Genomic DNA, 230,686 nt, shown 5'->3' on the forward strand with positions numbered 1-230,686 from the left:
TTCGCTGGCGCCGTCATTAACGGCAACATACCCTCAGTAGATGGCAGCGATTTGTACAGCGCAGAAATACCCGGCGCCTGTGGTAAATGGTTTAAGACAATAACATCTGTGGTTACCTTTTTACCTTTTACATAACCTATTGCATATAAAACGTTGTATTTAATATCAACACCATCCCATTGAAAATGGGTGCCAATGCCGTTGCGTTTGCGTTTACCCAGCGAAGCGTTATTTACATCATTTAACAATTCCACTTCATCGCAATTGCTATAAACGACAATACCGTCTTTTTTACCGGGTGCCGTCCACCGGTTGGGCCAGGTGTGCGATACAATGTACACCATGGGTGAGGTTTCCTTTGGCGCATAGTTGGCGCGGAACATATAAAATACATCCAGCGGTTCTTCCCAGGGCGTTAACAGGCCTTTATAATTAACAGGGCCAATGCGATCGAGCTCGCGATACCCTTCCCCACTCTGCACACGGCCGGGATTGTCGTGCGAAGTATAGAGCCAGAAGAAATGTCCACAGGTGCTATCTTTCACTGATTCGGCCAAACGCACTTTCATTTCCATGAGTTGCGTCATGCGGTCTTCACTCACTATTCCGTTCTGTACAAAACCGCCTTTGGTATGCAGATCGAGCGTACGCCAGGCGCCGTACTCACCTATCAGTTGCTGACGAATAACATCACTGGCATACAAGGCGGGATTGCCGCCATAGGTGCCCGTCCAGTTTTGCGGAACGTCCCAATCGGTACCTTCACCGCCATTACAGGTGGTTACTTTTCGCTGAGTGGAAGTAGTTGGGTCAAGCTCACGGATGAGCTCAGTACATTCGCGGGCAAAATCCTCAGGGATCTTGCTTTCGTTTTGCAAACCCCATAATACCAGGCTCGGACTATTCCGCCGTTCTATAACCCATTCTTTTAATAAGGTTTTAAAATTGCTTTTAAACTCAGGTGTATTGTACCATACGTGGGCGCTGAGTTGCGTCCACCAAAGCAGGCCCAGGCTATCGAGCAGGTATTGATAACGCAGGTTATGCGGCTGGTGTGCATCGCGAAACGCATTAAAGCCAACCGCTTTTATTTGTTGTACACGGGCGCGAACGGCCTCGTCGCTAAAGGCATGACTGGCGCCCATTAAATGTTCATACTCTGCAATACCATTGATGAAAACCGGTTTACCATTCAGGTAGAAACGACCGCCTACCTTACCAACCGGCCAGCTGATCCACCGAATGCCGTAAGGCGTTTCGGTAACATCTATTACCTTACCATTTTGTACTACTTCTGTTACCAGCGTATAACAATACGGATCGGTTAACGACCATAAATGCGGGGTATTTATTTGCGGCAGCTGCTGTTTTGTTTCTGCAACCTGGCCTGGTTGTAAGGTATTATTGGTAATCGTTTTTACCACCAATTGACGCGCCTTGTTCAACAGGCGTTGCGAAATGGCAATGGTAACGGGTCTATCGCCATAGTTCTTTACTGTTGTTGCCAGGTGTAATAGTGCCGACTTTGCCGATACGGCCGTATCGTTCCAGATGTGCACGCCAAACGGTTCTACCCGAACTGCATTGGTTGTTATTAAATGTACCGGGCGAAAAATACCCATGGGTTGCGAACCTTCGCTAAAGCCCCGTTCATCGGAACAACCGCCACATACCCAGGGCAGGGTTTGAATATTGGCCGGATGATCGGCACGCACCGCCAACAGATTTGGTTTATTACCATCAACTATTAAGTCGGTAACATCTATAGTAAAGGTTGTTCTGCCACCGGCATGCGCACCTGCTTTTTTACCATTTACCCAAACCGTGGCAAATGAGCCTACCCCTTCGAACCAAAGAAAATAACGTTTGCCTTGTTCCTTACGGGCAACTGTAAATGTTTTCCGGTACCAGGCATAGCCATGGCGATTGCCATGATGCAGGCGGCGATAGCCTTCATATGCATCCCAGTTGTGGGGCACGTTTACCGGCTGCCAGGCGGCGGTATTGTAAGATGGTTCTTCGAACCCATCATAGGCGTGTTGATTGGTATCGTTGGCGATGGAAAGCCAGGAGCTATTGAGAGAAACATCAACGCGACCCGACGTTTGTGCCGCGGCACTATCAAAACACAAAACTGAACTAACAACAGCAATATTTTTTATTATAGATCTCATCATTATGATCACAATTTCTTTAAGCTACCATTGAATGAATAGCTGCCATTTTTCTTTGTTACAAACGTAATTACGTTTGTTCCGTATTTGAGGTTACAGGGCTTGCCCGACTTTGAAACTACTTTAACAGTATTTAATTTACCCTGCTGCCATTTTAGATCGAGTACAAAACCACCGCGTGCGCAAATACCTCTTACTTCGCCATCGGGTAATTCAGCAGGTAAAGCGGGCAACAATTCAATAACACCGGTATGGCTTTGCACCAGCCATTCGGCTATACCCGAAGCACCGCCGAAATTACCATCGATCTGGAATGGCGGATGTGCATCGAACAAATTATTATAAACACCACCGCGCTCAACACCACGCTCATCGATGGCCGGTGTGAACAGGTTCTTTATCATCAGTAATGAATGATCGCCGTCTTTAAAACGGGCCCATACATTCACTTTCCAGGCAAGGCTCCAACCGGTACCACCATCACCACGATAGATCAACGACTGACGGGCGGCTTTCATCATGGCAGAATCCTTCCAGGTAATATCGGTACCGGGAAATACACCATACAAATGAGAAATGTGGCGGTGCTGGTCCCTTGGTTCATCTACGTCTTCCATCCACTCCTGTAACTGGTTGTGTTTACCTATTTTATTGGGCGCTATTTGCGGAATCAGCGTTTTTAGTTTTTGCATAAAGGCCGCATCCTTTTTCAATACAGCGGCTGCAGCAATGGTATTTTTGAAAAGGTCGCGAATGATCTGGTGGTCCATAGTGGGACCAGCCACTAACCCGCCATGTTCGGGCGAGTTGGAGGGCGTACTAATGCGATAACCTGTTTTAGGATCTTTTACCAGGAACTTTTCAAAAAACTGCGCTGCGGCCAGCATGTTAGGATATTGCTGTCGCAGAAAAGCCGTGTCTTGCGTAAACAGGTAATGTTCCCATATGTGCAAGCACAACCATGCGCCGCCGGTAACCCATATGCCATGATTACTTGCATTGATGGGTGCCGTGCCACGCCACAGATCGGTATTATGATGCAATACCCAGCCAGGTGCGCCATAATGTTTTTGTGCGGTTTGTTTACCGGCCTCGGCCAGTTCATTTATCATTTGAAACAATGGCTGCGTACAGGAAGAAAGGTTCAACACTTCGGCAGGCCAGTAATTCATTTGCAGATTGATATTGGTGGTATACTTACTGCCCCATGGCGGTGTTAACAGATCGTTCCAAATACCCTGCAGGTTAGCAGGTTGCCCACCGGGACGAGAAGAAGAGAGGAGCAGGTAGCGGCTGTACATTACAAACAAGGAGATCAACGAAGGATCGTCTTGCATATTGAACTTACGAATACGCTCATCGGTTGGTAATGTGGCGTTTTTGCCGGCGGGGATATTAAAACCAAACGTATTATAAAACCGGCTGTAATCTTTTACGTGTGCCGCTTTCACTGTATTAAAGGAAACTCCTTTCACTCTATTCAGCGAAGTTTTACACAATGCCAGTGGATCACCCGATACATCTTTAAAACTTTTGAAACTGGATGCAGCAACAAAAACAAAACTTGCAGCCGTGGCCTTTTGCAATTCAATTGCGGTATCACTTACCATTAGCTCACCATCCGTTGCCATTACATAAAGAAACCCCACACCTTTTAACACGCCATTGCTCACCTGCAAAGAAATTGAAAGCGTTCTGCCGTCAATTTTCTTTACAACATATTTCTTATGAGGAGAATTTAAAACGACCTGTAATGACAATGCGCCCACTTTTCCCGACGTAAAATGCGCTACCAAACACTGACTGGGAGCATTTATAAAATACTCACGGTTATAATTAACTCCATTTGCAGTATATGAAACTTTTGCAATGGCACTATCGAGATCCAATGACCGCTGATAATTGGTAACATCAGCGCCATGATTGAAACGAAAATACAGATCACCAAAAGGCAGATAGTCGGCCTCGTAACGCGGCATCGCCGGTGGGTTATCGTTCTGAATATTATACTTCCAGGGATTGGCAAGAGCTACCGTATCGGCATCGCCGCCTTCAGGATAAACACACAGTGTTCTACCTGTTTTCACGCCAATAAAACCACCTTTATCAAAAAAGTTGATCACCTGCACCGCCACTGTATTCTTTCCTTCTTTTAATAACGAGGCAGGAATGGTATATTTCCTTTTTTTACTGATGCCTTCATCGTTACCAACGGGTTTACCATTTACATAAGTAAAATCCATATCCCTGATCCTACCCAGATCGAGCACCAGGTTCTTACCCAGCCATTTTGCAGGCACATTAAATGAAGTACGGAACCACAATGCACCATCGAGACCCATAAGCCCCGTGCGCTCCCACCCTTCGAGTATAGGCAGCTGCATGGTGGCCCAATTGTTATCATTGAAATCCGCTGCAGCAGGCGCTTCGTTTGTTCTTACCGATTTAAACCAGTTGTCTTTTTGAATATTGTAAGAACTATCTTCAGGATCTTTCAATCCCATAAAATATTTCTCGCCCATTTCTTCGGCCTCCTTTTGTTTACCCTCATTCAGCAGCTGACGAATAGGCTGCAGGTATTGCACGGCGCCGGCACGGGCATATTCTCTTGGGCGGCCGCTCCACAAGGTGGCCTCATTCAACTGTAAATGCTCCTCCTGTACCCCACCAAAAACCATGGCGCCAAGGCGGCCATTACCCAGGGGTAAGGCATCCGTCCAGGCGGCTGCGGGTTGTTTATACCACAATGTATTGGGATTTTGCGCGTTGAGCCGGGAAAAAGGGCCTATGGCCGTCAGTAAAAGAGAGTAACGAAGCAATGTTTTCAGGTGCATACTTACTTGATATTGGGTAATTAGACGGAAATGGGATCGTATGGGTTGGCAATTTAAGTTGAAAAGTTGACAGGTTAACAAGTTGACAAGGGTTTGTTAGCAAACCTGGTGAAAATGGGCGACTGAATTGGAAAATGTCAGATAGACGTTTACTATGTTATTAAAGATGAGGCAGGGGTAACTCACTATGCCGTATTTGGTTTTAATATGCGATATCAGTAACCAACTATAGGGCGCCGGTAACTTAATATGCCGCATTTTGACCTAACTATGGTCTACCGGTAGTTTACAATGCGTCATTCATAGCAAATTATCAGTTATCGATAATTAATTATGCCGTACAAGTAGCCATTTTTATATAGCATTTACAAACATGCGAGTCAAAGTTTCTCCTGCACGCGTCATAATTGACTACTTATGTATATAATCAGCTACCGATGGGTCATAGTTACCTACTGACGAGTCATAATTAATTTTCGATAACACGTATGTAATAACAGATGTGTTATAATTGAAGTTGCATAAAACATAATGAGTAATGGTAAATGAATAAATACCTACCGAAAAAGAATAGTGAACAACAGCTGATAATTTTCAGATTTCCTGTTCCAGCTCATGTTTAATAAAGTTTACTTAATTTGCCGCCACTATGAGCGAGCAAGGATTTACCATGGAAGAAGCTTTTGAGCGGGAATTTCAGGCAACAATACCGCGGTATTTGTCGAAACCCGGCGTTAATGTTGACCTGCAACTTCGACATAAAGAAACTGATGAGGTAATGCGGTTTGCAGCTGCATTTCCCGAACAGTTTGAAAACTGGAAAACAATACAATCGCTGCCGGACAGGCGCGGACTTATATATTCCATTCTCGACAGTTTTATGGGCAACGACCTGAAGCTGTGGCAGATAGTACAGCGGTTCACCGATGACCGCTATCCGCAACGGGCGCTGGAAATTGCCAATGCCCATGCCGACGAGAATGATAAATACAGTGCCGATTACTGGGCAGCTGTAGCCAAAGCCCATTTTATTTTAACCGATTATACCGAAGCGGACAAATGCGCCAATAACGCCCTGGTACTCGATGCCGGAAATGTTGGTGCAAAGATCGTACGTGCCGATGTGTTGCATATGACAGGAAAGGCCGAAGCGGCGCATGAATTGTACAATGAAGTACTGAAAGAAAGATTGCCACGTACAGGGGAAGAAATATCGTTAACCTTTATGCAACTGGTAGGGTTCGACGGCAACATTTTACCTTCACCGCTGTACGCACTCGACTGGCTGCAAAGCCACCCCGATACAGATGAAGATACCTGGGATAATGCCAGTGATGAATTTTATTACAGTCCGCATTTCAGGGCGCAACATGCCTATTATTTATTGCAGCAAAAAGAACCCATGAAAGGTTTTGTAAAGCTGTTTACCTTATCGAAAGAAATGCCGTGGTATAAGGAAGCTATTATCAACAGCTGGCATTTGATACATCAATTAGGCCTGGCCGAAAACATGCCCGAGGGCAAAGCCTGGCTCGAAAGCATTATGGAAAGCAATAAGTGGGATGCGCATGACCATGGGATGCATAAGATGGAAATATAGTTAACGAGTTCATATAGCGAAAAGGCCCTCGATATCGGGGGCTTTTTTTATATTGGCAAGATGATTATTTAGGAATTACCTCAGCATAGAATTCCCGCTTAACCACTGAATCATTTTGTAAAACATGCCCCGGGTAATCGAACCCTTTTTTGAAAATTATTTCATTAAAATTTACATGTACAATGGGTTCAGTGCTTAACATCTCACTAGTTAAAGCACAACTGGTTGAATCGCCAGTTTTTCTAATAACGAATTTTAAGATTACGCTACTCACTTTAACCGGCAATTCAACCATTTAAACAGCAATCCTGTTTGTCTTTTTTGTAAGACATCCGGCAAGCGCAAATAATATCAGATATATTATTATTCTCATTTATTATTATTAGGCTTACACACCTATCGCCCAATCTTCACGAATTTGGGCTAATTTGTCACGGTTATTAAAAACCCGTTCTAATTTAAGCAGGCAACCCCAATCTTCGGTAATTTAGGGCATAAAATGCCTTAATCCTTAACGCCTGCTCATGAGACCAATTCGGATACCATTATTTTCGATCATACTGTTTTTACTGACTTGCCAATTATCTCTGGCGCAGGCAAAAGAACCTGTAGCAGATAAGATCATCAATTTTCCTACCTCGTTCTTAAATAAAGTTCAGAACAAATATGCAAACATCGAAGACCGCCTGACCAAACAAACGGAGAAATACCTAATGCGTTTGGCCAAAAGAGAAAAGCGGTTAAAAAAGAAAATGGCTAAGGTTGATTCTGCAGCTGCGGAGCAAACTTTCGGCGATGTGGATGCACAATACGGTAAAATGCTGGCGGCAGTAAGGACCGACAGTTTACCCCTTAAAAAAGGAAGCGGCGCCTACATTCCCATGATCGACTCGGTGAAAACGAGCCTGGCATTCCTCGATAAGAACAATGCCATGCTGGGCCAGGGAAAAGAAGTGACCGATAAATTAAAAGGATCTGTTTCGCAGGTAAACCAATTACAATCGAGGTTGCAGCAAAGTGAGCAGGTAAAAGCATTTATACAGCAACGTAAGCAACAAATAAAATCGTCGTTAAGTAAATTCAGCAGTGTGCCCAAAGGCATCATGAACGACTTCACCGATTTCAACAAAGAGGCATATTACTATAGTGCGCAATTGAAAGAGTATAAAGAAATGCTGAACGATCCTGATAAGATGGTTCAAAAAGGATTGTCGTTATTAAACAAGTTGCCCGCGTTTACCCAATTCATAAAGCAAAACAGTGAGCTGGCCAGCCTGTTCAGATTACCAGATAATTACGGTACACCCCAAAGCCTGGCCGGATTGCAAACCCGCTCACAGGTGCAACAACAGATACAGTCGCAGCTATCGGGCGCCGGACCTAACGCACAACAGTATTTGCAACAAAACTTACAGGCCGCCCAATCGCAATTGAACCAGTTAAAAGACAAAGTAAACAAACTGGGCGGCAGTGGCAGCGGCGATATGGACCTGCCCGATTTCAAACCCAATAACCAACGAACAAAGAGCTTCTGGCAACGCCTGGAATATGGCTCCAATATACAAACAGCCAAAAACAATTTCTTTCCTACCACTACCGACCTGGGTATGAGTGTAGGTTATAAACTCACCGACAAAAGCGTGGTTGGCGTTGGCGCCAGTTATAAAATGGGTTGGGGAAAAGACATTAAGAACATTGTTATTTCAACACAGGGTTTGGGCCTTCGCTCGTACATGGATGTAAAATTGAAAGGCAGCTTTTACGCCAGTGGCGGCTTTGAATATAATTACCAACCTATTAGTGGCGACAGTTTATCTTCAACATCAGCAATGAACTGGAAGGATGTTTCCTCCTGGCAACAAAGCGGATTGGTTGGTATAAGCAAGATCATTTCTATAAAAAGCAAATTCTTTAAAAAGACCAAACTGCAATTGATGTGGGATGTGCTGAGCTATCAGCAGGTGCCAAGAACGCAGCCCGTGAAGTTTAGGGTGGGGTATAATTTTTAGGTGCTTTATAAAAAAGCAACCACACAGTCAATTGGCTGCGTGGTTGTGGTTATCAATATAACAGTGAAAGCATTTGTAACGCAGTTGTAAATTGCCTCGGAAAACCAGTTTTTGGCATTGGCCATGATAGCAAGTATCCTAACGGCTTCCTCCCGGGCAAGTCTTAATGAAGCCGCTTATCGGTTATATACTGACCAGCAGACACAACGCGTATTATAATACATAGCTTTAGTAAACTGTTGAACTCTATTGCTTTTATGTTGAGATAAGAAGGGAATTATCTGCCTTTGGCGGGGCAGATCTTTTGAAAACCACAGACTTTTCTTAGAATGTGTTAGCATTGTTCGCAAACCAGCGAAGATTTTGCGAAGAAGGGTAAACTATGCCTTTGCTCAGTCCCGCAGAAAGGCAATAGCATTCTAAAATGTCTCAACATGTCAAAGAAGCTTTAGCGTTATGGGAACGCTTTAAATACTCGTTTCAAGGTTTCCGGGTAACAAATTGGTTTTCCGGTTTTCCTGGGGGACCTATATGTTATAGAATCTAAACCCGATGCATACATCCATTCAATGCAGCCCCTATATACACCAAAAACCTTGCCCTTTGTGTCAAAATCAACTTGATGATGATCAAGTTCGCTTGCCTTAATCTTCATATACCTGGCTTCGTTCCTGGTTCGTTCTACGTTAACCTTTTGGCTACCCTTTTACTACCCAAACACTACCTCTTTCATAGGGAAAAACTAGTTTTTTACTACCCTTTTACTACCCCCTGTCATAGGGAAAATGGTAGTAAAACGGTAGTAAATGGGTAGTGTTTTACTGGAAAAAAGGTATAGAATGGGTTAACAAAAAGCGAAGCAAGAACGAAGAACGATCGAAGAACTTAACTCTACAGCAGCCACATCACGTAAATCAAACACATTGTTTTTTTCCCCAAACTCATCCCGCAGTTAATAGCAGTTGACTTAAGGTTAAAGTAAGGTTGTAATAAGGTTTCGTTGCCCCTGCGGGGCAACAGGGGAGCAACAGGGGATAACCGCAATCTTATTACAACCTCAGTAAAATAGCAACAAGGGAGCAAGCAGGGGAGCAAGCAGGGAGCAACAAACAGCCTGTAAAGAGCACCGGAGGAGCAACAGGGGAGCAAGAAAAGCAGTGTGTCACCTGCGTTTTTTCGGTTTTCAAAATAAAGAGGGTCTACAATACGCATACCTATGTATAGTTGCTTCAGGATTTATTCTTCACGTGTATAGCTATTTCCGGACGAGACACTGGGTCCAAACTCATCTTTGTTCGCAAATTCTTCGTACCTGCTTCGAGGCTGCTATGGGTCTTCTTCGCAAATTTGCGAACAACTTGCGAAGAAGGGTAAACTATGTCCCGGCTAAGGGTAAAAGAAACCCGAAGAAGGTACAACGTTTTAAGTTGACGAGTTAACAAGTTGACGAGTTGACAAGGATTCTATAATGCTTTTTATATCAATATAGCTTCTTCAACCTGATTTGAAATTCAGTTTTGTAGAGGAATCACCATCCATAACCAAAATTATTCTACAACGCTATAGCCAACAAGCACCTGATCCTGTAAAGCAACATCAGGATTATCACTTGCTTATGTATAGTTGCTTTAGGATTTACTCTTCATGTGTATAGTTATATCAGGACGACGAGACAAGTTGTGAGGGAGTTGTGTAGGAGTTGCCTAAGAGTTGTCTGGGAGTTGTCTGAGAGTTGCCTGGGAATTGCCTTGCAGCAGTACAGTTCCTGTAGGATCCCTGTAGCGTCCGCGTACAGTATGTAGACCATCAGGCTACAAGTATACTACAATGCCGGTACCGACGATAATGTTAATGCGAACCTGTAAATCCAGACGGCATTTCTCCCGGGCTCTTCCGCACCTTGTTCTGACCTGGAGGCACCCACCTCCCGCCTTTCTCCCGGAATTCTCCCAGGTTCTCCTATGAAACGTTGGAAAAACCGGGAGAAGTGTGGGACAAGTGTGGGATGAGGTCGGGAGAAGGCCAGGAAATGGGTGGGAGAAATAGTTGGCGAGTTGACAGGTTAACAAGTTGACGAGTTGACGAGGCTTCAGCGCGGCCTTCGCTTTTGAATTACATGGGTTTTGCCGCATAAACTTTAGGCTCCAAGGGAAGAATTAAGTTGATAAAAGTTGAAAGGTTGATAAGGCGGCTGGGCGCTGAGCTGTAGGGGCTTATTATAATAACTTAGGCTTGAAGGTATACCCTACTTATGCCATATTTTCGCCCTGCTGTTACTGCGTCTTGGCACACCTGCCTCCACGCTCACTTCGCATCTGGACCACACATTCGCTGATTGATCGTTACCCAGACATTAACCCTAATACAATTCAGTTCTCGCTCACTAAAAGCATTTAGAAAACTTATTGAAAGCCAATTTGTGCAAACACGTAACAAGGAGAGTTAGGAGCAGGATGAGCCGTTTCAAATCTTCATCAACAGTAAAGATGTAGCGTAGATATACCCATTGTGTGCCGGGCCTCAACCGGAGATGAGCCATGGTTGAACGCGGGATGTGCCATGGATGCGCCCAGTATCACCCCTATTTAAAGCGCATTTCCTAAAAAGGTAATTGTGATTGCGTCAACACCAAAAGTACATACTACACATTGAATAAAATGTCACGTATATTGAGCGTTAGTAGCAAACCCAAACTGATATCCCAAACATCATGCCTGACAAATCTGAAAAGAATAGACGTAATCAAATCCTGAGCGATCTGCGTAAAAAAGCGGAAGAAGAGTTCGAAAATAGCTTGCCCATGAGTAGAGATAGTTTCAAAAAGCTATTTAACTATTTGGACAACGAATTAAGTGAAAATGACTGTGACGACACAAATCGTTTAACCAGGTCGTTTCTCGACCAAACTGGCATTGCTAACAGCCAGGAAGTGCTGGGTTGACTTGCAGAAAAGGGCGGCCATTGTGATTGCGAAATATTAGCTAACGTTGAAGAACAATTTGAATAATATGCCATCGATAAAAATAAGTATAGACAAATCTATCAGCGATCATCAACCCGGTTTTGTTGAATGCTCGTTTACCGATGCATGGGGTAAACAACACATAGTGCAAGAAAAAATACCAGTTGTTGCAGACAAATATTTAGACGCTAACAGTCACTATCCGCAAGAAGGCGGCATTGACTGTGAAGTTTTAAAGAAGTGGGAAGACCAGGAAGGAAGAATAATCGTTACAGTTGACACAGTAAAACCCTGGGACATTGATAGGATTGAGGGGGTGCAGCAATTTGATTTGTTGGAGTTACAGATAGAAGATTAAAAATTAAAAAATGACTGCAACCAATAACAGATTTTTTTCTGGGGTATGTGCGATCGGTAGTAGGGGTTGAACGTGGGCTTCATGGATGTTCCTAGGTTTCAAGCAGCTTTGATAGGGCTTGAAAAATAAAGATGGCGGAGAAATTTATCATCCCCACCGTCTTTAAAGTATAGATCATTAATAAAAAAAAGCGGCCTAAAAAAAATCAACCAGGTAGACTTTCCCAGGTTGGGGAGAATCAAATTAAAACTTCCCTGTTTGCCATACTATTTTTTTATCTCTTTTGAATTGATCATAAACTGAATTTACCTCTCGTAGCTGAGGCAACTTAATATTCCTTTCTGACAAAAAAGACAAGAAATCCTTTTCCTTTAAAAATCCCTTTTCCTTACTTACACCAGGCAGCAAGACAAACCAAGCTTCCTTGCAATTATGGCCTCCTAATGATACTTCCCCTTTCGCATGCACTAAAATTACACTATCGATTACACTTATTTCTTTAACATGGTGAATAGAAAGCTCAAGAAGTTGTGGAGTTTGGAGTTCTATCCGCCACTCACCTGGTAAAACATTCTTGGCTTCATAAGGCTTTATTAATGGAATTCTTTTGAGATCTAAACCTCCATCGTCCAAATAAAAATAATCTTCTTTTTTTACACTTCTTTTCCTGTAATTACAGGAAGTAAAGACATTAAATAGCAATATTATTATTAAGCATACTCTCATAAATTCTATTTTACAGTTTCCTGCCAATGAGCTGTTACTTTCATTTGATCGTTCCCTCCAAAAAAATCATGATAAACCGGGCCAACTATACCAGTCACCATATTATAATCGTCTGTATGACCTTGACCCGGCCTTAAATCAAAGGTATCACTTATATTAAAGTCAATAATTATGGACCCATCAGTCTTTGCAATAGCCGAATATGTCACAGCAGCATGTCTTAAAGCCCAAGTTGTTTCATTGGTAGCAACTTGCCAGGTAGCTGCATAATCAGGATTAAATGGATCTTTGAACTGTTCACTCATGGGTGCCGGTGCCCTGTTACCACCGAACTCGATATATTCACTGCCCCTATTAATAAATCCGATTGCTCTAAACCTTTTATCTGCTTTAACGATTTGAATGATTTTATTTTTAAATGCTTGCATTGAAGGTTCCGCCTTAATCTTATTCAATAGCCCACCTACAAACCGAACCTCCCTACTCTGAAATTGTGAATGCAGGCCCAATTCAAATAAATTACTTGCAGTATTTCCAAGTCCCGTTGCCCCAGCCAGGAATCTTCTTGGGCCATGGCCCCAACCTGAACCAGTGTAACCAACATCAGCCCCCGAGAACCAATTTCTTGCGTTCTCCAATCCTTTTTTTGATGTTACAATGACCGTTTGTAACAATGTAGGTTTTGAGCTATCTGAAGATAATCCAGTTGGGTCATTTAGTAATATTGGATTATTATTTCCGTAAACATAAGGAGAGTACTCCAAAGACATATCAGCCAAGGGATCAACATGCAAAAATCTTCCTATCTGAGGATCTAGCCCTCTGAATTTAGTTTCATAAAGATTGATACCGAAGCTTGTATTTAATTCAGTCCCCCTATTAAAGCGATACCTATTATCCACACCACCAGCCGCCTTCGAACTTATCCCACTCATCGTCAACCCAAACGGATAATAATGCGTCTCTTCCAGAATCGGCCCTCTGTTATGAAACACCTGCAAATTATCGAAGTAAACATTATGCTGGCTTTCATTGCTACAATATACAAAAACGTAGCCGTTCTTGGGTGCTTTCAGGGAAGGGACATTCACCAGTGAATGATCTTTAACAACTCCATTACCTCCTACCCTTTCAAATCCACCACCGGCATACTTAAACTGCTCATCAAAGAAGATCCAGTTTATATACGCCCAGGGTGCATCTACGTTATCGGTACGGGTTCTGAAGTTCTCCAGATCACCTAATAAGGTGGGGGTTGAGATGCCGGCATTGGTGATCCCCTTTCCTATCATAGTCGGATTACCTAGAAATGCATCCAGTATGCTGCTTACAGGAACCGGAAACTTTTCACTGTAATTACCGCCATTATTAAACCAGTAGGATTTACCGTAAATATTAATCTGGTCGCCGGCCATTACCTTTAGCGTTATACCCAGCCCCGTTTTATTACTTTCTGCATTCAATTTGTACAGTTTTGCACTATTGGCAGCAGTATCACTATACTGATTATTGTTGTATGGGGGATTACCGTTGTTATTATGATAATCAGTTAAACCGGTTACTGACGACTTGTTTACTATATAATCGCTTTTGATATCATAAAAATCTTTTTCAGTAAACACAGCACTCGCACTATTTGCCAGGTCGCCTTCCAGCGTAGCCGCCGGGTATTTATCCTGCTTTTGCTCCTCCGTTAACACCATACGCACATTGCCTAAATGGTCCTTTATAAAATAGTCGTACGTAAAAGAAGTAATAGCATCTTCTCCATTCCGTACGGATGACTATTATTTTTGAATTCGGTACGGTGCCAGGACGCATCATTGTAATGTGCCGGATCAGAATCGCAGCCCATGTTAATCCATCAAACCCTAAACTCATTACACGTACTCCATTGTTATCTGTGACGACACAAATCGTTTAACCAGTCGTTTCTCGACCAAACTGGCATTGCTAACAGCCAGGAAGTGTTGGATTGGCTTGCGGAAAAGGGCGGTCATTGTGATTGCGAAATATTAGCTAACGTTGAAGAACAATTTGGATAATATGCCATCGATAAAAATAAGTATTAACAAATTTATCAGCGATCATCAACCCGGTTTTGTTGAATGCTCCTTTACCGATGCGTGGGGCAAACTACACATTGTGGAAGAGAAGGTACCAATTGTGACAGACAAAGACTTAAACGCTAACAGCCATTATCCGCAAGAAGGCTTTATTGATTGCGAGGTTTTAAAGAAGTAGGAAGACAAGGAAGGAAGGATAGTCTTTTCGGTTGATACAGTAAAACCCTGGGATGTTAGTACGATTGAAGGGGTGCAGCAATTTGATTTGTTGGGGTTACAGATAGAACATTAATACACTCCTGCTGCCTTACGGATATCATCCTTTAAATCTTCTTATATGTATTAAAAAATATTGCACCAACCTTTGGTTGGTGCAATATGTATGCTTAATAGCTTCTCATAAAAACTTACTGCTATATAAAAATTTCATACAAAATAGCTATTATCGCCATTACAACAAACAGCGAAATGTACAGCAATAGAGGAAGAGCAAACAAAACATTTATATCAAAAAAGCGCTTCCCTTCGCTCCTCTTTCTTAAATAGGCTGATCGCATTACAATTATAGTTAAAACCACTCCTATCAAGGATATTGGAAGAATAAAAAACCAGGTTATTTCCCTGTTCAGTCTACTTCTGGCCGGGATAAGGTGATACCAACCCACCAAAATATCCTTTAAGAAAACGAGAATGAAAATTATAAAAGATGTTATTGCCTTTGCTTTTAACCTATTGAACATTAAGACTAAATTATTAAAACATAAAGTAAACGCCCCAAATCTAAGGGGCACTATCTCGTCAATTTCTTTTCTATGGATACTCAAAACCAAAAATAAACTTTACCAAAACGCCGTTTTTAAACGTATATTCAGCAATATATAATGGCATATTATAAGCAGCCAAAAATTTGGGGTTATCCTCATAATCGATGCTATACTTTATAACTATCATTTTCCCTTTCGAAGCCTTTTTAAATTGATTTCCCTTTTTGCCAACAACATCCGATATTGTCATTCCGAGTTTTATACCACTCTCTGTCAAGAAATAGGGAAAGACGCTTTGATAGCTTTTGAGTGGTGCACTACTTAAATCAGCTTTTGACACTTCAAAAAGGCTAACTGTATTATTAACATCCCCCGGAAAAAATACCAACCTTAAATATTCAGTACCTGATTTATTTCTAAAGTATACATCCGGTAAGTCTTTATCACTATTTAGCTTCGGCATTACATCTCCCAAATTCTTCTCAATAGAGATGCTATTTCTTAATATGATCTTACTATTGATAGTAGTATCATGAATTATAGAGTCTACATTCTGGTTTGCAAAACAAACAATTGAAATTATTTTTAAAAATATAAATAAAATATTTCCCTTAACCATATTTAAACATTTTGTTATTCTCTAATACCGCTTGTATTGGCTCTTGAGCCACGACCATTATTATTTGGATTTCCATTAATATTTACAGTAACATTGATACTGCCATTTACTCGCAAGTAACCTCGCATCGTATTTCTGAATTGTCTTAACTCCGTTGCTGTTCCTTGTAAGCCTATACAACCTAATGTACCATATAAGTTTCCATCAGGATGTACTCGCAAGTCAGTCCTTCCAGTTGCGAATCTGGGGATTAAGTCCATACTAAATCCAACACCATTTCTAATCATTCCAGCATTATCACTTCGATTACGCAGATTGTTGGCTGTATAGGAACCGTTCTCGGGAGTACCATTTCCCCAAGGTCCACCAACAGCTGCATATTTCCCGATATTAATCGTTGTTCCATTATCAAAATGAGTTCTGACATTTAGCGACCCTATTGCATCTTAGGGTTTTTAGAATTAACATCACCTTCAAAGGCTAATGACAACTCACCGGTTTCTCTTGATATAAGCTCTCTTCCACCCCCCCTGCTTCCATAAATATTTTCGGCAATATCGAGTGCCCCATTAAAACGATCAACCGTATAATTAGCACATACAACATTTTCATTTATCTCCGAGATGCTCGTCCCTTCTTCACCCAATACTTCATTAAATATATCCCAAGCTTGTTCACTTACCTGAATACGTTGTATACCGCCGCTATTATTAATTTGTCCAATTGTCCTGCTTGTACCCATAGCATAATAGATAGTTGTATCTCCTAAAAAATCAATATTTTTCACCGGATTATTAGCCATTCCTGCATATAAACTTATCGATCTCAATGGTTTTGGATCTAGCCATGCCAGTATCCGATTTGTGGACCATAGGTTCTGTAGAAAAATTCATATTGATTTAAATCTAGATCAGTATTAAATTCAGCACTATTAAATTTTTCAAACTTATTTTCCTGTACGTTGAACCCCTTCGAGCTTATCCCCGCCATCGTTAATCCAAACGGGTAATAATGCGTCTCTTCCAGAATTGTTCCCCTATTATGAAACACCTGCAAATTATCGAAGTAAACATTATGCTGGCTCTCATTGCTACAATATACAAAAACGTAGCCGTTCTTGGGTGCTTTCAGAGAAGGTACATTCACCAAAGCATGATCTTTAACAACTCCATTAGGGACTGGCTTAAAATATTACCATTTAAGTCATAGGTAAGATTTGACACCCCTAACATTTAAAAAGGAATTACATCCATCGCCTTGAACATATGCTTCAGTTTATTGGGCAAGCCACCTACAATAACCGATTCAACAGAACCTGCGATAATCAGTTTGCGCCTGTACTACCTGCTGCATAAACAGCACAGAAAAGACCCACATCGAGCGCAAAACGCCATTTCTTTTTAACCTTCGGCTTAGTGGCCGACCTGGATATTGCCATTGCTATACTCCCCGGCAAATGGGTGTTGGGCAAATGGTAATTGCCTGCGTATACTGCCCTAACGGACCTTTCTAAGAAAAGATGCTGTCTAAAAATAATTCCAAGACAGCATCTTTTAATTTTTGACAACATGTATGAAACTCAACCGAGCTCCACCATTGTCGGAGTTAAGGGGCTCCGATTTTTCAATTGATGTCTATTATTTGATTCTTGGTTTGAACCAAATCGTATCGCTCAAAGGATTTATGCTTTCGATTGAATCCAACCCGCCTTTATAAACATAATACTGTTTCGAAACCTTCGATATCTGTACTACGCTGACATGTTTATTGTAAAAAGCCTTTTCGTCATCAGAGATCTGTCCGCTTTTACGAATAAATTTTAAATTCAACTCACAGTCATTCTTCCACTTAAGTTGCCAAAAAAATGTATCCTTTGTTTTAGAATCTATTTCTGTTTGAAGATCTTTGCCACGAATAATAACAAATTCATCGTTTGCTTTTGGCGGGTAATAATAGAAAGTTCCATATTTCACTTTTTGACAGTCATTAACTATTGCCGGTTGCCCGCACGCAATTAAGGGACAGACAAGTACAAGGGAAAAATATACATTCTTTTTATTCATAGTATTATTTATTTTTCAGTTACCATGCCCCCCAACAGTTTTACGTGTGGTTCACCCTTCCTTTACCTGGCCTCCGAAACCTACTGAAACGCTTTTTTGAAATCCATTTGAGGAATATTGCACTTGGCCAACCGCGAATGATCTTTAACAATTCCATTACCTCCTACCTTTTCAAAACCGCCGCCTGCATACTTGAACTGCTCATCGAAGAAGATCCAGTTTATATACGCCCATGGTACGTCAACGTTATCTGTTCGCGTTCTGAAGTTCTCCAGGTCACCTAACAAGGTGGGGATTGAGATACCCGCATTTGTGATCCCCTTTCCTATCATTGACGGATTGCCTGAAAATGCATCCAGTATACTGCTTACAGGAACCGGGAATTTTTCACTATAACTACCGCCATTATTAAACCAGTACGAGACGTTATTATTGATTTTAATATTCGACACATCAATTCTATCTCTTTGCTATCTTTTCATCATACCATTTATGCCATTGACTCAATTCCGACTTTGTAAAAAATAAGTATCCATGAAATGTTCCATCCGCAAGAACTTTTACATTTGAGTGCTCCACTAAAAAGGCTATTGAAGAACTACAGCAGGGTACCGTATTGCTAGTATATCTTTTAGCTGCAGAGTCCAAAATATTTAAATGATACTTAAACAATCTAGCACTTCTTCTATTTATTTTATTGTTCTTTTGCGAAAAGGCTGCAAAAGAATGAAACAATAGAAATAGCATAATCATATTAGAATATAAAAAACTCATAAATTATATTATTTTTTTAGAGGTGTTACTTTGACGCCGCCTGGCGGCACATAAAGCACTATATAAAACAGATATAGTAATATTTATTAACACCCAGTTTCACTAAAACAAATTGGACTACTCCTATACTTAAAAAAGAGAAAGGCTTCCCTTGTTGTTTTCAAATACCCAAATTCATTTCGTCACGGTACCCGTAAAACGAAAAATCCCCCCGAAATATCGGGAGGACCTTTTTCTTCCATGACTTAAAGGTTACTAGATCGAAAACTCTTTTATGTGTTGAACGGGTTGTTTCGTTTTTTCATCCTGGCCCGGAAGCGGTTAAGCTCCCGGGTTACGGATTACACATTTTCAAGGGATAAGTAACTATTTAAAAAGCGATCTTCTACTAATTATATCCTTCAGTTTGTTTGAACTCAGCTGAGTTCAGCAATGCGTCCATTTCTGCCTGCGGAACAGGGCGCAAACGGTGGTATTTTGTAACAACTGTAATATCCGGATTGTACGTCTTAATATAGTTAGCAAAATCCTCGCCACGGAAAACACGCTTCAGATCATAAAAGCGCAGCTGCTCGCCACAAAATTCACGGGCTCTTTCATCGAGGATGAAATCCATGTTAACCTTGCTGGCATCGATCAGGAAGTCTGTAGCTCCCGGCTTCTTAGCCCTATCTCTTATTACATTGATATAAGTCGCTGCGCTGGCATTATCACCCAGTTTGTGGAAAGCTTCCGCTGCGATAAAATACATTTCCGCAAAACGGATCGCAAATACATCGTTCCATCCGCCAGATGTAGTTGCTAACGGACGTGTGTTGTCCAGGAACTTTTTCATGAAAACAAAAAATTTCCTTTTGAGCGGATCGGAATTGAGCTTGGCCGGCGTACCTGGAACAGGGTTATCATAGGTATCATTACGATCAAATGTTACATATGGGATTTTTCTCTTATCCTCACTACTGCCTATCACTCCCTTGGTGATGTGCATAGCTAAACTAAGCGTATCGACCGTTTTACCATTAACATCTGCCCAGTTCTTGAGAAAGGCTGATGTATCAGTCGCCTTCCACGGATAACTCTTTACGTTCGCGAACCATTTTTCCTGGAACGTAGCGTCATACCTTGCATCTTTGGTTTCATCGAACAGATCGAGCAGGTGCCAGGTAGGCATTGCCTTCTGATCGCCATCATGACCATATTTTATATCCATAGTGAGGCCAGGATAGCCATTGTATTTTGTAGCAAACCATTTATACATACGGTTACCATTGGTGGAGTTATAGCTCCAGGTCACATTGGTCACCGAATAAGTAACAGAGAACAAGCTCTCTTTATTGAGCTTATTATTGTTGGGATTCCAAAGATCAGCAGGCGTTTTATATAGTTCGCAACCATAGGCTATATAATTATTGATCACATCCAATGCTGCATCCTTTGCTTTTGTGTACCAGGCTGCGGCATCACCGCCGGTTGAATAGGAAGCCCGGGTTAAATATACCCTGGCCAGCAAACCAGCAGCCGACTTTTTAGAAGCGCGCCCGTATTCCGACTTGGCGGCATCAGCACCCCAGTCTTTCGGTAAATTTTCCTTTGCAAACAACAGGTCACTGATCATAAGGTCATAAAACGCCTCCGGGTTGCTACGCTCAGCCGTATACTTAGGTTCAGTAGTAGGCTCGGTACGCAACATAACGCCGCCCCATTGTTCAACCAAATGATAATAATAAAGCGCCCGCATAAAATGCAACTCAGCCAGGCGTATTGCCTTCTCTTTTTGATCTATGAACCCCGCTTTATCAACATTTGCAATACCTGTGTTACACATATTTATACCATTCCATAAATTTCTCCATGTTTCTGAAAGGGTACCGTGTGAGGGCACTAATCCCGCATACGTGTAATACGGATTAGGTACATTTCCCCCGTTGCCTATCCACAGATCAGTTCCAACCTCTCCTAACGATAAACCAGGTTCAGTGCCATATAATGTATGAATATCCCTGTAAGCGCCGTTCACCAGGGTTGTAAAACCTTCGGGGGTAGCCCATATAGCGTCACCAGTTGTATTGGAGGGGTTAAATTCATCGAGTTTATTACAGGAGGTGCCAAGGATTGCAGCCACCGCCACTGCATATGATAATTTGGTTATTTTTTTCATTGTACTAATCATTGATCATTTTAGAATAAAGAATTAATTAGAAATCCACATTTGCGCCAAATACAAACTGGCGGGTTAAAGGCGTTGTTTCACCACCGCCTCTTTCAGGATCATAATCCTTTAAGAAATGACTCTTTGCTTTTGTCCAGATATTATTACCGGTTGCATACAGGCGGATCTTTTCAGAAAACACTTTTCTGGTGATCGATGCAGGCAGTGTATACGCCAGAGTTACTGTTTTTAATTTTATAAACGATCCATCAATAAAACTCAAAGAGTTGTAACCGGTATAACCAGGATAAGCAGAAACGTTTGCTACACCCGCACGTGGACGGGGGAAATCATTGGTTGGGTTTTCAGGTGTCCAGTAATTGAATGATGCGATACCGTTACCTGTTCCATTTACATTATAACGTGACCCCAAGAATTCGGCATTGATGGTTTGACCAAAACGGGCTATCACATAAATACCCAACTCAAATCCTTTATAGGTGAAGGTGTTTTGCAAACCGGCAAACCATTTTGGAACCTGTGCACCCAGGTATTGACGGTCGTTCGTTTGATCGATAGATGAATCACCATTCAAATCAGCCACCCTGATGTCACCGGGCACATATGTATAGCCACCTACCTTGTAACGACTGGCTAATGCTTTGTCATCATTTTGCCAGATACCCAGTTTTTCATAGCTGTAAATGGCACTGATGGGCTTACCGATTATCAATGCATTGGTTTCGTCTTTAATAATGTTCTTACCATCTGTGAGCTTGGTGAGTTTTTCTCTTGCAACTGTATACGTTAATGTGCTGGTCCATTTGAAGTCACGTTGGCTAACATTCACTGATGATAAAGAAAGTTCAATACCCTTATTTTCAGATTCACCTATGTTCTCCCATGTATATGAAAAACCGGTAGACTGAGGCTGCGGGCGTAAATACAGAATATCGGTGGTTGTTGATTTATACGCATCTATGCTACCAAAAATGCGGCTTTTAAACAAAGCAAAATCAAGACCTAAGTTAACCGTTCCGGTTTTTTCCCAACCCAGCGCTTTATTTGGTAAAAGACCATATTGAGCGCTAGTTGGCAAATAAAATGATGAGGGCGTTACCACATTACCTATTGTAGTACCTTGAAAAAGCACAAGGCTTTGCGTACCATATGGCTGTACCGAGGCATTACCTGCCACACCATAGGTAGCTCTCAGCTTCAGGTTATTTACAAACCAGAAATCACGCATAAAATCTTCCTGGTGAATGTTCCAGCCTAAACCGGCAGATGGGAAGTAATCCCATTTATTACCGTCTGCCAACCGCGACACACCATCTGCACGGAGTGAAGCCGTTAACAGGTATTTGCCTTTAAATGTATAGTTAAGGCGACCAGCCCAAGAAGTAGTGGTAGTTCTGGTAAGATTTGACCCTGTAATACGGCTACTTGTTTCCGATACACCAAGATTATAAAACTCATACGAAGACAATGGTGATCTTCTACCAGTCAAAGATGAAGTTTCATCATCAGAACGGGTGATACTGGAAATAGCCTGAACAGTTATATTATGTTCGGCAATTTTTTTATTGTACGTAATAACATTATCCCAGTTATAAAAACGGTTCAAACCATTGTCTATCTGGGCAATGTTTCCATTTGGTTTGGTAAATTGATCAAGCGTGAGCGAATCTTTAAACTGACCTCTTCTGCTCCACCCGAGCGTGGCGCCAAAACTTGACTTGAATGTTAAACCAGTGATAGGTGCATATTCAATATAAGCGTTGGTAGTAACGTTGCCTGCTATCCTATTATCTTTAAAAGCACCCGGACGCTCATCTGTTAACGGGTTTATTTTAGTATTAGCTTTTGCTAAAGGAAACAGGTTAATTAAACCAGCATCGGTATACACATCTCCCAACGGCGTCATACCGTTTACCTGTGACATAGGGTCTTTACGGTTATTTGTATTGGTCCAGGTTAACTGCGTATATAAACCGGCTTTAAAAGAATTACTGATGCGCTGGTCAAAGTTCAAACGGGTATTGTAACGGGTGAAATCGTTTCCACGTAAAATACCTTCTTCTTTATAATAGCCACCAGATAAAAATACTTTGGTTTTATCGCCGCCAGACTGAATAGAAATTGAATGGCTTTGCTGTTTACCAGTCCTGTTGATCTGGTCATACCAGTCAATCCATTTATCTGCCTTGTATGCATCAATTTCAGCAGCATCGTACAGCACGTCATCACTGGCAGGTAATAGTTCCTTATTTGCTGCGCGATAGGCTTCACGTCTGAAGTTTGTATAGTCTTCGCCCATACGTAATTTGGGATATTGAGGAATACCATTCACGCCATAAAAACCGGTATACGAAACTTTAGGACGGTCTTTACCCCTTTTAGTGGTAACGAGGATTACGCCATTGGCACCCATCCATCCATAAATGGCGGTTGCAGAAGCGTCTTTCAATACTTCTACCGACTCAATATCGTTGGGGTTCAGGTCAGAAAGGTTTCCACCCTGAAAACCATCGATAACTACCAATGGAGCACTGTTAGCACCTGTCATACCGTTGGTAGTACCACTTAAGGTTCTGTTACCACGGAGCTGGATAGTTATACCGGCGCCGGCGTTACCGCCAGTACGGTTGATATCCAAACCAGGAATTCTACCCTGTAATGCTTCACCAGCATTAAAGGTAGGCGTTGCAGTTACCTGACCGGGTTTTATAGAATAAACCGAACCGGTAAGGTCTCTTCTTTTAGTAGTACCATAACCTACTACTACCACCTGGTCGAGGTCGGCATTGTCGTAAGTCATAGCAACATTAATTTCAGTTTCGCTTCCAACTTTTACTTCTTTTTGTAAGAAGCCAACGAAAGTGAATACAAGAACTGAATTTTCTGAGGCAACAGGAATACGGAAAGTTCCTGCTACATCGGCGGTAACACTTACTCGAGTGCCCCACACATTTACGTTAACCCCGGGTAACGGATTTCCCGACGGGTCTTTGATCTTCCCTGTAACAACTCTTTCCTGCGCAATCAGGCTGGTGCAGAAAAGTAGCAAAAAAAACGCCATCAGGCATTTCAAGGACGACGGTTTTCCAATCATACAACAGTTGTTTAAGATTTATGTTTTAACAATTGAGAGGAGCTAATTATAACCAAGGACCTACGTACAAGCCTACGCGTAAAGAGTTGGGGAGGACTTTGGTTTTCCGGATATTGCATAATAGATCACAAGAAACGGCCATAGGCCTGGTGAAACAATGTCTTTTCTTCCTAAAAAGATGGAACATATTACTATTTTATACGGAGTTACCCATATAACTATAATAATAAGTACATCCCATTGATATATACTTGCGATATGCGCATAGCCATATCATTATGGCAAGCCATATCGGTTTTTTACAATATGTAGAAACGATTATTTAATACAATAATGCATCTCTTTGTACGTTGGCAGCAATCGTTGTAGTTGTTATGGTTACTTTTCAAATAACCAATCCAACGCACCGGCGTTTTCTGTAACGCCAAGCCCCGCATCTACGGTGGGGAGTGGATCATTATCACTTATAAAGCCTAATAATAAGCAGGAACCCTTTCCTAAAGTAAGTGTATGTGTCCCGGCTTGAAACGAAAATGAATGTATGTTTATTGCAGGGAATCCTTCTATTGCTATCGCATTTGCCACTTTTGTTTCGGCCTGCTTAAAGTCATCGGCGCTTGCGTCGATCTCTAAAGTAGGCTCTGGTAAATACGCACTGTTCTTTTCTGCAAAATAACCCACCAGGAATTTTACCGGTTTTGTTGTTGTAAACGTCAATGAAGTTCCTTCTACCATTTGACGGCTCTGACTGTATTGCACACCCTGCAAGCCTGTCAATAATGCCGGCAGGTCATTGATCACCACAGTAACATCGGGCCACACCTGTGCATTCTTTTGTACCACATATGTTTTGATGTTCTCTGTTAATATTTGAACCGGCGCCGGCTTCAATGGCTTTAAACTAGCAATGCCATGGCCTGCACCCTGCTTCTTCAATACTTCAATATGCTTTTTAAAATTGTCTAACTCACGTTGATAGAACGGTAGTAATTCAACCCAGGTCTTGTTCGTTGCATTTTTTCCATTTACCGGTATCTTTCTTTGCTGCGTTTGCATACTGTTAGCATACAGGTACGTAGTATCGGTACGCGCCGCAAGGTCGGAAAAATACCTGACACTTTTTTCTAATAATGGAACTGCCTGTTCCAAATCGGCCACATTATTTGAATATTTGAATTTCAACACCTGTATAGCCGCTCTTGCCTTCCAGGCATAGAACTGCGCCATCGACTGATAACAATACATATCATTCTTCAGGCGGTTGAATTCTTCGCGATTGGCGGTTACATAAGGCGCCGCCTTTTCAATAGACGCTACCGCATTTGACCCATGCACTATTATTTCATCGGCTACCTGTGTTGGCGTTTCGCCCACGTGCGGAATTTTGTTCGCTTCTTTATCGGCATACTCGATGATCATTTCACCGAGCGGACTTTCACTATTATATAATAAGGTAAACAAACCAAAACGCTTGGGGTCAATTAACTGGGTCATCAACATACCCAAAGTCATAGTTTGGCGGTTACCATCGGTAATACCGTAACGTCTTAATATCTTGGGCGAAATTTCACCGGAGTGCTCATACGCATCTACAATGTTCTTTGCCTGCGCTGGTGTACAACCAAACTTGGAGGCCAGGCTGCCCGACCAGAAATCAATTTCCTGGTTACGATCGCGATTGCTTTTCCAGGCGTAACGCGCCCATGTTCTATACCAGATCCAGTCGCGCTCAATTTCCAGTAAACGGGGTGTACTTTTATCGGCTGTATATGGCCAATCCCAGTAAGAAGCCTGGGGATACAGGTGCAGTCCATTCGCTTCCATGATAGAGTGCATAGACTGCACGCATTTTTGTATAAAGTCGGGTGAACCGTAACGGAAAGGTTCGAGGTTAGCCAGGATGTGAATATTCTCTATTTGTACAGTTCCAATACGGCTTAAGCTGCGATGCAGTTCGGCCCAGGGCCCGCGTGGTTCATAAGTAGTAAGCGCTTCCCCATTGAACTTTGCTTCGGTATATAAATTCTTATAAATAGGCAACGCTTCCTTCATTACACGGGGAGCATCGGTATCGTGTGCACGCAATACGATCGGCGGCTCATCTTTCTTACCCAGGATCTTCAACCCATCCTGCACACCGGGGATAATGGTCTTAACAAACCAATCCACATCATCCTGCCCTACCCCTTCCATGGCTTCACCCAATGCCACCATCAATCCTACGTTTGGATATTTGGCCACAAAAGCGGCTATTGATTTACGCGTGTAATCGGCAATCAATGGAATGATTGGCCGGTTACGGTCCTGCGTTTTCATATTATGCTTTTCGGCAAATGGCTTCGATACAATGATATTATAGAACATTTGTATTACCCAAATACCGCGGCGGTCAGCTTCGGCAGTGAGGAAGGCAAATAACTCTTCATTCTTTTTAAAGGTAGCATCATCAACTTCTACTGCATATGGATACTCTGTTGTACGCACCAGCGATGCAAAGGGGTGGCCGTTCCACAAATACAATGAGTTCAGACGGTTGGCTACCAGTGAATCGAGGTACTGTACCCAAAGATTCTTATCATATAACCAGGGAAATGTTTCAGGTGTATAAGGATATTCATAAACCGTTCTGCCAGGTAAGTAGTAAGGCTTTTGTACACCTATACAGGTTCCGCGCAAAACCATTTCGGGTTTGTCGGTCAATGATAAACTGGCGGGAAGTATTTTGTTATTCGCTACCTGTTCGGCCAGTTCCATACAACCATACAAGGTACCTGAGGCATCGGTACCGGCTATAATTATTGCCTTGGCATTTCCCTTTATTGAAAAGCCTTCCTTACCCGTTGTATCGGGTGTGAGGCGTAAGCTGGCTACTGCTTTTTTCAGAAGCGCATCGTTAAAGTTACCGGCCACAATGGTAGTGCCGGTAGCAGATGGCTTCAGATCGGCTGAAACCACCACCTTATAACCTGCAGTGCGCAAAGCATTGGTAAGCTTTTCGGTGCCGTACTTTATCCTGGGTGAATTATTTGCGGTAACAATCGTAACATTTTTTTCCACGGGTTTGTCAGATGCCCAACTTGTGTTCAGGGTTAAAACACTTATAACCAGTACTAGGAAGCCTTTCATCAGATATTTGTGATTTATGAAATTTTTCGGTTTAGTATTCTTATATGTGCTTATTGGTCTGTATTTCCATCAGCATATTAGCACATTAGCATATTATCTCATTAAGCTTTACACCCCCCTTCTCACTCGATCTATACGCCGCTTCTACGCAAGCCATTGTATAAATGCAATCTTCCACTGAGTTATCGGGTTTGGATATATTACCGGCAACAGTTTGCATCACCTGCTCCATACTACCTATAAAGGCATGTGGGAACCAGCTTCCTTCTATTGCCAGTGTTTTCCATTCGCCGGGTTCATTACCGGTAAAGGTTATATATTCAAACTGGTCTGCTACCCCATGCGGGTAATTCATTAGCAGTCCCAGATTTATTTTTATAGCGCCCTGTGTTCCCTCGAATTTTATATACGAGTGTTGGTGCTGCATACCAAATTTGTGGCAGTGATTGGTTATTATATTCGCCCGCACCATTTCGCCATAATCCATAATGATATTACTGCGAACAGATGCCAGCTGGCTCATTTCGGGGTGTTTTACCGTTTTGGCGTATATGCCAACGGGGTTACCCAGGAACGACCTTACCAAATCGATATAATGTATACTGTGATATAATATTTCTACACGTGGTGACTCATAAAGGAACGTCCATAAATGCCAGGGAGTGAAAACGTTCACGTTTATTTCAATATCGCATAACTGGCCCAGTGCGCCTTGTTGTATTAATTTTCTGGCTGCTTGTATAAACGGCGCATAGCGCAGTTGAAAGTTGATGGCTGCTACCAGTTGTTTATCGCGGGCAAATTGGAGAATGGCCTTTGCTTCCTGGTAATCATTGCCCATTGGTTTTTGTATAAGTACGGCCGAACCGGCGGGCAATTGTTCGAGCACTTTCATGACGGCTGAACCGGGCACTGCCACATCATATATCAACGGCGACAGGTTCAATCGCACAATATCTTCCATAGTGTCGAACACCAGGGGTATATCAAATTTTTCAGCAATGGCGTTGGCTTTTTCTTTATCAACATCGTATATGCCAGCAATATCGAAACCGGCCAATTGATAGGCCGGCAAATGGGCATCGTTTACAATACCACCTGCGCCAATGATCACTATGGGTGCCTTATATGACAATGGTTCTTTCACTTGTAATATGAAATGGTGACAAAACTACAATAAACAAAAACTACAAACTGCCTAAGTAATTTCCATATGTTAAGGCAAGCACCGCTATTACCAGTATAACCAGGGCCAGCACAAGCGTAGCAATCGTTTTTTGGCGGCATTTCACCCATTCTTTCAGCAACAAACCAGCCACCGAGCTGAACAGTACAAGCATGATCATGTGTATAGCCCAACTGCTATATTGGTATTTTCCCATACGCACATGCCCCAGGCCATAAAAGAAGAATTGTGAATACCACAATATTCCGGTAAGACTGGCCATAACAAAATTAACCAGCAAGCGACTGCCAGGTTGTTTTTGCCGGTACTCGCCAAACGTTTTTTCTTTCCGGTGCAGGTATATACAATATATAAGGGTTGATACAAATGCTCCTGTATTTGAAAAAATGTAAATAATGTTGATCCTGAAATTACCGGCGCCATATTTCTCAGCCACTGCCGCTATGGGTTCTCCCTGATCGATAGAAAAGCCATACACAGCCGATAGTACACCTGCCAAAAAGCAAAGGGGTAATCCTTTTGCCAGGGAAAACGTGTTTCCCATGGTTTGGCTTATTTTAAGATCATGTTCTTTAAACCTTCCGGCCACTCCACAACAACCGATGCCCATGGCGCCTATTATAATTCCGGCCATGATCCAGCTGGCGCCATTCTGACTAAACAATGCTGCCAGTTCACCATGTACCAACGGCGGCAATAAAGTTCCCAACACACAGGAAATACCTACTGCAATGGCATACGTGAGTGAAACACCTATATACCTGATGGCCATTCCAAATGCCGTTCCGCCTATTCCATAAGCTGCTCCGTAAACAAATGACTTTACCATGGCATCGGTTGGCGCTTCGTGCAGCACCTTTCCAATTTCGGGGATGGTTAGCCATGCAATTACCAGGGGGAGTAACAACCAACAAACTGCTGCCTGGGCAAGCCAATACGTTTGCCATGACCAATGCGCTACTTTTTTCTGCGGGGTATAACACATGGCTGCACAAGAGGCTCCTACTGAATGATATATGACTCCGGTTATTACTTCCATTGGTTAAAGCAACTCGTTATTATTGTTATTTGGACAATAAAACGGCAAAAAGCCGTTACTATTTCACCGCACAACGATCAATTATTATATATTAATGCTTCTTTAATCGAAAATTAACTTACAGATTATAAAAACTTACCGCATTGTTGTATACTACTTTTTGCACTGCTGCATCGGGTAATAAATTCGATAATACTTTTAAATACTGCTGCCAGGTTTGCTGGTAGCCGCCGGCCAGTAAAGCTACCGGCCAATCGCCGCCGCAAACACAGCGGTTCTCACCAAAATGCTCCAGCACAAATTCAATATATGGTTGAATATCTTCGGCGGTCCAGGCCTCCCCCTTTTTTGCACAGGTGCCCAAACCTGATATTTTAACATACACGTTCTTATGCGCTGCTGCTGCTTTCATAAGCTCACCCCATTCGCCAAAACGCTCGCCGCTTGCAATGGGTGGCTGGTTCATGTGATCGAGCATAAGCCGTAACTCAGGCACTTTATGCGCTACTTCCAACGCCGTTATCAAATGCTGCGGCGTTACGCCTACCACATCGTATGGCACATCATATGCTGCCAATACAGAAAGGCTTTGCGTTACGGTGGGCTGTAACAGCCATTGCGGATCCGGTTCATCGTGGATCTGATGGCGAACTCCTTTGAAATAAGGATTGCCCAGGTATTCTTTAAGAGCGGTTGCAGTGAAGGAAGGATCTTTTAACGGCATCCAGCCAACAACTCCTTTTATCCAGTCGGTTGCATTGGCAACCTGCAACATCCAATTGGTATCTTCAAAATTACCGGCGGCCTGCACCAGCACCCCACCGGTTATAGCGGTGTTCTTTTGCTCAGCCTCCAGCTCTTCTATTTTATAACTACGGTTAAGAATCGATGTATCATTCTGTAACCAATCGTACTCAGCTTTTTCTAAATTCCATACGTGAACATGTGTATCAATGACTTCCATAGCAATCGGTTTAGTATCGGCTAATGAATTAAGTTGCAAAGCTACATTTCATAGTTCGATATCGGATGTTTGGTTAATCCAAACTGTTCATCTATTTGTACATTATGTTCACCCAGCAGCGGCGCCCCAATGTTTGACGTAAATATTTCGCCATCGATTCTTATTGGGCACCTTGTGGTTGTTATTAACAAACCATTGCTGGTCCTTACTTTCAATTCCATATTCAGCGTCTGGTAACCATTTTCCTGTATAAGGGTTTCATAATCGAGCACCTTTGCACACCAGATGTCTGCCGGCTCCAACACCGATAACCAGGCATCGGTATTGCGGCCGGTTAAATGGTTGGCCAGAATTGTTTTTATTTCATCGCGCTTCACAAACCATTCGGCCGTATTGGTAAACTGTTGCAACGGATCGCACTCAAGCAGGGTTGCCAACTGGGTAATGTTACCCATAGCCAGCGCCAGATAACCATCTGCAGTTTTATAAATACCATATGGGGCTGAAAGATACGCATGGCCATTGTTTATTTCACTACGCACCGGCAATTCGCGGCCATCGTTATAAAAACAGGTGAGCACTTCAAATTGAAAATCGAGGATCGATTCAAGCATGCTTACCTGAACCAAACTGCCTTCATTAGTGATGGTCCTTTGAAACAACGCAGCCAAAATACCCTGCGCAATATGTGTACCGGCCAGAATATCTACCACGGCCACACCCATTGGGGTTGGGTTATCGCTGCGGTTGCTGCTTAACCAGGTTAATCCTGATACTGCCTGCAACAACAGGTCCTGACCAGGCAGGTCTTTCCATGGGCCTTCGTTGCTATAACCACTTACCTCGGCATAAACGATCTGTGGGTTTATAGCTTTTACAGTTTCGTAATCGAGACCCAGCCTTTCCATTACACCGGGGCGAAAGTTGTGCATCAACACATCGGCCCTGGCTATGATCTGTTTTACTTTTTCCAGATCTTCTTCTTTTTTCAGGTCGGCCGCATAGCTTTGCTTATTGCGGTTGATGGCATGAAAAATGGTTGACTCTCCTTCTATCATCACATTTGAAACATACAGCTGACGGCAGATATCGCCTACACCTGTGCGTTCGATCTTGATCACCTGCGCGCCCATATCGGCCAGGCGTAAACCCGCCGAGGGGCCAGATAAAAACTGGCTGAAATCAACAACGATAATATCTTGTAATGGCTTCATTCGTTTGTTAAAAATGTTTGTCCCCAATCAGTTCTTTATTTATCTTCTCATTATGCTCACCCAACTGCGGAGCAGGTTTGGGCGAAAAGATCCGCTCGCCATTGATGCGTATCGGGCACCGGGTAGTAGTAATTTCTTTCCCATGGGTGGTTGTAATGGTTTGCTCCATTTGCAAACAGGAATACGCTTCGTGTTTTGTTAACCGTTCCCAATCGAGCACTTCCATGGCCCACAGATCTTTTGCATGCAGCTTCTCGAGCCAGTATGCCGACTTCTGTGTTAACAGGTGTTTGGCCAGCACCGACTTTATTTCATCGCGCAAACTGAAGGCAACTTTTTGATCGTACCCCATCATTTCATTACAATGAATGGCTTTTGCCAGTTGCTTCAGATCAACCATGGCAATGGCTATATGACCATCGGCAGTGGAATAAATACCATACGGCGCACTCAATAACGGGTTACCGTTATTTACTTTGCTTCGTTTGGGCAATTTGCCACTGCTATGATAGGTAGTCAATAATTCAAACTGAAAATCGAGCAACGACTCCAGCAGGCTCACTTCTATTAAAGCGCCGGCGCCGGTCTTTTGTCTTCTTATAAGGGCGCTCAAAATACCCTGTACCAGTTGAGAACCGCAAAGGTTATCGGCAATGGCCAAACCAAATGGCATTGGGTTGTCCTTTGCATTACCGGTAGTGTAAGCCAAACCGCTCATCGATTGCAGCAACAGGTCCTGACCCGGTCTGTGTTTCCAGGGGCCTTCGGTACCGTAGCCGCTGATGGCGCCGTATATAATGCGTGGATTAAGCTTTACCGCTTCGGCGTAGCTTAACCCTACTTTTTCCATTATACCGGGGCGGAAGTTGTGCGTAAGCACATCTGCCTTTTCAATAAGCTTTTTTACCAGTGCCAGATCATCGGGATTTTTAAGATCGGCAGTATAACTTTCTTTGTTGCGGTTGATGGTATGAAACAACATGGAGCTGTCGTCGGTCCACAGGTTTTTGATAGACAGGCGGCGGCCGGCATCACCAGTACCGGGGCGTTCTACCTTTATAACACGCGCGCCCAGATCGGCCAGGCGTAAGCCGGCAGACGGGCCAGATAAATACTGACTAAATTCAAGCACAAGCAATCCCTGTAGGGGCAATCGACTCATATAGACAAGCTCATTTTTTCGCCTTTAAGGCTATGTTGATAAATGCGATCTATTTCTTTTAAAACATTCTCAGGATTTCCGTCCTTCATCAAATATTCCTGAACCGGATCGCCGGCATGGTCCTGAAAATGAAGATACCCATTATAACGCGGACGCATGTACCCGTTTTTCATTACAGGTAAAACGTCGTGAAAAAAGCTATTGGTTAATACATTGGCCAGGTTGTTCGTCCAGGCTGCCAGGTGGCCCGGTTGCCCACCGTGTTGCACATAAAAAGTACTTTGGCATTCTTCACTGCAGATCCAGGCTGCATAATCGATGGCTTCTTTCTTATGTTTCGTAAACGACGAAACCGCCAAACCCGTTCCACCAATGGTACTGCGTAACCGCTTTTTACCAAAATGTACCAGATTGGCATAGGTAAGCGGATATTTCGCATAACCCAGGCGAGGATAGTTTGAATAGCAATAAGCGAATGGACAGTACCAGTAATCGTTGGTGCTGCTCATAAGCTCGGCCACGGCTATCGGGTTACAGGAAAATAATTTTTTATCAATTAAAGAATACAGATCGCGCATTGTTTGCAGGGCCTGTACGCCTGTTTCTTTACTTACTACCTGTTCTTTGCTACGGAAAGGTTCTTCACCCAAAGCAATACAGAACATGTACAGGTTCATAAGGCTGTCGATGGGAATAGATGGAATGGCTACTTTTCCTGCTTTTGCCAAATCGATCAACTCTTCCCAGGTATCGGGCACTGCAGCACCGTTCTGTTTGAACAGGTCGGCACGATAACTTGCTGCAGGTGTAGCCGCATCGATGGCCAATGCCCACTGATGATTATCGTAATAATAACTTATATGCGACTCCCCTACCGAATTACTTGATTGATTTTGCAGATAAGCGGCGGGTAAATGTTCGTCTAACGGTAATACACTGTTTGTTGCGGCAGCACAGCCTACCCAGGGGTGATCGATGATCAGCAGATCATAATCGTTCACCAGTTTTTCCAGTGGAAAATCGGCAAACTCCTGCAGGGTCCTTTTCTTCCAGTTTATAGTCACATTGGGGTGCAGCTCAGCATAACGTTGTGCACTTGCCAGCAATGGCGTGAGGCCTCTGCTGTGCCCCCAGGTAATTCCATTTAAAACAATTTCAGACATATCTTCCTAACTTTCTTTTTTATGTACCAACAGTACATGTTCACAAATCATTACAACATCACCATGCTGGTTAAACACTTCTACCAGTTCGGTTACCAGGCCAAAACCCGGCTTTTTATGTTCTTTAATATTTGAGATGGTAACAGTTGCTTTTATAGTGTCACCAATAAAAACGGGTTTAATAAAACGTAAGCGATCATAACCGTAGGTCATGGCCACTTCATTTATAACGTGTGCAGTTAAACCAACTGCAATGGTAAAGATGAGGGTACCATGGGCAATGCGCTTTTTAAAAGGCTGCGTTTTGCACCATTCTTCATCCATATGGTGGGGGAAGAAATCGCCGCTCTGGCCTGCATGTATAACAATATCGGTTTCGGTTACTGTACGTCCGCCGGTTGATCTTTTCTCGTTCAGTTCAAATTCTTCAAAATATTTGGTAATACCCATACAGGATGTAATAGTTAGCTGAATATCTATTGGTTAACGTTAATATCAGAATGATAACGGACTTAGTGCCATTATAATTATGTCAGGCAGAATGAATCGGCTGATGTGGCTCCCGCGGGTATGCAGGACAGATGAAGAAAATGGAACCATTTTTTTCATAAGTGCAACTATTTTCAATCGTAAATAGGTGTCAGGCTACGGTTTTTCAACCAGTTTATTAATGATGCCTGTTAAGAACTGATTTATCACATTCGGGGTTGATGGAAAGACGTGCCACGTCAGTTTGAGACAGTCGCTTTTGAGAGCTTCAGGTAATTGTTAACTGGCCTTTATCGTTGTTTGTAGACACAAATACAATGCAGGCTTAACGTGGCACGCCTCGTCCTTGCTGCTTTTGCTAAATAACCAACACTGAACGCTTTAAAGTGGAAAGCTACACATTTTAGCCAGGGGCATCAATGTCAGGTTTAACTGAATTGATGGAATATTTTACTAAATAATAACATGCTGTATGTAACAGGGTAAAGGGATTTAGCGGAAAGGCCCTTCATATATTACTATTATTGAGTTGAAAAGTTGACAAGTTAACAAGTTAACAAGGTTGTCCTATGTGCGGCAGTTTAAGTAATGGTTGAGAGGTTGATAGAGGTAAATGCAGTGTTGACGAGTTAACAAGTTTGGGAAACCCGATTATATGCCGGCCTCCCTATGAGCAGGAAGTAGTGGGGTTGATATGCAAAAAACAGTGGCATTTTCCTATTACCACGTTTTTCGTTAAATTAGGTCATAAACAGGATATTTTGAAAACAATCGTGATAGAAAGAAAAAAAAATGTTCTAATTCCGGAAAAAGATTTTCAGGCTTTACAAAAAAGGGCAGCGCTGAAAACAAAGCCCGAAAAATTATTGACCATTGGGGAAGCAAAAACGCACAGTAAAAAACTGATCAGGAAATGGGCTACAGACCATTTGTAGTGAATTGGCAATTGAGCTGTATTTACTTCTTCATTTTACATTCCACATTTCTCATTCTTCATTCCTCCATTCAAGGGGTTGGGGGGTAAAAATGGCACAACCGATTGCGTGTTCCTTTTCCATATGAACGATGTAAGTTTGAGACCGACTCAATAGATGATGCATGTTCGACAATATTTTAACCCATTTTGGCCTTAACCCTGCAAACTTTACCGTACAAGCTTTTGGTAGTGGTCTTATTAACCACACCTGGAAGATCAGTAACCAGCATGGCCTCCCCTGCTATATTCTGCAACAAATAAATACTGCTGTTTTCAAACATCCCGAAGATATTGCCATGAACATTGGCAACCTGGGCGCGTGGTTGAAAAAAGAAAGTCCCGATTACCTGTTTGCCGGCGCCCTGCCCGCCGCCACCGGCAGCTATTTATTCGTTGATGATAAAAAACAGTACTTCCGGCTGTTCCCGTTTATTGCACAATCGCACTCGGTTGATATGGTGCATACACCTGAGCAGGCTTTTGAAGCTGCCCGCCAGTTTGCCCGCTTCACTAAATTGCTGAGCGGTTTTGATACCAGCCGGTTGAAAATAACCATTCCGCAGTTTCACGATCTTTCGTTGCGGTACCAGCAGTTTACCGATGCATTGGCCAATGGCAACTCAATCCGTATTCAGGATGCTTCGGGTCTTATAAGCTATTTGCAACAACAGCATCACATGGTGCAAACGTATGAGCATATTAAAAACGACCCTGCATTCGCACTGCGCGTTATTCACCACGATACCAAGATCAGTAATGTGCTGTTTGATGCACACCAAAAAGGTTTATGTGTTATTGACCTCGATACAGTAATGCCTGGCTATTTTATCAGCGATGTAGGCGATATGATGCGCACTTATTTATCGCCTGTAAGCGAAGAAGAAAGGGATTTTCAGAAAATACAGGTGCGCAATGATTTCTTTACCGCCATTGCCCAGGGCTACCTTGGCGAACTGAATAATGAATTATCGGCCGTTGAAAAAAGGCATTTTGTATATGCAGGTCAGTTCATGATTTATATGCAGGCCTTGCGTTTTTTAACGGATCATCTAAATGATGACGTATATTACGGCGCCAAATACGACGGCCACAATTTGATAAGGGCCCAGAACCAGGCAATACTGCTGCAACAGTATAATGAAAAAGAAGAATTGTTCAACCAAATCATTTCAACAATTTAAACATGAGTACTGCTGAAACGCTGACTGCACCTGTACCTACACAAAAAACCAACACAACAGCCATTTTTATTATCGGCTTTTTGTTCTTCATTTTCGGGTTTGTAACCTGGCTGAACGGAAGCCTTATTCAATTTCTGAAACTGGTTTGCCAGCTTGAAAGCGATGTGCAGGCCTTTTTTGTGACCTTCGCCTTTTATATGGCCTATTTCTTTTTGGCCATCCCCTCTTCAATGATCTTAAAACGCACTGGTTTCAAAAAAGGAATGTCATTAGGACTGCTGGTGATGGCCATTGGTTCAATTATTTTCATTCCGGCCGCACAGCAAAGAAGCTTTCCGTTGTTCCTTACCGGTTTATTTATACAGGGAACCGGGCTTTCTTTACTGCAAACAGCCAGTAACCCTTACATCAGCATCATTGGGCCCATTGAAAGCGCTGCGCAACGCATAAGCATTATGGGTATTTGTAATAAAATAGCTGGTATTATCAGCCCATTGATCTTAAGCGCCGTTTTATTAAGCAATGCCAAAGAGCTGGAAGACAAAATAGAGACCACTAAAGATCAGGCAGCAATTGAGCAATTGTTGAATGAGCTGAGTGGCAAAGTGATTGGCCCCTATGTTATTCTGGCTATAGTACTGGCTATACTGGCATTTGCGTTATTCAAATCGCCGCTGCCCGAGCCAAAAATTGAAGAAGAAAAAACATCGGCTGCATCCACAACTGACAATAAAACCAGCATCTGGCAATTTCCTTACCTGTTACTGGGGGCCCTGTGCATCTTTTTGTATGTAGGTGTTGAAGTACTGTCTGGTGATGGAATTGGAATATATGGAAGCGCAATGGGTATGCCCCTTGCAGAAACAAAGAACTTCACGTCATTTACCCTTGCCGCTATGCTGGTGGGTTATGTAGTAGGAATTTTCACCATCCCTAAAATTATTTCACAACAGACCGCTCTGCGGGTTTCTGCCATACTGGGAATTATATTTTCCGTTGGCGTTTTCGTTACAAGCGGTTATGTTGCCATTACTTTTATTGCACTTTTAGGATTGGCCAATTCGCTGATGTGGCCTGCCATTTGGCCGCTGGCTATTGACAAACTGGGCAAGTTCACTCAAACAGGCTCCGCTTTACTGGTAATGGGTATTGCCGGTGGCGCCATTGTACCATTACTGTATGGTGCATTAAAAAATGTGATCCCCAACCACATGGCGTTCTTTGTTTGTTTGATCCCCTGCTATTTGTACATTTTGTATTATGCTTTAAAGGGACATAAGATGGGAAAGAAATAAGTTGACGAGTTAACAAGGATTTCCTCTGTGCGGCGGGCACATTAATAGTTGAAAAGTTGATGGAGGTGATATAGTTGATAAAGGGTTTATGTGCCGCGGGCTGATTAATAGCTGACGGATTGATAACAGCTAAATCAATAAGTTATCATGCATAATATTGATAAAAATCCCCTTGACCTGGTCAAGGGGATTTTGTTTTATTTCATACTCATTCATATGAGTCAAAATTATCGGTATCATCAAACAGCAAATAACTCCCAACAAAACTCATGACACCGAAAATGTCAAAGAGATCAATCATAATGTAACATAAAAGATTTAAAAACATGTCTTTTGCGTTTGGCGTTTTGCGTTAAGCGTTCGGCGTTTGGCCTTTTACCATTGGATCTTATACATTATATCGGGAAAGAACCCTATCTGATTAACGGTCCCTACTTCTTTTCGCACCTGGTTGTAGCGGCGAACAAATACATTATCACGATTGGTTACGTTTTGCAGATCGAGATAAATAGTTTGCGACAACCTGCGTTTGCTGCTGTTAAGGCGAAAACCAAAGCGGGTATCGAGGCGTAAGTAATCGGGAAACCGTTCCGCATTGTAACGCGTTTCATCTAACTTCTCGGTACCGGCACGTGCAGATGCCACAAGATCAACCGGTGTATAATAACGGCCACCGGAATATGCCATCTTTATATCAACCGTAAATACATTGCGCCCGCTGCTGCCCATCTTCCACTCTTTACCAGCCAGCACATTCAGCACACTGCGGTTATTAAATGTAGAATTGCGTTCTAAGCCATCGCTTCCCTTATATTTTGAATCGAACACAGAAGCTGTAGTAAGCAGATAATACCCTTTACTGAAGAACTTTTCAATAGTGAGCTCCACTCCCCTGTTTGAACCGGTACCGTTGTTTACCAGGTTTATCTTTTCGGGGAAGGTAAAATCGGCGCCGCTGTTTAAGATAGAAAAGCCGCTGGCCATCCCCTCAACCGGTGCATCGAAAATATGCTGATAATATGCTTCGGCTTTTAACCGCCAGTCTTTTGCAAAGGACCAATCGTAGCCGAGAATATAATGATGCGCTTTTGTAAAACCCAGATCGCGGTTGCCTTGATCATAAGTACCATTGGGCAGTTTTTCCTGGTACAAATAAACCGGTGCAGGTTGTAACTGGCTGTGCAGTCCATAACTTACCGTAACCGTTTTTGTATTATCAATTGCATAGCTCAACGAGGCACGTGGTTCTATTGAAGACGCATCGTTAAAAGTATAGAACATGCCATGCACACCGGCATTCAGCGATAACTTTTCGGTAAAGCGGTATTTACCCTGAACATATGGCTGCAATAACCAGCTTGCTCCATCGTAATCGCGCAGTACTTCCCAACCGGGGCGATTTTCACGGGTTTCGAGAAACGTATTTAGTCCGTTTTGCTCTGCCAGGAATCCGCCTCGCATGGTAAACCGCGTACTTAGTTTTGAATTGATGTAAGTAGAAAAACGCAACCCGGTGTTCTTTGTTTCCTGATTCATTACATACTGTCGCTCGGCCAATGAATCGTAGTATTTATATATTTGGCCTTCGTTGCCGGTATATGAATATGACAATACCGAACGGATATAAGAATTGCGCCCTACATCGATGGTATGTTTTAAACCAACTACCCCTATGCGCGATTTAAAGTAAGTATCTTCATCTTTATTGGCAAACAGATCTGCAGAATCGAGATCGGCGCCAATGAAATCAATATTACTGGTGCCACCCATACCAAAGATGCCAAACTTACCAAGCTTTGAGTTGGCGAAATTGATATTGAAAATAAGGTCCTGGTACTTGGGCACGGCTTCGGTACCAAACTTTAATCCTACCTGCTGGCCTAACTGGGCAAAGGAATAGCGATAGCCCACCAGGAATGAAGAACCGTTCTTCTTTTTACTTAAAGGCCCTTCTATCATTGCTTCCAATCCGCTGAACATATTCAACTGCAGCGTTTTTTCCACTTTATCTTTATTACCCGAACGCAAGGAAAGATCGAACACGGCGCCGCTGGCGTTGCCATATTCCGCAGGGAAAGCGCCGGTATAAAAATCGGAGTTCTTCAACGCATTGGTGTTAAGTGCGCTTACTGGTCCGCCGGTAGTACCCAATGTTGTAAAGTGATTAGGGTTAGGAATGGGCACTCCTTCCATTCGCCATAATACTGCAGTGGGAGAATTACCCCGTACAACGATATCGTTGCGTGAATCGTTGGTAGAAGACACGCCGGCAAAATTGCTGGCCAGCCTGGCCGGGTCGTTTCGTCCGCCCGCATAGCGGGTTACTTCGTCCATACTGAACGACCGCGAACTACTACCTGCAAATTCATTCAGCGCCATGCCCTTTCTTGCTTTGGGTGCCGTAACACTTACTTCGTTCAATGTGCGAATAGATTCTTCGAGTGAGACATCGAGGATCACCTGTTTGCCAATGGTCACCAACACTTCGGGAATGGATACCGGTTTATAACCTATTGAAGTGAACGAGATGCGCTGACGGCCAACCGGCACATTCACCAGGGTGTAATTGCCGGTTGAATCGGTGGTAACACCCATCGACAACCCGGTTACCATTACACTAACGCCGGACAGCGGTTTTTCTGAAGCCTTGTCGAGAACAGTACCTTTTACTGTTTGTGTGGTTTGTTGCGCCTGCAGGCAGATAGTGGTTAACATACCTATCGCCAGCGTGGCCATGTAAGAAACTTTTAATAGCATAAGTTGGTGGTTACTTTATGCTTCAAAAATCCTTAAGAAGTGTTTGTTGAAAAAACGAAGTAGGCTAGTTCTTAGATTGATTCGACATCACGGGCTTTTTTGTAGATGACAGAGTTTATGGTTCATTGTTCACTGCGCGGTTGTTGAGTTATCAACAGGCGGCTTTCGTTTACCGGTTACAGGCCCCTCCCCTGCCCCTCCCCCGGTAGGGGGAGGGGAATCCCATCAACTTTTCAACTCCTTGTCAACTTGTCAACATGTCAACTTGTTAACTTACTATAACTTATGACTAATAGCCTTCGTCAGCTCCTCCTTATAAAAATCACTTACAGGAATGATATGCTCACCAATATACACGCGGTTCTTACGAATGAAAGTTATTTTATCTATGGCCACCATAAATGATTTGTGCACGCGAACGAAGCGGGTTGCGGGCAGTTTATCGGCCAGCGATTTCATGGCCAGTTTGGTGATAACGGGTTTGTCGTTTTGGTGCAGATAGATCTTCATATAATCTCTTATACTTTCAATATGTGTGATCTCCTGCACAGCGATCTTTACCAGGCTGTACTCTACATTTACAAAGAAATAATCACTGGTTGTTTGCGCTACCGGCGCCAGAGCGCCTTGTTTTTTCAGCTGACAAAAATCCGCAGCTTTGTTTACTGCCCGTAAAAAACGCTCAAAGGTCACCGGCTTTACCAGGTAATCCAACACATCGAGTTCAAAGCCTTCCAATGCATACTTTTTAAACGCAGTAATAAAGATCACCACTGGTTTATAGGTAAGGGATTGCAGGAACTGGGTGCCGGTAACACCCGGCATTTGAATATCGAGGAAGATGAGGTCAATGGGCTCGCGCCGCAATACATCCATAGCCTCGTACGCGTTCTTACAACGCTGTACCAGGTGCAGGAAGGGAATACGTTTAATATTATCTTCCAGCAGATCGAGCGATAATACTTCATCATCAACAGCCAGGCATTTAATCATGGGTTACAATTTTAAGGGAGGCATGAAACCAGTTGCCTTCTTTTTGCGCAGCTAACTGGTGTTTACCGGGATACAGGATCTTCAACCTGCGTTCGAGATTGGTTAACCCTATGCCTTTTGTTTTATCGGCCACCTGGGCCGTATAAGCAATGGTTTTATTTGAAACCGATAACGATACTTCTTTTTCTGCCACCGCCAGTTCAATATTGATCTCCGGCTCCTCAGCCACATTTACCCCATGCTTAAACGCATTTTCAATTAAGGGTATCAGTAACATTGGTTCTATTATATGCGAATAATTTCCCGGCTGCACCATAAACAGGATCTTCACCGAATCGCCAAAACGCATTGTTTGCAGATCGATATAACTGCGTATATATTCCACCTCTTTATGCAGGCTCACCTTTTCTTCATCAGAATCGTACAACATATAATGCATCAGGTTCGACATTTTTAACAACGCCGGCTCCAACAGATCAGACTTCTTGCGCGCCAACGACACCATACTATTGAGCGCATTGAACATAAAGTGCGGACTAACCTGCGAGCGTAAAAAAGAAAGCTCCATAGTGAGGGTTTCTTTTTGTAACCGTTCGGTTTGCATTACGTCGACCATAAACCGGTAACTGGTGGCGGTGCCAAATACAAACAAACCGATAAATATTTTCACCACTATACCAGCAAAGATCGCGTACCAGGGCAGTTCTCCTGCTATCACCATAATACAACCAGGAACCAATGCGAAAAAAAAGCTGATACCAAGAATGGCAAGCACATATGCAGCCACCCGTTTTTTTAATAAAAACCGCGGATACAATACGTAAGCACTAAAATAGAAACCCACTGTTTGCAATGCAGTAAAAATGATGGTATGCCATTGCAGGTAATTGGGCTTATCGGTATCCTTGAGGGGCATAATAAAAATGGGCACCATTACAATTAATGCGGTGCACAAAATATGCAGTAAGATATAAACCAGTTTTCTTCGCGACATGATAATACGAAAATAGATTTTTTAGCTTTATATGGTTTGTGTGAATGATAACCGGGCCTTTTCTGGCGACGAAATTTCCTATTTTGAAGATGAGTTCATAGTTCTTAGTTCTCAGTTTTTAGTTCTTTTGTTTCAAACGGCGGACAAATAGCAAAACACCTCCATATTGTTACCGGTCCCGCGGCCAGGACCAACTTGTAAACTGACCAACTGACCAACTTACAAACTGAATAACTGGTATTCCCGGCAACAGGTAACTGGTAACCGGAAACCATTCACCATTCACCAACTTCATTTTTAATGATTTAGCTCAGTTTTTAGCTTTTCCCGGCCCTTCTACCCTATTTTTGCCACCCTTTCAAAGCCCCAAGCAAGCAAAACAGCCCCCAATTGTTAAAAAAGTAGCTTTTCCTAGCCCTTTCTACAGGTTTACCCTGATATTTCCCCACCGGTAGCATAAGTAATTTTTGTGGATACATTCTTTAATTGTTATTTTGACACGAAATGGGACACGAGGGCGATCCAGGCAATACCTTTACCGCTCTTCATCCCAATCGGGTCTTCAATAAAAACACAACTGTTTTAGTTGCCGATATGAAAAAAGAAAATTATGTAATAGGGGTTGACTATGGCACCGATTCAGTGCGGTCAATCATCGCCAACGCTGCCAATGGGCAGGAAGTAGCATCTGCAGTATTTTATTATCCCCGCTGGAAAGACGGATTGTATTGTAACCCGGGTGTTAACCAGTTCAGACAGCATCCGCTCGACTACCTGGAAGGCCTGGAACAAACCATTACCCGTTGCTTACTGCAGGCGGGCCCTTCAGTAACGGCCAACATCAGGGCCATTTCAGTGGACACAACTGGTAGTACACCCGTAGCGGTAGACGAAACCGGCACGCCCCTCGCCCTGTTGCCGCGTTTTGAAAAGAACCCCAACGCCATGTTCGTGCTGTGGAAAGACCATACATCGGTTCCCGAAGCAGCCGAGATCAATGCGCATGCTGAAAAATACGATATCAACTACCTGCAATATGTAGGTGGTATTTATTCTTCAGAATGGTTCTGGGCCAAGCTGTTGCACGTTTTGCGTGAAGACAGCGAGGTACGTGAAGCATGTCATTCATGGGTTGAACATTGCGATTGGATCCCCTTCGTGTTAACAGGCGGCAAAAAAGTTGCTGACATGAAACGCGGCGTATGTTCAGCCGGGCACAAAGCCCTGTGGGCTGCTGAATTCGGCGGCTTACCTCCTGAACAATTCTTTACCGATCTTGATCCGTTGTTAACCGGATTTACCGAAAGACTTTTCTCAAAAACATATACATCTGACCAGGCTGCCGGCACATTAAGTAAAGAATGGGCCGAAAAACTGGGACTTTCTACCGACGTGGTGATCGGTGTTGGCGCTTTTGACGCCCATATGGGCGCCGTAGGCGGACAAATTGAACCCTACCACCTGAGCAAGGTAATGGGTACCTCTACCTGCGATATGCTGGTAGCACCACTGAAAGAAGTAGAAGGCAAACTGGTGAAAGGTATTTGCGGACAGGTGCCTGGTTCTGTGATCCCCGGCATGATGGGGCTGGAAGCCGGACAAAGCGCCTTTGGCGATGCATACGCCTGGTTCAAACAAGTGCTTACCTGGCCTTTACAACATGTATTAGGTCAGTCGACTATCGTAAATACAGAAACTGCCAAAGCTATTATTGAGGAAACTGCCGACAAGCTGATCCCCGAATTAAGTAAACAGGCAGCGCAAATAGAGATCGATGAGAACAGCGAACTGGCAGTTGACTGGTTCAATGGCCGTCGTACCCCCGATGCCAGCCAGGAGCTGAAAGGCGCCATTACCGGCCTCAATCTTGGCAGCGATGCACCACGTATCTTCAGAGCTATTGTAGAAGCTACCTGCTTTGGCGCTAAAGCCATTGTTGACCGCTTCAACAACGAAGGTGTTCCGGTAAAAGGGTTGATAGGACTGGGTGGTGTGGCCAAAAAATCGCCGTTCATTATGCAAATGATGGCCGACGTTATGAACATGCCTATCCGCATTCATAAATCAGAACAAACCTGCGCCCTTGGCGCCGCTATGTTTGCCGCTACTGCTGCAGGTATATATAATAAGGTAGAAGACGCCATGAATGCCATGGGCCAGGGCTTCGATACCACTTACTACCCCGACAAATCGAAAGTAGCCCTGTACGCAGCCCGCTACAAAAAGTATCACAATCTGGGTGGGTTTGTTGAGAGTACCGTGAAAGCTAAATCAAAAGAAAAAGCATTGTCAAATTAAATACAGGTTACAGGTTTCAAGTTGCAGGTTACAGGGAATACAAATACAAGTCCTTGCAACCTGCAACTTGTAACCTGAAACACTTTCCCTATCATGAGCAAGTATCAACACATACAAGACGCCTGTTACAAAGCCAATATGCAGCTACCAGAACTTAACCTGGTATTATTCACTTTTGGTAATGTAAGTGTAGCCGACAGAGCGCTCGGCGTTTTTGCTATTAAGCCAAGCGGTGTTCCCTATAAGGACCTCACCCCTGAAAAGATGGTGATCGTTGATTTCGATGGCAACATCATCTCTGGCGATCTGCGCCCTTCAAGCGACACAAAAACACACGCCGTATTATATAAAGTATGGGATAAAATCGGCGCAATTGTTCATACGCACAGCACTTATGCTACAGCGTGGGCACAGGCGCAACGCGATATTCCCATCTTTGGCACTACCCATGCCGATCATAACACGGTAGATATTCCCTGCGCACCGCCCATGAGCGATGACATGATAAAAGGGAACTATGAGTATGAGACCGGCTACCAGATCATCAATTGTTTCAGGGAAAGAAAACTGTCGTACGAGGAAGTGGAAATGATCCTGGTGGGCAACCACGCGCCATTTGCCTGGGGTAAAAATGGCGACAAAGCCGTATACAACGCCGCTGTTTTGGAAGAAGTAGCCCGTATGGCTTATCTCACCGAACAAATTAACCCAAAAGCGCCCCGGTTAAAAGATGCGCTTATTGAAAAACACTGGCAGCGTAAGCATGGTAAAGATGCTTATTATGGTCAGTAGAACCTTTGTATTTCAATATCACATTAGCATATTAGCAAATTATCACATTAACAATAGCATTACGTCGAAAACTGACGATTGCACAATAAATACGCATTATGGAAGATCTGAAAAAACTGGAAGTTTGGTTTGTAACAGGCAGCCAGCACCTGTACGGCGAAGAAACCCTGAAACAGGTTGCCGAACACTCAATGCAAATTGCCAAATCAATTGATAAAGACCCAGCCATTCCGGTACGGGTTGTTTTTAAACCTGTAGTTAAATCGCCCGAAGAAATTTACCAGGTTTGCCAGGAAGCAAATACAACTACTACCTGTATTGGTATCATTGCCTGGATGCACACCTTCTCCCCCGCTAAAATGTGGATCGGCGGTTTGAAAGTGTTGCAAAAACCCCTGTTACACCTGCACACCCAGTTTAACCGTGATATTCCCTGGAGCAGCATCGATATGGACTTCATGAACCTGAACCAAAGCGCCCATGGCGACCGTGAGTTCGGCTTTATGGTTAGCCGCATGCGTTTGAATAGAAAAGTGGTTGTTGGCCACTGGCAGGAAGCCCAGGTTATAAACAGCGTAAGTGTTTGGATGCGCGCTGCCGCCGGCTGGAACGACTGGCAAAACGCCCGCTTCTGCCGCTTTGGCGACAACATGCGCCAGGTAGCAGTTACCGAAGGCGATAAGGTTGAAGCTGAACTGAAATTTGGCTATTCTGTAAACGGTTATGGTATTGGCGACCTGGTAAAAGTGATCAATGATGTGAGCGACACCGCTATTACCGAAACAGCCGCTTTATATGAAGATATATATACCGTACAGGCTCCCCTTCGCAAGGGTGGTGAACGTCATAAAGAACTGCGCGAAGCCGCTAAGATCGAGATCGGGATGCGCAACTTCCTGAAAGCGGGTAATTTCAAAGGTTATACCGATACTTTTGAAGACCTGCATGGCATGGTGCAATTACCTGGTATCGCTTCTCAACGCCTGATGGCCGAAGGTTACGGTTTTGGTGGCGAAGGCGACTGGAAAACTTCTGCCCTGGTGCGCGCCATGAAAGTAATGGCAACCGGACTTAAAGGCGGTAACTCATTTATGGAAGATTATACCTACCATTTTGACCCCAATAACGCACTGGTACTGGGTTCTCACATGCTGGAGATCTGTCCTTCCATCGCCAACGACAAACCAACTGTTGAAATTCACCCACTGGGTATTGGTGGCAAAAGCGACCCTGTTCGCCTGGTATTTAACGCAGGCAGCGGTCCGGCCCTGAACGCCTCTATTGTTGATATGGGTAACCGTTTCAGACTGATCGTGAATGAAGTGGTAGCTGTTGACCCAATTGAAAGCCTGCCTAAATTACCGGTTGCGCGTGTATTGTGGAAACCCTACCCTGATATGAAAACAGGTTGTGCAGCATGGATTTTGGCGGGCGGTGCTCACCACACCGGCTACAGCCAGAACCTGACCGTAGAACATATGGAAGATTTTGCTGAAATGGCGGGAGTTGAGTTCTTATTGATCGGCAAAAACAGCAATTTGTACGATATTAAGAATCAATTAAGATGGAATGATCTGTATTATCGTCACTCGATTTAAAAATAATTCCACATATTGCAGCCTCAATTGCGAAAACTTCACCAAAATGGTGAAGTTTTCGCAAATAAAAGCGGAAAAAGCGCCTAAATAACAACAAACATTCATTCTTTAAAAACTTTTGCAGCCCACTATGAACACGCTTTCGTCAATTGACTACATTATTTTCGTCCTTTACTTCATATTGGTGGCCAGCTATGGCTACTATGTTTACAGGAAAAGAAAGACCGCAGAACACGACTCAAAGGCTTTCTTCCTGGCGGAAGGTTCATTAACCTGGTGGGCCATTGGTGCTTCGCTGATCGCTTCCAATATCTCTGCTGAGCAGTTCATTGGAATGAGTGGTGAAGGTTTTTTTGTTGGTACTGCGGTTGCAGCTTATGAATGGATCGCTGCAATAGCCCTTATCATCATTGCCGTATGGTTTATGCCGGTGTACCTCAAGAACAAGATCTACACCATGCCCCAGTTCCTGAAAACCCGTTACAACGATACGGTGGCATTGATCATGGCCATTTTCTGGTTATTCCTGTACATCCTCGTTAACCTCACCTCTATTCTTTACCTGGGCGCTACCGCTATCACCGGCCTGGTGGGCGATGCTACAGCCGGTACGCCTGAGTTCCAAAATATTTTACACCTTATTATGATCGGCCTGGCGGTATTTGCGCTGGTGATCACATTGGGTGGTATGAAGGTTATTGGTTATACCGACGTAATTCAGGTGGCCGTATTAATCATTGGTGGTTTAGCTACCACTTACCTGGCATTGACTGTTGTTGGTGTAAAACTGACTGGCAGCGATAGCGCCATCGCCGGTTTTAAAGCCCTGATGAACGATTCGCCGGAACATTTTAAAATGATATTGCCCAAGCCGGCAGCCACTACAGCTACAATCAATGATGCCCATAACCTGGATATTCAAAAATATGTGGTGTTACCTGGTATCGCTATGTACTTCGCCGGTCAGTGGATCGTGAACCTCAACTACTGGGGTTGTAACCAGTACATTACTCAACGCGCATTGGGCGCCGATCTGAAAACGGCCCGTACCGGTCTTATCTTCGCCGGTATGTTGAAACTGATGATGCCGGTGATCGTAATGTTGCCTGGTATCGCGGCTTATGTTTTACATAAACACAATGCGCTGCCTAATTTCAATGGTATTAAAGACGGTGCTTATTCAGCCGTTCTGGGCTTTTTGCCTTCAGGTTTGAAAGGTCTGTCTATCGCTGCGCTTACAGCTGCCATCGTGGCTTCTTTGGCCGGAAAACTGAATAGTATCTCTACCATCTTCACACTCGATATATATCATAAGTATTTCGGCAAGAATGATGACGAAAAGAAACTGGTGATCATGGGCCGGTATACGGTATTAGCCGCTATCATACTGGCTATTTTGTTTACCTGGAACGATCTGTTGGGTATAGGTGGCGAAGGTGGTTTTACCTTCATTCAGAAATACACCGGTTTTATTAGCCCGGGTGTATTCGCCATGTTCCTGTTAGGTATGTTCTGGAAACGCACTACAGGTACTGCTGCTATTGTGGGTGTGGTACTGGGTTTTGTGCTCGCCATCTTCTTCAATAACTATGCAGTTGGCATCTTTGGTAAAGAAACCTTGCTGTATACGGCTTATACTTATGAGAAACTGGAAAAAGGACAGGTTATTACAATAACTGAGATTCCCTTCCTTATCAACATGGGTTGGTCGTTTGTTATTACAGTAGCTGCCATGGTTGGTATCAGCCTTGCAGGTCCTAAAATAAATCCGAAAGCATTTGTGACCGATAAAAGCTTACTGAAACTTGATAACCGCACTATTGCATTAATTGTAATTACATTAATGTTACTGGCTGCGTTGTATGTTAAGTTCTGGTAGTTGATTCTACGGTAATGAAATAAACAAAAAACCTCACGATGTACATCGTGAGGTTTTTTGTTTATCGTAAAACGGCAAACGTGAAACGTGAAAGGGTTGCTGAACATTAAGACTCGCTTCTTCGGCAATCGTGAATCGGCAATCGGCAATGCGCCCTCGCGAGACTTGTATTACTCGTCAACTTTACTTCAACTTAACCATCTCACTTCCAGCCAACAAGAAACAACCTAAACCATAATCTTCAAAATCGGGGATCTTATCATAGGTTACCGGCTGGCCGTCCTTTGGTTCTTTACCAGTTCCCTGTACATAACCCAGCATACCATCGGGGTGAATACAATCTTTCATCATGGCGTTCCATGCTTTTAACATCGCAGGCCAGTAGGTTGCTTTATCAATGATATTATTGTTAATGCCCCAGGCCATACCATAAACAAACAACGCAGTACCGGTAAGTTCTTTACCGCCATAATTGGTTGAATCGGCCAGGCTCGCGTTCCAAAAACCATCGGTACGCTGCAGGGGAAGAACCGCTTTCAGCATGTCTTTATAATCCTGCAAATACTCATTATAGTGAGAATCGGTCTTTGGTAACATTTGCAGGGTGCGAACCAAGGCAGCTACCACCCAGCCATTGCCCCGGCTCCAGTAGCAATCATCGCCATTAGGCTCTTTATATGGGGGAACGAAATCCTTATCGCGCCACCAAAGCTTATCAGTCTGGTTGTACAATCCATTGCCGCCGTGTTTGTATTTACTGAAAGCATACATTTCATACATACGGCTGAAGTAGCTGGTGTCGTTGTATATAACACCTAAACGCACAAATACCGGCATAGCCATTTGCAGGGCATCTATCCAGTTCCAGTCGTCTACCTTTTCGGTACCCTTCATTATATCAATGGACTCTTTTATGTCTTTTATGCGTTCTTCTTTTTTATCCATCAGGTACAGGTCAATATAGGTTTGACCACAGCACTGGTTATCGGCATTACGGGTTTTTACCCCATCGCGCAGGCCCCAATTGTGTTTGGTACCCCAGTCGATGGCATAATTAAGATAATCTTTCTTTTTATCTACAGCATATAAAGCCATGAGCCCTTCGTAATACACGGCGCGCGTCCAAATATTGCTGGGGCGCTCCCGGTTGGTTACAATGCTTTTACCTGGGTCGGGCCACTTGTTCATGAAATACTGGTTGGTTAAACGCATTACCTTCAATACGTCTTTTTTTGCGGGCGCTTTCTGCGCCTGCACGGAAGCAGTCACCAGTAAGCCACCTGCCAATAAAAGTTTCATTCTGTTCAACATAATTACCTGATTAGCGAATTACTAAAATATTTGAAATCAAGACCTGTAAGGTGCGCCATTTGAGTTTGCCTTTGCAGTTGTTTCACGCGCTCCTGACAGGTCGGAACAAAGACTGACCAGACCTGTCAGGTCCAAGTCTACTCAAAAATTATTCAAGCTCAAGTGATGGACCTTACAGGTCTTATATGCTTAATTCAATTTCGGTTTTAGTTCATCCGGACTGTCCTTCGTATGCCCATCCCAGGTTTCGCGCGAAGGTTCAGTAAACAAAGCCTGCACGGCAGACAGCTCAACTGTTGATGACGGATTAAACTTCTCAGAGTGTACATAATTCATCAAACTTAATAATAACTGCTTTGTGGCCGGCCTGTCGTTTACGTTCTTAAGATCAATACTACTCATCAACAATTTGCCCTTCCCTACTTTGGCTTCCAGCACCAATGCCAGTTTGCGGTTCAGGAACCAGGTATCTATTGGCTGAAGTAATGGTTTAAAGCCTTTCGGAAAATCTTCCAGGTGCATAACCTGCGCTTTGTTCACCACATCCCACCACTGCATATCGCTGTGGTAAGTGGCCGGAAAATCGTTGAATACCGGATGCTTTGGATCACATACAATACCCAGGGTATGGGGTGGACGCATTTTAAACCAGCTGGTATTCCAGAATACGGGAGTAAAGTAATTTACAACTTCTTTTCCTTTTACAATCTTTCCACCGGCCTGTAAAAACACCCGGCCGCCACTCTCAAGGGTAGCAATCGCTTTTGCATCCAATGTATCGCACATGTACACATTATTGACAAAGGCATAATCTTCATCCTCTCCGTAAAACACCCATACATTCCAATCGTTACCATAAGTAGTACCCGCCACACTCACATCGAGGTTCAACCGCATAGGGTCTTTTACATTCTTCAGATCAAACTCAATGGTACCAACAGGCAGGCAATTTCCAATTACATAATCTTTTTTATCAAAAGCGCCTTTTGCAAGCACTTTACCGGCGCCGTCTTTTATCACCCAGTTTATCACAGCATTCTTTAATTCTTTAACGCCATAATTGAACAGCTCAACCTGCGCAGTTAACTTTTCATTACTGGTGTAAACAAATTTAGGCATGCGCACAAGCGGTACCACCGCATTACAAAAACGGCTTATTTCCTTTGGCGTTACGTAAGGTTTGTTTTGCCAAAGTGCATTCAACATACCTACCAGGGCAGTACCCTGACCGGGAAAATCCTGCAAACCCAGTAATTGAAAACCAGCAAGCCCTTTGGTACGCATGGTCTTTTCAATTTCATTTTTATAACACAACACCTGCAGTTTTCCACTGGCCATTAAAAACTGTTGGGCCTGATTGGCCATACCATGATCGGCCAACAACTCGCGGAACAATTCGAAATTCTTTTCTTTATATACGCCGTTAAAACGACTGATCTCATTAAAATCGGGAAATACGCACCACTGCCCCATTTCATGGGTTATGTATGGCACGTTAAACTTTTGAACCGTTTCGCTATAATCTGAATTGCTTTCAGGCGCTGCGTTCACCCAGCTTAAACCACGTGCGCCGGCCTTTACCATATATTCATTTTCGGGCACCAGCGGCCAGCTATTACCTACTGACGCACCTGTATACACGCGGCGTTTGTCTTTCGCCTGCCAGTAGTGAATAATGTCGGTAAGGAATTTTACCTGGTTTTTACCGGCTGGTTCATTACCACCGGGCGCTTCCATACAGAAGGATGCATAATTACCATACCAATCGGCCATGCGATCGGTTTCTTCATACAAATACTTATCAATAGGTTTACCATCGCCCATAGAGGTACCATGATTCACCCAACCCGGCGCTTCGGGTTGTAAATAAAAACCTGTTTTATCGGCCGCTTTAAATGCCGCTTCGGGCGGGCACCAGCTATGAAAACGCATATGGTTCAAGCCATGTGCTTTGGCTGTTTTGAACTGCGCTATCCAGCCGGCTTCATCCATTGGCGGAAAACCGGTCAATGGAAACTCGCAGTTATTTACGGTACCGCGTAAGAAAACCGGCCGGTCGTTGATCGTAAAGCCAGTACCAACGATCTTGAATGACCGCATACCAAAGGTCACTTCCCTTTGCTCTTTTTGTCCGTTGGGCGCCTGTAAGGTAACCTGTAGTTTATACAAGGCGGGGGTGAACTCATCCCACAATTGTACCTTATTACCCATGGGTAACGTAAACTCCTCAGTAGTGACGGAATCCACAATTGCCGTTACCCGGTTTACTGCAGGTACCTGGTGCGCTACATTGGTATTAAAAGCAGCGGCGGCAAGCGACAGTTTTATAGTGCCACTCTGCGTTCCTTTTAATTTCACCAATACAATTGCCTGTTTTTTGGCCACATCAGGATATACCTGCACGTTTGCTATATGTACCAGCGGTTTTGCCTCCAATGCAATTTTACCTATAACGCCATTCCAGTTTCCCTGGGTATGGTCGGTTAAACTATGCGAATCGGGACCAACATTAACAGCCTTTATACGATTATCGATACGAATGGTGACAATGTGTTTGCCCGGCGTTAGTGAAGCCGAAAGATCATACACGTGCGGCGCCACCAGGCTGTTTTGCATGCCTGCTTCTTTTCCATCAACCCAAACCATGGTTTCGGTATGACATCTTTCAAGGAACAGTTCAACATGTTTACCTGCAAAGCCGGCGGGCACCGTCACTTCTTTCTGATACCAGGCTGCGCCCACATAATACTTATCGGGCGTAAGCCAGAAAGGAAATTTAAGATTATCGGGTTGCCGGTACTTTTCCATTCGGGGGTTGAAGTACCAACTGCTATCGTAAATACTACCGGTCCACTTTGTATTCAGGGTCACTTTATCGCCCTTACCGTTGGTAAGCATTGAACCAGGTAGCCGGGTACTGTCTGACAATTTTTTATTGAACCATTGCTCCTGTATACCTACATCATTTCGATCAATTTGAAAACTCCATTTACCGGCAAGTGAAATAGATTGGGCATGGGTTGAGTTAAATGCAAAGAATAAAACCAGGGTAAGCACCCTTTTAAAAGGGTACCCACCCTTACAATATAGAGACATTATCATCACTTCAGGTAATTTTTAAGATCGCATTTTTTGAGCTCTTTAATGCCTTTCACAACCATATCGGCATTGAGGGTAGAACCTTCTCTGTTAGGATGGGTATGATCGCCGGGAAAGAAATTTTTAACGGAGTCGGCGCCCAGTGCATCGTACCGGTCGGCAATATAATCATTCAACGGAATAAAGAACGCTTTACCGGCAGTAGCCACTTCCTGGGCCCATGTACCATAACTACCATTGGCGCGTTCTGTTTTTCCATTTTTATAAATATTGCGCGGCACAGGCGAACATACAATAGGAATGGCGCCTTTTGCCTTGGCGTCGTTGATGTATTTACGCATATACCAGCCGTATGTATGCACTACTTCATTCACTTTACGTATAGGGTTATAGATAGCAGAACTGTCTTCGCCAATTCCTTTTATAGTTCCGCGGGCGCGGGCAGTATCGTCGAGCGGACCGCTATCATTATGCCCGAACTGCATGATCACAAAATCGCCGCGCTTTAAGGTTTCAAGTATTTTATCCCAGCGGCCTTCGGTAATAAAGGTACGGCTGCTTCTGCCACCAATAGCATGATTTTGAACAGCTATACGGGTTGTATCGAAGCGGTCGGCCATAAAGCTGCCCCAGCCCCATAATTTACTATCGCCTTTACCACTGCCATTCTTTACGGTTGAATCACCAATGATGTACAGGGTTGGCCGGTTTGCCTGTATCAATACAAATGACGATACAAGTATGAATGCTGCAATGGCCATTACTGCCGGCAGCAACCTGCGCTTATTGTTATTGTGCATGCTATTTATTTTTTGCATTGTCGTTTTTACGCGGTTCAATGATGCTAATGTGTGGTTGCGGCGGCTGGCTCATGCCTTCGCCCATATAAAAACCAGGATGTGGTGGTTGGTTATACGCCACATTTTGCCAAACAATACTCAGGCGGTATTGCGGGTCCTGCATCAGTGTATAAAACTTGTGTGTGGTAGGAATAGTAGTGGTGAAAATGCGCAGCTCCTGGTTATCGCGGGTGCGGTAGATCACTTCTTCGCGCCAGTCGCCGAGAATATCGGCACTTAAACAGGGGTTCGATTTTGTGCCATTGTTATGCGCGCAATTAAAATCCCGCGCATCTAATAGTTTAACGGTAGAACTGTTGGCATAATCCCACTTGCCAATAAGGGAGCCATTCAGGACCTCACTCAGCACATCGCCATCCCAATAAATACCCATATTACAGGCGGGCGTTTTATCGGCAATCTTATTGCCTTTACAATCGAAGAGACCGGTTATACCCGCGCCGGCTACCCAGCACTCATAGCCTTTATAACGAGGATCAATATCCAGCGCACAGGCACGGCCGGGGCCTTCACCATCTTCGCCGGCAGCAATAGATGGTTTCTTCCATATTACTTCACCGGTCTTTGCATCGCGAAAATTTGCACCGGCATCGCCAAAGCGTTCCTGGGTGCCAAACACTTCTATACCGGGCCGCTCAGGATCGAGATCAGACACATGTAAGGCATCGGCATGGCCAATACCGGTTGTGTACATACCCTTACCATTATCATCAACCGTCATTTGTCCGTATATGATCTCATCCCTGCCATCATTATCAACATCGCTTACGGTTAAGTTATGGTTACCCTGCCCCGCATAGGCAGCATAGCCTTTTTCCGTATCAAACACCCAACGCCGGGTAAGCTTTTTATTGTTGAAATCCCATGCAGCTAATACACTACGGCCATAGTAGCCACGGCACATGACCAGGCTGGGATGTACGCCATCGAGATAAGCCACACAAGCCAGAAAACGATCAACGCGGTTGCCATAATTATCACTGCGGCCATTTCCGCCAGAGCCGCCCCAACCGTCTATCCGTCCGCGTAAGGGCACATAATCAGTTGTATATAATGCAGCGCCGGTTTTGCCATCAAATACGGTCAGGTATTCGGGGCCATCGAGAATACGACCACTGGCATTTACATAGTTCTTTGATGAATCGCCAATAACTTTACCTTGTCCATCAATAGTACCATCGGCTGTTTTCATGGCAATCTCTGCACGCCCATCGCCATCGAGATCGTACACCATAAACTGGGTATAGTGTGCACCTTCGCGAATGTTCCGGCCTAAATTGATCTGCCATAAGAACTCGCCATTAAGCGTATAGGCCTGAAAGATGGGCGGATCGGTTATGCCATTGTGTGAATTATCGTGTCCTTTACCGGTTTGATGCAGAATGATCTCATAGGTACCATCGCCATCGAGGTCGCCAACACTGGCATCATTGGGCGCATAACCGGCAGGTGTTTTTAAAGGAATGGAAATATAACCTTGTGCAGCCGGTTTTACGGTATACACACGGGCATCTTTTACTTCTTTACCATTTACTATAGCTGCTATCTGATAAGTGTATGTTTGGGTTGAATCGGCTTTATCGTCGAGAAAGGAAGTTGCGGTGGTAACCGGACTGGTATTTAATTTAATGGCCTTGCCATGGTTAACCGAGCGGTAGATATTAAAACCAATATTACTGGCATCGGTTGCCAGCAATCGCCAGCTTACAAAATTGGCGCCTTTGCCATTGGGCATGGCCACTACGCCCCGGTTCAGGTATTCCATTTGGCGTTGCGAAAAAGCCATTATGGGCAATGAAAAAGCAAGAAGCAGGAAAAGCTTTTTATACGGCTTAAGCATGTAATCGTTATTTATTGGTTGGTTTATTTAGAACATGTAGCAACATTCTAAGCGCCTTTTTTCTGAATGGTTTTGGGCCTCCCCCCATTCCCCCTCCGGTGGAGGGGGGCTACATTTTAAGTAGCCAATTACCACATCATCTTAATAAAGACGATTCCCTGCCGTGGGAGTTGCATGTTCAACTGCAATAAACCATTTTTTGTTTTTACTTTAGAAGTACCTGTCTGTTTCAGCTGTCCGGCCTTTTGCAATTGCGCTATTTGTTGTGCCGTTGGCTGTTGGGGCGAGCCCATTTTTTTCCATACCTCATATGAATTACTATTATCACTATCTATTTTATATTGTTTTACCGTAATTTCTTTACCAGGTAAACCAGTGCAATGTAATTGTACATTGGCGGGCACACCGGTGGTGTCATCGTCATGATAATTCCAGATCATAGCCGATGCGCCACGTATATCCTTTGCAGCAATAGCGCCAATATCGGTAGTAGCATTACGCACACCCGAATCGCGAACGCTGAATAAAGGATACATACGATCACTTGTCACTTCTACTCTTCTTCCGCTCATCATGCCAAACATTCTGAACACGTTTAACACGGGTTTATCAACCCCATTGGTAGCGAGGTCGCGAAAGCCATAAAACCAGGGCTGGTCCTCAAACTCAAACGACCAGGAAACAGCGCCCAGCAGGTTCACATTAAAATGATCGGCCAGTAAATATTTGCGTGCAAAGGAGGCAGCAGTATATGAAGAATACATAGTGCCGTTGCGATAGGCATTCTCCGGATTGGTGGCCATGCCACAGGCGGCACAACCTTCGGGGTCACTCTCACCTATAACAATGGGTAAATGTTTCAGCTCAGCAAATGAGGCTACTATCTGAAACCCGCTGGCGATATCGCGCATTTGATTGCTGATGCCCATGCGTACATGACCATTTACAATTTTAGGCGCGCCCTTGGCATGAAAGGCAATAAAATCAATAGGTGCGCCAATAGCACCGGTGGCGGTATTGGTATCACTGATGCAATGTTTTAAAAATGTTTTCAAAAATTCAGCAGCGCCTTTACCCGATGGCCCCGTTACATGTGGCCCGCCGATACGGGCTTTGGGCAATGCGCGCCTTACCGCATCAGAAGAATAATCGTACAGTTTACAATACTCTTTTACATCGCCATGAAAATAGCTGCTATTGGGTTCGTTCCATAATTCCCAATACCAGCTTTCTACTTCCTGCTGTCCATATCGGCTTACACAATGTTTTACCCATTCATATATAAGCGCTGCCCATTTTTTATAATCAGCCGGCGGGTACGACCAGCCGGTAAATATTTTGCTGTAGGGTTGTCCCGGTTGCCAGTCGTGTTTGTATGGTTGAGGATGGGTTGAAAGCGCTTCGGGCATAAAACCAATTTGCGCCAATGGCTTCATACCGCGTTTGATGTATGTATCAAAAATACTATCGGTAATGGTCCAGTTATAAATGGGATTTCCATTGGCATCTTCGGTATAGGCGTTGGTACTACCCCATTTCAAAGCGGCCTTGCCATCGCCGGTGGTCAATAAGTTATGGGCGCGAACATAAACCGGTACAGGACTTAACGCAGCCAGTTCCGACAACAACTTTTTGCCGTCTTTCATATAAGTATAATTCGGTTCATCATAACCGAACCAGGCCCATATGGGTTTCATATCACCCGTTTCTTTTGCGTAGTTTATTTGTACAAGCGCATTATCCTGCGCATTGGCATTACATGCAATGAAGACAGATATGGCAATTACAATTCGTTTTATAAAGCAAGGCATACGTTGTTATTTATAGAGACTTCATATTTTGCGAGTTGCTCACCTGCAATGCAGCACCATCTGCCCCTGAGAACGATACATTATTAAACACCCAACCTGTAGCATAACTCACCGTGCCGGCGCTGTTGCCCTGTACCTGTACATTGTTATAATGAAAATCTTCGAGCAGCGATTCTTTTAAACCGGCTGCATTCACCACCTTCTTCACCCCTACTGCTTTTATATCGGATACATAAACCTGTTTAAAATGTGGTATACCTTTTTCAACAGGTTCCACTTTTGTAAGCATTACTTTCCAGTGCTGTGGCAGCGAATCGTAATTGTAACCAGCGGGCAAAGTGGAATAACTGTAAGCGGGGTTCCAGTTCATGGTGAACTGAAAGGCCGTACCTACGCTATCCATTTGAATATTACGGAAATGAATATCTTCTATAGTTCCGCCACGGGTGGTGGCCGATTTTATATGCAAGCCATTGCCTGTGCCTTTACCAATTAGATCGGTAGCCCATACATGCCTTATACCGCCTGACGTTTCGCTGCCAAGGGTAAGCAGCCCACCGCCTTTACGGGCTATGCATTTGCGTATCACAACAAATTCGGTGGGTTTGTTTACGCGCAGCCCATCGTAATCGCGACCGGCCTTTAAACAAAAATCATCATCATTACAATCGATATCGCATTTTTCGATGAGCACCCAGGTTGATGAATCAACATCTACCCCATCGGTACTGGGGCCTTTGCCATCTTCATTATTGCGAACGACAATACCATTAACGGTTATATAAGAGGAATACAGCAATTGAACCGTCCAAAAACCGGCGTTCTTTACGGTAACACCCACCAGTGAAACATCAGTAGAATTTTGAACAAGGATGGTACGTACGCGTTTGGCGTCGTAGTCAACGATCCAGCGCAGGCCTTTGGCCTCATACTCCTTGCGCATGGTCCAGTATTTATCCCAGCAAAATTTGCCGCGGGCATTGATAGTGCCGGCACCAGTGATGGCTGCTTTGTTTTGCCCAATGACATTGATGAGGGCTGCGGGCCATTTCATTTCAATGCCGGCAATACGGGTGTCAATTTCGGGATAGTCGGCAAAATTTTGGCTGCCCAAAATTTCTACTCCTTTATCTATTTGAAGTTGTACGTTGCTTTTTACAAAAAGAGAACCGGTTACATAGCTACCGGGGGTAAATACCACAACGCCGCCTCCAGCAGCGGCGCAGGCATCGATGGCGGATTGAATTGCTATTGTATTTAGCGTTTGTCCGTCACCTTTGGCTCCATATTTATTTACTGAAAAGGTTGTTTTGGAGGAAGGGAATTTGCGGGCGCCTGTTTTCTTTACCCAGGCTGGCTCTTTATCAAACGGCTGGCCTTTCACACTATTTATAGTACTACAGGCAAAACACGTTAAAATGGCAATTTTAAAGAAAGTCAACCGTTTGATCATCTACGCACCTATTAAGGCTTGTAAAATTAGGGGAAACGGGAACGCCACTATCCTGTTGCATCCTGTCATTCTATGAGGCATGTTACAGGGTTGCAGGTGATTCTATATTAGGAAAATGTTGCAGGTTACAAGTTTCAGGTTACAGAGGTGTAAGTTGTGACTATTGGGAACATAGGTATGTGTTACCGGTTTCCTGTTTACCAGGGCATGAAAATCGAACACTCCGCCAATTATCGTTCACTCCGAAATTTTTGCCTTGAAACTGGTACCTGCATTTTGTATTCCCCCGGCAACTGGTACCCGGCAACCGGCACCTGTATTTGTATTCCCTGTAACCTGTATCCTGTAACCTGCAACTTCTTGTATTACTGCTTTAATAATTCCTGAAGCTCTTTATTCGTGATTGTAACAACCGTTCCATGCCTAATCCCCTTAGGCATTTCCAGCTTATCAGATACTTCTGTCCAGTTTACCAGGTCGGAAGAAGTTATGGCGCCATACTTATGTTCGGTGTATTTATCGAAATAAACGATCCACTGTTTGCCTTCTTTTAGTACAGTTGGCCCTTCTGCCCAATATTTACCAGTGATAGGCGCCGAGGGCGCGGTATAGCCGCCGGTAAGGCTATTGCTGGTTGAAATGCGTAAATTCTTTTGCGGTGGATAGCGGGTCTCATCTTTCAGGAACATCACATACTGCTTTCCATTTTTTTGTATGGTGGCGTCTATTACATTAAAGCCATGGTCGTATAAAATAGCGGCCTTACTGTATGTTTTGAAGTCTTTTGTTGTAACATAATACATCCGGTGGTTGTACTTTTCATCGCCGGCGGAGTCACCTTTGGGAAAGCGGCCGGGAATCGTGGTGGCCCAATAGATCATATACTGCTTTGTACCGGCATCGTAAAAGATCTCCGGCGCCCAGCAATTGAGCGTGGTGGGTTCATGCTCCATTACAGGTATAGCCTGTTGTTCGCTCCAGTGAATAAGGTCTTTGGAAGAAGCGTAGCCAATGGTACGTTCGTTCCAGCTAACCGTCCACACCATATGGAACAGGCCATCGGCGCCGCGAATAATGCATGGGTCGCGCATCAGCTTATCTTTACCAGCTGTAGGCGTTAAAAAGGAGCTGTCCTTTTTCAATGCCTGCCATTTAAAGCCATCGGTGCTGTAAGCCAGGTGCAGGCCATCTTCACCATTGCCTTTAAAATAAGAGAACAGGTAAACCGATTTGTTTTTTTGCGCGGTTGCAATTGTGATCTGGGTCAGGAGAAGGAGGAACCAAATTGCTACTTTCATTATGGGACATCGTTTAGCCGGCTAATATAAGACAAATGAACAATATCAAGTGTCAATTGAACGCTAAACCGATTTGTAAAGACAGTTTTTAGTTCCACAATGCGGGGCCAGGCTATTATTGCCTATTGTCCATTACCAATTGATTATTAGCCAGGCTTTCGTTAAACAGATGCAGCTTAGCAATAATACCGGTAACCAGGTTTTTAATTGTAACAATAACAACAATTAACAAAAAGCTCAATACAAACATGCCGCCGGCGAATTGAAAGGGATCTACATTATACCAGGCAGGTACTCCAGATGCAGTGGGCCAGTCGACCACGGCAAGACCGCGCAACTTAAATTCAATAAATGTGGCGGTAACAAGTAATGTGTTAAGAAAGGACGCTACGATGAAATAAGGCCAGTTTTTTTTCATTGGAAGGTGATGTGACAGGTTTATAAAAATGGTTAATTTAGGTCTACATGTTGATGTCGTCGTAATACACCAGGAACCACTTTCCATCTTTCAGCTTGAACCTGCGCTCTACTTTAAAACCGCTCTGATCGATCCAGAATTTTTCGGTGACGAGTGAATCGGTCATTGTAAGGCTGTGTTTACATTCTGAAGTATCGGGATCGAGCGCTACCGGAGTTTTAAGGAATTCCCAGTTCTTTTTTGACCAGTGGGCGTTTTCGAGGTCATTTACACATTGTCCATCAATTGGGAAGGGTATTCTTGAAAGCTGAAAAACGGAGTCGGAATGAAACTGGGTATTGAAACTATCGAATGATTCTGCACCGGGAATATTGTTAATGGTTGCGATGGTTGGTGGGGCCTGAATAGGTAACGGCGATTTTTTCTTATCGCTTCTGTTACAGGCAAACAAAACGCTTACAAACAACGGTAGAAACTGGTAAGGTTTCATAGCTAACAAATTAGGTTTTAGAATAATATCACACCTTCCTTCGTTTTAATCTAAAACCAAATATTGTTCCTGATCCCTGTAATGGGGAAAACTTATTTAAGGCCGACTAGTGGTTGACAGGTTGACAAGTTAACAAGTTGACAAGGTTCTCCCGTGCAACAGCCTGATTGAAAGCATAAAGACCGATAAGCGAAACTAACAACCACTCCATCTGCCCCCTGGTAAAAGCCAGAACACAAAAGCGATCAATAGGATCTCAATGATCCAAATTAAAAGCAGGTTATCTTCTATGAAATATTTAACCATCCAGTCTAACCCAATAAACATACATAATGCGAGTATCAGGAAGAACACCAGAATTATACTAAAACCGCCTGATTGGCTATTGTCTACAATGCCTAATATGGTGAAAAAAAGTGCAATCACCGCAGCTAAGATGCAGGGAGTAATATAATATAGCCAAGGTTTGTTCATACTAAAATGATAGGGAATAATTGTAAGGGATCCGTTTAATGCGAAATGTACATAAACATCCCGACCAATGCTACAAGCCCAATTAATTCAAGAATCCATAGATGGAGTACGTTGCCGTTTACTACACGTCTTACCAGGTAGTCAGCAATTAAAAGCATAACCAATACACAACCATAAACGATCATTGCAAAGCCACTCGACCTGTCCCCTTCCTGGTCTCCGCTATAGCCAGCGTAAACCCCAAATAAGCAAAATAACGAAGCCAATATAAAAGGGGTGATATAATATAGCCAACGTTTGATCATACTCATTTACAACATTCTATGCTTAAGCCAGAGGACCATTATTACGACAATAATTACTTCAATGATCCAGATATAAAGCAACCTTCCTTTTGTTAGCATTTTTACAAGGAAGTCGGCCACTAAAAGAATTGCCAGGGCCGGACCCAAAATGATCACATATATAAAACTCCATCCACCCGAACTTTGCATACCGGCAAGCCCCGTGACTATGCCGATTATACAAATCACTGAAGCCAGTATACAAGGAGAAATATAATATAGCCAGTGTTTATTCATACGATTTTACAATTTACCAGCCCATTAGCTTATTAACCAATACCTCAGGCCACGAAAGAAGTACAAGCCAATTGCTATCAATATGGCCTCGATGATCCAGATATAGATAATATTCCCCTTTGTATACTTTTTTACCGGCCAGTCTATTATTACCGGCATTAGTAAGGCGCCAAACATCTCAATCATTGGCGAATAAAATCTCCAGCTAATAAATGCAAATAAGGCCTGATAGCCGATAACAATTTTAACCAATACAACTATGGCCAACAAGATACAGGGCGAAAAATATAGAGCGGATGCTTTTTCATAAGGATTGTATTAGGGGGTTAACAACCTACACTAACATGCCAGCCCATCAGTTTCAGTACTTCGTTACTACCAGCCGGTTTTGATAAATACAAGGCAGGCGCTTCTACATTATAATGATGTGAAGTATTTATGATAAGATCAGGAATATTATCACCATCGATATCACCGGTAAATAAAACTTCGACCATTACATCATCAAAGCTGCGACATGACACCAGCAACTGGGTATGTTCGCTGCCATTTATAGTGGCCTTTATAAATAACCGGTAACTGGTTACAATGTAATACTCGTCGTTGGGCCTTTCTTTACGCTTATTACCTGTTGCATATAAAGTGTAGGTAATACCGTTGTTGGTATAAGTGACAGATTCACCGGGCCACACAATGTTCTTGCTAAGAGAAACCGGTTTTATCTGATGTTTCTTGATGCCGTTCACCCCGGCAAAAAGCAACAATGAAGTATCGGTATTGGTGGTCTTTACTTCCCAGCCGGTTGGTTTTCCCGCTTCATCTTCGGCAACGGGGTCCTCTACCCTTTTTGTAGTAATATGGGTAGTATCGATATAATAGCCATCCTTATTCTGAAATATACCGTACCAGTTACGGCCGGCATCTTCCCTGCTTACCTCATCTTCATGAAATTGTCCGGTAGTTAATATAGTGGCGGGATAATTTTTAAGCGTAGAATCATCACCAAAGCTTGCTAATGGATAATTGGGAAAGTTGGGATCTTCGTTGTTCCCATCAGCATTCGCATAATATTCGTCGGCCTTTACGCTCCCTGCAGGCATAGCACTGTCTGCAGCGTCCATAGAGTCGGCCATGGCAAAAATGTCTTTGCCTACGGGTTTTTGTTTTGCTTCGCCGGACTTACAAGAAATGAAAGATGCGAATAGGGATAAACGAATTATGTTTTTTAACATATAGGGGTGGTTCTAAGCGTAAATATAACTCACCGGGAAATAGGTAGCAAGAGGGAGGAAAAAAGTTAACAAGTTGACTGGTTGACGAGTTGACGAGGAGTTGAAAAGTTGATGGAGGTGATAGAGGTGATAGAGGGAATACAGTTTTCAGTTCATAGTTCTTAGTTCATTGGCGCTATTGCCGACTTGTTCGCCGAAGCTTTGGCGTAGGCGAATTGCCGAAAACAGCCGATTGCCGATTCACGATTGCCGAGTAGCGTTCCAAACGTACAAGGGAGTGACACAAGCGGCGGCGATAGTAGTACAAGAGCTGGTAAACATTATTCATAAATCCGGCCCATTTCAAGCAATTCTCCCAAAGTTTGCCAGCTTACGTTAAACTCTTTTTCATCATCCTCTTCATTATCTAAAATGCCTCTTGTACCACATTCTAAATTAGCCATTGGGTCAAAATTATACCACCGGTTGCCTGTTTCTGAATCAATGCCCAAAAACCTCATTTCATCTTCGAACTGATCACCGCGCATTTTGTGCAGCTCTGCAATTTGAAAATGTAATACAGCGATTGAATAATCGATCCCGGTTTTGTCTGAAACTACCGTTTTGTCAATACCTACATTAATTTCAGCGTTGTTAAATTTTTTACTCATTATATTTTCATCAGGAGCGGCCTCAATGCCTAGCCATTCCTCATTAAATTCTTTGGGTTCTGCTAAAAAAGCTTCCTGAATAAGTTTCAGAAGCAGATCAGCTGTGAGGTTTTGTGCTTTCTCTTCTTCAACCAACTTTAAAAGCGCCAGTAAGTAAGTTTCAAGATCCCTGTTTTGATAGTCGTTTTGAAGATTGCAAATATGTTCGTAAAATGTATTGTATGTCATTGGTCTGAAAGTTGAAAAGTTGATGAAGGTGATAAAGTTAAAGCTCCTCCGAAACAACATTAACAGTATCTCCACCTTCGCTTATCGCCCAAATTTGCAAGGTATCGTAACCGTTACATTTTACATTGTTAAATTCAACTTTGGTTCCATCAATGAGTTCTATTAATCCATTCTCGTCAACCTGGTCTGCCAGTTCATCTTCATAGTCGATGCCGTTATAAGTTGAAATCACAATTTCAAATATTTCGTTTCCTGCTTTATCATTGTAAAAATTTGTTGCCGGCCTGTTTTGAATTTGTTCGGCTGTAAACGTATCGCAAAACATGGCGTTGTAGCCGTGTTTACAGCCATCGAATAATAAAATTTCCTGTCCCGTTACGTTGTCAACTGCCAAAATTAATGAAGGTGCGAAGTCTGTTCCAACGATCAAATTATTATACTTTTCGTGTAGGCGCCCGTAAAACTTTATTCTAAATTTTGTTTGCCCGGAAGGTGTTTTTAGTTGTCTTCGCCATTCATGTAACCTTAGGTCTTTAGGATTGCTTATATGTTCAGTGAGGCCGTCAAGGTATGTAGGCCCTAAAACTCCGTTGTCTGTTGTTGGGTTCATTATTTATATTTTATTTAAGAACTCAAAACCAAAACCTGTTCCCACACCTCATTCAACACCGGAATGCCATTCACCAGATTCCGTTGCCTCGTTTGTAGCACCCTTTCACCGGGATAGCTGATACTTTTATTTCCGTCGGGTATTGACTGATGATAATCTTCAATAATGTTTTTCACCATCTGTGCAATGGCTGCATGATTGCCCAGCTTACTTATGTCTATAGCTATAAATACCTGCGACACGGCCGACTCTACCGGTTGTTTGGTAATTTCCTGTACCGATAAACCGCCCGATAATACAGCCGCCAAAATATCCAATAACAACGACAGCCCCGCTCCTTTCCAATACCCAATAGGTAATGGCCGGCGCGATTCGCGTATGGCGCCCGGGTCGGTGGTAAGGTTGCCATTGTTATCGAAACCGCCCTGCACCGGTAATTGTTCGTTCTTCATAGCCGCCAGTTCAAGCGCCCCAAACGAATATTGCGACATGGCCATATCCAAAACGATCGCTTCCTGTTGGTACGGTAATGCCATCACAAGCGGGTTATTTCCCAGCTTGCTATTTACCGCCCCCCAGGTTGGCATAAGCGCCGTGGTGTTCGTCCAGCCGATGAATACAAACCCTGCTTTTGCTGCCTGCCAGCCATAACTACCGCCGCGCATCCAATGGTTGGTATTGGCCAGCGAAACACAGCCGATGCCATGCTGTTGCGCCAGTTGCATAGCATTGTTGGTAGCATGGATGGCATTGAGCGGGCCCGGACCTAAATTTCCATCCCATTGCTGCACACCACCCCATTGGTGTTTTAAAGTGGGTTCTGCATGTATATTGATGATCCCTTTTTGAATATATTCAACAAAGCGCGGAAAACGGTTCACCCCATGCGTATATACGCCGTCGATACTGTTATTGGTGAATACTTCGGCACATTGCATTGCCTTTTCGGGCGTAAAGCCCTGCTTCAATAAAATGGTATTGAACAATTGCAACATGGTGGCTGCAGGCACAGTAATAGTTGGGCTGCTCATGAATGTTATTTATACAAATTAAACCGCGCACCCACAAAACCCCTGATCCCCTGGTTGGGACCATACACATACGAAGGATCAAAGGTAAGGCCAAATGGGTTAGGTCCCATTGGGTCTGTTGCAATGGCCCGTCCATTGGCATCCCAATCAACATTTTTATCAAACGGGTCATTGGCCCTGGCTATAATGAAGGGGTTTCCTTTGTTGGGCGTCCAGTTAAGAAGGTTCTTTACACCGCCATAGATCTCAAACCCATGGCCCAGCTTTTTAGTGAGCTGAATATTCTGTATACTCCACCATGGCGACCATTCCCTGCGGGGATCAGTTTCACTTAACAAAGGCAGGCGCATGGGACCATACACATTACCGGTATAATCTATCGTAAGGCCCATACGCTTGAACGTATAGCCGATATTCCATACGCCACTGAATTTCTCTGTAAACAACTGATCAATTCTTTTACCCTCTTCTTTGCGGTACACATCCATGGCAGTAGCGCCGGCCAGGATCTTTAACCCACATGGGAATAGTATATCTGCGTTTAAAGAAACGCCCTGCGATATTGCATATCCCTTCAGGTTGTCGTAAAATATTTTATTGGGATCGGTATCATAATCGGCAATGATCTTATTGGTGAAATACGTATAAAAAGCGCTGGCATCGAGCCCTACAAATGCATTGCCAATGTAGAATTTCTTTACAAAGTTTATGTTGCCGTTCCAGGAGGTTTCAGGTTTCAGATCATCCTTAAATATTACATCCCTTGCTCCCGTTAATGCCGCATGGTCTTCGGTAAATACATTGGCCACGCGGTAACCATTACCTGCACTCAACCGCAACACATTTTTCTTGTTTACTGAGTTCCATTTATAATTGATGCGCGGGGTAAGTATACTGCCGTGTACAGAGCTATGATCGTACCTTATACCCAGCAACAATTTGTTTTGTGAATTCAGTGTTATTTCATCCTGTACAAACAAGCCGGGCAGCCTGGTATGGCTGGGTTTATTTAAATTGACATCATTTTTATCGGCAGTGGCCGAAGTATTATCATCATAAAACGTATAACGATAAGTGATACCCGTTAACAGGTCGTTATGGCCGGTAGTTTTAAACCAGGTAAGCTGGCCAAAACCAATATACTGGTCTGCCATGAACGGAATGGCGCCATATACACTGTTTTGGTTATGACCATTTGTACTGAACTGGAACAGCACCTTTTCTTTCATGGGCAACTGGTAGGTACCAAACAATTCCCACCTGTTTGTATAAATACTTTCACCATACACTTCATCGCCCCCCCTGTATTTTCTGGCCCAATTCATTTCGCCGCCCCAGCGGTCTTCATAAATATACCGGCCTGCTAGGGAGAACTCACGATTTTCAGCGCGTTGAAACGTCCATTTATTAAAAACAGAGATGCGGTTCTGTAAGGTTACATCGGTGAAATTATCGTGGTTGTTATCAATCTTATTTCGGTAATTGAAGTAATTCACACCCAATAACGACAATGCCTTTTTACCTGCATTGAATTTTACAGCCAGGTCGGTATTTACTTCGCCCCAGCTTGTTCCAAACACATCAGCGGAAACCAGCGGCGCATTGCCCGGCTTTTTAGTTATAATATTTATTAAACCGCCTACCGCTTCGCTGCCATATAATGTAGATGCCGGTCCTTTTACCACTTCTATCCTTTCTACCAGCGACTGCGGAATACCGCTTAAACCATACACGGTCGATAATCCACTTACAATAGGCATTCCATCTATCAACACCATGGTATATGGGCCTTCGAGCCCGTTTATATGAATATCGCCGGTATTACAAACATTACAATTCAATTGCGGCCGTACCCCGTTCACATTTTGCAATGCATCGAAAAAAGAAGGTACCGGGTTGCTTTTAAAAAAACGGGACGTATATACTTCAACCGGCACCGGACTTTCGAGCTTCGACATTTCTTTCATTGTTCCCGATATAACTACCTCATTTAAAGAATTGTCTGTCGCCTGCATCAAAGCCACATCCTGTATAATTTCATTGTGGTCAACTGTAATATTTGTTCTGTATGTTTTATACCCCAGGTGGCTCACCTCAATTTGCCAGGCGCCAAATGGCACCTGTTCTAATTTAAAAATACCGGTACTGTCTGATGCCGCTCCTTTTTTCAGCTTTAAAATAGTAATTGTTGCGGCTCCCAGTTGCCCGCCATCAGAACCGGTGATCTTTCCGGTTATTGTAGCTGTTTGTGAAATAACCAATAAACCTTTCAGTGTGCAACATACCAACAATACAACGATCTTAAGTTTACTCATTAATTACCATTTTACAAGGCTAAATTGATTATTTAACCTTACAAAAGTAATATGTTAGAGTCATCTAACAAAATTATTTCGCAAATACGACAGCTTCAGTTCAGTAATAAATTCGTTTAATTTGCCACATGATTTCACAGACTGAAGAAAATTACCTGAAAGCGCTTTGGAATATAACCAGCAATAAGGGCGAAGCGAGTGTGAACGAGTTGAGCAAACAGCTGGATATCAAAATGCCTACTGTAAACAGTATGATGAAACGCCTTGCCGAAAAAGGGCTGGTGATATACGAAAGTTATAAACCCCTAAAACTTACAGACAAGGGTAAAAAACAGGCCGCCCTCATTATAAGGAAGCACAGGCTCACCGAAATGTACCTGGTGGAGAAAATGGGTTTTGGCTGGGAACAGGTGCACGACATTGCCGAACAAATAGAACATATACAATCACCCGCTTTTTTTGAGAAAATGGATGAATTGCTGGGTTTTCCCAAAATCGACCCGCATGGTTCGCCTATACCCGATAAAAACGGGAAAATAGAGGTGGAACAATATATCAGGTATATAAAATTAAGCGATTGTAAAGAAGGTGATACCGTAACATTTATGGCTGTTAGCCATTCTTCCGATGACCTGTTGAAGTACCTTAACAGCCGCGATCTTGCACTGGGGTCTAAAATAAAGATAAAAAGCATTGAACCTTTTGACGACAGCATGACCGTTAGTTATGGCAGTAAAAAGGCGGAGATGCTCAGTAATAAGGTTTGTGAGAAGTTGTTGGTTAAGGAGGCGTAATACAGCTGCAAGCTTCAAGCTATAAGCTGCTAGCAAATACAGAATACAGCTTAAGGCCTAAAGGCTAAAGCCTAAAGCAAATACAAAAGCAGCTGTAAGCTTTAAGCCATAAGCTGTAGGCGAATACAGAATACAGCGGAGGTCAGAAGTAACACGCTCTATTCCGCATTCCCCTTTGTTTGCATTTTCCTACTCGCCATTTACCACTTTCCACTTGCCATTCCTCTATCAACTTTCCAACTTTTGATTCCTGCTTCCTTCAAATAAAAAAGGGAAGCTCCCCTTTAACGGGAACCTCCCTTCGTACTTTCTGTAATGGTCATGTTGGGTAAACTTCTTTCTTACCCTACGACGCATGTAGTTACAGGATCACTCTGCTTATTGCATCAGAGATCGTTTTCTGGCCATTGAGCCCAATGGCAATTACCCTGAACCAGTGAGCTGCCAAAGGTTTCAACCCGGTAAAGGTATGTTTGCGGTGAGCGGTTGTTTCGCTCACCCATACCGTGGCATCCGATGGCGGTTCAGTGGTGTATTGGTGAATAAAGGCGCGCGCCCCCTTCACCCTTTTTACCACTACATTGGCTTCGCCAGAATTCACGTTAGTTACCTCCAGGCTTTCGATACCAGCCATCAGTTTAGACTCGCTGCTTTCTTTAGCCAGGTCGAAGCCGCTGCTTAACAGCATCGCCCGGTCGCCTTTACATATTTGCGATACATAAAAGGCAAACTGCACCATGATCTCGATCAAAGATCTGCGACAATCTTTTCTTATCGCTATCAGGGTTTTACCGCCGTCTGCAGCATTATTCATAGCAACCTGAAATGCGATGGTGCGCTTTTCAAGCTCCTGTATCAATGTGGTATCGGGAAAAAAGGAATTACCCTTTGTACTTCCCAATATCCGGTTTGCGGTTTTAGCCAGTTCGCTATCGCGACTTTGCTTAAATGGATAAATTATCTTACTCATAAAAAATGAATTTAAACTGTGAAAAAAATTGTTTTCGAACACACGCTACTTATACAGGACCATAACCAGTAAATTGGCCAATAAAGTATAGGTAAGGCACACGAATGGCTGCGATGCCTGCCCCACTGCAGGATCCTTTATACTACTACCATAAGATCATAGTAAACAGAAAGACCGGAACGCAAACATTCTATTTTCACGGAACGGAGGAGCTAATTAGCAGACATGTCTTGTGATCGGTTGTGCGTTTTCGATACCGGTTATCGATTGCACTTCGAAGATACAGTGGCCGGCAGGCGATTTCCAAATTTTGACAACACTTGACAACATTTGACAACAATTTTAGATAGAAACCCTTATTGAGCATGACGGCCGTCAGAGTTTTATAACGTTATTTACTACCCTAAATTGATTTTAAAACCGCTTATGCTGTATCGTTCGCATTGACAAATCAAAGATATGGGGAGAAGATGCAGTTTCGATCAGGCACCCCAAAAAGTGTCGTCTTTTGTCGTATAATGTCGTCTTTTGTCGCGAAAAAAATGACCGCCGTCAGCGAATTTACAAGCATTTAAACCCCTAAAACCTATGTATACGACTATCCGCTTTGCTATATTTTAACGAGTTAATGCAGTTACACTATGTAACAAATACACCTCTTTTTGAATTCATTACGGCCATCATGAATTCAAAATTTGAAATAATGAAATCATTATAGCTATAATTGTTTTCATGATAGCCATCTTTGTTTTCATGATAGTCATTTTTGTTTCAATTGCCACCATAATGAATTCATAATTTGAAATAATGAAATCATTACGCCTATAATTGTTTTAATGATAGCCATAATGATTTCAATTATCGCCATCTTTGAATTCATGATGGCCATCTTTGTTTCAATTGCCGCCATAATGAATTCAAAATTTGAAATAATGAAATCATTATAGCTATAATTGTTTTCATTATAGCTATAATGGTTTTCATGATGGCTATCTTTGTTTTCATTAAGGGCATTTTTGTTTCAATTACAGCTCTCATGAATTCATTATTTAAGCTCAAAAGCTCTTCTGCAGCCTTCACGGCGCTCATTGCCCCTACCCCCAAAACAAAAATGGGCATCATGCTTTGCATGACGCCCATAATATTTTTACACGAGCTTCTATCGCTAATTACTCAACCTAACACTCCTTATCTTCTTACCATCTTTGCTATACTGTTCCACATTTACCACTTTACCGGTGCTATCATAAAACCTTACATAGCTTACCGGTTTGCCTTTTTTAAACTTACCCTCTACCCGCTTTTGTCCATTTTTGTAATAATCTATTTTAACCCCATCGCAGCGGTTATCGCAATACAACCAGTCGCCCGGTTCCAGATCATCGGCATACGATTGTATTAAAATTGGGTACATAGCCCATGTTTGTACCGTATCCTGTATATTTTCAAAAGTAGTGATCTCAACCTTAGGCGGTTCTACACCCGTATCTATTTCTGAGGAAAGTAAAAAGTAGGACCCTAATTTATTAACGTAACATACGCCGCTTTCGTCACTCCTGAAAGTGGTATCGGAATTTGACAATGAAAACCTTTTTACCTGCGAAGGGTGGTTTGTACATACGGACTTCTTATAACAGGTATAACGCAGGCTTTGAGCTTTCACGTGGCCCTGTATCAGTAAAAACAGTAAAAGCAATCTAACTGACCTGGCTCGCAATTTATCTGATCGCATCGGCTATTGAATTAATTTTTCTTCAATCGTTGCTGTATAAAAAAAGGCTGCCCTATGAAAAAGGCAGCCTCGTAATATAGTTAGCTTTTTTGTAATCGTTTAGTATTAAACGTTTCGCTTTAAAAATTTATTATAATTCTTCCCCCTAAATAAGGGTTTTCCTTATTTAATAATAAACTTATACTTTCCTGAGCCCAGTTTAAATACCTGGCGGCCATTTATATACCCCAACTGTTTAATTTCCTTACGCATACTCAACAATTGATTACTTTCCATAATGTTTTTGTTAGGTGGCGTAGGCAGGTAAACAGTTGCCGTTGTATTTGCCGGGATCTGGAAGGTAAACACGCGGTACGAATACTGGTGGTCCCACTCACTATACACTCTTCCGTATGGCGAATTAAAGCTTACACTTCCTTTATCGAGCCCCAATATGGGTTCGGGTGCAATGATAAGGTTTTTGTAGGCAACAGAGGTATCTTCCTGTTTAATACCGCCCACCCCATCATAAAACCATTGCATCAGGTGACCCAGCATCAGGTGGTTGTTCGATTTTGTATCCAGCGCCTGCCATGATTCAGTTAAAGCCGTTGCGCCTTTTTTCAACTGGAAACCATAACCCGGCACTTTTTCATCGCTGTTCATATCATATACAGTTTGGGCCGAACCGTTCTTCGTCAACGCATCAACCAAAAAGTGGAAACCGATGTCACCGGCGGTGAGTGCGCTTTCGTTGGTAATGATATCGGTTTTCAACTGGTCGAGCACACCTGCTTTGTTGGCATCTTCAACCAGGCCAACTGCCAGCGGCATAGCCATAGCGGTTTGGCTGCCGGTTGCATATTTTTTGGTTGCAGCATCGTAGAATTTAGCGTTAAAGGCTTTTTTTACATCAGCCGCCCATGTAGCGTACTGGCTTACTTCGGCCGTTTTGCCCATCAGCTTCGCCATTTTCGATAACAGATCGAGATCGTAATAGTAAATAGCTGTTGCGGTAAGTTCTTTGGGTGTTAGCTGGGCCACGCCGGGTGGGTTGGGACCCAGATCGTACCAGTCGCCCAAACCGTGCGACAGAATATGACCATTTGCTTTTGATTTCAGATAGGTAACATATTTTGTCATCATTGGCCATGCTTCCTGCATAACGGTTTTGTCGCCATACCATTGGTAAATAAGGTAAGGTAAAATAACCGAAGCGCTGCCCCATTCGGGTGAGTCGCGGAACAATTCATCGAATAGAACATATTCGGGAGTGATATTAGGCACCAACCCGTTAGCCGTTTGATCGGCCATCATATCGGCCACTATCTTTTTGTACAGGCTGTAAATATCATAGTTGAAATGGATGCTTTCGCCCATGAGGTAGGTTTGCTCTAACCAACCCAGTTTTTCGCGGTGCGGACAATCGGTCAACACGCTTTGCATATTGCTGCGAATAGCCCAGTCAATCAGCGAATAGGTTTCGTTCATGAGGTCTTCCCTGCTTTCAAACTTACCTACCTGCTGTGCCGAGTTACGGGTATGCAGCATTTTGATTTCGGTAATAACTGCTTTCAGCTTTTTGCCCTTAATAGTATCGGGTGCTGCGTTTGAAACCTCAGCATAACGAAAACCATAATAAGAGAAGCGTGGTTCCCACACTTCATCACCGGTACCTTTCAGGGTATAAGAATAGAAGTAAGGTTTACCGCTGTTCTTTTGGTTAACGCGTTTTTCTTCATTCACCAGTTCGGCTGGGTAAATTCTTACCACCTGCCCTTTTTCGCCGCGTAATTTTATTCTAATGATACCGCTGGCGTTCTGGCCAAAATCAACCAGTACGGTGGTATCGCTGTTCTTTTCTGTTTTTTGCGCATCGATGACAGCCATAACTTTCACCGGTGTTTCTGTTTCGGCAACCAGTTTCCCAGCGGGCGCTTTTACAACAACAGCGGCCTTCCAGGCGCCATCGTTAAAGGCGGCTTTATCCCAGCCATCCTGTTCAAGCGTAGCGTTGTATTCTTCACCGGCATAAATACTGCTGAAGGTAATGGGGCTGGGCGCTGTTTTCCAGCTGTTATCAGAAATGATCTGGTCCCTGGTACCATCGGTATATTCAACCAACAGTTTCATTATCATTTTTGGGTTGCCGTATGCCAGCAGGGTTTTGCGGTAACGCTCGTTGGGAACGTTAAAGAAACCATTACCCAGCATTACGCCAATGGCGTTATTGCCGTTTGTAAGCTCTTTGGTAACATCGAGCACATTATACAATACACGTTTATCGTAGTTGGTCCAGCCGGGCGCCATAAACTGATCGCCTACTTTGTTACCATTTATGTGCAGTTCGTATTGACCTAAACCGGTAATAAAGGCAGTAGCTCTTTTTACCGGTTTGCTAACAGCGAAGTTTTTACGTAACAAAGGCAGTACGTGGTTTCCGCTAACAACGTTTTTATAATCTTTACTGTTGCCGGGGGCATGTATACCGGGTACATAGCGTTTGGCTGCATCCAGCTCATCATAACCTATCCATTGCGCATTGCTCCAGTCGGCCGGTTGCATTAAACCTACTGTGAATTTGGCAGTGTCGCTGCTCCAATCACTCATTTGGCCCTGGTTGTCCCATACCTGCACTTTCCAGAAGTAAGTTTTTCCTGCCTCCAGCGGTTTACCACCATAGGGAATCCAAAGCGATTGTTCGCTGGGCACTATCTGTGTATCCCACATGTTACCGGTTGCCAGGTTTAGTTTACTTTGATCGTCGGCTACCAGAATGCGGTACTTTGCCTGCATAATAGCGCGTCCGGTGCTTGTTATTTGCCAGCTTAAGCGCGGCTGCAGGGTTTCAATACCAGCAGGGTTGGTAAGGTTTTCAACACGTGGGCTTACTACTACGGGCCTTGCCGGTGGCGTTTGTGCAGCAACCGGTACAATACCAGCCAGTAGCAGAAAGGAGGTTACGAGTGTACTTTTTTTCATAATGCCGTATAAGATATTGAATGGGTTTTTCCTTTTGAAAAACGTTAATAGTTACTCATTATTATATTATAGCAAAACTCGTAAACGTAAATTTACGAACACCGCCATAGTAATAATATCAATGGATTGTTATTGTGAACGGGCCAAAGTAATAAAGAAATCGTGAAACGGCAAACGTGAAAAGTGAAAGGGTTCGCCAAACTTTAGAGCTCATATTCAGTTTTCAGCCACCTTATTTACGGTTAATTTGTTTACCACCTTCTGTACTACTATCATCGCCTGTTGTGTCACTCACTTGTACGTTCAGAACGCTATTCAGCTGCAAGCCGTAAGCTATAAGCTGCAAGCAAATACAAAACGCGTCACCATTGAACTGTATTTACTTTTTAATTTCTAATTCTTCATTTCTAATTTCTAATTTCCATCTGGTTTTGTACTTCCAACAAATCCACTCATTGGCCAATAGAACTTTTCAAATGCAACAGGATCGTATAACGCATCGGGGTCCAGGGCTGTTGCCAGCGAAATATCTGAACTCATAATTGCGTTTGCCACACATTTCGCCAACTCATAAGCGCCAAAAGTGCTGAAATGCGTATTATCTGCCAGGGCCTTATCCTGCCCCGGAAAAGTATTAGCGGGAAAATGTACAAATGCTTTGATGCTTTTTTCGGGGCCCCAGGCTTCGTATAATGTTTTGCTCATGGCGTTGAGATCGATGAGAGGCACTATTTCTTCAACAGCCGTTTGCCGCATGGCCTCGGGATAATCGCCCAGGGTATTAACAATATGACCTGTTGAATCGAAGTTGCGGCGGTGCATCGATGTTACCAATACAGGCTGCATGCCTTTTTTACGCGCTTCTTTGATCCATTCTTTTATGGTTTGTTTATAGGTGGTGAAGGCATCGAGGTGATTGCCACCAGGCTTCTGATCATTATGGGTGAACTCAATGAACAAAAAGTCGCCCCGCTTTGCCAGACTTAATATTTTTTCCAACCGGCGTTCGCCTTTAAATGCCCTCATGGTTTCACCCGATTCGGCATAATTGGCAACGGCTATACCTGGTTGAAAAAAGCGTGGTATCATTTGTCCCCATGCAGCCCAGGGCTCGCGGCTTTGATCAACTACCGTTGAATTGCCGGCCAGAAATAGGGTGGTTGCTTTTGCATTCGGTGTTATTTCAACTGCACAAACTTTAGGCAGTGAATCGTTGAACTCCAACGTAAGCAGGTTGTCCCAATGCAGGTATTCATTTTCACGGGTTTTCAGCTTTACATGGCCGATCACATTCTTTTTCGCGTCCCGTATCAGGCTGTCTTTTACATGTATTGTAAAGGTCTTTGTAACCTGTTTGCCTTTGGGGGTAATAACATTCTCCAGCATCAGCCGGCGGCATTCGGCCCGAACGGTGGTGGCAGAAGTTCCTTTTGTATCGCCCAGTATTAAGTGAACATCATAATTACCATCGGGCAACTTTACCGAAAAATAAAATGGCTTTTTGCCGGTAATGTAATCACCAGTAAGGGCATCACTGCCATTGTCGATGGCCTGTACTTCGGAACCTAAATCGAACCCATAACCGGTTTCATTACTGAATTTTGTGTTAGGCGTTACCGCCGTATATCCTTTGGCTGTTCGTTGGGTACCGAAATCGAATTTCCAGCTTGATTGAGATTGACCCGTTAATATAGCTATGCTTAATAATGAAGTGAGACCGAGTACTTTCATGCAACCGTTCTTAGTTTTTAGTTCTTAGTTTTTAGTTTTCACTTCGACATTGGATATTCAACATTCGATGTTCGACATTGTATTCCCTTTCTCATTCCTCATTTTTCATTTCTAATTTTTCATTCCCTTTAGGGAGTATAATATTGTAAGGAACTGTCGTTTATTTTAAAAGGTCTATTCTTGACAAGTCGTAACATCTCTGCCCCTGCTAACAATACCGGTCCGTAGCCATGCGCTGCATATACGTTCACCGGGCGATAGTAATAAAACGCCGGATCGAATGCCATACCGGTTCCCACACAAACACCTTCAACCTGCCCTGTTGCATTTACTTTTGTGGTTACAGCATTCCAGGCAAGCATGGCCATGGGTGCATAGGCTTTTGCATCGAGCCAGCCTTTGTTACAGGCATGTGCAATACAATAAGCATAAATAGCGGTAGCTGATGTTTCTAAATACGAATCGCTGCGGTTCAGCAACTGGTGCCAAAAACCCGAGCCCGACTGCATTGCAGCCAATCCCTTTGCATGCGCCTGTAATTGTTGCAGCACAAATGCACGGCCGGCGTGGTTCTCAGGCAACACATCTAACAATTCGCACATGGTCATAATAGCCCAGCCATTGGCGCGGCCCCAGTAAAACATCGGATGCGGGTTCATATCCTGTACCCAGCCATGCATGTACAATCCTTTTTCTTTATCGAACATGCGTTGGGTAAATTGTTTTACCTGTTTTACTGCATCATCGAAATAAGCAGTGTTACCGGTAAGCTTACCCATTTGCGCCAGCGCCGGAACACCCATATACAGATCATCTAACCAGATGGTATTTTTCTGCGGACGGTTGCGTGCCAGCGTACCATCGGGCAAACGAAATTCTTTTTTACTTATAAAGTTGATGTAATTATCAATTAACGGACGCAGGTCATTATTCAAACCACTGCGTGTTGCTTTTATCATGGCAGCGCAAACAGCGCCGGCATCATCGAGCGCATGTGGTTCTATAGGCTGGCGAAAAATATAATTACCCTTTAATGATCCGTCGGCCACTTTCTTTTTTATGGCCGGCACCCATTTGGCAATAAACGACAGGCGTTGTTTTACATAATCGCTGTAGCGGGTATCGCCACTGGTTTCGGCCGCCAGCAACATACCACTGTAGGTTACGCCCCATTCGTAAGCCGTGAGGCGAAAATCGCCGGGTTTTATAGTATATGAAGTATCGAATTTCGAAGCATCGCTCACCTCCTGCCCTGTTTGTTTGTTGATCATTTGCGCCGGAGTAACCGCATCGAGGTAGGTATATACTTTATCTAAAACTTTTTTGATCTCTGCTTCACTCATGGGCTCGTAGGGCACAGGGTAATCTACTTTTAAAGCGTGGAGTGGCGCGGTAACATCGGTGCCAGGTTTTCCCTGCGAAAAGGCTGTCGCTGATGCCAACGACGCCAATAATGTAATGGTAATTTTATTCATATGGCTTGCTGAGTATTAACTTATGAACTTATAAACTAATACAGTTTTTACAATCCTGTGCTATCCTGAAAAATGCATTCAATTTTAAGAAAACTATAGCGAATAGGGCTGGCAGTATTGCTTATATTTAACTGCAAACAGCTACGATCCTAATTCCCTTAAACGCAAGCCATGAAATTACCTTATTTTATTCTTTTACTAAACCTGTTATTCGTCAGGGTACAGGCACAAAATAATGCCATCGAAATTTCGGGCACCATCGCCGGTACGTACAATAGTAGGATGTATATTTTTTTTGATGGTGAAATCAAAGAAAAGATCAGCACCCCAATTACAGATGGTAAATTCCACTTTACAATCAACCGGCAAGGCCCCGTGCTGGCAAGGCTGCACCTCGATCAGAAATCATTACTATGGGATGTATATATAGAAGGCGCCAACATGGAGATAGCCTGCACCAATGAAATGAAGATCGATAAAGACACGTTCAATATGTTTTTTGTTACTGCTGTAAAAGGCAGCCGAACGGAAGAACTGAAACGCAATTTTGAATCGTGGCTCGACAAACTGAAAAAGTCGGGGCAGGATGAAAAAGCGGTAAATGAACAATATTACCAGCAATTGCTGGCAGTTGTGCAAAATAACCCGGGTAGTAAGGTAAGCCCTTACCTCATTGGCAAAGCCACCAGCCTGCCGATTGAAAAGCTGGAGACATTAACTAAGCTGGTATCACCCGCGCTCGCCGGTACTTTTGAAGTAAAGCAGGCCGAAAAACTACTTACAAGGCGCCGTTATCAGCAGGAGCATATTGTAATTGGCGACGCCTTTAAGAACTTTGCATTGGTTGATAAAGAAAGCCATACCGTTAATCTTGAACAATACAAGGGCAGGTACCTGTACATTGTTTTATGGGGCTCGCACTGCGCGCCTTGCATTAAAGAACAACCGAATATAAAAGCCCTGTTCGGTAATAAGGATGTTGAAATATTAAGCATTTCAACCGATCGTGATTTATCAAAATGGATCACTACATTAAGTGGCAAAGACCTGCCCTGGCCGCAGGCGCTCGATAAAAATGATGCCATTATGAGCTATTATGGCATCGAGGCAATCCCCTGTCATATTTTGTTAGATAAAGACGGGAAGATATTTAAGTGGGATTTGCAGTTGGAACGATTGGAGAATATGATGGCGGGAAAAGAGTTGAATTAACGGAGAGTTGATAAGGTGATAAAGTTGATAGAGGAAGAAACTGGTAAGTTGACAAGTTAACAGGTTGACAAGGAAATGGCGGGCTACCCGATAAATATCGAAGGGCCCGCCATTTTTGTCTTTTGTATTTTCCTTTATTAACTCTATAAACTCTATCAACTTTTCAACCCGCACTAGCGGCTTTCAACCAACGTATACGATTTAAGTTCAATCAAATCAGAAGAAGGGCTCGTTCTGTTCCATGAAGAATGCACCGCCAGCGCAGCGCCCATAGCCGAGGCCTGGGCCATTGAAGCGGCATACACTTCATTTTTCGGAAATGCATTTGCCAGCAGGTTCATATATAACGGGTTCTTGCTGAAACCGCCATCTACAAAGATCTTTTTAACCGGACTGTTATGCAACACCAGGTTAAGCGAAGCTACCTGTTGCGTCATAAGATCGGCCATAAACTGATGGTAAGCGGCTTCGTAAGAAGCAAAGCTATTAAGGTCGCGGGCGCCAAAAGCAGAGCCCTGTACCATGGCCGATTTACCAGCTGAAGGGTCGGCAGCAACATTTGCTGTTTGGGCCAGGTTAGGTAACAGGTCGGCATTGAACTTTACATTCTTATAATAATCGAGGGCCACATTAAAGTGAGCAGCCAGTCGTTTTGTTTGTTGTTCGTGTTCATAACCGGCAAACAGGCGAGATGCCTTAATGGGTTTGCCGCGATACTCCATATAACACAAACAATCCTGCTGTAACTCTTCGTATGTTAATCTTGTTTGGTTGAATGGGTTCAGGCTAATACACCAGGTACCTGTTGAGATCAATACAAACGGTTCGGTAAAGTGAAACAGGTATGGGATCAGCGCTGCTGAACTATCGTGCAGGCCTACACCGGTGAGCAGGGCCTGTCCCTGAAACTGTGAGGGCATCAATTGGTCACTGGGGAAAATAGCCGCCAGCTTTTCATTGATGGCTTCGCGGTAGATCCATTCGTGATAATGGTTCTGTGGGAAGTTCCACAAACCGGTATGACAGCCTATGCTGGTAATATCCGAATAAGCACGCCCTGTTACCAGGTAGCTCATGTATTGCGGTAAATGCAACGAATAATGTATTTGATCGAACAACCCGGGGTTCTTGTACTTCAGGCGGTATAACTGCATACCTGAGTTAAGGTTACCAAGCACGGGTGATGCGGTGTGAATGGAGAAAGAAATTTCACCGCCATATTTTTTATAGAAGCCTTCCTGTAAGTCGGCCGGGTATGGTTTCAGGTAGTTGTATAACGGAGTGACAGCCTTTCCTTCTTTATCAATATGAACAAAACTGGCGCCATAGGTACTGAAGTTAAGGGCCTTTACCTGGTATTTGTTTTCACTAAACACCTGTTGTAAACAGGCATGCACCCACTGGGTAAGCGCGGCAAGGTCTTCACAGGCATCACCATCTTCATCGGTCACTTCGGCAAACTGCTCGCTTTTCTCCAGCACAATATTGTACTGCTCATCAAAGAGGAATAATTTTTTATTGGTTTTACCAATGTCGAATATTGCTATAACAGAAGTTCTACTCATTAGGAGACAATTTCACACACTTGTTCGTTCGAAATTCTTTTAAACAGTTACAGGTTACATGTTGCAGGTTTCAAGGGGCCTTTTAACTGACTTCCCTGATACCTGCAACCTGTAACCTGCAACGGCTTTTATAATCCTGTAGCTACAGTCTTTTGACCGCGCTCTTTAATTAAATTCTCTCTTACTTTCAGCTGGCGGTACAATTGCAATGGTTGCAATGCAGCACCGGCACGTAAACGGGCTTCTGCTACCAACGGACGTACATCGGTACGGTAAGCCTGTTGAAGAATTTCCTGTGCTTTGGCCACATCACTGGCATCCTGTGCTGCCTGTAATGCTTTTGTATCAACCAGCAACGCCTGTGCGTAAGCGATCTTAATAGCTTCTATTGACTGCAACAGATCTTCCAGCGGATCTTTTACATTGTGCGATGCATCGATCATCCAGCCCAGGTCGGTAGCGTGTTGCATGCTACGGGCATCCATACCTTCAACCAGTTCATTAAAGATGAGGAACAACTGATAAGGGTTGATGCTGCCTACAGTAAGGTCATCATCACCATATTTTGAATCGTTGAAGTGGAAACCGCCCAGCTTGCCTTCGCTCAGTAACAGGGCTACAATTTGCTCAATGTTGGCATTAGGCAAATGGTGGCCAAGGTCAACCAGCGTATAAGCTTTGGGACCCAGTTTGCTGGCGTACAGCAATGATTGACCCCAGTCGCCAACGGTCATTGAGTAGAAGTTAGGCTCAAAGGCTTTGTACTCAACAAACATTTTAAAGTTATCGGGCAACGCTGCATAAATTTCCTGCAGGCTTTCCAGCGTACGTTGAAATGCCTTGCGGAAGTTCAACTGGCCGGGGAAGCAGCTACCATCACTCAACCATACGGTGATAGAATCTGAACCCAGTTCTATCCCATGTTTTATTACTTCAATATTATGATCAACAGCTTGTTTGCGGGTGGCTTTGTCAACGTGCTGCAGGGAACCGAATTTGTAGCTGAGCTTTTGATCGGGTTGGTCCTGGAACGTGTTTGAGTTAACGGCATCGAAACGTAAGCCATGTTGTGCAGCCAGCGCTTTAATGGCTTTGGCATCCTGAGGAATATCCCAGGGAATGTGCAGGGAAATAGCGCCACCGCTTTTGTTCAGCGAGTGCAGCAAACCTACGTCTTCGATCTTTTCTTCGAGGGTGCGGGGTTCGCCACCACCTGAGAAACGGCCAAAACGGGTTCCACCTGTACCCAATGCCCAGCTGGGAATGGCAATTTGAAAATCAACTAATTTTTTCAGAATACCGTCTAAACCATTAACGCCTTCAGCGGCGAAATCGAAACGACGTTTATGTTCTTTAAGGACACTATTATTGAACTCGTCTATTTTATATTTCTCGATCTGCATATGCAATCGTATTTAGAGATGATTATTAAAGCTTGAAACATTTGTACATCAAAGATACTTATGAGGGTAATTTCTGATTTTGAGATTGCGAGATTTTGAGATTTCTTTTGAGTTCATCCTCGCGGCAAATCTCAAAATCCCGAAATCAGAAATCTCGAAATTTCTTATTACGGAAGATAAAACACCTCCTTTAACGGCACACTTACAGGCGAATTATCAGCATTACTCTCCATTATATCTTTCATGTACGCCCACCACTTCTGCATAACGGGGTGTGCAGGTAAGTTATCCAGCGCAGCCGGATCGGTTACATTCAGTACCCCGAAAAGATTGTTGGTGGTTTCATCCAAAAAGATCGAATATTCGCTTATGCCGGTTGCATGCAACAACTCTTTTAATTCGGGCCATAATTCATCGTGACGTTTTCTGTATTCGGCTTCCTGGCCCTTGAAGAGCTGCATTTTAATTCCAATACGTGGCATAAGCAATGTTATATTTTACAATCGTTATTGAATGAAACAAGACCTGTCAGGTGTATTTAGGCATCCTGATCGCTCAAGACACAATGGTACACCTTACAGGTCTTTAAAAATTATCTTACGAAAGCGGTAGCTACACCACCATCAACGTTAATAACGTTTCCGGTAGACTTATTAAGCAAACCACCCGTTACCGCAAAACATGCATTGGCAATGTCTTCAGGTAATATGATCTCATTGAGCAAAGTGCGTTTGGCATAGTAAGCAGGTAATTCTTCTACTTTAACGCCATAGGCTTTGGCACGGCCTTCGGCCCATGCACCTTCCCAAATTTTACTGTCGCTGATAACCGCATCGGGGTTAACCACGTTCACACGAATGTGATCTTTACCCAATTCAGCTGCATTCAAACGGCTCAGGTGTAACTGGGCTGCTTTTGCAGAACCGTAACCAGCGTTGTTAGGACCGCTCATAAGGGCGTTTTTGCTCACGATGTTGATCACATCGCCGCCGATAGCCTGTTTGCGCATTACCTCAACACCAGCCTGGGTAATAAAGAACTGACCTTTAACCAGTACATCATACAGAATGTCCCAGTCTTTTTCGGTATGCTCTTCAATTGGTTTTGAAATTGACAATCCGGCGCAGTTTACAACGATATCCAAACCACCGAATGCCAGGGCTGCTACATCGCAGGCGCCTTTGATATCGCTGGCTTTGGTAACATCCAGTACCGCAGCGGCAAATACGTCTTTTCCGTATTGTTTACCGAACTCTTCTTTTGCACTTTCGAGGCGGGTAGCATCGTTATCGTTGATAATAACGCAAGCACCTTCATCGGCGAATTTTTTAGCGATAGCTTTACCAATACCACCAGCGCTACCGGTTACCAGTGCAATACGGCCACTTAAAGCTTTTGGCTTAGGCATACGTTGCAACTTTGCTTCTTCCAGCAACCAGTATTCGATATTAAAAGCCTCCTGACGGGGCAGTGAAGTATATTCTGAAATAGCTTCTGCACCACGCATTACGTTAATGGCGTTGATGTAGAACTCAGCAGCTACACGTGCTGTTTGTTTGTCTTTTGAGAAAGTGAACATACCTACACCAGGGAACAGGATAACCACCGGGTTAGGATCGCGCATAGCCGGGCTGTTAGGATGTTTGCAGGTATTGTAATAATCTGCATACATAGCGCGGTACGCTTCGAACTGAGGTGTCAGTTTCTCTTTTATTTTGCTTACATCGCTCAGGTCTTCGTTAGGTGCAAGGTTCAACACCAGCGGGCTGATCTTTGTACGTAAGAAGTGGTCGGGACAGCTGGTACCCATGGGCCCCAGTTTCTCGAGGTCTTTTGAGTTGATGAAGTTCAATACTCTTTCATCATCGGTAAAGTGGCCCACCATTTTCTGGTAGCTGCTGCAGAAACCACGTAATACAGGCGCCAGGGCGGCAGCTTGTGAAGTACGTTGTTCTTTAGGCAGTGAGGTAACTTTAGCGCCACCGAAAACAGCTTTTTGTTTGCTTACTTTTTCCTCAATGTATTCAGCGCAACGCTCAATTACTTCCAGGGTGTTGATATAGCTTTCGTAAGCTGTATCGCCCCAGGTGAACAAACCGTGTGAACCAAGCATGATACCACGGATGCCGGGGTTTTCTTCAAGGCATTTTGCCAGTTTCAGACCAAGGTCGAAACCAGGACGTTGCCATTCAACCCAACCTATTGTTCCGTTGAATAATTCCTGTGTGATCTTTTTACCATCCTTTGCAGCAGCAATAGCGATGGCTGCATCGGGATGCAGGTGATCGATGTGCTTGAAAGGAAGGAAACCATGCAAAGGTGTATCGATAGATGGTGCTTTTGAAGCCAGATCAAAAATGCAATGGTTGAACAGCTCCACCATTTCATCTTCATGCTCAATACCACGATAAACGTTTTTAAGGCTACGTAAACGCTCAACATATAAAGCAGCCAAACCGCTTTTCTTCATGGTGCCCAGGTCGCCGCCTGAACCTTTGATCCACATCACTTCGGTTTCTTTACCGGTCAAAGGATCTTTAGCAATGGCTTTACATGATGTATTGCCACCACCGTAATTTGTGAGGCGCAGATCGGCGCCCAGCAAATTACTCCGGTAAATTAACAATGCTACTTCGTCGCCTTGCAGGGCAGCCGCTTTGGCATCGTCCCACAAATAGCTTACATGTTTGAACTTTACTGCACTTGTTGCTGACATAGTCTGATCTTTAATTGTTTCTTTTATATGTTACTTCAGCGAGTTACCATATCCGACTAACAGTACGGAAACAATAATGGTAAGAATGCCTATAATAACTGTTGTTTTAGTTTTCTTGCTTACACCTGCCCATTCTTTCAATATCAATCCCCATGCATTGGCGGTTAAAATAATGAAGGCCATATGCAGGATCCAGCTGCTGGGACCGTTGCCCAATTTGCTTTCACCCATTCCATAGAAAAAGAATTGCAGGAACCAGGTTGTACCAGCCAGTGCGGCAAAAATGTAATTGCTCAGCAGCGGCGTTTTCTTATTGGTATAATCGCCAAACGTCTTGTTACGGGCGTTCAGGATCATACACCAGATAAAGTTTGTTGTTAAACCGCCCCATAAGATCACCACGTAGGTGACGTTATTCATATAAAGGAAGTTACCTTGACCGGGGTTGGCATTCTGCCATAATTTATTGGCTACTTCAGCCATTGGTTTACCGGCTTCTAACCCAAAATTGAAACAAGCGCTCAGTACACCTGATATAATGGAAACCGCCAAACCCAAACCGAATTTGTATTCTGTTTTTACAACTGCGCCATGCGGATCGGTTCCACCCTTTGCCAGTTCCTTTTCTTTTCTTGTACCCGCTTTACCGCAAATAACAATACCGGCCACACAAACCGCCAAACCCAATAAAACGGTAAGCCCCCAGTTGGTGCCTATCAGTGCGCTGAAAGTGTCTTTGCCTTCAGCGGGGAAGAGGTCGTAATATATAGATGGGATAAGGGAGCCGAAAACCATACAAAGCCCCAGGATAATGCTGCTTCCCAGCGAAACACCCAGGTAACGAACACCAAGGCCATAGGTTAAACCTCCAATTCCCCACAGTATTCCAAACAAGAACGTATAGCCAATTACAGAACCACCAGTTTCACTTATTATTTGTGAAAAGTTGGGGATGGTAAGCCAGGCGGCTAATGGCGGAACTATTAACCAGCTAAAAAGTCCACCTACGATCCAATAACTTTCCCAGGCCCAACCCTTTACTTTTTTGTAGGGTATATAAAAACTACCAGACGCGAAACCTCCTAAAAAATGGAATATAACTCCAAGAATAGCATTCATTTGTAAGCAATTTTTTCTATATGGCCAGCCTATGCCGGATTAAAAAGGTGAAAGTAGAAGATACCGATTATTAGTCCATCATGCCCCATCATGGTCTTTTTTATTTAAACCTGCTTAATATTTAATGCTTTAACTAATTTTGACAACGATTTTTAACGGCCATACCACCACCAGGTCAACATGAAAAAAGATAGCATATTTCAACATTTATTCATCGACTACTACTCGGCTACGCCTAAGTATTTGCAGCTTGCCAATTCTATTATTAAAGCCATTGGCGAAGGGAAGATACTTAAAGACGAGCTGCTGCCTTCGATAAACGAACTGAGCTTTGAATTTGAGATCTCACGCGATACAGCCGAAAAAGGATACAAACACCTGAAGAAGATCGGCATCCTGGGGTCGGTGCCCGGCAAAGGATATTTTGTAAAGGATACCGAAGTTGGCCAGCACTTAAAGATCTTTCTGCTCTTTAATAAACTAAGCCCACACAAAAAGATCATGTACGATGCTTTTGTGGCTTCCCTGGGCGAAATGGCCTCGGTTGATTTTTATATTTATAACAACGACTTTGCCTTTTTTAAACGGCTTATTCAAAATAAAAAGAACGATTACACGCACTACGTTATCGTTCCGCATTTTCTCGATGGCGGCGAAAACGCCGTGGAGGTCATAAACACCCTGCCTAAAGAAAAGCTTATCCTGATGGATAAACTGGTTCCCGGTGTGGAAGGTAAATACGGCGCTGTTTATGAAAATTTTGAAAAAGATATTTACGATGCGCTGGAACAGTCGCTGGAATCGCTGAGTAAATACCATACCATCAAGATCATTTTCCCTGAGTATACTTATCACCCGGTTGAAATCCTAAAAGGCTTTTACCGGTTCTGCCAGCAATATGCATTTAACTATAAGGTGGTGCACGATATAGCCAACGAACCTATTAAGGAAGGCGAAGTGTTCATAAACCTTATGGAAAACGACCTGGTAATACTGATTGAAAAAATACTGGCCACCAAACTGAAGGTGGGTAAACATGTGGGCGTTATTTCGTACAATGAAACACCGCTGAAAAAGATCATCCTGAATGGTATTACCACTATTAGCACCGACTTTCAAATGATGGGCGAAAAAACCGCCCAGCTGATACTGGAGCAGTCAACCGAACATATTGAAATACCATTCTACCTTACACAGCGTGCATCACTATAACGAACAAACTAATTAACTGCCATAAATAAGAAATGGGTGAACGGCCTTCCCTCACCTGTATTTTTTACGCAAACAGCGTAACATTGTACTGTTTGGTTTTGGTACACTGATCTTACTCTATTCTACCCCAAATAGCTGACCAAGCTCATGCAATATTGATTTTGCCTGATGGTCATTATAATTCTTGCAGCAATTACTTACATTGTCAAATGCAGCGTTCCCGTGAAAATCACCCTAATCCATACTTGATTTTGATAATTTGTTTTAAGATTGTAATCTTGTATTGCGACATTACCTGAATCAACAAATAAAGCATGCCATATTCGTAACCCTAATACGTTTATAATTTACCGTAACTCATTGTAAATTAAATACACATTTGTATTAAGGTTAGCAAAAAACACTCTTCCTAATGCGTTCACTTCCGCTGGACAATGATATTATAGTTTCACTCAAAAATGGAGATCCTGAAGCTTTACAAACTTTGTTAAAGCATTATTATAGTGCGTTGTGCCTGTTTGCCGAGCGGTTAGTTGGCAACAGTGCTGCTGCAGAAGATATTGTTGGTGAATCGTTTGTAAAACTATGGAAGAAGAGGACCGACTTCGAGAACCACCAGAACTTAAAAGCCTTTATGTACATTACGATACGGAATGCGTGTTTGAATTATATAAAACAGGCCAAGCGCGATTCACTTAGCAAAAAACAACATGCTTATTTAACAGGCGAAAAAGAAGAGTTTGTTTTGAATGAAATGATCAGGGCCGAAGTATTGAAAGAGATCATGGATGCAATCAATAATTTGCCCGAACAATGTCGTAAAGTGCTAAAGCTTGGTTACCTCGAAGGAAAGAAGAACCAGGAAATAGCCGCCGAGCTCAATATATCTGTTCATACCGTTAAAAATCAGAAAGCCCGGGGTATTCAATTATTAAAAATAAGGCTTCGCGACCGCGATCTAATGACTTTCCTCATCTTATGCTCTTTCTTACAGGCTACTTCAGACAGTTGTAAGAGCCTGACATTACCTGCTTAAACACCATTTTTATTGGCCAAAAGCCTCCTTTCAGTAGGTGTAAATACCCATTTACCCACTTTTATTAAAAAAACTTTCATTTAGACTAGTAACAAAAGCCATTAAAGTTGTTTTAATACTAAACTGGTTAATAATTCGGCCGTGCGGGATAAAAAGTTCTTTACTTATATATGTTTAATGAGATCGTTTGATAAAGTATAGCCATCTAAAACACTTTAGCGATTTTATTAAAAAATATTTAAGAACAAACAGCAAATGTTGTACGCTATCAATGCTGTAAAAGTATTATTAAGTGTTAGGGGTTATTTACTCGATTGAGGTACCAACCTGGGTGTGGAATATAAGTGAAGTATCGGGCATGTATATGTGAATGGAAAAGATGCAGCCCACACTAACAGTTTCGTATTAACCCTGAACTATAAATGAACAATTAGCCTTTAAAAGGCCTTTTTTGTCCGCCCGATTTCTCATCTGTACTTCTTGTTCTTTCAGCCAGACGAGAAGACGGAATGTCGAGCGGGAATCTCATGTGACTGTTTGGTTGGGTCACTACAAGGGAGTGTTTCTACTCTCCCTTTTCTTTTTAAAACTAAGAACATCTCTATAAAGAATTATCACCCTTAATCCCTGCTTCGTCAGGTTGCAACGCGAACCTCCATCCTTCAAATGCGCAAACATACACTTAGTGCATTTAGCAACTCATCTAAAGGCTCCTCATTAGTAAGCATTCCAAAGGTTTTATCTGATTAGTTTCTGAATTATTTGTTATGTCTATTCATACCGGCATTGTTATGCCTGTTGTGAGTATGTAAATAATACTATTCCTAAATACTTAGGTAGTTTTTTTCTCATTCGCATTCCTCATGTGCATCAATTATCCCTCTTCCCGGTACAGAAGAGGCGCAGGAATCCCCCACGGCCGGGTAGTCTTACCCGGCTTTCCTTTTTTCACCCCAGTTCACCCCAGCCCCTAAAGGGGAGCAGGCCACTCTTGTGAGTAAATACATATTATGATTTAATGATTACCGGATGTAGGATTGTTTCGCAATGAAACCCGAAACTTCTAAACCTATGTACTGTGTACTACGAACTATAAACTATGAACTATGAACTTACATGCCGGCATCAGTTCATTATATACTAATTCATATTAACAAAAATCATCGTCGACTTGATTAGAATCATATCCTTTCATGTTTTTGACATTTTATTTAGGTCAATCGTTATCATCAACTGTTTTTAATATATAGGGGCACAGTTAAAGAACAAGGATAAAAACTAACCTTTGAAATAATTCATGCAAAACTTCTTTTCGACCTTCTGAACAAATTATAATTATCCTTGATGTTAAAAAATTTTTAATACAAACCCATTAAACGCTGGCTAAACCATTAGCATTCCTACCCGATCCTTAAATATTTTCACTTAAATCTGTCCATTTATTAAAGATTTATCCAAATCTTTTAGTACAATTCATATCAAATGTTGTTTTTACAATAATATCAGTTCACAACATCAAAATTGCTGTACGAATTTGATGACACAGGCAAGGTTTAATACACATAGTTAAGAGTGATCTGCCAGCCCTGTTATCAAAATCAGTTTCAAACTTTTTCTTATGAACGAACAACAAATAGAAAAAATATCGCACATAGCCTCGCTCATCGTTGGGGATATGCAGGATAGCCTCACCACCGACGAACGGCAGGAACTGAACGCCTGGTTACAGGAAAATGGCGATAACTATCTGTTATATGAAGAGCTGATGGACCAGGAAAAGCTTGGCACCGATCTTAAAGAATTAAACAAATACGATCCTTCGCGGGCTTATGAACGACTAACGCAAAAGATCTTTCCTGAACAAACTACCGGTAAACGGGTTTACTTCAAAATATGGTGGTATACAGCCGCTGCACTACTTCTCTTAGTAGCCGGCGGCATTGCTTATTTTGCTCTAAACAAACCTGCGAAGTCCATTATACCCCAATCATCCATTATTGCTCAAAAGAAAGCACCAGGTACAACACCCGACACAAAAAAGGCAGTACTTATATTGGCCGATGGTTCATCCATTCCCCTCAATGAAATAGCTAATGGCGATATAGCTTACCAGGGCCAGGTGATCATTCATAAAAATCAAAACGGTCAGTTGGAATACAAACCATCTGGCGCTTCTGTAAACATTGCAGGTTCCAATACTTTACGTACACCACGTGGCGGCGAATACCAGGTTGTGCTGGAAGATGGCACCAGAATTTGGCTTAACTCCGCTTCTACCCTTCAATTCCCCGTTCAATTTAATACCAATGAACGCCGGGTTATATTAACCGGTGAGGCCTATTTTGAAGTGGCCAAAGCCATCGATCCCAAAACAAACAACAAAAAATCATTTATAGTATCGGTGGATAATATGGAAGTACAGGCCATTGGTACGGCTTTCAATATTTCGGCATACAAAGAAGATAACCGTTCGCAAACCACCGTGGTAGAAGGATTGGTTAAGGTAAGCCGGCATAATAAATTCAGCATGTTGAAGCCAGGCAAAAAACTCGTTGCTGCCGACACGTCATTTACCATTGAAGATGCGGATGTAAAACAGGAAACTGCCTGGAAGAACGGCGAATTTGTATTCCGAAATACCTCGCTCAAAATGGTTATGAACGAACTGGCCCGCTGGTACGATATGGATGTTCAATACGCACCAGGTGTGCCTTCTTTACATTTTAGTGGAGAAGTACAACGGGAATCGGAAGTGACAAAAGTGTTGGAAATGCTTGAATACACTGGTGGGGTAAAATTTACTATAAACAATCGTATCATTACAGTGCATCCGGGTAAAAAGTAATAAGCCCGTATTCATATTGCGCATGTATATTTGTAGCTTACACTATGTTGCGCAGTATTAATAAAAAGTCGGCTTACATACCTCATAATAAAGCTAAACTCATCAGGGGTGGCAGGGAATATTTTACACTGCTGCCAAAACTCATTGGCCAGGCGCAACGCACCATTCACCTTCAGGTATATATTTTTGAAGACGACGAAACCGGCAAAATGGTAGGCGCCGCATTGATGGATGCCGCCAAACGGGGTGTTCGGGTTTACCTGTTGTGTGATGGCTATGCCTCAAAAGATCTATCGGCCGGTTTTATAAAAGAGCTCCATACAGCCGGTGTAAACTTTCGTTTTTATGAACCCCTTTTAAAAAGCGAACATTTTTATTTTGGCCGCCGTATGCACCAAAAGGTGCTGGTGGTTGACGGGCATTATGGCCTGGTAGGCGGCATCAACATCAGCAATAGATACAACGATATAGATGATGACCCGGCCTGGATGGACTGGGCCATTTTTATGGAAGGCCCCATTTGCGGCGCATTGCAAAAGGTCTGCATCAACCTGTGGGCAAAGCCCGGACAAATAGCCATGAAAAGGAGTATGCGGCACGATCTTCCCGAAATTCCGGTAGCTGGGAACAGTCCGCTCCGCATTCGCCGTAACGACTGGGTAAAAAGCAAGAACCAGATCAGCCGCAGTTATATCGACATGTTCAAAAAAGCTACTTCGAACGTGATCATTATGAGCGGGTATTTTTTACCAGGCACCATTATCAGGCATCATATGTCGCGGGCCACAAAACGCGGCATCGACATTCGGGTTATTGTTGCCGGCAAATCGGATGTAAAACTGGCTAAACATGCAGAACGCTATATGTATCGCTGGCTGTTGAAGCGCGATATACAACTGTTTGAATACACCAAATCGGTACTACACGGCAAAATGGCCACCCGCGACCAAAAATGGGTTACCATTGGCTCCTACAATGTAAACGACATTAGCGCCTACGCCAGCGTTGAGTTGAATATAGATGTAAATGACCCCGAGTTTGCCATTAATGTACAAAAGCAGTTAGAAGACATTATGAAGAACGACTGTGTACAGATCACAGAAGAAGCCTATAACAAAAAATACAACTTCTTTCAGCGGTTCATTCAATATTGTTCCTATTGGCTGGTGAGGATTATTTTCTACTTATTTACTTTTTATTTTAAACAACGATCATCCTCCGAATAAGGCCTTTGTGAGTCGTAAAACGGGAGACGTGAAACGTGAAAGGGTTTGCGAACGTTGAGATTAATATGCGATCTTATGCCACCCGAACATTATTATAGGCCTCACCAATCGTGAGCCTCGGAATTGGGCGTTTCACGTTTGCCGTTTCACGTTTGCCGTCGCTCCTGCCCATTTATATTTCACTCTCCTTTAATACGGTGCCACATGGATAAAAGCGCGGCTTTATCCCAATTGGCAAAACGACCTCTTTGCACCACCATATTATTGCCATAGGGCCGTTGCAGGTAATAATGAAATACAAAACTTTCCTTTGGTTTGTACCACCCTATTTTTTGTCCAAACCGCAGATCATTAAACACGAGGTAATTCTCTTCCTTCTCAATGGTATAGTACCCCTGTGAAAATATAAACAGGTCTTTCAGTTCTTCAAGGTCTTTAACGGGATTTAATAAAGAATCGTTACGCGGGAAAAAGGTGAAGTCAATAGTGGGCTTGGTATCAAACACCGACCTGTACCCGATATGATAGCCTTTATCGTCCTCAAGCACTATATACCATAACAGGTTGTTCAACGGCGTAGGGGTAGTGAAATGCCGCCGGTATTCAATATTTTGTTGTTTGGTTACCCGTTTAACGGCGCCTTCAATAATTGATTTATTAAATACATCTACGGCCAGGTAAAAAACACACCACAGTATAGCAATGGCAGCCCACCGCTTACGGTTCCAGTCTCTTTTCATAAACAGTAACAACACCGCAATAACTGCAGGCAAAATAGTGAACAACGGATCGGCCACAAACATAGCATGTACACAAAAGCGCTGGTGCGAAAAGGGTTCCAGCAAACCGGTACCATAAGCATTGAAAATATCGAGCGACAAATGCGTCAATAGTTCAACGGCAAAGAACAAAAGCCAGGTCTTAAAGGCAATATCATGCGGCCTTCGCCATTTATCGGCCAGCCAGGCAAGCAAGGGAGTTACAAGCAATACAAATAATAAAGAATGGGTAATACCTCTATGGGCAATAAGGTCCTGGGTAGGCGTCATCCAAAATGAGGCAACAAAATCAATATCGGGCAGGCTTTGTGCAACGGCGCCAAGGAACAGCGACCGTCTGCCGGCTTTCTTTCCTATAAATACTTCTCCAATACAAGCACCTAATACGATATGCGTAAGTGAGTCCATAACATCAAAGTAAATGAAAAAACCCTGAACAAACCAACGCCGCAAAAAGAGGACCACTAACCTGTTCTACATTCAATATTGGAAATTCAACATTCAATATTTTGTATTCCCTTTCTCATTTCTAATTATTCATTTCTCATTTTTCATTATATTGTAAGGGGGAATTTAAGTCACTAACTGGGGAAATTCGCTTAACCGCGCCATATGACCATATCCATTTATCATGATGACATTCTATATCATTTTTGGCTGTATTACAACGATTGTTCTGCTTATATCCTGGGCAAAATTCAATCCTTTTTTAGCTTTCCTGATAGTATCATTGTTAACCGGCTATATGCTGGGCATACCACTTACCAAACTTTCCGCATCGGTACAAAAAGGTATTGGCGATACACTTGGCTCGCTGGTGATCATTATTGGGCTGGGCGCCATGCTTGGTAAACTGGTGGCCGAAAGCGGCGCGGCACAAAAGATCACCCAGGTGCTCATGCGCATTTTTGGAAAAAAGCATTTGCAATGGGCATTGATGGTCACCGGCTTTATTGTTGGCATTCCGCTTTATTATAATGTGGGCTTTGTATTAATGGTGCCGCTTATTTTTTCGGTAGTGTACCAGTATAAATTACCAGCTGTATATATTGGCATCCCCATGCTGGCAGCACTTTCGGTAACGCATGGATTTTTACCACCTCACCCCTCGCCCACCGCATTGGTATCGCAATTAAAGGCCGATATGGGCCTCACCTTGTTATATGGCATAATGCTGGCCATACCCGCCATCATTATTGCCGGTCAGCTGTTTGCTAAAACCCTCAGGAATATTCGCAGTACGCCCCTGCAAACCTTTCAGCCCAAAACCATTCCCGAGGCACAACTACCAGGCTCACTCAATAGTTTTTTAACGGCCCTGCTGCCGGTGATCTTACTCACCATCACCACCATTATACCCTTCGTTACAACATTACCCGAAAACGAACAGAGTATTTTGAAGTTCTTCAGCGATCCTTCTATCGTTATGTTGATCTCCCTGCTGATAGCCATATTTACATTGGGCACACAGGGCGGCCGCACCATAAAAGACGTGATGAATATTTTTACCGATGCCATAAAAGATGTTGCGCCCATTTTGCTGATCGTTGCCGGCGCCGGCATTTTGAAACAGGTATTTAGTGATAGCGGTGTTAGCGATATTATTGGCGAAAGCATAAAAAACTGGCAAATACATCCACTGGTATTAGGCTGGTTAATTGCCGGTCTTATCAGGATCTGTGTTGGTTCGGCCACAGTGGCTGGTTTAACAGCTGCCGGTATCATTGGACAGGTAATTCCTAATTTGCAGGTAAACCCCAACCTGATGGTGTTATCGATAGGTGCAGGCAGTTTGCTGTTCTCACATGTGAACGACTCGGGCTTTTGGATGTATAAAGAATATTTCAACCTCAGCATACGCGACACCATAAAGTCGTGGTCGCTTATGGAAACCATCGTTTCGGTAGTAGGACTGATAGGCGTTCTTATTATGGATTTCTTTATTTAAAAGCAGGGTGCACATTTGTTACCTTTGGAAGTTGTGAATGGTGAATGGTCAATGGTGAGTGGTGAATGGGCTCGCGAATGATAAAGCTAATATACTATCTTGCGCCGCCCGAAACTTAGGCCGATTGCCGATTGCCGATTGCCGATTGCCGATTGCCGATTGCCGATTGCCGATTGCCGATTGCCGATTGCCGATTCACGACACACGCCTTAAACACGCAATAATGCAAGAAAATTGGTACCGCATTAATAATATCGATGAACTAGATTCTCCGGCCCTGGTTATTTATCCCGAACGGGTGAAAGCAAATATCGCTGCGCTCAAAGCAATGATCGATGATCCCGGGCGATTGCGCCCACACGCAAAAACCCACAAGAACAGGGAAACTACACAGCTGCTAATTGAAGCTGGCATTAGCAAATTCAAATGCGCTACCATTGCCGAAGCAGAAATGCTGGCCCAATGTGGAGCTGCAGATGTAGTGCTGGCCTATCAGCCCACAGGCCCCAAGTTGAAACGTTTTGTAAAACTTACTCAACAATACCACCATACTCATTTTGCCTGTTTAATTGATAATCCCCGTAGCGCGCAGGAAATTGCCAGCGCTTTTGCAGCAGCAGGCAGAACGATCTCAGTATACATCGATTTAAATATCGGTCAAAACCGCACCGGCATTGTACCTGGCGAAAAAGCCATTGTGCTGTACAATTTTTGTGCTGATGCCAGTGGTTTATCAATACGCGGCTTGCATGCTTATGACGGCCATGTACGCGGCACTCTTGAAGAACGCACCATTACCAGCAACGAAGGTTTTGCCCAGGCAGAAGCAATGAAGAAAACCCTGCTGGCCATGGGGTATACCGATGTAACTATTATTGCCGGCGGTTCACCCAGTTTTCCCATTCATGCCAATCGGCCGGTGGTAGAATGCAGTCCCGGTACGTTTGTATATTGGGATAAAAGCTACCTCGATCAATGCCCCGAACAACCTTTTCAAATAGCAGCGATGGTGGTTACCCGGGTTATTTCATTACCCTCCCCCACTACTATTTGTGTTGACCTGGGCCATAAATCAATTGCAGCTGAAAACGAAATAACAAAACGGGTTTTCTTTCCCGATGCACCAGGTTTAAAAGCTATATCGCAAAGCGAAGAACATTTGGTATTACAAGCCGGCGAAGGCCATTCCTTTCAACCCGGCGATGTGTTGTATGGCATTCCATTGCACGTATGCCCTACGGTTGCGTTGTATGAAAGGGCGTATACTGTTGAGGAAGGAAGGCTAAGTGGAGAATGGAAGATTGTTGCGCGGGACAGAGTTATTGGTGTATAATTAAGAGGTTGGCAAGTTATTATATTGCTTTTGGGACCTTGTCAACTTGTCAACGTGTCAACTTTTCAACTGCCCATCACTAAAATCACAAATCATGAACTCAATTATAAATGTAGGCTTAGTAGGCTACGGCATCTCAGCCAAAGTATTCCACGCTCCTTTTTTCGCTACCAACAAGAACTATAAACTTGTGAGTGTGGTTGAGCGGCATAAGCAGGAATCGAAGGAAAACTATCCCCATGTGCAGGTGGTAAAAAGCATTGACGAGCTGTTGCAAAACGATGCTATCGATCTGGTGGTGATCACCACACCCAACGAAACGCATTTCCCCTATGCAAAGGCAGCCTTGGAAGCCGGCAAAAATGTGGTGCTTGAAAAACCCGTTACCAATACTTCTGCAGAAGCCAAACAATTAATGGATATCGCCAGCCGCAGCGGTAAGGTATTAAGCGTTTATCAGAACCGCCGGTACGTGAGCGATTTTCTAACCATAAAAGATATCCTCGACAAAAAGCTATTGGGCGATGTACACACTTTTGAAGGGCATTACGATCGTTACAGGGCCGAAGCGCGGCCACAGGCCTGGCGCGAACATGTTTTGCCCGGTAGTGGCATATTGTTCGATCTTGGTCCGCACCTGATTGATCAGGTGTTATACCTGTTTGGCATACCCAACACCATTGCAGCAGATATTCGCATGCAACGCCCGCATGCAAAAGTTGATGATTACTTTGATCTGCGCCTCGATTATGGTTTTCTGAAAGTGATACTACAGGCTGGCATGCTGGTTCGTGAACCCGGTCCACGGTACCTGATACATGGCACAAAAGGGTCGTTTATAAAATGGGGCGAAGACCCACAGGAGGCCTTGTTACGTGCCGGCGCTTTGCCTGTTGGCGACGATTGGGGTAAAGAAAGTGATGATATTTACGGTATACTCAATACCGAGCTCAACGGAAAGATCGTTCGTGAAAAATATCATTCGCACAAAGGCGATTATGCCGCCTATTATAAAAACCTGTACGAAACAATTGTTGAGGGAAAACCGTTGCGGGAAAGAATAGAACATGGTTATAATACCATAAAAATTATAGAACTGGCCAATGAAAGCCATCAAAAACAATGCACCATTGCCTGCACAGGTTTGTTACCTGTTGAATATAGATGATGCGCTGCAAGGCTTATTCAAACTTTAACGGCGGGCCAACTATTTCCATACCGTGAATTCGATATAACCGTTCAAAATCGCGCAAGGTACCATTGGGCAATTGACTGGCTTCCTGAAAAAAAGCTTCCATAGTACCTGCGGGCTGATACATTAACAGCATTCTGCCATTTGCTTCACCAACCCGGGCAAAGGTATGTGGCACCTGTCGCGGTGCAAACACGGCATCGCCTGCTTTGGCATTAAAAATATCATCACCGATCTTGAAAACAAATTCGCCTTCTAAAATATAAAACCATTCATCTTGTGTGTAGTGGAAATGAAATGGCGGGCCGCCTTTATCTAATTTGTTGGTATCATAAACGCAAAAGCCTTCGCGGCTATCTTCGGCAGACACTTTGCATTGAAACGTGCCCCCTAAAAAACTAATTTTCTCATTGAAGCGATCTGTACCGGCATCAACTTTAAATCCATGCGTTGCTTTGGTCTCCATGACTTATTTGATTAAAAGGGTTGTGCTCTCTGAAGTTACAAAAATTACTTCATACTTCATGGAGGAAGTTGCATGCAGGAAGCCCATTAACCATTGTATAACTGCTTACTTTTTGCCCGGATATTTACGCTTAAAGTATTGATCGTTTGCCGAATAATCGAAGAAGATCGTTTTACCGGAGAAGTTCTTTGATGAAATGTTAAACCGGTCGCAAGGCGGTAATGTTCTACGCCCCTGTGGCTCTGTATCAAACACATCGCGTAACAGGGTATATTCATCACTTACATAAATAATCTTATATGCCGTTTCACAAGTTAACCCATTACCCGAGGAAAGAATGGCGTTTATCAACTTTCTTGCCCTGGCGGCGTAACGACGCGAAGAATCGTTTTCGGCCATATTCATAAGCACAAAGCCTTTATAAAAGTTGGTGGTTATTGAAACAGGATTTGTTGAAAGTATTTTATCACACACATCGAGCGCCTTATCGTATTTTCTTTCATTTACAAGCGGCATTATTTCGCTGGTGCCATTATCCTGATAAGGCGCATAACCATCATTAAATGCAAAGCCATAATATAAAAAGCGGTAATCGTCTAATGTAAGCGAAGTATCGAATTTATTGAAGCGTTGTAATAATTTGGGGTAATGTGTATCCTTTTCAGGATTGGTAGTGGCGGCTTCTACAGAATCGTAATTAACAGAAACAAAATTAACCTGGGCAATTCCGGAAAGAGCAATTATAAGGAAGGTCAGGGTCAATAAGGCTTTCATATGTAAGATTTCACTACAAATCTACAATCAGAATCCACAAAAACGAATTTTCAGGCCTTTTTATAAACAAAACAGCCATCCCGTTAAATGAGATGGCTGTTTATCATTACTTAGTAAAATTACTTTTCAACGATCGATACATCTTTAATATCAAACTTGGCTGCTGGCGGACCATCAAACATCATACACGCAACACAATCGTTTTGTGCAGGCTGGGTTACTGTAAAGCGAATGGTAGCGCCTGCTTTTATGCCTGCAGGTATTTTACATGCGTTGTTAGCTGTAAATACGTTGTCGTACCGGGCATTGTTGTTCATCATATCCTTCCAGCCATCTTCGCCAACTGTATCGTCATTCAATACCTGTACAACAAAACTGGCGCAGGATATACGAACTACCTTTCCTTGCAAATGCGTGTCTTTTTCCTTTTGCTTACCACACTTGGAGGCCATCACCGGCAGTGCAAGCAGAATAAATATAAACTTCATATCGGATTTCTTTTGCTCTTTGACTTATTATATGCAGTGATCGTTGCATCACCGGCTGTTAAAACTTATATACCCGCTATTAACAAATTACATCCCCTTATATCGCTGGTATCAACACGGCCCAATACTTCAAAACCACCATCGGGCATAATAGTTCCTACATCATCTGTTGCAATAAACGAGCAGGAATACAGGTTGGCCAGGTCAATTACATTTATGATGCCGCTGCCGGTTACCCGAACATCGAGCGGGTCATCATCCTGCCGCATTAGTATTTTCATCCAGGGCGGGCACGTAAAAATGCCATTGCCGTATGAGTAAGCCTGTGATAAAAGTTCGGTCATCCCATATTCCGAATGTATGGCATGGGTTTGAAAAGCCGTAGTTAATATCAGATGTACTTCTTCACGCGTCATTTCACGGCGGCGTCCCTTCATACCACCTGTTTCCATAATAACGGTATGCTGTAAGGGCATGGGGTATTTTTCGGCAAAATCGAGCAGGCCAAAAGTGACACCAATTAATAATGTTTTTTGTCCCTGTTTTTCCAGTTCCTGCAACACCTGGGCCAGCTTTTCGTGCTCATATAAATAAAAACCGCTTTGCGCGTGGTTACTGAGTTTTATCATATCATTGACCATAACCACCAGCGAAGAGTTCTGGCGTTCAAGATAGGCGGGTAAAAGGCCAATAACGCACCAGTCCTGCACAGGACCATAAAATTTCTCCCAGGCCTTTAAAAAGCTTTGCCGGTAAATGTTAAGGTCCTTTACATAATGGCGGCTGTTAATAGTTTGGGTGGTGCCGCTGCTTTCAAAAACAGCTTCCGGCTCAAAAACGGTGGTCTTTATATCGGCCGATTTAAAAAAACGGATCGGCAAAAAGGGGATCTGCTCAATTGAGCGCACATTTGACCCAACTATTGACAGTGCGTTTACGTAATGCTGATAAATAGCATTATTATTGTACTGAAAATGGAAGACTTCGAGCGCCAGTTGTTCAAAATCAGCCGGTTCAACCGTAAAAATTTTATCTTCTATTTCACAAATCATAAATTTATTGCAGACTTTTGACCTATAATTTTGTACACGACAATTAAGAATATATGCAAAAGCTTGTTTTATATGGCACTCTCACCTTAACCTTTGCGATAGTATTGTTTGTTGCTTGCAGCAAAGATAAGTTTGAGACCAAACCAACCCTCACAATAAAATCATTTAGTCCCAACCCCGTGCCTGAAAATAGCCCATTGGTTATTGAATTAGAATATACTGATAAGGAAGGAGATATAGCATCGGGAGATTCAGCGCTGTTTGTAAGAAGGTACCGCATTAATCAAAAGAAAGTGGCTATAACATTGCGCGATAGTTTCTGGATGCCTTTACCCGATGATGTACCTAAAAAAACAAAAGGAACAATAAGGCTTACCTTCCAATATCAGGCAGACGTTGTTTCGGCCTCAGATCCCGGCAGCGGCACAGATAAAGCACCTGATTCACTGATTTACCGGTTTGCAGTGCGCGATAAGGCCCAACACGTTAGTGACACTGTAGAGAGCGGAATTCTTGTTGTAGAGCGCTAGTAAAACCATTATTGTACAATCATTTTTTCCTGAAGATTTGTGCTGAAGGATGTTGAAATATTTATTTGACGTTTTCCTGTTCACCAGTTGTTTTATTGCCGGTTGTGCCTTGCTGATGGTATTACAAACCGACCAGCTGCTGCACCTCAGCTATGATAGTACCGGCTACCTGGTATTTGTATTTTTCTCAACCCTTTGCAGTTATAACTTTCACTGGTATTTAAGTGCTGACGCTACCAGCGAAAATGCCCGTGTACAATGGACAGAACACCATAAGGTATTACACCTGGTGCTTACCGGTATCGGCGGAATAATAGCAGCCATTTATTTCTTCCACTTCATACATCACTGGTTTTGGATGGGCGGCGCCGCACTGCTTACCTTTCTTTATTCGGCACCCAAATTACGGTATGGCCCCTTTGCCTGGCTAAGTAAAGTAGCTGTGGGCAAAACCATGTTCCTGGCCTTTGTTTGGATGTATGTGACCACATTTTTGCCCGTTGCCATCGACAACCATCACTGGAACGGGGCATCGATGCTTTTTTGCCTGAGCCGCTTTCTGCTTATATATGCCATTTGCATCATATTCGATTATCGCGACCGCGACTACGATAAACAGGCCGGCATACGCAGTATGATCACGTATTTTAACGAACGCGGCATTAATAACCTGTTTGCGCTTTCACTGGCAGGGTTTGCCGTTAGTACCCTATTGCTGTACTTTTACGGCTTTTCGTTACTCACCATTGTATTGCTGCTGGTACCTGGTATTATAGTTGCTGTTCTATACCCCATTGCCAAAAAGAACTTCAGCGATTACCTGTACTATTTTGTACTGGATGGACTTATGATGTTTTCATCGCTGTTAACGATATTCATTTCAAATAAGTAGTTTTGCGTCAATTAATCGATATATTTATCATTATCTAGAACAGGATTTTACCTTTTAATACAGTAAATATGGCTAAAAGTAAAACAGTCGCTTCTGCTGGCTACAAGCTCTCTGATCAATCACTGAAATTCCTCAAAAATTATATCAATACGCCCTCGCCTGTTGGCTTTGAAAGCGGCGGACAAAAAGTATGGTTAGACTATGTAAAACCGCTGGTTGACACCACTTTTGTTGACCCTTACGGTACGGCTGTAGGTGTTATTAACCCCAAGGCTGATTTTAAAGTGGTAATTGAAGCCCACGCCGATGAGATCAGCTGGTTTGTGAATTACATTACCCCCGAAGGCCTAATTTACCTGAAACGCAATGGCGGTGTTGACCACCAGATAGCCCCGGGGCAACGGGTATTTATCCATGGTAAGAAAGGCGCCGTAAAAGCCGTTTTTGGCTGGCCGGCCATTCATACCCGCCTGCATAACCCCGAGGCAAAAGATCCACAACCAAAAGTGGAGAATCTGTTCCTCGATACCGGGGCCCGCTCTAAAAAAGAAACGGAAGACCTGGGTATTCATGTTGGCGCAGTGGTAACCTACCAGGATGGTTTTGACGAACTGGCAGGGGGGTATTATATTGCCCGGGCCTTCGATAACCGCATCGGCGGATTTATGATCGCCGAAGTGGCCCGCATGTTAAAAGAAAATAAAAAGCAATTACCATTCGGTTTATACGTTGTTAATGCGGTACAGGAAGAAATTGGCTTACGTGGTGCCGAAATGATAGCCCGTCGTATAAAACCCAATGTGGCCATCATTACCGATGTTACGCACGACACACATACGCCAATGATCAGCAAGATCATTGAAGGCGATGTAGCCTGTGGTAAAGGACCTTCCCCTGCCTACGGCCCTGCAGTTCATAACAAACTGTTGAAGCTGGTAGAGGATGTGGCTGAAAAAAGCAATATTCCCTTACAAATGCGCACCGTGTCGCGCAGCACCGGCACCGATACCGATTCTTTTGCCTATGCCAATGACGGCTGTCCGTCGGTTTTGATCTCTATTCCTTTACGTTACATGCACACAACGGTTGAGATGTTGCATAAAAGCGATATAGAGCAAACCATACAGTTAATGTACGAGACTTTATTAACCCTGACGCCCAAAACAAATTTGAGTTATCTGTGATAAATTCAGGCATCCTATTATACGTTGATCCCGGTAGCGGCAGTTATCTTATACAAGTGATCATTGCCGCTATTTTGGGGGCGTTGTTCTATTTCAAAAACCTCTGGTGGAAGGTGAAGGCATTTTTCTGGAAACCGAAAAAAGAGGATGCAGAGGGAGAGGATATTGCTAAATGACAAATTATACACGTCATCCTTCATCGTTTAAGGACCCTTCTGGTTTTGTATTTGAATCGGAAGGCACACTGTACCGGCAGGTAAACCAATACTATGCCGCGCAATACCGTCAACTTATTGATTCAGGACTGTACAAACAACTGGTAAGCCAGGGGCAATTGATCGCCCACGAAGAATTAGCGGAGAATATTACCAATTCGCCCGACTGGTACACAACCCTTCGGCCGGAACCGGTGCACACCATTTCATACCCATACGAATGGTGTTTTGAACAATTACAGGACGCCGCGCTGCTTACGCTTTCTGTATTAAAAGCAGCTTTACAGCATAGCATGGTCTTGAAAGATGCTACGCCGTATAATATTCAATTTCATAAGGGGCGGCCGGTGTTCATCGACACCCTTTCGTTCGATACGTACAATGCCAAACAACCCTGGATCGCTTACCGCCAGTTTTGCCAGTGTTTCCTGTTCCCGTTGTACCTCGAGCACTACTTAAAGACCGATATTCAAAAAATACTCAGTACTTATATCGATGGCATTCCGGTTGATATTATAGCCAAATTATTGCCACTTAAAAGCCGGCTGAGCCTGGGTGTTTGGCTGCATGTTTACCTGCAGCACTCCACATCGACCAGCGCCCGCGCCCATAATGGCAATAATAAAAATGCCGCCTTTAGTAAAAAGAAACTGCTCGATGTTATAAGCCATCTTACCAGCATTATTACCAGTTTTCCTGCGAATAAAACATACAAAACCACCTGGAGCAATTACTACGAGGATACCATTCTAAGCAAAGAATACCTGAAGGCGAAAGAAGTTATCATTAGAGAAATGAGTGGGCAAACAACCGCCCGTACCGTGCTTGACCTGGGCGCCAATGATGGCTATTTCTCCAAACTATTTGCCAGCCGGCAACTGACGGTAATAGCCACCGACGCAGACAGCCGTTGTATTTCGAGACTGTACAACGAAGTGAAGAAGGATAAAATTGAGAACATTCAGCCGCTGATACTCGATATAGCCAACCCCTCCCCCGCTATTGGTTTCAATAACCGGGAGCGTGCCGCCTTTCACGATCGCATAAAAACCGATCTGGTAGCGGCCCTGGCGCTTGTACATCATTTAGTGATCGGCAAAAACATTAGCATACCGGTTCTGGCTGAATATTTCAACGATATAGCCCCCGAACTCATTATAGAGTTTGTACCAAAAGAAGATGAAAAAGTACAGCAGATGCTGAAAAGCAGGCCCGATACATTTCCTGATTACACCATTGAAGTATTTGAAAAAATGTTTAACCAGTACTTCAACGTCATCAGCAAAAAACAGGTACCGGGCACACACAGGGTACTATATTATATGAAGCGGCGGTGAAAAATCGCGTAGTTGATTTTTCACTATCTTCACGCCTTGTTTGTAGCTAAACATTAAGAAAAAACCAGTGATCCGCTACTATACATTTACTGTAAATCATTAGAAATGAAGGAAATTATCAGAAACGACTGGACTATTGAGGAAATACAGGAAATTTATAATTCCCCCGTGCTCGACTTAATTTTCCGTGCTGCCAGCGCTCACCGGCAGTACAATAACACCGGCGAAGTACAGGTATGTACACTGCTTTCGATAAAAACCGGTGGCTGCTCAGAAGATTGTGCTTACTGCCCGCAGGCCGCCCGTTACAATACAGGCGTTAATGTACACCCCTTAATGAAGCAGGAAGAGGTAATGGCAAATGCCGCCAAAGCAAAAGCAGCCGGTAGTACCCGCTTTTGTATGGGAGCCGCCTGGCGCGAAGTAAGGGACAACCGCGATTTCGACCGCGTTATTGAAATGGTGAAAGGTGTGAACGAACTGGGTATGGAAGTATGCTGCACCCTGGGTATGCTTACCGAAACACAAGCCCAGAAACTGGCCGATGCCGGTTTGTATGCGTACAATCATAACCTCGATACATCAAAAGAATATTATAAAGAGATCATTTCAACCCGCACCTATAACGAACGTTTAGATACCCTCGACAATGTTCGTAAAGCAGGGATCTCTGTTTGTTGCGGTGGTATTGTTGGCCTGGGCGAAACCCATACCGACCGTATTAAAATGCTGCACACACTGAGCACCATGCCCGAGCATCCTGAAAGTGTGCCCATCAACGCACTGGTTGCTGTAGAAGGCACACCGCTCGAAAACAACCAGAAAGTTGATATTTGGGATATGGTGAAAATGATCGCTACTGCCCGTATCCTGATGCCAAAAGCCATGGTACGTTTGAGTGCAGGCCGCGCCAGCTTCAGCGTTTCTGAACAGGCATTGTGCTTTATGGCCGGCGCCAACTCCATCTTCACTGGTGAGAAGTTGCTGACCACGCCAAACCCAAGCTTTGATGAAGACAAAGCAATGTTCAACCTGCTGGGTCTTACCGCCCGCGAAGCGTTCAAAGATGATAAAGTATTAGCGTAAGCTATTTGCTGATAATAAGAAAAGGATCACTTTTAACGGTGATCCTTTTTTGTTATAATGAATCGTAGAACTTGCTCTGTTTTCGGCAATCGTGAATCGGCAATAGAACCCGAACTTTATGGCCTCGCTACTCATTACCTCTACCCACTCACCACTTCCTACGTTACACCTGCCTTTCCTTTATCAACTCTATCACCTGTATCAACTTATCAACTCCCTCGTCAACTTGTTAACTCGTCAACCTGACCCTATCAAGAAATAAAAAGCTTATTTAGAAAAAGTACTGCTATCTAAAACATCAGCAATCTCTTTACAGAAATACTGCTTTCCATCCATCACCAGCAGAATTGCTTTTACCATCTCTTCGCCCGATGAGTTTTTGGTAACATAGCCATTGGCGCCGGCGCTCATCAACGCATTAACATAAGGGAGATCGGTATGTACTGAAATGCCGATGATGCGGATCGCCTCGGTGAATTCACGAATACACCTGGTAGCTTCTATTCCGCTTATGGGCTCCATGTTTATATCCATCAATACAACATCGGGCGAAAGCGTTTTACAGGCTTCTATGGCCTGAGAACCATTTTCGCATATGGCAATAATAGAAAGCCGCTTATCCCTGCTTAGCAGCAGGTTCCAGGCCTCGCGTACCAATTTGTGATCATCTGCTATAATCACTTTGATCATTAAGAAAAGGTTTATTTAATGGCAAAAATTAATGTTAGTCAATTTGCAGGATAAACAATATTCCATATCCCCTAAATTTTAAAAGTTTAAGGAAAGCGGTTAATTATTATTAAGGGGAAACAATTACTTATTTCGCCCGGCCCTGGCCGAAATAATCGTTTAGCCTGAGGTTTAAGCCGAATTGGTTATAGGAAGAATTATTTTGATAATAACTCCTCGCGTAGCGGATCTGGATTTTTTTAAATAACACGCCAACACCTAGTGAAAAACCGTTTAGCCCGTTGCCGGCGTTTGTTACATTTAATTCTTTTCGGCGGAGGTAATTGTATCCGGCAGTAACTTCTACTTTATCACTCACATATAACTGCGCGGAAAGGATAACATGTCTGAAAAACTTGTCAAATATATATTTTTTTTCCTTGCTATCCTCAGCAACACCTATTTCGTTGTTAAATAAAGTGTCATTGTAACGAGTATTGAACTGATGCAGCTGGAAAAATGTCAGAGAGAATTGTACCGGTGCATGTGCCAACCGTTTTGAAATACCCAGTTGCAGATCGAAAGGAAGATCGCCGGCTGAGCTGCCTGTATATTGTTTTATTTGCGCACCCATATTCTTTGCCACCAGCGAAGCCTGCCATAAATTGGCCGAATCGGCATAGGTTATACCCAGGTCCATGGCCACGCCCGATGAACGATAATTGCCATAGGCCGAATGAATGAACTTGGCTGCAACGCCATATTGCCAATGTTCGCCATATTGCCGTGCAGCGCTTACCTGCACCACATAATCGTTTGGCCGCATAGTGCCTAATACATTGCCCGTCATATCGGTTTCGGCTATGGAACCATAGCTAAAATAATTGATACCGGCTGCAAAGGTGGTTTTGAGTGATGGCTGATATAACCCCACCATCATATGGTAATTTTTTATACCTGCATAAAAGCTATTGAATACCATTGATGTTTGGGTATGCATGGCCGGGCGCAACAACGCCGGATTATTGAAAGCCAGACCAATATCGCTGGTTTGATTTGAAATGTTAATACCGCCTAAAGCGGTTAATTGGGGCGCATTGGAGAGTTTAAGGAAATTATAGACCGTATTACCGCCTAATGTTTGTGCATTTGACCGGGTAAGGATAGATAATAATACTAATATAAGCAGCTTGTTGTGCATGGGTCAGCTGCTACGAAAATAGGTAAAAAAGCTAGTAGTAAGTAGTTAGTGGCGAGTAGGGATGAACTCCGCCTACGCTAAAGCTCCGGCGGATGAAAAAAAAAATTCCTCCATTGAAATGGAGGAATTTCTTTAACCCTTAAAACAACCAACATGAAAAAAAATCTCGGTTGAATATTAATAACAGGGTTTGACATTTATTTGTTCAATACCGTTCCAAAAGAACAGATTAAAATCTTGTTAAAGGAACTGAGGTCCTCACCCCAGTGCAATATCAAGCACCTGCTGCATGGTTTTAACATAATGAAAAGTAAGTCCTTTAATAAATGCCGGTTCTATTTCTTTGATGTCGCGCTCATTTTGCCAGCACAACACAATTTCCTTCAACCCGGCGCGGCGCGCAGCCAGCACTTTTTCTTTAATACCACCTACCGGCAACACCTGACCGCGTAAAGTAATTTCACCCGTCATAGCCAGGTATGGTTTTACCTTTTTACCCAATAAGGCCGACGCAATGGCGGTCATGATAGTTATACCGGCGCTTGGGCCATCTTTTGGTACGGCGCCTTCGGGCACATGCACATGAATGCTTTTCTTGTCGAATTTGGCAGGGTCAATGCCAATCTTCTTTGCATTCGATTGCAGGTACGTTAATGCGGTAGTAGCGCTTTCTTTCATCACATTACCCAAATTACCGGTAAGCTTTAGTTCGCCTTTGCCATCGCTCAAACTGGTTTCCATAAACAATATATCGCCGCCAACATACGTCCAGGCCAAACCAATGGATACACCTGGAATATTGGCTACCTTATATAGTTCATTATTGTATTTGGGTTTGCCCAGTATCGTCTCTACATCTTTTTCTGTGAGTACCGGTTTTACCTCATCATACGTCGCAAACTCTTTTGCTTCATAGCGCATAATAGAAGCCAGGTAACGGTCAAGCTCACGAACGCCACTTTCGCGGGTATAATCCTGAATGATCTTTTGCAGTACAGGATCGCCTATTTTAAAGTCAACCTTCTTCAACCCATGCGCATCTTTTTGTTTGGGCACCAGGTGGCGTTTTGCTATCTGTACTTTTTCTTCAACGGCATAACCGCTCAGGTTAATGATCTCTAACCGGTCGCGCAATGCTGGTTGAATATTATTGATATCGTTGGCCGTTGCAATGAACAATACTTTGCTAAGGTCGTACTCCAGTTCAAGGTAGTTATCATAGAAGGCATTGTTCTGCTCAGGATCAAGTACCTCTAATAATGCCGATGATGGATCGCCGCGGAAATCGTTCCCCACTTTATCAATTTCATCGAGAATGATAACCGGGTTCGATGATTTCAGCTTGCGTATCATTTGAATGATACGGCCCGGCATGGCGCCAATATATGTTTTGCGGTGTCCGCGTATTTCGCTTTCATCATGTAAACCGCCCAGGCTTACCCGGCCGTATTTGCGTTGAACTGCTGTGGCTATGCTGCGGCCAAGCGAGGTTTTACCAATACCGGGAGGTCCAACAAAACAAAGGATGGGGCTCTTCATATCGCCCTTTAGTTTCAATACTGCCAGGTATTCGAGCAAACGCTCTTTTACCTTATCCATTCCATAATGGTCGTGATCGAGTACCTTCTTGGCTTTCTTCAGATCATATTGGTCTTCGGTCACCTCGTTCCAGGGCAGGTCGAGCATCAGATCGAGATGATTGTATACCACCGAGTAATCGGGCGTGCTGGGGTGCATACGCTCCAGCTTTTCGATGCCCTTTTTAAACATTTCCTTTGTGGCCTCGTTCCATTTCTTGGTTTCGGCCCTTTTCTGCATTTCCTTTATTTCGCGCTCATTGGTATCGCCGCCCAGTTCTTCCTTAATGCTTTTCATTTGCTGCTGCAGGAAGTATTCGCGCTGTTGTTTATCGAGCTCGGTTTTGGTTTTGGTGGTCACCTTGTTCTTGAGCTCGGCAAACTGCAACTCGCGCTGTAATAGCTTCATCAACAGGTCGGCGCGGGTTTCTATATTATTCAATTCCAACAGCTTCTGCTTTTCGGTAAGCTCCGTGTTCAGGTTGCTGGAAATGAAATGTATAAGAAAAGAAGGATTTTCAATATTGCGTAAGATGATGGAGGCCTCGCTGGGAATATTAGGCGATAGCTGAATGATTTGACCGGCCAGCTCCTTAATATTGGCCACATAGGCGTTAAAGTCCTCATTTTTAGGCGCTTCATCTTCCTCAAGCAGTTCTACCTCGGCCTTGAAATAAGGTTCATCAGAGGTGATCTTTTTAACCTTAAAGCGGCGTTTGCCCTGAATTATGACGGTGGTGCCGCCATCGGGCATTTTGATCATTTTAATTATTTTGGCAACGGTGCCAATATCTTCCAGGTCGGTAACAACCGGATCTTCTACATTACTGTCTTTTTGCGCTATAACGCCTACCAGTTTGTCAGCTTTATAAGCGTCGTTTACAGCTTTTATACTTTTATCGCGGCCCACGGTTATTGGTAACACCACTCCGGGGAACAATACGGTATTACGTAAAGGTAAAAGGGGCAATTCGGCAGGAATGACTATATCTGAATTATTATCTCCTTCATTCTCATTCAGGGGAATAATAGGTATAAAATCCATTTCATCTTCAGGCGTAAATAATATGTTCGCTTCTTTCATTACTTAGATTATCTGTGACAAAATAACATACTCTTGCTTAAAATACCATGAATTGAAGGCAATGGGCATATATGTCAAGTTTAATGCCAGTGCAATAAAGGCATAGTAATCAAGGGGATTGATACCTGTTTTGGCAGCCGATCCGGACAATCAGGGTTAATACAAAGAATATCAGGGGTATAATAGAAGGAAATTGTTTGGGATATGAGAAATTCGTTTGTAGTTACCGGTTACCAGGTACCAGTTGCCGGGAAATACAGGTTGCAGGTTTCAGGTTGCAGGTTGCAGGGAAAACCAAATACCAGTTACCGGGTGCCGGTTGCCGGGGAATACAGGTTCCAGGTTGCAGGTTGCAGGGAAAACCAAATACCAGTTACCGGTTACCGGGTGCCGGGGAATACAGGTTCCAGGTTGCTGGTTGCAGGGAAATACAGGATGCATGTTACAGGGAAAACCAAATACCAGTTACCGGTTGCCGGTTGCCGGGGAATACAGGTTGCAGGTTTCAGGTTGCAGGTTTCAGGGAAATACAGGTTGCAGGTTACATGTTACAGGGAAAACCAAATACCAGTTTCCGGGAACCGGTTTCCGGGGAATACAGGTTTCAGGTTACAAGTCTTTCCGGCGACGGTATTTTGCATTTCGGGGTAACTGGTAACAGGCAACCGGTAACCCGCTGTTCTTTGCACCCCCGCAACATGCAACCTGTAACTGCCCAATAGCAAAGAGAATACTCCCTATTCAGAGAAGTTTATAAAAAGAAAAAAGCTCCTTTCGGGAGCTTGCCAGATCAAAAAACCGTTTTATGGAAAATTACCATTTATCAACTTCTTCACCAGCATCAGCGGCTGAACCTGCACCGTTGCTTGAAGCGGTGGCGGCAGGAGCACTGCTAGCCTGATAAACAGGGGCTTCAGCTACTTCATCGATATCGTTATCTGCAACTTGGTCGTGGTTGTAGGCGTCAAAATCAAAATTGGGCATCAGTTCTGTTTTCACATAGTCTACTGCTTCGGTCAATGCCTTTAAGAATTTGTTGAAGTCTTCTTTGTAAAGGAAGATCTTGTGCCTGTCGTACCCGTTTTCGTTGAATTTTTTGCGGCTCTCCGTAATGGTAATGTAGTAGTCATTTCCACGGGTAGCCCTCACATCAAAGAAGTAGGTTCTTCTTTTCCCAGCTCTTATGCGTTTGCTATAAACGCTTTCCATACGTTTGTCGTTGTTTTCGTACGCCACAGTCATATAAGTTTTGCAGTTAACAATTATCGAATTTTCACAAAAAAAAGCGTTACAAATATAATATTGTTTTAGAATCAACAAAATTTCATTAGCCTTTTACGACGTAATTTCACCTATTTATCCCCATTTGTTAGTCGTTTTAGCCTTCCTCGCGCTCCTGTTTCAATTGTTGCTCGTATAAATACGCATAATAACCGCTTAATGATAATAATTCATTATGTGTTCCCGTCTCAACAATCTTCCCATCTTCGAGCACTACAATGGTGTCAAAATCGAAAAGAGTAAATATGCGGTGGGTAATTATAATAGCAGTTTTATGCTGAAGATAGATGCTCAAATTACCAAGGATCTCCTTCTCGGTACGGGCATCTACTGCACTTAAACAATCATCAAACACCACTATTTGCGGGTCTTTTGCCAGCGCGCGTGCAATAGAGATCCGTTGTTTTTGTCCGCCACTGAGGGTAACGCCCCGCTCCCCTACCATGGTTTCGTATTTTTCATGAAAATGCTCAATTTCCCTTTCCACACTGGCCGAACGGGCCGCTTTTACTGCCATTTCATGGTTTGCCTCACCAACCGGGCTGAACAGGATATTATTATTAATAGTATCGCTAAACAGGAAAACATCCTGCGGCACATAGCTTATCTGCCGGCGCAGCTCCTGCAGGTCCATTGTTTTAAGATCATTGCCATCGATGCTGATATTACCAACCGTAGGATCGTACATGCGTAATAGCAATTGCGCAATGGTTGTTTTACCGCTGCCGGTATGGCCAATGATAGCAATCTTTTGACCTTTCTTTATATGTAAATTGAAATTCGTTAATGCCTGTATGCCGGTGTTGGGATAAACAAAATCAACATTATTAAAGGTAATACTGCCATCAATAACCGGTTTTACTGCATTGGCAGGGTTTACTATAGCGGGGTTGGTATGTAAAAATTCATTGATGCGCTTTTGCGAAGCTGCCGCCCGTTGTATCATGCTGGCTGTCCACCCAATGGCGCCCACGGGGAAAGTGAGCATGTTTATATACATTACAAACTCGGCCAGGGTACTCATTTTCATATCATGCTGCCCGTAAATGGTATAAATGCCGCCAATCATAATAGTAAGCAGGGTACTTAGGCCAATCAGCAGGGTCATTGAAGGAAAATACATGGCCTCCATTTTAGCCAGTGAAATGGCATTGTCTTTATACTCCTCACTGTTCTTATCAAAGAATGAGAACATAGCCTTTTCCTGTACAAATGACTTTATTACCCTTATGCCCGAATACGATTCCTGCGCATTTGTCGTAAGGTCGCTCAGCAGGGCCTGAATACGTTCGCTTTTTTTATTGATAATAGTATTTACAACATATATAGTTACTGCCAAAATGGGCAATGGCGCCAGCACATACAGGGTAAGCAGGGGATCTTTTTTCACCATATAATAAACCGCCAGCGAGATCAGTGATACCAGGTTGATGAGATACATTATGGCAGGTCCTGTGAACATTCTTACCCGGCTTACGTCTTCCGACATGCGGTTCATGAGGTCGCCGGTACTATGCGTTTTATAGAAATTGGTATCGAGGGTGAGATAATGCTGAAATACCTGGTTCTTTTGGTCGAACTCTATATGGCGGCTCATAACAATAATGGTCTGCCGCATCAGGAACATAAAAATACCGCGAATAAGAGCCAGTACCAATATGACAATTCCGCTTAAAGCGATAACTGAAATGGTTTTGTGCTGTTCGGCAAATCCTATGAAGTAAGTTACCAGCCAGTCGTACTGAACAGAAGCTTTCTTTTGTTCAATACCAAAGGCCCGCTGTACCACATCGAACACGTAGCCCGTTACCTGGGGGGCCAGCACGGCAAAATAGTTGGAAACAACAATAAAAAGAATACCCAGGAAAAGCCGGTACCGGTATTTCCAGAAATATGCATTAAGCGCTTTTAAATGTTTCAACCGCAGGAATTTGAGAGGCAAATGTAAGTTGAAAAGTTAACAGGTTAACAGGTTGACAAGGTATCCTCCTGCTCAGCCCTCTAATTATTTGTTAACTTGTCAACTTGTTAACCTATAGCGCATCCGGGTCCGCCTTCATTTTTGGCGGCTCATCCCCTGCATCCTGCTCATTTTTAACCGGGTCTTCATCGTTCAGTTGGTTCAACGGCCCATCTTCGCCCCGTTCTTTTTGTAGCGTTTCTTCCCGCACCGTTTTATTATCGTTGCCAACACTTGTTTCAAACTCACTGTGTACGTCCTTATTTGGATCGTGTTTTTGTTTTTTGTTTTCCATGTAAGAAACCATTCAAAAGCCATACCCGCCTGGAATCAATAGGCAATAAGCAATTGGCAATAAGCAACCTGAGGAAAGATCCATTTTAGAGCGGGTTCGAAATTCGGCACCCTTGCCTATTGTCTATTGCCAATTGTCTATTGTCTATTGCCTATTGTTTGCCTGGCCCTGTAATTGCAAAACTGCTACAGCTTAATTAAAATACGTATGCACATCAAGGATAAAGAATGGTGGAAAGAAACGGTTATTTACCAGGTATACCCACGCAGTTTTAAAGATAGTAATGGTGATGGTATTGGCGACCTGCCCGGACTTATTTCAAAACTCGATTACATTCAAAGTTTGGGCGTTGGACTGGTTTGGCTGAACCCTATTTACGCTTCGCCCAATGACGACAATGGTTACGACATCAGTAACTATGAAGCCATATCACCCACATTTGGCACAATTGCCGATTTTAATGCCCTGCTGGCAGGTTTGCATTCACGAGGTATTAAACTCATTATGGACCTTGTAGTAAACCACACCAGCGATGAACATGCCTGGTTTATAGAATCACGTAAATCGCGCGATAATCCGTATCGCGATTATTATCACTGGTGGCCCGCAGAAAAAGGCAAACCACCACATCGCTATAGCTTTTTTGATAAGAAAGGCGATGCCTGGCAATACGACCCCGCTACCGATTCATACTACCTGCATTACTTCAGCAATAAACAACCCGATCTTAATTGGGAAAACCCTAAAGTAAGAAAGGAGGTTTATCAAATGATGAAGTTCTGGCTCGACAAAGGCATCGATGGCTTCAGGCTCGATGCCATTAGCTATATTTCAAAAGATACCACATGGCCGGTAGTTTCGAAGAAAGAGCTGGCTGAAAAATATAAGAACGACTTTTCCTACTTTTATTCAAAAGGGCCTAAACTGCATGAATACCTGCACGAAATGAACCGCGAGGTATTACAGCATTACCCAAACGCTGTTACCATTTCAGAAACGCCGGGTATTGAAAAAGAAGAAGCCTTGCAATTTGTACATGTAGACAGGCAGGAACTGCACATGTTATATCATTTTAAAGGCATGGAACTGGGTTATTCAAAAGAAGGCTTTAAACGCCCCGACCCTAACGGCTACAGCCTGCCGGCTTTTAAAAAGTTGTATACCGAATGGAATGATGTATTTGCCAAAGAAGGCTGGGGCACTATTTACCTGGGCAATCACGATCAACCCCGTATGCTTAGCCGCTGGGGAAACGATGCGCCAGAGTTCAGGGTACCATCGTCAAAACTGCTCATCACTTTTTTACTCACCATGCGTGCCACACCTATTTTTTACAATGGCGATGAACTGGGCATGGCCAATATAAAATTCGAAGACATACAGGACTACCGTGATATAGAAACCCTGTATATGTACCATTTTTTACAGGCCCAAAATGAAGACCTGGAGCAATTTATAAAAGACCAGCAATTTGGCGCACGCGATAACAGCCGCACACCTTTTCAGTGGGATGCCACCGCCTGTGCCGGCTTTACCACCTGCGACCCGTGGATAAAAGTAAACACCGACCATGCATTCATTAATAAAGAAGCGCAGGATGCCGATGGTAATTCGCCGTTAAATTATTTCAGACACCTGGTTCAGCTTCGCAAAGACCACCTGGAGTTAATTTACGGCGACTATAAAATGTACGATGCGGAACACAAACAAATTTATACGTACACCCGTACGCTCGAAAAAACAGCAACATTGATCATCCTTAATTTCTCAAATGACCTGGTGCCATACACCATTCCAAAAGAATTACACAAGAAGCAATTCCAGCTCATCAGCAATAACGAAACCTCCCTGCAACAGGAAGAACATGAGCTTACACTATTGCCCTGGCAAGCGCTTATATTTAAATTGAAATAGTAGAATATTGGCAACAACGAAGTTTATTCTTTATCATTCAGGTACGTATTGAGCAATAGCCTTCCCGGCACAATTGTTTAGCACTGTACTGCAAACAACATGTTATGGATAGCATAAATAAACAACAAAGGGAAACAAACCGGGAGAACCTGAGCAAAGAAGCTGCCATTAAAAAGTTGCGTGAACTGATTGACCATACAAAGACCTGCTTTTTTGATACCGGCCACCCTACTTCAGACTCAAACGGCGTTCGACCAATGAGTGTGCAGCAAATTGATGATCAGGGTAACCTTTGGTTCTTAAGCGCCAACGACAGCCATAAAAATAAAGAGATAGCCATGGACCGTTCAGTAAAACTGTTCTTTCAGGGTTCGGCCCATGCCGATTTCATGTACCTCACAGGTAAAGCAGAGATCATTCGCGATAAAAATAAAATTGAAGAGTTGTGGGAACCTATTATGAAAACCTGGTTCACTGAAGGAAAAGATGATCCCCGCATCACGGTTATAAAATTTGTTCCTGAAGAAGGTTATTACTGGGACACCAAACATGGCAAAGCCATTGCTTTCCTGAAAATGATGGTGGGCGCGGCTACCGGTAAAACAATGGATGATTCTATAGAAGGAAAACTTTCTATGTAAAGCACCTATTTATTAAAGGCAAGTTTTTTATATTAAGTACACGATGTAAGAAATAAGAAGTAAGAAGTATGACGCTCGCTAATGTCATACCTCTTACTTCTTACTTCTTACTTCTTACCTTCTACCTCAATATCTAAATATAGCTGCCAGTTCTCCAGCCTCTGGCATTTCATTCGCCTCCATAAAATACACCTCCCCTCCGTTTTGTATTGTTTTTAGTACTGCTTTATCAATAAGATCTTCCATGGTATCTGATTCTCTGTCCAAAATATCTAACTTATTCTCCTGTTCATTGAACGTGCCCCATATTCTGCTACCCTTTTTCACAAATAAATGCGACACTTTTGAATAATAGGTGGCTGGAATGATCTTACTTACATTCACTGAGGTGAGTTCGGTAGCCGACTTATTTCCATAATCTTCTAACGCACGTTTTAAAGGTTGTTCAAAGTAGGGCTTCATTGTAACCATGGCTTCATTGTACAATTCACTATCATTTTGCTGATGATGGTTGCCGGTCAATGCTTCGGGCCAAATGTGTTTATAGTCAGAAACCGATCTGTAGATCGGGATCAGAAAATCCTGTCCGGCCAATAACAATGGCACATTTTCTTTATTCAAATGACTTTGCCAAATGGTTTCATCAACTTCATCGAGGTAAGCCTGTATATTTTCTTTCTCATCGGGCCGTCCGGCGCCAATACCATGAAAGTTTGCGCTACCGGTGCCGCCTTTTCCGCCGGTCCTGAATAATCCATTGCCGCCTTTTTCTTCAAAATGCACCACATCATCTACACCGGTTGGTAAACCGGGCACTTGTAAATATTCAATACCTAATGCATCGGCACGATAAAACCTCGGGAACTTCTTGGCAATATCGAGTATATAAAAATATTCGGGGCGAACCATGAACGGCACCAGCGGACTAACATAAAAAGAGCTGTTCACTTCAACATGCTGTATCAATGGTGCGCGCAGTTTCAAATATTTAAAATATCCATCTGCAACATATACTGCGAGGCCATCACTTTGTTGGTACCAGAATTTTTCTTCACGTAAAAGATCATACCCGGGAGTAAGCATCTTTTTAATCACTATCTGATCGGTACCCTTTTCTTTCAAAAGCTTTTCTGCCTGTTGCAAAGCGCTCTTGAAGGCCGTCATATCAACCTGTTCATTTACTTCCACACCGGCTTTATGGGTAGGCAGTAAGATGCTTACACAAGGGGCCTCATTGTAACCAGCCAGTTCAATAAATAACTGCTTTGTTAAATTGCCACTTAATTCTTCCCTTGCTGTTTTTGTAAATTCTTCAGTATAGGTAGCGTTTCTGCTTTTACTTTCCGTTGATGCTGCTTTTGAAAAGTCCTCCCCTTTGCTGGTATTGCGGTTAGGGTGTCGTACCGGCAGATCTGATGGTAATTCAGGTTCACTTTTATTAGCGCCCGATGGCTTGCCTTTATCAACTCTTGCTTTTGATGGTTTTTCTCTATCCTGCTTCATACAATATCAATTTATTGTATGACCTCAATAAATATACCAGCCCAATTGCTGGCGGGCAAACTTTAGTGGGGGAACATTTGCACCTAAACGTTTTACATCTACGAAATCGGAGTTTTTGGCAGAAGCACAAATACTAACACTACTTGTACGGGAAAGGTAACCACATCGAGCCCAACAGTGAAAGGCACCAGCAGATACCTTGCCGGCATGCGCCGCTGGGGTTGAAAAGTTATAAGATATTTTTTATTGTTCTTATCTCTAATAGTAAAGCTTACCGCTTTTCTTTTGATCTCCTCCGTTATCATACAGAACCCCTGTGTTGGAATGGAAGTTTTACCCTTATGCTTTTCAACCAGATATTCGTTCCTTGCCATTTCCTTATATAAACCTGAGGTATCGGTCATGCGGGTTTCCTTCTTCAATAAAACGATGCGTTGGGTAGCCTTTCTATTTTTTGCATCCTTTACAGTATATACACCGTCGAGGTTCTCACATGTTGAATCTTCGCTATGAAAATCCTCAGCACCGCTTGCACTGTATTTGCTTAAGATGGTATCGAGTGGAACCACCGTTTTATATACAGATCGCCTGTAACGCTTTTTATAAACAATAACGGCATTGCCACTGCTATCTTTATAAGAAGTAAGTACTTCTTTTAACCGCTCGGGCATTCTATCCTCCTTAGCTCTATCGAGGGTGGTAATAGTTAAAAAACAACCGGTAAATAAAAAAGAAGTACCAATTAACAGTAATAAGTATCGCATAAATAACAAAAGTATTTAAGGAGCTTAATTATTAGTTTCCAATTTTATCATTACACTCCCTGCTGCCAGATCATGTATTGCTCTGCGTTGTGGGTTCGACGAAATGGTGAGAAACGAAACCCAGCCTAAAAAAAACTTAATGGGGTACCTGATCAAAGCTTGCAGTATATTGATCTTCTTAGATGTATTGGAAGCTCTTCTCACTCTTATTCCCTTAAAATAATTGCCCGGTGTACAACCCAATGCAATAAGCACAGGTTCATATATAACAAACAGCCCAACAAAAATGGCAATACGCACCCAGTCGGGCACATACTCATACTTATCAATAATAGAAGCAGCGATAAACAGTAATATCAAACACAGTATAAAGTCGATAAACGTTGACTGAATTCTGTCCTTTAATTCGGGATAGTTCATAAGCAGGTGGTTAACAGCCCACATAATACAAAACAACCACTTAAATTACAATACTATACCGTTAGCTGCCATGCAACAATTTGTTAATTAAAGTTACTTTTATCTGTAACCTGTTCAACCGCCCGGTCGTCGTATGCTTATCATCAGGGCAAGTTCATCAATCACATTTCAAACCGCGGTAATATGAAATTAAAACCATTGATCAAAACCAGCTGTATGCTGGTAATTTGCTGCATATTATGCATACAACTATTTGCTCATAACGGAAGTGTGGCCCTCGCCTATCCGTTTACCGGTAAAATAACGGTCGACGGTAACTTTACCGACTGGCCGGCCGATGCCACAAAATATATCATTGCGCAGTGTGCATCAGAAACCAAACCAAAGAATGACGCCGATTTCTCGGGCTTTTTTCAGTTGGGTTACCGTACCGACAACCACTCATTATATATTGCATTTACTATTACCGACGATGATTTTCTGGAAGACACCACTGCAAACGTTCGATGGAATACACAGGACGGGATTGAGGTAAGCATCGATGCCCGCCACCTGTTAACCGGTTCAGGAGTAGCATCGTTTATATACAGCAAAAAACTGCGTAATATCAATAAGGCATTTTATGATCCTTTTGCCAAAGCCGCCAACTGGAATATAATGGAAGTGGCCATGGTGCAACGCGGCACTACGCGTTATTACGAATGGCGTATACAGTTAGACAATGAACTACAGGCAGGCAAAACAATAGGGCTCGATTTTAATGTATTTGATAAAGATGCCGATGGCAGCTTTTCCTGGTCATCGTGGGGTAAAGGCGACAGTAAGTATATGAACCCCAATAGCCTGGGCGATATTATCATTATGCCCGCCGCTGCTAAGCTGGGTACCGTAATGGGCAAACTCAGCTGGGATAAAGCCTCCAAAATAAAACTGCCCGAACAGGTACGTTTGAATGCGGTATCGGACTCAAGGCTTTGGGTTGATGCCGGGCTCGACAGCCTGGGTAACTATTCAATCACCATCCCCGCCGGTAAATACACCATCGCCCTACCCGATGATTACTATAAAAGAGATGAAAAGGTTTACCTTACCATACAAAAAAAGCCGGTTACAGTAACAGCGAAACCCGGCGGTAAAATTGTTGCTCCTGAAATAATAATCCCTGCTACCCCCGCGCCCGATCTTATACCCGAGAAAGGCGTACTGTTTGACTTTAACCCATCAAACACAACACAAATTGACCAGTTTATTGAAACCTACCAACGATACTATCATATTCCCGGAGTTTCATTTGCCCTTATAAAAGAGGGGAAGCTGGTGTATCATAAAACATATGGTGTTCGAAACCGCATAACGGGCGACAAAGTAGAAGATCAAACGTTGTTTGAAGCCGCATCAATAACCAAACCCGTATTTGCCTTTGCCGTTGAGCGCCTGGCCGACCGGGGCATTATTGACCTTGACAAACCGTTGTATGAATACCTGCCCTATAAAGACATAGAATACGACGACCGGTATAAACTCATCACCGCACGGCATGTACTAACGCACCGTACCGGCTTTCCTAACTGGCGTTGGATGAACCCCGACAATAAACTAAACATCAAGTTTACACCCGGAACAAGCTTTGGTTACTCAGGCGAAGGTTTCGAATACCTGAAACTGGTAGTAGAAAAGATCACCGGCAAAAAAGTAGAACAGGTATTACAGGAAGAAGTGATTGAACCAATGGGGCTATACCATACCTTCTTTTCAAAAAACGATTCACTTGGACGTGTGAAATCAAATGGGCATGTTGACAATTTACCAACGGAAGCCGATATGCCCGATAGCCCCGGCATGGCCTGGTCGATGCATACAGAAGCAAAGATCTTTACGCAGTTTATGCTATACCTGTTAGAACAAAAAGGACTAAAGCCCGAAACTTACAACACCGTATTGTCAAAACATTCCGACTATCCCTGGGATAAAGATCATCCCCAACCAACAATCCCTACTTATATGGGTATGAGCCTTGAAATACGCGAAACACCCTTTGGTAAATCATTTGGCCATGGCGGTAACAATGGCGATTTTAAATGCAAGTTTGAAGTGTATAAAGACCTTAAAATGGGTTATGTGATGTTCACTAATTCCAGCACATCGGACGCGCTGCTTGAAAACTTACGCAAGTTTTTGATTGAGGGAAAAGACAAGCCCTAATGAACATTACCTTTTGTATCGATAAGTCCGTTTTTTATAGATAAAAAGGACCGCTGTCATCAAAATAAAAAAACCTGTAATAATAAGGCTGGCCTTTTTGCCGGCCTTATTATCATTTTTTACTATTGTTTCATTGGGAACTTCTTTCTGTTGCAGTTGTTTGTTTTCTTCACGCCATATGCTTTCAGCAATCCGTACATTTATCAAATCGCCTTCAAACCCATATTTCTGCGCCAGCTCATACTCACGCTGAGCATAATTGTACCAACCCAATTCATAGGCTGCATTGCCAAGATCAAAAAGCAACTGCGCCACCAGTTTATCTTTGGGTTTTACAAAACTCATCCGTTCGTTCAACTGGTAAGATAATTGATTATACAAATCCGTCAACCTTTCAGTTGATAATCCGGATTTTGGCTTGCTATCATTGCCAAAATTTGTGTTCAGTAAGAAATCGGTAGTATAAAACTGTTCGCCTTTTATTTTGGCTTCCAGTATTTTTACATGTATCCATTCAGAACTATAATGCGAATTGGGTTCTATTTCAACCGCCCGCTTTATCCAATGCAGGGCTTTCTCATTTTGTCCGGCAAGTTCATATGCAGTACCAATATTAGAAGCGGTTGAATACCTGTTTGGTTCCCTCTTTTCTATATCAAGATAAAGATCGATGGCCTCATCATATTTCTTAAGCAGCACCAGCAATAAGCCTTTATCAGAAAGATAGTCAAGGTCTTTTGTTGTTTTATACAGTTTATCGAGCTTTTTAATGATGCCGTTATATTGCGCGGTATCCCTAAACTTATGACCATGCGGTACCTTGTCCCTTTCGTCTACATAAAGCAGGGTACCGTCTTTTAACCCGTACGTTGCGCCATTTAAACAGGCGAATGATTTAAACAGAAAAGAAAAGGTTAGTGCAAACGCAATTAATATTTTCTTCATACAATAGAAAAATACATAAATAAATGCATTATTTCAACCTATGCCCGGTTAATTCGACTTTACCGTAACCAATAATTCGCCATTAAAACGACTTCTTATCAGCGTTCTTCACATATTTTTCAAGCCAGGCGTTCTGCTCATACAACATATGTAATAAATTTTCCTTACCACGATAACCATGGGCTTCGTAAGGTAAACTCACAAACCGTACGGTTCCGCCATGCCCTTTTACAGCATTGAATAAACGCTCGCTTTGAATAGGAAATGTACCGGGGTTATCATCCATTTCACCATGTATCAGCAGCAAAGGCGTTTTTATTTTATCGGCATAACTGAAGGGACTCATAGCAGCATATAATTCAGGCGCCTGCCAGTAAGTACGTTCTTCATTCTGAAAACCAAAAGGCGTTAAGCTTCTGTTATAGGCACCGCTGCGGGCAATGCCTGCTTTAAACAGGTTCGTATGCGCCAGCAGGTTGGCAGTCATAAAAGCGCCATAGCTATGACCGCCAATAGCCACCCGATCCTTATCCCCTACACCCATTTCGGCCAGCTTATTAATGGCGGCTTCGGCATTCATTCTTAACTGATCAATAAAATTATCGTTGGGCTTTTTATCTTCACTGGTAGCCACAACAGGCATTTCTGTATTATCGAGCACTGCATAACCCTGTGTTACCCAAAAAACCGGACCGCCATAACTTACCATGGTGAACTTTTCCTTTGAACCCCGGATCTGTGCTGCATCAGCTGCAGAATTGAATTCGCGCGGATAAGCCCACATCAATACAGGTAATGGACCATCTTTTTTAGCATCATAATTCTTTGGCAAATACAGATCGCCGGTAAGGTCAATACCATCGGCTCTTTTATATAATAACTTTTGCCTGGTAATTCCGTCCAATGAGGGATATGGATTGGCAAATGTGGTAAGTGGCCGGTCGGCTATACGTAACACCAGGTTGCGTAAGTAATAGTTAGGCATTTCTTTTTGCGACTCGCGGCGGGTGATAAGCACCAGTTTATCTACATCCAACACATCGGTCACCATTTCAAACCAACCTTCCTGGCAACGCCAAATGATCTCATTCTTCTTTGTGGCCAAATTGAACCTGGCAATAAACGGCAGATCACCTTTTGGTGAACTACCAACCTGGTTATTCATCAACAATTTGGTATCGTTATCAATGAGCTTTATTACGCTACGGCCGTAACTATTTTTTACAGTTACAGGATTACCGGGATCGTTATAGGCATCTGTAGCATTCCGCTCAAGCAGTGTTTCCAACTGGCCGGTTGCCGGGTTATACCGGCTAAGGCGGGTATTTTGTTTGCTTTGCAAACGTTCTCTTACCAATGCAAATTTATCGTTGCCCCAGCTAATGCCGGCATACCGCCAGCTTGTTTTAAAAAGCGTGGAAGGCTCTCCGGTAAATGGAGCGTTCAAAGCATATACCACATCATGAAAATCGGTCTTGCTTTTGTAAATACCGCTATCAAGCGGGGCACACCATACCACAGTAGCAGCCACATCATCGCGCCATTCAAAAGCACGCGGTGCATTCAGCACATTATCGTAACCCGAAGGCGACAATTCCGACGACGGCAATTCAGCTATCACCTTTATTACTTTGCCTGTTAAATCGGTTACACTTACTGTTGCATTGAACCCATAAGCAGGCACCAGGTAACTAAACGGTTTATGTATGGTGCGGGTGAGCAAATACTTTTTATCGGGTGAAAGCATATAACTGGCATAAATAGCCGGTTTACCAATTTTTGTTTCTACCCCATTTATATTTTTTACAAGCTGTGTGGTTGTGTAGAACTCGAACAGCTTTTCATCATAAGGCGATCTTATCAGATCCTGGTAAGTACGGCTGGGCGCTACTTTACCCAGGTTTTCCTGAATGGCGGGGCCCGCAGGCATAAGCGATTTAACCGGCGCGGCCGAAGCGGGTAGTAAAATACTTTTATACAACAGCGTGTTGTCATCCATCCATACGTAATCGTCGGCCAGTATAAGGTTCAGCGATTGTTTATTCACCTTTGTTGCCTTGCGGGTGGCAAGGTCAATAACATACAGGTCAACGCTTTTATTGGTGGTGTTAATAAAAGCGATCTTTTTCTCGTCGGGGCTCCAGCGCACACTACCGGCCAGCATGTTGGCGGGCAAACCGGCCACCGGGTATTCCTTTCCGGCCTTAAGATCTTTTAAGATGAAATTGTTGATGAAGTTCTGCCGGCTGGGCGCAAAGTTATTGGGGTTGATGCGTTGTCCCGCAATCTTTAGTTCGGGTTGGGCCAGTTCTTCTACCGATGGATAACTATTGCGTTCCATCTGTAGCATCCAGGTGCCTTTTTCATTAAAGCTTACGGCAGGTGTAGGTTTGGCCAGCAGCAGTTCGGTTATGGCTGCGGGCGGTGTTTTATAGCCCTCGTCCTGGGCGATGCATACTTTAAAAATAAAAACTGTTATCAGCAGTAACATTTTTCTCATGTGTGTAGTTTGTAGCAAGGTAGTTAAAAATCGGCACCAGTTTATTGAAACCTACCAACGTTATTATCATATTCCCGGAGTTTCATTCGCCCTTATAAAAGAGGGGAAGCTGGTGTATCATAAAACATATGGTGTTCGCAACCGCATAACGAGCGAAAAGGTAGAAGATCAAACGTTATTTGCAGCCGCATCTATAACCAAACCGGTATATGCATTTGCCGTTGAGCGTCTTGCCGATCGTGGTGTTATTGACCTCGACAAACCGCTGTACGAATACTTGCCGTATAAAGATATAGAACAGGATGAACGGTACAAGCTCATTACCGAGCGGCATGTATTAACGCATCGCACCGGTTTTCCTAACTGGTGCTGGATGAACCCCGATAATAAACTTAACATTAAATTCAAGCCCGGCACAAGCTTCGGTTACTCAGGTGAATGTTTCGAATATATAAAACTGGTAGTAGAAAAGATAAACGGCAAAAAAGATAGAGCAGGCATTACAGAAAGAAGTGATTGAACCCATAGGTTTATACCATACCTTCTTTTCAAAAAACGACTCTTTGTCACCGGTAAAATCAAATGGGCCTGTTGATAACTTACCTACGGAGGCCGATATGCGCGATAGCCCGGTATGGCCTGGTCAATGCATACCGAAGCAAAGGTCTTCACGCAGTTTATGCTATACTTGTTAGAACAAAAAGGACTAAAGCCAGAATCTTACAACACCGTACTTTCAAAACATTTCGACTATCCGTGGGATAACGATCACCCCAAACCAACCATCCCAACTTATATGGGTATGAGCCTCGAAATAAGGGAAACGCCGTTTGGCAAATTATTTGGCCACGGCGGCAATAATGGTGATTTCAAAAGCAAGTTTGAAGTGTATAAAGACCTGAAAATGGGTTATGTGATGTTCACTAATTCCAGCACATCGGATGCTTTGCTTGAAAACCTGCGTATGTTTTTGATTGAAGGGAAAGACAAGCAGCAACTATTTTCAATATTGCTCTTTTATTTTTCTCTGTTGTGTTTGATTGCATTACCCCATACAAACATACACCAGTTGGCACTGGAAAGGCCGTCTCCATGTTTTTGCAAACACAGGAGACAGCCTATTGATTTTGACAGACCTTCAACAACTGACATTATTGGATAAAAAGATCATTTCATCGATAGCATTTTAACCCATTTATTTTCTCTATTGTTATAATGATCGAGAAGTCTTCCTTCAACATGCTCTGCTTCCCATACCGCAGCTCTTTCCAAACCAATACACTCATCTCTTGTTGCAGGATAACTACCTCCGGTAATTGGATCATATAGTTCAAACTTATCAGGATCCAATTGGTCTTGAATAAATTTTAGGGGCGGATTAATTAAGTCGGGTCTTATTGGCAGATTTCCGACTATTTTCCATCGCCCTTTTGTAATAATTTGATCATATACCTCTATGATAAATAAAACAGGTTTTTCCAATAAAACGTTCAAATCACTTAAAGGATCTTTGGCCTTCAAGTCAAAAAATGCCACACCCATTTTTAGTACTTGTGCATAGGCTAAAGATTGATCTTCCAATTGGATTTCAAGTATAGAACCCGGTATTCTTCTTTGTTTCTTCATTGCTATTTCTTAAGTTTAGAAGCCTTCTTTATCAGCGGCATCCAAATATTTTTTCTTGTTTTTATTTTTATCGCTTATCCCATTTATTTCATTTCCAGAATTGCCACCCGATCTTTTAGCGCCACCGTTAGCTTTTATTAACTTATGCTCACGGCCTCTTATAGCATCTTTATTCTTTGAAGATTTGTCCAATACAGCAGGGCCATGAGTTTCATTCATATGATGGTTAGCATCCCTTTTACGGATATTTTGTTCAGGGGTACCTTTTCCGCTTGTTCGGCCCGAATATGGATTACCACCATCTTTTGAAGGCTTCGTATAGGTTTGATAAGTTGTCTCACCTGCATTAACCCTTCCATTTTGATTTATCAGGTTGTTAGCACTATTAGTCATGGTTAAGACACCATGAGCAGCAACAGCTGCACTTGCCAGAGTAACCGGCACAGTAACTGGGGCACCTGCGCCTCCGGTACCAGCGGTAGCCAGCGTACCGCCAAGCATTCCCGCTCCACCTGCTGCCGTTTCAATTGCGCCGATAACTACACCGGCAGCATCTGATGCACCAAGTCCGAAATTCCAACCATGAGCTGCGGCGCCAGTACCCTCAAATGCACTGCTCATTTTACCTCTAAAATTGGTACCGGTCACGTTATCTACCGTTCCAACCACAGCACCTACTACGGCTCCGCCGACAAAATGCCCGACAGCTTTTATTTGACCCCAACAACACTCGTCTCCTTCATTACCCAAGGGGTCACTAATCTTAATAGGGTTATCGTACATCGACGCATATGGCGACATGTTTTCATAACCATCAGTCACCGGATCAATCTGCCACCATCTACCAATTTGAGGGTCCAGCTCTCTTAACTGCGCATCATAAATCTCAATGCCTAAACCATCTTCCTTTTCAATTCCATTATACTTTTTCTTATTCTCAGGATATCCGGCCGTAAAGGCCTTACTGCTTATCCCGGCCATCGTCAATCCGAATGGATAATAGTGTGTTTCTTCTATCAAAGAGCCTCTTATGTGTTCTACATGGAAGTCATCAAAATACACATCACCCTTGCTCTCATTGCTTACGTACACATAAAGATATCCATTCTTTATCATTTCAATCTCACTTCCATTGTTTGCCTGCAATAGTTGCTTCCCCTGCCCAGGACTGATTTGGGGTACCGGCACTATCCCGCAACTTCCATCTACTTTTTTAAACTGCTCTTCATCAAGTAATACCCAATTTAAATAGGCTTTAGGAGCATTAGGTACGGGGGCCTGGGTTCCCAAAAAACTTTCCATCCCGGGCTGTAATACGCCATCTGTAACCTGTCCGGTCATTGTTCCATGTGCCATTCCTGATATACCAGGGCTCAACTGTCCCAGCAGGTTGGTTAAGATTGAGATCAATCCGGGATCAGTAGTATGGTCCATACCCTCTGTTTTGTACCAACTATAAGCAGACGCCTTAATTCTATCACCCGCCATTACTTTCAGGATAACACCGGGTCCTACCCTTGCGTCGGCAGTAGAACCGCTCAATCTGATCACTTTTTTATTGGAACCATCTGCATCAAAACCAGGCTCTGGCATCCTAGGTTTATCAAAAGCGCAAGTATTCACTTTTTCACCAAATAGCGACACTTCAAAATTACGTGCAGCATCCTCTATGCTGGCATGGTAAACGTTTGTCTTTTGCTCTTCGGTAAGCACCATGCGCACATTTCCCAGTTGATCTTTCAGGAGATAATCATATGTAAAGGAAGTAAGTGCTCCGCTTCCATCCCTTACAGGCCGTATCCGGCCTTCCTCCATTGGCATAAATTGCAGCACGTCATCCTCATAGGTTCCGAACAGATACAATGTGGTTTTATCTGGTTTGCCCGTTTCATGTATCACTTTCTTTAACTTATCTCCTGATGCGCTATATACATAATCTATACTTCCTTTGTTTTGCACAGTAATAGATTGCGGCAAATTAAGATGGTTGTAGGTGATGGAAGATATGCCCTTGTTGTGATCAAGGACCATGTTTCCATTCAGGTCATACATATAATCCAATATCGTATAAGGATCAACTGATGACGGCGTTGCAACATATGCATCTTTTACAGCTTTTTGCGGATGGCTGCCTGAGGTATTAAAGTCACCGAGTTTTGATTCCGGAACATTATCCAAATCAATAACATTCTTCAATTTGTTGGAAGAACTCTCGTATTTATAACGAAGACGGTCAATAGACGAACTGCCTGTTGTTTTAAAACCTGTCTGATCCATGGTCAGGAGATTCCCATTTGCATCATAAGAAATATTAGATGCAGAAAAGTCTATGCCTGCTGTTTTATTGAAACCGGAGTTATATTGATTAAAATCAGCACCCGTAATACGGTTTACCGGATCATACGTAAAATCATATTTTCTTATTTGTCCATCCCCCTTGCTTTTCCAAACGGTTCCCGAAATGTTTCCATTGTACCGGGCATCATGATAGCTACCCAGTGTACCTAATGTTTTTTTATCGAAACCAAGATCAAAACCAAAAAAGTGCTCGGTACCCGATGGGCTTTTTGCATACTCCCGGTTAACACCTAAAACCCAGCCGCGAATATTATAGTCATAAGTCAGAGATTCCAGACCGGGTGTATTATTATAACCGGGCGCAAGTGTTTTGTTTTTTAATTGCCCCAATGCATCATAGGTCATTTGCGATATTAGCTTCCAGCCGCTATTATTCAGGTTCTTTTCCACTGATATGAGCCTGCCCAGATCGTCGTAGTTATTCTTTGTTGCGACCTCATAACTTCCGGATTTAGCACCGCCCTTCTGATGTTTTATATGACTTCTCAATAACTGGCCCGAAAAACTATACTGATTGGTAATGATGTCCGCGGCTCCGGTATAATTTATCGTTTGCACCTGTATCACCCGTTTCTTTTCATCATAAATATTGCAGCTGGTTATGTATGTGCTTTCTTCCAATACTTTAACTCTTGTCCAGGTAACCAGCCCCGTCACCGGCCCGCCAGTCACTATTGGATCAGGATATTCACCTGCACTTGCATTCAGATAATTTGAATAGCCGCTGTTGTTTAGTGCTGCGGTCAATCCTGTTGGAATGCCATCATAATTATCATAGTGTGTTTCTGTTAGCAGTTCATGGATGTAAGCGGTAACATCAGGATAAGCCACACGAACCTTCGCTTCCTCACGGTGATAAGACGCATCGTTATATTTTGCAGGATCGGTTATTTTATAAGTTGCTACCGGCCGGTCATGGTTATCGTATTGGGTTACCAGCCATTGTTGTTTGGTTGGCAGTGCCATAATCGCATCCTGGGTCATTACCAGCCGGTCGCGGGCATCATATACCATTTGCATCACACCTGAACCCGGTACTTTTTTCATGATCATCCGGTTGCGATGGTCATATTCATACCGGAAACACTGTTCTTGTAAAATAGCTGATGTAACATTCCAGCCGTTTTGGCCTAACAGGTCAACGCCGGCAGGCTGAATTATAGCCCTTACATGCTTGAAATCATCATAGATATAGTAAGTACATAACCATCCGGGATATCCGACGCCATCACCATTGTCAGCATTCCCACCTGATTGAACTTTCCTCAAAATCAAATCACCGTCTTTATCTTTAAATTCAATTACCTGTTTACCTTCTTCATCAACTGTCACATTTTTATACAATTCCCCATTCGGGTAAAGACCAACCACCTGATAACTTCCCAATCCACCGTCAGCACTTTCATCTACCTTCCAAACTTTAACATCATCATTGGCTGTATTGCTCCAGTATTTTAGCCCAACCGCTCTACCATCACGAACCCAGCTATTACCTGGTGAATAGCTTTTGGTTACCCGATCAAGAGAAGAAGCCTCATAATCAGTTTTATTATAGAAGAACATTTCTCCCTGCCCTTTTAAGACGCCATTGGGATTCATATAAAAATATACCTGCTCATCGAATGGATCTAACTTTAGCGTCCCATTGTTTTGCCCTGAGGCATAAGGAAGATATTTTCTTACCTCCCGGCCGAATTCATCATATTCAAAAGCGTTTACTAAATCAACCGGCTGGCCATCGGTAATCAATGATCCCTGCTTAATTACTGTTTGCAAGGGCCTTCCAAGCCCATCGAAATACTCAGTAGTTTGCTTTACCTCCTTAACACCTTTGTTCATTATTTCACCGGCATCACGTACGGGCGCTTTTGCATCCCAGGTTCTTATGTAAGAAAATTTAGTTGAAAGATTATATCCTTTCGGTTTAACCGGAGCAAGATCCTGAGCCTGTCCCATAACAGATGCCAGAATAAATATTATTGTTGCATATATATTCCTTTTCATAAAATCAGAGTTGATTAATTATAATATGGGAGCAGCTTGTATCTATTTCAACATCCGACAGGATCATTGATTTTCCATAACCTTCATAAGTGCAATCGAGGTTAAAATAATAATCACTATCACCGTATACTTCGTAAACAGTAACTATATACTTTCCTGCCGTTATATCCATGGTGCCGAATCCGGGACCAAAATCAAATGAGAAATACTGACCTGTTGTTTGATTCTCGAACTCTATCCTGAAATAACTCGACCAGGTGGTATTCTGATACCCATAGCTTACCGGTATAGGCGTACATTGTCCCTGAGTGTTTGCGATATTCTGTGCATATTGCACTGCTTTATTATTTGCATCATCCTTCGATATGGTAGAACTAATCGTATTCTCCGGAACAGGAACATATAATGGAACAGGCTGTTTATACTGATCGCAGTTACTTTTCGAATAATAACCGCTTTTGTCGTCATTAAAGTAGAAAGAGTTACATGGTCCGTATTTGTTAGCCTCATTCTGCCCATTGGCATCTATATCTGCCTGCGCCATGGCGTTTGCCTCAGCAAGCGTTGCAGCAATATATTTATTCGCTTCAACTACATACGTGTATGGCCCGCCAGTAGCGTTGGGACCGCAGTTGGAACGGATAAAGGTTTGCAACTTTGTTTCGTTCCCTGCAGGTAATGGGCAGGCGCCCACATTGGTACCAACCAAAAACCAACGTTCTGTATTATAAGTACTGCTGCATGGATTAAAGTCAACCTGTCTTACCTCCTGCTCACCGGTGTTTAACCCATTGTTTTTGCGGCACCGGGTTTCTGCCTGATTTTGCCAATCAGGATACACGGGACAATTTCCGTTTGGCATATCCACCCAGCGTGTTTTTCCATAGCTGGAACTACTTGTGTTAACATCTATTTCCTTACGCTGTTCGCCACCTGCCACATATAATTCATTAAAAGCACAAGGCTTGCACCTGGTTTCCGTTGTAGCCTGCCATACAGGCTCTGAATTTCCTATACAATCTTCGATTTGCCCTGCATAGTTATAGCAGATCTTTTTTAAAATGTTTCTATTCTGGTCCCTTACGAGGTTCAATCTTCCATTTGCATCATACTCATAATAAGTTGTGATGCCATTTTCGCTGATCGCACTTGTCATTCCAATAAGTGGATCGTAAGTATAGGAAGTTATTTGTGCATCACGCGGGTAAACTCTGATATCGTCGTAAGCATCACCACCAGACAAAGCGAAAGAATTACCTGTGTAATCGGCTCTTTGCAACTTCCATTCACCGTTTGTCCTGTACCAATACTCAATAACAAACGGCCGGTCATTTGGCCGGCTAAAGAATACCGTATAGGCTCCGCTTATAAACTTCAGACCAGTGTGTGCAGCTCCCTGTATTGCAACAGGATCATCCTCAAAATTCTCGGCGTAAAACTCGGTATTTGTTGCATTCTTACACTCTGCCACGGCGTATTGATCATTATATCCCAGCTTATAGCTAACTGCTGCATTATTGTTATAGGTAAATTGTATCAGATTCCCTTTATTATCATATTTATCATAAGATAGCTTCGCCTTCATTTTCGCATCCAGGGAATTTACTTCGCTTCCCTGTCCGGCTGCTATACTAAAACCAGTATAATCAGTTTTAAGAACCGGTAAACGTGACTCCAGTTTAAACGCTTTATCGGGCAGGCTGGTATAAAACGCATTCCCAGCCCTGTTAATAGAGACACCTTTGAACGTTTTTATCTCAGCGGACAACAGTTTTTCAACACCGCCTGTCTTTATTGATTTTATAATTTCCAACGGGCTTGAGATCATATTATTTTGCTGTAAAAAACTCACCGGGTGAGTTTGGGCGGCAGGCGTAGCCGGCGAACCTGTTACCACTTCATTTGGGTAACGGTAAGAAGTTATCAATTCTTCTCCTTTGCTATTCAGCGTTCGCTCAGCAGTAACCTGATCTTTATCGTTATACTCATAAAATGTTTGGATAGTAATGGGGTCGGTTGATGTAAATAATGTTGTACTTTTCTTTGTCAACCGGTTCTTACCGCACTCAATATCATAGTTACCTGCTCTGAAAAAAGAATTAATGCTCGCATAATAACGGCTGTCTAATTCCGAATAAGGTTCAGCTACAGCAAACCCTTTAACTTTTAGCCCCTGGTATCCAACAAAGCTCCCAGCATAATCGAGCATTTCCTGCTGCACCAATTTGTATTGTGCATTCTCAAAAGAATACACTTTTTTTTCCCGCAGCAACGGCTTATCCCAAAAACGGTAACGGCTAACATATTGCGGATAACCAGTATGGTATTGCATATTTCCCGTTGCACATGGGTTTCCTCCTACATATACATAATAGGCCTGTGCAGAGTACTGTAAACCCGCATCATATTTATATGTTACTTTGCCTTTCTTAATTGATGAATTTGAAGAATTATAATATTCCGTTACCTCCGGGTATACAACATAACTGGAAAGAACACCACCCGGATCAATATCTCCCTGTACGTTGGTAGAATAATTCAAAACTCTTTGCGCAATCACTTTTCTGCCAACATCTTTCGTTGCTATCCTGATAGATTCATCTATAAATGATTTGTAATTAAATTCACCAAGGTTATTAAAAATACCGTATCCGTTCTCATTTGCGCCGTAAACATAATCCCTTATCAGCGTTTCATCTTTAACAAGATCATTGCTTTTTATTCGTTTGATCCGAAGACCACCGCCTATTTTTGTGCCGGATACGATTTGAAATCTGTTGGACTCATATTCATATTCAGTACTTCCTCCTGTTGGATATACAATTCGCTTTAAAGAATACGAGGTGGGAAAATTATCGTTCTGATAAGTTCTTATGCTGCGTTCAGTGAGGAAATACCCAACTTTTGTTTTACCCGATGGCACAGGTCCGCTTAATGCATACTGTATCTCATCGTTACCGAATTCATCATGGAAGTAAGCATTATATCGATTTCCCTGTGTATAATATCCCCATTCATCCGGAACAGCTGCATCGACGGAAATAAAGGGCATATAATATTCTAAATTATATACCTCAGGCGTAGCGCCATTTTGGCCGGTAATGGTAATGGAATTCAGCAGCGTTTGCGGGCCGCTTATATTGTATGAGAAATTAATTATTTTAAGTAATTGTCCGGCTACCGAAAACACCTCTATTTTCGTCACCATGTTATTATCCGCATTCCTTGTAAATCTGATCAACTCGTTATCTGAGTTAATTTCACCTACATAAAAGGTTTGGTATTCTGTATTGGTACCTTCGGAAGTATTAAAACTGGAATAAACAGATGATTCATCATTAGCCCCGCAGGCAAAAGCCTCACTTATTGTGAAGTCTCTTAAATAAGGTTTCCATCCGCCTGCAGTCCCCCGTTTATATTTGAAATGCAGTTTGTCACCCACCGGCGTTACAATATCTGTTATCGCCCAGGCAGAAGCAGTAAAGGTACCAGCGCTATTTGTTTCAAAAACATTGGTATTGGTCTTCGACATTTCTTCACCGGCATAATATTTAACACCTGTTTCATCTGTTAAACTAAAACCGGTAATGCCATAAACACCAGCTGCTTCGTTGAAGCCTGTACTGTAATTAATATTAAGGTTCGACCTTTCAAAAGTGGCAGTGGTTTTATTTACTCTATCTGTAATAATAAAAGTACCGCCTGCTGTCGGCAAATTAAAATTGAAATGATCATACTCCCCATCAAGCAAATCGTCATTGAATGACGTCGGCCTGTTGTTAATGCCATTTGAAATAAATTTTGAAAGATATTTATCCCTTGCTAAATTATAACCGCCATAATATGCCGGATCAATAAAATACTGCGACGGCATTGGCTTTTTTTCATCGGGAAAACCATACACTGTTCTCGACACCCTGTAACCGGTGCTTAATGTCCAACCCACTCCCACTTCACCATTCTCCTGGTGATACTTAATTCCGCTGGCATGGTAGGATAAACTAATAGGTACATCGAGACCGTCCATTTTAATTGTGTATAGCGGAATTGAAATGGAAGGAATCCCGTTATACATAGAGACGTCATAATTAAGATACTTCACATACTCCTGGCTTTTGGGTGATGGCGGAAGAACCTGAGGAGCATTTATCTGGCCATAACTTATTTCACAGAATAAAAAAATAAATACGCTAAAAATCGATAGCCCTTTCAAACGCATAAAGTCAAATGTTTTTTTAATCACATTATGTCAATAAATTATGTATTGTGTTAAAAGTGAAACACAATGCAGCAAAATTGAAGGAGTAATAAATCAGGTGTAGCTTCTTCGAGAGGCCTGAAGCATAAAAAGGAAGAACAACAAGTGAAGTTTCTGAAAAAGGAATAGGTTCATATATAGTTATTAGTTAGGTTAATGTTATATCAAATGTAAAGTAACCGTTATAACAAAAAAACAATCTTTAGTCACTTATGGACAACTGTGTTATTTAAGCAATAGATGTGCAGTATCGGCCAATAAGTGTGTAAGAAGATATAATGATCTTTAACAAAAAAACAGCCGCAAAAAACCGCAAGTGCAAAGTATAAGCAGAAGGCCTGCAGATCATCGATGTCGCCCGAACCTAAGTGTAAGTGTGTACCAAGACCCGCAGCAGGTACACAATTTGCAGCAATGCAGAAACAATAGATACTTATGAACAAGCAATTATATCTCATAATCCTAACCGCTGCATTCCACAGCTGCGGTAACAATCCCAATGAAAAAACAAATGAGAACGTACAACGTCCCGATACGGTGGCCACTGCATATCAGCAGCATGTACAGTTGCCTGCGCCTTTTGCCACTAAATCGGCCCAAAAATACAGTAAGGTCATCGGCTGGCCTGCCGGCAAAACACCAACGGCCCCGGCCGGTTTTCAGGTGGGGAAATTTGCAGACAGCCTGAACAATCCCCGCTGGATCTATGTGGCCGCCAATGGCGATATTTTTGTATCAGAAGCATCTACTTCAGTAAGCGCCGTTAAAAAAGTAGCCGGAGTATTGAGCGGTAAATCAAAATCGCAGAACCTGGGCAACTCTGCCAATCGTATAACGTTATTCCGCGATACCAACGGCGATGGCACCCCCGATTATCGCAGCGTGTTCTTAACCGGCCTGAACCAACCATTTGGCATGCTCATCATTGGTAAAACCTTTTATGTGGGCAATACCGATGGCCTTGTAGCCTACCCCTACGAATACGGCCAAACGAAAATAACGGCCGCAGGTAAAAAGATAGTGGCATTACCCGCAGGTGGTTACAATAACCACTGGACACGCAACCTCATCACCAATAAAGACAGTTCAAAGATATACATCAGTGTAGGTTCGGGCAGTAACGTGGCCGAGCATGGTCTTGATAATGAAATACGCCGTGCCAACATTCTGGAAGTAAACCCCGATGGCTCTGGTGAACGCGTATATGCAGCTGGTTTAAGAAACCCCGTAGGTATGGGCTGGGCGCCCGGCACCCAAACGTTATGGACAGCCGTTAATGAACGCGATGAGCTGGGCGATGACCTGGTGCCCGATTATATGACCTCGGTTAAAGAAGGCGGCTTTTATGGCTGGCCTTTTGCTTACTGGGGCCAGCACGAAGACCCGCGCATGAAAGACAAACAAGATCCCGAGCTGGTTAAGAAATCTCTTGTGCCCGACTTTTCATTAGGCCCTCATACCGCTTCATTGGGATTGGCGTTTGATGAGAACCGTATCTTTCCGGCCGCGTATGCGGGTGGTGCATTTATAGCACAACACGGTTCCTGGAACCGCGCAGTGATCAGCGGTTACCAGGTTGTGTTTATTCCATTTCAAAATGGTAAACCTACAGGTGATGCCCAACCATTTTTATCGGGTTTTATAGCCAATAAAGATAACGGCGAAGTATATGGCCGGCCAGTGGGTGTGTTCTTTACAAAAAACTATATGCTGGTTACCGATGATGCCAGCAATACCATTTGGTGGGTGAAGGCAACAGGCGGTTAGTTACAGCTCGCCATCCCACTCGGGTGCACCGGTAAGTTTTTGTAATAAGTTTTCGGGCAGAAAAGGTCTGCCGCCACCAGCCTTTACACAGGTACCCGAGAAAACTGCTTTGGTAACTACTTTGTTATTAAGCATAATGGTTTGCTTAAAATGAAGTACCGTTTTATTGCTTTTATCAAGCAGCAGCTGGCAGGTAACCTGAAACTCATCGCCCTTTTTTAATGAGCGCACAAATTGCAGGGTATATTTCGAAAGCACCATGTTCACGCCATTTCTGGCCTCTTCTTCAAAATTGAAACCCAACACTTCTTTAATATAATCGTGGCGGCACCATTCCATGTAGAAAGGATAATACAGGCCATCCATAATGTTTTGAAAATCTATGTGTTCGTCTTTAGCGGTATAGGTCTTTATAAATTCCATAAGTTTTGCCTTTTAAGCAGCGCAAAAGTACAGCAAGCGGGCAAATTGCCTGTATTAATTAATCCACAATATATTGATTATGAAGGCTCAACTCAGGTGAGATCAAAAAGAAAGCCCCGGTGTAGACACATCGGGGCTTCAGTTAAAGTACTAATTAGTGTACTATTAAAACAACTAAAGTGTAGGTTTTGACTAAAGCCGGTCCGTGAATTTTGGGATTATTATGGGTCACTAAGTGTTTACCCTAATTATTTGGCGGAAACGGCCTTTGCATTGCCTTTCTCTTTTATATGGAAAGTCTTTTAAACCATTGGTTTTCCATCTATTTACCATTCATCCTCCATTCATCTTCCATTACCTAATGGAGGATGAATGAAGAAAGAATGAACGTATAATGATTATGCAATATATTTTCAGTATCTTCAAAGAAAACGCTTAAACCATGATCTCAAAAGGAAATCCCTTATTAACAGGCGCCCGCGGTAAAGTGGGAAATATAGTTGTGAAGCAATATGGTGATCAAACGGTTATAACAGCCGTTCCCGACATGAGCCGCAGAAAGCTTACCCAAAAGCAAAAAGACGCCAACGAACAAATGCATATGGCCATAGTTGCGGCCAAATCGCTTACCGAAAATCCTCAATTCAAACAACGCACCTGCGAAATGCTAAAGGTTGAACCTAATAAGGTATTTCGGGCAATTGTAAAACAGTGGCTGCTTACTGATGGAAAACATCCTATATTTCGGGAAACTGAACAGGAGACGCTGGATAAAAAGACATTAGCTACTCTAAAATCAATTATCACTGCCGAAATCCCCGATGCCGAGATAATGCTGTTTGGCAACCGCGCCAAAGGCGCTTATAACGCCCAAACCGACTGGGATATCCTTATTCTCGCCAACGACGAACAGCCCAAAGATCTTAAATGGGAACTGCAGGAAAAGCTACTCAACATTACCATACAACAAGGCGCCCGGGTGAATATGTTACTCGCTCAAAAAAACAGGTGGTATACTGAAAAAGAATTCGAAGTAATAAGGAAACGCATCGAAAAAGAATTGCTTGCAGTATAACTATTGCAGGACAGTGCAGGATAGTTAATGAATGGCATAAAAAGAAAAAAGGTCCTCTGTAGAAACAGCCGACCTCTAACGATTGCTTGCCATATGAAAAAAAGGTAAAATCTCTTTTGTGTGAAGCGTTTGCTTCTGGTAGCTTTATTCTCTTTTCTTTCTCTTCTTACCGTGCTACCGTTGTTGATGATGTAAAAGTACATCAGCACAATCCGCTATCCTAACCATGTTTTAAGCTTTTTTATGATGCCAAAACCCTTGCTAAATTCTAAAACCCTTACCCAGCAATACTTTCAGCCTGCATACCTATTATCTCCAGCGCATAAAACAGGTATAATTTTATGTGCGCAACCCTGTTTTATTCTTCACTAATAACCTCATTTAGCATTTTCATATGCGCCATACCCCATTTTTCCAGTTGCTTTAAGATGGGGCCTAACCCTTTACCACTTTCTGTAAGCTCATATTCTACCCTTAATGGCACTTCAGCAAATACAGTTCGTTGTATCAACTTGTTCTTCTCCATTTTCTTTAACTGCAGCGCTAACATCCGTTCGGTAATAGAGGGCAGCCGCTTTCTTAACTCGCCAAAACGCAACTTGCCATTTAGCAAATGGCAACATATGGCAAGGGTCCATTGCCCGCCAACTATATTGGCGGCATATACTTCCATACATGCTGCTGCCAGTAAATTCTTATTCTCGTTCTGTGTAGATGATTCTTTTATCCGGGTCATACTTACAAAAGTTATAGTACCATACAATGGGCGGCGGCGTTACAGGCAATTGACCTTCCTGCTAATTTCGCTTACAAATGTAAACACTATGAAGACATTAATAGTTGTCATTCATCCTAATTTAAGCAGTTCGGTTATCAATAAACGATGGGTACAGGAATTACAAAAGCACCCTGATAAATATGTAGTGCACAATTTGTATAGCACCTATCCTAATGGTATAATTGATATTGCAAGGGAACAGCAACTTATTGAATCGTTCGACAAAATTATCTTTCAATTTCCTTTTTACTGGTTTAATTGTCCGCCCCTTTTTAAACAATGGCTCGATGAGGTGTTAACATATGGCTGGGCATACGGTAGCAAAAGCGGGTATAAAGTACAGAATAAAAAAATAGGCCTGGCCATAACAGCCGGTATCGATGAAGAAGAATATACCACAGCAGGAAAGTATAAGTACACACTTAAAGAGCTCACCGCTCCTTTTGAAATTACGTTTGCATATGTAAAGGCCAACTACCAACCTTTGTTTGCTTATTATGGCTTTGAGTACAATGTACAACCTGAAAAAATAGAAAAAAGCGTTTTAGCTTACCTCTCGTATGTAGCAGCTTTTAATGAACAGTAATTAGAAGTGCAAACAGCAATCGCTTCACATGTGCAAAACGCTATACTGGCATGATATTTAAAGCACAACAGATAAAGTTTTCTTATGGAGAACGCTCATGTGTTAGAAGGTTATAGCGACCAGGAAAAAGGTGCATACCTGGGAGCCGTAGCATCAATAGCTACGGCCGACCGGCAGGCTTCGGAAGAAGAGCTTCAATACATAGCTGCCTTATGTGATGCTGCCGATATTTCCGAAACACAGAAAGAAGCAGTGCTCCGCGCCGCAAACGAGTTAACCGGCGAAGAACTGACCAAATGCCTCGATATATTAAAAAGCAGCGATCTTAAATACTCATTGGTTACAGATATTATCGCTTTTGCAAAAGCCGATAATAATTACGCAGCCGAAGAACAAAAACGGGTAGAAGAAATTTCACAATACCTGGGAGTGAACCAGAATCAATTTTCCCTGCTTAACGAATTTACCGATAAAGCAGCCGTACAGAATGTTGCGCCCGAAGAAAAAGCCAAACCTTCGTTTTTATCGTCGCTTGGTTTGAATGATAAATTAAAGAACGCAGGTATTAATTCAGGCAGCCTCATGAAAGGGCTTTTAGCCATAGGCGGACCACTCGTACTCGGCAGCATTCTATCGGGCGCCATGCGCAGAAGAGGACGTACCGGCACCGGTATGTTTGGGAACCTGGGAGGCCTTATGGGCGGCGCCGGTTTGGGATCAATTATTGGCATGTTGAGCGGCGGAAGAGGTTTTAGAAATACAGGCGGCTTATTAGGAAGAATATTTGGCAATCGTTTCTAGATCATAAAAACATTTTCTTACAAAATTCCAATTTATGACACCACGTTCAATGAAGGCAACTGCACTAACATTGCTTATGTCGGCAGCCCTGTTCACGTTTTCATGCAAAGACAAAAAAGAGGAGGATAAAAGCATCGATGCCAACTCCTCAACCAATACAGGCAGAGATGTAACCGGTGACACCTCAACCTCAACTGTTGAATCTGCGCCAACAACAACTGCACCGGCAACAACCATTACAGACGATCAGTTAAAGGATGCAATAAAAGACTATCCTAATGTTACTGCTACCGCAAACAATGGCGAAGTAACACTTACAGGATCGGTTAAAAGAAATGACTTACCTAAATTAATGCAACGCGTACAAGCGCTGAACCCTACAAAAGTGAACAACAACCTGAGCATTAAATAAAGGAGGTTCATATGGCACTACAGGATAAATACAAAGAGCTTATTGATACCGCCAAAAATGCAGGCATACAGAACCTGCAGGTGAGCGAACAAAACAATGTATTACACATTTCCGGCGATGCGCCCGATGCGCAAACCAAAGACAATTTGTGGAATATATACAACAAGATCGATCCCGACTTTAGAGCGGGCGACCTGGTGCTCGATGTAAATGCAAATGTTGCAGCGGGGGCAAAAGCCAAAGTTGTAACCGAATCATCGAACCTGAATATCAGGAAAGGCCCGGGAACCGATCAGCCCATTGTTGGCAAAGCGGCGCATCATGAAATAGTGACCGTGATAAACAAAACAAACGATCAATGGTCATTAATAAAAACCGATAAAGGCGCCGAAGGCTATGTGTATTCACAATACCTTGCGCCGGTTTAATAAAAATGCCGGCAGGAACAACCCGTTGCTCCTGCCGGCATTTTACTCTATTATTCTTACGGCAACAGTTCTGCCAGTTTCTTCTCCAACTCTTCGCCCCGCACATTACGCGCAATGATCGTACCCGAAGGATCGAGCAACACATTACCCGGAATACCTCTTATACCATACAATTTGGCCGGACCGCTATCCCAAAACAAAAGGTCTGATACCTGTGGCCAGTTTAACCCATCTTTTTGAATGGCCTGTACCCAGGGCTCTTTTTTACTATCGAGCGATACGGCAAAAACAGAAAAGCCTTTGTCTTTATATTTATTGAACACCCTTACAATATTGGGATTTTCTTTTCGGCAGGGGCCGCACCACGAAGCCCAGAAATCGAGCAACAGGTATTTACCAAAATGATCAGAGAACCTAAGCAGTTTTCCATCGGGCGAAGGCAATGTAAAGTCGGGCGCTTTTACCCCAATGGCCGTACTGCGCAATACTGCAGGTAATTCCTTTAACAACTTTACATATTGCGTTTGCGCTAGCGAAGGATCGAGCAGCGCCGTATATTTTACTATTTCCTCTGCCGTGAGGCTGGGCGAAAAATACCGGTACAATACAAACGCAGATACTATAGACGCCGGTTGTTCCTTTATAAAGGCTTCTATATTTACATTCCTTGCATTTTGCAGATACTGCTTATACCGCTCATTGGCAGCGGAGCCGGTAATTTCGGAACTTCTGCCACCTTTTGCCGTATCATATTTAATAAGCAGATCGTTCTTACTTTCTACAAATACAAACAATGTTGACAGTTGTGTGGTATCGTGAGTAATACCATACAGCTCGGGCAATTCAAGTTTTGCTGAGAAAGAAAATCTACCGTTCAATACTGTAGAGGAATCGATAACAAAAAACATTTTGTTGTAATACCGTTGCAGATAGATCTTTTTTGAGTTGCTGATACCAACAACTTCACCTTTGATATTGACCACTTCTTTGCGGTCGTTGGCGTTGGCCTGGTATGATATAAATAGAATGGTCACTAACCACATTAATGAATGGCATTTCATTTGGTTCAATTTATTATTAAATAATTAGTGTGCTTATAAATGAAAACCTTACCGGTTCTTAATACCGGTAAAATAGCAGCATCAATCAAACATTATTATTCCAGTAGAAGAAAACTGAGGTCGGCAGATGGATCAGAATAATAGTCCACCTACATAATAGACAAATATACAGGTAATAATTCAAACACCATTTAAAATTGGCTGGCCTGTTTATTGTAGCTATTTAATAAAAAGCTATGAATACCCAAACCATAGTGATCACCGGCGCCAGCAGCGGTGTTGGCAAGGCAATGGCGCTTGTGCTGGCCCAACATGGCGCCAAACTGGTGCTGGCCGCCCGCAGAGAAAAAGCCCTCAACGAGGTGGTGGCTGAATGTAACGGACTGGGGGCAATAGCCATTGCAGTACCTACCGATATGCGTTCGGTAGAAAGTATACAACAGCTGGCAAAAAAGGCTAATGAATTTGGGGGAGGCATTGATGTTTGGATCAACAATGCCGGCGTGCTGGCAGCAGGCCCATTGGAGGAGGTGCCGGCCGAAGTAAATGAAGATGTAATAAAAACCAATTTGTTGGGTTATATGCATAGTGCGCATGCGGTGCTGCCCTATTTTAAGCAACAGAAACACGGTATACTCATCAATAATATTTCAGTGGGCGGCTGGTTCCCTACCCCTTACGGCGCGGCGTATACGGCCAGTAAGTTTGGCATCCGTGGGTTTTCAGAATCATTAAAAGGAGAATTAAGCGAATATCCTAACATTCATATCTGCGATCTGTATCCCGGCTTTTTAGATACACCGGGTATGCAGCATGCTGCCAATTATACAGGCAAATACCTGAAACCTGCGCCGCCTGTGTATGATCCTTATAAGGTAGCCAAAGCGGTAGTGCAGGTGATCAATGATCCCTGTTCAAGGACCACCATTGGCGCTACAAGTACCCTATTGAAGCTGGCCTTTCAATTGTTTCCTGCAGTAACCCGTACAATCACCTCTTCGGTCATTCGCAAATATCTGAAACAGGCCGATGCTACAGAACACACCAGCGGAAACATTCTGCATACCGTTCACTATGGTACCAGCGTTGAAGGCGGCTGGCGAAAACCGGTTTCGAAGGGTACAAAGGCAGGACTGATTGCTGCGGGTGTAGCGGGACTTTTTATTGGCGCTTTATTGTTTAATAAAAGGCACTAAGTTCTTAGTTCTCAGTTCTTAGTTCTTAGTTCATAGTTCTTCTATTCGGGACTCGCTATTATTTGCTTGCTGGGACTGCGTGCAGCGTGGGGTTCTCCGCCAGCTGGCGGAGGTTAGGGGGCGTGATTGGCAGGGGGCATAAAAGAAAAAAGGTCCTCTGTAGAAACAGCCGACCTCTAACGATTGCTTGCCATATGAAAAAAAAGGTAAAATCTCTTTTGTGTGAAGCGTTTGCTTCTGGTAGCTTTCTTCGCTTTCTTTCTCTTCTTACCGTGCTACCGTTGTTGATGATGTAAAAGTACATCAGCGCAATCCGCTATCATAACCATGTTTTGGGCTATTTTATGATGCCAAAGCCCTTGCTAAAAAGCAAAACCCTTGCCTGGCAAGGGTTCTGGCTAATATCATCATTGGTCTCCAGCCTTAAAAATAGCGGAATTTTTATTGGTAAGTATAGGTCCTCACTGTTACTTTTTGACGGCTTCCATCATATTCCACGGCTTTCTCAACACTAAGCCTTCCCTTGTCGTAGATATAGGTATACTCGGTAGTAGTTGTTATGCCAAACCGAACGCTGTACATGTGAGTAGGCAACAACTCCTGAGAAGGTATATAATCTGGCTGCGTGATCGTAGTATTCTTATACTCAGCATCATAAACATAGGTATATTCTGCCGGTGAGGTTTCGGTTTTCTTTGTAAGCGTTCCTTTTATATCATACACATAATCGATGGTATTATACCATACGGGCGGCAAATAGTGGGTGATCAAATACTCTTTCTGTCTTATGATCTTATTATCCTTATCGTAAAAGTATTTAAAGGCGATCGTGTCTTTTTGAATGTTATACTGGAAAGTGCTATCGACCTTGCCAATTTCGGCATTGATAAAATAATCACGATGAAGCATCAGCTTATTGTCCTCGACCTGTTCATATGTAAACTTATTATTATTAATGTAAGTATACTCGAACCTGTGGCCGGGTTTTGTGGCGGAAACAATACTGGTAATACGGTTCTGGCCATCGTAGCTTACATTAAATGTTTCTACGGTATGACCCGTTCCTACCGCGGTAATTTCCTCGGTATAGCTTTTTAATCTCTGGCGGCCGCTACTGCCGGCGTCTTTATCCTTTTTACAGGAAGTATTGAGAATCAGGACCGCAACCAATGAAAAGGCTGATACTTTTAAAGTGCTGAGCATAGGGTTTTTAAGATTGACCATTGCGAAACTATAAAAAATAAACATACAACGCCATACAAACCAATAAGCGTGTCATTTTGCCATTTTTCGTGTTGTTTTCGGCAATAAGTGTTAAACAGCCCTAAGTATAAATAGTTAGGGCGCCCCGGCTAACCGGAACGCCCTTTTTACACGCCTTGGCTATTAGTTAAACAGGTTTGGGTTGTTCTGTTCCTCTGCCTGCGGAATAGCGAAAATATAATTGGGGCTGTTTGCCACAAATGGGCTGCCATCGGCAAACTTCAATGCCGTATGATAACGGGCCGGCACCTGCTTGGTAACCCCGGCCGGGGTGGTAATAGTAACCTGAATATCGTTGCCGCCGGCATCTACATACGGTTTCCGTACAACTGGCAACTGGTTACGAATAATATCAGCCAGCGCAAAACCTTCGCCCCACAGCTCTTTACGACGCTCAACAAGTATAGCGTCTATAAGCTGTTGCTGGGTGGCCCCTGCGGCATTGAATGTGCTGGCGCCCCTGGCATTGCGTAAGGCATTAAGCGCTGCTGCCCCTTCGTTGATCTTGTTATCGCGTGCATACCCTTCCGCCTTTATAAGCCAGGCTTCGGCGCTCCGCATTAACACCAGGTCGCCGGTTTGGTCGGCCCTGAACTTGAACTTTTTATACTGCAGGTTGCCTTCGCGACCAGCATTGCCATCCCAGCTGAAAAGCGTTTTACGAATATCGCCTGCCTCAAACAGATCGCCAAAGAACGGATCGGCCATAAAGCTGTAATAGTAAGAGGAAGAAGACGATACATCAAGAAAGTGAAAACTGTAGCTGCCGTCGCTTTGGCTGGGCGTTTCGGGATGGCCCCAGATCCATTCTGCATTGTTTACGTCATTAAAACCCTTGCTATAATCGGCCTGTGGCATAAACTGGTAATTCTTTAATGCAGCATCCGCAGCTTCTGCAGCAAGCGCCCATTGCCCTGTATTTAAATAAGCCCGCGCAAGCAACCCATTCACTACATCGGTATTTATCTTGTATTTTGCGGTACGCTGATAGCCATTCAACAACCCTTTAGCTTCCTGCAGATCGGCAACAATAAGTGTGTAGATGTCTTTTAATGACGCTTTGGGATTACCCCGGGTGGTATCGGCGGTAGGCGTTGTATAGATCGGCGCCGTTTTAGCCAATGGATCTTTCAGGTAAGAGAACTGATAGAACGATGCAATGGTAAGATAGGTATGCGCCCGTAATGCAAGCGTTTGTCCTTTCAATACTTTCTTTGCAGCTTCATCACCAGCTACCTTGTCAACATTCGCCAGAATGATATTGCTGTTATTGATGATCTTATACAACTGGTTCCAAATAGCGCTGTTGCGGCTTTGAGTTTTATCAACCATTTGTGTGAACCGGTAATTGGGTGCATAACTGTATTTGGTGGTAATAAGGGCCACATCGTTACCCATAACTTCGCTTACCAGTGCTATTACTTTAAAACCAGGATTGCCAAAAACGCCGCCGTAAAAATCATCCATCATACTTGCCCATGTTCCCTCCGACAAAGCGGTTAAATTGGTAAGGTTCTTTAGTACGATCTCTTCCGACACGGCATTGGACGGAGAGGTTTCCAGTTGTTTGTTGCAGGCCGTTAAACCAAGCGCCAGCCCTGCTATATATAGATATGATTTAAATACTTTCATAACATTGATAGTTTAAGTTGAACATTACAGGCCTACCTGCAAGCCTACGGAAATAGTTTTCATTTGCGGATATTGATAATAGGTGGTACCATCTATCGACTGCTCGGGGTCCATACCCTGGTGGCCATAGAAGGTTAACAGGTTTTCGGCCAGTCCGTATACTTTGGCATTCTTCAAACCAATTCTCGACAATAAGGTGGTTGGAATATTATACCCTAACGATATCTGTTTCAGACGGGCATAGCTGGCATCGTACAGGAACCGGGTTGACGTAGAGGTCCAGCTAAGATCGTCTGTTGTAAAACGTGGTACATTGGTCTTTGTATTGTCGGGCGTCCAACGGCTAAGCAACTCAGGCGACCAGTTACGACCGGGCGCCAAGGGGCCGCTAAGCAAAGAAATATAATCGGCGTCGAGCACTTTACCACCAAGGCTATACGCAAATACAAACGACAACTCTATATCTTTATAACTGAGCGAGCTGGTTATACCACCGGTTACATCGGGCAATGCCGTACCGGCATAGTATTGTGAGCCCTGAGCATAAGTAGTAGTGGTTTCTTTTTTACCATCGGCTGTAGTAACATACCACAATGGGTTTCCGGTTTTCTCATCAACCCCGGCCCATTCGCGCAGCCAGAAATCGTATACAGATGTACCTACCATCAGCTTTTTAGAACCACTGATGATCTCTTTTTGTGGCAGCGAGGTGATCTCATTTTTATTGTGCGCTACATTAATTCCCACCACCCAACGCCAGTCGCGGTTACTTACCGGCACTACATTCAACTCCAGTTCCACACCGGTATTTTGCAGTTTGCCAATATTGGCGCTAACAGAAGTAAAACCGGTTGAACCTGCCAGTGGCCGCGAATACAACAGATCTTTACTTGTTCTTCTGTAATAGTTAATGGCACCATAAATGCGGTTCTTCAACAAACCGAAATCAACGCCTGCATTGAAGTTAAGATTGGTTTCCCATTTCAATTTGGGTGTTGGCAGGCGCGAGGTAATAACCCCACCACTACCAAGATTGTTCCTTATACTATAAAGGGCCAGGTAATTATAATAACCCGACAGGTTATCATTTCCCGAAGCACCATAACTTGCTTTTAAGGTCAATGCGCTCAACCAGTTCGCAGATTTCAAAAACTCTTCTTCTGAAATACGCCAGCTTGCACCGGTGCTCCAGAATGTACCCCAACGGCTATCGGGCGAAAAACGCGAAGAACCGTCGCGACGAACAGAGGCAGTAAAGAAGTACTTTCCAAGATAGTTGTATTGTCCCTGACCAAAAAAGCTCAGCTTGGTATATTCATCGGCAGTACCGGTAAAATCATTCAACTGTGATGCAGCCACGGGTTCATACAGATCGGGCAATGCAAACTTTTGCCTGCTGCCACTCAGGTCGCTCGAGTTCAACAAATAATACTCATGCCCCGCCAACAGGTTAATATGATGCGATTGTATATCTATATCATAGGTAATAATGTTGTTCCAGGTATAGGCAAGAAAGCGCGTACTGCTTTTACTTACCGCGCCGCCAATAGCAGCATCTTCACCTACCAGCGGGTTTGTATAGTACAATGAAGTTTTATTGATGTAATCGAGGTTGAAGCTTGTTTTAACTTTCAATGCTTTGGTGATGGCCGCTTCGAGGAAAGTGCGCGTCGATAAATTCTCATTGGTATTTCTCGATTTATTAAGCGGCAGGGATCCCATAAGGTTATAACGCGGCAAAGCGCCATTGGGCCTGTAAGTACCATAGTCATATTGCCTTTCACCATTGGCATCGAGTTTATAAGTGCCATCGGCATTGCGTTGAAATATTGGATAGAAGCTGGGAATGGTTCTGCCAAACAATACCACGTTCGATTGTTTTGAATCGCTCGACGTGGGATAATCTTGTGAAGAACTGGCCCCACTGAGATTGAGCCCTACTTTTAACCAGGGCTTGGCCTGCAAGGTCAGGTTACTTCTAAAATTATAACGTTTGAAACCAGATGCAAGAAAAGCGCCCTGGTTGTTCGTATAACCTGCACCTACATAATACGTACTTTTATCGCTTCCACCTGCAAAGCTCAATTGCGCCTGGGTGTATTTGGCATTCTGTTGCATGGCTTCTTCCCAATCATCATTCCATAGTGGGTGGGCGCCGGCAACGATCTTACCATCTGCCCCAACCGGCTCGGCATACGAAGGGCCGTATGGGTTTATGCTCAGGTTCGATACCAGCGTTTTACTTGCAGTAGCAGCTGCCTGTGCAGCGGTTTGTCCATTGCTAAGTGCTTTATTACGCAAGGCTTCCCAATACAATTCAAAGTACTGATCGGTGCCCAGCTTGTCGTAATCTTTTACGGCACGGCTGCTCCACCCCTGGTTAATGGTAGCATTTACAGTTCCTTCACCATTCTTTTTGCCTTGTTTAGTAGTAATAATGATAACGCCATTAGCAGCGCGTGAGCCATACAGGTTGGCGGACGTAGCATCTTTCAGTATACTGATAGTAGCAATATCTGCCGGATCGAGCGCACTGATATCACCCTCATACGGCGCGCCGTCTACCACATATAATGGCGCGCTGGAAGCATTGATGCTCCCTACCCCACGAATACGAATGGTAGAACTGTTTCCCGGCTGCCCGTTGGCTGAAGTGGATTGAATACCTGGAGCAAGCCCCTGCAGTGCATTGGTGATATTGGGCGTAAGCCGGTTGTTCACCTTATCGGCCGAAATGGTGGTTACAGCACCGGGGTAACCACTTCGCTTTACGGTAGTATAGGCAACCGCCACCACTTCATCCAGTGTATTATTAGCAGGCTTCAACAAAATGGTTATTTCTGTTTCACCGGCTTTTACTTCCAGTTCTGTAGTTTCTCTGCCTACATATGAAATGGTTAACCGCGCCTTATCGCCGGGCAATTCCAATTCAAAACGTCCCTGGTTATTGGTAACAGTTGGCCGCTCCGATCTATTTACGGCAACGGTAGCGCCTTCAAGCGGCTGTTTACTTTCTGCGGACAGCACCACTCCGCGTATTTGCCTTGTTTGTGCAGTTAGCCCTATACTGCATAGCAGCAGCAGCATGAGCAAGCCATAAGTCTTTAACATACATGTATTGGTTGATAATAGAAAATAACATCCCTTTTTGCCATCATTATGTATGATGACAATTGGCAAAGCAAGGCCTTACAGCCCGCCATGCAGACCATTCATTGTTCACTAGCAAGTGTTAAGTGTTGAGACCCCATACAGCAACCCAATGGGCAGCATGTACAGGTAGTACAGGAATTATCAGATGTTGCAAAGGCCACAAATATAAGAACACAACATTAAACCCACAAATATTGTAGACTAAACTAACGGGAACTATGTGTATGGTATTTGAAGTGGATGACTGAAGACAGCTTGATAATTATAGCTGCATGCATAAACACGCAACAAACAGAAAAGGCCCATACTTCATCTTTTAATGATGAAGTGTGGGCCTTAAGTATTAGTGCTTTTATTTATTACGACAAATGCTTAGCGATCACTGCCGGGTCAATGGCATGATGCGAAGAAGTATATACCACCTGTTTGTTTTTCAACAAAATGATCTGTGGGCTTTGGTGTGTAACCTTTAGCTCCTGGGCAACCAGGTTCGAAACAGGCCGGTAAGTAAGTAGATCGAGGTAATGAAAATCGGCTTTTTCAGCTATCAGGTCAAAACCCAATTCAAGACGGTGTTTTGCGTGTGCGCTGATACCGCAGGTGCGGCTATCCTTGAAGATGATCTGGGGTTTTTCGGCAGAATTTTCTAAAAGGGTATAGAAGTGCTCTTGCTCAGTTACGCTTTTCCAACTTTTCATACTGCAAAAATACGCAATCAAAATTTATTTTCACCCAAGCATATGTTAAGACCTGTTTTATAAGCGGATGAACAAAATAAGCCGTGAATTGTTACCGTACATTATTCCACTTCCAGCTCAAAAGCGGCATTCAGCATAAGTTTCCCTTCCGTCTCATTATCAGCACCTGTAAGCTTCCAACCCTTTATTTTACCTGTTTTTCCCTTGGTAAGCAGGTCGGCAATCTGCTTGTCGCTCAGCTTTTTACCAAAAGCTTCAAACGGTACTTTAAAACCGCAAACTTTGAAGTTGGCGCAGCCATAAGCCGTATTGCCTTTCTTTAACTGATGTGATTTGCATTTGGGGCATTGCAATTCTTCTATCACAATTGCCTTTTTCGGCTCTTTGGGTTTGGGTTCCTTTTTGGGTTTATCTTCTTTATCTTTTTCCTTTTCTTTATCTTTCTTCGCCGGCTGATCTTCGGCTACGGTGATCATTTTATAAGTAGCTGTTTTAACCTCAATGGTAAGGTCGATCACCATTTGTTTCAACTCCTGTTTAAAGGTCTCAATAGCGTATTCACCTTTTTCAATAAGTCGCAATTTGCGTTCCCAAATACCGGTAAGCTCCGGGCTTTTCAGTAATTCGGTTTGAATAGTATCTATGAGATCGATACCTGTTTGGGTGGCAAAAATATTCTTCTTGCGCTTTTCAATGTATTTGCGCCGGAACAGGGTCTCAATAATATTAGCACGTGTTGACGGGCGACCAATGCCGTTATCTTTCAATAACTCGCGCATTTCTTCATCTTCTACCTGTTTACCTGCCGTTTCCATAGCGCGTAACAAGGTAGCCTCGGTATATGCTTTGGGTGGTGAAGTTTTACCCTTATGTATGCGGGGCGTGTGCGGACCGCTCTCCCCTACCACAAATACCGGCAATATTTTTTCTTCTTCCTCTTCTTTTTCTTTGTCGTCTTTGTCTTTTTTTTCTTTTACGTCGTTGGCATATACTTCCTTCCAGCCCGGTTCAAGAATTTGTTTGCCGGTTACTTTAAAAGGCACCTGCCCCACCTTGCCCAACACGGTTGTATTAGAGATCTTACATTCGGGATAGAACACCGCAATAAAACGCCTTGCCACCAGGTCGTAAATACGCTTTTCTTCGTGCCCCAGCCCCGATGGGTATACGCCGGTAGGAATAATGGCGTGGTGATCGGTAACCTTTTTATCGTCGAAAACCGTTTTTAATTTCGGAATGGGATTGGCAAGCACCGGCGCTATCAATGCAGCATACGGCGTCATGTCTTTCAAAATGCCTTCCACCTTAGGGTACATATCGTCGGGCAGATAAGTGGTATCTACGCGCGGATAGGTAACCAGTTTCTTTTCGTACAGGCTTTGAATATATTTCAGCGTATCGTCGGCTGAGTAGGCATATCTCTTATTTGCATCCACCTGTAAAGCGGTAAGGTCGTACAGGCGCGGGTTACCTTCTTTACCTTCTTTTTTCTCAAATGAAGTGATCTCAAAAGGATGTTCCTTTAAATAGGCCAGTCCTTTTTCGGCACGGTCAAGCACTTTTATACGGTCAATGGCGGCGGTGAATTCCGTTTCGCGATAAATAGTTTTTAACTCCCAATACTCTTCTGTTTTAAACGCATCGATCTCTTTTTGGCGGGCAACGATCATGGCCAGTGTAGGCGTTTGTACGCGGCCTATGGAAAGCACCGCTTTACCCTGGGCAAATTTTTTGGTGAACAACCGGGTGGCGTTCATTCCCAGCAACCAGTCGCCAATGGCCCGGGCGCTGCCGGCTGCGTATAAATTGTCGTATTGGCTTGAATCTTTTAGCTTTTGAAACCCTTCCCTAATGGCCTGTTCGGTAAGGGAAGAGATCCATAATCGCTTTACAGGGGCCTTGCATTGGGCTTTTAACAGCACCCAGCGCTGAATAAGTTCCCCTTCCTGGCCGGCGTCACCACAGTTTATCACTTCCTCACACTGGGTCACCAGTTGCTCTATAACCTTGAATTGCTTTTGAACGCCGTCGTTATTGATAAGTTTGATACCGTAGCTGGGCGGTATCATGGGAAGGTCTTCCAGCCGCCAGTATTTCCACTGTTCGGTATAGTCGTGCGGTTCTTTGAGGGTACAGAAATGCCCGAAGGTCCAGGTAACCTGGTAGCCATTGCCTTCCAGGTATCCTTCCTTACGTTCTTTGGCGCCAATAACTGCCGCAATGTCGCGGGCTACGCTGGGCTTTTCTGCAATGCAAACCTTCATAGTGCGTTAAAGTGCGCAAATGTCGGAAATTTTCTGGTTTGCTAAACCGGGTAATCTGAACGGGGGATAAACAATAAAAGCCTGTTAACAACAGGCCTTTATTATTGATTGAATTTACTTTTAATACAGATCATTCTGCTCCATGGTGGGGTTGGCAAGAATTTCGCCTTGCGGAATAGGCCAGCGATAATCGCGTGCTACATTGCATGAGCGAACTTCCACTTTAACCGGTTCATTGGTGGCAGGGTTAATGGCGCCATATACCTGACCGTTCATTAGGTCGCCTAATATTCCCCAGCGACGAATATCATAAAAGCGGCCGCCTTCAAAAGCGAGTTCCGACTGACGTTCACGGCGCACCAGTTCCCTCAGTTTTGCCTGCGAATTATAAACAGTAACATTTACAGCCGGCATGGTGGCGCGGGCGCGTATGTCGTTTAAATATTTAACTACATCGGGATGGCTCCATTGGTCCAGCTCTATCAGCGCTTCAACATAATTTAGCATTACTTCGGCATACCTGATGATCATATAATCGAGCGTGCGTGTTCCGGTGCGATCTTTGGGATCGAGGTATTTATTCACCCAAAAACCGGTAGCCGTTGCATTTTGAGCGCCAATTTTGTCGGCATTGGATTCTGCCATATCAAATGGCTTCAATACATACGATGAATAGGTTTGCCCGGGCAATAGAACGGAAGCGGTCAAACGCGGATCGCGGTTGTTTTTGTAATTGGGATCTCTTTGATAAATAGCTATGGAATCGGCACCAAGTTCCCAAATCGCTTTGCCTTGTTTGGTCTCATAATTATTCACCACTGCCGCGGTTGGCGACACAACGGTTTTTCCACCCACACCCGCCGGCGCAAACGTATTCCACTGGCCGCCGCCGCTGGTGTTTTCTCTAAAGAAAATTCTTTCTTTATTCAGTTCACCGGTGTACAGGAACAGATCGGCATAACTGTTCTTTGGGTTAGAAGCGGTCTTATATAATTCATATACATTCAGGTCGATCACCTTTTTGGCAGCATCCCTGGCTATTTCATATTTCTTATAAAACAAAGCCAGCCGGCTGATCAACGACCAGCAGGCGCCGGCTGTTATTCTTTTAAGATCTGCATTCACATATACGGCCGGAAGATTATTGGCACAGTCGGTCAATTCACTTACTACGAAATTATATACCTCTTCTTCTTTGCTTCTTTGGAGATAACTTTCTGCAGGTGTTACCGATGCGGTTACAATTGGAATACCGCCAAAGAACATCAGCAGTTCCATATGGTAATAAGCCCGCAATGCTTTTGCTTCATATTTATAGCGGGCTTTCAGCGTATCATCCATAACACAGCGATCAACGTTTTCCAGAAAGCGGCAGGCGCGGCGAATGTCTTTAAAATCATCCTGCCAAATGCCTGCACCTACATTCCAGGTAGTGTTATGAATTCCTTTTACATAAGATTCATAATCACCTCTTGTGCTCTGGCGGGCCACGGCTTCATCACTCAATGCCGATAAGAACATCAACTGCCGGCCCGATGAGCCATCGGGAATACCCGCATAAACAGAATTAAGCGCATTGGTGGCATCGGCAGAAGTGTTCCACCATTCAGCATCGGTTATACTTGTGGGATGATCGTGTTGAAGAAATTTTTTACAACCGGAAAAGATGAACGATCCGGCAGCAAACGATATTATTAGTGTAATGTATTTCATGTTGTGGCGAATTAAAATTGAATGTTACAACCTACCGTGTATGTTTTCATAATACCATATGTCCATTGGTTACCGCGGCTTTCAGGATCCGTTAATTTATGATCTGTAAACGTGAACGGGTTTTGGGCATTGAAGTACATACGCATGGAACTTACACCTGCGCGTTTTAGTAATGCCGAATTGAAATTATACCCAAGCTGAATATATTTCATCCGCAGGTAAGCGCCATTTTGAAACCAAAAGTCTGACGATAACTTATTATTTGCCGGTGTTGTTGACAGGCGGGGAAACCGGGCGTCTGTACGATCGGGCGTCCAGTAATGCGCCGCATAATATTTTGTAGGCACTCCACCATCTTTACTAAGGTCTAACGGCAATGCAAACATATCTAGCAGTACTGCATCACTTTTGCCAGTACCCTGTAACAAGAACTCAAGGTCGAGCTTTTTATATGATACCCTGAAATTGGAAAAGTAATTTAATTGCGGTACGGGATTACCTATCAATCCCTGATCGGCGTCATCGATGCGGCCGTTCCCGCTCATGTCTACATACTTTATATCACCGGGCGCGGCACCGGTTAAAGTTGGCACCAATGCCTTACCGGTGTTATCAAAATCACTTTGTTGCAACAGGCCGTCGGTCGTATAACCATATATACTGCCAATACTGCTACCCACCTGGTTTATGATAGTGCCCGCTTTATTGATATACGGACCAGCCTGCAGGTTTAATATTGTATTGGTATTGTATGAAAAGCCGGGACGAACAGAGATGCTGAGGTCTTTTGCTATTTTTGCATTGTAATTCACCGACAGTTCCCAACCTTTGTTCTTTACCCGGCCTGCATTTACCGGTACGGTGTCTTCAAAACCGCCAACAAGCGGCAGGGCCGGATTGAGAATAATATCGTTGGTTATTTTATCGTAATAATCAATAGTAATGTCAAGCTTGCCATTAAACAAACCAATATCAGCACCTGCATCGAACATATGAACGGTTTCCCAGGTGATGTTGGGGTTACCATAGGTAGTCTCCAGGCCATTTGACGTATTTACCAGCGTTTGGTATTTATATAAGCCTATATTTTCATTACCCAGGTATCCGTAAGAACCTCTAAGTTTCAGATTGTTGATGAAAGAAACATCTTTCAGGAAATTCTCATTGTGTACATTCCAGCCAACGGCAACCGAAGGAAAGAAACCGAACTTATTATTATCGCTAAACCTTGAAGATCCATCGGTACGTACGGTCCCTTCTATCAGGTATTTGTTTGCATAAGAATAATTCAATTTTGCGTAGCCCGAGATCAGCGACGACACATCCCAGTCGCCTGAATTGGTTTCTTCCTGTGAATAGCCGGCCATAGCAAATATTGAATGATCACCCATATCGAGTGTATAATCGGCAGTGGCGCCCAGATAATAATAAGTAGTTCTTTTAGACGATACCGTTCTTTGCATGGCCCAGGTTTGCAGTAACTGGCCGGTGTAATAATCAAAGAAGTTATAGGTATTACGGGTATCGCGGTTAATATCACTGTTCAACCTGAAGCTAAACTGGCCGCGCAGGTTCAGTCCTGGCATTACCCGCCATTTGGGTTGCAGATTGATACTTGTTTGGCCACTCTCATATTTTTTTTGTCCGCCTTTTTCGGCGTACGCAACGGGATTAACAATATCTACATAACGCCCATAAATGAGGGGTTTGCCATCTACCATGGGATATTTGGGCAATACGGTTGGCGGCACACGGTAAATATCTTCCAGCAACCGGTTACCAAACCCATCGGCAGATGATGTTCGGTTGGGGGTAAGGGTATTTCGTTTAATGGCCAGCATATCGAGGTTAATAACGAAATTCTTGCTAAGTGTAATGGAAGTATTGGCCCTGATATTAAACCGGCCCATATTGTTTATTGGCAACATGCCCTTCTGATAAATGTAATTACCGGTCAATGCAAAACGGGCGATATTATTACCGCCACTTACCGAAAGCGAATGGCTGGTAATAGGCGCCCGTTGATCTATTACTTCATCGATCCAATTGGTATTGGGATATTTTACCGGGTCAATACCTGCTATAGTGTTTGTAATAGTACTATCGGCATAGGTAGGTTGTTTACCGGCGTTCACCTGCGCCTCGTTATACATACGCATATACTCCGGCGCCTCTACAGCTTTGGGTAAATTGGTTGGCGATTGCACGCCAACATAGCCATCATATGTAACAGATATTTTACCCGGTGTTCCTCTTTTTGTAGTAACTACAATTACGCCATTAGCGGCTCTGGCGCCATAAATAGATGCAGCAGCAGCATCTTTTAACACCGTAACACTTTGTACGGTTACGGGATCAATATGGTTCATATCCATGGGAATACCATCTACCAGAACAAGCGGATCGGAAACGCCCAGTGTGCTGATGCCCCTGATCTTTATGGCAGCAGCATCACCGCCCGGCAATCCCGAGCTTTGGGTAACCTGTAAACCGGTTACACCACCCTGTAAACTTTGCGATAAGGTTGTAATTGGTTTTCCGGCAATATTCGAAGAAACATCGAGCTGTGCTACTGAACTGGCAATGTGTTTCTTTTTCTGCTCAGAAAGCCCCACTACTACTACCTGTTCAAGGGCGCCTACATCTTCCTTCATAGAAATGGTAAGGGCATTTTCACCTTTCGAAACAGTAAATTCAACGGCTTTAAAATTCACCCTTGTAAATACAAGCACATCGTACCGGTTCACCTTAATATTAAAATAACCATCTGCATCGGTGGTGGTGCTTACAGCAGAACCTTTAATGGTAACCGTAACACCCGGCATGGCAACAGGCGGCTCATGGGTATCGTATACCCGCCCCCGGATAGACAGTGTTGAATCGCGCCGGTTACCTGTATGAACTACTTCTTCTTTTGGCGTAATAACTATCTGCCGGCCATTGATGGACCAGGTTAAACCGGTTTCGCTCAACGCCTGTTTAAGTACATCGGCCACAGGTGTGTTCTTTACATTAAACCGTATTACCTTTTTTATTTCCTTTTTCAACAGCTTGTCGCGGTAAAAAATAAGATAATCGGTTTGTTTTTGAATTTCTTCAAACAGTTCGGGTAAGGTAGCATTGCGCAGATCGAGATTTACCCGGGTATTCTGCGACCACGATTTGGCCGATACGCTCAGCATACAAATGAACAATAGAAATGCGGTAAGCTTGATCTTTAAAAATAGCAGGCCCTTACGTCCCGGCGGGGGACATATACAGCAAGTCAAATTCATACAATAGCGGTTAGTTAATGAATAATTATTTCTTTATTTTTTTAAAATCAGTTTTCGGTCTATTGGTGAATAAATATAGGGGGTACCGAGGCAGATAAGGTTCATAACATCGTCGATACTATTTTGAAGATCGAGCCTGCCGGAAAAGGTTTCATCGCTATGGGCCAGGTTTTTGGTATCAATATAGGCGTCGTAATATCTTGAAATACGTTTTACGATCTTTTCAAGGGGCGCTTGTCTGAATATCAGATAGCCGTCTTTCCACGAAACAAATTCATCTGTTTTAACAGCAGAAACGGCAATATTATCTGTACCAGCGCTAAAGCTGGCCATGTTGCCGGGTGTTAGTTGTTTTGTAAGCACACCCGTATTTCCGTTAGCGGTTAAAGCCACACTTCCCTTTACCAATACCACATTACTATGCTCATCATCGTCATATGCGCTTACATTAAATCCTGTACCCAATACATTTACCGTAATATTTTTTGTACTTACCAAAAACGAGCGGGCAGCATCGTGTGTAACTTCAAAGTAGGCTTCACCGGTAAGTTCAACCTTTCTTTCATTGCCGGAAAATGCGGTTGGATATTTTAATGAAGAAGCCGTATTAAGCCATACCATGGTACCATCTGCCAGCATTACCCGCACCATTCTGACGCCGCGCGGCACTGTAAGGGTGTGATAAGTAATTTCAGTGTTATTAGCTAAGCTAGAATCATATGCTATTTGACCATCGCCCAGTTTTATAATATTTGAGCTGTCATTTATGATGGCGTCATTACCGGTTTTACCCAGTTCAATTCGTTCGCCACTGGCCAGGGTTATATATGCACCTGTTGAATTTGTTGTGCTTGTTTGTGCAGATGGCTCGGTTTGCCTTGCCACATTTTTTTCTGCGCCTCTTTTATAAAGAAAAAACCAGCCTGCCCCCATTAATAATAGGACGGCAGCTGCCTCCGCTATTCTGAAATATATTCGTTTATAGATCCTGTTAACAGGCGGCTGAATAGACAGCAATAGATTTGCCCGCAACCGGTTGCTGGTTTCTGCGGGCGCTTCGACGCTCGCTTCCATTGCTTTATTAAATTCAGCTTGTAGTGATTGAAGCATAACCCGGTTTGAGGCATCTTGCTGAAGCCATTGCATCAACTCTTCCACTTGTTGTGGGGTGCAGGTATTATTGAGATATGCAGTTAAAAGCTGGTTGTAATGATCATTCATTTCGGGCATAAGCAGTTGTTAGCTTATATATAATATCCCAAAATGACCATGGAGGGTGGGTGGTCTTTAAAAAAATATTTCTGAAGCAAAAGTTATCATAAACAAATAGCTGGTTGAAGCATCGCCATACTGTTCAAAATGTTCCTTTATGAGTTTCATGGCCAATACCATATGTTCTTTTACGGTGTTGCGGGAGATCCCCAATTCATTGGCAACCTGGTCATAGGTCTTTCCTTCTTCACGGCATAACCTGAACACTTTTTGACGTTGGGGCGATAAATTATTGATGGCAGTTTGCAAAATAGATTCATATTGCTGCCATAACAATTTCAGATCAGCGTCCGCAACCGATTGCGTAAGTTGCTGCATAACTTCAACCCGCAAATTTTCGTCAACGGCCATCTTTTTTAATAACTTAAAAACACTATTGCGACAAATACGATAGAGATAAGCTTTGAAAGAAAGTTCGGGGTTGATGCGGTCCTTAATTTCCCATATTTTAAGGAATACATCCTGCAAAACATCCTCAGCAATGGCAGGTGATTTTACAAAACGAAGTATATAATGATAAAGTGCTGAATGGTAATGGTTATACAAGGCCAGGAATGCATCGCTATCGCCTTGTTGTAACTTAACTAATACCGTTTGCTCGTGATATGTTTCTGTTGATGTGGTCACTTGAATAAAAATCCTAAAATAAAGGAACAGGAATATCTAATTCGTAAGCTACGAAAAAGGTAACAATTTATTAAAGAAACTGCAAGCGGTCGTTATTAAAGACATTCATTCCTGACCTTTATGTGTTTATTTTTCAGTTGCGTCTTTAAGGAAAGCCAGGTTTTTGTTTTAAGCGTATCGGCAGGATATAACTTATCGTTGTATTCATTGGTAATTACCCGTAAACAAATGGGCATTTTATACCGGGTCTCAAAAACAACTTCTCTAATGTCTGTAAGCCGGTATGCATCTTTTTTCCAAAAGAAATTACGATTCTTCACTACCAGAAAGCTATCTGACAATTTAAGATAATGCATTTGCCAGGAAAAGTTATAAATGATAAAGGCTAACACCGAAGAAAGAAAACTGATTTATTAAAGGAGATTTGCCGGTCATTGATCTTTATTACCGGAACATTCTTAAAATACCTGTAGGTTAAGTATATAACGATACCTGTTATAATAACCCCAAATACAATTCCGGAGTTGCCCGATCGCCCCGTTTTTTTAGCAAAGATCATTAATGCGCTTATGGTCAAAAAGAAAAGGGGTAGAAAGATAATGGTGCAATAGAACCTTATTTTGTGCCTGCGGGAAATAATGGGGAGCATGGAAGAATACCTGTTTTAAGCAAATTTATACCAGAAATGTAACATCACAACAAAACACTATATTGCACATTGCGATGAATACCCACATTTCATTTCCCGAAAACATAACCGATTTTCTTACCTGGGTAAAAACAACTACTGAACTGGCCTGGAGTAACGCCCCCATTGACAGTTACTTTCATGGCGCCAAATGGTTACCACTTAACGATGGGGAGATCGATGATCTTGAAAAGAAATACAGAATACAATTTGGCGAAGAGCATAGAGCATTTTTAAAAGTGTTGCATACTATAAATAGAAAAAATCCCACTTATGATGGATGGAAAGATCAAGAAGACGATAACGAAGTGAAGCAAATGGGCCACCCTTCCTATTTTTACAACTGGTTTGAGGATACCCAATGGATCGAAAGCAGGCTTAGCTGGCCATACGACACCATCTTACAGGATATCTTTGGCTTAAACAAAAGATGGTTAAAAATATGGGGGCCATGTCCTGATTCAACTGAAGAAAAAATTCGCGTATTTACAGAATGGTATAACAAAGCCCCCAGGTTAATTCCGCTTTTTGCACATAGATTTCTTATGGGCAATGGTCACTCCGGACTTAAACCGGTGCTATCTGTTTGGGGTTCAGATATCGTAATTATCGCCTGGAGCTTGCGCCATTTTCTAATGCGAAACTTCGCCAGGGAATTAGATCTTGAAGTATTAGTATGGGACGAAGAGGATGGTTGTTTTGGTGGTTTTATGAAAGAAGGTATTCCCGAACTGGATGCGCTTGAAACCATCCGGACAGCTGATGCAGTTATCCCTTACTGGAAAGAAGTGATCACAAGTATTTCGCCCATTTGGCCGGGATTCAGGGTCAAAGAATAAAGAACCATTATGAAAACACCAACCATACTATTAGCAGCTTTTCTTATCACCGGTTGTTCTGAAGAAAGCAAAAAACCGGAGCAACCTACAGCCCAAACAAACCATGCCCAGGCTGAATCTTTTGATAGCTTTTTTGAGAAATTCTCATCAGACTCCGTGTTTCAAAAGTCACGCATTAAATTCCCGCTCACTTCGCAGGTGTACGATATTGATTCAGAAAAAGAAGTCACATCAACTACAGACGCCTCCGAATGGGCATTTTTCAATATTAAACAACTGAAGCAGGATAAAAAATACATTTTTAAAACAAGCAGCGAAAAAGAACAATACATAATTAATGTAAAGATGGAAGACACCGGCATTTACGTTGACTATATATTCGATCGGCAAAGCGGTAAATGGACATTGGTAAAGATAGTAGACCAAAGCACCTAACCCACAGCCACCATTATTTCATCAAGACGTTTCATCCGCGTTTCAGGACGTTTAGCATGCATAAGACGAAACAACATTGCCTTTCTAACAGACTTGCTTAAGCTCATAAAACGGGCTTTTGAGCCGGGTACAGATTTGAATTTAGCATCAAGGTCGGCAGGGATCTTCTGGGCTTCCACATCATTTAAGGCTGTCCAGGAACCATTCTTTTTTGCAATTTGAATGCTTTTCAAACCGGCTTCAGTCATGAGCCCCTGTTCTATCAACAGTTTTACTTTGTCCTTATTTATTTTTGACCAATTGCTTTTGGGTTTTCTTTTGCAGTAATACTGTATAAATTTTTCATCGTCCAAGGGTCGCCTTGTGCTGTCGATCCAACCAAAACAAAGCGCTTCTTCCACAGCCTGCACCCAACTAAGCGTTGGCACGCCGGTATCCTTTTTATACATGATGAGCCAAATGCATTGCTTTTTAACATGGTTCTTTTGTAACCATTGCCGCCAGTGCCGGCGGCTTGATGCATAAAATGTTTCTATTTCCTTCTTTTCCATATAACAAAAATAAGCAGCAGCAGTGACAGCCCTATGTCAGGAGGAATGATTACGAAAAGAGATTTAGTAAAGCAAATGAGCGGTATTTTATTAATTCAGATGAAGCGTTGAACTGGATCAGGTCGGTATAAACTGAAAAATGAGGAACTAATGCAGATGTAGTAAAATTAGCAATGGGATTCAACTTTATAGCTTACTTTTTTCGGTTATAAGTTAAAACCTGCACTTATAGTTACCTTTTAAACTTTATAAGTTTCATTGGCAGCAACTTAGTGTTCTTTTTATGTTTAGAGCTTTCTGTTGACCTACATAAATATAATTTTTCCAAATTGAGTTTATTTTTTTGAATAACAGATCTCAAAATGCCGTTTCGAAGCTTAGTTTTTCGATTTTTAGTTTAGGTTTTCAAAAAATAAACTAACTATTGGTCATTTCAAACAAACTAGTCACCGTTTTAAACTAACTATTCTCATTTTAAACTAACTATTCTCATTTCAAACTAACTTTCTCTTATTTCAAACTAACTTACTCTCATTTCAAACTAACTGGCTCTCATTTCATGCTAAATTGATAGTCATTTCAAACTAAATATTCTCATTTCAAACTAACTGGCAGTCATTCTAAACTAAGAACCCCGATGCGTAACATCGGGGCCTTAGATAAAACACAATCAATGTATAATTAAAACAGTTGAAAGAAATAATTGACTAAAAACGCCTGTTTTTTTCTACAATTACCGGTCCGGGGCGATCTTTTCCCCTCATTTTTAACGGATTGGCAAATAGATTCCACGTATTGCTGAACGCCACGATACACTGGCCTGGCATAATTAATGTGTTTTTTTTATAAAATTCAATTCTATGTCTGGACGTGGAGATAACAACAAACAAGGAACATCGGGACGAGGCGCCAGTCACCAGGCCCGTGAAGCGTTCCCCAACAACGATAAACCTCAACACAAACCCGCTAATAGAAAAACGTATGCGCTATTGGTTGATGATGCTCCATACGAAGTTATAGTGGAACCTTTTACCTTCAATGGCGAGCAACGTTTTTACGTTAGTGTAAATGGCAGTGAAGAACATGTATTCACCTGGGATTCGGAGATCAAAAGATTGACGGCCATAGACCAGGACGCTTCTACCCTGCCAGATGCGCTGGAACAGGAGCTCAGTAACAGGTTACAGGCAGACCTGTAACCCCTACTCTGCCCGCAAGTTTTCAACGGGGTTTGTAGCTGCTGCCTTTAATGCTTTAAAGCTTACCGTTATCAATGCTATAAGCATGGCAAGTGCACCGGCACCTGCAAACACCCACCAGCTGAGGGATGTTCTGTAAACATATTGCTGTAACCAGTCGTGCACAAAATACCAGGTAATTGGGCATGCAATTATAAAGGCAATACCTATTAACAATATAAACTCGCGTGAGAACAGGTATACTATACTTTGAATACTTGCGCCCAATACTTTTCTTATACCCACTTCCTTTAACCGTTGCACCGCCATAAACGAGGCCAGCCCATATAAGCCCAGGCAACTAAGGAATATGGCAATGGCAGCAAAGCAGGTGTATAAATTATACAACATATTCTCCTGTTTGTAAAAACCGGCAACTTTATCGTCCATGAATTCGTATTCAAAAACAAATTCAGGGAAAGTTTCATTCCATATTTTCTCAATGCTACCCATTACCTTACGCATATCTGCACTGGCAATTCGGATACTTGCGGTAGTATATCTTCTTTTCAAATTGGCAACAAATACAGGCGATATAGAATCTTTGAAAGAGGCTGCATTAAAGTCCTTCATAACGCCAACGATGAGCCCCTTAATTTTTCCATTCCAAACATTCATTTCTTTATTGAGCACATCATTCACATTGGCAACACCCAGCTTTTTCACCAGCGATTCATTTACCAGGAACTCTCTTATAGAATCGGTTCGGGTAAAATTTCTACCCGCAACCAATGGTAATTGATACGCCGGTACATATTCCGCATCGGCAAACTTTACAATAGCTGCAAAGTCAACGCCCTTTTCACTATGGTTATAATTGAAGCCCGTCCACCAGTTATCTACATCTGAAGGTGATTGAGAGTTAAAACTTACCCGGCTAACGCCACCGATAGCCTGCAAACGGTTGCGTATATAGTCTATTTTACTTAACCCTGCGCTATCGCTTTGGAATGGCACATTTACCAACGCTTCTTTATTAAATCCCATGGCAGTAGTATTAAAGAAACGCATTTGTTTCATCATAAGAAGGGTGCCTATTATGAGCGCCTGTGCAATCACAAACTGCACCACCACCAATGAGCGCCGCAGGTTTATATGTTGCCCGCTTACCGTTGTTAATTTAGCCTTTAGTGCGTTAACAGGGTTGTATGACGATAAAACCAGTGAAGGATAAAAACCTGCAAGTAACGTTACCACTACAATAACGCCCGCAATAAACGCTAATATAACCGGCTGCCATAACAAAGCCGGCGCCATTTGCAGCTCGAGCAATGCATTTATAGAAGAAACAAGCATAATGGCCAGCAACCACGACAGTATAACCGAACAGGTTACCAGTAAAAATGTTTCTGCCAGGAATTGTATTTTCAATTGCCACCGGCTGCTACCCAACACTTTTCTTACCCCAACCTCACGCGACCGGTTAACGGCCTGCGCAGTAGACAGATTTATGAAATTTACACAGGCTATCAACAATATAAATGCGCCTATAAGCCATAATGTACGTATGCGTTCGGGGCTAATGGTCTTCCTTAAAAAATTACCGGCCTTTTCATCAAAGTGCACCTGTTGCAACGATTGCAGTACCTGTGCGTTCTTGTTATCGGGCGTACGGTATTTTTTTGAAAACTGAAGTAATGGCTGGCTAAATGCCGTAACAGATGCGTTTTTCTTAAGCAACACATAACACTCGTGATTACTGTCGATGGTTACCCAGTCGGTCGATTTTGAAAATCCACCAATGGCATAGGGCACTACCATGCATAACTGAAAATCCGAGTTGACGGGTATGTCGGCCATTATGCCTGTTACCTTCAGCAGCAAATTTGTGCCTATCCTAATGGTTCGGCCTACCGCCTGCTGCCAGTTACCAAAATATTTATTGGCGATAGCCCTGGTAAGCACCACCGAATTGGGATCTTTTAAAGAAGTTTCGGCATCACCTTTTAAAAAGGGAAAATCAAAAATTCGGAAAAAAGAAGGCTCTGCAAACATTGTATTACTCTTCTCCTTAAACTTTTTTGAGGGATGCCCATTGGCATCCATTACCAGCACCTGTACATCGGTCACAGAAAAAATACCACACACTTCTTCAAACTGGGGAAAATCGCTTTTAAGTGCCGTAGGCACCGGGAAAGGCACTGCACTTGTTGAATCGCCATTAGTTCCTTTGGTAAGAATGCGATAGATGCGGTCTTTTTTTGTATGAAACTCGTCGAAGCTCTTTTCGTAATTGATCACTAAAAATATGATAAGGCAAACGGCTATGCCGGCACTTAAGCCACTGATATTAATGACCAGGTAACGTTTGTTGCGCAACAGGCTACGGATAGCAGTTTTTACATAATTACGAAGCATGATAAGCTATTTAGTAATTTGTATGGTTAACTCCGGTAATATACTTATACAATGCCAACCTCCCAGCATCCTGAAAATCAATATCTCTTTTGATTTACCCTTTAACAAACTGCACGCTTTTGATACAGCATACGCCCGGTTTCGGCACAGGATGGCGTTTACAGGACAATTTGTACATCTGGCAAAGTAGATTTACTTTTAAGTTGCAAATGACATCAGGATTTGAAATATATCTTCGGGCCCATACAAGCCTGGGCGATGCGGAAATAGAACAGATCGTTTCTGCCGGAAAACTGCGCTCACTTGAACGTAATGAACTGCTTTTGCAGGAAGGCCAGGTTTGCCGGCACAAAACCTTTGTAATAAAAGGGCTGTTGCGCAACTTTGGCACCACTGCCGATGGCAGCGAAAGTATTACCCACTTTTCACCCGAAAACAGCTGGACCATCGATGCCGAAAGTTATCACCTGCAAACACCCACCCAGTTCAGCATTGCAGCTGTAGAACGAAGCGAGGTATTACAATGGAACAAAACTGAGTTTGAGCGTTTGTTACATGAAATACCGGCACTAAACAATTTTTCACAGAAGCTGATCACCCAGGCCAGTTACGGCAACCGCAACCGGCTGTTCACCACGCTTAGCGCTACACCAGAGGAAAAATATGAATCCTTTGTGAAAAGCTATCCCGATCTGCTGGCCAGACTTCCGTTGCATATGATAGCCTCGTATCTTGGCATTTCGTTAAAAACACTTACCCGCATCCGTCATTCACAATTACACCGCTAATTAAATATGGTCAAATGACCATGTTTTCGCACATGTACTGATTGAATTTTGTGAGGTCAAAATTAAATCATTCATTATGCGAGTATTTGTTACAGGAGCTTCAGGATTTGTGGGCTCCGCTATAGTTCAGGAATTGTTACAGACAGGCCATAAAGTGCTTGGCATGGTACGTTCTGAAAGTGCAGCAGAGGCGTTGGTAAAAGCCGGCGCCGAGGCGCATTTCGGAAACCTCGATGACCTGGAAAGCATAAAAAAAGGCGCTGCACAATGCGATGCGGTCATTCATACTGCTTTTAATCACGATTTTTCACGCTACAAGGAGAATTGTGAAAACGATCGCCAGGTGATACTGGCATTAGGATCGGTGCTTGCCGGTTCAAACCGCCCATTGGTGGTTACATCTGGTGTAGGTATATTAAGGAAAGAAGGACAGTTTACCGAGAATGATGCACACCCCGGCTCCGACGTATCGCCCCGCGCAGCTACGGAAGAAGCTGCCAATGCGGTTGCCCAACAAGGTGTAAACACTTACATTGTAAGACTACCGGCATCAACGCATGGCAAAGGCGACCATGGTTTTGTTCCTATGGTAATTGGAATGGCTAAGGAAAAAGGTCAGTCGGTTTATATAGGAGAAGGAAATAACCGCTGGCCGGCCGTTCATCGGTTAGATGCGGCTGTTGTATACCGTCTTATCATTGAAAAACAACCGCAGCAGAAGGTCTTTCATCCCATAGCAGAAGAAGGTATACCCTTTAAGCAAATAGCCACTGCCATTGGCAAAGGCTTACAATTACCCACGGTAAGTAAAGAAGGCAGCGAAGCAGAAGCGCATTTTGGCTGGTTCAAACATTTTGCTGGAATGGACTGCTCAGCATTGAGCAAGCAAACCCGTAAAACATTAAACTGGGAACCCAGGCACCCTACCCTTATTGATGAGATCACACCCGGTATATTGCTCTAATGAATTTTTAAGAATAGTTAAGCTCTTGTTAAAGGGCTTAACTACTTTATTTTAACGCCGCCTTCGTCTATAAAAATACCCTGTTCGTCTTATTCCGTGTTTTTAATGCCGAAATGCTTTATTTTTACCATGCACACCCCAGGAGTAATATCCGACCAGTTATCAGGCAAAAATGAAGCGAACTATACTTAACCGTCGAAAATCTTTATTGCTGTTATTGGTGCTCTTATGCCGGGTAGCCGCTGCCCAGGTAGTTATTAAAGGCACCGTGTATGATAAACAGGCACGCCATGGCATACCCAATGTAAGCGTAATAGGCACCTCAGGCATAGGAACTATGACCGATACGCTGGGCCGCTACAACATCAAGGTGCCCAATGATGACTCCATTTATTTTTCCTACCTGGGAAAAACATCGGCAAAATTTCCGGTTAAAAGATTACCACCCGATCAACCGCTCGACGTTAGCCTGCCGGTATCGATGGACCTGTTGCCTTCGGTAACCGTACGGCAACCCAGTTACCGCATGGACTCTATTGCCAACCGTAATGAATATAGAAAAGTGTTTGATTATGACCCTGCCATTGGCAGCGCGCCCAGCAGCGGGTTTGGACTAGGCATCGATTTCGACTACATCTTCAATCCAAGAAAGTTCAGACGAATGGAAGCATTGAGAACGCGGCTTGAACGGGAGGAAAAAGACAAGTATGTAGACCACCGCTTTAGCAAAGCGCTGGTAAAACGCATAACCGGGCTCGTATCACCAGCATTGGATAGCTTTATGGTTGAGTACCGACCCAGCTATGATATTCTTAAAACATTCGAAACAGACTACGATTATTACAGCTATATAAAATCATGCAGCTTTTCATTTATTGCCCAATGGAAAATTGAACACCCCGGCGATAGCTCTTACAAGGTACAACCAGTGCCTAACATCGACACCGCGAAATAAGAACGTTCATCTGCCGAGTAACGCATCTCATGTATATTTACCTGATAAATGAAACATATGTCAGCATCCTTCAGCTTAAATTTTGATGAGTATGAAAAGATACAGGCCCCTGATAATGAATTTATGTGGCAAGGTTTAATTGACATAAAACAAGGCCGTTTTGCCGGCCAGCAGACAATAAACATTTTCACAAAAGATCAGGTTGTGAGTGATGGGTCAAAAGAATTTATTGAATCTATACTGACTGACATCGAAATATTGTTATTGGAAGGGCTCGCATATGTTAAGGCCAGGTTTAAAGAAGACCCGGCGGTTTATAAGATCCTTGACCATGAGCTGGCCTGGCTCGATCTGTCTTTGGATGAATTTCCCTTATATGAACCGGACCTGACCTTTTATTGTGAGAGCGATGAATGGAATGTTAGGTTCGCAGAAGGAAAATTTGGTAACTGTGAGCCGTATGGGGTATTGGTTTCCTTTATAGGAATCACGCCCACCAGAGCAGATGACCCTGCGGATTTTGAAGATATTACTGAAGAATAATGTTATGCTCTTTATGTACCCTTTCTATTAGAAATTCTATTTGATGTTGTCCACTTCATTTGAAAGCGTGTTATGGATAATTATTCTGTGACCTGCAATATCCATGCTGTTTGTTTAAGTCCCGGCCCTTCTTCGATAGCCAGGCTTATTTGGGTTTTAGAAATTTTCAGGAAACAAAACCACATTTGAATCTTCCTGGACCCGCCTAATATATTTCCCTAACTCACATGCAAAATTTGTTGTTCCATAGTCCTCATGAGTATCAAAGGGTGTTGGATTTATCATAGGTTCATGTGGATTTATGTATTCCAATTCATAAATCGCTTCTCCCTTACTATACACTTTAAACCTGCTAATTTCATTCATTTCATGTGCTATCCTATGACCGATAGTTATATCTTTCGTCAAATCGACCAGCCTCCCATCTAACAATAAATAGTTCCTGGCATCACTGCTAAAAACAGCAATCAATGTATTATTCAATATATCATACTTGCCATCAAATTTACCAGGAGGTTTATCATATTGATAGCCAATCTCGTTTTCAAGTTTAATGTCAGTAATTTTTGCAAATTCAATACACTTATCAAGAACCCAAAATCTTTTTATTCTTTTCATAAATATTATATTGAGTCATTCGGTATTTTTTCATTATTCGCTTAAATGGCTCAACTTCAGAAGGCGCATTCTCCTGGAAGAATTTCAGGAACGACTCTCCCAGCTTCTTTCTATTTGGAGCAGCTGTTTTAGGCGCCTTGATTGCTATCATCTCATAAATCTGATCCAAAATTTTAATACTTCATTTTCTTAAGATTTTGTCATCTTCCTGGAGGGATAAATCGTTTTGCAAAGTCGGGATGAATAAACTCTTCTTCTATTTCATTACCTTCATCATCTTGTACTAGAAAACCTATATCAAATAAAACATCCGCTTTTAAAAGCCTGTGTTTGATATGTTCCTTCATATTTGAAAATTCCAATTCAGAACCTGTAAAATAGATATCAACATAATACTGTCGTTCTTCATTATCATGGGTTTTAATGACAACTTCGGTAGTTTCATCTTTATAGCTAATATCAAACCCAAATATTCTGGGCCTTGCAGTAATATCTTTAAAAATATCCTTGAAAGTCTCTATTATAACCTCGTGACTTGAATAGTAAATAATTCCTATTACTTTATAAGTTTCTAACATTTTGGGTGCAGTCTATATTAGGGCTTTTACTTTATCATCCCATTTTTAACAAATACTCATTTAAATTAAAATCAGGATTAGGGTTCTCATTGTATTCGCTTATTATCGTTTCTGGAGATAGAAAGAGATCGTACCCAATCTGCAAACTTCCTCTTTCGTTAAATTCCCTACTCATTAGACTTTCATTTTCCCAGCCTAAAATATCATTTATCTTTTTTAGCACAGCTGGAAGTCTGTAATAGTTTAACTTATATCGTTCCAAATTCCATACAAATGAATCGCTATTTTCATCAAAAGCCATAGGCAGCCAAATATCAGATTTTGTTGATAAAGCAAAATCTTGCTGGAATGTCCGAAAACCTACTAAAGAAAATATTTCAGAATGAATTTCTTCGCCCTGTTCTGTGTAGATAGTTGTATCGCCTTTAATCCCAAACACAAAACATTTATACAGAAAATTATCTGCCTCTATTAAAGTAACCAGGTCCTCTACATTTTTATAAATCAGTTCACCGTCCTTGCCTTGCAAAAATCTTGGAAGTAACATTTTAGATTCTATAAGAACGGATAATACTTTTTTTAAATCAGACAGAATTTCTGGATACGGTGCTATATCATAGTCATATCCATATTTATTACTTTTAAAATACCAACTCCCCCTTATTTCTCTTGGTGTATAAAGTTTCATATCCTTTATTCTTGTAACATCTTTATTTTCGTTTATACGTCAAGTGTATCATCTTTACGAATTCCAAACCCCTTCACTTCTAAAACACTATTTAATTTTCCTATTATTAATCGTGCAATCTTCCAGTATTCATAAACTTCTATTCCATAAGTTTAAATAATATCTTTCGGATCTTTCAACGGAAGAACATTACTCAGTTTTTTATCCAACTCCCCCACTATATTGATCATAGTTTCATATTCTGCTTTATTTTCAGGATCAAGCTGAATAGCCTTCTGCTCCATAGACAAAAACAGGTTTAATACCTTTTGATAATTCTCATTTCCGGCAAGTTTTGCAATGATCATTCTTCTAAACCACTTTTCAATAGACCCATACCGCGTGTTATCAGGAACGTTGTTATGAACTATATCCAGTTCTCTTATATCTGTCATAAATTCTGCCTGGGGATATAATATTTTTTCAAAAGTTTGAATAATATAGTCCCGGGCCTTTGCCACCGCCTCGGTGTCATCATCTTTCAAAGTGATCCCTAACTGTGAAACACCTCTTTCGTCAAGCTGGTCGATACTCATGGTGAGCCGCATCCTTTGTATTCCAAGCAATTCAGCATATTCTTCCCAATAGCTTTCTATCAATTCTATCTTCCTGCCCATACTTACCTGCGCGTATAATTCATGCAGATACGATTTACCACCCAGCCTTATAAAAACATAATCTGTATAGCCTTTCCGTTCTTTAACATAGGCAAAACCCCGCTTTTCAAAAACAGCAAAGCCCTTTTCTGAAAAACATTTATCAAGTTCTTTCCTTAAACCATCTTCAAAAGAATTTAGATTCATTCATCGCCTTTTATTTGCAAAGAAATTTTAATACTTCATATTCTTAAGATCTCGTCATCTACTCGGAGGGATATACCGTTTTGCAAAGTCGGGATGAATAAACTCTTCTTCTTCTATTTCATTTCCCTCATTATCGTTTACATAAAAACTTATGGCGAATAAAATATCTGCTTTTAGAAGCCTGTTTTTGATCTGCTCCTTAATATTTAAAAATTCGGATTCAGGCCCTGTAAAAAGGATATCCAGATTATACTCCGATTCATCATCATAATAGGTTTTAAAATAAACTTCGGTAGTTTCATCTTCATATGTAAGATCAACCCCAACCAGTCTTTGCCTTACTGTCATACCTTTAAATATAGGCTGAAAAGTCTCCATTATAATTTGGTGACTTGAATAGTAAATAATTCCTGTTGCTTTATAAGTTTCTAACATTTTGGGTGCAGTCTATATTAGGGCGTTTACTTTATTATTCCATTTTTCACACCTGGCTATTAGTCCGGGATTTATTTGATCAATGTATTTTTCAAAAACAGACTCTAATACATTGAACCGTTTCCCAATCCACAGGCCAACGTAATAACTTGCTTTCCCCTCAATATATGTAACTATTCTTGTAACATTCTTATTTCCGTTTATATGATCAAGTATGTCGTCTTTGGTAATTTGAAACCCCTTTTCTACTAAAACGCCATTTAACTTTTCTATTATCAACCGGTGCAATCCTTTAGTCTTCATACCTATTTTATATTAATAAGCAATACACTAATGAAGTTATATTCCGGGATCGACACTTTTAAGACGTTCATGTAACTTTTCCAGGACCGGCAGGTATGGCTGGATATCACTTTCGGTTTTTGCAGCAGCCGCAAGGAATTGGTACACCTCAGCATATATGTTTTCATAGTCGGGATTGCCGGCCAATTTGGAAATAATGATCTTCCGTAAAAAGAAGTCTCCCGTAGATCCAAAGATCCGCCTCGAAATTTCATAATCGCTACCATGAAGAAGACTATCCATCACCTTTGGTTCCTGCCATTTTTCCCTTGCAGGAAGAATTTTTTCTTTAATCATAAAGCTGTACAGATCGAAAAATTCCAAAACAGTTTCTTCCGTAGTAATTATTCCAAACTGGAAATTACTCCGCATTTTATTTTGATTTACTTCCAGCCATGCTACATCTTCAGGAACATAAAAGGTAATAAAATTGTTTTTTTTTATACCGAAAAGGCCGGTTTCCTCAATAAATTCCTCTAGCAATTCTTCAATCTTATTGATCCTTGTTAAACAGAATACGCTTGCCATAAGGTTATGTCCGGAAAATGTAACTGATAATTTAACCCAGCCCCATTCATACTCTTTTTGGGCTTGTGATAACTTTTTATCCGTTATCTGAAACCCTAACCTTTCAACAAATGGCTTAAACTTTGAATAAAATATTTTTTCTGCCTGGCTGCGACTCAGGATCATATTATAACATTTTATGATAAAACAATACCGCGCAAATTAAAACTTTGATCAATTCCTAACACCCTATGCGATTTGAATAGTTAATAATTCCTATTACCTTATAAGTTTCTGACATTTTGGGTGCAGTCTATTATTTGAACTTTTGCTTTATTATTCCATTTTTAGCAAATACTCTTTTAAATTAAAATCAGGATTAGGATTTCGTTGTATTCCCTTGTTACCACTTGTTGAGATAGTAAAACTAATAACCCTTCAAGCCTGATGAGTTGAAGGGTTATTAGTTTTAACAGGAGGTTAAACAGCCGCGCTGTTCGAAAAATCAACTAACTCCCTGCTTTAACTTTTCCGCCAACTCATAATAAGCATTAAGAAGTGGAATATATTTTCCATCTTCAAGGTGTTTAATTGATTCAAATTTTTGCCTTACATATTCCGCATAGTTATCGTATTCCGGATCGCTACACCATTTTAGCACAATCATCTTCTTCATCTGACACTCACCGCCTATATGATAAGTTAATTCTTTTTCAGGCAGTTGTTTAATAAAATCATTTAAAGCTTCTAAACTACCATATTTATCAAAAAAAGGAAAGGCGATATGAGTACAGTATTGCATTACCGCTTCTGCATGCAAGGCAACATCAGCCTCGGAATCGATCTCAACCGATAAAACCTGCTGGCTGTATTTTTGTTCAAAATCCGAGTTATGATAAAACCGAAGCGTATATGTGGACTTCGTTAAACCATACTTATCAAGTATGTCTTTTAAATAATTTTCAATTACGTCAAACCAGATTGTCATAGAAAATGCTTCAAAAGCAATTCCTTTTCCTTTTCTTAATCTGTTGCTAATGCATCGATACCTGAGATCATTGACCTCTTTAATAACCTCGTATCCCAGGTTTCCCAAATCCGTTATAACAAAACCATGCAATTCAAAATATGGCCCAAGGTATTTTTTTAAATATTGATTTACCTCTTTAGTTGTCATGCTTTTATTTTTTTATTCCACCACTTATATATGCTCCATTTCCATTACCCCTTATTTCTATAAATTTCACCTGTTTTATTTCTGCTGATTTCTCAAGGGCAGCTGGCAGTAAGGTATTATAAACATCCCTGGTTTTGTCTACACTTCTCACACTCAGTTTTTCGCCGATAGCAGCTTTTGCAGCTTCTTGACCATCAGTAAGTGGTGTACCATCACTTAGTTTAATTTCCCCTATTACCATATCCTCAATTATAGCATTACCTCTGGCATCTTCACCATACTTCACAAATACCAGATCGGCAATAAAATATTTACCTGCTTCATTACAAGGCACTTTATAACCTGGAACACAAAAATGAACCTGCGAAAGTATCTTTCTATCTTTCAGATCGGTTATCGCCCCTCTCAAATCAGTCCAGATTGTCCTATCATTGCTTCTTACCAATTGGATTACATGATCTTCAAATAACTTTCCATCCTCTGTTACAGCTTTGAAGAACTCCGATTTACCCCATTTTTCCCATCTATCCTTGTTAGCTAAACCGGCAAATCGCTCTTCCTGACGGCTTAAAGCTGACCGCGGATCAGCCTTTATGTCCCTATAAATCGAAAGGTCACGTGGGTTTTCTCCTAAAAGCTCCGACAGGTTTTTCGCCCTGCTACCGCTAAGATCTGCCGCTAAACTCTCTTCAATGCCAAAGTTTTTGATCTCTTGCATGAACACCCGCGCTTCGTCGACACCAGCAGCACCCTTTGCCTCAAACTTCTGCAAAATACTTTTAAAAAACTGATTGTTATAGAGGTTATCGGAAATATTCAACTCGTTCCTTATAACCCCAATGGCCTCTCGTATATTTTGAGGATTGTCGGGAATTGCGCGCACCTTTTCTATCGCTTTACCAAGCGGTCCCTTCTCCGTTGTTTTTGCGAACACAAACGCTCCCTGGGAACCTCCCTCCAATGCCATCTCAAGACGCACCTCGGGATTAAACTTTATACCTAATATATTTGCCCAGTTAAATACCCCTTCATCCTTAAAGATCCCCTTGATGTCATCCCAGTATAACACCACAAACTCGCCGTATGTACCTAACTGTTTTAATTTCAGTACACCGCCTTCCTTTACTGTTTGAAGGGTGATCTTGGTTTTATCGTAAAACTTGTCAAGCTTTTGTATAACCGAACTTACTTTCTGTTCAACCTGGGCCAGCCTACCGGCGGTTACGCCATACCCAAGGTTTTTTAGCGTCTGGTATAGATTTGTTGTCTTCTTATCAAATTCACTACCCTCTATTATAACCAGGGCAGGTTCGGTTTTTCTTAAATTGGAAACCTCTTCATAAGCCTGAACAAAATTATCTGCATTGTGCTGTAACCCCGCCATGGCGGTGCCTATATCTGCCACTGCGGTAATAGCCATGAGCGAATAATAGGCCGTCAAAAAATACTGCCCCGCCACCGACTTTAACAATTCTGCTTTTATATGCGACTCACTAACCAAAAGATCACCTGCAACAAAAACCGCACTGGCCGCCTGCATCACTTTTCCAACCTTGGTCGCCGCAGTCCACGTACCAAGACTAAGAACCGTTAATCCAACATCAACCACACGTTTTCCAAATTGAGCCAGGCCACGTGTTTCGTTTGTACGCCACAACCAGTCGAGTGCAACCGCAGGCACTACCATCATCATTTGATTTTCCAACGGCTTAATAGTGTTGGAAGGCCCTTCCCCTAATATAAGCAACACAGGCATCAGGGGATCGTACTCTACCCGTAAATTATCTTTTTGTAAACCACCGGCGGGAATCGTTTTACTCTCTATAATTGACTTTATATAACTCAACAGGTCCTGATCCTTAACCGTCTTCGTTGTCACCAACACTTTACCTGTAGAAAGCAGCTCTGCCTGGAATGACGGATAATTTGTAAAGAATTCCGTTTTCCAAAAATAAACCCTGTTTTGGCTGGCAAGTTGTTCCAATGTAACAGGCTTCTCTTCCAGCTTCTTCTTATAGAACTCTATTAAAAGTGTAAACAGCCGGTCAAAGTTATTCTCGCCCATTCCCCTGTTATCAATACGTTTGATCAGGTTCATCAGTAACGAGTTCTTTAACAATCCATCGAGCAATGCCGCTCTGTCGTTTTCAGGCGTATTCTCAATAAGTGAAAGCGCAAACTCTTCCAAACCAAAGCCAATTTCGAACCCAAGCGACTCCAGCATATAGGCCCAGCAATTTCCAGACCCGGACATATTATCCTTAACAAGCGTATTAAGCACTGTTAACCTATCCTCAACCAGCCAGGCGCGTGTATACTCACTTAAAGACTTAAACTGAACATACTTTTTCCAGTAATACTTCACTAACAATTCAGGGTTGGTGACCTTGGCAGCATCAGTGCCAGATTCCCTTAACATATCCCAGAATCCCTTTAAGTAATCCAGGTAATCAAGATATGCCTTATCGCCCCCTGTTGCCTTCGCCAGGTTTACTTCTCCTTCTTTCAGCTGATTATACAGGCCGCTTCCAATTAAATCAATGTACAAGCCGATGTTCGCTACGATCTTATTTCTAAGTGCAGTGTTAGTTTCAGAAGTATGCGTTTCTACAAATCCAATGGCCTCTGGAGATTTCCATGAAGTCACGTCATCACGCAAATCTTTCAGCAACAACTCGTACGTGCCTGTACATGGAATTGGCAATGACATGTTAAGAGCCGTTGCCTCGGGTTGATTTTTGACAGCAGGCAAATAGATCGTTCCATTTTTACTGTCATTTGCCATTCCCGTTGCCGCACCATCATATGCAATAGGCACCACACTTTTCAATACTTTGCCAAAATCATCAGGGTGCTGTAACAACACCAACGCTTTATACTGCTGATCTTTTACCAGGCCACTATAATTAAATACAAACCTGTCGAGATCTTTATCGGCTTTTGATGTCTGGTACTTCTCAATCTTGTCTTTACTTGAATAATGACAGAATACCTGATCCTTTTTGGTAAGTAACTGTCCATACTTAACATCGTCTAATGTAAATTCAAGCAGGCAACCTACAGGATAAGCTTGCGGCCCATCTTTATCGCACATTTTAAACCGCAGGTTTTTAAGTGCTGAACCTGCTTTAAACACAACCAACTTACCACCCGGCGACATAAACGTTCTTTCATTCGATGCCGGCTGATAATACAGGCCAGTACCCAGCGTGAATGCCGACTCATCGCTCATCGTTTTTACATACTGACTCAACTGCGCATCCGCATCCTTCTCAAACAACCCGATCACCAAACCCGGCTTATACATCAAATCCCACTGATGTTTGGCAAAACGATTGCCCGCAGGGTAATCCATAACGTTCGATGGGAGTTCGCCCTGCTTGAAACCATAGTTATTATCAAACACGTGTTTCAGGCTAAATAATCCATGTCCTATTTCATGGGCTGCCACCTTTCCATCGGTACCCGTAAACAGGTAACCGAATTGTTTGCCCCTTGGCATATCTCCGGCCAGGGTACTGGAACTATCGCTGCCGCTCAATACAAACAAATAAACCGCATCCTGCTGAACCGTACGTGCACTGCTATACGCACTGTTCAACGCTTTCATTTCATCGGTCAACGTCGATAACCAGCCACTGCCCGATACCGCCAGCTTATCATCTTTATGTATATCCCAGCTCTTGTCATCGAACGACTTATCCTGCGTTACCTGGAATGTGATACCTACGGGTTTATATATTTCATTGAGCTTCGTGCTTATTGCATCCTTATTGACCGGCGCCCCGTTTACAGGAACAAGCACCACCTTAAAGGTTCGCGCTGGATATGCAGCTATAAACAGTTTACCCAGCGGCAGGAACTTGCCATCACCCTGCGGGTATAGTGCATATAACTCCTGTGCATCACCAGCCGGGCCACCCACGATCTTTATCTCCCAGGTACTATTGGAAAGCTTCTTACTCTCGTACCGCGTTCCTTTACCTGTTACAAAACGAATACTGTCGGCTACAATGCTGTTATCCTTTATGTCCACCACCGCTTTTACAACGTCGGTCTGCGCTTCAACAATAGCTTTACTGTTTACATAATAATCCCCATTCAGCTTTTCATACTCTTCGTAGAACAGATTACTACGACTGTATACCGGCTGGTACTCATCGAACGCATACAACTGGTTCTCATGCGGCAGAAACTTAACAACCGCCTTTTCACTTTGTAAAGAGTTTAACTGCGCGGCCGTCATATTCATTGGCTCGCTCGATGCAACTTTCGAAACATGACCATCTTTATCTACACCATAAACAGTACCGCTCTTATCTTTAATAGTAGCCGGCAACTCTTCTACCTTCACCTGTTTTGTTGTACCATCACTACCGGTAATCGTTAACGTAGCGCCTCCACCAGGCACCGAATTCCCTGCACTATCTACTGTTTTGTTCAATTCAACGTCGATATTACGGGCATCGGGTATCACCATATCAACATAATAGCCCGCGGTATCTATTCCTTTAACCACTATTCCAACTCCGCCGCCACCATCTATTACTTCATCAAGATTTTTTATCTGCGACTCTTTAGCATCGTAGGTTGTTTCTATAACACCACCGATCAACTGCTTATCGGTGTTTACGGTAATACCGCTGAACTTCACCTTTACCCGGCTTTGGCCCAGGAAGGGAACGGTTACATAACCGGCGCCGGTAAAGGCGCTTTGCCCGCTTACCTGTAATAATTTTACCGGGAAATCGCCCGCCGTAATCACATCGCCGGTAAGCAGGGTTTGAATGGGTGTACGATTCTTAATATTCTCCTCTGCTACCAGCAATCCGCAATCGGTATTCACGGCACTATCGGCAGCGGCGATCTCCAGCGTTTTAATATCGCTGTAGGTATACGTAATGCCATTATCGCAGGTGCCGCCTACACGGTATTCATAGGATTTGCCTTTCTTCAGATCGTACAACATCATACGGTTAGCCGTGGTAGCTGAGTTGTACCAGGTTGAACCGTTCTGCCCCTTTTCGCGATAGTCTACCGTAAAACTGGTTTGATTGGGATTGGCAGCCCAGGTAATGGTTGCCCGCCCGGAACTTAATTCGTGCTGTACGTTTAACGGCGGTGCACAATCGCTCTGGCAGTTAAACCAATAAATTTCACTGTACCCGTTGTTACGCCAGGCATCGGAACCCGATGAGCCATCGGTTTGCTGCGCACGTACCCGCCAGGCATACTTATGGCCCGATAACAACAATGGTTCACCGGGGCCATACAACAATGTAGTTGCCTGCGTAACGGTCCTGTACAGCGGCTGGGCGGAACCAAATGCCGCTTCAGGCGCCAGGCCATTGTCCCATATTTCTACAAGTGTAAATTCATATTCGGTATTGAATGCACTGGTTGGACTGTTATAATTTCGAGGTGTCCATTGAAAGATGATATTTTGCGGATCTTTATAAACAATATTTTCAGTCTTCCTGGGCAAATTCAGTAATGGCGGATCGCTCAAACTTATCCAGGCCATGGCACAACTGCTGCGACCAACAATCTGGCCGGAGTTAACCTCTACAGCTTCAAAACAAAATTGATAGAACCCTTCGGGCAACTTTCCGCTTTGCACATACTGTGCACGGGTAATGCCCTCGAATATAAGATTGTCGGCATTGAAATAAGGCGCCAGGTCGCCCAGCGTGATGCGGGTGGGAACACCGCCATCGAGGCTGATAGCCGGATAATATACATTATCCCGGCTAATGAGTTTGGCCGCCTGCCCCTGTATGCTCATGCGTAAACGCACCTGCAATGTGGGCTTGTTTAAATCGGTATTGGTAAGCAACAGCACCAGTTTTTCGTTGGTACCATTGTAATAGTCACTTACATTTAAAGTGTACGGCGGCAACAATTGCGGAACTATCTGTACCGGGTATTGTTGTGCACCTGCCAAATTCCCGAGCAATAAACAGGCAGTTAAGATCAATAACCTGCTTATGGTTTTCTTATATAGGGTAACTATCATTATCATTTAAGCTTTTGAGCTGAGCCTTTTTATTACAATATCAACACTCTTAATATGCGGGTATCTTTTGCCGTTTCCAGCACAAGCGCATATACGCCGCCTACTACATTAACTTTATATGGAACTGTATATTTGTTACTACCGCTTTTCCGCTGCTGATCTATTGTAGCGCCCGATTGCAGATTAATAAGCCGCAGACTGATATCGGCCTTCTCACGCAAATCAACAATTACAGTAAACTGTCCATTGTTTGGGTTAGGCGCCAACTTATAATCCAGTATAAACGGATCGGTAGTTGATGCCCCGGGGCTATCGAATGACTGCCCTTCTATAATGGTAATATTGTTACTGTATTCTTTGGTGCAACTTCCCACCGCCGTTTGCATTCCGATGCGATAGGAGCCCGTTTGATTAAATTGCAACTCAAGAAGGCTATCCGTGCGACGCTGTACCGTAATGTCACCTTGCGGTACCTGCCACGTTATGGTTTGGGGCCAGGGCTGACTTATATTCACAAAAGTCACTTTCTCGCCTTTAAATGCCTGTGTGCTTGACACAAATTCTGCAGCTACGGTAGCATCACTTCTGCTGATATTTATGCTACCACTTCCTTTACAACCTTTACTATCTGTTACCTGTACATCATACTTACCTGTTGCAGTTAGTGATACGCTTGCCGTGCTGGCATTAAACCCATTGGCGCTGCTCCAACTGTAAACTGCATTTGCATCAGCTACAGTAGCATCGGCCAACCATGCCTGACCGGCACACAGCGTACGATCGGGCCCCAGTGCAACCGTAAGCGGCGAAGGGTTCTGCAAATTGAACACATGCTGTTCTGAACACCCCATTGCGTCTATTATCTTTACTGTATAGGCGCCTGCACACAATGCAGACTGCAGCTGTGCGGTACTGCCATTACTCCATTGATAACTATAAGGCGCTGTTCCACCCGATACGCTATAACTGATGGCCCCATTACAATAACCTGAACATACCGGCTGTATAGCCACAGGGTTATTTACCACAATAGGATTGGGTGTAGATACCTTTACCTGTTGTTGTGTTTGGCAACCACGGGCATCATTTACATAAGCCAGATAGTTGCCTGTTGTTAAACCTGTAATATTTTGTGTGGTAGCGCCATTACTCCATGCAATGCTGTAAGGAGTTGTGCCCCCGGCTATAACCGCGGTTGCAGTTCCATTGTTTCCACCACTACAAAATACCTGAGTACTGGTTAACCCAAGTGTTAGCAATTGGGGCTCGCCAAGCACAAATGGCACCGACTCTCTGCTGATGTTATTATTATCGGTAACTACTATCTTATAAGTGCCTGCTGTAAGTTTCAAAGCAAAACTGTCGGGCTGACCAATATTCAACCAACTGCTGTTATCACTACGGAACCACTGGTAGGTATATCGTTTCGAAGGGATCTCAATGCCACCCTGCGCTTTGGCATACAACACGCCATCGCTGCTGTTCTTACAGGTAACATAATGATCCTCTTCCACGGTCACTATCAACATGGGCGGCTGTTTTAAATGAAGCGTATCGGCAACAATACAGCCCGCAGCATTAGCACCGGATGCAAGCGCATAGTTTGCATCGGTGGCAGTTACAATATAGGTGCCCTCGCCTATTTGCTGCAACTTGGTGGTAAATGGATTGATAGTATTGGTAACGGTAGTTAAAGCAGAACCGCTGGTACTGTCTTTCCAAACTATGTTATAGCTATTACCGCTTACAGGCGTACCGCCAATAACAATTGCCATGGCGCTGCCATCGGTACTTCCAAATGCCAGCGGGTTGGTTGTTTGCCTGTAATCTACCTGTACGGGTTGTGCAGGTTGTATTATGGTAACTGTTTGAACAACTTCGTTACCCGCTGCATCTTTCATGATACAGTTATTTCCATCGTATATCCTGAGTTTGTATACGCCACTATCTAAACCGCTGACGGTATGTTGAGTGGGCGAAGCAAAGGCTGCCAGGCTATATGTATCATCCTGCGCCTGTTTATAACGTGCGGAATAATTACCAACGCCACCGGTTGCATTTAAACTTATCGTTCCATCGGCGCCGTTAAAACAGTTTACGTTCTTTATACTATTTGAAAAACTAACAGCCGTGGGGCCTGTATATGACGTTGTACCCTTGTGTTGTTCACCCGTGGAATAAGTGTTCACATCATTGTATTTTCCGAACAGATTTACAGTAAAGTTTCCAGGACCAAACTTTGCCGGAAAAGTGTAAGTATTACCAGCGTTCAGCTCTTTGAGCGATGGAGACGTCTCTGGCTGACCATCCGTTGTGTTTATCAGGGTAATATTCATGGTTTCGCCTGCATATAACTGACGATCGAATTGAACGATGACCGTACCATCCTTTACCCCAAAACATTTGTTGGGAACCGGCGTTACTGAAATGATATGCGGAGAAGGAATAGAGGGTGTTAAAGTAAGCGGCTGCGATGCAAAATAATAGACCGGACTAACCCGGAAGACCACATTTTGACCGCGTGGTATATTATCGAAATCAGTGCCCATCAGATCGCGCCCCGACACACTAATGGTGGATTTACCATCGGTGTTGGTAGATGCAGGAAAATTGTTCCACCCGCTGCCGCCCACATTGTATTGCCATCTGTATACAGGTGCCGGATAACCGGGCGTAGCATAAATGGTAACTCTGTCGGTAGTGGGTAAATACGTTTCATTGGGATTATCTGTCCACAAATCTATCCTTTCAGGCGTGATCCAGGTTTCGGCCTCATTTTTAAAACAATCAGTGCTCTCATTCCACGGGCTATAAAAATAGCCGTTACCGGTATACCAACTACCAAAATTCCAGTCGCTCGATGTTTGGCAACTCATACGACAAATGTTATCATGTCGATCGCTACTACAATAACATACGACTTTTGATAATTCCTGAGATGCATCCCAGGTGATGGAATCCCAATACTCGTAGGGGTTATAGCCACAATCTGCTCCTATCCACATCAGGCTGTATCCCTTGGTGCCATCAGCCATATCATCTTTAGAGGAGATCCTTACAGGTGTTATATCAGGATTACTAAAATGTGCCGTTGCCGTGTAAAGATTACCAGAACAATCATTTCGGTAACTATATTTGGGGCAAAATATTTTCAGATGCATTTTCAACTTATACCTTGGCTGCGCCAACGTTGTAAATGCTGCTGCCTGCAGTAAAACAATTACCAATAACAATACACGCATTCTCATAGAAACGTATTAATAATTTATCGATACTTTTTTCATTTCGCTATAAGCGCCCGATGCCAGCACCGCCATTACCGCATACTGGTAAACCGTGTTTACCTGCACCTCGGTATCGTACAAACCTTTTGTACCTGCCGGCACTGATTTAAATAAGGTCATGGCGCCGTTGCCAGAAGATTTATATACCTGGTAATTGACCACCTGTTTCATTTCATCGTCCCATACTACTTCTACTCTTCTTTGCTCAGGCTGCGGGTATGCATATAAACGGGTGATCTGCAAAGCGCCGGCAGCACCCGCAGCTACTGTAACGGCAAGCTTTTCAGAAGCAGTAGCCAGTCCTCCTTCACTTGTTGCCGCTATGTAATAATTGTATGTACCGGCAATGCCCCTTACTGTATCGGTATAGGTATTGCGGCTTTTGCCGGCAAACTGTTGCACAATGGTGTAACCGCTGTCGGCCGTTGCCTTCCGGTACAGAATATGCGCGGCAATATCTTCATCAGCACTGTTTATCCAGTTTAACGTAACCATATTACCGGCAACGTTATATTTGGTGATCACAGCGGCAGAGGGAGGAATTATATTGGGCTTTTTCAACTCAACCAACTCGGTATGGCCACTCTGGTTAAACCGTTTATCGAGTGCAGAAATGGCATAGTATACTTTTTTATTAAGCAGTTTCAGGCTTAGCTTGTCACGAAATTTATTACCACGCCAAACAGAATCAATAAGCGGCACCAGCTCTTCATTTTTTTTCATGGCCCGGTATATCTTATAACCCATCAGATCACGTTCACTGTTCTTATTCCAGGTAAGCGTTACCACGCCATTGGAATCTATAACGGCCTTTAAACCTGTTGGCACGGCCGGCGCGATGGAATCAACCGGTTGAACCAATACCGGGTAAGAGGTTCGACCCTCCCCTTCTTTCGCTACAGCGGTTATGGTAAAATAACCCGGCTCGCCCACTGCCTTTTTAATAGCAAGCGTGCGGGTTGTAGCATCAATATTATCGAGCCATATTTTGTAAGGACCGTTTGCATTATCGGCCCGGCTTATCTGAAAACCTTTGATAAACCCGTTTGCCTTTTCTTCAAACACCCATTGCATTTGCAATATTCCTTTATCATCTGCATAAGCCGATTGAATACCCGGCACAAAAGGAAGCATATTAGCACCCTGCCCCTTTATCGCAGCTGAAGGCGGACCGGCTTCACCAAAAGGATTGATACCACGTACACGGTACTGATAGGCAACTCCATTTTCATGCAGGGTATCGGTGAAGTACATCCGGTTTGAAGCACGTTTATCTTTTTCATTCAGGTTGCTCACGGGCACGTCTGACAGGCGGCGAAATGTTTTACCACCATCTTCCGACTTTTCAACATAGTACGAAGTATAATATGCTTTTACCCGGTTATAATCCCAGGCAAGCATTACAGTACGATTGCCAAACTGCGCATTCACTTCCTGCACCGCAGGTAATGGTTCATAATTTTCAGCACCTATATATACGCCGGCGGTATCGGGTTTAGTAAGATTTGCAGGCACAGCGGTTGTAAGCCGGTACAGGTACTTTTCGTTTGGATTAACTTCATTATCAACCCAGCCCCAACCAGCCAGCTGCGCGCCTTCAAAACTCATATCTGCGGCAAACAGTGAAAAGCTAAAGCGTTGCTCCGCTTCCTGCGACTGGCTAATGATGCGGCCAACACCTTTGGTATCGTTACCGCCTACCTGAAAATTGCTGCCATACAATGCCTGCGCCATTACAGCGGCAAACTGGTCTTTCTTTGCCACTTCCTGCCAGGCATCGAGTGGTTTTGATCTTATTGGCCCGCCACTCAGCACTTTGCGCTCAGGTTTATCGAGCATTTGTTTATTGCGCAATACGGTATAACGTTCCAGAATAAAACCATATTGATTGGTAAGTTTCCATAAAGCCACATTGGTAGCCGCCCATCGCAGCCTTATAGTATGGCCCGTACTGTCGGGCCTTGCTATCATTTTTATTTGTGAGGCGGCCTGCCTGCCCTGCTGCGCAACTGCTGCGCCCGAGGCGCCCAGCACAACTATAAAAAACAATAATATCAGGCGTTTCATAGATTAATTGATCGGGTTATAATATTGAACAATATGCGAACTGCCTTTAATGCCGCCTGGTATTATAAACTGATAATTCACTTTATAATATCCCTGTTTCATTATTGGATAGTAGCCATTGATGAGCCATTCGTAATTTTTTTGCTGCGGTGTTCCCAAATACCTGTTTACCACCTGAGATTGCAGGTCCAGGAAATCCTGTTTGTATATGCGGGGCAGATCATACAGATAAGGCAGATAACCTGTTACCACCGGATCGGTAAAATTACCCTGGCTTACCAGGCTTTGATAAGCAAGCGATACCGGTAACGATTTAACGGGAACAAAACCGAATTCCGCAGTGTCGCGTTTGCTGATGACAATATCGCCGGCAACCGGATAATTTTTGTAGTTGAGCGGATAAATAAATGACCGGAAAAAGTCGTCGTCAGTAACAGCCAGTGGTTGCACCAGCGGAACATTATCTGTGTAATCGGTACCGGCCAGTTCACTTAAATCCAAAGGCTCGGCACCTGTTACTCCCTGCTGTAGCGTGAACAGATCGGAAGACAGTTTCCATACTGCGCTGTTTCCGGGCTGTATATTTTGCATTTTTTCGGCAAACGTGCCATACCTGCTGCTGTGGAATGCGTAGTTCAATAATGTTTTACCGGTATCGGCACGCACCACATCAGTGGCACTATTACCCGTTATCTGCACACTGTCGCCGGCATCGGTTGTGGTGGTATTGGTAACCATTCCGCCTGCATTGCTGTTAGTGCTGGCTGCGGGAACGCTTTGCAGCACCAGTTCATACCCGGCATTATTTTGTACCTTAAAGATGTTGAACCGCAAACGGCATTCGTTCTCATCATAGGTGAATGGCAGTTTGGCAACTGTAACGCCACTGGCTGAACGCACCATCAACTGGGGAATATAACCCGGGATGGCAAATAAATATTTTTGTCCGCGTTTTAACTGAATAATACCCTGGTTGGTTTCGGCTGTATAAAAATTCTGTTGGTCTACAACCGGCCACGAATAAGCTATATTGCTTAACGGAATGCTTTCAGGAGCGGTACCTGTAGTAAAGGAAATCGTACGGCTTTCTTCTGCCTTTTTACCATCTATATAAACCGTTTGCCACGAACCGTTTTGATTTTCTTTAAAACTTACTTTAACTGTAGCTGAAACCGATGTAGACGGCGGTAGTATTTCATTTGAATAAAAGGTAACCACATCGTTATTGGTATTCCATTTCAGTTTACCTGTAATGGTTTTTCCATTTGCCATTAGATCGAACTGATCAAGTTGTATGCGGAACGTGTGCTGGCCTTTTTCATCGGCAATAGGAATATCTTTTCCAACAGCGAAATTGAAGGCCGCCTGGGGCGCAGCAAACACATCTACCTGGGCAGCTTCTTTTGGAGTTATATCTGAAATAACTGCAATACCTACCGGTGTTGCACTACCCGAGCCCGATACGATCTTACATTCATTACCTACTTCTACCTTAAACCGTACATTACCTTTTACCAAACCTCCCAGTAAGTTAAACCGCACACCCAAATAACCAACAAACCACGCCGGGTTTGGCAACCGCGCCTGCATTAAAGCGGCGGCAGCGCCCTGTATAATAGGAATACGCGCTTTTATAAACCACAGGTTTACTTTAACTCCTAACTCACCCTGCAAATAGGCATAAGCCTGGGCATTGGCATACCAGCCATTGATACCTATAGGTTCGGTACTGCCTTCGCAATGCGCATCGCCATAATCTTTCAGCATCATATCAAAGCCAAGGCCCGCCTTGAAATTGGCATACAATATTAAAAAGGATATATCGCCCGTCTCTATCGTTATTCGTGAACCGAAAGCAATACCACGTCCATCGCCCAGGGCATTGGCATCGCGCATATAATCCAACTGGTCTGCTTCCATACCAAGAATATCGGCCACTTCCCGTGGCGGTGCGGGCGAGCCGGGTATATTGGTACCCAGCATGAAATACGATTGCGTTTTTATTCTGAAACCACCCAATCCGAACTGAATACCTATTGGGTCGGTAGGCGTACCCATATATATATACCACTCAGAAGGAGCAAAATGCATAACCGCCCAGCCGGCACGGTAATTATCACCAATACCTTGTAACAATCCCTTAGCCGCATTTACATACAGATCGAAATTGGCATGAAAAGTATTACTTTGAAAATCATAGAACATGCCCACATATGCAGAAATACCATTCGACGTTTTCATATCTTCATCTGGGGGTATTTCCCTGCCGGCCTGTTGGGGATTGGTGATCTTAAGTTTTTGTAGTTCTTCTATCTTATCGAGCTTGGCTGTTTCAGACAATCCCTCCAGCTGCTTGGTTACGTTATTTTCTATTTTATTGAACAGGTCGGCCGACTTTTCCATAAACTTGCTGGCAATACCGGGTAACTTGCCCATGAACTTGGCATTGCCAAAGAAACCGATGTAATTCATACCACCGCCGCGGTTAAACGCAACTTCAAACTCGGCCATACCCTGAACGGCTTCTGGTTTCATTACGTTAAAGAATACACCCGCTTTTATTCCCAGGCCAAGAACTGAGTCGGGTTTATAATTCGGCATATTGTCGAGCGAAGTGCCCGATGCCGCATTCATTTTGCTCATTCTATAATAGGCGCCACCGGAAAATCCGTTTATACGTAAGGCGCCGGCCACCGGAAACCCTTCGGCCCATTTTGCCGAACCGTCTACAAACCAGTAACGGAATTTATTATATCCAAACCTACAGCGAACGTTCACCTCTATTTTATTCAACGCATCGAAATTGGCCTTAATACCACCGGCAAAACCATCGCCATACACAGCATCGTTCTGCACAAATTCAATCTCACCATTAAGGGTAAGTCCGCCGATCTTTGCATTATCGATCTTTATCTTCGACAGCGATACTTTTTCAAATTTCCAGTTACTGAAACCATTCTGTTGGTTGTACGTACAACCTATGTTCAACCTCGTTGATGCTTTAAACGCATTTTCTGAAAGGGTAAGCTTTACGCCAAACGACAGATCGGCCCGGGTAGCATTGGCAACAAGTACGATGCTGTCAATTGAAACCGGGAACTTCGCGATCTTTATTTCGCCATCGTAACCAAAATAATCTACAGTAAAATAAGGGCTCACCGTCTTCAACTTCATATTGCGGAAGGTGATGGCTTTCAGCTCGGCTATGGAAGAACCCGATCCGTTACCGGCAGCTATGGTCATGCGGCCGCATAAATTGGCTTCGGGTCTGAAGTTACCATCCTCTACAAGCAGCTTTATATATGAGTTGGAATCGAGGTCTACCCTGGCCTGCCAAAGCTGGAAATCGAGTTGCTTCTTGGGCTTTACGGTAAGCCAGTATTTATTGTCTTCGGTGATCACGGCTTCATATTCAAGCGAATCTTTGTCGGCTACCGGCAATCCCAGGTTACCGCTAAAAGAAGCAGCTACCAGGTGATTCGCTTCGAGGCCAATACTAACATCATCAACCGAAAAATGCCAGCCCGATGCAGAACCCGCTTTATAGGGCAAGATCCCTTTTCCTGAAAAAGTACCACTCACCCCATTATTGTCGATGATCATATCATGTCCGTTAAACGACACCGGCCCTGTTGAACCGGCACGGCGGAACATCTTGGGAAGTTCTATATCGATGGTTTGTATATACACGCCCCGCCACATATATGGGTTGGGATAGTGTAAATACCGGGCTTCATACCCCGAAGGGAAAGTTACAGCAGGGCTATTGCGGGTATCGCTGAAATCGAAGACAGCATTTGATACGGTAAACACAATCCCTTCGAGTTTATTGACCTGGAATTTAGGCAGGTTAATAGTGATCAGAATATCGTTCCAGTCAGTAATGATCGCATCAAACCCGGCGCTCACTTTGGCTTTCGCATCGGCCAATTTATTTCCACTATTATCACAGGGTATCAGCAACGAGCGGGGAAACTCAACCTGGGCCGCCACGCTTAATTCTTTAAAACCGTTACAGTCTATGGTAAGAGATGTAAGGCCCGATTGCGCCTGTCCATTCTGCAAATTAAATCCACCTTTCAGTATCAGCATGGCATTGCCACCATGAATGGGTATATGACAATCGCCTAATAATACCAGCCTTGCATCGCCAACAATACCACCACGGTAAGAAAGTTTTAGTGAACTTATACCAAAGAACAACGGTTCATCGCGTTGTGGGATCTTCACCTTTGCAAACACGGTAAGCTCAGCATATGTTTCATGAAACACGGCACTGCTTATCGCAATTTTATAGGTAATGTTATTGACAGTTCTGCGTAAGCCAACCGGCAATTCGTTCAAATCATCGGGCTGCAGCATTTCAAGCCATTTGTCGCTCTGCTCTACTTTCTCCACAGCACTTATGGCCATTGATTTAATAGCGGCAGAATCGGCAAAATACTGTTCGTCGCCATCGCCTGCCTTTGCTACGGAAAAACAAAGTAGTAGCAATAAACCAAAACAAAAACGTTTCATAGCGTACATTTAATTTTACCGCTTACTGTTTAAAAACTGTAACTATACCCCATGGTTCCCGTGAGGTCGGTAGTATTTTTAGTTTGTTGTGTTTCGCGAATCTGATTGACAAGGTTCAGGTTCAACCGGTGTTTTTTGAACACCGTATACGATGCATTAAAACGCACACTCAGCACACTGCTTATTTGAACATTATCCTGTTTACTGAAATTGTACGAGGTAGAAAGCCCTGACGACAATTTCTTTTTAAACATCTTCGCCATAAAACTTACGGTTGGCCCCATGGTCATAAAATCGTTACGTGCAATGGTGTTGTAGCTCACATTATATGCGGCCGTCAGGTTCATGCCCTGCTGTAACCATTGAACACCGTAAGAGGTGGCCAGGTTGTAAAATTGTGAGCTGTTACCCTTGGCAACAGAGCCGCCCTGATCATCCGATGCATCCTGAAAATTCAGGTTCATGTTCAATGAATGCATTTGCTGTTCGCTCTTTTTGGTAAGCACATTTACATTCAAATTGGCGTTTTGAGAGATCTGGGTAAAATTCAGGGTATCCATTTGCTGATAGGGCAACTGGTTAATGTATTCGAACTGCGGACGAATACTCATATACGTTTGAAAGTTGGAATAACTGAAACTGGTTTGCAGTTTTTCGGTAGGTGTATAATTTAAATTAAGTGCACCTACAACTCGCCTGGTAGTGCCGGATTTGCTGTAATCGAGGTTATCGCGTTGTATGCCTACGTTAGCAGAAATATTGGCTTTGTCTCTTAAAAGACTTTGCGCCAGATTTACGGTTATATTTTCGAGGTCGTTACTGAAATAATAAGTTCCGAATGTTTGGTAGCCGGGATCTATGCGCTCGTACCCTGCGCCAATGGTGCTTTTGCGGAAAGTATAATTCAACTGGGCTTTCAGGGCATGATACACGGCAGTAGAACCATTTCCCTTCATAAATATGTTTGATACGCCCTTGTTCAAATTTTCGGTACTATCGCGTACATCGCGCGTTAATACACTGGTTGCATAACCACCGGAAAGCTCCAGGCCTCTTAACGGTTGCAAACCCAGTTCATAATGCAATGCAAGATTTTGTCCGGGAAAGATCAGCAAACTATCAGGTGCTGTGGCCAAACTGCTTCGTATATCCTTTGCAGCAAAAGCCGAGATACTGACCCTGTACATTTTTTGATTATAACCCAGTTTGGCGCCATATCCTATACGGCGGTACACGGGCAACATATTAGAGGTGCTATCGTACTGCACTGATTTCAGCAACCTGCCGCCCATGGCGCTTATTCTCCAGGGGCCATCCGGCGTAAGATCAACACCTGCACCCGTGAACTGATGGCCGCTTAATGTATACGGTGAAAAACTCATAGCTACATCACCTATATGCCCTGCTATCCACTTATATGTAGGATGCAAACTCAACCGGTTAGGTGGTGTGGGATATGTTAACCCATGACTGGCATTAGTAAGATTAAAGGAAAACGGCAGATTGATCTTGCCAAACAGATTGGCATTGAGATTACCTTGCAAAAACCAGGTAAACGGTTCACGGCCATAATTGCCATTACCGCTATAAAAGGCGGTATTGGCAGCTATACCGCCACTAAACCTGATCGGTTTTGCCTTGAAGACATTTTTCAGGCCTTCAATGTCTACCTGTTGGGCAATAGTTATTTTACAACAGGTAAGCAGTATGATGAATAAAAGACTGCGTACAATTTTATGCATAGGGTTCAGGGATTCGTTTGGAATGGGGCTTCATGGCCTGCGTTACGGTACTTTCTGCACTTTTATATCCGTTACGATGTATGAATCGGCGCCGTTTTGCACGAACTGTTTTATTTTAACAGCGCCTTTGCGGCCATCGCTTGTTTTGAATAACACTACCCGCGGCACCTGGTTGTTTGTGAATTGCAACCACCCGCCACTACTAAAATCAACCGGCATAGTTGCAAACATGGCATCATTGGTCATACCGTCAAAGTCGGCCGGTGTAAGGCTGGCGCTGCAACCGCAATATTCCTGCGAATTAATAACGGTAGCTGATTGAGCGCCCGGAATAGCATCAAACGTATAGTTTGTGGCCGAGTCGGGTGATATAAAGCGGTTATAGGTAAAGCTTTGATTCAACCCGAAGAACACAAGATCAATATCTTTTCCTGCAACTTTCAGGTCATCTGAGGCTTTGAAGCTGCGCTGTAGTTTGGTAGAGAAAAAACAACCCACCGAACCATGCGCCGTATTAATGCCAAAACGAACATCATTAAAAGTGCGCAAATTGGAATTTGGCAATACATTAATGGTTTGCTGAACAGTTTTTGTTTCTTTGTTATTACCCGCAGTTAGCGTAATGATATAGGAACCTGGTACAGCAAAATATATAGAAGGTTTACGGGCCGTATCATTATCGATGGTACCGCCTGTGGTGGTCCATTTCCAATGCAGCCCGCTAACAGTTTCATTATTGAGCGTTGCTGTTAACGGCGCTTCATAATCGTTATCGTCTAACGAAGGAATGATGGTAAAAGCCGGCAATAATGCAGGTAGCAGCGTAAGTTTTTTGGTTTGGGTAAAGTCTTTTCGGCCATTGTTCACTATGAGTGTAATGGTATGATCGCCCGGTGTGGTAAATTTTACAATACCGGGATCTTTTGCTGTAGATGTAGCGGGCTGGCCACCTTCGAATGTCCACTTATAACTAACACCGCCGGTGGTTTTATTTACAATAGTTACATCTGCCGGAACAAAATCATTTACCTGTGGCAATGCATCGAAACCTATAACAACCGAACTATCAATAAGGATCTCGATTGTTTTTGAATTCCGGTTATCCGCATTCCAGGCCTCGAGGGTAACCGAACAATTACCAGCCGAGCCAAAAGTTACCGTTCCCGGATCTTTTTTATCGGAAGTAGCAGGGTCGCCACCGGTGAACGTCCATTTATAATGAGTGGCTCCAGTGGCATTATTGGTGAAATTTATTTTAACCGGCGCAGAAAAATCGTTGTTCACAATGGTATATGCGAAATCAACGCTTAAAGCTGTTTCCTGTTCTTTTTTGCAGGCTGTTATAAAAACCAACAACAACAGTATACAGGTGAAGTGATCTATAAAAAGCTTTCTCAAGGTTTGGATTTAGGGATATGCTAATAGGGTTCCATCCAATATATGATGGTATATGGCAGTTTCAATATGTAAGCAGACGTGTTTAATTTACTGGCAAACGGGGCCCCGGCGGGGTATTGGGCTGGTCTTTAGGAAATATACTATACGTTAGTTTACTAACGGAAGGTGCAGATAAAGAAATGTTCAATTGGTTCATTGGTATAACATTCATAGGATAACCGAATTACAGGTGCGAAACTATATTAAATTTCGTATTTATGCCAGCCGAGTTTATAAGCGTGTAGATTTTACCTTTTTTCGTGCAGTTTCAGGCAATAGTCGTGCAGGCCAATAAATCCCCAATAACAAACAACCGTTAGGAAAAAGAAAATGGCCGCCATAGCAATTGCAATGGCGACCAAAATCGAATACAAGGGGAATTATTCGCTTTGAATAATACTGATGGCTGTACCGCCGCCTGGCGCCAGTGCAAGCTTTAACCTTGTGTTGCTATCTACCGTCACACTCCTGATGGAATAAGCTTCGGGGTTTGTTTTCCAGGTAGCCCCGGTTGCGTCTTCATAGATGATCGCTTTATATTTTTTCCCCTTCTGCAAAAAATTAAGTGGAAGGGTTGTTGCACGGGCATTTTCATCGGTAATGGCGCCAACAAACCATCGGTCACTTCCTTTTTCTTTGCGTGCAATGGTAATATAATCGCCCGGCTCAGCCTCCAGGATCTTAGTATCATCCCAGTCAACCGGTACTTCTTTTATAAACTGAAAGGCATCGGGTTTTGCTTCGTAATTTTCCGGCAGGTCTGCAGCCATTGTAACGGGACTGTACATGGTAACATACAATGCCAGTTGTTTTGCCAATGTAGAGTGCACCGATCTATTGGGCACTCCCGGCGCATAGCCTTTTAATTTAAAAATGCCGGGTGTATAATCCATAGGGCCGCCCATAAGCCGGGTAAAGGGCAAAATGGTTTCATGATCGGGAGGGTTTCCGTTGCTGAATGCGTGGTATTCATTGCCCCTTGCAGCTTCGCAAGCCATGAAGTTGGGATAGGTGCGATGCAACCCTGTAGGCCGCGGAGGCTCGTGCGCATCTACCATTACCTGGTATTGCATGCCATGTTGTAATACCCGTTCGTAATGGTTCACCATCCATTGGCCGTCGTGATGTTCGCCCCGCGGAACAATACGCCCCACATAACCTGTTTTCACAGCATGATAACCGAATTGTTTCATGAACCTGAAAGCCGTATCCAATTGCCGTTCATAACTGGTAGCAGAGCCCGAAGTTTCGTTATGCATGATCATATTCACCCCCTTTAACAGGGCGTATTCTGTGATCTCCTTTACATTAAAGTCGGGGTACGGTGTAGCAAAATCAAACACATTTTCTTTCCAGTTGCCAAACCAGCTTTCCCAGCCTTTATTCCACCCTTCAACCAGTACACCACCTATGCCATTCTTTGCAGCAAAATCAATATACCGTTTTACATTGGCAGTATTGGCGCCATGCTTTTGATTGGGAATTAACTGACCCTTCGCATCGGTGCTATCGGCATAATCAGAATAGTTCCAGGTGCTTTTACCGGTTTGCATTTCCCACCATACACCTACGAATTTCATGGGTTTGATCCATGCCACATTGGTATCAACAGGCGGCTCATTCAAGTTCAGAATTATTTTAGAGGCCAGTATATCCGTTGCCTTATCGCTGATAATTATAGTGCGCCAGGGCGTATGCGTGGGTGCGTGCAAATAAGCTTTATTATTAAATGCATCGGGCACCAGGGTCGATGACAACCTGAAACTTTTGTTATCTACATGCAATTGCATGGCGGGATAATTCAACAGCGCTGCCTCGTGAATATTAATATATAATCCATCGGCTGTTTTCATCATCAGCGGGGTTTGCACAGCCCGTGCATCGGTTACTGTTCGTACAGCAATATCCGTAGCTGCTGCTACCACGGGCGTGTTATTCACCTCGCTTAACAGGGAGGTTGTATAAGCATATTCGTTGGTATCAAAATCGCCCGGGATCCAAAACGCCTTATGATCACCGGCCAATTGAAACTGCGTACATTCGTCCTTTATAATAAAGTAAGTCAATCCGTTTTGCCGGGGAAATTCATACCTGAACCCTACCCCATCGGCAAATACCTTAAAAACAATATCCAGCAGCTTTCCCGAACTATGTTTGAGGTGCACCGTTAGTTGTTCATAGTTGTTGCGAATGGTACTGTACTCGCCCCAAACGGGTTTCCAGGTTTCATCAACCGTTTTACGATCTTCACCTGCCAGTTTAAAGTTCTTATAGAAAAGAGAATCGCTATCGATTAAAAAGCCAAGCGAAGAAGGTTTTACCACTTCTTTACCATTGAACAAAACGGCATATACCGGCCTGCCTGCATCATCTACTGAAAACTGTAACCGTACCTTTTCCCTGGTTATTTCCAATGGCGGACTTGCCTTAGCTGAAATTGAGAACAACAGGAATAATATAAGCACACGTGTTTTTATAGAACTCATCATGTGTAAGTATCTGATTAAGAATTATAGTCTTTTGTCGTGAATCGTGAATGGTCAGTGGTGAGTGGGCTCGCGAACTTTGAGATTAATATGCGATCTTGCGCTGCCGGAAACTTATTGCCGATTGCCGATTGCCGATTGCCGATTGCCGATTCACCACTCACCATTCACTTAATACCCCTGATTCTGCTGCCCGGTCATCTTCGGGTTTGAATTAAATTCAGCCTGTGGAATGGGCCAGCTATAGGTTTTATCTTTCCATTCAAGTTTGCCATTTACATTGATGGCTGTTTCATAATAAGCGGCTTCTGATGCTCCTATGCGCCAGCGACAAACATCAAACCACCAACCGCCTTCATTGAACAATTCGGCAAAACGTTCGTAATACAGCGGATTGTTTCCCAATACCGGGTCACCAATGGCAACCGTTGCGCCCGTTAAACTGGTATAATCAACCGGCGAAGGTGCATTATCGGGGTAACCATAGGCACGGCGTTTTGTTTTATTCAGGTAGGCAAGCGCGGTAGTATTATCGTTCAAACCCTTTGCCGCTTCTGCATACAACAAATACACTTCTGCCAGCCTGATGAGATAATAATTCCAGGCATCGGCCGGACCGGTATTATTGATATTATCGAAAATGGGTGCATACTTTCTAAAGCTCCAGCCATACCTGTTTGCCTGCTTTGCCCAAAATTTTGGCATGGAAACAGGGTACCAGTTCCTGCCATCAAATTTCACCGAATCAACCCAGGGTTGCAAGGCATTTACAAACAACCGCGGATCGCAGGTCTTATTTACTCTTACCTGTAACGATTGCTGTTTGTAAACCGGGTCCATTATATTCTTTGGATTGGTATAACTGGCCGCTTTACCGCTATTGAAATCGGGATTTGGCTTCAGCGTATAGGAACCCAGGCCGAACCCAAAACGCTCTACGTTTTTGTCGTGAAAGATCTCATTGCCATATCCTAATGGGTTTGAAGCGCCTTCTGTTCCATCTTCCCCTAACGCCCAGGGACACCAGATCAAACCATTAATGGTGGTAGCATTGGGCGTATTACCATATACACCATAGTTACCTTTTGAATCCTGGTCAACATTCAACTCAAATATTGATTCTTCATTGAATTCATTGGCGCTTATGCCAATAAATGCATCGCGGTATTTTTCGTAAGGCATCAGCGATTTGCCACTGTTATCGATCACATCTTTCAACACGGTTCTGGCCTCATTCCAGTTCTGCGTAAATACATACGCCTTTCCCAGTAATGATTTGGCGGCCCATTCGCTAATTCGTCCTTTATCATTACCCGACCAGGTTTTCCCTTTTAGCAAGGCGGCAGACTGTTTACAATCGCTAACGATGAGGTCCCATACTTCTTTAACAGTGTTACGGCCTTTTTGCGTTCCTTCTAACCCGGTTGGCAGTTCAGTAAAAATGGGTACCCCTTTTTTATCGCCGCCACCGGCTGTAGTGATATAACTTTCACCAAACAAACATTCGAGGTTGAAGTAATAATAGGCCCTGAGAAAATAGGCCTGTCCTTTTACCAGGTCAACGGTCGATTGGTCTTGCGGTTTGCCATAGCGCGACATATAAAAATCGGCGCCCTGTATGGCCACATTGCAATTCTTAACACCGGCAAAAAAGCTTGTCCAGGCTTCCTGTACGTATGTATTGGTGATACCTAAATTGGTTGCCGCCATTTCGTTCCAGGAAGGGTCGCCGTCATAAGCGCTATTGGCAGTATGTGTTGCATTTGATAAAGCCTTTGGCCACAAATGAAAACCAAACAGGTTGGCATCGCGCAAATTTGAATAACAGGGAACCAGCACACTATTCAACTCGCTTAAGGTTTTAGGAAAATTAGTGGTAGAATAGCTGTCGGTAGGCACAACCAGACCAGGATCTTTTTTACATGCACTTAGTATGACAAGCCCAAATATGATGAGGTATTTCTTTTTGAACATGATAATAGTTTTTAAACGATGGCTAGAAGTTGATATCGATACCTGCTGAATACAATCTTACCTGCGGATATTGTGACACTGCATCTAAACCGCGGGTGGTAACACCTACTGCATTACCTACAAAACCCGATTGTGCGGCCGCAGAAAAAGCGCTTCCCAGCTCAGGATCGAGCCCTGAATATTTTGTGATGGTAAACAGGTTATTGGCCATTACAAATACACGCGCTGTTTTAATACCTGCTTTTTGTAACAGCGCCGCGTTGAACGTATAACCCACTTGCAGGTTTTTCAGTTTCAGGTAATCGCCCGGCTCAACAAAATAACTGTTCACCGAGGTATAGTTCTTATTAGGATCGAGGGTAAAAGAGCCATCGTTGTTCTTTACACCCAAACGTGGTTGAGCGGTGAGTTGGTTATCGCCCAGGAAGGAGGCGCCAAATACTTTTGAAGTGGTGTTGCCATCAGAGAATGGATACATTTCATAGGCCTTCACGCCATTGAAAATATCAACACCCGCCACGCCATTGAACAACAGAGACGCATCGAACCCTTTATAATTAAGCCTGACAGCAGCGCCATACACTAATTTCGGGTTGGGATTACCAATCACCTGCCTGTCGTCGGGCGAAAGGGTTTTGCCGTTCTTATCATCATGCGCAAAAATAAGGTCGCCGGCTTTTGCATTGGGTTGAGCGCTGGCCGCCGCTTCGGCATCAGTTTTAAACATACCGATCACTTTATAGCCATAAAAAGAACCGAAGGGCAAACCGGCTTTTGTTACAGTTATATTCTGGTTCGACATTACATTGAATGCCGCATCACCGGTAGAGTAATAGTTATAACCATCGAACAATTTATCATTGGCAATACCGCTGAGGTCAGTTACCTTGTTCTTATTAAATCCGCCGTTAAGGCTAACGTCAAAGCTTAACTCCGACACCTTGCCGCGATAACCCAGCAACAGGTCAACACCTTTGCTGCTCACTTTGCCAATATTGGTAAAATAAGGCACCGTATAACCTGAGCTCAGGGCAACCGGCAGGGCATACAACATATCTTTAGTATCGCGATTATAATACTCAGCCGTGAAGTAGATCTTTCCATTCATGGCCTCACCATCTACACCCAGATTGGTTTCGTAAACGGTTTCCCAATGCAGGTTGGGGTTAGGAATGGAATTTATGGTTACACCAATGTCGAGCGGTCCGCCTGGCGTAAAGTTGGCGCCGGAAAGCGAACCCAGTGCATTAGGCCCGGTGAAGGAGCTATACGATGCCACATAGGTATAAGGCGGAATATTGCTATTACCCAGGGTACCATAACTACCCCGAAGTTTTAACCGGCTTAAAGTTGTTTTTAACGGCGTAAAGAAATTCTCTTCGCTGATATTCCAACCAGCGGAAAATGCGCCAAAAACGCCTTTTTGTTTATTAGGACCAAACACGGTGAAGTTGGCATCCTGCCTTATAGATCCTGTTAAATAATAGCGGCTTTTATAATTATAGTTAAGCCTGCCGAAGAATGATTTTACCAGCCCGTTATCGTCGTTCTTGCCGCTAACAGTAGCTGTTGATTGAGTGGTTTGAACAAAGGAATAACCGGGCATCCCTACATAACTTTGAAAAGCACCGATGTTGCGGTATTTAGAAGCTATTTGCTCAAAACCTGCGATGGCGTTAATGGAATGACCGCCGAAGCTTTGGTCGAAAGTAAGAACATAGTTCGTTAATACCTGGCTGCTTTTTATCGAAGTGCGGGTAAGTGAATTCACATTGTTCACCACCTGGCCAAAATCGAATGCCGCCTGGTAATAATCCTGCGATTCTTCATAATACGAATAACTGATATTGCTTCTAAAGGTGAGGTGCAGGGGCAGCTTAACTTCTGCAAATACATTTCCCTGTAAATTATTTTTGAAATTAATGGCATCGGCCGATTCCATGGCGCCTACCGGGTTGGGGCCGCCGAACTGTAAACCGTTGTAACCGCCCGGCACTACGCCCCAGGTGCCATTTGCATTCTTAATAGGAATAATGGGCAATGTTCTAAAGGGGGCATTATGTAATTGCGCCTCACTACCTACCGGTGGCGCTGTTTTACGTTGAGAAAAAGCCAGCTGTTCGCCGATCTTTAAAAACGAGGTGAGTTTATAATCGGTATTGATACGCGCTCCGCCGATATTGGAATAATTTCTTTTATAAATACCGGTTTGTTTATTATAAAAACCCGATAAAAGATAATTCACTACAGGCGAAGAACCTGCAACAGACAAATTATAATTATTTTCCGACGCATCGCGGTACAGGGCATCTGTCCAGTCGGTATCGGCCAGTGTATCGGTATGTGTGGCATTGGCAAAAAACTGCGGGTGTAAAATGTTTTGCAGTTTAATGTATTGCTCTTTGTTCAATAAGGAAATAAGCTTTGGTTTGGTAATACCATACCGGGCATTGAAGTTAATAGTAGGTTTTGCCGATGCACCTTTTTTAGTAGTAACAACAATAACGCCACCCGCGGCTGCGGAACCATAAATGGCGGCGGCGCTGGCATCTTTTAGAATATCTACGGTGGCAATATCCTGCACGTTGAGATTGTCGCCATTGGTGCGAACGCCATCCACTATATACAGCGGATTGGGTTGGTGTAATGAAGAAAGTCCGCGGATGATGATGGTTGAACCGGCATCGGGACTGCCCGATGATTTAATGACCTCTACACCTGCTACCCTACCTTGTATGGCATCGGTAACATTGGTAACAGGCATGTTCCTGATGGCTTCCCCTTTTACCGAACCCACCGCGCCGGTTACATCCGATCGTTTTTGGGTGCCATAACCCACTACGACAATAGCGTCTAAATTGCCATCGGCAGCTTTCAGGATAACATTAATCAGGTTGCCAGAAGGTATGGCCACCTCCCTTGTTTCGTACCCAACATACGACACCACCAGGGTTTTTACGTTGGCCGGCGCCAGCAGTTCAAATTGTCCTGAAGCATTTGTGGTTACATTGTTTTTTGTATTTTTTATCAACACGGTGGCGCCTGCCAAAGGAGCGCCTTTTTCATCCGTTACGGTGCCGGTAACAGATTTTGACTGGGCAAATGTGATCTGGAAAACCAGTAGTAATAGGAAGCTGCACCATAGGTGTGGAAGCAATCGCCTTCTTCGCATAAACTGTTATTTTTTGAATTGGTTGAATTGAATAACTGACAAGCGAACTCAAAAAAAGAACAAGCGCAGGGCGAAAGCAAATTGTATAGCTAAAGTATAGGAAATATTGGCTAAAAAGCGATTATGCGGCTGCGTAAGTAATTTATCATCAAACCGTTATACACGTATATATTTAAGGAATATATATTCAAATAAAAGGGGGTTACAGGTTACATGGTGCAGGTTACAGGGCTTATATTCATAATGCTTTCCAAATTGCCGGCCGCGCAAATGTCCTGCAACCTGTACCCTGAAACCTGTAACTGTATTCTGCCTTTCCCGTAACCGCATTTGTATTTCCCTGCAACCTGTACCTTGAAACCTGTAACTGCATTATGTCTTTCCCGGTAACTTAATCAATCGTCTTTATCTGCATAATTCGCTTTTCAAACTCATCATTGGGCACTATTGATTTATTGCGAATGCGGGTTTTGTAGGTGTTGATGGTATTGATGGAGTACTGCAGAATATGAGCTATCTTTTCATTTTCATGAATACCCATGCGGGCCAGGGCAAAAATGCGCAGATCGGTATTGAGCAGTTCATTATCCTCCAGTTCAATGCGGTCTTCTTCCCTGAACAGTTCATTGAACTCGGCCACAAAATTGGGAAACAGTTTTAGAAAAGCCCGGTCGAAATGTTTCAGCAGTTCTTCCTTTTCCCTTTTCAGGTTGATATTATTTACCAGGAATTTTATTTCATCATATTTGCGTTCGGTAAGTTTTTGATCAACCGATTTTTTGAACCGTTCTATCTTATCAAAGAATTCAGAGTTAACATTAAAGAAATAACCAATATACTCTTCTTTTATCTTGTTGGCGTCGTTTAGCTTTTCGTTGGTCTCGGACAAGCGCCGGTTTGCTTCCTGCATATTGCGATGCGCTTCTAAAATGGCATCCTGGGCTCGCTTTAATTTTTTCAATTGTTTGAATACAATTATTATGAGGGTCACAACCAGCAACAGTAAAAAAGTGACCAGACCGGCATACCACAGCAATTTTGTTTTTTGCTGTTCCACCATGGCATATTTCTGCGCCTCTATCAACGGCAGTACATCACCAACCTGTACTTTACGTTGACGGGCGCCGAAAAACACCGCGTCGGAAAATGCCTGATTAATACACACCGATGCATTTTTAATATCGGCCCGCTTATATAATAAGGTAGAAAGAATAAAAGCCGCTGAAGTTTCCTTGGTACTGCTTTGCACATCGGCGATGGTGGCCCTGATAAGCAAAAGAATGGCACTATCGATATCGCCATTCTGAATATACAGGTCGCTTAGGGTGGAAGCTGTAATGGCAATCTGGTGTGGTGTAAGGCCGGAACGTGAAAGCAACACATCGAAATTTCGTTTGGCATCGGTGCGATTGCCCTTTTTTAATTCTTTCAAACCCTGGAAGTAAATATAGTCGTACCCGTTTTTATCCCAAATGGCCAGGGCTGAGTCGATGTACAGCGCGCCCTTTTCATTATAGCGCGGCGTATGGTATTGGTCTTTATCGTAATCACCCAGGTCGTAATAATATCTTCCCATGAGGGCATAATATTCAGCGCGGCAACTATCGGGCACTACACTTATTTGAATTGAAGAAAGCGAATCGAGTGTTTCTTTATACATGCCCGATGAAAGCAGCGAGAAACCCATTTTGATACGGGCATAATTTATAAGGGCAGCATCGTTGAGGCGATGTGCCACTGCAAGCATTTTTTTGGCATAACCGTATGAGGAGTCGAACTGGTAAACACGGTAAGCGCTATACAGGTTTTCATATGCCCTGAACAAAGCCGGCAGATCGTTATTATTAGTAGCAGCCAGATCCTGTTTTACGACATCGATGGCCGACTGCTTTTTCAGGTCGAACTCCTGGTCGTGCTGTAAAACCTCATTCAACCGGCTAAGGGAACGGGCAAGCGTATCCGTTTGAGCATTCAGGTTACAGAGCAGGAAAAGATAAGACAAAAGCAGGAAGAGCTTCTTCATATGCATCGTTCTGGTAATGGGGCTTTGATCAAAACTAAAGCAGAAAGGGAACAAAACCAAATTAGCAGGCCGTTAGCTGTACTTTAAAACAAGCTATGGCTTAAAAGTATTTGATCTTTATCAATTTCCATCACCATTCTCATTTAAATTCCCCAAGGCTGCCATACATAACGGATATTCGGAATAACTTTTGGGATCAAATAACAGAGCAATAACCGAATATTATGCAAGACAAGAAAAAGAACTATAACACCAACCTTACCCCGCTGATAATAGCGTTATTAGTACTGGCGGGTTTACTGTATGTTTTTGCACTCCTTGCACCCTTTTTATTTACCAGTAGGGCATCATTGAAATACTTCGACTTCAGAAACACCGGTCAAATTGGCGATACATTTGGCGGATTGATGAGCCCTTTTATCAATCTTTCGGCTGTAATAGTTACCGGACTGGCTTTTTACATGCAGTACAGGGCCAATAAGTTGCAGGTTGATATTTTCACCGACCAAATAAAACAAACAGAAAGGCAGTTTAAAAAGGAGCAGTTATACCAGGAAAAACAAAACAGGGTTCAGCAATTCGAAAGCCAGTTCTTTGAAATGCTTCGCTTACATAAAGAAAATGTTGATGAGCTCACTATAACGAGTGTTGTAAACGGGAAACAGGTCTCAAAACGACAGGCCTTTGTAACCATGGCCGATGAGTTTAAAGCGTTTTTAAGCTATATCAATTACGATCATCTGCCTTTCATAAATGAATACAAACACGCGTACGATATTTTTTTCTGGGGCTGGAACAGTGATTATATAGATATAGATTCATTATCTCATTCCTGGTCGGGCATAATAGAGGGACCAAACGACAGGGACTACTCACACCCCATTGACTTCAGGGAGTACAAAGGCTATTCAAGTTCGTTAGGGCACTATTTCAGGCATTTATTTTTAATGGTAAAATTTGTTGCTTATAGTGATGCCATAACCGACTACAACAGCAAGATGAAATATTTAAAAATACTAAGGGCCCAGTTAAGCAATCATGAACAGATCTTACTTTTCTACAACTGGCTTAGTTCAAACTATGGTGGCGCCTGGGAAAATGAGGAAAATAAGTTTTTTACCGAGTATAAAATAATACATAATCTTTGGGTTGGTGAGCTATATCAAAATCAATATATAATAGATGCAGTAAATGAACTTATTGATAAGTACAATTCAAACCCAAAAGAAACGCCCTTATTTGAATTTCAGGGAAAAGATTTTGATTATAAAATGAAGAATGAGCACAAATCGCTTTCAGATCATTTTTAGATGTGGGAAACTGTGATAATTCTGACAACCGTCAGGTCATTACCACATATGACTTAATTGCCATACCTTCGGTTCCTGTTTCTCTTCCCCTCCTCTTGAAACTTTTGCAAAACTACATTTTATTAAATGTAATTTTTAAACCAATGGTTTGATCATTTACATAATTAGCCTCATTCACTTCATCATTCATACTTAAAATGATTAGTTATGCCATTATTTTTAACAACTAATCGTAGTGTAAAACTATTGTCAACCGTAATACTAATAGGCATACTGTGCAGCTGCCATAAAAGAGATCTTCCTTTTCCCCGGCCACAGGAAGAAGAGAACGCCGACGTGGTGTATGCCTGGTACAAATTTATAGCACAAACACAGCGGCCGGCCAATCCGCAACCAGTTGTAATATTGGCCAACAGAAATTTTGGTTTTATAGGTGTTGGGCTTTACGAAGCGGTTCGCCCCGGCGCTAAAGGATCGGCCAGTTTGTCTTCCTGGTTATACCAAATGCCAGCGATGCCGGAAGCTGACCTGAGCAAAGAATATTTATGGAGCGAAAGCGCCAATGCAGCCCTCGCCAGTATGTTCAAATTATTCCTGGTAAACCTTACCGATGCCAATAAGGTAAGTATCGATTCAATGGAAAACGCTAACTACAATCGGTTCAGCACAGACAATTCAGATGCTGTACTTATGCGGTCACAGGCATTTGGGCGTGCCATTGCCGAAGCTATTTACAACTGGTCAACAACAGATAATTTCAATCTTTCCAATGTAGGTTATGTTCCGCCACCTGTTACACCTTCATCCTGGATTCCCACCCCGCCTGCCTTTGCTACGGTAGGTCCTTTCTTACAAAATTCAAGACCTTTTCTTGCGTATAGTCTTACAGCTATTGCTCCGCCACCCATTCCATTTTCAGAAGATAAATCATCATCATTCTATAAAGCCAACAATGAAGTATATGAGATAGGCAAAAATTTAACCGATGAACGAAAAGCAATTGCCAACTGGTGGGCCGATGCAGGCGGAGCAGCTGTTGGCGTTCCGGCGCCTTATCATTTACTTTCCATTATTACCTGGGTGCAGGAAGACCGGAAGGCTAAATTGTTACAAGCTGCAGAAGTATATGCCAAAACAGGCATTGGATTAAAGGATGGCGCCATAATTACATTCAGATCAAAATATCATTATAACCTCATAAGACCCATCACCTATATTCAACGGAATATAGATACCGCCTGGCAGTCTTATTTAGTTACACCGCCTTACCCCGACTATACCTCGGGCCTCGTTGGGCTTTACTCGCCTGTTATAAACGTATTGAAAAATGAGTATGGCGATATTGATGTTACCGACAATACGTATGATTGGCGGGGCTTGCCTGCGCGCCACTTTACCTCTTTATCCAATTTACTTGATGAAGCAGCCGTTTCAAGAGTGTATGCAGGTATTCACTACAGGTTTACCCAGGAAATTTCAATAAAACTGGGAAAACAGCTAGCCGATGAAATTGATGACATCAAATTATTACCAAACAAGTATAAACATCCATAAAGAATAAACCCGCCAGGCACTACGCCGGCGGGTTTGTTTATAACGTTTACTAAGCTAAAGCAGCTTCCTGCAGCCTGCCTGCATACTCAAGTAAAGTAGTAACAGCTAAAACAGACGAAGCAGGATTTTGACCGGTGATCAGTAATCCATCGCGGGTTACAAAAGGCATCCAGTCTTCGCCTTTTTGAAAATTGGCGCCAAGTTCTTTCAACATATCCTCCAAAAGGAAAGGAACAACTTCGGTCAGTTGCACAGCTTCTTCTTCTGTATTGGTAAAGGCGGCAACCCTTTTTCCTTTTATAAGCCATTCGCCGCTGTTTGACTTAACATTCTTTAAAGCTACCGGGGCATGACAAACCAACGCCACCGGTTTACCATTATTAATGAATGACTCAATAAGTTTTATGGATTCTTTATTATCGGGAAGGTCCCACATGGGGCCGTGGCCGCCCGGATAAAAAATGGTATCAAAATCACTTTCCGACACCTCGCTCAGTGGTACTGTGTTGCTAAGTTTATTTTGCGTATCCTTATCGTTATAATACCTTATTGTGGCCTCTGTTCTGTTCTCAGGGAGATCACTTTTAGGATCGATGGGCGCCTGTCCGCCTTTGGGTGATGCAATAACAATTTCTTTTCCAAGATCATGAAACTTGTAATAGGGAGCGGCAAACTCCTCGATCCATAAGCCTGTTTTTTTGCCGGTATTGCCTAATTCATCATGAGAAGTGACAACGAACAGAACTTTGTTGATTTTCATAATTTTTTAATTTAGAAGTGATGAAACTGCTACATATGAGACCAAACAGCTCACTTCTAAATAAGTTGGTATCCTTTTATAAAATCAGCCCTAAAAAATCATGATTGTAGTCATATATTTTTGAAAACATCAGTAATATACAATTATCCTTCATCCAATCTTTTGGGCACGTTATTTTCAGAAGTGAGTCTTTTTATAAAATTGCCGTTTTGTCGTATTCGTAGGAAGTAACATCCCGCTCTAAACAATAATGCAATCCCGGGTCTTCTTAACCACCTCCATCATCCATTCAATATTATCTACGGCTTTCAACTTACTTAAAAGTTCGGCGGGAATATTTTTGTAAAGAGCACCTGCTATTTGCCCGGCCAGCGATGCATTAGTATCGGTGTCGCCGCCGGCATCAATAATAGCTTTATACATATCGCGCAATCCGATCTTATGCACTTGTGTAGCCGCGAAGATGGCAAAAGGAATAGAGTTTACTACATAGCCATTATTACCTAGCTGTGCAATGGATTTTATATCAGCGCTGTTTTGAATGGCATTGATCTCAATCAGCCTGTCGCGAACCCGGGTATCGGGCAATTCGGAAATTATAAGGTCAAACAAATTATTTTCACCCCACCAGGCACCTGAAATAATTGATTTAATACTTAGAAATATTGCCAGTGCCCCAACATACGCTTCATCATTGCGGTGAGTTATGCGGCAGGCATCTCTTATGTTTTGTCTTGAAATATTTGAAAAGAAGGCAAGAGGTGCAATTCGCATAGCGGCGCCATTACCAGCAGCATACTCCCCTTCACGGCCAACCTGGCTCCAATGTGCGCCAGCCTCCAATTCAATAATTGCCTTTAATGAACTGGCGCCAAGCCCTGTCAGCCTTTTCTCTTTATAATAACGCACAAACTTATTTGCCAATAGCGCCGCATCAAAATCACCGCCAGCGCAAAGCGCTTCGCAGGTAGCCATTGTTAGCTGGGTATCATCGGTAAAGGCCCATTTCTTTTCTGGCGCTTTTGGCGGGTATAAATAAAAAGTAGTTTTATTATCCGGAACGATCATATTTTCAAAACAACTGCCCCAGGCATCGCCTATGGCACCAGCTAACATGCAGGCTTCGAATTGTTGTTTTAATTTATTCAGATCGTTCATAATTCGAAACGAGGTAACTTTTCCAAAGCAGGCTCCCAGGTAAATCCCTGCTCAAGTTGGATGACCAAATCGGCGAGCAGCGTAAGTGATTGATCGGATGTAGGATTTGATTCAACCACCCGGACCTTTATTGAAAAAAGGCATGTACTAAACGGGATCGCTATATCCCCGATATATAATACATGATCAGCTAAAGGTAGCTTCGCTAACGTACGTACAATATCAAATGGATTCCGCCTGAATACTTCTACCCCAATCAATTCACCATTTACTCCTTCAATAATGCTACGATGATATTCTGTAAGCTCATTCACATTTTTAATGGTGGGAATATCGGGCGTTTCATCAAAATAGTTTATCGATACAGTAATTGTGTCTTCTGGGTTTGTCCAGTATATTTCATTATCTCCCTTTTCCTTTCGCCAACCCAGGTCGGGTATGGAGATAGAATTGAAAGATATTTTATTTTTATAGGTGTGAGACATGAAGAATAACATTGCAGTCAAATATACACATCGGCCTTTAGATAAAGAAGGGATCGGCCAGGATAGAATTCTCCTGCTCGATCCCCCAATTACGTAAAAGTAATACAGCCGAAGTGATCATTAAATTTGCACCCAGGGAGCGAAACTAACCATCACTTATTTTTTGCCGACTTCTCAGCTTTTGCTTTATCAACATACGTTTTGAACAACTGCCGCCAGTTACGGCCATTGTTATTCAGGTATTGCTCGCATTTGGTTTTGTAAATTTCAAAAATAGCCGAGATCTGTTTCATACTTTTATAGTCGATCGCCTGCTCACGCGCCTGTTTTAAATACTCAAGTATTTTGGACTCCTCTTCCGGCTTAAGATCTGGCACAATGGCCTTATAACCTTTAAGGGTAAAAGCCACTTTTCCGATGGTATATTGATCAAGTATGAATTCAACCTGCTCTGGCGTAAGGTCTTTGTTCAACGCATCCATCAGGTCTTTATGAACCGAGGCTGGCATCGCTGAATTGGCAATGATCTGCCGGTCGAGCTCAGACAGTTTGTTACCAGTAGCCGGATTAATACCAGCCGGAACCGTAGAAGCCGGATGCTCATTGTTCCAGTCGCGAACGGTTTTTAAATGGGTCCCCACAGCGGCCGTTACCCTTTTTTGCTTTTCAACATCTGTTAATTTCAAACCAGCTGTCCATTCAGCCGCTTTTTTCTCAATCTCCGCATTGGCTTTGGCAGAGTCTGTTTGCGCCAAACAAAACATGGGTAGCATAAGAAATAGCGCAATGGTAAATGGCAAACATTTCATAATGGTAGTTATTTAAACATCCTTATGATGTATAATAACACCCCATGGTTGCAAAATAAAAGGCAAAAACATAATTAATCAGCCCAGCCTGATCACCTGCCCCGTATTAGCCCCAAATACACTCTTTCTAAAACCATATTCGAGCTGTTGCATAGTTACCGGCACCTCACCCGGGAAAAAGGGGAAATATTGTGGTGAATTTTCAATAACGCCGGGACTAACAGCATTTATGCGTATACCCTTTTCCAACTCAATGGCTGCACCTTTCACAAACCCTTCTACTGCAGCATTAGCTGCCGATGCGTTGGCAAAATTCCTTTGCGGCTCGTGGGTTACCGCACCGGTGATAAGGGTAAATGAGCCCTTGGGGTTTATGTAATGCTGGCCTATCAGTACCAGGTTTATCTGTCCCATCATTTTGCCATCCACACCTTTTCTGAATGTAGCATCGGTTAAATTCTTCCAGGGCCCTACATAGGTGGGACCTGCAGTACAGATCAATGCATCAAAAGCGCCCAGCTTTTTATACATTGCTTCAATTGATTCGGGCGAGGTAATATCCACTTGAATGTTCCCGCTTTGCCGCCCCACCCTAACCACTTCATGTTCTTTTTCAAATGCGTTAGCCAAATAGCTTCCCATAGTGCCATAAGCACCTACAATTACAATTTTCATTTTTATATTTTTAAATTATTTCTTCAAAAACCTGTGTAATAAATAGTCAATGAAAGGCAGGCCCACGAACATCATCCAGGGCACTAATGAAATGGTGAGAATAAAAGTTCTTTGATACAATGGAACAGTCGCCAGTTGATTGCCAAATACAAAGAGGAATAATGTTATAGAGGGATAGATCACCATCCATATTTTAAGCGACAGTATCAATTTTGCTTTTGTTTTCATGTAACAAAACTAAAACAGACAGCAGGCTGCTTAACAGGACGATTACATAGTTGAACAGGACTTATTTAAAATTCTTTCTAAATACCTCGGGAGAATACCCTGTTTGTTTTTTGAAGAACCTGACAAAATAGGATGCATCTTCATAGCCTAAATGATCGGCTATATCTTTTACCTGATGGGGCGTTGCCAGCAAATAACGTTTTGCTTCCAGTATGATTTGTTCATTAATAAGGTCTGAAACAGTTTTACCTACAGCCGATTTTGTAATGGCATTTAACTGATACGACGAAAGGTTCAACATACCGGCATATTGCGCAACGCTTTTCATATGGCAGATATTGGTTTCCAACAATTGTACAAACGCCGAGAACCGTTCGTACATATAACCATTTTCGCTTTTCGCAATTATGCCCGGATGGCGGCTTTGTCGCAGGTATTCTATAAAAAACAGATCGAGATTGGCTTTTATCGCTTCTACATAACCATCCTGTTTTGTGCTGTATTCATTCATAATACTGCCCAAAATAGATTGTAATTTCACAAACCTGGCGGCCTCTACTTCACAATGATTTTTACTGGTTGCCTTTTTCCATCGCTGATCGGTAAGCGTATTTTTGGGCTGATAAAAAGTGCGGTCAAATTCCAATAAATGTCCGCTGCTGTTTGCTCTTAATTCAAGGCGATGCACCTGGCCCGGACGAATAATAAACACAGTATGCTCATGCACCTCGTATTGTATAAAATCGATCTCATGCCTACCCTGCCCCTGTTGCAGCACCAGCACAAAAAAGAAATCGTGTTTATGAAGGCCGTGAACAAGATCATTTCCATTTAAAATTTCCTGAATTTCACGAATATTGAACCGGCCGGTATTGTCTTGTTCTTTTGAAGAAATTTGTTTGACCGGTATTGCTTTCATAACCCAAAGGTATTGGTTTTTGAAACGGTTAAGGGGCTTATCCTATTTTCCTGTAAATGCCAAAAGGCAATCTTTTCAAAATAACAGCTATTAGCCACCACCGTTTTGTTACATAAGCCACCCGCTTTTTTGCGGCAATAGCAACCCTGATCTGGCGGGCAGCTTTTTCAACCGGAGCTACCCAAAATTGTCCGTACCCCTTAGCCATTTTGGTTTTTATAAAACCCGGACGAATATCCGTAACCACAACATCTACATGCAGTTTACTCGCTTTTATATTCAAACCCTCGGCATAATTGCTAACATAAGCTTTAGAGGCGCTATAAGCCGGAGAATGGCTATTGCCCCTTAATGCAGCCACTGATGATATTACAGCCAGCTGACCATGGCCCTGCTTGCGGAAATAATTAAACGCAAAAGAAGCGGTTTTTACAAATCCCATTACATTGGTAGCAGTGGAATCCAGCTCAACTTCGGCCACCAGCTCATTAGCCGGGTTGCCATAACCGGCGCAATAGATCAACAGGTCAATACCATCCATATGCGTTATTAATGCCCCTAACTCCGAAACCACATTAGCCGTTTGTACATCGAAGCAACTGATGTGGATACCAGGCAATTGGCCTTGCAACTCCTGTAATAACTCCTTTCTTCTGCCAGTAACCGCCAGGGTATTTCCCAGTTGATAATATTGCTGCGCCAACTCCCTGCCAATACCCGAAGTAGCACCTACAATGATGATTTTCATAATGCACTAAAAGATAGGATAAAATAAGCAAAAGGGGTTTGGGAAGAAGGGAAGCAAAAAGGAAAGACCCGGTGTAGACACACCGGGTCTTCTGGTATTGGCTCTGATTAGTAGCATCTTTAAAAACAGTTCATCAATACGTTTTGACTAATACTTTTTCAGAAATTTTAATATTTTTTGATGTAGAGGCTAATAATTACCCAATTACCGGCATTGCAGGACCGAGACTATGATTATTTTTATTAATACGTCAGAAATGGGTTGTTGCTGTAATTTTGAGCAAAATCGAATACATTGTATCCATAAACGCCAACATGAATAACATGATCTCGGCCATAAAAAATAATGTACAGGACAGGAACTCTGTTGCCTGGAAGCGGCTTTGCGATTACGTTGAAAAAATTGCTGCTGAAGGAAATGACGAATTTTCTCCTGTAAAGGAATTAGGCCCCGAACTTTTCTCCCAGATCTATACGCTGCCTGAAACCATTGCCACCCTAAAAAAAGTAAAAAGGGTTTGGCTTTATGGTAGTAAATTAAAGCGTATTCCACCGGAAATTGGCGAAATGGAATCACTGGAATATTTTGACCCATATACTTCATATGACCTGCATTGGTTTCCATATGAGATCATCAATTGCAAAAAGCTTAAAGACAGCCGGGTTAGTACCAGGGCGCTATATGGCAATTTTAAGAATAGAAAGGGATTCCCTATATTAACAAATAACCCTGTTCGATATGAAGGGAATACGGTAAAATGTAGTATTTGTAAAAAAGACATGTCGTGGCTTGATACAAATCAACTTTGGGTATCATTGAGGATTGGCACCGATGTATTGCCTTTACTCGTCAATGTATGCTCTTCCACTTGCGAAGCTGCTATACCGGCTCCCCCAAAAGACTATATCCCACATGCACACAAAGGTGGTAGCAACCTTAAGCAGCTGCGTGGCGATAATGATCTGTCGATTGAGGAATTTAAACAAAAGTACGCGCATAAAATAATAGACATTTCTTCTATTGAAGATCAGAATGAACCTGCAAAATCATCTACTCGTACGTAACCGTAATCGTTATAATGGTTACATCGGGCTTTTGCGTTTCGGCTACTGAAGCGTTGTAAGCGGGGTTGGGAATAGACGATTGACTTTGGGTTATAAAAGAGGGTTTCAAAGGAATTTTTGAAGCGGCGGTTTCCATTTCTGTTTTTAACTGCAGAATATCGGTTCCCTGAAAAATTTGAACTATCATGACTGATTTTTATGAGCCTCAAAATAATCATTTAGGTCATAAATGAAAATAGCAGGCTTTCACCCATACTTGCTGGATTATTTCCATCTTTGTGTACATGTCAAATAATAATCCCACAATAAAAACAGGTTCAATACTCATCAGTGCTCCTTCACTTGAAGACCCGTATTTCGATAAAGTGGTCATTTATATTGCGGAGTACAATGAAAAAGGCGCATTGGGTTTTGTGATGAACCAAATATTTGAAAGAACATTCAATGAGCTTACCGAATTCCGCACCAGCAAGCCTTTTCCTTTACATGAAGGCGGACCGGTTGAAAGAGAAAGCTTATACTTCATTCACCGTGTGCCGGATCATATACAAGAAGGCCGGCCCATAGCAGATGGCGTGTATATAGCAGGCAATTTTAAACAAGCCGTTGATTACCTAAACACCGCTAACGATGCGGAAAGCAATCTCAGGCTTTTTATTGGTTACAGCGGTTGGGATGCCAATCAACTTGACGATGAAATTAAAGAAGGCAGTTGGCTTATTGTTGAAGCATCGGTTACAACCATCTTCGAAACTGCCGAAGCATCGCTTTGGGAAGTGCTGCATAAAAGGGTGAACTCACTTTGAAGACTCCCGGGGAAATATTCCTGAATAAACCTGCTAAAACAAGGTCCATATTTTAGCATACTCAAAAGATCCTGTTCCGGCTAGCGGGGCAGGATTTTTTCTATTAAATACAGGGTCGTAAAAACTACAGGAAAACCACTATTTAACCGTTTGTTATACACTTTAACGGCTATCATACTTTAATTTTTGAATGTGTTTTATAACTTTGCGAAATCATGGATAGAAAGGTAATTTTCAATTTTAAGCAACACATCGAAACCAGGCAGGAAGACATTTGTATCTTTTTGCCAATAGATGACATACCGAAACAAGGTCATAGTGTCAGTTTTAACTATAAACTGTCTGAAGACCTGGACAATACGACATGCGTAGCACAGGAAATCCGGTATAATTACTTTAAAGGTGGATTAGATTGTATTGTTGTGTATTTAAAAGCAGCAGAACAAAAGCAGTTTGCATAAAAAATAGCCGAAAAAAGCTGTTTTATTGCCCTAAAGATTTTCCGAAAAAAAGATTGCAGGTTGTCAATGGAATTATTCCGTGACAACCTGTTGCTTTTTTGTGCCAGTTTATGCCAGGGGGCGCCATGCGCTTCCTGGCATAATCTTTTTGTAGTTTACTAAAAAGCATATGATCTCAGGTAAACGCGATGAAGACCGGAAAAGAGAAGAACAGGAAAACGCGAAGAACGCTTTTGTAAATGGCCAGTCGCCCGAATCGGTTAAAAAGAACCCTAATCCGCGGGCTAATGAAAATCTTCCCGACAAGGATAAGAAAAACAACGACGACGAAGACATTACCGGGCCGGGAAGTGAGGTTACGGATGGCGAAGATGGGTAAAAAACAAAAACATTCGGTGGTGGCGCTATCTTACTTTATTATAAGCGCTGATATTCTCTATAAGAGTTTATCCCCCATAATTTACCAAAATGTACCCGATGGTGCTCTTGATATTAGTTGAGCTTTGACCTACCTATTAATTCTAATTAGGGAAGCTGCACATTAACTAATATCAAAAAGCCATTATGAAAAAAACAACTTTAATTACCATTGTCTTTCTTTCTATTATGATGGGTACATCATGTATGAAAGATGCTCCGGCCAACAATTCAACACACCAGCAACAAACACAATCCGAAGCAAAAGAGGAAGCTACGTTTGTAACACTTCTTCCCACCACTTCATTTAATTCTTACAGCACCTATTGGAATAATTTTTATCCATGGGGCATCGATCATAACGGATCGGCACGTATGAGGACCCAAAATATGTCCACTTCAGGCGGGGTGCTCACTATGACTGCTTACCCCGGAACAGTTAGCGACAAGCCAAGCATCCATTATTTTTCCGGCACCTGTTATGCGAAACAACAGGTTACTGTAAGCGCCTCGTGGCCTAAATGGCGGGTTTCAGGTGAGTTCCAGTGCCCTTCAGTTAAAGGCACCTGGCCGGCTTTCTGGCTGAACGGAGCTAATCAGTGGCCGCCGGAAAGTGATATTATGGAGTTTAAAGGAAGTACCACAAACTGGACGAACACCTACAAAAATCAAAATGGTCAGTGGTCAAGTATTGGCACAGTGATCTCAAACCCGGCTAACTGGCATACATACACTGCATATTTAACAAGAATTGGCACTACTAACAACGTGAGCATTGAATACTGGATAGATGGTACAAATGTATCAACACAAACCGGTCAAAACTTCGTAAACGAACCGCTTAACTTAATTATTGACCTGCAAATGGAAGGCTCTTCAGGCACGCCGGGCCCTTCAGGAAACACGGTTATGCGGGCGAGAAATGTTACCATTCAAAGAAGCGCTACGTTATAAGCATTCTAATCAAATACCAGCTTCACTATTGTAAAGTTTTATAGGCTAAACCAGGCCCCCTTGCGAGCAGGGCCTGGTTTATTTTATGATCCCGCGCTTTATGGAATTTCATGAATGCTGCATCATCAGGGTGTCATAAAATACCACTAACCACTTTGCTTGTACCATGATAGTAAAAACCTTAATTGCTTTCATCCTGTGTTCAGCCAGCTTCATCATGAAGTGCTTTTCTCAACCAAACCCTACCTCAACGGGCTTCCAGATTACCGGTCATATTACAGGAAGAAATACCGGAACTGTTGTGCTAATGCATATGAATAATACAAATGAATATCATCGCGATAGCACCGTACTCGATCATGGCAGTTTTAGTTTTTTCTGTAATGTGAGGGCCGCCTCAGAAGCGTTGATCTGGACAAACATGCAGAACAAAGATTTTGATGATCAAAGTGTGATCCGGTTTATATTGAGCCCCGGCGCCATTCAAATATCAAAAATCGACGGTATAAAAAAAGCAACTATTACGGGTTCACCGCACCAGGATGAAAAAGAGAAATGGGATCATGTTAAATCTTCGCAGATTGATACAGCCGAATACTATTTTCAAACCCTCCGCACCCTGGTCTTGCGTAAGAAACAAACGGGTCATTCAGATTATGCAAAACAAATTGACTCCCTGGGCCAACTTGTGGAAGCAGCCAGGGGCGTTATTACCAAAATGGACGTAGGTTATATTGCATCACACCCTGAATCGTATTTGAGCGGATACCTGTTGGGAAAACGATGCCGAAGAATACCAGTTGATTCGGTGAAACTTTTATATAACGCCCTGGCCGATAGCGTAAAAAACAGCTCAGTAGGTTATGAGGTGTTGTCCTATGTGTACCCGTTAACAAACGACACTGCATTCAGGGCTAAAAACCCGTTGTTCGACCAGGATTTTAATAAACAGCTGGCAGGCATCAGGTCAATACACGATTTCAAGCTCCAGGACTTATCGGGAAAATGGGTAGACTTTACCAGCTTCAAAGGGAAATACCTGGTGATAGATATGTGGGCCAGCTGGTGCGGCCCCTGTATTAAAACCATACCGGCATGGAATAAATTGATACCACAATACAATCCTAAGTTGATTCAGTTTATTACCGTTTCCATGGACACAGAGGTTGATGCCTGGAAGCGATCGATAGCGCAACATAAGCCGGGCGGATCCGCATTTATAGAGCCCCGTGCCTTCAACAGCCTGTTTGCTGTATACTGCAAAGCATTGTGGGTTTCCCATTATGTGATTGCAGATCCCACTGGTCATATTCTAAACTACGATGCGCCACATCCCGATAACCCGAAATTCAAACAGATAATCGACAATCTTATTAAATAACAAACTATTTTGCGTTCATTTTACGCAAAAAACTTGCACATATCAAAACGCCTGCTTAAATTTGCGTATAAATAACGCAAAAACAATGATATTACTGGCATAACCCTTGACAGCAAGGGGTTCCAACTGCTTCTGCCGTATATAAAGCATCATTAAAAAACATAAGACGGTTCCACAAAAAACTGTACTCCGGTACGGGCAGGGATCCTATGTGTTTATTAAAAAAGTTAACACATGAATGCACTGATCGAAAAAATTAAGAAGGCAAATAAAATAGAAGATGTGTTGAACCCGGTGAATTTTAAAACAGAATTCAACACCATTGTAAAGCAGATCCATCCGGATACCTGTACCGATATGGGTGCTGTGGAAGCAACTTCAAAAATGAATATCTGGAGGGAGCAGTATGAGAACGGCAAACCATTTACAGATGATGCTGGTATTTTTAAAACGAATGGCTATTGGGCCCACTTTACTTCTGCCCTATCAAACCTTACCGCATCGGTTGACAATTATAATATGTTTCAACAACTGCGGTCTGACGCAGATATGCATTTCAAAAAGTATTTGCCAAAAGAATGTATTGGGCTGGCAGATGGTACTTACCGGTTTTCGTTTGAAAAAAGGGCCATTCCGTTATCAGGATTACAACTGCCACAGGAACATGTTAACTGGGTGCTGAACAGACTGCTGGAATACATTGCCTACCTGTCGCAAAGCGGTTTTGTTCATGGCGGACTTAATCCTGAATCGGTTTTTATTGTTCCGGAAAATCATGGCATACAGGTGGTTTCTTTTTACCACCTCGCACGGAAAAACAGAAGAATACACACAGTATCGGGCCGGTATATGAACTGGTATCCGGCACAGATCTTACAATCAAAAACGGCGTCTTCGGTGACCGACCTGGAATGCGCCAAACGCATAGCTGCGTACCTGTTAGGCGATAAATCAGGCAATGCGGTGAAATTCAGAAAAACGCACAACGAAGATTTTATCAATTTCTTACTTACCCGGCATGATGATGCTTACCAGTGCTTAAGCCACTATCAGCAAATGTTGCGTAAGAATTTTAAAAAAAGCTTTCATTCATTAACCATTTAAAAACAAAATGTATGGGACATTCAAGCTGGTCAAATGATGCTTATAAGCATTTAAAGCACAATTATTCAACCAAATCAACTGCCCAGGTATTCGCAAACAGAAGTATTGATAAAGATATGTCGCCCAGGGGCGTTCAGTTTCGCGAAAGCCGTGATTCTGCAGAACATCCCGAAAGCCTGGCAATAGGTGTTTTTTTAGATGAAACCGGTAGTATGGGCTCTATTCCCGAAATGTTGGTGCGTCACAAATTAGGCAATCTCATGAACACCCTCATCGATCATGGTGTACCCGATGCGCATGTATTGTTTGGTGGCATAGGTGATCAATACTCTGATAGCAGTCCGTTACAGGTAGGACAATTTGAATCGGGCACCGACGAACTGAACAGATGGCTTACAAAAATTTACCTCGAAGGAAATGGAGGTGGTCAAAGCATGGAATCGTATTCGCTGGCCTGGCTGTTTTTTGCGCGACATACATCCATTGACTGTTTTGAAAAAAGAAACCAGAAAGGTTTTTTATTCACCATTGGCGACGAAGGGGTACATAAAACGCTGGAGAGAGATTTTCTAACCGATCTGTTAGGCTACTCTTTTTATGAGGATATCTCTACCGAACAATTATTGGCTGAAGCGCAAAGAATGTATCATGTGTTCCATTTGCATGTTACCGAAACATCAACTGGCGGCTCACGCGTTATCATAGATGGATGGCGGAAATTGTTACAGGAACGACTGATCATAGTTGAAGATTATAACAACATAGCCGAAATAATTGCATCTACAGTTGCTGTGGTGATGGGCGCCGACCTGAAAAAGATAGTGGCCGCCTTTGATACTACTACAGCCAAACAAGTGTCGAATGCATTGGTTAAAATAAATAATGGTGTTACTACCGGCAAACAAACCGGGATCGTTTCTTTATAAAACAAAATGAAGATGAGCAAAACGAGCGTCGTTTCAGGACTATTTTTTGGCGATGAAGGGAAAGGAATAACAACCGCATTCCTTTCATCGCCCCATAGCCTGGTGGTTCGATTTTCGGGTGGACATAATGCCGGACATACCGTTGAAACCAACCGGTACCGGCATATTTTCTCCAGTTTTGGCGCCGGTACTTTCCGTGGCGCCCATACATACTGGAGCGAATATTGCACCTTTTGTCCGAAATCTTTTTTTAATGAACGCGAAGCGCTGGTGCAAAATGGATATGGTCCTGTTCATTATATTCATCCGTTAAGTATGATAACGACTCCCTTTGATTACGAACATAACCAACGGCTTGAGTTAGTTAATAAACATGGGTCGGTAGGTGTTGGCCTGGGTGCTACCATTGCCCGCCATACGCAAACCCCTTATAAATTGTTTGCGATCGATCTGCAATACCGGCCCCTGTTGCTACAGAAACTGCAACAAATAGCCACCTATTACAGTGCGGTTAACGTAGATGAAAAGATCTCAGCATTTTTATGGTATGTTGATCAATGCGATCTTTCCATTACACCGCTCACCGAAATTAAAGACAAGTATGAGCATATTATTTTCGAAGGCGCGCAGGGCATTATGCTGGATATGGATTTTGGATTTTTCCCCAATGTAACCAGAAGCAATACCACTTCGAAAAATGCCATGGACATCATTCAAAAAGAAAACCTGCCATTGCCGGATGTCTATTACGTAATGCGTGCCTATTTAACACGGCATGGCAATGGGTTTATGCCTAATGAAACCGCTGAGCTTTGTTTTGAAGATAGAACAAATAAAACCCATCCCTATCAGGGAAAATTCCGGCAGGGATATCATGCAACGGACTTATTACAGCATGCGTTGCATATTGATAGTGTTTATACCGGAAATGATGTAAGCAGAAAGAAGCTGGTTATTACCTGTGTTGATCAAACCGGCGACTTGATCTATATTGATAATAAACAGGTTTCTTTATTTGATTTTTTAGAAACACCCTTACCGGTATCGGAATTCTTCATCAACCGTTCGCCAAAGGCGGGAATGTTGGAGAAAGTAATGTTTCAAACAAAATAAAAAAGGTCGCCCGATACATCGGGAAACCTTTTTTGCAGAAAGGACAGGATATGTGCGACGGTTATATTTTCAATTACATCATTGTTTTTTGCTTGTTCAACCTGCTGCTAATAGTACATGGAGCTGCCAATATGCAATTGGTAGCCTTTCCTTTTTGTTGAAGCCCAATTTCATTAAAAGATTGCTTTAGCGATAAAGACTGACTATTCAATATTTTGATCGCTAATTCATTTACAGTCGACTTATTCAAAGGGTCTACCGTATTACTTGTATCTTTTAACCTGTAACAGTTTGCATTTATAACAAATAAAATTGGCAGTACTATGTGAATCTTTTTCTTTTTGCAATAGGCAACATAGCTCTTATCCCAGATCTTCAACGGATCAGCAACCAGGGTTTCAATACGCTTTTTATAAACGGAATTTAAATTACCTGAAATAAATGTGGACATTGATTTAGAGGAGAAGCTTATTTCCAGAAAATGAATTCCGGTGTAACAACTGTCTACAAAACTTTCAGAGTAAAATTGATGCTGTAAATATGTTGCCAGAACTGTATCAGCTGGTTCAACCGTTTTCTTTTGCTGAGCCCGGGAGGCAATAGCAATAAAATTCAAAATAACAAACAAATAGACTTTCATGGGTTACCGGGTTAAATGCTTCATTAACGTTAGCTAATGATAAATGGGTTTAATAACTATTTCAGTTAGCCTCAATAACAAAAACTTGGCCATTTTTTAAAAAGCATATTAACCCCTCCACAAGATTGTATATATACGATAGCCGACAGGGAACAAATGAGGAACTTTACGAAGAGAATTTTACGAATACAATCACAACACTTCTTGTCCTTTAATTGCAGATTGTAACTGCCTAATTTTACTATGTAGCGAAGCGATGAAGGGATGACCGCTTTGTAAATTTTTATTATATTATCCGGAGCTATATGTTGAGTGGTAATTGCTATTTTGTAAAATGGTGATAAATTCATTAACAAACTTATGTTATGAAGTCCGAAACAACTACCAGTCGCAGGGGATTTATTAAAACCACTGCCGCCGTTACTGCCGGTTTAACTGCGTTCCCAACTATGTTGATGGCCGCTGATAGTACTACTGAAGATAGTCTCCATATCATTGGTCCCAAAGAAGGTTACTCGCCACAGGTTGGTACGCTGGTATCAATGATGAACTGGATGCGCGAGACCGTATTGCGTTCAGTAAAAGGATTGAAACAGGAAGATCTGGACTACCTGCACGATCCTAAATCAAATACCATTGGTGCTATGTTATTGCACCTGGCTGCCACCGAAACTTATTACCAGGGCAATACTTTTGAAGGACTGAGAGAATTTAAAGATAAAGCTACCTGGTCTATTCCCATGGGCCTGGGAGAAGAAGGCCGTAAAACCATAAAAGGCCATGACCTGGCATATTATGTTAACATCCTTACTGAAACACGCGAAAAGACTTTGGCCGAATTGCGCAAGCGGGATGATAAATGGCTGATGACGATTGATCCAAAGTTTTTTGGCGGCCAGCCCACCAACAATTACTGCAAATGGTTTCATGTGGTGGAACATGAATCGAATCACAATGGCCAGATCAAATGGATCAAAGGCCGGTTACCAGGAGCGGCAGGAAGCGGGGATTAATATCTGAACAATTACTGATTAAACACTTTTAATTCAACTCTCCTGTTCTTTGCACGGCCATCGCTGGTTGTATTATCAGCAACGGGTTGTTGCTGTCCATAACCGATAGCCTGCAGGCGAGCCGGTGTTATACCAGCGGCTGTAAGATATTGCATTACTGCTTTTGCGCGATTATCACTCAATACCTGATTTTTTTGAGTGGTGCCCGCATTATCGGTGTGGCCTTCAATGATCAGTTTTAGATCGGGATCCTTCTTTAAAATATTAGCCACTTCATCTAACGAGGGCCATGATTTTTTTAATAACACATAGCTGCCAGTGGCAAAATAAATATGCTGCGCAGCCACCTGTAAACTATTTATAATCGCTGCTTTTATTTCAGGACATCCGCCATTTGCCGCATTACCGGCTTTATCGGGACATTTATCCAGCGCATCCTCTACCCCATCCAGGTCACGATCGGGAATGGGACAGCCTTTGTATTGCGCTACGCCTTTTACATCGGGACATTGATCTTCTTCGTCATTGATCCTGTCGCCATCACGGTCAGGAACAGGGCATCCGTGGTAACGTAACACGCCCAATACCAGCGGACATTTATCAACGCTATCAACAATGCCATCGCCATCTGAGTCTATTGGTTTTGCAACAGACACTATCGGCGGCAATGGCAGGTTTGGTCTTTCTTTTACGATCTTTTTCCTGTTTATGTTTCCGGCTATTCCAATGCTGTGATAAAAATGCTGGTGCTGAGTGTTGGTAACCGGTATCCGGTATTGAGAGTTAACAAGCACAAATACATCAGGCGTTATGTTTACCTGGCAACCTAAACCGGTTGGAATAAAAACACCATAATAACTGTTGTATGCCGATACGCCTATGCCTGACTGTAAATAAGGCCGCACCCGTTTTTCCGGCGCCAGCAGGTGCGCCCTTACCGAACCATCTACTTCAATGAGCAATTGCTTTTTACCATTACCAAGGTCTTTATTATCCTTATCGGCAAACTCCATAAACGAACCGGCCATGGTTATGCTGTAATCCCACTTTCTTGAAAAGCTGTTCTGGTAATTGACAGACAAACCGGTAACCGCATTCCGCCCAAATGCCCGCAAGCTATCAGCTCCTTTAAAATCCATGACCGACAGATGAATGCCGAGGGCTGGGGATTTGGTAAAGGACTTGGGTTGGGCGTGCAGGGTTGTGCTTGTAAGGCAAATGAATATTAAACGAATGGTAATATGCATAAACAGCCTTAACACAAATAATGATATTTCATGTTGTAAACGATAAAATGTTTTGCATTATAAACACTAATGACAGCTTCCAAAATCTCGAATGAATAACATATTAAAAAACATTCCATGCCAACATAACCGGCTTATGCAAACCCAATCAGCGTATAGCATAAAACAATTTCGTTGATACTTTACCTGTACCGTTCAAACTTATAAACATCCCCATACATTTTCCCTTCTATATCACCACACTGAATAAAAATGCTTTGAGGTATACTATCCTTAAAACTAATAGATGTGGATCTACCACAATTGATATTGTTTTGAAAAATCAAATTTGAACCTTGAATTTTTGGCAAATTTTGAAAAGCACCTCCTGCATAATAATAACCAACTTTATTTCCTTTTAGATCAAAAATATTAATATAAGAGTTGGCCATAACTGATTTGCTTCCGCTCAGAACAGTATTTAAAATAAAAACATATTCAGTGTGTTTTGTTTTAATACTTCCAATATTTACTAAACAATATTTAGTATTATTAATTGAATCTATTTTTTCAAAACAATACTCCTGGTTGATATTGTTTTCACTTAATACAATGTCAAATATTTTATCCTTAAAATCTTTTCTGGATATGTTACTAGAACTGGGCTGTTGGCAACTATAAAAAATAGTTACAACAATCAATAGTTGAATTAAAAAATATTTCATTTATTGTCAAAATTTGAAGGAGTTGAAGGTTTGGCATTATCAACCATTTCCTTAATGTAATTTTCATAAAGAGAAGGAATTTTCCATTCTTTCTTTGGTATACCTTTTATTTTTTCAATTCCCCATCCATTGTAATTGCCAAAAGCTCTAAGCCAACCTTGAAATTTATATGTTTTGTTACCAGTTTTGGGATCATAACCAACTCCATTTCTAAATCCCTTAGTTGCTATAAATCTAATACCAAGATAAAGCGAAGTGTTTGGATCGTTACTCATATCATCACTCTTTTTTAATCCATATGCTTTTTTATATTTATCAAAATCACCCGGATTATTAGCGGTAAGTAAATCCTTGTTTTTACCTACCCCTCCACTGGACTCCTGAATTGAGGCAGCCTTGACCATTGTTGGATCTAAATCATCAATACTTTTATTGGCTTCTTTCGGAATAGGATCACCACCTTCTGTATAAAGCTGTAATAAACCAAGATTTTTTGATTGATTAAATAATCCAGTTCTTGCAGCAATTAAATAATCGAATTGTTGATAAGCAGCGCCCGTCGTATTATCTCCCGTTTGAGTGCGTTCCTGAATAATTTTAGGCATAGGTACTTCTTTCCACCCAACCATACTTTGTGTTGGCATTTTAATATGCTTATCGTCTGTGGATTGAATAAATGTTCTAAACTCTGTATTACTTTTGACACGATACACTTCAATTCCACTTAGGTTAAAATACACTATATCTTTTCCATCAGGATCAATAAAACTATTAGGATTGTTACTAAACCCAGAATATGGCGAAATGCCCGGATAACTAGCTACATGCGGATCAATACTCAAAAATTTACCCACACGTGAGTCATAAACCCTTGCTCCAAAATTTAATTGGTTCCCCAATCCCTTCACCTCATTATCATTCTCCTTACCATTAAACCCAAACCTATAACTCTTACCATTACTTGACAATGACACCCTCGAAAGCATTCCAAACGGATAATAATCCTGTGCCGTTACTATATGCGGTTCAAAGTGGTCTATCAAAGAACTATTGGCATCCGAAGGTACGCCAAACTTTTTATCGCTGATAGTAGCCAGTACATTGCCCAGGTGGTTACTTAGTTCATATTGCCGGAATCCACGATCAAACGTAGTACCGTTATAATAGGCCCATTTATCATCCGGGCCGCCGCTTACCTCATCAGGATATTTATACATACCCACTCTGCTGCTTCCATATATATATCTTTCATCCTGCATCAATTGCAGCGCGCTTAAATCGCTGCTATTTCCTGTGGCCGCATAAGTGGTTATAATATTTCCCTGTGCATCCCGAACATACCATGTGTACTGCTTTTCGCCACCTGCATCTGTGATTTTGCCTATGCGGTTGCCCAATGCATCATAAGTGAATTGTATAGTGGTTACCGGTACTTTATCGGTAGCAGTACGGGTAATTTCAAGTATCTTACCATATACATTCCATTTAATATTGCTAATGCCTTCGGCCTTGTCTTTTACCAGGTTGCCGATTTCATCGTATACATAGTTGCTGGTGTCGGTTTGATTGTCGATATCGGCAATCAGGTTGTCTTCCTGGCTTTGATAAGTATTGTCACCCACGGCATCCCTTATCTGTCGTAGCTGGTTGGTTCCTTTATAATACCGGTAACTGAGGCTATCCATATCAACGCCAGCCCCACTCATGGCATTACGCAGGTATTTTAATATATTGCCGTTAGCATCGTAGGCAATGCGTTCTTTTAAATAATCATTATTACCAATCATGCCGTTCCAACTATTGGCCGCAACATCAAACCCTTTATATACATCCTGGCCGGTGAGGCGGTTCAACTGGTCGTACCGGTAATTATAAAAGTGTAACGGTCCGCCCGGCTCCTCTTCAAACCGCCGGTTGTACACAGACATGCTGCTGATATTGCCATTATATAAAGGCCGGTAATTATTTAAATCAGTTAAACGGCCGCTGTAACCCGGGAATGGGTCTACGCCATTGCCAACCGGCTTGTATTCGCCGGCAAAGTAGTTCAGCGTAAATCCAAAAGCATCCCGCGCGATAAACTGATTCAGATGACCATCTTTTCCATCACTGCCCATATCATGAGCAATAGTGCCACCCGTACTGTTCACACCTTTCAACCACCCCTGCAGGGTATATGCATAATCAATGCCCTGAACCTGTTGCTGCCCCAGCACCATACGCGCCAGTGTGCCATGCCGGTAATATTCATACCGGGCATCTTTTTCCCATACAAGGCTGTCGAGACTGGTTTCAACCTCAATAAGCCTGTTTTCCGCGTCATAGCGGTAGCGGTGGTACCAACGGTCGCTCCAGCCAGGCTGGTACATCACCATATTCACTTTGCCGCTTATAAGGTCATACTGGTATAACAGTTTTTTAAAGCGGTTATTCTGGGTATTCATAACATTGGCCGCCACACTATTTTGTCCATAATCCTGTAAAAGGGTATCTACATTACCGTGAATATCGTAACTATAAAAAGTCGCTGTATTGTATGCAGCAGATACACCGGGAGTATCGGAATAGCTTATATAGCTTACGCGATTACGTAAATTTTTCTGCTGCACTATCAGCCGGCTATTAACACTACCGAAACCGGTGTACGGAAGGTCGTAAATGGTTTTTGTGACCTGCCCACGGTAACCATCTAAGCCTGTGAGCCAGTTGTCCAGCGCCGTTTCATTGCGGGTAAGGTTATCGTTCACTTGTGACGCGGCAGGGTCTTTTACCTGGCCAACCTCCGTTATTCGACCCAGTGCATCGTACCGGGTATAACTAAATAAACCACCGGCTGCTTTCTGCCTCGCGTTACGACTTATTGCCAGCCGCCCCAATCTGTCGTACCAGAATTCTGTTTTACCGCCATCAGGACTTCTTTGACTTACCACACCATTCAATGTATTATAGCGGTATTGTGTTACCAGTTCGTGTGCCGGCACTTTCAGGTTAGCGGCAGCACGGGCCACTTCCACGCTGTCCAGCCACAATGAATCATAATTAGCACGTACCCCAGCAGGCGGCACCGTTTTTATAAGATTACCAGCCAAATCGAAATAGTACAGGGTATGATGGTATTCACTTACAGCATGCCGCACCGTAAACTGCTCCAGTTTATAGGCCTGGAGGCACTTAGCAACATAGCTGCTGTCAAAGTGGCCTTTTAATGAATCAAGGTATACATTGTACAGTTCCTGCGCCTTGCTGGCAATGATAAAGGTGGTATCGCTGCAATTATTTATGTCATCCAGCGCTACCGGTGGAAATACCGGTTCGGCACGACCGCAAAGGGTGAGAGTCTGCTCTTCGGGACAGAAATTAATGGTAGCGCCACATCGCGTCCTGTAATAAGCTTTTATTTGGTCATAGGTATAGTTGTTACCTGTTCTGCTATTAAAATATTGCTCGAAGAATGGTTTGCAATCCTGCCGTGGCTCCAGGAAGTATGGATCGGGTCTGCTCAAGGAAGGATAATTATCAAAACTCTCATGGAACATAAGGCTGTCGCCGGCGCCATACATCTTTATCCAGTCAACCTGCAAACTTTCTCCTACGTTGGCCTTTATAAAAGGATAAACGAGGCGGTAAATATAATGATGGCCATCACGCATCAATTCTTTTATTAACTGGCCATCGAAGTAAACCTGGAACCTGTCGGGTTTAACCACATATTTTACCGTGCGCCAGTCGTTGAAGTTCCTGCCTCCAAAGGCTGAATCATAATGCCGCACGCCCTGGAGGTTATAATATCCCGTCGCCCATTGTGGTATAAATGCTATATAAAAATCCTCTTCTCTATCATAGCCAGGATCATCGAGGCTATTGTTGTTTATAGCAAAATCAACATCCGTACCGCCAATATTTCGCACCCTTGCTTCCAGTGCGTATTCGTTCTGCACTCTCCACCAACGCTGGCTGCCATACGTAACTGCACCATACCGGGTTGAACTATCCGGATAAGGCATATGTATATAGCCATTACTGATAATGGAAGGTGTCTTCAGTTCATTGGTATTGAAACCCTGGTTAGTAGTGTTATAAACACCCCCTACAATCCAGTTAGCGATATTACATTGATGCGTATTTACAAGCGGGTCGGATAAAGAATTATATAAACAAACTGCATTGTTATAAATGGTCATTAATGAATCGCAGGTAATTCCGCCGGTATTTGTGCTGGTATCGGTATTACAAACATTTAAAGCAATACCATTGGCCAGATATAATGAATCAATCTGGCTGAAGTTATAACTGGTTCCTTTTTGCTGATTGAAATAATTGGAAAAATCTGTAGTACAGGTAGCAGACGGACATATTGCGTTTCCATTAACAAGACTCTGGTTATCGGGGTCATTAAAATCTTCGAAAAATTGCGTTATGCCGTTTACGTCCGACAGTTTCACCCAATCTACAGCAGCCTCCATTGAAGCAAACGAAAGAAATATTCCGGGTATTGGCCCTACAGGTTGACCATATAATCGCGGCACCTTCTGATATACCTTTATTAACCGTCCGTCTACATACTGCTCATAGGCTGTTTTAGTTACCCTCATTTTTAGTATATGCCAGTCGGCCAGGCTACCGGGCGCTGTAGCAATGGTTTGTCCTGCAATAAACTGGCTACGCCCATCTATAAAAGTTCCGCCGTTAATGGTATTACCATCGCTTTGGTATTCGCATATATATCCCCCGGCTGTTGTGGTGTCTGTACTATATACATTGAGAGAAGCAAGCAGCCATCCCGTTGTTCTTATACGGGCTTCCACCTGGTAACCATCCGGCAAACAAACGGATTTTCCGAAAAAGTTAACAGGCGAAACACAGCAATAGGCAGGTGTGCTATGATAACTATCAGGCAATTTAATTTGCCCATCCCTGAAAAGCTGATGGGGGTCGGTAACCTGAAAGCCGGTACCAACATAATACCAGCTGGTGGCCGCGGATGTCGATGCTTTATATCCACTCACTATCGATTGCAGTTCACTAACAGAATCAACCGGCATCTCACATCCTTTTGCAAAAGCAAGGTATTCATCCACCGTTTTTGCAAAACCAAACCGGTAGTTCATGAATTGTTCGTACAACAAGTTATTCCTTGTTTGTATAGAATCGGTAACCATACCAGCTAACGGGCTTATACCGGGGAATTTACTTCTGAATGCCTGGTCTGCTGTTTTAAACTGCTCACATCCTATGCAAATATCTCCTGTATAACACTGAAAGGCCGGCGGTAAGAACAAGGGCGATTCCAGGTAACTGCACGAAGCAGGCGGCGCCCCATTTACTTTACACAAACTCAACAACTGATTGAGCGCCGCATCGGTTACAGAGGTATTATATACTTTTTTCAAATAATCAGAAAAAGAACTATACCCCGATGCATTCTGGTACTTATTATAATAGCCGGCAATAGCTTCGCATTCACAATCTTCGGGTTTGTTATAGATGGGCTTGTTGCCAAAAACCGACTGCTGATCGTATGGTTTGGGCGCCGTTATTCTATATGAATTACAATTTATAAAATCGGTTATACCATGGGTTTGATTATAGTTATTGATCACCTCTTCAAAACTCCTGAACTGATTGGTACTTGAAGGCTTCACCGAACTGGCGCCGTATGGATGGTTCACATCAGATCCTTCCATACATACCTGTACCAGTTGAGGAATGATTATATCGGTTATACTGGCGGAATCACAAAAAGTGCATTTACTTAACTGTTGCATCCACTGGGTGACGTAGGCCTGGCAGTTAGACTGGTAATAATTATCCATCTTATTGCCTATTTCATTCTTGGCCTGGTTGGTATCTGATGGCAGCGTACCACCGGCAGCTTTAGCCAGTTCATCTGCATCACTGAAATGAGGTATAAATCCCCGATCCATCAGTTGGGCAGCGGTTAATGCTTTTGTGCAGGAATCTTTGATCCAGTATTTGTTAAGAATATTCCGCTTAACATCGAGGTACATCTGCCGGTAAGCGCGCCAGGCCATGTTCAGTTCACCCACACACATAGTATCAGGGTTCATGGCCCATGCATTATTACTATAAGTTTCAAAACAGGCCTGGTTATCGGTTCCCTTCTGGCACATGGTGGTAACACTGGCCACGGCCCACAGGCTGATGGTACCGCCATCGATCTTCCGGTAATTCAGCAGTGAATCTTTCAACTTGCTAAGAAAGAGCTTGTTCTTAAACTCCGCCATCGGATCTTTAACATCGGTACCGGCGCCGTTCAGGTGGGCCGGGAAACCACCATCTCTTATGGGATTGAGATATCCTTTTTCCTTCGCTTCCTGCCAGGTATCGGTTTCGGCAAAACGTTTATCCCATTCGTGGCTGGCTTTCAGTTGGTCATATCGCTGCAATTTGCAATACTCGGGATGCAAAGGCAATAACGCTTCGGCCCAGCTTAATTTAAACTTCTGCGCAAATACTTCGGGAGTGAGGTTTTGCGGCGGCACCAGTTGGCCGGAACCTTCGTCATATACCAGGTCAGGATTACCGTTAGCATCGAGGTAATTTGTCACATCCTGGAATTTAGCGGTGGTGTCGGGCGCATCGCCATCTGCCGAAGAAAAGAATATAGATAAGATATCGTTGTCGTTATCGATATTGGCATACTGGCCCGAAGAGGGCGTCATATCCATAAGCATATTACGGCGAATGTCGTTGGCTTCCGTTACGGTTGAATCGCAGAGCGCCGCACAATCTTCCTGTGCTTTGGCATATGCTGTTAAAGCCATGTTCCTGTAACCGGCCGTATCAACATCGGCAATACCCGATGTCTGTCTGAACCGCACCCAGAATTGGTCCCATGTACCCAGGCTGTCTTTACAACTCTGGCAGGTTGGCCTGCATTGTAATACACCGGCCAGCAATTGCCGCTGCTCCTGTATAAGATCATCGATTGTTTTACAGGTATTTGTTTTCAGGAAAATACTGTCGCGATAGTAATCCAATCCATAGCGGCTTACCGATAATTTT

Annotated in this window: 170 protein-coding genes and 2 pseudogenes (2 of these 172 only partly in view); 60 read left to right on the forward strand and 112 right to left on the reverse strand. The window is 42.9% G+C overall.

Annotation, left to right across the window (positions count from 1 at the left end; translation table 11 throughout):
- Positions 1-2,177 carry the 5' portion of a malectin domain-containing carbohydrate-binding protein gene (locus tag GGD38_RS19925; RefSeq protein WP_375302151.1) on the reverse strand. Its footprint begins 1,360 nt before the window's first position, so the window shows 2,177 of its 3,537 coding nt (coding positions 1-2,177); its start codon is at positions 2,175-2,177; the stop codon falls past the left edge of the window.
- A 5-nt stretch (positions 2,178-2,182) separates the two neighbouring features.
- Positions 2,183-5,008, reverse strand: a complete 2,826-nt coding sequence (locus GGD38_RS19930; protein WP_375302152.1) for a glycoside hydrolase N-terminal domain-containing protein — start codon at positions 5,006-5,008, stop codon at positions 2,183-2,185.
- 649 nt (positions 5,009-5,657) lie between these two features.
- On the opposite strand from GGD38_RS19930, the gene GGD38_RS19935 reads away from it, so the two are divergent.
- From GGD38_RS19935 to GGD38_RS19950, 4 genes and pseudogenes are all read left to right on the forward strand, one after another.
- Positions 5,658-6,608: a tetratricopeptide repeat protein gene (locus tag GGD38_RS19935; protein ID WP_375303868.1), complete on the forward strand. Its 951-nt coding sequence runs from the start codon at positions 5,658-5,660 to the stop codon at positions 6,606-6,608.
- Positions 6,609-7,132: 524 nt separating this feature from the next.
- Positions 7,133-8,617 carry a hypothetical protein gene (locus tag GGD38_RS19940; protein ID WP_375302155.1) on the forward strand — a complete coding sequence of 495 codons (1,485 nt, stop codon included), beginning with the start codon at positions 7,133-7,135 and terminating at the stop codon, positions 8,615-8,617.
- A gap of 2,710 nt (positions 8,618-11,327) precedes the next feature.
- Positions 11,328-11,624 (forward strand): annotated as a pseudogene (locus tag GGD38_RS19945) (DUF2695 domain-containing protein).
- A 1-nt stretch (position 11,625) separates the two neighbouring features.
- Positions 11,626-11,937: a hypothetical protein gene (locus tag GGD38_RS19950; RefSeq protein WP_375302156.1), complete on the forward strand. Its 312-nt coding sequence runs from the start codon at positions 11,626-11,628 to the stop codon at positions 11,935-11,937.
- 243 nt (positions 11,938-12,180) lie between these two features.
- Here GGD38_RS19950 and GGD38_RS19955 read toward each other — a convergent pair whose 3' ends face one another.
- Positions 12,181-12,663: a hypothetical protein gene (locus GGD38_RS19955; RefSeq protein ID WP_375302157.1), complete on the reverse strand. Its 483-nt coding sequence runs from the start codon at positions 12,661-12,663 to the stop codon at positions 12,181-12,183.
- Between the two features lie 5 nt (positions 12,664-12,668).
- Positions 12,669-14,366, reverse strand: coding sequence for an RHS repeat domain-containing protein (locus tag GGD38_RS19960; RefSeq protein WP_375303739.1), 1,698 nt, complete (start codon positions 14,364-14,366; stop codon positions 12,669-12,671).
- Between the two features lie 225 nt (positions 14,367-14,591).
- Here GGD38_RS19960 and GGD38_RS19965 point away from each other — a divergent pair.
- Together GGD38_RS19965 and GGD38_RS19970 are read left to right on the forward strand one after the other, a co-directional pair.
- A pseudogene (locus tag GGD38_RS19965) lies at positions 14,592-14,708 on the forward strand (DUF2695 domain-containing protein); the annotation flags it as partial.
- Position 14,709: 1 nt separating this feature from the next.
- On the forward strand, positions 14,710-14,907 hold the full coding sequence (locus tag GGD38_RS19970; RefSeq protein ID WP_375302158.1) for a hypothetical protein: 198 nt from the start codon (positions 14,710-14,712) through the stop codon (positions 14,905-14,907).
- A gap of 632 nt (positions 14,908-15,539) precedes the next feature.
- Here the strand turns inward: GGD38_RS19970 and GGD38_RS19975 are convergent.
- From GGD38_RS19975 to GGD38_RS20040, 14 genes are all read right to left on the reverse strand, one after another.
- Positions 15,540-16,112 carry a hypothetical protein gene (locus tag GGD38_RS19975; RefSeq protein ID WP_375302159.1) on the reverse strand — a complete coding sequence of 191 codons (573 nt, stop codon included), beginning with the start codon at positions 16,110-16,112 and terminating at the stop codon, positions 15,540-15,542.
- Between the two features lie 436 nt (positions 16,113-16,548).
- Entirely contained in the window at positions 16,549-16,914 is a 366-nt protein-coding gene (locus GGD38_RS19980; protein WP_375302160.1) for a hypothetical protein, read from the reverse strand.
- An 835-nt stretch (positions 16,915-17,749) separates the two neighbouring features.
- Entirely contained in the window at positions 17,750-18,175 is a 426-nt protein-coding gene (locus GGD38_RS19985; RefSeq protein ID WP_375302161.1) for a hypothetical protein, read from the reverse strand.
- Between the two features lie 80 nt (positions 18,176-18,255).
- Complete coding sequence (locus tag GGD38_RS19990; RefSeq protein WP_375302162.1) at positions 18,256-18,627, reverse strand: hypothetical protein; 372 nt, start codon at positions 18,625-18,627, stop codon at positions 18,256-18,258.
- 710 nt (positions 18,628-19,337) lie between these two features.
- Entirely contained in the window at positions 19,338-21,107 is a 1,770-nt protein-coding gene (locus tag GGD38_RS19995; RefSeq protein ID WP_375302163.1) for a RagB/SusD family nutrient uptake outer membrane protein, read from the reverse strand.
- A gap of 37 nt (positions 21,108-21,144) precedes the next feature.
- Entirely contained in the window at positions 21,145-24,192 is a 3,048-nt protein-coding gene (locus tag GGD38_RS20000) for a SusC/RagA family TonB-linked outer membrane protein (protein ID WP_375302164.1), read from the reverse strand.
- Positions 24,193-24,591: 399 nt separating this feature from the next.
- Complete coding sequence (locus GGD38_RS20005; RefSeq protein WP_375302165.1) at positions 24,592-27,339, reverse strand: hypothetical protein; 2,748 nt, start codon at positions 27,337-27,339, stop codon at positions 24,592-24,594.
- Between the two features lie 85 nt (positions 27,340-27,424).
- Positions 27,425-28,474 carry a Gfo/Idh/MocA family protein gene (locus tag GGD38_RS20010; protein WP_375302166.1) on the reverse strand — a complete coding sequence of 350 codons (1,050 nt, stop codon included), beginning with the start codon at positions 28,472-28,474 and terminating at the stop codon, positions 27,425-27,427.
- Positions 28,475-28,526: 52 nt separating this feature from the next.
- Entirely contained in the window at positions 28,527-29,564 is a 1,038-nt protein-coding gene (locus tag GGD38_RS20015; protein WP_375302167.1) for an L-rhamnose/proton symporter RhaT, read from the reverse strand.
- A gap of 118 nt (positions 29,565-29,682) precedes the next feature.
- Positions 29,683-30,528 carry an amidohydrolase family protein gene (locus GGD38_RS20020; RefSeq protein WP_375302168.1) on the reverse strand — a complete coding sequence of 282 codons (846 nt, stop codon included), beginning with the start codon at positions 30,526-30,528 and terminating at the stop codon, positions 29,683-29,685.
- A gap of 41 nt (positions 30,529-30,569) precedes the next feature.
- The gene (locus GGD38_RS20025; RefSeq protein ID WP_375302169.1) at positions 30,570-31,742 is read right to left on the reverse strand and encodes a CaiB/BaiF CoA transferase family protein; all 1,173 of its coding nucleotides are present in this window, start codon (positions 31,740-31,742) and stop codon (positions 30,570-30,572) included.
- Between the two features lie 7 nt (positions 31,743-31,749).
- Positions 31,750-32,904, reverse strand: a complete 1,155-nt coding sequence (locus tag GGD38_RS20030; RefSeq protein ID WP_375302170.1) for a CaiB/BaiF CoA transferase family protein — start codon at positions 32,902-32,904, stop codon at positions 31,750-31,752.
- Positions 32,901-34,067, reverse strand: a complete 1,167-nt coding sequence (locus tag GGD38_RS20035; RefSeq protein WP_375302171.1) for an ABC transporter substrate-binding protein — start codon at positions 34,065-34,067, stop codon at positions 32,901-32,903. Before GGD38_RS20035 ends, GGD38_RS20030 begins: the two co-directional genes overlap by 4 nt.
- Before the next feature lie 6 nt (positions 34,068-34,073).
- Positions 34,074-34,517 (reverse strand): MaoC family dehydratase, encoded by a 444-nt coding sequence (locus tag GGD38_RS20040; RefSeq protein WP_375302172.1) that lies wholly within the window; start codon positions 34,515-34,517, stop codon positions 34,074-34,076.
- A gap of 800 nt (positions 34,518-35,317) precedes the next feature.
- Between GGD38_RS20040 and GGD38_RS20045 the strand changes: the two genes are divergently transcribed.
- The 3 genes from GGD38_RS20045 (at position 35,318) to GGD38_RS20055 (ending at position 38,008) form a co-directional block, all read left to right on the forward strand.
- Complete coding sequence (locus tag GGD38_RS20045) at positions 35,318-35,491, forward strand: hypothetical protein (RefSeq protein ID WP_375302173.1); 174 nt, start codon at positions 35,318-35,320, stop codon at positions 35,489-35,491.
- Positions 35,492-35,654: 163 nt separating this feature from the next.
- The gene (locus GGD38_RS20050) at positions 35,655-36,713 is read left to right on the forward strand and encodes a phosphotransferase enzyme family protein (protein WP_375302174.1); all 1,059 of its coding nucleotides are present in this window, start codon (positions 35,655-35,657) and stop codon (positions 36,711-36,713) included.
- Between the two features lie 2 nt (positions 36,714-36,715).
- On the forward strand, positions 36,716-38,008 hold the full coding sequence (locus GGD38_RS20055; RefSeq protein ID WP_375302175.1) for a sugar MFS transporter: 1,293 nt from the start codon (positions 36,716-36,718) through the stop codon (positions 38,006-38,008).
- Positions 38,009-38,383: 375 nt separating this feature from the next.
- On the opposite strand, the gene GGD38_RS20060 is transcribed toward GGD38_RS20055, so the two are convergent.
- From GGD38_RS20060 to GGD38_RS20070, 3 genes are all read right to left on the reverse strand, one after another.
- A complete protein-coding gene (locus tag GGD38_RS20060) occupies positions 38,384-40,765 on the reverse strand; it encodes a carboxypeptidase-like regulatory domain-containing protein (protein ID WP_375302176.1) in 2,382 nt (793 codons plus the stop codon).
- Positions 40,766-41,041: 276 nt separating this feature from the next.
- On the reverse strand, positions 41,042-41,758 hold the full coding sequence (locus tag GGD38_RS20065) for a LytR/AlgR family response regulator transcription factor (RefSeq protein ID WP_375302177.1): 717 nt from the start codon (positions 41,756-41,758) through the stop codon (positions 41,042-41,044).
- The gene (locus tag GGD38_RS20070) at positions 41,751-42,752 is read right to left on the reverse strand and encodes a sensor histidine kinase (protein ID WP_375302178.1); all 1,002 of its coding nucleotides are present in this window, start codon (positions 42,750-42,752) and stop codon (positions 41,751-41,753) included. The genes GGD38_RS20065 and GGD38_RS20070 overlap by 8 nt, the downstream gene beginning before the upstream one ends.
- Positions 42,753-43,346: 594 nt before the next feature.
- On the opposite strand from GGD38_RS20070, the gene GGD38_RS20075 reads away from it, so the two are divergent.
- The 4 genes from GGD38_RS20075 to GGD38_RS20090 all read left to right on the forward strand — a co-directional run bounded on the left by GGD38_RS20075 (position 43,347) and on the right by GGD38_RS20090 (position 49,319).
- Positions 43,347-45,050, forward strand: coding sequence for a ribulokinase (locus tag GGD38_RS20075; RefSeq protein ID WP_375302179.1), 1,704 nt, complete (start codon positions 43,347-43,349; stop codon positions 45,048-45,050).
- Between the two features lie 93 nt (positions 45,051-45,143).
- Positions 45,144-45,842, forward strand: coding sequence for an L-ribulose-5-phosphate 4-epimerase (locus tag GGD38_RS20080; RefSeq protein ID WP_375302180.1), 699 nt, complete (start codon positions 45,144-45,146; stop codon positions 45,840-45,842).
- A gap of 98 nt (positions 45,843-45,940) precedes the next feature.
- Entirely contained in the window at positions 45,941-47,440 is a 1,500-nt protein-coding gene (gene araA / locus GGD38_RS20085) for an L-arabinose isomerase (protein ID WP_375302181.1), read from the forward strand.
- 130 nt (positions 47,441-47,570) lie between these two features.
- Entirely contained in the window at positions 47,571-49,319 is a 1,749-nt protein-coding gene (locus GGD38_RS20090) for a sodium/solute symporter (protein ID WP_375302182.1), read from the forward strand.
- A gap of 183 nt (positions 49,320-49,502) precedes the next feature.
- Here GGD38_RS20090 and GGD38_RS20095 read toward each other — a convergent pair whose 3' ends face one another.
- From GGD38_RS20095 to GGD38_RS20165, 15 genes are all read right to left on the reverse strand, one after another.
- The gene (locus GGD38_RS20095) at positions 49,503-50,618 is read right to left on the reverse strand and encodes a glycoside hydrolase family 88 protein (protein WP_375302183.1); all 1,116 of its coding nucleotides are present in this window, start codon (positions 50,616-50,618) and stop codon (positions 49,503-49,505) included.
- Positions 50,619-50,819: 201 nt separating this feature from the next.
- Positions 50,820-53,732: a sugar-binding domain-containing protein gene (locus GGD38_RS20100; protein ID WP_375302184.1), complete on the reverse strand. Its 2,913-nt coding sequence runs from the start codon at positions 53,730-53,732 to the stop codon at positions 50,820-50,822.
- On the reverse strand, positions 53,732-54,529 hold the full coding sequence (locus tag GGD38_RS20105) for a rhamnogalacturonan acetylesterase (protein ID WP_375303869.1): 798 nt from the start codon (positions 54,527-54,529) through the stop codon (positions 53,732-53,734). Before GGD38_RS20105 ends, GGD38_RS20100 begins: the two co-directional genes overlap by 1 nt.
- 1 nt (position 54,530) lies before the next feature.
- Positions 54,531-56,429 (reverse strand): rhamnogalacturonan lyase, encoded by a 1,899-nt coding sequence (locus GGD38_RS20110; RefSeq protein WP_375302186.1) that lies wholly within the window; start codon positions 56,427-56,429, stop codon positions 54,531-54,533.
- 128 nt (positions 56,430-56,557) lie between these two features.
- The gene (locus GGD38_RS20115; protein ID WP_375302187.1) at positions 56,558-58,240 is read right to left on the reverse strand and encodes a beta-xylosidase; all 1,683 of its coding nucleotides are present in this window, start codon (positions 58,238-58,240) and stop codon (positions 56,558-56,560) included.
- 10 nt (positions 58,241-58,250) lie between these two features.
- Positions 58,251-59,693, reverse strand: coding sequence for a glycoside hydrolase family 28 protein (locus GGD38_RS20120; protein ID WP_375302188.1), 1,443 nt, complete (start codon positions 59,691-59,693; stop codon positions 58,251-58,253).
- Between the two features lie 365 nt (positions 59,694-60,058).
- The gene (locus GGD38_RS20125; protein WP_375302189.1) at positions 60,059-60,991 is read right to left on the reverse strand and encodes a glycoside hydrolase family 43 protein; all 933 of its coding nucleotides are present in this window, start codon (positions 60,989-60,991) and stop codon (positions 60,059-60,061) included.
- Positions 60,992-61,106: 115 nt separating this feature from the next.
- On the reverse strand, positions 61,107-61,409 hold the full coding sequence (locus GGD38_RS20130) for a hypothetical protein (RefSeq protein ID WP_375302190.1): 303 nt from the start codon (positions 61,407-61,409) through the stop codon (positions 61,107-61,109).
- A 43-nt stretch (positions 61,410-61,452) separates the two neighbouring features.
- Complete coding sequence (locus GGD38_RS20135) at positions 61,453-61,899, reverse strand: hypothetical protein (RefSeq protein WP_375302191.1); 447 nt, start codon at positions 61,897-61,899, stop codon at positions 61,453-61,455.
- A 195-nt stretch (positions 61,900-62,094) separates the two neighbouring features.
- Positions 62,095-62,373 carry a hypothetical protein gene (locus GGD38_RS20140; protein WP_375302192.1) on the reverse strand — a complete coding sequence of 93 codons (279 nt, stop codon included), beginning with the start codon at positions 62,371-62,373 and terminating at the stop codon, positions 62,095-62,097.
- 907 nt (positions 62,374-63,280) lie between these two features.
- Positions 63,281-64,186, reverse strand: a complete 906-nt coding sequence (locus GGD38_RS20145; RefSeq protein WP_375302193.1) for a hypothetical protein — start codon at positions 64,184-64,186, stop codon at positions 63,281-63,283.
- Between the two features lie 320 nt (positions 64,187-64,506).
- Positions 64,507-65,064: a hypothetical protein gene (locus tag GGD38_RS20150; RefSeq protein WP_375302194.1), complete on the reverse strand. Its 558-nt coding sequence runs from the start codon at positions 65,062-65,064 to the stop codon at positions 64,507-64,509.
- A 37-nt stretch (positions 65,065-65,101) separates the two neighbouring features.
- A complete protein-coding gene (locus GGD38_RS20155) occupies positions 65,102-65,674 on the reverse strand; it encodes a hypothetical protein (RefSeq protein WP_375302195.1) in 573 nt (190 codons plus the stop codon).
- Positions 65,675-65,688: 14 nt separating this feature from the next.
- The gene (gene yiaK / locus GGD38_RS20160; protein WP_375302196.1) at positions 65,689-66,705 is read right to left on the reverse strand and encodes a 3-dehydro-L-gulonate 2-dehydrogenase; all 1,017 of its coding nucleotides are present in this window, start codon (positions 66,703-66,705) and stop codon (positions 65,689-65,691) included.
- A gap of 5 nt (positions 66,706-66,710) precedes the next feature.
- The gene (locus GGD38_RS20165) at positions 66,711-69,020 is read right to left on the reverse strand and encodes a TonB-dependent receptor domain-containing protein (RefSeq protein ID WP_375302197.1); all 2,310 of its coding nucleotides are present in this window, start codon (positions 69,018-69,020) and stop codon (positions 66,711-66,713) included.
- Between the two features lie 128 nt (positions 69,021-69,148).
- Here GGD38_RS20165 and GGD38_RS20170 point away from each other — a divergent pair, with 128 nt between their 5' ends.
- The gene (locus tag GGD38_RS20170) at positions 69,149-69,814 is read left to right on the forward strand and encodes a metal-dependent transcriptional regulator (RefSeq protein WP_375302198.1); all 666 of its coding nucleotides are present in this window, start codon (positions 69,149-69,151) and stop codon (positions 69,812-69,814) included.
- Between the two features lie 361 nt (positions 69,815-70,175).
- Here the strand turns inward: GGD38_RS20170 and GGD38_RS20175 are convergent, their stop codons facing one another.
- From GGD38_RS20175 to GGD38_RS20200, 6 genes are all read right to left on the reverse strand, one after another.
- Positions 70,176-70,784 carry a fibronectin type III domain-containing protein gene (locus GGD38_RS20175; protein ID WP_375302199.1) on the reverse strand — a complete coding sequence of 203 codons (609 nt, stop codon included), beginning with the start codon at positions 70,782-70,784 and terminating at the stop codon, positions 70,176-70,178.
- An 876-nt stretch (positions 70,785-71,660) separates the two neighbouring features.
- The gene (locus GGD38_RS20180) at positions 71,661-71,915 is read right to left on the reverse strand and encodes a hypothetical protein (protein ID WP_375303870.1); all 255 of its coding nucleotides are present in this window, start codon (positions 71,913-71,915) and stop codon (positions 71,661-71,663) included.
- 34 nt (positions 71,916-71,949) lie between these two features.
- Positions 71,950-72,366 (reverse strand): toxin-antitoxin system YwqK family antitoxin, encoded by a 417-nt coding sequence (locus GGD38_RS20185; RefSeq protein ID WP_375302201.1) that lies wholly within the window; start codon positions 72,364-72,366, stop codon positions 71,950-71,952.
- 312 nt (positions 72,367-72,678) lie between these two features.
- Positions 72,679-75,477 (reverse strand): family 78 glycoside hydrolase catalytic domain, encoded by a 2,799-nt coding sequence (locus GGD38_RS20190; protein WP_375302202.1) that lies wholly within the window; start codon positions 75,475-75,477, stop codon positions 72,679-72,681.
- A gap of 414 nt (positions 75,478-75,891) precedes the next feature.
- Positions 75,892-77,208, reverse strand: coding sequence for a rhamnogalacturonan acetylesterase (locus tag GGD38_RS20195; protein WP_375302203.1), 1,317 nt, complete (start codon positions 77,206-77,208; stop codon positions 75,892-75,894).
- A 128-nt stretch (positions 77,209-77,336) separates the two neighbouring features.
- Positions 77,337-78,683, reverse strand: a complete 1,347-nt coding sequence (locus GGD38_RS20200; RefSeq protein ID WP_375302204.1) for a glycoside hydrolase family 105 protein — start codon at positions 78,681-78,683, stop codon at positions 77,337-77,339.
- A gap of 171 nt (positions 78,684-78,854) precedes the next feature.
- Between GGD38_RS20200 and GGD38_RS20205 the strand changes: the two genes are divergently transcribed.
- Complete coding sequence (locus GGD38_RS20205) at positions 78,855-79,895, forward strand: redoxin family protein (protein WP_375302205.1); 1,041 nt, start codon at positions 78,855-78,857, stop codon at positions 79,893-79,895.
- Positions 79,896-80,068: 173 nt separating this feature from the next.
- Here the strand turns inward: GGD38_RS20205 and GGD38_RS20210 are convergent, their stop codons facing one another.
- From GGD38_RS20210 to rhaT, 5 genes are all read right to left on the reverse strand, one after another.
- Positions 80,069-81,460: an FGGY-family carbohydrate kinase gene (locus GGD38_RS20210; RefSeq protein WP_375302206.1), complete on the reverse strand. Its 1,392-nt coding sequence runs from the start codon at positions 81,458-81,460 to the stop codon at positions 80,069-80,071.
- A gap of 128 nt (positions 81,461-81,588) precedes the next feature.
- Positions 81,589-82,863, reverse strand: a complete 1,275-nt coding sequence (locus tag GGD38_RS20215) for a TIM barrel protein (RefSeq protein WP_375302207.1) — start codon at positions 82,861-82,863, stop codon at positions 81,589-81,591.
- 167 nt (positions 82,864-83,030) lie between these two features.
- On the reverse strand, positions 83,031-83,345 hold the full coding sequence (gene rhaM / locus GGD38_RS20220) for an L-rhamnose mutarotase (RefSeq protein WP_375302208.1): 315 nt from the start codon (positions 83,343-83,345) through the stop codon (positions 83,031-83,033).
- Positions 83,346-83,455: 110 nt separating this feature from the next.
- Positions 83,456-85,579, reverse strand: a complete 2,124-nt coding sequence (locus tag GGD38_RS20225) for a bifunctional aldolase/short-chain dehydrogenase (protein ID WP_375302209.1) — start codon at positions 85,577-85,579, stop codon at positions 83,456-83,458.
- Positions 85,580-85,609: 30 nt separating this feature from the next.
- On the reverse strand, positions 85,610-86,698 hold the full coding sequence (rhaT, locus tag GGD38_RS20230; protein ID WP_375302210.1) for an L-rhamnose/proton symporter RhaT: 1,089 nt from the start codon (positions 86,696-86,698) through the stop codon (positions 85,610-85,612).
- 180 nt (positions 86,699-86,878) lie between these two features.
- On the opposite strand from rhaT, the gene GGD38_RS20235 reads away from it, so the two are divergent.
- The 4 genes from GGD38_RS20235 to GGD38_RS20250 all read left to right on the forward strand — a co-directional run bounded on the left by GGD38_RS20235 (position 86,879) and on the right by GGD38_RS20250 (position 93,017).
- Positions 86,879-87,910, forward strand: coding sequence for a GntR family transcriptional regulator (locus GGD38_RS20235; RefSeq protein WP_375302211.1), 1,032 nt, complete (start codon positions 86,879-86,881; stop codon positions 87,908-87,910).
- Between the two features lie 412 nt (positions 87,911-88,322).
- Positions 88,323-88,946 (forward strand): RNA polymerase sigma-70 factor, encoded by a 624-nt coding sequence (locus GGD38_RS20240; protein WP_375302212.1) that lies wholly within the window; start codon positions 88,323-88,325, stop codon positions 88,944-88,946.
- A 1,618-nt stretch (positions 88,947-90,564) separates the two neighbouring features.
- Positions 90,565-91,791: a FecR family protein gene (locus GGD38_RS20245; RefSeq protein WP_375302213.1), complete on the forward strand. Its 1,227-nt coding sequence runs from the start codon at positions 90,565-90,567 to the stop codon at positions 91,789-91,791.
- Positions 91,792-91,835: 44 nt separating this feature from the next.
- Positions 91,836-93,017: a phosphatidylserine/phosphatidylglycerophosphate/cardiolipin synthase family protein gene (locus GGD38_RS20250; protein WP_375302214.1), complete on the forward strand. Its 1,182-nt coding sequence runs from the start codon at positions 91,836-91,838 to the stop codon at positions 93,015-93,017.
- A gap of 179 nt (positions 93,018-93,196) precedes the next feature.
- On the opposite strand, the gene GGD38_RS20255 is transcribed toward GGD38_RS20250, so the two are convergent.
- Entirely contained in the window at positions 93,197-94,204 is a 1,008-nt protein-coding gene (locus GGD38_RS20255) for a metal-dependent hydrolase (protein WP_375303871.1), read from the reverse strand.
- Between the two features lie 223 nt (positions 94,205-94,427).
- Between GGD38_RS20255 and GGD38_RS20260 the strand changes: the two genes are divergently transcribed.
- The 3 genes from GGD38_RS20260 to GGD38_RS20270 all read left to right on the forward strand — a co-directional run bounded on the left by GGD38_RS20260 (position 94,428) and on the right by GGD38_RS20270 (position 98,245).
- Positions 94,428-95,744 (forward strand): gluconate:H+ symporter, encoded by a 1,317-nt coding sequence (locus GGD38_RS20260; RefSeq protein WP_375302217.1) that lies wholly within the window; start codon positions 94,428-94,430, stop codon positions 95,742-95,744.
- Positions 95,745-95,967: 223 nt separating this feature from the next.
- A complete protein-coding gene (locus GGD38_RS20265) occupies positions 95,968-97,077 on the forward strand; it encodes a D-TA family PLP-dependent enzyme (RefSeq protein ID WP_375302218.1) in 1,110 nt (369 codons plus the stop codon).
- A gap of 94 nt (positions 97,078-97,171) precedes the next feature.
- Positions 97,172-98,245, forward strand: a complete 1,074-nt coding sequence (locus GGD38_RS20270; RefSeq protein ID WP_375302219.1) for an oxidoreductase — start codon at positions 97,172-97,174, stop codon at positions 98,243-98,245.
- Between the two features lie 13 nt (positions 98,246-98,258).
- Here the strand turns inward: GGD38_RS20270 and GGD38_RS20275 are convergent, their stop codons facing one another.
- The 4 genes from GGD38_RS20275 to GGD38_RS20290 all read right to left on the reverse strand — a co-directional run bounded on the left by GGD38_RS20275 (position 98,259) and on the right by GGD38_RS20290 (position 101,049).
- Positions 98,259-98,735, reverse strand: coding sequence for a cupin domain-containing protein (locus GGD38_RS20275; RefSeq protein ID WP_375302220.1), 477 nt, complete (start codon positions 98,733-98,735; stop codon positions 98,259-98,261).
- Between the two features lie 105 nt (positions 98,736-98,840).
- Positions 98,841-99,509: a DUF4919 domain-containing protein gene (locus tag GGD38_RS20280; protein ID WP_375302221.1), complete on the reverse strand. Its 669-nt coding sequence runs from the start codon at positions 99,507-99,509 to the stop codon at positions 98,841-98,843.
- A 119-nt stretch (positions 99,510-99,628) separates the two neighbouring features.
- Entirely contained in the window at positions 99,629-99,997 is a 369-nt protein-coding gene (locus GGD38_RS20285; RefSeq protein ID WP_375302222.1) for a hypothetical protein, read from the reverse strand.
- Positions 99,998-100,062: 65 nt separating this feature from the next.
- Positions 100,063-101,049, reverse strand: coding sequence for an acyl transferase (locus GGD38_RS20290; protein WP_375302223.1), 987 nt, complete (start codon positions 101,047-101,049; stop codon positions 100,063-100,065).
- Between the two features lie 53 nt (positions 101,050-101,102).
- Here GGD38_RS20290 and GGD38_RS20295 point away from each other — a divergent pair, with 53 nt between their 5' ends.
- The 6 genes from GGD38_RS20295 to bioB all read left to right on the forward strand — a co-directional run bounded on the left by GGD38_RS20295 (position 101,103) and on the right by bioB (position 106,293).
- On the forward strand, positions 101,103-101,579 hold the full coding sequence (locus GGD38_RS20295; RefSeq protein WP_375302224.1) for a hypothetical protein: 477 nt from the start codon (positions 101,103-101,105) through the stop codon (positions 101,577-101,579).
- 49 nt (positions 101,580-101,628) lie between these two features.
- Positions 101,629-102,471 carry a UbiA family prenyltransferase gene (locus GGD38_RS20300; protein ID WP_375302225.1) on the forward strand — a complete coding sequence of 281 codons (843 nt, stop codon included), beginning with the start codon at positions 101,629-101,631 and terminating at the stop codon, positions 102,469-102,471.
- A 68-nt stretch (positions 102,472-102,539) separates the two neighbouring features.
- Positions 102,540-103,655, forward strand: coding sequence for a M42 family metallopeptidase (locus tag GGD38_RS20305; RefSeq protein ID WP_375302226.1), 1,116 nt, complete (start codon positions 102,540-102,542; stop codon positions 103,653-103,655).
- Positions 103,652-103,831 (forward strand): hypothetical protein, encoded by a 180-nt coding sequence (locus GGD38_RS20310; protein WP_375302227.1) that lies wholly within the window; start codon positions 103,652-103,654, stop codon positions 103,829-103,831. Before GGD38_RS20305 ends, GGD38_RS20310 begins: the two co-directional genes overlap by 4 nt.
- On the forward strand, positions 103,828-105,207 hold the full coding sequence (locus GGD38_RS20315) for a hypothetical protein (RefSeq protein WP_375302228.1): 1,380 nt from the start codon (positions 103,828-103,830) through the stop codon (positions 105,205-105,207). The genes GGD38_RS20310 and GGD38_RS20315 overlap by 4 nt, the downstream gene beginning before the upstream one ends.
- A gap of 105 nt (positions 105,208-105,312) precedes the next feature.
- Positions 105,313-106,293: a biotin synthase BioB gene (gene bioB, locus GGD38_RS20320; RefSeq protein ID WP_375302229.1), complete on the forward strand. Its 981-nt coding sequence runs from the start codon at positions 105,313-105,315 to the stop codon at positions 106,291-106,293.
- Positions 106,294-106,560: 267 nt separating this feature from the next.
- On the opposite strand, the gene GGD38_RS20325 is transcribed toward bioB, so the two are convergent.
- The 3 genes from GGD38_RS20325 to lon all read right to left on the reverse strand — a co-directional run bounded on the left by GGD38_RS20325 (position 106,561) and on the right by lon (position 110,824).
- A complete protein-coding gene (locus GGD38_RS20325; RefSeq protein WP_375302230.1) occupies positions 106,561-106,983 on the reverse strand; it encodes a response regulator transcription factor in 423 nt (140 codons plus the stop codon).
- A gap of 127 nt (positions 106,984-107,110) precedes the next feature.
- The gene (gene porQ, locus GGD38_RS20330; RefSeq protein WP_375302231.1) at positions 107,111-108,163 is read right to left on the reverse strand and encodes a type IX secretion system protein PorQ; all 1,053 of its coding nucleotides are present in this window, start codon (positions 108,161-108,163) and stop codon (positions 107,111-107,113) included.
- A 258-nt stretch (positions 108,164-108,421) separates the two neighbouring features.
- Positions 108,422-110,824: an endopeptidase La gene (lon, locus tag GGD38_RS20335; protein WP_375302232.1), complete on the reverse strand. Its 2,403-nt coding sequence runs from the start codon at positions 110,822-110,824 to the stop codon at positions 108,422-108,424.
- Positions 110,825-111,028: 204 nt separating this feature from the next.
- On the opposite strand from lon, the gene GGD38_RS20340 reads away from it, so the two are divergent.
- Positions 111,029-111,475, forward strand: a complete 447-nt coding sequence (locus GGD38_RS20340) for a hypothetical protein (RefSeq protein WP_375302233.1) — start codon at positions 111,029-111,031, stop codon at positions 111,473-111,475.
- 162 nt (positions 111,476-111,637) lie between these two features.
- On the opposite strand, the gene GGD38_RS20345 is transcribed toward GGD38_RS20340, so the two are convergent.
- The 3 genes from GGD38_RS20345 to GGD38_RS20355 all read right to left on the reverse strand — a co-directional run bounded on the left by GGD38_RS20345 (position 111,638) and on the right by GGD38_RS20355 (position 114,360).
- Positions 111,638-112,066 (reverse strand): DUF3276 family protein, encoded by a 429-nt coding sequence (locus tag GGD38_RS20345; protein ID WP_375302234.1) that lies wholly within the window; start codon positions 112,064-112,066, stop codon positions 111,638-111,640.
- Between the two features lie 136 nt (positions 112,067-112,202).
- Complete coding sequence (locus GGD38_RS20350; RefSeq protein ID WP_375302235.1) at positions 112,203-114,026, reverse strand: ABC transporter ATP-binding protein; 1,824 nt, start codon at positions 114,024-114,026, stop codon at positions 112,203-112,205.
- 112 nt (positions 114,027-114,138) lie between these two features.
- On the reverse strand, positions 114,139-114,360 hold the full coding sequence (locus GGD38_RS20355; RefSeq protein WP_375302236.1) for a hypothetical protein: 222 nt from the start codon (positions 114,358-114,360) through the stop codon (positions 114,139-114,141).
- A gap of 207 nt (positions 114,361-114,567) precedes the next feature.
- Here GGD38_RS20355 and GGD38_RS20360 point away from each other — a divergent pair, with 207 nt between their 5' ends.
- Both GGD38_RS20360 and GGD38_RS20365 read left to right on the forward strand, forming a co-directional pair.
- Positions 114,568-116,274, forward strand: coding sequence for an alpha-glucosidase (locus tag GGD38_RS20360; protein ID WP_375302237.1), 1,707 nt, complete (start codon positions 114,568-114,570; stop codon positions 116,272-116,274).
- Positions 116,275-116,378: 104 nt separating this feature from the next.
- Positions 116,379-116,915: a pyridoxamine 5'-phosphate oxidase family protein gene (locus GGD38_RS20365; RefSeq protein WP_375302238.1), complete on the forward strand. Its 537-nt coding sequence runs from the start codon at positions 116,379-116,381 to the stop codon at positions 116,913-116,915.
- A gap of 126 nt (positions 116,916-117,041) precedes the next feature.
- On the opposite strand, the gene GGD38_RS20370 is transcribed toward GGD38_RS20365, so the two are convergent.
- From GGD38_RS20370 to GGD38_RS20380, 3 genes are all read right to left on the reverse strand, one after another.
- Positions 117,042-118,418 (reverse strand): hypothetical protein, encoded by a 1,377-nt coding sequence (locus tag GGD38_RS20370; RefSeq protein ID WP_375303872.1) that lies wholly within the window; start codon positions 118,416-118,418, stop codon positions 117,042-117,044.
- Positions 118,419-118,516: 98 nt separating this feature from the next.
- Positions 118,517-119,182: a hypothetical protein gene (locus tag GGD38_RS20375; protein ID WP_375302241.1), complete on the reverse strand. Its 666-nt coding sequence runs from the start codon at positions 119,180-119,182 to the stop codon at positions 118,517-118,519.
- 24 nt (positions 119,183-119,206) lie between these two features.
- Complete coding sequence (locus GGD38_RS20380; RefSeq protein WP_375302242.1) at positions 119,207-119,602, reverse strand: RDD family protein; 396 nt, start codon at positions 119,600-119,602, stop codon at positions 119,207-119,209.
- 183 nt (positions 119,603-119,785) lie between these two features.
- Here GGD38_RS20380 and GGD38_RS20385 point away from each other — a divergent pair, with 183 nt between their 5' ends.
- Positions 119,786-121,804, forward strand: a complete 2,019-nt coding sequence (locus GGD38_RS20385; protein ID WP_375302243.1) for a serine hydrolase — start codon at positions 119,786-119,788, stop codon at positions 121,802-121,804.
- Between the two features lie 6 nt (positions 121,805-121,810).
- Here the strand turns inward: GGD38_RS20385 and GGD38_RS20390 are convergent, their stop codons facing one another.
- Together GGD38_RS20390 and GGD38_RS20395 are read right to left on the reverse strand one after the other, a co-directional pair.
- On the reverse strand, positions 121,811-122,749 hold the full coding sequence (locus tag GGD38_RS20390; protein ID WP_375302244.1) for a tetratricopeptide repeat protein: 939 nt from the start codon (positions 122,747-122,749) through the stop codon (positions 121,811-121,813).
- Positions 122,750-122,831: 82 nt separating this feature from the next.
- On the reverse strand, positions 122,832-125,249 hold the full coding sequence (locus GGD38_RS20395) for a prolyl oligopeptidase family serine peptidase (RefSeq protein WP_375302245.1): 2,418 nt from the start codon (positions 125,247-125,249) through the stop codon (positions 122,832-122,834).
- Here GGD38_RS20395 and GGD38_RS20400 point away from each other — a divergent pair.
- Together GGD38_RS20400 and GGD38_RS20405 are read left to right on the forward strand one after the other, a co-directional pair.
- Complete coding sequence (locus GGD38_RS20400; RefSeq protein WP_375302246.1) at positions 125,248-125,769, forward strand: serine hydrolase domain-containing protein; 522 nt, start codon at positions 125,248-125,250, stop codon at positions 125,767-125,769. The genes GGD38_RS20395 and GGD38_RS20400 overlap by 2 nt on opposite strands.
- Before the next feature lie 159 nt (positions 125,770-125,928).
- The gene (locus GGD38_RS20405) at positions 125,929-126,411 is read left to right on the forward strand and encodes a hypothetical protein (RefSeq protein WP_375302247.1); all 483 of its coding nucleotides are present in this window, start codon (positions 125,929-125,931) and stop codon (positions 126,409-126,411) included.
- A gap of 5 nt (positions 126,412-126,416) precedes the next feature.
- Here the strand turns inward: GGD38_RS20405 and GGD38_RS20410 are convergent, their stop codons facing one another.
- From GGD38_RS20410 to GGD38_RS20420, 3 genes are read right to left on the reverse strand one after another with little or no spacing between them, the layout of a single operon-like run.
- On the reverse strand, positions 126,417-126,875 hold the full coding sequence (locus GGD38_RS20410; protein ID WP_375302248.1) for an immunity 26/phosphotriesterase HocA family protein: 459 nt from the start codon (positions 126,873-126,875) through the stop codon (positions 126,417-126,419).
- 15 nt (positions 126,876-126,890) lie between these two features.
- Positions 126,891-131,237, reverse strand: coding sequence for a DUF6443 domain-containing protein (locus tag GGD38_RS20415; RefSeq protein WP_375302249.1), 4,347 nt, complete (start codon positions 131,235-131,237; stop codon positions 126,891-126,893).
- A gap of 4 nt (positions 131,238-131,241) precedes the next feature.
- The gene (locus GGD38_RS20420; protein WP_375302250.1) at positions 131,242-135,456 is read right to left on the reverse strand and encodes a DUF5977 domain-containing protein; all 4,215 of its coding nucleotides are present in this window, start codon (positions 135,454-135,456) and stop codon (positions 131,242-131,244) included.
- Between the two features lie 474 nt (positions 135,457-135,930).
- Between GGD38_RS20420 and GGD38_RS20425 the strand changes: the two genes are divergently transcribed.
- Positions 135,931-137,262 carry a PQQ-dependent sugar dehydrogenase gene (locus GGD38_RS20425; protein ID WP_375302251.1) on the forward strand — a complete coding sequence of 444 codons (1,332 nt, stop codon included), beginning with the start codon at positions 135,931-135,933 and terminating at the stop codon, positions 137,260-137,262.
- Here the strand turns inward: GGD38_RS20425 and GGD38_RS20430 are convergent, their stop codons facing one another.
- Entirely contained in the window at positions 137,263-137,685 is a 423-nt protein-coding gene (locus GGD38_RS20430) for an acyl-CoA thioesterase (RefSeq protein WP_375302252.1), read from the reverse strand.
- A 442-nt stretch (positions 137,686-138,127) separates the two neighbouring features.
- On the opposite strand from GGD38_RS20430, the gene GGD38_RS20435 reads away from it, so the two are divergent.
- Positions 138,128-138,760, forward strand: coding sequence for a nucleotidyltransferase domain-containing protein (locus tag GGD38_RS20435; RefSeq protein ID WP_375302253.1), 633 nt, complete (start codon positions 138,128-138,130; stop codon positions 138,758-138,760).
- A 358-nt stretch (positions 138,761-139,118) separates the two neighbouring features.
- On the opposite strand, the gene GGD38_RS20440 is transcribed toward GGD38_RS20435, so the two are convergent.
- Positions 139,119-139,496 (reverse strand): winged helix-turn-helix transcriptional regulator, encoded by a 378-nt coding sequence (locus GGD38_RS20440; RefSeq protein ID WP_375302254.1) that lies wholly within the window; start codon positions 139,494-139,496, stop codon positions 139,119-139,121.
- Positions 139,497-139,584: 88 nt separating this feature from the next.
- Here GGD38_RS20440 and GGD38_RS20445 point away from each other — a divergent pair, with 88 nt between their 5' ends.
- From GGD38_RS20445 to GGD38_RS20460, 4 genes are all read left to right on the forward strand, one after another.
- On the forward strand, positions 139,585-140,124 hold the full coding sequence (locus tag GGD38_RS20445) for an NAD(P)H-dependent oxidoreductase (protein ID WP_375302255.1): 540 nt from the start codon (positions 139,585-139,587) through the stop codon (positions 140,122-140,124).
- An 84-nt stretch (positions 140,125-140,208) separates the two neighbouring features.
- Complete coding sequence (locus GGD38_RS20450) at positions 140,209-140,925, forward strand: TerB family tellurite resistance protein (protein WP_375302256.1); 717 nt, start codon at positions 140,209-140,211, stop codon at positions 140,923-140,925.
- A 34-nt stretch (positions 140,926-140,959) separates the two neighbouring features.
- Positions 140,960-141,337: a hypothetical protein gene (locus GGD38_RS20455; RefSeq protein ID WP_375302257.1), complete on the forward strand. Its 378-nt coding sequence runs from the start codon at positions 140,960-140,962 to the stop codon at positions 141,335-141,337.
- A gap of 11 nt (positions 141,338-141,348) precedes the next feature.
- Positions 141,349-141,765: an SH3 domain-containing protein gene (locus GGD38_RS20460; RefSeq protein WP_375302258.1), complete on the forward strand. Its 417-nt coding sequence runs from the start codon at positions 141,349-141,351 to the stop codon at positions 141,763-141,765.
- 56 nt (positions 141,766-141,821) lie between these two features.
- Here the strand turns inward: GGD38_RS20460 and GGD38_RS20465 are convergent, their stop codons facing one another.
- Positions 141,822-142,826 carry a redoxin domain-containing protein gene (locus GGD38_RS20465; RefSeq protein WP_375302259.1) on the reverse strand — a complete coding sequence of 335 codons (1,005 nt, stop codon included), beginning with the start codon at positions 142,824-142,826 and terminating at the stop codon, positions 141,822-141,824.
- 236 nt (positions 142,827-143,062) lie between these two features.
- Here GGD38_RS20465 and GGD38_RS20470 point away from each other — a divergent pair, with 236 nt between their 5' ends.
- Positions 143,063-144,022 (forward strand): SDR family oxidoreductase, encoded by a 960-nt coding sequence (locus GGD38_RS20470; protein WP_375302260.1) that lies wholly within the window; start codon positions 143,063-143,065, stop codon positions 144,020-144,022.
- A 441-nt stretch (positions 144,023-144,463) separates the two neighbouring features.
- Here GGD38_RS20470 and GGD38_RS20475 read toward each other — a convergent pair whose 3' ends face one another.
- The 10 genes from GGD38_RS20475 to GGD38_RS20520 form a co-directional block, all read right to left on the reverse strand.
- On the reverse strand, positions 144,464-145,225 hold the full coding sequence (locus GGD38_RS20475) for a hypothetical protein (RefSeq protein WP_375302261.1): 762 nt from the start codon (positions 145,223-145,225) through the stop codon (positions 144,464-144,466).
- A 183-nt stretch (positions 145,226-145,408) separates the two neighbouring features.
- Positions 145,409-146,917 (reverse strand): RagB/SusD family nutrient uptake outer membrane protein, encoded by a 1,509-nt coding sequence (locus GGD38_RS20480; protein ID WP_375302262.1) that lies wholly within the window; start codon positions 146,915-146,917, stop codon positions 145,409-145,411.
- Positions 146,918-146,941: 24 nt separating this feature from the next.
- On the reverse strand, positions 146,942-150,028 hold the full coding sequence (locus GGD38_RS20485; protein ID WP_375302263.1) for a SusC/RagA family TonB-linked outer membrane protein: 3,087 nt from the start codon (positions 150,026-150,028) through the stop codon (positions 146,942-146,944).
- Positions 150,029-150,429: 401 nt separating this feature from the next.
- Complete coding sequence (gene ytxJ, locus GGD38_RS20490) at positions 150,430-150,768, reverse strand: bacillithiol system redox-active protein YtxJ (RefSeq protein ID WP_375302264.1); 339 nt, start codon at positions 150,766-150,768, stop codon at positions 150,430-150,432.
- A gap of 101 nt (positions 150,769-150,869) precedes the next feature.
- Positions 150,870-153,032 carry a DNA topoisomerase 3 gene (locus tag GGD38_RS20495; RefSeq protein ID WP_375302265.1) on the reverse strand — a complete coding sequence of 721 codons (2,163 nt, stop codon included), beginning with the start codon at positions 153,030-153,032 and terminating at the stop codon, positions 150,870-150,872.
- A gap of 120 nt (positions 153,033-153,152) precedes the next feature.
- Positions 153,153-154,745: a RagB/SusD family nutrient uptake outer membrane protein gene (locus GGD38_RS20500; protein WP_375302266.1), complete on the reverse strand. Its 1,593-nt coding sequence runs from the start codon at positions 154,743-154,745 to the stop codon at positions 153,153-153,155.
- A gap of 11 nt (positions 154,746-154,756) precedes the next feature.
- The gene (locus GGD38_RS20505; RefSeq protein ID WP_375302267.1) at positions 154,757-158,020 is read right to left on the reverse strand and encodes a TonB-dependent receptor; all 3,264 of its coding nucleotides are present in this window, start codon (positions 158,018-158,020) and stop codon (positions 154,757-154,759) included.
- 33 nt (positions 158,021-158,053) lie between these two features.
- Positions 158,054-159,250: a FecR domain-containing protein gene (locus GGD38_RS20510; protein WP_375302268.1), complete on the reverse strand. Its 1,197-nt coding sequence runs from the start codon at positions 159,248-159,250 to the stop codon at positions 158,054-158,056.
- Between the two features lie 57 nt (positions 159,251-159,307).
- On the reverse strand, positions 159,308-159,919 hold the full coding sequence (locus GGD38_RS20515) for an RNA polymerase sigma factor (protein ID WP_375302269.1): 612 nt from the start codon (positions 159,917-159,919) through the stop codon (positions 159,308-159,310).
- A 95-nt stretch (positions 159,920-160,014) separates the two neighbouring features.
- Positions 160,015-160,275 (reverse strand): hypothetical protein, encoded by a 261-nt coding sequence (locus tag GGD38_RS20520; protein WP_375302270.1) that lies wholly within the window; start codon positions 160,273-160,275, stop codon positions 160,015-160,017.
- A 367-nt stretch (positions 160,276-160,642) separates the two neighbouring features.
- Here GGD38_RS20520 and GGD38_RS20525 point away from each other — a divergent pair, with 367 nt between their 5' ends.
- Positions 160,643-161,446, forward strand: coding sequence for a hypothetical protein (locus GGD38_RS20525; protein ID WP_375302271.1), 804 nt, complete (start codon positions 160,643-160,645; stop codon positions 161,444-161,446).
- A 9-nt stretch (positions 161,447-161,455) separates the two neighbouring features.
- Positions 161,456-161,881 carry a DUF4348 domain-containing protein gene (locus tag GGD38_RS20530; RefSeq protein ID WP_375302272.1) on the forward strand — a complete coding sequence of 142 codons (426 nt, stop codon included), beginning with the start codon at positions 161,456-161,458 and terminating at the stop codon, positions 161,879-161,881.
- Here the strand turns inward: GGD38_RS20530 and GGD38_RS20535 are convergent.
- Positions 161,878-162,432, reverse strand: coding sequence for a YdeI family protein (locus GGD38_RS20535; RefSeq protein ID WP_375302273.1), 555 nt, complete (start codon positions 162,430-162,432; stop codon positions 161,878-161,880). The two genes, GGD38_RS20530 and GGD38_RS20535, sit on opposite strands and share 4 nt — an antisense overlap.
- Before the next feature lie 860 nt (positions 162,433-163,292).
- Here GGD38_RS20535 and GGD38_RS20540 point away from each other — a divergent pair.
- Positions 163,293-163,631 carry a hypothetical protein gene (locus tag GGD38_RS20540; RefSeq protein WP_375302274.1) on the forward strand — a complete coding sequence of 113 codons (339 nt, stop codon included), beginning with the start codon at positions 163,293-163,295 and terminating at the stop codon, positions 163,629-163,631.
- Positions 163,632-163,634: 3 nt separating this feature from the next.
- Here GGD38_RS20540 and GGD38_RS20545 read toward each other — a convergent pair whose 3' ends face one another.
- Entirely contained in the window at positions 163,635-166,028 is a 2,394-nt protein-coding gene (locus GGD38_RS20545; protein WP_375302275.1) for an ABC transporter permease, read from the reverse strand.
- Between the two features lie 209 nt (positions 166,029-166,237).
- Between GGD38_RS20545 and GGD38_RS20550 the strand changes: the two genes are divergently transcribed.
- From GGD38_RS20550 to GGD38_RS20565, 4 genes are all read left to right on the forward strand, one after another.
- Positions 166,238-166,816, forward strand: a complete 579-nt coding sequence (locus GGD38_RS20550; protein ID WP_375303873.1) for a Crp/Fnr family transcriptional regulator — start codon at positions 166,238-166,240, stop codon at positions 166,814-166,816.
- Between the two features lie 76 nt (positions 166,817-166,892).
- Positions 166,893-167,780, forward strand: coding sequence for an SDR family oxidoreductase (locus tag GGD38_RS20555; RefSeq protein ID WP_375302277.1), 888 nt, complete (start codon positions 166,893-166,895; stop codon positions 167,778-167,780).
- Between the two features lie 172 nt (positions 167,781-167,952).
- Complete coding sequence (locus GGD38_RS20560) at positions 167,953-168,735, forward strand: carboxypeptidase-like regulatory domain-containing protein (protein WP_375302278.1); 783 nt, start codon at positions 167,953-167,955, stop codon at positions 168,733-168,735.
- Positions 168,736-168,792: 57 nt separating this feature from the next.
- Complete coding sequence (locus tag GGD38_RS20565) at positions 168,793-169,278, forward strand: hypothetical protein (RefSeq protein WP_375302279.1); 486 nt, start codon at positions 168,793-168,795, stop codon at positions 169,276-169,278.
- A 156-nt stretch (positions 169,279-169,434) separates the two neighbouring features.
- On the opposite strand, the gene GGD38_RS20570 is transcribed toward GGD38_RS20565, so the two are convergent.
- The 18 genes from GGD38_RS20570 to GGD38_RS20655 form a co-directional block, all read right to left on the reverse strand.
- On the reverse strand, positions 169,435-169,896 hold the full coding sequence (locus tag GGD38_RS20570; protein ID WP_375302280.1) for a hypothetical protein: 462 nt from the start codon (positions 169,894-169,896) through the stop codon (positions 169,435-169,437).
- A gap of 200 nt (positions 169,897-170,096) precedes the next feature.
- Complete coding sequence (locus GGD38_RS20575; protein ID WP_375302281.1) at positions 170,097-170,474, reverse strand: hypothetical protein; 378 nt, start codon at positions 170,472-170,474, stop codon at positions 170,097-170,099.
- Between the two features lie 34 nt (positions 170,475-170,508).
- Positions 170,509-171,162, reverse strand: coding sequence for a hypothetical protein (locus GGD38_RS20580; protein ID WP_375302282.1), 654 nt, complete (start codon positions 171,160-171,162; stop codon positions 170,509-170,511).
- A gap of 152 nt (positions 171,163-171,314) precedes the next feature.
- Complete coding sequence (locus GGD38_RS20585; RefSeq protein WP_375302283.1) at positions 171,315-172,004, reverse strand: hypothetical protein; 690 nt, start codon at positions 172,002-172,004, stop codon at positions 171,315-171,317.
- A gap of 54 nt (positions 172,005-172,058) precedes the next feature.
- Positions 172,059-172,439, reverse strand: coding sequence for a hypothetical protein (locus tag GGD38_RS20590; RefSeq protein WP_375302284.1), 381 nt, complete (start codon positions 172,437-172,439; stop codon positions 172,059-172,061).
- A 12-nt stretch (positions 172,440-172,451) separates the two neighbouring features.
- A complete protein-coding gene (locus tag GGD38_RS20595) occupies positions 172,452-172,742 on the reverse strand; it encodes a hypothetical protein (protein WP_375302285.1) in 291 nt (96 codons plus the stop codon).
- A gap of 36 nt (positions 172,743-172,778) precedes the next feature.
- On the reverse strand, positions 172,779-173,309 hold the full coding sequence (locus GGD38_RS20600; RefSeq protein WP_375302286.1) for a hypothetical protein: 531 nt from the start codon (positions 173,307-173,309) through the stop codon (positions 172,779-172,781).
- A gap of 484 nt (positions 173,310-173,793) precedes the next feature.
- A complete protein-coding gene (locus tag GGD38_RS20605) occupies positions 173,794-174,465 on the reverse strand; it encodes a hypothetical protein (RefSeq protein ID WP_375302287.1) in 672 nt (223 codons plus the stop codon).
- Positions 174,466-174,469: 4 nt separating this feature from the next.
- Positions 174,470-180,481, reverse strand: coding sequence for a hypothetical protein (locus tag GGD38_RS20610; protein WP_375302288.1), 6,012 nt, complete (start codon positions 180,479-180,481; stop codon positions 174,470-174,472).
- A 32-nt stretch (positions 180,482-180,513) separates the two neighbouring features.
- Positions 180,514-183,729, reverse strand: coding sequence for a SprB repeat-containing protein (locus GGD38_RS20615; RefSeq protein ID WP_375302289.1), 3,216 nt, complete (start codon positions 183,727-183,729; stop codon positions 180,514-180,516).
- Between the two features lie 9 nt (positions 183,730-183,738).
- The gene (locus GGD38_RS20620; RefSeq protein ID WP_375302290.1) at positions 183,739-185,832 is read right to left on the reverse strand and encodes a hypothetical protein; all 2,094 of its coding nucleotides are present in this window, start codon (positions 185,830-185,832) and stop codon (positions 183,739-183,741) included.
- 3 nt (positions 185,833-185,835) lie between these two features.
- Positions 185,836-190,350, reverse strand: a complete 4,515-nt coding sequence (locus GGD38_RS20625; RefSeq protein WP_375302291.1) for a hypothetical protein — start codon at positions 190,348-190,350, stop codon at positions 185,836-185,838.
- Positions 190,351-190,379: 29 nt separating this feature from the next.
- Positions 190,380-192,092 carry a hypothetical protein gene (locus tag GGD38_RS20630; protein WP_375302292.1) on the reverse strand — a complete coding sequence of 571 codons (1,713 nt, stop codon included), beginning with the start codon at positions 192,090-192,092 and terminating at the stop codon, positions 190,380-190,382.
- A gap of 42 nt (positions 192,093-192,134) precedes the next feature.
- Positions 192,135-193,490, reverse strand: a complete 1,356-nt coding sequence (locus tag GGD38_RS20635; protein WP_375302293.1) for a PKD domain-containing protein — start codon at positions 193,488-193,490, stop codon at positions 192,135-192,137.
- 419 nt (positions 193,491-193,909) lie between these two features.
- The gene (locus tag GGD38_RS20640; protein WP_375302294.1) at positions 193,910-196,018 is read right to left on the reverse strand and encodes a glycoside hydrolase family 97 protein; all 2,109 of its coding nucleotides are present in this window, start codon (positions 196,016-196,018) and stop codon (positions 193,910-193,912) included.
- A 168-nt stretch (positions 196,019-196,186) separates the two neighbouring features.
- Positions 196,187-197,989 (reverse strand): RagB/SusD family nutrient uptake outer membrane protein, encoded by a 1,803-nt coding sequence (locus tag GGD38_RS20645; protein WP_375302295.1) that lies wholly within the window; start codon positions 197,987-197,989, stop codon positions 196,187-196,189.
- A gap of 22 nt (positions 197,990-198,011) precedes the next feature.
- Positions 198,012-201,161, reverse strand: coding sequence for a SusC/RagA family TonB-linked outer membrane protein (locus GGD38_RS20650; RefSeq protein ID WP_375302296.1), 3,150 nt, complete (start codon positions 201,159-201,161; stop codon positions 198,012-198,014).
- 391 nt (positions 201,162-201,552) lie between these two features.
- Complete coding sequence (locus GGD38_RS20655) at positions 201,553-203,184, reverse strand: DUF6377 domain-containing protein (RefSeq protein WP_375302297.1); 1,632 nt, start codon at positions 203,182-203,184, stop codon at positions 201,553-201,555.
- A gap of 224 nt (positions 203,185-203,408) precedes the next feature.
- Between GGD38_RS20655 and GGD38_RS20660 the strand changes: the two genes are divergently transcribed.
- Positions 203,409-204,494 (forward strand): putative phage abortive infection protein, encoded by a 1,086-nt coding sequence (locus GGD38_RS20660; RefSeq protein WP_375302298.1) that lies wholly within the window; start codon positions 203,409-203,411, stop codon positions 204,492-204,494.
- Positions 204,495-204,701: 207 nt separating this feature from the next.
- A complete protein-coding gene (locus GGD38_RS20665) occupies positions 204,702-206,048 on the forward strand; it encodes a vanadium-dependent haloperoxidase (protein ID WP_375302299.1) in 1,347 nt (448 codons plus the stop codon).
- Positions 206,049-206,097: 49 nt separating this feature from the next.
- On the opposite strand, the gene GGD38_RS20670 is transcribed toward GGD38_RS20665, so the two are convergent.
- The 8 genes from GGD38_RS20670 to GGD38_RS20705 all read right to left on the reverse strand — a co-directional run bounded on the left by GGD38_RS20670 (position 206,098) and on the right by GGD38_RS20705 (position 211,830).
- A complete protein-coding gene (locus GGD38_RS20670; protein WP_375302300.1) occupies positions 206,098-206,808 on the reverse strand; it encodes a type 1 glutamine amidotransferase domain-containing protein in 711 nt (236 codons plus the stop codon).
- Between the two features lie 240 nt (positions 206,809-207,048).
- The gene (locus tag GGD38_RS20675) at positions 207,049-207,966 is read right to left on the reverse strand and encodes an ADP-ribosylglycohydrolase family protein (protein WP_375302301.1); all 918 of its coding nucleotides are present in this window, start codon (positions 207,964-207,966) and stop codon (positions 207,049-207,051) included.
- The gene (locus GGD38_RS20680) at positions 207,963-208,451 is read right to left on the reverse strand and encodes a hypothetical protein (RefSeq protein WP_375302302.1); all 489 of its coding nucleotides are present in this window, start codon (positions 208,449-208,451) and stop codon (positions 207,963-207,965) included. The genes GGD38_RS20675 and GGD38_RS20680 overlap by 4 nt, the downstream gene beginning before the upstream one ends.
- A 152-nt stretch (positions 208,452-208,603) precedes the next feature.
- A complete protein-coding gene (locus tag GGD38_RS20685; protein WP_375302303.1) occupies positions 208,604-209,260 on the reverse strand; it encodes a DUF3826 domain-containing protein in 657 nt (218 codons plus the stop codon).
- A 78-nt stretch (positions 209,261-209,338) separates the two neighbouring features.
- Positions 209,339-209,935: a short chain dehydrogenase gene (locus GGD38_RS20690; RefSeq protein WP_375302304.1), complete on the reverse strand. Its 597-nt coding sequence runs from the start codon at positions 209,933-209,935 to the stop codon at positions 209,339-209,341.
- Between the two features lie 15 nt (positions 209,936-209,950).
- Positions 209,951-210,163, reverse strand: a complete 213-nt coding sequence (locus GGD38_RS20695; RefSeq protein WP_375302305.1) for a hypothetical protein — start codon at positions 210,161-210,163, stop codon at positions 209,951-209,953.
- Positions 210,164-210,224: 61 nt separating this feature from the next.
- On the reverse strand, positions 210,225-211,082 hold the full coding sequence (locus tag GGD38_RS20700) for an AraC family transcriptional regulator (protein WP_375302306.1): 858 nt from the start codon (positions 211,080-211,082) through the stop codon (positions 210,225-210,227).
- A gap of 37 nt (positions 211,083-211,119) precedes the next feature.
- Positions 211,120-211,830, reverse strand: coding sequence for an SDR family NAD(P)-dependent oxidoreductase (locus GGD38_RS20705; protein WP_375302307.1), 711 nt, complete (start codon positions 211,828-211,830; stop codon positions 211,120-211,122).
- Between the two features lie 314 nt (positions 211,831-212,144).
- Here GGD38_RS20705 and GGD38_RS20710 point away from each other — a divergent pair, with 314 nt between their 5' ends.
- Entirely contained in the window at positions 212,145-212,894 is a 750-nt protein-coding gene (locus GGD38_RS20710; protein ID WP_375302308.1) for a hypothetical protein, read from the forward strand.
- Here GGD38_RS20710 and GGD38_RS20715 read toward each other — a convergent pair.
- Positions 212,881-213,081 carry a hypothetical protein gene (locus GGD38_RS20715; RefSeq protein ID WP_375302309.1) on the reverse strand — a complete coding sequence of 67 codons (201 nt, stop codon included), beginning with the start codon at positions 213,079-213,081 and terminating at the stop codon, positions 212,881-212,883. The genes GGD38_RS20710 and GGD38_RS20715 overlap by 14 nt on opposite strands.
- A gap of 97 nt (positions 213,082-213,178) precedes the next feature.
- Between GGD38_RS20715 and GGD38_RS20720 the strand changes: the two genes are divergently transcribed.
- The 8 genes from GGD38_RS20720 to GGD38_RS20755 all read left to right on the forward strand — a co-directional run bounded on the left by GGD38_RS20720 (position 213,179) and on the right by GGD38_RS20755 (position 220,056).
- Positions 213,179-213,700, forward strand: a complete 522-nt coding sequence (locus GGD38_RS20720; RefSeq protein WP_375302310.1) for a YqgE/AlgH family protein — start codon at positions 213,179-213,181, stop codon at positions 213,698-213,700.
- A gap of 215 nt (positions 213,701-213,915) precedes the next feature.
- Positions 213,916-214,161: a hypothetical protein gene (locus GGD38_RS20725; protein WP_375302311.1), complete on the forward strand. Its 246-nt coding sequence runs from the start codon at positions 213,916-213,918 to the stop codon at positions 214,159-214,161.
- Between the two features lie 169 nt (positions 214,162-214,330).
- Positions 214,331-214,540, forward strand: coding sequence for a hypothetical protein (locus GGD38_RS20730; protein ID WP_375302312.1), 210 nt, complete (start codon positions 214,331-214,333; stop codon positions 214,538-214,540).
- A gap of 185 nt (positions 214,541-214,725) precedes the next feature.
- On the forward strand, positions 214,726-215,532 hold the full coding sequence (locus GGD38_RS20735) for a glycoside hydrolase (RefSeq protein ID WP_375302313.1): 807 nt from the start codon (positions 214,726-214,728) through the stop codon (positions 215,530-215,532).
- A gap of 217 nt (positions 215,533-215,749) precedes the next feature.
- Positions 215,750-216,913, forward strand: coding sequence for a redoxin domain-containing protein (locus GGD38_RS20740; RefSeq protein WP_375302314.1), 1,164 nt, complete (start codon positions 215,750-215,752; stop codon positions 216,911-216,913).
- A gap of 234 nt (positions 216,914-217,147) precedes the next feature.
- The gene (locus GGD38_RS20745) at positions 217,148-218,017 is read left to right on the forward strand and encodes a hypothetical protein (RefSeq protein WP_375302315.1); all 870 of its coding nucleotides are present in this window, start codon (positions 217,148-217,150) and stop codon (positions 218,015-218,017) included.
- An 11-nt stretch (positions 218,018-218,028) separates the two neighbouring features.
- A complete protein-coding gene (locus GGD38_RS20750; RefSeq protein WP_375302316.1) occupies positions 218,029-218,943 on the forward strand; it encodes a hypothetical protein in 915 nt (304 codons plus the stop codon).
- A 12-nt stretch (positions 218,944-218,955) separates the two neighbouring features.
- Complete coding sequence (locus GGD38_RS20755) at positions 218,956-220,056, forward strand: adenylosuccinate synthetase (protein ID WP_375302317.1); 1,101 nt, start codon at positions 218,956-218,958, stop codon at positions 220,054-220,056.
- Between the two features lie 73 nt (positions 220,057-220,129).
- On the opposite strand, the gene GGD38_RS20760 is transcribed toward GGD38_RS20755, so the two are convergent.
- On the reverse strand, positions 220,130-220,672 hold the full coding sequence (locus GGD38_RS20760; RefSeq protein WP_375302318.1) for a hypothetical protein: 543 nt from the start codon (positions 220,670-220,672) through the stop codon (positions 220,130-220,132).
- 389 nt (positions 220,673-221,061) lie between these two features.
- Here GGD38_RS20760 and GGD38_RS20765 point away from each other — a divergent pair, with 389 nt between their 5' ends.
- A complete protein-coding gene (locus GGD38_RS20765; RefSeq protein ID WP_375302319.1) occupies positions 221,062-221,709 on the forward strand; it encodes a DinB family protein in 648 nt (215 codons plus the stop codon).
- 11 nt (positions 221,710-221,720) lie between these two features.
- Here the strand turns inward: GGD38_RS20765 and GGD38_RS20770 are convergent, their stop codons facing one another.
- The 3 genes from GGD38_RS20770 to GGD38_RS20780 form a co-directional block, all read right to left on the reverse strand.
- Positions 221,721-222,848: an OmpA family protein gene (locus tag GGD38_RS20770; protein WP_375302320.1), complete on the reverse strand. Its 1,128-nt coding sequence runs from the start codon at positions 222,846-222,848 to the stop codon at positions 221,721-221,723.
- A 290-nt stretch (positions 222,849-223,138) separates the two neighbouring features.
- The gene (locus tag GGD38_RS20775) at positions 223,139-223,660 is read right to left on the reverse strand and encodes a hypothetical protein (protein ID WP_375302321.1); all 522 of its coding nucleotides are present in this window, start codon (positions 223,658-223,660) and stop codon (positions 223,139-223,141) included.
- Positions 223,657-230,686: the 3' portion of an RHS repeat-associated core domain-containing protein gene (locus tag GGD38_RS20780; RefSeq protein ID WP_375302322.1), read on the reverse strand. The gene runs 1,163 nt beyond the window's last position; the window shows 7,030 of its 8,193 coding nt (coding positions 1,164-8,193); the start codon falls outside the window, past its right edge — the gene reads right to left on this strand; its stop codon occupies positions 223,657-223,659. The genes GGD38_RS20775 and GGD38_RS20780 overlap by 4 nt, the downstream gene beginning before the upstream one ends.

It is taken from the genome of Niastella sp. OAS944, from assembly GCA_024809215.1.
Lineage (GTDB): Bacteria > Bacteroidota > Bacteroidia > Chitinophagales > Chitinophagaceae > Niastella.

Coding starts and splice junctions, on each gene's coding strand:
- GGD38_RS20305 (WP_375302226.1), top strand. CDS start 102,540: ATGGCTAAAAGTAAAACAGTCGCTTCTGCTGGCTACAAGCTCTCTGAT.
- GGD38_RS20055 (WP_375302175.1), top strand. CDS start 36,716: ATGAGTACTGCTGAAACGCTGACTGCACCTGTACCTACACAAAAAACC.
- GGD38_RS19975 (WP_375302159.1), bottom strand. CDS start 16,112: ATGGTTAAGGGAAATATTTTATTTATATTTTTAAAAATAATTTCAATT.
- GGD38_RS20660 (WP_375302298.1), top strand. CDS start 203,409: ATGCAAGACAAGAAAAAGAACTATAACACCAACCTTACCCCGCTGATA.
- GGD38_RS20570 (WP_375302280.1), bottom strand. CDS start 169,896: ATGAAAAGAATAAAAAGATTTTGGGTTCTTGATAAGTGTATTGAATTT.
- GGD38_RS19930 (WP_375302152.1), bottom strand. CDS start 5,008: ATGCACCTGAAAACATTGCTTCGTTACTCTCTTTTACTGACGGCCATA.
- GGD38_RS20585 (WP_375302283.1), bottom strand. CDS start 172,004: ATGAATCTAAATTCTTTTGAAGATGGTTTAAGGAAAGAACTTGATAAA.
- GGD38_RS20730 (WP_375302312.1), top strand. CDS start 214,331: ATGATCTCAGGTAAACGCGATGAAGACCGGAAAAGAGAAGAACAGGAA.
- GGD38_RS20605 (WP_375302287.1), bottom strand. CDS start 174,465: ATGACAACTAAAGAGGTAAATCAATATTTAAAAAAATACCTTGGGCCA.
- GGD38_RS20555 (WP_375302277.1), top strand. CDS start 166,893: ATGCGAGTATTTGTTACAGGAGCTTCAGGATTTGTGGGCTCCGCTATA.
- GGD38_RS20485 (WP_375302263.1), bottom strand. CDS start 150,028: ATGTTAAAGACTTATGGCTTGCTCATGCTGCTGCTGCTATGCAGTATA.
- GGD38_RS20700 (WP_375302306.1), bottom strand. CDS start 211,082: ATGAAAGCAATACCGGTCAAACAAATTTCTTCAAAAGAACAAGACAAT.
- GGD38_RS20745 (WP_375302315.1), top strand. CDS start 217,148: ATGAATGCACTGATCGAAAAAATTAAGAAGGCAAATAAAATAGAAGAT.
- GGD38_RS20025 (WP_375302169.1), bottom strand. CDS start 31,742: ATGAAGCCATTACAAGATATTATCGTTGTTGATTTCAGCCAGTTTTTA.
- GGD38_RS20070 (WP_375302178.1), bottom strand. CDS start 42,752: ATGTCGCGAAGAAAACTGGTTTATATCTTACTGCATATTTTGTGCACC.
- GGD38_RS20480 (WP_375302262.1), bottom strand. CDS start 146,917: ATGAAAGTATTTAAATCATATCTATATATAGCAGGGCTGGCGCTTGGT.
- GGD38_RS19955 (WP_375302157.1), bottom strand. CDS start 12,663: ATGAGAGTATGCTTAATAATAATATTGCTATTTAATGTCTTTACTTCC.
- GGD38_RS20225 (WP_375302209.1), bottom strand. CDS start 85,579: ATGTCAGCAACAAGTGCAGTAAAGTTCAAACATGTAAGCTATTTGTGG.
- GGD38_RS20765 (WP_375302319.1), top strand. CDS start 221,062: ATGAAGTCCGAAACAACTACCAGTCGCAGGGGATTTATTAAAACCACT.
- GGD38_RS20755 (WP_375302317.1), top strand. CDS start 218,956: ATGAGCAAAACGAGCGTCGTTTCAGGACTATTTTTTGGCGATGAAGGG.
- GGD38_RS20120 (WP_375302188.1), bottom strand. CDS start 59,693: ATGATCAAACGGTTGACTTTCTTTAAAATTGCCATTTTAACGTGTTTT.
- GGD38_RS20270 (WP_375302219.1), top strand. CDS start 97,172: ATGAACTCAATTATAAATGTAGGCTTAGTAGGCTACGGCATCTCAGCC.
- GGD38_RS20590 (WP_375302284.1), bottom strand. CDS start 172,439: ATGTTAGAAACTTATAAAGCAACAGGAATTATTTACTATTCAAGTCAC.
- GGD38_RS19960 (WP_375303739.1), bottom strand. CDS start 14,366: ATGGTGTTAACGGAGGAGCAAAAGCAGGATAAATACCCGGCGGCTACG.
- GGD38_RS20100 (WP_375302184.1), bottom strand. CDS start 53,732: ATGATAATGTCTCTATATTGTAAGGGTGGGTACCCTTTTAAAAGGGTG.
- bioB (WP_375302229.1), top strand. CDS start 105,313: ATGAAGGAAATTATCAGAAACGACTGGACTATTGAGGAAATACAGGAA.
- GGD38_RS20725 (WP_375302311.1), top strand. CDS start 213,916: ATGGATAGAAAGGTAATTTTCAATTTTAAGCAACACATCGAAACCAGG.
- GGD38_RS20165 (WP_375302197.1), bottom strand. CDS start 69,020: ATGAGTAAACTTAAGATCGTTGTATTGTTGGTATGTTGCACACTGAAA.
- GGD38_RS20460 (WP_375302258.1), top strand. CDS start 141,349: ATGGCACTACAGGATAAATACAAAGAGCTTATTGATACCGCCAAAAAT.
- GGD38_RS20575 (WP_375302281.1), bottom strand. CDS start 170,474: ATGTTAGAAACTTATAAAGTAATAGGAATTATTTACTATTCAAGTCAC.
- GGD38_RS20455 (WP_375302257.1), top strand. CDS start 140,960: ATGACACCACGTTCAATGAAGGCAACTGCACTAACATTGCTTATGTCG.
- GGD38_RS20140 (WP_375302192.1), bottom strand. CDS start 62,373: ATGAACAAACCTTGGCTATATTATATTACTCCCTGCATCTTAGCTGCG.
- GGD38_RS20400 (WP_375302246.1), top strand. CDS start 125,248: ATGTGTGTAGTTTGTAGCAAGGTAGTTAAAAATCGGCACCAGTTTATT.
- GGD38_RS20180 (WP_375303870.1), bottom strand. CDS start 71,915: ATGCAAAGCATGATGCCCATTTTTGTTTTGGGGGTAGGGGCAATGAGC.
- GGD38_RS20030 (WP_375302170.1), bottom strand. CDS start 32,904: ATGAGTCGATTGCCCCTACAGGGATTGCTTGTGCTTGAATTTAGTCAG.
- GGD38_RS20775 (WP_375302321.1), bottom strand. CDS start 223,660: ATGAAATATTTTTTAATTCAACTATTGATTGTTGTAACTATTTTTTAT.
- GGD38_RS20110 (WP_375302186.1), bottom strand. CDS start 56,429: ATGCTTAAGCCGTATAAAAAGCTTTTCCTGCTTCTTGCTTTTTCATTG.
- GGD38_RS20145 (WP_375302193.1), bottom strand. CDS start 64,186: ATGTTAAAAAACATAATTCGTTTATCCCTATTCGCATCTTTCATTTCT.
- GGD38_RS20565 (WP_375302279.1), top strand. CDS start 168,793: ATGTCAGCATCCTTCAGCTTAAATTTTGATGAGTATGAAAAGATACAG.
- GGD38_RS20640 (WP_375302294.1), bottom strand. CDS start 196,018: ATGATGAGTTCTATAAAAACACGTGTGCTTATATTATTCCTGTTGTTC.
- GGD38_RS19935 (WP_375303868.1), top strand. CDS start 5,658: ATGAGCGAGCAAGGATTTACCATGGAAGAAGCTTTTGAGCGGGAATTT.
- GGD38_RS20375 (WP_375302241.1), bottom strand. CDS start 119,182: ATGCGATACTTATTACTGTTAATTGGTACTTCTTTTTTATTTACCGGT.
- GGD38_RS20015 (WP_375302167.1), bottom strand. CDS start 29,564: ATGGAAGTAATAACCGGAGTCATATATCATTCAGTAGGAGCCTCTTGT.
- GGD38_RS20405 (WP_375302247.1), top strand. CDS start 125,929: ATGCTATACTTGTTAGAACAAAAAGGACTAAAGCCAGAATCTTACAAC.
- GGD38_RS20610 (WP_375302288.1), bottom strand. CDS start 180,481: ATGATAGTTACCCTATATAAGAAAACCATAAGCAGGTTATTGATCTTA.
- GGD38_RS20325 (WP_375302230.1), bottom strand. CDS start 106,983: ATGATCAAAGTGATTATAGCAGATGATCACAAATTGGTACGCGAGGCC.
- GGD38_RS20355 (WP_375302236.1), bottom strand. CDS start 114,360: ATGGAAAACAAAAAACAAAAACACGATCCAAATAAGGACGTACACAGT.
- GGD38_RS19995 (WP_375302163.1), bottom strand. CDS start 21,107: ATGAAAAAAATAACCAAATTATCATATGCAGTGGCGGTGGCTGCAATC.
- GGD38_RS20065 (WP_375302177.1), bottom strand. CDS start 41,758: ATGATTAAATGCCTGGCTGTTGATGATGAAGTATTATCGCTCGATCTG.
- GGD38_RS20170 (WP_375302198.1), top strand. CDS start 69,149: ATGATTTCACAGACTGAAGAAAATTACCTGAAAGCGCTTTGGAATATA.
- GGD38_RS20720 (WP_375302310.1), top strand. CDS start 213,179: ATGTCAAATAATAATCCCACAATAAAAACAGGTTCAATACTCATCAGT.
- GGD38_RS20190 (WP_375302202.1), bottom strand. CDS start 75,477: ATGAAAAAAAGTACACTCGTAACCTCCTTTCTGCTACTGGCTGGTATT.
- GGD38_RS19950 (WP_375302156.1), top strand. CDS start 11,626: ATGCCATCGATAAAAATAAGTATAGACAAATCTATCAGCGATCATCAA.
- GGD38_RS20300 (WP_375302225.1), top strand. CDS start 101,629: ATGTTGAAATATTTATTTGACGTTTTCCTGTTCACCAGTTGTTTTATT.
- GGD38_RS20345 (WP_375302234.1), bottom strand. CDS start 112,066: ATGACTGTGGCGTACGAAAACAACGACAAACGTATGGAAAGCGTTTAT.
- GGD38_RS20505 (WP_375302267.1), bottom strand. CDS start 158,020: ATGAATTTGACTTGCTGTATATGTCCCCCGCCGGGACGTAAGGGCCTG.
- GGD38_RS20235 (WP_375302211.1), top strand. CDS start 86,879: ATGAAAAAAGATAGCATATTTCAACATTTATTCATCGACTACTACTCG.
- GGD38_RS20500 (WP_375302266.1), bottom strand. CDS start 154,745: ATGAAATACATTACACTAATAATATCGTTTGCTGCCGGATCGTTCATC.
- GGD38_RS20630 (WP_375302292.1), bottom strand. CDS start 192,092: ATGCATAAAATTGTACGCAGTCTTTTATTCATCATACTGCTTACCTGT.
- araA (WP_375302181.1), top strand. CDS start 45,941: ATGGAAGATCTGAAAAAACTGGAAGTTTGGTTTGTAACAGGCAGCCAG.
- GGD38_RS20380 (WP_375302242.1), bottom strand. CDS start 119,602: ATGAACTATCCCGAATTAAAGGACAGAATTCAGTCAACGTTTATCGAC.
- GGD38_RS20390 (WP_375302244.1), bottom strand. CDS start 122,749: ATGAAGAAAATATTAATTGCGTTTGCACTAACCTTTTCTTTTCTGTTT.
- GGD38_RS20740 (WP_375302314.1), top strand. CDS start 215,750: ATGAAGTGCTTTTCTCAACCAAACCCTACCTCAACGGGCTTCCAGATT.
- GGD38_RS20260 (WP_375302217.1), top strand. CDS start 94,428: ATGATGACATTCTATATCATTTTTGGCTGTATTACAACGATTGTTCTG.
- GGD38_RS20075 (WP_375302179.1), top strand. CDS start 43,347: ATGAAAAAAGAAAATTATGTAATAGGGGTTGACTATGGCACCGATTCA.
- GGD38_RS20625 (WP_375302291.1), bottom strand. CDS start 190,350: ATGAAACGTTTTTGTTTTGGTTTATTGCTACTACTTTGTTTTTCCGTA.
- GGD38_RS20205 (WP_375302205.1), top strand. CDS start 78,855: ATGAAATTACCTTATTTTATTCTTTTACTAAACCTGTTATTCGTCAGG.
- GGD38_RS20250 (WP_375302214.1), top strand. CDS start 91,836: ATGTTGCGCAGTATTAATAAAAAGTCGGCTTACATACCTCATAATAAA.
- GGD38_RS20520 (WP_375302270.1), bottom strand. CDS start 160,275: ATGCATTATCTTAAATTGTCAGATAGCTTTCTGGTAGTGAAGAATCGT.
- yiaK (WP_375302196.1), bottom strand. CDS start 66,705: ATGAGCAGCCCAACTATTACTGTGCCTGCAGCCACCATGTTGCAATTG.
- GGD38_RS20715 (WP_375302309.1), bottom strand. CDS start 213,081: ATGATAGTTCAAATTTTTCAGGGAACCGATATTCTGCAGTTAAAAACA.
- GGD38_RS20425 (WP_375302251.1), top strand. CDS start 135,931: ATGAACAAGCAATTATATCTCATAATCCTAACCGCTGCATTCCACAGC.
- GGD38_RS20705 (WP_375302307.1), bottom strand. CDS start 211,830: ATGAAAATCATCATTGTAGGTGCTACTTCGGGTATTGGCAGGGAGTTG.
- GGD38_RS20360 (WP_375302237.1), top strand. CDS start 114,568: ATGCACATCAAGGATAAAGAATGGTGGAAAGAAACGGTTATTTACCAG.
- GGD38_RS20175 (WP_375302199.1), bottom strand. CDS start 70,784: ATGAGTAAGATAATTTATCCATTTAAGCAAAGTCGCGATAGCGAACTG.
- GGD38_RS20155 (WP_375302195.1), bottom strand. CDS start 65,674: ATGAACCCAACAACAGACAACGGAGTTTTAGGGCCTACATACCTTGAC.
- GGD38_RS20275 (WP_375302220.1), bottom strand. CDS start 98,735: ATGGAGACCAAAGCAACGCATGGATTTAAAGTTGATGCCGGTACAGAT.
- GGD38_RS20615 (WP_375302289.1), bottom strand. CDS start 183,729: ATGAGAATGCGTGTATTGTTATTGGTAATTGTTTTACTGCAGGCAGCA.
- GGD38_RS20125 (WP_375302189.1), bottom strand. CDS start 60,991: ATGAAAGTAGCAATTTGGTTCCTCCTTCTCCTGACCCAGATCACAATT.
- GGD38_RS20295 (WP_375302224.1), top strand. CDS start 101,103: ATGCAAAAGCTTGTTTTATATGGCACTCTCACCTTAACCTTTGCGATA.
- GGD38_RS20540 (WP_375302274.1), top strand. CDS start 163,293: ATGTCTGGACGTGGAGATAACAACAAACAAGGAACATCGGGACGAGGC.
- GGD38_RS20545 (WP_375302275.1), bottom strand. CDS start 166,028: ATGCTTCGTAATTATGTAAAAACTGCTATCCGTAGCCTGTTGCGCAAC.
- GGD38_RS20340 (WP_375302233.1), top strand. CDS start 111,029: ATGAGAAATTCGTTTGTAGTTACCGGTTACCAGGTACCAGTTGCCGGG.
- GGD38_RS20150 (WP_375302194.1), bottom strand. CDS start 65,064: ATGACATACAATACATTTTACGAACATATTTGCAATCTTCAAAACGAC.
- GGD38_RS20525 (WP_375302271.1), top strand. CDS start 160,643: ATGAATACCCACATTTCATTTCCCGAAAACATAACCGATTTTCTTACC.
- GGD38_RS20200 (WP_375302204.1), bottom strand. CDS start 78,683: ATGAATAAAATTACCATTACATTATTGGCGTCGTTGGCATCAGCGACA.
- GGD38_RS20750 (WP_375302316.1), top strand. CDS start 218,029: ATGGGACATTCAAGCTGGTCAAATGATGCTTATAAGCATTTAAAGCAC.
- GGD38_RS20685 (WP_375302303.1), bottom strand. CDS start 209,260: ATGAAATGTTTGCCATTTACCATTGCGCTATTTCTTATGCTACCCATG.
- GGD38_RS20090 (WP_375302182.1), top strand. CDS start 47,571: ATGAACACGCTTTCGTCAATTGACTACATTATTTTCGTCCTTTACTTC.
- GGD38_RS20395 (WP_375302245.1), bottom strand. CDS start 125,249: ATGAGAAAAATGTTACTGCTGATAACAGTTTTTATTTTTAAAGTATGC.
- GGD38_RS20105 (WP_375303869.1), bottom strand. CDS start 54,529: ATGCACAATAACAATAAGCGCAGGTTGCTGCCGGCAGTAATGGCCATT.
- GGD38_RS20215 (WP_375302207.1), bottom strand. CDS start 82,863: ATGCAGATCGAGAAATATAAAATAGACGAGTTCAATAATAGTGTCCTT.
- rhaT (WP_375302210.1), bottom strand. CDS start 86,698: ATGAATGCTATTCTTGGAGTTATATTCCATTTTTTAGGAGGTTTCGCG.
- GGD38_RS20475 (WP_375302261.1), bottom strand. CDS start 145,225: ATGCTCAGCACTTTAAAAGTATCAGCCTTTTCATTGGTTGCGGTCCTG.
- GGD38_RS20535 (WP_375302273.1), bottom strand. CDS start 162,432: ATGGAAAAGAAGGAAATAGAAACATTTTATGCATCAAGCCGCCGGCAC.
- GGD38_RS20280 (WP_375302221.1), bottom strand. CDS start 99,509: ATGAAAGCCTTATTGACCCTGACCTTCCTTATAATTGCTCTTTCCGGA.
- porQ (WP_375302231.1), bottom strand. CDS start 108,163: ATGCACAACAAGCTGCTTATATTAGTATTATTATCTATCCTTACCCGG.
- GGD38_RS20670 (WP_375302300.1), bottom strand. CDS start 206,808: ATGAAAATCAACAAAGTTCTGTTCGTTGTCACTTCTCATGATGAATTA.
- GGD38_RS20620 (WP_375302290.1), bottom strand. CDS start 185,832: ATGAAACGCCTGATATTATTGTTTTTTATAGTTGTGCTGGGCGCCTCG.
- GGD38_RS20550 (WP_375303873.1), top strand. CDS start 166,238: ATGACATCAGGATTTGAAATATATCTTCGGGCCCATACAAGCCTGGGC.
- GGD38_RS20600 (WP_375302286.1), bottom strand. CDS start 173,309: ATGGCAAGCGTATTCTGTTTAACAAGGATCAATAAGATTGAAGAATTG.
- GGD38_RS20675 (WP_375302301.1), bottom strand. CDS start 207,966: ATGAACGATCTGAATAAATTAAAACAACAATTCGAAGCCTGCATGTTA.
- GGD38_RS20135 (WP_375302191.1), bottom strand. CDS start 61,899: ATGAAACCTTACCAGTTTCTACCGTTGTTTGTAAGCGTTTTGTTTGCC.
- GGD38_RS20450 (WP_375302256.1), top strand. CDS start 140,209: ATGGAGAACGCTCATGTGTTAGAAGGTTATAGCGACCAGGAAAAAGGT.
- GGD38_RS20440 (WP_375302254.1), bottom strand. CDS start 139,496: ATGACCCGGATAAAAGAATCATCTACACAGAACGAGAATAAGAATTTA.
- GGD38_RS20315 (WP_375302228.1), top strand. CDS start 103,828: ATGACAAATTATACACGTCATCCTTCATCGTTTAAGGACCCTTCTGGT.
- GGD38_RS20695 (WP_375302305.1), bottom strand. CDS start 210,163: ATGAAAACAAAAGCAAAATTGATACTGTCGCTTAAAATATGGATGGTG.
- GGD38_RS20290 (WP_375302223.1), bottom strand. CDS start 101,049: ATGATTTGTGAAATAGAAGATAAAATTTTTACGGTTGAACCGGCTGAT.
- GGD38_RS20265 (WP_375302218.1), top strand. CDS start 95,968: ATGCAAGAAAATTGGTACCGCATTAATAATATCGATGAACTAGATTCT.
- GGD38_RS20365 (WP_375302238.1), top strand. CDS start 116,379: ATGGATAGCATAAATAAACAACAAAGGGAAACAAACCGGGAGAACCTG.
- GGD38_RS20060 (WP_375302176.1), bottom strand. CDS start 40,765: ATGCTATTAAAAGTTTCTTACATGGCCACGCTGGCGATAGGTATGTTA.
- rhaM (WP_375302208.1), bottom strand. CDS start 83,345: ATGCCACGTATTGGAATTAAAATGCAGCTCTTCAAGGGCCAGGAAGCC.
- GGD38_RS20560 (WP_375302278.1), top strand. CDS start 167,953: ATGAAGCGAACTATACTTAACCGTCGAAAATCTTTATTGCTGTTATTG.
- GGD38_RS20385 (WP_375302243.1), top strand. CDS start 119,786: ATGAAATTAAAACCATTGATCAAAACCAGCTGTATGCTGGTAATTTGC.
- GGD38_RS20130 (WP_375302190.1), bottom strand. CDS start 61,409: ATGAAAAAAAACTGGCCTTATTTCATCGTAGCGTCCTTTCTTAACACA.
- GGD38_RS20240 (WP_375302212.1), top strand. CDS start 88,323: ATGCGTTCACTTCCGCTGGACAATGATATTATAGTTTCACTCAAAAAT.
- GGD38_RS20035 (WP_375302171.1), bottom strand. CDS start 34,067: ATGTCTGAAATTGTTTTAAATGGAATTACCTGGGGGCACAGCAGAGGC.
- GGD38_RS20040 (WP_375302172.1), bottom strand. CDS start 34,517: ATGGGTATTACCAAATATTTTGAAGAATTTGAACTGAACGAGAAAAGA.
- GGD38_RS20020 (WP_375302168.1), bottom strand. CDS start 30,528: ATGGAAGTCATTGATACACATGTTCACGTATGGAATTTAGAAAAAGCT.
- GGD38_RS20410 (WP_375302248.1), bottom strand. CDS start 126,875: ATGAAGAAACAAAGAAGAATACCGGGTTCTATACTTGAAATCCAATTG.
- GGD38_RS19980 (WP_375302160.1), bottom strand. CDS start 16,914: ATGGCTAATAATCCGGTGAAAAATATTGATTTTTTAGGAGATACAACT.
- GGD38_RS20655 (WP_375302297.1), bottom strand. CDS start 203,184: ATGAAGAAGCTCTTCCTGCTTTTGTCTTATCTTTTCCTGCTCTGTAAC.
- GGD38_RS20770 (WP_375302320.1), bottom strand. CDS start 222,848: ATGGATTTTAAAGGAGCTGATAGCTTGCGGGCATTTGGGCGGAATGCG.
- GGD38_RS20115 (WP_375302187.1), bottom strand. CDS start 58,240: ATGCCTTGCTTTATAAAACGAATTGTAATTGCCATATCTGTCTTCATT.
- GGD38_RS20435 (WP_375302253.1), top strand. CDS start 138,128: ATGATCTCAAAAGGAAATCCCTTATTAACAGGCGCCCGCGGTAAAGTG.
- GGD38_RS20735 (WP_375302313.1), top strand. CDS start 214,726: ATGAAAAAAACAACTTTAATTACCATTGTCTTTCTTTCTATTATGATG.
- ytxJ (WP_375302264.1), bottom strand. CDS start 150,768: ATGAAAAGTTGGAAAAGCGTAACTGAGCAAGAGCACTTCTATACCCTT.
- GGD38_RS20285 (WP_375302222.1), bottom strand. CDS start 99,997: ATGAAGTTTATATTTATTCTGCTTGCACTGCCGGTGATGGCCTCCAAG.
- GGD38_RS20255 (WP_375303871.1), bottom strand. CDS start 94,204: ATGGACTCACTTACGCATATCGTATTAGGTGCTTGTATTGGAGAAGTA.
- GGD38_RS20470 (WP_375302260.1), top strand. CDS start 143,063: ATGAATACCCAAACCATAGTGATCACCGGCGCCAGCAGCGGTGTTGGC.
- GGD38_RS20210 (WP_375302206.1), bottom strand. CDS start 81,460: ATGAGTAGAACTTCTGTTATAGCAATATTCGACATTGGTAAAACCAAT.
- GGD38_RS20080 (WP_375302180.1), top strand. CDS start 45,144: ATGAGCAAGTATCAACACATACAAGACGCCTGTTACAAAGCCAATATG.
- GGD38_RS20495 (WP_375302265.1), bottom strand. CDS start 153,032: ATGAAGGTTTGCATTGCAGAAAAGCCCAGCGTAGCCCGCGACATTGCG.
- GGD38_RS20710 (WP_375302308.1), top strand. CDS start 212,145: ATGAATAACATGATCTCGGCCATAAAAAATAATGTACAGGACAGGAAC.
- GGD38_RS20420 (WP_375302250.1), bottom strand. CDS start 135,456: ATGCGTTTGAAAGGGCTATCGATTTTTAGCGTATTTATTTTTTTATTC.
- GGD38_RS19985 (WP_375302161.1), bottom strand. CDS start 18,175: ATGAATAAAAAGAATGTATATTTTTCCCTTGTACTTGTCTGTCCCTTA.
- GGD38_RS20195 (WP_375302203.1), bottom strand. CDS start 77,208: ATGAAAGTACTCGGTCTCACTTCATTATTAAGCATAGCTATATTAACG.
- GGD38_RS20430 (WP_375302252.1), bottom strand. CDS start 137,685: ATGGAATTTATAAAGACCTATACCGCTAAAGACGAACACATAGATTTT.
- GGD38_RS20595 (WP_375302285.1), bottom strand. CDS start 172,742: ATGAAGACTAAAGGATTGCACCGGTTGATAATAGAAAAGTTAAATGGC.
- GGD38_RS20510 (WP_375302268.1), bottom strand. CDS start 159,250: ATGCCCGAAATGAATGATCATTACAACCAGCTTTTAACTGCATATCTC.
- GGD38_RS19970 (WP_375302158.1), top strand. CDS start 14,710: ATGCCATCGATAAAAATAAGTATTAACAAATTTATCAGCGATCATCAA.
- GGD38_RS20580 (WP_375302282.1), bottom strand. CDS start 171,162: ATGAAACTTTATACACCAAGAGAAATAAGGGGGAGTTGGTATTTTAAA.
- GGD38_RS20415 (WP_375302249.1), bottom strand. CDS start 131,237: ATGAAAAGGAATATATATGCAACAATAATATTTATTCTGGCATCTGTT.
- GGD38_RS20095 (WP_375302183.1), bottom strand. CDS start 50,618: ATGAAACTTTTATTGGCAGGTGGCTTACTGGTGACTGCTTCCGTGCAG.
- GGD38_RS20665 (WP_375302299.1), top strand. CDS start 204,702: ATGCCATTATTTTTAACAACTAATCGTAGTGTAAAACTATTGTCAACC.
- lon (WP_375302232.1), bottom strand. CDS start 110,824: ATGAAAGAAGCGAACATATTATTTACGCCTGAAGATGAAATGGATTTT.
- GGD38_RS20445 (WP_375302255.1), top strand. CDS start 139,585: ATGAAGACATTAATAGTTGTCATTCATCCTAATTTAAGCAGTTCGGTT.
- GGD38_RS20005 (WP_375302165.1), bottom strand. CDS start 27,339: ATGAAAGGCTTCCTAGTACTGGTTATAAGTGTTTTAACCCTGAACACA.
- GGD38_RS20530 (WP_375302272.1), top strand. CDS start 161,456: ATGAAAACACCAACCATACTATTAGCAGCTTTTCTTATCACCGGTTGT.
- GGD38_RS20245 (WP_375302213.1), top strand. CDS start 90,565: ATGAACGAACAACAAATAGAAAAAATATCGCACATAGCCTCGCTCATC.
- GGD38_RS20680 (WP_375302302.1), bottom strand. CDS start 208,451: ATGTCTCACACCTATAAAAATAAAATATCTTTCAATTCTATCTCCATA.
- GGD38_RS20650 (WP_375302296.1), bottom strand. CDS start 201,161: ATGCGAAGAAGGCGATTGCTTCCACACCTATGGTGCAGCTTCCTATTA.
- GGD38_RS19940 (WP_375302155.1), top strand. CDS start 7,133: ATGAGACCAATTCGGATACCATTATTTTCGATCATACTGTTTTTACTG.
- GGD38_RS20645 (WP_375302295.1), bottom strand. CDS start 197,989: ATGTTCAAAAAGAAATACCTCATCATATTTGGGCTTGTCATACTAAGT.
- GGD38_RS20465 (WP_375302259.1), bottom strand. CDS start 142,826: ATGAAATGCCATTCATTAATGTGGTTAGTGACCATTCTATTTATATCA.
- GGD38_RS20690 (WP_375302304.1), bottom strand. CDS start 209,935: ATGAAAATTGTAATTGTAGGTGCTTATGGCACTATGGGAAGCTATTTG.
- GGD38_RS20370 (WP_375303872.1), bottom strand. CDS start 118,418: ATGAAGCAGGATAGAGAAAAACCATCAAAAGCAAGAGTTGATAAAGGC.
- GGD38_RS20050 (WP_375302174.1), top strand. CDS start 35,655: ATGTTCGACAATATTTTAACCCATTTTGGCCTTAACCCTGCAAACTTT.